This is a genomic window from Cystobacter fuscus DSM 2262, assembly GCF_000335475.2.
Lineage (GTDB): Bacteria > Myxococcota > Myxococcia > Myxococcales > Myxococcaceae > Cystobacter > Cystobacter fuscus.
On the sequence record NZ_ANAH02000006.1, the window covers coordinates 113,472 to 344,157 of the forward strand.

Annotated in this window: 201 protein-coding genes (2 of these 201 only partly in view); 81 read left to right on the top strand and 120 right to left on the bottom strand. The window is 68.7% G+C overall.

What is annotated here, in order from left to right:
• The 5 genes from rsmA to D187_RS10805 form a co-directional block, all read right to left on the bottom strand.
• On the bottom strand, positions 1-209 hold the 5' end (the start) of the coding sequence (rsmA, locus tag D187_RS10780; RefSeq protein WP_002625040.1) for a 16S rRNA (adenine(1518)-N(6)/adenine(1519)-N(6))-dimethyltransferase RsmA. It extends 634 nt beyond the left edge of the window; 209 of the gene's 843 nt are visible here — the first part of the coding sequence; it begins with the start codon at positions 207-209; the stop codon falls past the left edge of the window.
• 13 nt (positions 210-222) lie between these two features.
• On the bottom strand, positions 223-1,221 hold the full coding sequence (gene tsaD / locus D187_RS10785; protein ID WP_020917953.1) for a tRNA (adenosine(37)-N6)-threonylcarbamoyltransferase complex transferase subunit TsaD: 999 nt from the start codon (positions 1,219-1,221) through the stop codon (positions 223-225).
• Between the two features lie 33 nt (positions 1,222-1,254).
• On the bottom strand, positions 1,255-3,882 hold the full coding sequence (locus D187_RS10790) for a response regulator (RefSeq protein ID WP_043429283.1): 2,628 nt from the start codon (positions 3,880-3,882) through the stop codon (positions 1,255-1,257).
• A 194-nt stretch (positions 3,883-4,076) separates the two neighbouring features.
• Positions 4,077-8,165: a J domain-containing protein gene (locus D187_RS56995; protein ID WP_020917954.1), complete on the bottom strand. Its 4,089-nt coding sequence runs from the start codon at positions 8,163-8,165 to the stop codon at positions 4,077-4,079.
• A gap of 33 nt (positions 8,166-8,198) precedes the next feature.
• The gene (locus D187_RS10805; protein ID WP_002627018.1) at positions 8,199-8,702 is read right to left on the bottom strand and encodes a tRNA (cytidine(34)-2'-O)-methyltransferase; all 504 of its coding nucleotides are present in this window, start codon (positions 8,700-8,702) and stop codon (positions 8,199-8,201) included.
• Between the two features lie 18 nt (positions 8,703-8,720).
• On the opposite strand from D187_RS10805, the gene D187_RS10810 reads away from it, so the two are divergent.
• Positions 8,721-9,077, top strand: coding sequence for a DUF192 domain-containing protein (locus D187_RS10810; protein WP_002627017.1), 357 nt, complete (start codon positions 8,721-8,723; stop codon positions 9,075-9,077).
• A 114-nt stretch (positions 9,078-9,191) separates the two neighbouring features.
• A complete protein-coding gene (locus tag D187_RS10815; protein WP_002627016.1) occupies positions 9,192-9,956 on the top strand; it encodes a Stp1/IreP family PP2C-type Ser/Thr phosphatase in 765 nt (254 codons plus the stop codon).
• Positions 9,957-9,963: 7 nt separating this feature from the next.
• Here the strand turns inward: D187_RS10815 and D187_RS10820 are convergent, their stop codons facing one another.
• Together D187_RS10820 and D187_RS10825 are read right to left on the bottom strand one after the other, a co-directional pair.
• Positions 9,964-10,983 carry a nucleotidyltransferase family protein gene (locus tag D187_RS10820; protein WP_002627015.1) on the bottom strand — a complete coding sequence of 340 codons (1,020 nt, stop codon included), beginning with the start codon at positions 10,981-10,983 and terminating at the stop codon, positions 9,964-9,966.
• Positions 10,984-11,011: 28 nt separating this feature from the next.
• Positions 11,012-12,049 (bottom strand): aminoglycoside phosphotransferase family protein, encoded by a 1,038-nt coding sequence (locus D187_RS10825; protein WP_002627014.1) that lies wholly within the window; start codon positions 12,047-12,049, stop codon positions 11,012-11,014.
• A gap of 273 nt (positions 12,050-12,322) precedes the next feature.
• Here D187_RS10825 and D187_RS10830 point away from each other — a divergent pair, with 273 nt between their 5' ends.
• Together D187_RS10830 and D187_RS10835 are read left to right on the top strand one after the other, a co-directional pair.
• Positions 12,323-13,687: a pyridoxal-phosphate dependent enzyme gene (locus D187_RS10830; protein WP_002627012.1), complete on the top strand. Its 1,365-nt coding sequence runs from the start codon at positions 12,323-12,325 to the stop codon at positions 13,685-13,687.
• A 9-nt stretch (positions 13,688-13,696) separates the two neighbouring features.
• Positions 13,697-13,918 carry a hypothetical protein gene (locus D187_RS10835; protein ID WP_002627011.1) on the top strand — a complete coding sequence of 74 codons (222 nt, stop codon included), beginning with the start codon at positions 13,697-13,699 and terminating at the stop codon, positions 13,916-13,918.
• Here D187_RS10835 and D187_RS10840 read toward each other — a convergent pair whose 3' ends face one another.
• Entirely contained in the window at positions 13,919-15,088 is a 1,170-nt protein-coding gene (locus tag D187_RS10840) for a tetratricopeptide repeat protein (protein ID WP_002627010.1), read from the bottom strand.
• 81 nt (positions 15,089-15,169) lie between these two features.
• Positions 15,170-16,312, bottom strand: coding sequence for a cystathionine gamma-synthase (locus tag D187_RS10845; RefSeq protein WP_002627009.1), 1,143 nt, complete (start codon positions 16,310-16,312; stop codon positions 15,170-15,172).
• A gap of 132 nt (positions 16,313-16,444) precedes the next feature.
• Between D187_RS10845 and D187_RS10850 the strand changes: the two genes are divergently transcribed.
• Positions 16,445-17,422, top strand: a complete 978-nt coding sequence (locus D187_RS10850) for a class I SAM-dependent methyltransferase (RefSeq protein WP_002627008.1) — start codon at positions 16,445-16,447, stop codon at positions 17,420-17,422.
• A gap of 8 nt (positions 17,423-17,430) precedes the next feature.
• Here D187_RS10850 and D187_RS10855 read toward each other — a convergent pair whose 3' ends face one another.
• Positions 17,431-17,991 carry a hypothetical protein gene (locus D187_RS10855; RefSeq protein WP_245591678.1) on the bottom strand — a complete coding sequence of 187 codons (561 nt, stop codon included), beginning with the start codon at positions 17,989-17,991 and terminating at the stop codon, positions 17,431-17,433.
• Positions 17,992-18,117: 126 nt separating this feature from the next.
• On the opposite strand from D187_RS10855, the gene D187_RS57645 reads away from it, so the two are divergent.
• Entirely contained in the window at positions 18,118-18,276 is a 159-nt protein-coding gene (locus D187_RS57645; protein ID WP_002627006.1) for a hypothetical protein, read from the top strand.
• Positions 18,277-18,345: 69 nt separating this feature from the next.
• Here D187_RS57645 and D187_RS10860 read toward each other — a convergent pair whose 3' ends face one another.
• The 4 genes from D187_RS10860 to D187_RS10875 form a co-directional block, all read right to left on the bottom strand.
• Positions 18,346-19,365, bottom strand: a complete 1,020-nt coding sequence (locus D187_RS10860; RefSeq protein ID WP_002627005.1) for an aldo/keto reductase — start codon at positions 19,363-19,365, stop codon at positions 18,346-18,348.
• 105 nt (positions 19,366-19,470) lie between these two features.
• A complete protein-coding gene (locus D187_RS10865; protein WP_002627004.1) occupies positions 19,471-20,073 on the bottom strand; it encodes a hypothetical protein in 603 nt (200 codons plus the stop codon).
• Complete coding sequence (locus D187_RS10870; protein ID WP_051256313.1) at positions 20,070-20,705, bottom strand: hypothetical protein; 636 nt, start codon at positions 20,703-20,705, stop codon at positions 20,070-20,072. Before D187_RS10870 ends, D187_RS10865 begins: the two co-directional genes overlap by 4 nt.
• Before the next feature lie 530 nt (positions 20,706-21,235).
• Complete coding sequence (locus D187_RS10875) at positions 21,236-22,618, bottom strand: DUF4403 family protein (protein WP_002627002.1); 1,383 nt, start codon at positions 22,616-22,618, stop codon at positions 21,236-21,238.
• A gap of 521 nt (positions 22,619-23,139) precedes the next feature.
• On the opposite strand from D187_RS10875, the gene D187_RS49770 reads away from it, so the two are divergent.
• Entirely contained in the window at positions 23,140-24,762 is a 1,623-nt protein-coding gene (locus D187_RS49770; RefSeq protein ID WP_051256314.1) for a Kelch repeat-containing protein, read from the top strand.
• A gap of 52 nt (positions 24,763-24,814) precedes the next feature.
• Here D187_RS49770 and D187_RS10885 read toward each other — a convergent pair whose 3' ends face one another.
• Positions 24,815-26,863 carry a di-heme oxidoreductase family protein gene (locus D187_RS10885; RefSeq protein WP_002626999.1) on the bottom strand — a complete coding sequence of 683 codons (2,049 nt, stop codon included), beginning with the start codon at positions 26,861-26,863 and terminating at the stop codon, positions 24,815-24,817.
• Between the two features lie 405 nt (positions 26,864-27,268).
• Here D187_RS10885 and D187_RS10890 point away from each other — a divergent pair, with 405 nt between their 5' ends.
• The 5 genes from D187_RS10890 to D187_RS10905 all read left to right on the top strand — a co-directional run bounded on the left by D187_RS10890 (position 27,269) and on the right by D187_RS10905 (position 35,023).
• Complete coding sequence (locus D187_RS10890; RefSeq protein WP_002626998.1) at positions 27,269-28,936, top strand: DUF1800 domain-containing protein; 1,668 nt, start codon at positions 27,269-27,271, stop codon at positions 28,934-28,936.
• 4 nt (positions 28,937-28,940) lie between these two features.
• Entirely contained in the window at positions 28,941-30,464 is a 1,524-nt protein-coding gene (locus D187_RS10895) for a DUF1501 domain-containing protein (protein WP_002626997.1), read from the top strand.
• A 129-nt stretch (positions 30,465-30,593) separates the two neighbouring features.
• Positions 30,594-30,959, top strand: coding sequence for a PAAR domain-containing protein (locus D187_RS59180; RefSeq protein ID WP_076606145.1), 366 nt, complete (start codon positions 30,594-30,596; stop codon positions 30,957-30,959).
• Between the two features lie 294 nt (positions 30,960-31,253).
• Positions 31,254-34,595: an endonuclease toxin domain-containing protein gene (locus tag D187_RS10900; protein ID WP_002626996.1), complete on the top strand. Its 3,342-nt coding sequence runs from the start codon at positions 31,254-31,256 to the stop codon at positions 34,593-34,595.
• Between the two features lie 38 nt (positions 34,596-34,633).
• Positions 34,634-35,023, top strand: a complete 390-nt coding sequence (locus D187_RS10905) for a hypothetical protein (protein ID WP_002626995.1) — start codon at positions 34,634-34,636, stop codon at positions 35,021-35,023.
• A gap of 202 nt (positions 35,024-35,225) precedes the next feature.
• Here D187_RS10905 and D187_RS56350 read toward each other — a convergent pair whose 3' ends face one another.
• A complete protein-coding gene (locus D187_RS56350) occupies positions 35,226-35,384 on the bottom strand; it encodes a hypothetical protein (protein ID WP_162159635.1) in 159 nt (52 codons plus the stop codon).
• 233 nt (positions 35,385-35,617) lie between these two features.
• Between D187_RS56350 and D187_RS10910 the strand changes: the two genes are divergently transcribed.
• Positions 35,618-37,123, top strand: coding sequence for an ATP-binding domain-containing protein (locus D187_RS10910; protein ID WP_002626993.1), 1,506 nt, complete (start codon positions 35,618-35,620; stop codon positions 37,121-37,123).
• Between the two features lie 929 nt (positions 37,124-38,052).
• The gene (locus tag D187_RS10915) at positions 38,053-38,262 is read left to right on the top strand and encodes a hypothetical protein (protein WP_002626992.1); all 210 of its coding nucleotides are present in this window, start codon (positions 38,053-38,055) and stop codon (positions 38,260-38,262) included.
• A gap of 23 nt (positions 38,263-38,285) precedes the next feature.
• On the opposite strand, the gene D187_RS10920 is transcribed toward D187_RS10915, so the two are convergent.
• The 3 genes from D187_RS10920 to D187_RS10930 all read right to left on the bottom strand — a co-directional run bounded on the left by D187_RS10920 (position 38,286) and on the right by D187_RS10930 (position 40,813).
• Positions 38,286-38,870, bottom strand: coding sequence for a plasmid pRiA4b ORF-3 family protein (locus tag D187_RS10920; RefSeq protein WP_043429288.1), 585 nt, complete (start codon positions 38,868-38,870; stop codon positions 38,286-38,288).
• A 255-nt stretch (positions 38,871-39,125) separates the two neighbouring features.
• Positions 39,126-39,887, bottom strand: a complete 762-nt coding sequence (locus tag D187_RS10925) for an ABC transporter permease (protein WP_002626990.1) — start codon at positions 39,885-39,887, stop codon at positions 39,126-39,128.
• On the bottom strand, positions 39,884-40,813 hold the full coding sequence (locus D187_RS10930) for an ABC transporter ATP-binding protein (RefSeq protein WP_002626989.1): 930 nt from the start codon (positions 40,811-40,813) through the stop codon (positions 39,884-39,886). Before D187_RS10930 ends, D187_RS10925 begins: the two co-directional genes overlap by 4 nt.
• 141 nt (positions 40,814-40,954) lie before the next feature.
• On the opposite strand from D187_RS10930, the gene D187_RS10935 reads away from it, so the two are divergent.
• Positions 40,955-41,350 carry a BlaI/MecI/CopY family transcriptional regulator gene (locus tag D187_RS10935; RefSeq protein ID WP_002626988.1) on the top strand — a complete coding sequence of 132 codons (396 nt, stop codon included), beginning with the start codon at positions 40,955-40,957 and terminating at the stop codon, positions 41,348-41,350.
• The gene (locus D187_RS10940; protein WP_002626987.1) at positions 41,347-43,290 is read left to right on the top strand and encodes a M56 family metallopeptidase; all 1,944 of its coding nucleotides are present in this window, start codon (positions 41,347-41,349) and stop codon (positions 43,288-43,290) included. The genes D187_RS10935 and D187_RS10940 overlap by 4 nt, the downstream gene beginning before the upstream one ends.
• Positions 43,291-43,294: 4 nt before the next feature.
• Here D187_RS10940 and D187_RS10945 read toward each other — a convergent pair whose 3' ends face one another.
• Entirely contained in the window at positions 43,295-43,480 is a 186-nt protein-coding gene (locus tag D187_RS10945; protein ID WP_002626986.1) for a hypothetical protein, read from the bottom strand.
• A gap of 205 nt (positions 43,481-43,685) precedes the next feature.
• Here D187_RS10945 and D187_RS54990 point away from each other — a divergent pair, with 205 nt between their 5' ends.
• A complete protein-coding gene (locus D187_RS54990) occupies positions 43,686-44,057 on the top strand; it encodes a hypothetical protein (protein WP_043429291.1) in 372 nt (123 codons plus the stop codon).
• A gap of 12 nt (positions 44,058-44,069) precedes the next feature.
• A complete protein-coding gene (locus tag D187_RS10955; protein ID WP_002626984.1) occupies positions 44,070-44,444 on the top strand; it encodes a hypothetical protein in 375 nt (124 codons plus the stop codon).
• A 139-nt stretch (positions 44,445-44,583) separates the two neighbouring features.
• Here D187_RS10955 and D187_RS10960 read toward each other — a convergent pair whose 3' ends face one another.
• The 6 genes from D187_RS10960 to D187_RS10985 form a co-directional block, all read right to left on the bottom strand.
• A complete protein-coding gene (locus D187_RS10960) occupies positions 44,584-45,096 on the bottom strand; it encodes a DUF1579 domain-containing protein (RefSeq protein WP_002626983.1) in 513 nt (170 codons plus the stop codon).
• Positions 45,097-45,107: 11 nt separating this feature from the next.
• Positions 45,108-45,941 (bottom strand): DUF7107 domain-containing protein, encoded by an 834-nt coding sequence (locus tag D187_RS54995; RefSeq protein ID WP_002626982.1) that lies wholly within the window; start codon positions 45,939-45,941, stop codon positions 45,108-45,110.
• A 144-nt stretch (positions 45,942-46,085) separates the two neighbouring features.
• Positions 46,086-46,766: a lycopene cyclase domain-containing protein gene (locus D187_RS10970; RefSeq protein ID WP_002626981.1), complete on the bottom strand. Its 681-nt coding sequence runs from the start codon at positions 46,764-46,766 to the stop codon at positions 46,086-46,088.
• Complete coding sequence (locus D187_RS10975; RefSeq protein ID WP_002626980.1) at positions 46,763-47,671, bottom strand: prenyltransferase; 909 nt, start codon at positions 47,669-47,671, stop codon at positions 46,763-46,765. The genes D187_RS10970 and D187_RS10975 overlap by 4 nt, the downstream gene beginning before the upstream one ends.
• Positions 47,668-48,387: a hypothetical protein gene (locus D187_RS10980; protein ID WP_002626979.1), complete on the bottom strand. Its 720-nt coding sequence runs from the start codon at positions 48,385-48,387 to the stop codon at positions 47,668-47,670. Before D187_RS10980 ends, D187_RS10975 begins: the two co-directional genes overlap by 4 nt.
• Positions 48,384-49,310: a prenyltransferase gene (locus D187_RS10985; protein ID WP_002626978.1), complete on the bottom strand. Its 927-nt coding sequence runs from the start codon at positions 49,308-49,310 to the stop codon at positions 48,384-48,386. Before D187_RS10985 ends, D187_RS10980 begins: the two co-directional genes overlap by 4 nt.
• Positions 49,311-49,472: 162 nt before the next feature.
• Here D187_RS10985 and D187_RS10990 point away from each other — a divergent pair, with 162 nt between their 5' ends.
• The 3 genes from D187_RS10990 (at position 49,473) to D187_RS11000 (ending at position 50,825) form a co-directional block, all read left to right on the top strand.
• Positions 49,473-49,688 (top strand): hypothetical protein, encoded by a 216-nt coding sequence (locus tag D187_RS10990; RefSeq protein WP_002626977.1) that lies wholly within the window; start codon positions 49,473-49,475, stop codon positions 49,686-49,688.
• 153 nt (positions 49,689-49,841) lie between these two features.
• A complete protein-coding gene (locus tag D187_RS10995; protein WP_002626976.1) occupies positions 49,842-50,048 on the top strand; it encodes a YtxH domain-containing protein in 207 nt (68 codons plus the stop codon).
• 63 nt (positions 50,049-50,111) lie between these two features.
• Positions 50,112-50,825, top strand: coding sequence for a hypothetical protein (locus tag D187_RS11000; protein ID WP_002626975.1), 714 nt, complete (start codon positions 50,112-50,114; stop codon positions 50,823-50,825).
• 20 nt (positions 50,826-50,845) lie between these two features.
• Here D187_RS11000 and D187_RS11005 read toward each other — a convergent pair whose 3' ends face one another.
• Both D187_RS11005 and D187_RS11010 read right to left on the bottom strand, forming a co-directional pair.
• A complete protein-coding gene (locus D187_RS11005; RefSeq protein ID WP_002626974.1) occupies positions 50,846-51,382 on the bottom strand; it encodes an FxsA family protein in 537 nt (178 codons plus the stop codon).
• A 56-nt stretch (positions 51,383-51,438) separates the two neighbouring features.
• Complete coding sequence (locus tag D187_RS11010) at positions 51,439-51,987, bottom strand: hypothetical protein (protein WP_155893307.1); 549 nt, start codon at positions 51,985-51,987, stop codon at positions 51,439-51,441.
• Here D187_RS11010 and D187_RS11015 point away from each other — a divergent pair.
• The 3 genes from D187_RS11015 to D187_RS11025 are packed head-to-tail and all read left to right on the top strand — an operon-like array spanning position 51,986 to position 54,907.
• Positions 51,986-53,278 carry a class I SAM-dependent rRNA methyltransferase gene (locus D187_RS11015; RefSeq protein WP_002626972.1) on the top strand — a complete coding sequence of 431 codons (1,293 nt, stop codon included), beginning with the start codon at positions 51,986-51,988 and terminating at the stop codon, positions 53,276-53,278. The genes D187_RS11010 and D187_RS11015 overlap by 2 nt on opposite strands.
• Before the next feature lie 7 nt (positions 53,279-53,285).
• A complete protein-coding gene (locus tag D187_RS11020) occupies positions 53,286-53,801 on the top strand; it encodes a YkgJ family cysteine cluster protein (protein ID WP_002626971.1) in 516 nt (171 codons plus the stop codon).
• Positions 53,798-54,907: a glycerate kinase gene (locus tag D187_RS11025; RefSeq protein ID WP_002626970.1), complete on the top strand. Its 1,110-nt coding sequence runs from the start codon at positions 53,798-53,800 to the stop codon at positions 54,905-54,907. Before D187_RS11020 ends, D187_RS11025 begins: the two co-directional genes overlap by 4 nt.
• Positions 54,908-54,922: 15 nt before the next feature.
• Here D187_RS11025 and D187_RS11030 read toward each other — a convergent pair whose 3' ends face one another.
• From D187_RS11030 to D187_RS11040, 3 genes are read right to left on the bottom strand one after another with little or no spacing between them, the layout of a single operon-like run.
• The gene (locus D187_RS11030; RefSeq protein WP_002626969.1) at positions 54,923-55,837 is read right to left on the bottom strand and encodes a hypothetical protein; all 915 of its coding nucleotides are present in this window, start codon (positions 55,835-55,837) and stop codon (positions 54,923-54,925) included.
• 3 nt (positions 55,838-55,840) lie between these two features.
• On the bottom strand, positions 55,841-58,498 hold the full coding sequence (locus D187_RS11035) for a TonB family protein (protein ID WP_002626968.1): 2,658 nt from the start codon (positions 58,496-58,498) through the stop codon (positions 55,841-55,843).
• A gap of 44 nt (positions 58,499-58,542) precedes the next feature.
• The gene (locus tag D187_RS11040; protein WP_002626967.1) at positions 58,543-59,349 is read right to left on the bottom strand and encodes a hypothetical protein; all 807 of its coding nucleotides are present in this window, start codon (positions 59,347-59,349) and stop codon (positions 58,543-58,545) included.
• Positions 59,350-59,377: 28 nt separating this feature from the next.
• Here D187_RS11040 and D187_RS49780 point away from each other — a divergent pair, with 28 nt between their 5' ends.
• Positions 59,378-60,136: an AraC family transcriptional regulator gene (locus D187_RS49780; RefSeq protein WP_002626966.1), complete on the top strand. Its 759-nt coding sequence runs from the start codon at positions 59,378-59,380 to the stop codon at positions 60,134-60,136.
• Between the two features lie 64 nt (positions 60,137-60,200).
• A complete protein-coding gene (locus tag D187_RS11050; RefSeq protein WP_043429297.1) occupies positions 60,201-61,268 on the top strand; it encodes a C45 family autoproteolytic acyltransferase/hydrolase in 1,068 nt (355 codons plus the stop codon).
• Between the two features lie 24 nt (positions 61,269-61,292).
• On the opposite strand, the gene D187_RS11055 is transcribed toward D187_RS11050, so the two are convergent.
• The 6 genes from D187_RS11055 to D187_RS11080 all read right to left on the bottom strand — a co-directional run bounded on the left by D187_RS11055 (position 61,293) and on the right by D187_RS11080 (position 72,989).
• A complete protein-coding gene (locus D187_RS11055; protein WP_002626964.1) occupies positions 61,293-62,681 on the bottom strand; it encodes a B12-binding domain-containing radical SAM protein in 1,389 nt (462 codons plus the stop codon).
• A gap of 145 nt (positions 62,682-62,826) precedes the next feature.
• A complete protein-coding gene (locus tag D187_RS49785) occupies positions 62,827-66,243 on the bottom strand; it encodes a hypothetical protein (RefSeq protein ID WP_002626963.1) in 3,417 nt (1,138 codons plus the stop codon).
• A gap of 278 nt (positions 66,244-66,521) precedes the next feature.
• Complete coding sequence (locus D187_RS11065; protein WP_076606141.1) at positions 66,522-69,380, bottom strand: hypothetical protein; 2,859 nt, start codon at positions 69,378-69,380, stop codon at positions 66,522-66,524.
• A 421-nt stretch (positions 69,381-69,801) separates the two neighbouring features.
• Positions 69,802-70,566, bottom strand: coding sequence for an NUDIX hydrolase (locus D187_RS11070; protein WP_002626961.1), 765 nt, complete (start codon positions 70,564-70,566; stop codon positions 69,802-69,804).
• On the bottom strand, positions 70,563-71,534 hold the full coding sequence (locus D187_RS11075; RefSeq protein WP_002626960.1) for a cysteine hydrolase family protein: 972 nt from the start codon (positions 71,532-71,534) through the stop codon (positions 70,563-70,565). The genes D187_RS11070 and D187_RS11075 overlap by 4 nt, the downstream gene beginning before the upstream one ends.
• A gap of 18 nt (positions 71,535-71,552) precedes the next feature.
• Positions 71,553-72,989 (bottom strand): nicotinate phosphoribosyltransferase, encoded by a 1,437-nt coding sequence (locus D187_RS11080; protein WP_002626959.1) that lies wholly within the window; start codon positions 72,987-72,989, stop codon positions 71,553-71,555.
• Between the two features lie 316 nt (positions 72,990-73,305).
• Between D187_RS11080 and D187_RS11085 the strand changes: the two genes are divergently transcribed.
• Positions 73,306-73,836 (top strand): hypothetical protein, encoded by a 531-nt coding sequence (locus D187_RS11085; RefSeq protein WP_002626958.1) that lies wholly within the window; start codon positions 73,306-73,308, stop codon positions 73,834-73,836.
• A 75-nt stretch (positions 73,837-73,911) separates the two neighbouring features.
• Here the strand turns inward: D187_RS11085 and D187_RS11090 are convergent, their stop codons facing one another.
• A complete protein-coding gene (locus tag D187_RS11090; RefSeq protein WP_002626957.1) occupies positions 73,912-74,580 on the bottom strand; it encodes an inorganic pyrophosphatase in 669 nt (222 codons plus the stop codon).
• 1 nt (position 74,581) lies between these two features.
• Positions 74,582-75,571 carry an EF-P lysine aminoacylase EpmA gene (gene epmA, locus D187_RS11095; RefSeq protein WP_002626956.1) on the bottom strand — a complete coding sequence of 330 codons (990 nt, stop codon included), beginning with the start codon at positions 75,569-75,571 and terminating at the stop codon, positions 74,582-74,584.
• 30 nt (positions 75,572-75,601) lie between these two features.
• Between epmA and D187_RS11100 the strand changes: the two genes are divergently transcribed.
• Positions 75,602-77,386 (top strand): hypothetical protein, encoded by a 1,785-nt coding sequence (locus D187_RS11100; protein ID WP_002626955.1) that lies wholly within the window; start codon positions 75,602-75,604, stop codon positions 77,384-77,386.
• Here the strand turns inward: D187_RS11100 and D187_RS11105 are convergent.
• The gene (locus tag D187_RS11105; RefSeq protein WP_155893319.1) at positions 77,383-77,697 is read right to left on the bottom strand and encodes a DUF3817 domain-containing protein; all 315 of its coding nucleotides are present in this window, start codon (positions 77,695-77,697) and stop codon (positions 77,383-77,385) included. The genes D187_RS11100 and D187_RS11105 overlap by 4 nt on opposite strands.
• Before the next feature lie 289 nt (positions 77,698-77,986).
• Between D187_RS11105 and D187_RS11110 the strand changes: the two genes are divergently transcribed.
• From D187_RS11110 to D187_RS11135, 6 genes are all read left to right on the top strand, one after another.
• Complete coding sequence (locus D187_RS11110; RefSeq protein ID WP_002626953.1) at positions 77,987-78,739, top strand: hypothetical protein; 753 nt, start codon at positions 77,987-77,989, stop codon at positions 78,737-78,739.
• Positions 78,740-78,766: 27 nt separating this feature from the next.
• Positions 78,767-79,675, top strand: coding sequence for a hypothetical protein (locus D187_RS11115; protein ID WP_002626952.1), 909 nt, complete (start codon positions 78,767-78,769; stop codon positions 79,673-79,675).
• Positions 79,676-79,752: 77 nt separating this feature from the next.
• Positions 79,753-80,658, top strand: coding sequence for a hypothetical protein (locus tag D187_RS11120; RefSeq protein ID WP_076606142.1), 906 nt, complete (start codon positions 79,753-79,755; stop codon positions 80,656-80,658).
• Positions 80,655-85,118 (top strand): M15 family metallopeptidase, encoded by a 4,464-nt coding sequence (locus D187_RS11125; RefSeq protein ID WP_002626950.1) that lies wholly within the window; start codon positions 80,655-80,657, stop codon positions 85,116-85,118. The genes D187_RS11120 and D187_RS11125 overlap by 4 nt, the downstream gene beginning before the upstream one ends.
• A 2-nt stretch (positions 85,119-85,120) precedes the next feature.
• Positions 85,121-87,052: a hypothetical protein gene (locus D187_RS11130; RefSeq protein WP_002626949.1), complete on the top strand. Its 1,932-nt coding sequence runs from the start codon at positions 85,121-85,123 to the stop codon at positions 87,050-87,052.
• Positions 87,053-87,122: 70 nt separating this feature from the next.
• On the top strand, positions 87,123-88,553 hold the full coding sequence (locus D187_RS11135) for a hypothetical protein (protein WP_043429305.1): 1,431 nt from the start codon (positions 87,123-87,125) through the stop codon (positions 88,551-88,553).
• A 95-nt stretch (positions 88,554-88,648) separates the two neighbouring features.
• On the opposite strand, the gene D187_RS11140 is transcribed toward D187_RS11135, so the two are convergent.
• From D187_RS11140 to D187_RS11155, 4 genes are all read right to left on the bottom strand, one after another.
• Positions 88,649-89,707, bottom strand: coding sequence for an SPFH domain-containing protein (locus tag D187_RS11140; protein ID WP_002626947.1), 1,059 nt, complete (start codon positions 89,705-89,707; stop codon positions 88,649-88,651).
• Positions 89,708-89,894: 187 nt separating this feature from the next.
• The gene (locus D187_RS11145) at positions 89,895-90,695 is read right to left on the bottom strand and encodes an ABC transporter permease subunit (protein ID WP_002626946.1); all 801 of its coding nucleotides are present in this window, start codon (positions 90,693-90,695) and stop codon (positions 89,895-89,897) included.
• Entirely contained in the window at positions 90,692-91,627 is a 936-nt protein-coding gene (locus tag D187_RS11150) for an ABC transporter ATP-binding protein (protein ID WP_002626945.1), read from the bottom strand. The genes D187_RS11145 and D187_RS11150 overlap by 4 nt, the downstream gene beginning before the upstream one ends.
• Positions 91,624-93,912, bottom strand: coding sequence for an ArnT family glycosyltransferase (locus tag D187_RS11155; RefSeq protein ID WP_002626944.1), 2,289 nt, complete (start codon positions 93,910-93,912; stop codon positions 91,624-91,626). Before D187_RS11155 ends, D187_RS11150 begins: the two co-directional genes overlap by 4 nt.
• Positions 93,913-94,240: 328 nt before the next feature.
• Here D187_RS11155 and D187_RS11160 point away from each other — a divergent pair, with 328 nt between their 5' ends.
• Positions 94,241-95,953, top strand: coding sequence for an FHA domain-containing protein (locus D187_RS11160; RefSeq protein ID WP_245591679.1), 1,713 nt, complete (start codon positions 94,241-94,243; stop codon positions 95,951-95,953).
• Positions 95,954-96,044: 91 nt separating this feature from the next.
• Positions 96,045-96,638 carry a response regulator gene (locus D187_RS11165; RefSeq protein ID WP_002626941.1) on the top strand — a complete coding sequence of 198 codons (594 nt, stop codon included), beginning with the start codon at positions 96,045-96,047 and terminating at the stop codon, positions 96,636-96,638.
• A 25-nt stretch (positions 96,639-96,663) separates the two neighbouring features.
• Here the strand turns inward: D187_RS11165 and D187_RS11170 are convergent, their stop codons facing one another.
• The 3 genes from D187_RS11170 to D187_RS11180 all read right to left on the bottom strand — a co-directional run bounded on the left by D187_RS11170 (position 96,664) and on the right by D187_RS11180 (position 99,075).
• Positions 96,664-97,434 carry an enoyl-CoA hydratase/isomerase family protein gene (locus D187_RS11170; protein WP_043429307.1) on the bottom strand — a complete coding sequence of 257 codons (771 nt, stop codon included), beginning with the start codon at positions 97,432-97,434 and terminating at the stop codon, positions 96,664-96,666.
• Positions 97,435-97,448: 14 nt separating this feature from the next.
• The gene (locus D187_RS11175) at positions 97,449-97,661 is read right to left on the bottom strand and encodes a biotin/lipoyl-binding carrier protein (RefSeq protein ID WP_002626939.1); all 213 of its coding nucleotides are present in this window, start codon (positions 97,659-97,661) and stop codon (positions 97,449-97,451) included.
• Between the two features lie 64 nt (positions 97,662-97,725).
• Complete coding sequence (locus tag D187_RS11180) at positions 97,726-99,075, bottom strand: acetyl-CoA carboxylase biotin carboxylase subunit (protein ID WP_002626938.1); 1,350 nt, start codon at positions 99,073-99,075, stop codon at positions 97,726-97,728.
• 150 nt (positions 99,076-99,225) lie between these two features.
• Between D187_RS11180 and D187_RS11185 the strand changes: the two genes are divergently transcribed.
• The gene (locus D187_RS11185; protein WP_002626937.1) at positions 99,226-99,576 is read left to right on the top strand and encodes a hypothetical protein; all 351 of its coding nucleotides are present in this window, start codon (positions 99,226-99,228) and stop codon (positions 99,574-99,576) included.
• A gap of 4 nt (positions 99,577-99,580) precedes the next feature.
• On the opposite strand, the gene ftsZ is transcribed toward D187_RS11185, so the two are convergent.
• Positions 99,581-100,795, bottom strand: a complete 1,215-nt coding sequence (gene ftsZ, locus D187_RS11190; protein WP_002626936.1) for a cell division protein FtsZ — start codon at positions 100,793-100,795, stop codon at positions 99,581-99,583.
• 510 nt (positions 100,796-101,305) lie between these two features.
• Here ftsZ and D187_RS11195 point away from each other — a divergent pair.
• Positions 101,306-105,433: an ATP-binding protein gene (locus tag D187_RS11195; protein WP_002626934.1), complete on the top strand. Its 4,128-nt coding sequence runs from the start codon at positions 101,306-101,308 to the stop codon at positions 105,431-105,433.
• A 12-nt stretch (positions 105,434-105,445) separates the two neighbouring features.
• On the opposite strand, the gene ftsA is transcribed toward D187_RS11195, so the two are convergent.
• From ftsA to D187_RS11270, 15 genes are all read right to left on the bottom strand, one after another.
• Entirely contained in the window at positions 105,446-106,678 is a 1,233-nt protein-coding gene (ftsA, locus tag D187_RS11200) for a cell division protein FtsA (protein ID WP_002626933.1), read from the bottom strand.
• A gap of 47 nt (positions 106,679-106,725) precedes the next feature.
• On the bottom strand, positions 106,726-107,580 hold the full coding sequence (locus D187_RS11205; protein ID WP_002626932.1) for a cell division protein FtsQ/DivIB: 855 nt from the start codon (positions 107,578-107,580) through the stop codon (positions 106,726-106,728).
• A gap of 127 nt (positions 107,581-107,707) precedes the next feature.
• On the bottom strand, positions 107,708-108,652 hold the full coding sequence (locus D187_RS11210) for a D-alanine--D-alanine ligase (RefSeq protein WP_002626931.1): 945 nt from the start codon (positions 108,650-108,652) through the stop codon (positions 107,708-107,710).
• The gene (murB, locus tag D187_RS11215) at positions 108,649-109,581 is read right to left on the bottom strand and encodes a UDP-N-acetylmuramate dehydrogenase (protein WP_002626930.1); all 933 of its coding nucleotides are present in this window, start codon (positions 109,579-109,581) and stop codon (positions 108,649-108,651) included. Before murB ends, D187_RS11210 begins: the two co-directional genes overlap by 4 nt.
• Before the next feature lie 4 nt (positions 109,582-109,585).
• Positions 109,586-111,016 carry a UDP-N-acetylmuramate--L-alanine ligase gene (murC, locus tag D187_RS11220; RefSeq protein ID WP_002626929.1) on the bottom strand — a complete coding sequence of 477 codons (1,431 nt, stop codon included), beginning with the start codon at positions 111,014-111,016 and terminating at the stop codon, positions 109,586-109,588.
• A gap of 15 nt (positions 111,017-111,031) precedes the next feature.
• Positions 111,032-112,237 carry an undecaprenyldiphospho-muramoylpentapeptide beta-N-acetylglucosaminyltransferase gene (murG, locus tag D187_RS11225; RefSeq protein WP_002626928.1) on the bottom strand — a complete coding sequence of 402 codons (1,206 nt, stop codon included), beginning with the start codon at positions 112,235-112,237 and terminating at the stop codon, positions 111,032-111,034.
• Positions 112,234-113,409, bottom strand: a complete 1,176-nt coding sequence (gene ftsW, locus D187_RS11230; protein WP_002626927.1) for a putative lipid II flippase FtsW — start codon at positions 113,407-113,409, stop codon at positions 112,234-112,236. The genes murG and ftsW overlap by 4 nt, the downstream gene beginning before the upstream one ends.
• A gap of 4 nt (positions 113,410-113,413) precedes the next feature.
• Positions 113,414-114,790, bottom strand: coding sequence for a UDP-N-acetylmuramoyl-L-alanine--D-glutamate ligase (murD, locus tag D187_RS11235; RefSeq protein WP_002626926.1), 1,377 nt, complete (start codon positions 114,788-114,790; stop codon positions 113,414-113,416).
• Between the two features lie 21 nt (positions 114,791-114,811).
• A complete protein-coding gene (gene mraY / locus D187_RS11240; protein WP_002626925.1) occupies positions 114,812-115,993 on the bottom strand; it encodes a phospho-N-acetylmuramoyl-pentapeptide-transferase in 1,182 nt (393 codons plus the stop codon).
• A gap of 1 nt (position 115,994) precedes the next feature.
• Positions 115,995-117,392, bottom strand: coding sequence for a UDP-N-acetylmuramoyl-tripeptide--D-alanyl-D-alanine ligase (locus D187_RS11245; protein ID WP_002626924.1), 1,398 nt, complete (start codon positions 117,390-117,392; stop codon positions 115,995-115,997).
• A 29-nt stretch (positions 117,393-117,421) separates the two neighbouring features.
• Positions 117,422-118,942 carry a UDP-N-acetylmuramoyl-L-alanyl-D-glutamate--2,6-diaminopimelate ligase gene (locus D187_RS11250; RefSeq protein ID WP_002626923.1) on the bottom strand — a complete coding sequence of 507 codons (1,521 nt, stop codon included), beginning with the start codon at positions 118,940-118,942 and terminating at the stop codon, positions 117,422-117,424.
• A gap of 55 nt (positions 118,943-118,997) precedes the next feature.
• On the bottom strand, positions 118,998-121,004 hold the full coding sequence (locus D187_RS11255; protein ID WP_002626922.1) for a penicillin-binding protein: 2,007 nt from the start codon (positions 121,002-121,004) through the stop codon (positions 118,998-119,000).
• 14 nt (positions 121,005-121,018) lie between these two features.
• Positions 121,019-121,420 (bottom strand): cell division protein FtsL, encoded by a 402-nt coding sequence (ftsL, locus tag D187_RS11260; protein WP_002626921.1) that lies wholly within the window; start codon positions 121,418-121,420, stop codon positions 121,019-121,021.
• Positions 121,417-122,325 carry a 16S rRNA (cytosine(1402)-N(4))-methyltransferase RsmH gene (rsmH, locus tag D187_RS11265; RefSeq protein ID WP_002626920.1) on the bottom strand — a complete coding sequence of 303 codons (909 nt, stop codon included), beginning with the start codon at positions 122,323-122,325 and terminating at the stop codon, positions 121,417-121,419. The genes ftsL and rsmH overlap by 4 nt, the downstream gene beginning before the upstream one ends.
• A gap of 7 nt (positions 122,326-122,332) precedes the next feature.
• Complete coding sequence (locus D187_RS11270; protein ID WP_002626919.1) at positions 122,333-122,710, bottom strand: STAS domain-containing protein; 378 nt, start codon at positions 122,708-122,710, stop codon at positions 122,333-122,335.
• A 392-nt stretch (positions 122,711-123,102) separates the two neighbouring features.
• Between D187_RS11270 and D187_RS11275 the strand changes: the two genes are divergently transcribed.
• The 8 genes from D187_RS11275 to D187_RS57650 all read left to right on the top strand — a co-directional run bounded on the left by D187_RS11275 (position 123,103) and on the right by D187_RS57650 (position 130,351).
• A complete protein-coding gene (locus D187_RS11275; RefSeq protein WP_002626917.1) occupies positions 123,103-123,717 on the top strand; it encodes a hypothetical protein in 615 nt (204 codons plus the stop codon).
• Positions 123,718-123,802: 85 nt separating this feature from the next.
• On the top strand, positions 123,803-124,525 hold the full coding sequence (locus D187_RS11280) for a PilZ domain-containing protein (RefSeq protein WP_002626916.1): 723 nt from the start codon (positions 123,803-123,805) through the stop codon (positions 124,523-124,525).
• A 114-nt stretch (positions 124,526-124,639) separates the two neighbouring features.
• On the top strand, positions 124,640-124,999 hold the full coding sequence (locus D187_RS11285; protein ID WP_002626915.1) for a hypothetical protein: 360 nt from the start codon (positions 124,640-124,642) through the stop codon (positions 124,997-124,999).
• Positions 125,000-125,254: 255 nt separating this feature from the next.
• Positions 125,255-126,295: a CarD family transcriptional regulator gene (locus D187_RS11290; RefSeq protein WP_002626914.1), complete on the top strand. Its 1,041-nt coding sequence runs from the start codon at positions 125,255-125,257 to the stop codon at positions 126,293-126,295.
• Positions 126,296-126,337: 42 nt separating this feature from the next.
• The gene (locus D187_RS11295) at positions 126,338-126,850 is read left to right on the top strand and encodes a zinc metalloprotease (RefSeq protein WP_002626913.1); all 513 of its coding nucleotides are present in this window, start codon (positions 126,338-126,340) and stop codon (positions 126,848-126,850) included.
• A complete protein-coding gene (locus D187_RS11300; RefSeq protein ID WP_002626912.1) occupies positions 126,837-127,790 on the top strand; it encodes a hypothetical protein in 954 nt (317 codons plus the stop codon). The genes D187_RS11295 and D187_RS11300 overlap by 14 nt, the downstream gene beginning before the upstream one ends.
• Positions 127,787-129,619 (top strand): ArnT family glycosyltransferase, encoded by a 1,833-nt coding sequence (locus D187_RS11305; protein ID WP_002626911.1) that lies wholly within the window; start codon positions 127,787-127,789, stop codon positions 129,617-129,619. The genes D187_RS11300 and D187_RS11305 overlap by 4 nt, the downstream gene beginning before the upstream one ends.
• A gap of 141 nt (positions 129,620-129,760) precedes the next feature.
• Entirely contained in the window at positions 129,761-130,351 is a 591-nt protein-coding gene (locus tag D187_RS57650) for a hypothetical protein (protein WP_002626910.1), read from the top strand.
• 35 nt (positions 130,352-130,386) lie between these two features.
• Here D187_RS57650 and D187_RS11315 read toward each other — a convergent pair whose 3' ends face one another.
• The 3 genes from D187_RS11315 to D187_RS11325 form a co-directional block, all read right to left on the bottom strand.
• Positions 130,387-130,722: a helix-turn-helix domain-containing protein gene (locus D187_RS11315; protein WP_002626909.1), complete on the bottom strand. Its 336-nt coding sequence runs from the start codon at positions 130,720-130,722 to the stop codon at positions 130,387-130,389.
• Between the two features lie 88 nt (positions 130,723-130,810).
• On the bottom strand, positions 130,811-131,995 hold the full coding sequence (locus tag D187_RS11320) for an iron-containing alcohol dehydrogenase (RefSeq protein WP_002626908.1): 1,185 nt from the start codon (positions 131,993-131,995) through the stop codon (positions 130,811-130,813).
• Between the two features lie 29 nt (positions 131,996-132,024).
• A complete protein-coding gene (locus D187_RS11325) occupies positions 132,025-133,383 on the bottom strand; it encodes a glutamine synthetase family protein (protein ID WP_043429457.1) in 1,359 nt (452 codons plus the stop codon).
• Positions 133,384-133,762: 379 nt separating this feature from the next.
• Here D187_RS11325 and D187_RS11330 point away from each other — a divergent pair, with 379 nt between their 5' ends.
• Genes D187_RS11330 through D187_RS11340 form a run of 3 tightly spaced genes read left to right on the top strand, consistent with a single transcriptional unit; the run spans position 133,763 to position 136,193 of the window.
• Positions 133,763-134,500 (top strand): glutamine amidotransferase, encoded by a 738-nt coding sequence (locus D187_RS11330; RefSeq protein ID WP_002626905.1) that lies wholly within the window; start codon positions 133,763-133,765, stop codon positions 134,498-134,500.
• Positions 134,501-134,526: 26 nt separating this feature from the next.
• Positions 134,527-134,985 carry a hypothetical protein gene (locus tag D187_RS11335; RefSeq protein ID WP_002626904.1) on the top strand — a complete coding sequence of 153 codons (459 nt, stop codon included), beginning with the start codon at positions 134,527-134,529 and terminating at the stop codon, positions 134,983-134,985.
• Between the two features lie 32 nt (positions 134,986-135,017).
• Positions 135,018-136,193, top strand: a complete 1,176-nt coding sequence (locus D187_RS11340) for an AI-2E family transporter (protein WP_002626903.1) — start codon at positions 135,018-135,020, stop codon at positions 136,191-136,193.
• 15 nt (positions 136,194-136,208) lie between these two features.
• Here D187_RS11340 and D187_RS11345 read toward each other — a convergent pair whose 3' ends face one another.
• Together D187_RS11345 and rho are read right to left on the bottom strand one after the other, a co-directional pair.
• Entirely contained in the window at positions 136,209-136,529 is a 321-nt protein-coding gene (locus tag D187_RS11345) for a hypothetical protein (protein WP_002626902.1), read from the bottom strand.
• 35 nt (positions 136,530-136,564) lie between these two features.
• On the bottom strand, positions 136,565-138,190 hold the full coding sequence (gene rho / locus D187_RS11350; RefSeq protein WP_002626901.1) for a transcription termination factor Rho: 1,626 nt from the start codon (positions 138,188-138,190) through the stop codon (positions 136,565-136,567).
• Between the two features lie 299 nt (positions 138,191-138,489).
• Here rho and ligA point away from each other — a divergent pair, with 299 nt between their 5' ends.
• From ligA to D187_RS11380, 6 genes are all read left to right on the top strand, one after another.
• Positions 138,490-140,517 (top strand): NAD-dependent DNA ligase LigA, encoded by a 2,028-nt coding sequence (ligA, locus tag D187_RS11355; protein ID WP_002626900.1) that lies wholly within the window; start codon positions 138,490-138,492, stop codon positions 140,515-140,517.
• 14 nt (positions 140,518-140,531) lie between these two features.
• The gene (locus tag D187_RS11360) at positions 140,532-140,816 is read left to right on the top strand and encodes an acylphosphatase (RefSeq protein WP_002626899.1); all 285 of its coding nucleotides are present in this window, start codon (positions 140,532-140,534) and stop codon (positions 140,814-140,816) included.
• Complete coding sequence (locus D187_RS11365) at positions 140,813-141,259, top strand: DUF3052 family protein (RefSeq protein ID WP_002626898.1); 447 nt, start codon at positions 140,813-140,815, stop codon at positions 141,257-141,259. The genes D187_RS11360 and D187_RS11365 overlap by 4 nt, the downstream gene beginning before the upstream one ends.
• Positions 141,260-141,796: 537 nt before the next feature.
• Positions 141,797-144,454: an Rne/Rng family ribonuclease gene (locus tag D187_RS11370; RefSeq protein WP_002626897.1), complete on the top strand. Its 2,658-nt coding sequence runs from the start codon at positions 141,797-141,799 to the stop codon at positions 144,452-144,454.
• Positions 144,455-144,570: 116 nt separating this feature from the next.
• Complete coding sequence (locus tag D187_RS11375) at positions 144,571-145,986, top strand: YihY/virulence factor BrkB family protein (RefSeq protein WP_002626896.1); 1,416 nt, start codon at positions 144,571-144,573, stop codon at positions 145,984-145,986.
• A 123-nt stretch (positions 145,987-146,109) separates the two neighbouring features.
• On the top strand, positions 146,110-146,451 hold the full coding sequence (locus D187_RS11380) for an HU family DNA-binding protein (protein ID WP_002626895.1): 342 nt from the start codon (positions 146,110-146,112) through the stop codon (positions 146,449-146,451).
• Positions 146,452-146,460: 9 nt separating this feature from the next.
• On the opposite strand, the gene D187_RS11385 is transcribed toward D187_RS11380, so the two are convergent.
• From D187_RS11385 to D187_RS11435, 11 genes are all read right to left on the bottom strand, one after another.
• On the bottom strand, positions 146,461-148,536 hold the full coding sequence (locus D187_RS11385) for a flagellar biosynthesis protein FlhA (protein ID WP_043429312.1): 2,076 nt from the start codon (positions 148,534-148,536) through the stop codon (positions 146,461-146,463).
• A gap of 32 nt (positions 148,537-148,568) precedes the next feature.
• Positions 148,569-149,579: an EscU/YscU/HrcU family type III secretion system export apparatus switch protein gene (locus D187_RS11390; RefSeq protein ID WP_002626893.1), complete on the bottom strand. Its 1,011-nt coding sequence runs from the start codon at positions 149,577-149,579 to the stop codon at positions 148,569-148,571.
• Complete coding sequence (locus tag D187_RS11395) at positions 149,576-150,370, bottom strand: EscT/YscT/HrcT family type III secretion system export apparatus protein (RefSeq protein ID WP_002626892.1); 795 nt, start codon at positions 150,368-150,370, stop codon at positions 149,576-149,578. Before D187_RS11395 ends, D187_RS11390 begins: the two co-directional genes overlap by 4 nt.
• On the bottom strand, positions 150,367-150,636 hold the full coding sequence (locus tag D187_RS11400) for a flagellar biosynthetic protein FliQ (RefSeq protein ID WP_002626891.1): 270 nt from the start codon (positions 150,634-150,636) through the stop codon (positions 150,367-150,369). Before D187_RS11400 ends, D187_RS11395 begins: the two co-directional genes overlap by 4 nt.
• Before the next feature lie 4 nt (positions 150,637-150,640).
• Positions 150,641-151,366, bottom strand: a complete 726-nt coding sequence (gene sctR / locus D187_RS11405) for a type III secretion system export apparatus subunit SctR (protein ID WP_002626890.1) — start codon at positions 151,364-151,366, stop codon at positions 150,641-150,643.
• Positions 151,363-151,767 carry a flagellar biosynthetic protein FliO gene (locus D187_RS11410; RefSeq protein WP_002626889.1) on the bottom strand — a complete coding sequence of 135 codons (405 nt, stop codon included), beginning with the start codon at positions 151,765-151,767 and terminating at the stop codon, positions 151,363-151,365. Before D187_RS11410 ends, sctR begins: the two co-directional genes overlap by 4 nt.
• An 8-nt stretch (positions 151,768-151,775) precedes the next feature.
• Entirely contained in the window at positions 151,776-152,933 is a 1,158-nt protein-coding gene (locus tag D187_RS11415; protein ID WP_155893308.1) for a FliM/FliN family flagellar motor switch protein, read from the bottom strand.
• 113 nt (positions 152,934-153,046) lie between these two features.
• The gene (locus D187_RS11420; protein ID WP_245591680.1) at positions 153,047-153,418 is read right to left on the bottom strand and encodes a hypothetical protein; all 372 of its coding nucleotides are present in this window, start codon (positions 153,416-153,418) and stop codon (positions 153,047-153,049) included.
• A 140-nt stretch (positions 153,419-153,558) separates the two neighbouring features.
• Positions 153,559-154,353: a hypothetical protein gene (locus tag D187_RS11425; protein WP_002626886.1), complete on the bottom strand. Its 795-nt coding sequence runs from the start codon at positions 154,351-154,353 to the stop codon at positions 153,559-153,561.
• A gap of 11 nt (positions 154,354-154,364) precedes the next feature.
• Positions 154,365-154,862 carry a hypothetical protein gene (locus tag D187_RS11430; protein ID WP_002626885.1) on the bottom strand — a complete coding sequence of 166 codons (498 nt, stop codon included), beginning with the start codon at positions 154,860-154,862 and terminating at the stop codon, positions 154,365-154,367.
• Between the two features lie 9 nt (positions 154,863-154,871).
• Positions 154,872-155,324, bottom strand: coding sequence for a hypothetical protein (locus tag D187_RS11435; protein WP_002626884.1), 453 nt, complete (start codon positions 155,322-155,324; stop codon positions 154,872-154,874).
• Positions 155,325-155,549: 225 nt separating this feature from the next.
• On the opposite strand from D187_RS11435, the gene D187_RS11440 reads away from it, so the two are divergent.
• Positions 155,550-155,876 (top strand): PilZ domain-containing protein, encoded by a 327-nt coding sequence (locus tag D187_RS11440; RefSeq protein ID WP_002626882.1) that lies wholly within the window; start codon positions 155,550-155,552, stop codon positions 155,874-155,876.
• Positions 155,877-155,882: 6 nt separating this feature from the next.
• On the opposite strand, the gene D187_RS11445 is transcribed toward D187_RS11440, so the two are convergent.
• Positions 155,883-156,272: a response regulator gene (locus tag D187_RS11445; protein ID WP_002626881.1), complete on the bottom strand. Its 390-nt coding sequence runs from the start codon at positions 156,270-156,272 to the stop codon at positions 155,883-155,885.
• 243 nt (positions 156,273-156,515) lie between these two features.
• Between D187_RS11445 and D187_RS11450 the strand changes: the two genes are divergently transcribed.
• Positions 156,516-158,231: a DUF885 domain-containing protein gene (locus D187_RS11450; protein ID WP_002626880.1), complete on the top strand. Its 1,716-nt coding sequence runs from the start codon at positions 156,516-156,518 to the stop codon at positions 158,229-158,231.
• On the opposite strand, the gene D187_RS11455 is transcribed toward D187_RS11450, so the two are convergent.
• A complete protein-coding gene (locus tag D187_RS11455) occupies positions 158,212-158,661 on the bottom strand; it encodes an inorganic diphosphatase (protein WP_002626879.1) in 450 nt (149 codons plus the stop codon). The genes D187_RS11450 and D187_RS11455 overlap by 20 nt on opposite strands.
• Positions 158,662-158,829: 168 nt before the next feature.
• On the opposite strand from D187_RS11455, the gene D187_RS11460 reads away from it, so the two are divergent.
• The 3 genes from D187_RS11460 (at position 158,830) to D187_RS52115 (ending at position 162,256) form a co-directional block, all read left to right on the top strand.
• On the top strand, positions 158,830-160,533 hold the full coding sequence (locus tag D187_RS11460; RefSeq protein ID WP_002626878.1) for a S8 family serine peptidase: 1,704 nt from the start codon (positions 158,830-158,832) through the stop codon (positions 160,531-160,533).
• Between the two features lie 48 nt (positions 160,534-160,581).
• Positions 160,582-161,877, top strand: coding sequence for a flagellin lysine-N-methylase (gene fliB, locus D187_RS11465; protein WP_002626877.1), 1,296 nt, complete (start codon positions 160,582-160,584; stop codon positions 161,875-161,877).
• 91 nt (positions 161,878-161,968) lie between these two features.
• A complete protein-coding gene (locus D187_RS52115; RefSeq protein ID WP_076606143.1) occupies positions 161,969-162,256 on the top strand; it encodes a hypothetical protein in 288 nt (95 codons plus the stop codon).
• Positions 162,257-162,304: 48 nt separating this feature from the next.
• Here D187_RS52115 and D187_RS11470 read toward each other — a convergent pair whose 3' ends face one another.
• The 3 genes from D187_RS11470 to D187_RS11480 all read right to left on the bottom strand — a co-directional run bounded on the left by D187_RS11470 (position 162,305) and on the right by D187_RS11480 (position 165,314).
• A complete protein-coding gene (locus D187_RS11470; protein ID WP_002626875.1) occupies positions 162,305-163,555 on the bottom strand; it encodes an imm11 family protein in 1,251 nt (416 codons plus the stop codon).
• A 15-nt stretch (positions 163,556-163,570) separates the two neighbouring features.
• On the bottom strand, positions 163,571-164,920 hold the full coding sequence (locus D187_RS11475) for an AHH domain-containing protein (RefSeq protein WP_002626874.1): 1,350 nt from the start codon (positions 164,918-164,920) through the stop codon (positions 163,571-163,573).
• 112 nt (positions 164,921-165,032) lie between these two features.
• Positions 165,033-165,314, bottom strand: coding sequence for a DUF504 domain-containing protein (locus D187_RS11480; RefSeq protein ID WP_002626873.1), 282 nt, complete (start codon positions 165,312-165,314; stop codon positions 165,033-165,035).
• A gap of 295 nt (positions 165,315-165,609) precedes the next feature.
• Here D187_RS11480 and D187_RS11485 point away from each other — a divergent pair, with 295 nt between their 5' ends.
• Both D187_RS11485 and D187_RS11490 read left to right on the top strand, forming a co-directional pair.
• Positions 165,610-166,494 carry a hypothetical protein gene (locus tag D187_RS11485; protein ID WP_002626872.1) on the top strand — a complete coding sequence of 295 codons (885 nt, stop codon included), beginning with the start codon at positions 165,610-165,612 and terminating at the stop codon, positions 166,492-166,494.
• 14 nt (positions 166,495-166,508) lie between these two features.
• Positions 166,509-167,243 (top strand): hypothetical protein, encoded by a 735-nt coding sequence (locus tag D187_RS11490; RefSeq protein ID WP_002626871.1) that lies wholly within the window; start codon positions 166,509-166,511, stop codon positions 167,241-167,243.
• A gap of 16 nt (positions 167,244-167,259) precedes the next feature.
• Here D187_RS11490 and D187_RS11495 read toward each other — a convergent pair whose 3' ends face one another.
• Genes D187_RS11495 through D187_RS11530 form a run of 8 tightly spaced genes read right to left on the bottom strand, consistent with a single transcriptional unit; the run spans position 167,260 to position 175,834 of the window.
• Positions 167,260-168,009, bottom strand: coding sequence for an SH3 domain-containing protein (locus tag D187_RS11495; RefSeq protein WP_002626870.1), 750 nt, complete (start codon positions 168,007-168,009; stop codon positions 167,260-167,262).
• A complete protein-coding gene (locus D187_RS11500) occupies positions 168,006-169,904 on the bottom strand; it encodes a BatD family protein (RefSeq protein WP_002626869.1) in 1,899 nt (632 codons plus the stop codon). The genes D187_RS11495 and D187_RS11500 overlap by 4 nt, the downstream gene beginning before the upstream one ends.
• Positions 169,888-170,886 (bottom strand): tetratricopeptide repeat protein, encoded by a 999-nt coding sequence (locus tag D187_RS58695; RefSeq protein ID WP_002626868.1) that lies wholly within the window; start codon positions 170,884-170,886, stop codon positions 169,888-169,890. The genes D187_RS11500 and D187_RS58695 overlap by 17 nt, the downstream gene beginning before the upstream one ends.
• Complete coding sequence (locus D187_RS11510; RefSeq protein ID WP_051256326.1) at positions 170,883-171,896, bottom strand: VWA domain-containing protein; 1,014 nt, start codon at positions 171,894-171,896, stop codon at positions 170,883-170,885. The genes D187_RS58695 and D187_RS11510 overlap by 4 nt, the downstream gene beginning before the upstream one ends.
• Positions 171,897-171,937: 41 nt before the next feature.
• Positions 171,938-172,948 (bottom strand): vWA domain-containing protein, encoded by a 1,011-nt coding sequence (locus D187_RS11515; RefSeq protein WP_002626866.1) that lies wholly within the window; start codon positions 172,946-172,948, stop codon positions 171,938-171,940.
• Positions 172,923-173,936, bottom strand: coding sequence for a DUF4381 family protein (locus D187_RS11520; protein WP_002626865.1), 1,014 nt, complete (start codon positions 173,934-173,936; stop codon positions 172,923-172,925). Before D187_RS11520 ends, D187_RS11515 begins: the two co-directional genes overlap by 26 nt.
• Positions 173,933-174,814 (bottom strand): DUF58 domain-containing protein, encoded by an 882-nt coding sequence (locus D187_RS11525; RefSeq protein ID WP_002626864.1) that lies wholly within the window; start codon positions 174,812-174,814, stop codon positions 173,933-173,935. Before D187_RS11525 ends, D187_RS11520 begins: the two co-directional genes overlap by 4 nt.
• Positions 174,815-174,844: 30 nt before the next feature.
• The gene (locus D187_RS11530; RefSeq protein ID WP_002626863.1) at positions 174,845-175,834 is read right to left on the bottom strand and encodes an AAA family ATPase; all 990 of its coding nucleotides are present in this window, start codon (positions 175,832-175,834) and stop codon (positions 174,845-174,847) included.
• A 127-nt stretch (positions 175,835-175,961) separates the two neighbouring features.
• Here D187_RS11530 and D187_RS11535 point away from each other — a divergent pair, with 127 nt between their 5' ends.
• Entirely contained in the window at positions 175,962-176,870 is a 909-nt protein-coding gene (locus D187_RS11535) for an alpha/beta fold hydrolase (RefSeq protein WP_002626862.1), read from the top strand.
• 41 nt (positions 176,871-176,911) lie between these two features.
• Here the strand turns inward: D187_RS11535 and D187_RS11540 are convergent, their stop codons facing one another.
• Together D187_RS11540 and D187_RS55005 are read right to left on the bottom strand one after the other, a co-directional pair.
• Positions 176,912-177,433 carry a DUF4240 domain-containing protein gene (locus D187_RS11540; protein ID WP_002626861.1) on the bottom strand — a complete coding sequence of 174 codons (522 nt, stop codon included), beginning with the start codon at positions 177,431-177,433 and terminating at the stop codon, positions 176,912-176,914.
• A 34-nt stretch (positions 177,434-177,467) separates the two neighbouring features.
• Positions 177,468-177,758: a hypothetical protein gene (locus tag D187_RS55005; protein ID WP_162159634.1), complete on the bottom strand. Its 291-nt coding sequence runs from the start codon at positions 177,756-177,758 to the stop codon at positions 177,468-177,470.
• Here D187_RS55005 and D187_RS11545 point away from each other — a divergent pair.
• The 4 genes from D187_RS11545 to D187_RS11560 all read left to right on the top strand — a co-directional run bounded on the left by D187_RS11545 (position 177,717) and on the right by D187_RS11560 (position 184,453).
• Positions 177,717-178,124, top strand: a complete 408-nt coding sequence (locus D187_RS11545) for a type VI immunity family protein (protein ID WP_002626860.1) — start codon at positions 177,717-177,719, stop codon at positions 178,122-178,124. The genes D187_RS55005 and D187_RS11545 overlap by 42 nt on opposite strands.
• Before the next feature lie 225 nt (positions 178,125-178,349).
• Complete coding sequence (locus tag D187_RS11550) at positions 178,350-180,767, top strand: GH25 family lysozyme (RefSeq protein ID WP_245591681.1); 2,418 nt, start codon at positions 178,350-178,352, stop codon at positions 180,765-180,767.
• A 195-nt stretch (positions 180,768-180,962) separates the two neighbouring features.
• On the top strand, positions 180,963-183,548 hold the full coding sequence (locus D187_RS11555; RefSeq protein WP_002626858.1) for an AMP-binding protein: 2,586 nt from the start codon (positions 180,963-180,965) through the stop codon (positions 183,546-183,548).
• A complete protein-coding gene (locus D187_RS11560) occupies positions 183,545-184,453 on the top strand; it encodes an alpha/beta fold hydrolase (protein ID WP_002626857.1) in 909 nt (302 codons plus the stop codon). Before D187_RS11555 ends, D187_RS11560 begins: the two co-directional genes overlap by 4 nt.
• On the opposite strand, the gene D187_RS11565 is transcribed toward D187_RS11560, so the two are convergent.
• On the bottom strand, positions 184,431-184,679 hold the full coding sequence (locus D187_RS11565; RefSeq protein WP_002626856.1) for an acyl carrier protein: 249 nt from the start codon (positions 184,677-184,679) through the stop codon (positions 184,431-184,433). The two genes, D187_RS11560 and D187_RS11565, sit on opposite strands and share 23 nt — an antisense overlap.
• A complete protein-coding gene (locus D187_RS11570; protein WP_162159636.1) occupies positions 184,672-186,432 on the bottom strand; it encodes a fatty acyl-AMP ligase in 1,761 nt (586 codons plus the stop codon). The genes D187_RS11565 and D187_RS11570 overlap by 8 nt, the downstream gene beginning before the upstream one ends.
• Before the next feature lie 238 nt (positions 186,433-186,670).
• Between D187_RS11570 and D187_RS11575 the strand changes: the two genes are divergently transcribed.
• Positions 186,671-187,444, top strand: a complete 774-nt coding sequence (locus D187_RS11575) for an acyl-ACP desaturase (RefSeq protein ID WP_211241499.1) — start codon at positions 186,671-186,673, stop codon at positions 187,442-187,444.
• Here the strand turns inward: D187_RS11575 and D187_RS11580 are convergent.
• The gene (locus tag D187_RS11580; RefSeq protein ID WP_081713656.1) at positions 187,437-189,266 is read right to left on the bottom strand and encodes an acyl-CoA dehydrogenase family protein; all 1,830 of its coding nucleotides are present in this window, start codon (positions 189,264-189,266) and stop codon (positions 187,437-187,439) included. The genes D187_RS11575 and D187_RS11580 overlap by 8 nt on opposite strands.
• 217 nt (positions 189,267-189,483) lie before the next feature.
• Here D187_RS11580 and D187_RS11585 point away from each other — a divergent pair, with 217 nt between their 5' ends.
• Entirely contained in the window at positions 189,484-190,371 is an 888-nt protein-coding gene (locus D187_RS11585; RefSeq protein WP_002626852.1) for an alpha/beta hydrolase family protein, read from the top strand.
• Between the two features lie 88 nt (positions 190,372-190,459).
• Here the strand turns inward: D187_RS11585 and D187_RS11590 are convergent, their stop codons facing one another.
• From D187_RS11590 to D187_RS11635, 10 genes are all read right to left on the bottom strand, one after another.
• Positions 190,460-191,437, bottom strand: coding sequence for a hypothetical protein (locus tag D187_RS11590; RefSeq protein ID WP_043429324.1), 978 nt, complete (start codon positions 191,435-191,437; stop codon positions 190,460-190,462).
• A gap of 177 nt (positions 191,438-191,614) precedes the next feature.
• Complete coding sequence (locus D187_RS11595) at positions 191,615-192,988, bottom strand: cation:proton antiporter (RefSeq protein WP_002626850.1); 1,374 nt, start codon at positions 192,986-192,988, stop codon at positions 191,615-191,617.
• Between the two features lie 52 nt (positions 192,989-193,040).
• Positions 193,041-193,343, bottom strand: coding sequence for a 2Fe-2S iron-sulfur cluster-binding protein (locus D187_RS11600; protein WP_002626849.1), 303 nt, complete (start codon positions 193,341-193,343; stop codon positions 193,041-193,043).
• The gene (locus tag D187_RS11605; protein WP_002626848.1) at positions 193,340-194,422 is read right to left on the bottom strand and encodes a diiron oxygenase; all 1,083 of its coding nucleotides are present in this window, start codon (positions 194,420-194,422) and stop codon (positions 193,340-193,342) included. The genes D187_RS11600 and D187_RS11605 overlap by 4 nt, the downstream gene beginning before the upstream one ends.
• A 17-nt stretch (positions 194,423-194,439) precedes the next feature.
• Complete coding sequence (locus D187_RS11610; protein ID WP_002626847.1) at positions 194,440-194,946, bottom strand: acyl-CoA thioesterase; 507 nt, start codon at positions 194,944-194,946, stop codon at positions 194,440-194,442.
• The gene (locus tag D187_RS11615) at positions 194,943-195,962 is read right to left on the bottom strand and encodes an ABC transporter substrate-binding protein (protein ID WP_002626846.1); all 1,020 of its coding nucleotides are present in this window, start codon (positions 195,960-195,962) and stop codon (positions 194,943-194,945) included. The genes D187_RS11610 and D187_RS11615 overlap by 4 nt, the downstream gene beginning before the upstream one ends.
• A complete protein-coding gene (locus D187_RS11620; RefSeq protein WP_043429329.1) occupies positions 195,959-196,231 on the bottom strand; it encodes an acyl carrier protein in 273 nt (90 codons plus the stop codon). The genes D187_RS11615 and D187_RS11620 overlap by 4 nt, the downstream gene beginning before the upstream one ends.
• Positions 196,232-196,270: 39 nt before the next feature.
• Complete coding sequence (locus D187_RS11625) at positions 196,271-198,055, bottom strand: fatty acyl-AMP ligase (RefSeq protein ID WP_002626844.1); 1,785 nt, start codon at positions 198,053-198,055, stop codon at positions 196,271-196,273.
• A 503-nt stretch (positions 198,056-198,558) separates the two neighbouring features.
• Entirely contained in the window at positions 198,559-201,624 is a 3,066-nt protein-coding gene (locus tag D187_RS53755; protein ID WP_020917963.1) for an ELWxxDGT repeat protein, read from the bottom strand.
• Positions 201,625-201,803: 179 nt separating this feature from the next.
• A complete protein-coding gene (locus D187_RS11635) occupies positions 201,804-202,970 on the bottom strand; it encodes an FAD-dependent monooxygenase (protein ID WP_002626842.1) in 1,167 nt (388 codons plus the stop codon).
• A 104-nt stretch (positions 202,971-203,074) separates the two neighbouring features.
• On the opposite strand from D187_RS11635, the gene D187_RS11640 reads away from it, so the two are divergent.
• Complete coding sequence (locus D187_RS11640) at positions 203,075-203,476, top strand: hypothetical protein (RefSeq protein ID WP_155893310.1); 402 nt, start codon at positions 203,075-203,077, stop codon at positions 203,474-203,476.
• Positions 203,477-203,495: 19 nt separating this feature from the next.
• Positions 203,496-204,197, top strand: coding sequence for a hypothetical protein (locus D187_RS11645; protein ID WP_002626840.1), 702 nt, complete (start codon positions 203,496-203,498; stop codon positions 204,195-204,197).
• Here D187_RS11645 and D187_RS11650 read toward each other — a convergent pair.
• From D187_RS11650 to D187_RS11670, 5 genes are all read right to left on the bottom strand, one after another.
• Complete coding sequence (locus D187_RS11650) at positions 204,194-206,206, bottom strand: ATP-binding protein (RefSeq protein ID WP_002626839.1); 2,013 nt, start codon at positions 206,204-206,206, stop codon at positions 204,194-204,196. The genes D187_RS11645 and D187_RS11650 overlap by 4 nt on opposite strands.
• A gap of 315 nt (positions 206,207-206,521) precedes the next feature.
• On the bottom strand, positions 206,522-207,700 hold the full coding sequence (locus tag D187_RS11655; protein WP_002626838.1) for a hypothetical protein: 1,179 nt from the start codon (positions 207,698-207,700) through the stop codon (positions 206,522-206,524).
• A 2-nt stretch (positions 207,701-207,702) separates the two neighbouring features.
• Complete coding sequence (locus D187_RS11660) at positions 207,703-208,434, bottom strand: ImmA/IrrE family metallo-endopeptidase (RefSeq protein ID WP_002626837.1); 732 nt, start codon at positions 208,432-208,434, stop codon at positions 207,703-207,705.
• Positions 208,431-208,805, bottom strand: coding sequence for a hypothetical protein (locus tag D187_RS11665; RefSeq protein ID WP_002626836.1), 375 nt, complete (start codon positions 208,803-208,805; stop codon positions 208,431-208,433). The genes D187_RS11660 and D187_RS11665 overlap by 4 nt, the downstream gene beginning before the upstream one ends.
• Positions 208,792-209,325: an RNA polymerase sigma factor gene (locus tag D187_RS11670; RefSeq protein ID WP_162159637.1), complete on the bottom strand. Its 534-nt coding sequence runs from the start codon at positions 209,323-209,325 to the stop codon at positions 208,792-208,794. The genes D187_RS11665 and D187_RS11670 overlap by 14 nt, the downstream gene beginning before the upstream one ends.
• Positions 209,326-209,628: 303 nt before the next feature.
• Here D187_RS11670 and D187_RS11675 point away from each other — a divergent pair, with 303 nt between their 5' ends.
• The gene (locus D187_RS11675; protein WP_002626834.1) at positions 209,629-211,206 is read left to right on the top strand and encodes a hypothetical protein; all 1,578 of its coding nucleotides are present in this window, start codon (positions 209,629-209,631) and stop codon (positions 211,204-211,206) included.
• Between the two features lie 36 nt (positions 211,207-211,242).
• Here the strand turns inward: D187_RS11675 and D187_RS11680 are convergent, their stop codons facing one another.
• Complete coding sequence (locus D187_RS11680) at positions 211,243-212,229, bottom strand: aldo/keto reductase (RefSeq protein WP_002626833.1); 987 nt, start codon at positions 212,227-212,229, stop codon at positions 211,243-211,245.
• A 213-nt stretch (positions 212,230-212,442) separates the two neighbouring features.
• On the opposite strand from D187_RS11680, the gene D187_RS11685 reads away from it, so the two are divergent.
• The 6 genes from D187_RS11685 to D187_RS11710 are packed head-to-tail and all read left to right on the top strand — an operon-like array spanning position 212,443 to position 217,627.
• The gene (locus D187_RS11685; protein ID WP_002626832.1) at positions 212,443-212,871 is read left to right on the top strand and encodes a hypothetical protein; all 429 of its coding nucleotides are present in this window, start codon (positions 212,443-212,445) and stop codon (positions 212,869-212,871) included.
• Positions 212,872-212,925: 54 nt separating this feature from the next.
• A complete protein-coding gene (locus D187_RS11690) occupies positions 212,926-214,215 on the top strand; it encodes a DNA polymerase beta superfamily protein (RefSeq protein ID WP_002626831.1) in 1,290 nt (429 codons plus the stop codon).
• Positions 214,212-214,994: a nucleotidyltransferase domain-containing protein gene (locus tag D187_RS11695; protein ID WP_002626830.1), complete on the top strand. Its 783-nt coding sequence runs from the start codon at positions 214,212-214,214 to the stop codon at positions 214,992-214,994. The genes D187_RS11690 and D187_RS11695 overlap by 4 nt, the downstream gene beginning before the upstream one ends.
• 46 nt (positions 214,995-215,040) lie before the next feature.
• Positions 215,041-216,042 carry a DUF2157 domain-containing protein gene (locus tag D187_RS11700; protein ID WP_043429490.1) on the top strand — a complete coding sequence of 334 codons (1,002 nt, stop codon included), beginning with the start codon at positions 215,041-215,043 and terminating at the stop codon, positions 216,040-216,042.
• Positions 216,039-217,115: a DUF4401 domain-containing protein gene (locus D187_RS11705; protein WP_002626828.1), complete on the top strand. Its 1,077-nt coding sequence runs from the start codon at positions 216,039-216,041 to the stop codon at positions 217,113-217,115. Before D187_RS11700 ends, D187_RS11705 begins: the two co-directional genes overlap by 4 nt.
• The gene (locus D187_RS11710; RefSeq protein WP_002626827.1) at positions 217,112-217,627 is read left to right on the top strand and encodes a GDYXXLXY domain-containing protein; all 516 of its coding nucleotides are present in this window, start codon (positions 217,112-217,114) and stop codon (positions 217,625-217,627) included. The genes D187_RS11705 and D187_RS11710 overlap by 4 nt, the downstream gene beginning before the upstream one ends.
• A gap of 1 nt (position 217,628) precedes the next feature.
• Here D187_RS11710 and D187_RS11715 read toward each other — a convergent pair whose 3' ends face one another.
• The 3 genes from D187_RS11715 to D187_RS11725 form a co-directional block, all read right to left on the bottom strand.
• A complete protein-coding gene (locus D187_RS11715) occupies positions 217,629-218,438 on the bottom strand; it encodes a class I SAM-dependent methyltransferase (RefSeq protein ID WP_002626825.1) in 810 nt (269 codons plus the stop codon).
• Positions 218,439-218,441: 3 nt separating this feature from the next.
• Positions 218,442-219,197, bottom strand: coding sequence for a ZIP family metal transporter (locus tag D187_RS11720; RefSeq protein WP_002626823.1), 756 nt, complete (start codon positions 219,195-219,197; stop codon positions 218,442-218,444).
• A gap of 95 nt (positions 219,198-219,292) precedes the next feature.
• Positions 219,293-220,936, bottom strand: coding sequence for a mechanosensitive ion channel family protein (locus D187_RS11725; RefSeq protein ID WP_043429333.1), 1,644 nt, complete (start codon positions 220,934-220,936; stop codon positions 219,293-219,295).
• Between the two features lie 177 nt (positions 220,937-221,113).
• Here D187_RS11725 and D187_RS11730 point away from each other — a divergent pair, with 177 nt between their 5' ends.
• The 3 genes from D187_RS11730 to D187_RS11740 all read left to right on the top strand — a co-directional run bounded on the left by D187_RS11730 (position 221,114) and on the right by D187_RS11740 (position 225,144).
• Positions 221,114-221,497: a response regulator gene (locus D187_RS11730; RefSeq protein WP_002626817.1), complete on the top strand. Its 384-nt coding sequence runs from the start codon at positions 221,114-221,116 to the stop codon at positions 221,495-221,497.
• Between the two features lie 4 nt (positions 221,498-221,501).
• A complete protein-coding gene (locus D187_RS11735) occupies positions 221,502-223,055 on the top strand; it encodes a multiheme c-type cytochrome (RefSeq protein WP_002626814.1) in 1,554 nt (517 codons plus the stop codon).
• Between the two features lie 166 nt (positions 223,056-223,221).
• On the top strand, positions 223,222-225,144 hold the full coding sequence (locus tag D187_RS11740) for a LysM peptidoglycan-binding domain-containing protein (protein WP_002626813.1): 1,923 nt from the start codon (positions 223,222-223,224) through the stop codon (positions 225,142-225,144).
• 42 nt (positions 225,145-225,186) lie between these two features.
• On the opposite strand, the gene D187_RS11745 is transcribed toward D187_RS11740, so the two are convergent.
• The 4 genes from D187_RS11745 to D187_RS11760 form a co-directional block, all read right to left on the bottom strand.
• Entirely contained in the window at positions 225,187-226,941 is a 1,755-nt protein-coding gene (locus tag D187_RS11745) for an ATP-binding protein (RefSeq protein ID WP_002626812.1), read from the bottom strand.
• Positions 226,942-227,018: 77 nt separating this feature from the next.
• Complete coding sequence (locus D187_RS11750) at positions 227,019-229,490, bottom strand: serine/threonine-protein kinase (protein WP_020917965.1); 2,472 nt, start codon at positions 229,488-229,490, stop codon at positions 227,019-227,021.
• 99 nt (positions 229,491-229,589) lie between these two features.
• Positions 229,590-230,390 (bottom strand): hypothetical protein, encoded by an 801-nt coding sequence (locus tag D187_RS11755; RefSeq protein WP_002631941.1) that lies wholly within the window; start codon positions 230,388-230,390, stop codon positions 229,590-229,592.
• Positions 230,387-230,686, bottom strand: the end of a protein-coding gene (locus D187_RS11760; RefSeq protein WP_002631940.1) for an ABC transporter permease. 984 nt of this gene lie beyond the right edge of the window; only the last 300 of its 1,284 coding nucleotides appear in the window; its start codon lies off the right edge, out of view; the stop codon is at positions 230,387-230,389. Before D187_RS11760 ends, D187_RS11755 begins: the two co-directional genes overlap by 4 nt.

Genomic DNA, 230,686 nt, shown 5'->3' on the forward strand with positions numbered 1-230,686 from the left:
TCCACCACCGTCACGGCCGCGCGCGTGGCGGCCAGGAAGCGCGTGAGGTGGCCCAGGCCCGGACCCAGCTCCACCACGGGCTCGCCCTCGCGCAACTCCAGCGCGTCGGCGATGGCCTCCAGCACGTCCGGATCTCCCAGGAAGTTCTGCCCCCAGCTGTGCTTGGCCCTCAGGCCATGGCGCTGGAGGATTTCACGAGGTGTCTGCACGAGATCCTTCCCTTCACATGCGCCAGGCGGGATCCGCGGACAGACTGAAGTCACCCCTCAGTCCCCGCCTCCAGGCCTCGTAGCCCGCCACGGCGATCATCGCCCCATTGTCCGTGCACAACCGCACCGGGGGAAGAAAGAGCTTCAAGTTGCGCTCCTGGGCGCGCTCCAGGCAGAGCGAGCGCAGGCGCGAGTTGGCCGCCACACCGCCACACACCACCAGGCGCTGGAGCCCGAGCCGACGCGCCGCGGCGACGAACTTCCGGCTCAACGCGTCCGCCACCGCCTCCTGGAAGGAAGCACACAGGTCCGCCAGGGCCTGGCCCTCGGGCAGGCCGTGCTTCTTCACGTGGTGCAGCACCGCCGTCTTCAACCCGGAGAAGGACCAGTCGAAGTTCTCCGCGCCGGGCAGCGCGCGGGGAAACCGGATGGCCTCCGGGTTGCCCTTCTGGGCGAGCTGATCGATGGGCAGGCCCCCTGGATAGGGCAGGCCGAGGATGCGCGCCGTCTTGTCATAGGCCTCGCCCGCGGCGTCGTCGCGGGTGCTGCCCACCAGCCGGTAGTGGCCATAGTCGCGCACCTCGTAGAGGCTGGTGTGCCCTCCGGACACCACGAGCCCGAGGAAGGGCGGCTCCGGGGCGTCCTCCAGCAGCCGGATGGCGAGCAGGTGACCCTCGAGGTGGTTGGCGCCCACGAAGGGCTTGCCGGTGGCGAGGCTCAGCGACTTGGCCACCTGCACGCCCACCAGGAGGGCGCCGATGAGGCCCGGGCCCGAGGTGACGGCGATGAGGTCCACGTCGTCGAGCGTCTTGCCCGCGCGCGTCAGCGCCTCGTGCAGCACGGGCATGACCTGCATCACGTGGTTGCGGCTGGCGAGCTCCGGCACCACCCCACCCCAGCGCCGGTGGATGTCCACCTGGGTGGAGACGACGTCGGAGAGCACCCGCCGGCCGTCCTCGACGAGGGCGGCGGCGGTTTCATCACAGGAGGTTTCGAGTCCGAGTACGAGCAAGGGCACCTCTCTACCAGGAGCCCGCCGTCGCGCCTACTGGCCGAGCACCTTGAGGGAGGCCCGCGCGTCCGGAGCGTACTTCCCGGAGGGTTCCAGGGTGAGATAGCGCTTGTAGGCCTCGATTGCCTTCTTGTTCTGCCGGGATTGCTCGCGAGCCACGCCGAGGAACAGCCAGGCGCTGGCGTTGCGGGGCTGCTCCTTCGTCACGACCTCCAGCAACTCGATGGCCTCGCGGTACTTGCCCGTCTCGCCGCGCACGAGCGCGATGCCCAGTCCCGCCCGGGCCTCGTTGGAGTCCGGCTTGAGCTCGAGCATCTGACGGTAGCTCCGGGCCGCGGCCTGGTAGCGCTCGCTGGCCAGGGACTTGCGCGCCTGGCGCGTCAGCTCGGCGTACTCGGCCTCGGGATCCGTCGCGGCCTTCCCCGGAACCGGCGCCTTGGTGTCCTCCACCGGAGGCGTGCCGTCCGCCGCGGCGGCCTGGGTGGGGGGCGTCTCCGGCTGGGCGGGGGCCTGGGCCTCCGGCTGCTTGGGCTCGGGCCGCTTGGGCTCGGGCGGAGGAGGCGTCTTGGGAGCGGTCGCCGTGGAGGCGGGCACGGTGCTCGGCACCGGCGCGGGCGGAGGCGTGCTCGCGCCACCCGATTGGGTCATCACCACCACCGCGGCGGCCAGGGCGATCGCCGCGACCCCCACGCCGATGAAGAGGCCCGTCCGCTTTGGCGCGACGGGCGCCTCCGGCTTGCGCTCCGACGGTACCGGACGGGGCCTGGGCTCCGGCCGGGCCTCCTGCTTCGGCTCGGGCCTGGGCTCCGGCCGGGCTTCCTGCTTCGGCTCGGGCCTGGGCTCGGGCATCGGCTCCGGCCGGGCCACCACCACGGGCGCGGGCAGGGACTCCAACTGAGCCTCCAGTGTGGGCAGGGGCTCCGGCTCCAGCACGGGCAGGGGCTCCGGCTCCAGCACGGGCATCGGCATCGGCTCGGGCATGGGCTCCGGCTGGGCCTCCAGCACGGGCATGGGCGCCTCGGAAGGCACCAGCGGCTCGGACACCGGCGGCGCGGCCGGCTCGATCACCGCGCTCGACACCAGGGTGACTTCCTCCGCCGGACCCGCGGGCTCGGGAGGAGGCACCACGGGCAGCGGATTGGGCTCCACCGCGGCCCCTCCGAAGATGGGAGCCCGGGACATGGGCGAAGACAGCTCGCCGAACGACATGGAAGCCGCGGACGCGGCCGTGGACCCGGCGGAGGGAGCGGGAGCGGAAGCGCGCGGAGCCGGGGACCAGCCCGGACCCCATTTCCCCGTGGAGCCGAGGCCATCCTCATCCACCCGGTTCCAATCGAGCAGCAGGCTGCGCTGCGCCTGCTCCTTGGCGCGGTGCGCGGGGGCGGGATCCACGAGGAACGAGGAGCCCTCGGCGGTGCGCGGGGGCGCGATGAAGTCCGCCTCGGGAGCGGTGGGCGAGCGACGCCGGGACTCGAAGACGACCACGTTGGCGAGCCGCGGGGGAGCCTCCGCCTCGGTGCGCGGCGCGGTCGAGGCACGCACCTCGGGGGCCGGCGGGACCACGGGGGCCGCGGTGACGGGCGCCTCCACCATGAGCGCGGGGGCCTCGGGCACGGGAGCCGGAGCCGGCGCCGGCTCGACGGGAGCGCTGGGCGCGGGCGCGTTGTGCAGCCACTCCTCGATGCCCGGCTTGCCGCTCTGCACGGGCTCCTGCGAGACACTGCCCAGCTCGCGGATGAGGCCCTCGAAGTACAGCTTGCTGATGATGCCCAGCGCCGCCAGGTCGTCGAAGTCCGAGTCCTCCACCACGCGGCTCAGGGTGCGCTTGCCATCGAAGAGGCGCAAAAGCCCGTTGACCTCGTCCGGGATCTCCGAGAGCCGGTCGGCCAGCTGGTGGTAGTCGATCTCGAACACCGTCTCCAGGGGCGGCAGCTGCTCGAGCATGCGGCCCCACTCGTCCAGCCGGCGCATGCCCTCCATGAGCAGGCCCTGGGTGGAGACCTCGATGCGCTCGGAGCGATCCAACGCGGAGAACTGCACCTCGAACTCGCCCTCGGTGGCGTTGAGCAGCCGGTAGAAGGCGTTCTCGCCCTTGAGCCGGCCCATCTCCGCGTCGATGACGCGGCCTTCCTTGAAGTAGATGGTGGCGACGCGATCACCCTTGATGGAGATGGTGCCCGTCTTGCGGCCGATCTCGAACGTCTGCACCAGGTCCACGACGCCCATGTCGACCAGGTTGCCCGCGAACCCACCCTTGGTGGTCTCGCGCCGCTCGATGCGCTCCTTGTCCGCCTTCTGGAGGATCATCGTCACGCGGGTGACGATCTCCTTGATGTAGATGGGCTTGGTCAGATAGTCGTCCGCCCCCATCTCCAGGCCCTTCACCTTGGCCTCGACCGCCTTCTGGTTGGTGAGGAAGACGAAGGGAATGTGCTTGTAGCGCTCCTCGGATTTGAGCGTCCGGCACAGCTCCAGACCGTCCATCTCGGGCATCTTCGTGTCGGACAGCACCAGGTCTGGCGTGCTGATCTGCACCTTCTCGAGCGCGTCCTTGCCGTGAACAGCGGTCGTGACGGAGAAGCCGGCCTTCTTCAGGCTGACCTCCATGACACGGAGACTCTTCGGGTCACTATCGACCAGGAGCAGGTGCTGCTTGGCCACGTTCGATTGCCTTTCGCTGCGGACGGCCTACCAGGGAAGGCCGGCGCCGAGAAGGCGGGATGATCGGGCCCGCTCTCCAGGGCTGTCAATGGTCGTGGGAGAGGGAACTCGCCGAGCATCCAGGAGGTCGAGCACGTGCCCGGCGAGGCCGGACACCGGGGACCCGGACGCGGCGAGCCCTCCCGGCGCGCGGCTCAGCGGAAGAGGCCGCCCTTCTTGGGGGGAGGCGGATTCTTCTTGCGCATCTCGATGAGCCGCAGCTCCTGGTTGGCCTCCAGATGCTTGGGACTCGCACGGATGGCCTCGCGGAAGTGCCGTTCGGCGCGCTCCATGTCGCCCTCGACCCGGGCGATCACCCCGAGCTGGTAGTGGGCCCGGTCGCAGCGCGGATCCATCTTCAGCGCCTCGGCCATCATCTGCTTGGCGCGGGTGACCTCGGTCTTGCGCTGGGGGTCCATGTAGATGGCCCAGCCTCGGGCAGCCAGGTACACCGCGCGGGGCTCGGCCTGGAAGGCGCGGTCGAAATGGTCCGCCGCCGCCACGAAGTCGCGCTTGCGGAAGAAGATCTCCCCCGCCTTGAAGAGCTCGTTGGGATCTTCCCCGGAGGCGCGTTGCGGCGGCGGTTGGAACGACCCCTTGGAGCGCAGCTCCTGGAGATAGGTCGCGCGCTTCGCGTCGTCGTAGAGAACGTCATAGGCCTCGCGGATGGACTCGTAGACGATGGTCATGCGCGGCGCGAGCGCGGAGAGCGAGGGCGGCAGACGATCCGGGTGGAAGCGCTTGGCGAGCGCGACGAAGGCCGACTTCACCTGCTCGCGCTTGACGTCCGGGCCGATGGCGAGTCCCAACAGGGAGAAGTAATCCTGCTTGGACTGCACGTCGGCGTAGCGCTTCTCGATGAGCTGGGCGAGCTGCTGCTCCTCGTCGTTGCCCTGTGCGGACGCCGCGGCGGCGGGCGCGGGCACTGACGGAGCAGACGTAGGCACTGGCGACGCGGGCGTGGGCGCTGGCGGCGCGGACACTGGCGGAGACACCGGACGGGCTCCAGTGTCCGCCTCGTTCTCGAAGGGCAGATCGACCCATTCCGCGAGCGAGTCGGCCTCATCGATCAGCGGCACGGCGGCGGGCGAAGCGACCACGGGCTGGGAGACCGGCTCGGCGGGAGGCGGGGCGGCGACGACGGCCACCGCGGGCACCTCGACCTGAACGAACGACTCCAGTTGACCGTCGACCTGCTGCAGCGCGGCCTCGAACGAAGCGCTGATGTCTCCCGGCGCCTCGCCCGGCTGAGACTTGCCGAACCTCATGCCGCCCCATTGAGGATCCTCGAGCATGGGGCGCGGGGCCTGGCTGCCCTGGGGAGCGGGAGGAGGAGCAGTGGGAGGGAGACCCCGCGTGGACAGGTTCGGAGGAACGGACGATTCCGGAGCGGGTGGACGAGGAGCGGGCGAAGGGGCGCCAGCCGAGGGCGAACGCATGCCCGGCGGAACGGGAGCCGTGAACGGGCGCGCGCCAGCGGAGGGCGGCCGCATCCCTGGCGGGACGTCACCACGAGGAGCGACGGGCCGGGGCGCAACGGCCAGGGGAAGCGGAGAGACGAGGGGCTCGGACCAGTCGGTGGCGGTGAGCATGTCCCAGGATTCTTCCGGGACGGGTGCCGCGAGCGTGGGCGATGGGGGAACAGGCTCCGTGACGGTTTCCGCGGTGGTGGGCACGAACGCCGCGACCCGCTCCTCGGGGGTGGGAACGGGCTCCTCGATGAGCCAGTCCTCGGGAGGAGTGCTCCCCGTCCGACGCAGCGCCTCCTGCATGTCCTGCATCCGCGCGGCATCGGCCTGCTCACGCGCCAGGCGGAGCCCCTCCGTGTCTTCGTGTCCGGGCAGTTCCGCGGCCACCGGGAGCGCGAAGTCCACGGCGATGTTCTCCTCGGGGGGAGGCACGGCCGCATCCGGGAAGGCATTGAACCAGCCCTCGGACGAGGGAGCGATGTCGGCGAGCGACACCTCGAGCTGCGGGCCCGGACTGGACTCGGGCACTTCAGGAGTGGCCGGGGCCGCGGTGAAGAAAAACTCCCCGTCCGCCAGCTGGGCCAATTCGGCGAGCTGAGCCACGTCCGACAACTGCGAGACTTCGACAGGAGCCCGCGCCTCCGCGACCCGAGCGGTCTCCGCGAGGCGCGCCCACTCCTCCGCTCGACGCCAGGACTCCTCGGCCTGCCGTGCGGCTTCGGCCTGCCGGGTCTCTTCGGCCAACCGAGCCTCTTCGGCCAGTCGCGCGGCCTCGGCCTGCCGGGCCTCTTCGGCCAGTCGCACGGCGTCAGCGAACCGCGCCTCTTCGGCCAACCGGGCCTCTTCCGCGAGTCGCGCGGCTTCCGCCTGCCGAGCCTCTTCGGCCAAACGAGCCTCTTCGGCCAGCCGCGCCTCTTCGGCCAACCGGGCCTCTTCGGCCAGTCGCACGGCTTCAGCAAACCGGGCCTCTTCGGCCAGCCGGGCCTCTTCCGCGAGTCGCGCGGCTTCCGCCTGTCGCGCCGCTTCGGCCAAATGAGCCTCTTCGGCCAGCCGCGCCTCTTCGGCCAACCGGGCCTCTTCCGCGAGTCGCGCGGCTTCCGCCTGCCGAGCCTCTTCGGCCAACCGGGCCTCTTCCGCGAGTCGCGCGGCTTCCGCCTGCCGAGCCTCTTCAGCCAACCGGGCTTCTTCGGCCAGCCGAGCCTCTTCCGCGAGTCGCGCGGCTTCCGCCTGCCGTGCCTCTTCCGCTAGCCGGGCCTCTTCAGCCAACCGTGCCTCTTCGGCCAGTCGCACGGCTTCGGCAAACCGGGCCTCTTCAGCCAGTCGGGCCTCTTCAGCCAACTGGACCTCTTCAGCCAGTCGAGCCTCTTCGGCCAGCCGGGCTTCTTCGGCCAGTCGCACGGCTTCCGCCTGCCGTGCCTCTTCGGCCAGTCGCGCGGCTTCGGCAAACTGGGCCTCTTCGACCAGTCGCGCCTCTTCAGCCAACCGGGCCTCTTCGGCGAGTCGCGCGGCTTCGGCCAGCCGTACCTCTTCAGCCAGTCGCGCGGCTTCCGCCTGCCGCGCCTCTTCCGCGAATCGCACGGCTTCGGCCAGCCGTGCCTCTTCGGCCAGTCGCGCGGCTTCCGCGAGTCGCGCGGCTTCAGCCAGTCGCGCCTCTTCGGCCTGCCGCGCCTCCTCAGCCAGTCGCTCGGCTTCCTCCAGCCGAGCCTCTTCGGCCAGTCGCGCCTCTTCGGCCAGTCGCGCCTCTTCCGCTAGCCGTGCCTCTTCTGCCCGCCGCGCCGCTTCAGCCAACCGCGCCGCTTCAGCCAGTCGCGCGGCTTCCGCCTGCCGCGCCTCTTCAGCCAGTCGCGCGGCTTCCGCCCGCCGCGCCTCTTCAGCCAGCCGAGCCTCTTCCGCGAGTCGCGCGGCTTCGGCCAGCCGTGCCTCTTCCGCCAGTCGCGCGGCTTCGGCCAGCCGTGCCTCTTCCGCCCGCCGCGCCGCTTCAGCCAGCCGAGCCTCTTCCGCGAGTCGCGCCTCTTCGGCCAGTCGCGCCTCTTCCGCCTGCCGCGCCTCTTCCGCCAGTCTCGCGGCTTCCGCCTGCCGTGCCTCTTCCGCCAGCCGTACCTCTTCGGCCAGCCGCGCCTCTTCCTCCCGACGCGCGTTCTCGCGCGCCATCCAGTCCTCGACGGACAAGGACTCGACGAGGCCCTCGCGCTCCAGCACATGAAGCAGCGTCCGTGAGCCGAGCGTCAGCCCCTCCAGCCGCGTGAAGTCCACCAGCGACGAGAGAAACGCCATCTCGTCCTCGCCCGATACCCAGGGAGCGCAGGCCGCCGCATCCGCGCAGCGGAACATGCGTGGCGCGGAGGGCTCGCCCTCGACGGGCTCCAGCGCGGCACGCACGACGCGCGCGCCCGCGATGGGGCGGAACATCGGCTCGATCCCGTCCTCCTCGAAGGCGGCATGCTCGGCGAGCTGACTCAGGCGCCGCACCTCGGCGAGCACCTGCTGCTCGGCCACCTTGCCCGGCTCCAGCCCCAACTCCTCCAGCAGATCCTCGTCCGGAGACCCCGCGCTCTCCCGGGCCCAGAGCGCATCCAACAGTCCGGCGTGGATGCGGCCGGCCTGCACCAGCGCCTGCACCGGGGTCTGGAAGCCGAAGCCGAGCCGGGTCCCCACCAGGTCACCTCCCTGGAGGAACAGCAGCGACTGCCGGCCGCCAGCGCTCAGCGTGAGGCGGCCGGTGGCGCGGGACTTGTGGGCGGAGTAGAGGGTTTCAACGACCTGCGAAGCGGACATGCGGGCCTCAGTGTAGTCGCTCCGCCCCTCCTCTCAACTTGGCGTGTCCGCCCGCCCGCCCGGGAGGCCGAAGCCCACCTGGCGCAGGGCCTCGTAGGCGGCGATGCCCACGGCGGTGGACAGGTTCAGGCTGCGGCGCTCGGGCAGCATGGGCAGGGTGACGGCCGTTCCCGAGCCCCCGGTCATCACCTCGGGGGGCAGGCCCTGCGTCTCCGAGCCGAAGACGAGGTGATCTCCCTCCTCGAGGCGCGCGGCGTACAGGGATGTAGCGGCGCGGGCGGAGAAGAGCCATCGCCTGGCCGAGGGCCACTCGGCCAGATAGGCGCCGTAGTCCGGGTAGAGCTTGAGGAAGACCTTGTCCCAGTAGTCGAGCCCGGCGCGCTTGAGGTGCCGGTCGTCGATGGAGAAGCCCAGGGGCTCCACGAGGATGAGGCGGCAGCCGGTGACGGCACACAGCCGGGCGATGTTGCCGGTGTTGGGGGGAATCTGCGGGGAGACGAGGACGAGGTGGAAGGGGCGCGCCAGGGGCTGGAGCATTGGAGTAGAAAGCGCGACATGCGCCTGAGAGTGAACAATGTGACACGAGACCGCCTGTTGGCGGATCGCGCCGAGCGGGCCACGAGCTTCCGGGACCGCTTCGTGGGGCTGATGGGGCGGCGCTCGCTGGCGCTGGGCGAGGGGATGCACATTGTGCCGTGCAACTCCATCCATACCTTCTTCATGCGCATTCCCATCGACGTGGCCTTCCTCGACCCGGACGGGGTGATCGTCAAGCAGTTCGTGGCCCTGCCGCCCTGGCGGGCGACGTCTGTGTACTTCCAGGCGAAATCGGTGCTGGAGCTGCCCGCGGGGACGCTTCAGGCCAGTGGGACCCGGGAGGGGGACCGGCTGGTGTTCGAGCCCGTCCCGTGAGCCGCCAGGGGGTCGCGCGACCGGAGCGCTTGGGTTTTGACCCTCCTCGGGACGCTTTGTTAACCTGCTCCCCCCGTCCACGTCCCCCCTGGACACGCTGGAGAATTCCCGAGCATGCGCATTGAGGTCGCTGGCCACACCCACGTCGGGATGAAGCGCAACCACAACGAGGACAACTACCTCATCCTGCCGGAGGAGAACCTGTGCTGCGTCGCCGACGGCATGGGCGGACACTCCTCGGGGGAGATCGCCTCGAAGATCGCGGTGGACGAGCTGGCCGAGTTCTTCCGGATGACGGCGAAGGATCAGGACGCCACCTGGCCCTTCAAGATGGACAAGGCGCGCAACTACGACGAGAACCGGCTGGCCACGGGCATCAAGCTGGCCAACAAGAGCATCTACGAGAAGGCCAGCCACGAGACGAAGTACAAGGGCATGGGGACGACGATCGTCTCGGTGCACTTCACCAAGGACTCGGCCTACGTGGGGCACGTGGGCGACAGCCGGGTGTACTTCTTCCGGCAGGGCGTGCTCAGGCAGCTCACCGAGGACCACTCGCTGCTCAACGACTACCTCAAGGCCAAGAAGCTCACGCCCGAGGAGATCGAGAACTTCCCCCACAAGAACGTCATCGTCCGGGCGCTCGGCATGAAGGAGCTGGTGCAGGTGGACGTGACGAAGGTGGAGCCGCAGCAGGACGACATCTTCCTGCTGTGCTCGGACGGGCTGTCCGGCATGGTGACGGATCCGGAGATCCAGGAGCTGCTGGCGCGCACGGACGAGCTGGAGAAGGCGTGCTCGCAGCTCATCGACCTGGCGAACGCGGCGGGCGGCACGGACAACGTCACGTGCGTGCTCGCGCGCTTCCACGCCAACTGACGGGCCGCTAGAGCGGCGCCGCCACGCGGTAGGCGCCCCAGGCGACGACTTCCACGAGCGACTCTCCGGGCGCCACCTCGGTGCCCTCCAGGATGGCGGCGCGCTCCAACCGGGCGCCCTCCCCCACCCGGACACCGGCGCCCACGGACACGCAGGCGCCCACGTGCGCGCCCCGCGCCACCGTGCACCCCGCGTCGAAGTGCGCCGGTCCCACCACCTGCCCCTCCACCCGGGCCGAGGCGTGGGCCCAGGCGTTGTCCGGCCCCCTGGGCGCCAGGGCGAAGGGAGAGTCCCCGCCCAGCCCCTCCAGGGACACCTGTCCGGAGAGCACGTCGCGCACGGTGGCCAGGTAGCGCGACGGCGTGCCCAGGTCCGACCAGTACGCGCGCACGCCCTCGCCCCGGACGGGCACGCCCGCCTCCATCATCCGCACGTAGACGTCGCGGTTGATGTCCTCGGGCCCCTCGGGCGTCATGAAGTCGAAGACGCGCGGGGACATCACGTGCACGCCCGTGAAGTGCCAGGGCGTGAGCCCCTCGCCTCCGGGCCCGAAGCCCGCGATGCGCCGCACCTGGCCCCGCCCATCCACGTCCACCGAGGCGTACTTCTCGTTCTCCGGCATGGGCAAAAGCACCATCGTCGCCGCCGCGCCCGACGCCCGGTGCGCCTGGACCACCGGGCGCAGGTCCACCGGGAAGAGGATGTCGCCGTTGAAGACGAGGAAGTCCTCGCCCGCGAGGAAGTCCCTCAGGCCGCGGATGCCGCCGCCGGTGCCCTGGATGACGGGCTCGTGCACCACGTGCAGCGTGAGCCCCGCGCGCTCGCACTCGGCGCGGGCGGTGGCCGCCATGACGTCCGGCAGGTGGTGGGTGTTGATGCCCACCTCCCGCACGCCCGCGCCGCGCAGCACCGCCAGGTGATAGCGGAAGAGGGGCTGACCGAGGAACGGCAGGGCCGGCTTGGGCCAGCGCTCGGTGAACGGACGCAGGCGCGTGCCCAGCCCCGCGCAGAGAATCATCGCCTTCATGTGCGGCCCCTCTTTCCTTGGTCCCGCCTCAGCCCAGCTCGGGCACGTACTTCGCTACCAGCTTGCGCAGCCCACCCATCTCCGGCCGCCGCTCGAAGGCGTCGCGCACGTAGCGCAGCGACGCGGGGATGGACACCAGGAAGCCCGGGTTGCCCTTCACGCGGTTGATGAACTCGAAGCGGCCCGCGTCCTTCATCTTGCGCTGCAGCGTGAGCAGATCGAAGAAGGCCTTGAAGCCCGTGGGCTCGATGCGCTCGCCCGTGAGCTGCGCGAACGTGGCGATGTACCGGTCGAGCATGGCGTCCACGAAGCCGCGGTCCAGCTCCACGTAGCTGTCGCGCAGGAGCGCCACGAGATCGTACTGGCGCGGGCCCTGGAGCGCGTCCTGGAAGTCGATGACCACCAGCTCCCCGTCCTTCACCATGATGTTGCGGCTCTGGTAGTCGCGGTGCGTGAAGCCCCGGGGCGCGGCGGCCAGTTGCTTCGCGATGTCGCGGAAGACGCGGTCCAGTTCGGCGCGCTCGGCGTCCGTGGGCTTCTTCCCGCTCCACGCCTCCATGCCCCACTCCCGGAAGTGGTGCAGCTCCCAGTCGTAGAGGTCCTCGTCGAAGGCGCGCGTGAAGGCGAGGCAATTGGGGTCCACGTGGCGCTCGGCCTGGGCGCGCAGGCGCGCGAGCAGATCCACCGCCCGGGTGTACAGCTCGTCGCGGTGCTTGCCGCCCTCGAGCGCCGCCTCGAACGTCCTGTCCGTCAGGTCCTCGAGCACCATCATCCCGGCGGGCTCGTCGTAGCGCAGGATGCGCGGCACGCGGATGCCCAGCCCCTCGAGGTAGCGGTGCACGTTGATGAAGGGCAGCTCCTTGGGCGGCTCGCCCTTGGACGCCTCCTCGCTCTTCTTCGAGGCCTCCAACGGCATCACCATCAACACCCAGCTCTCTGGCGCGGTGCCCACGCGGTAGTACGAGCGGTTGCTCGCATCGCCCTTGAGCTTGGTGATGGGAGCCTGGGGCACGGGGCGGCCAATGGCCTTCCCGACCTGGTCGCGCAGCGCGGCCTCGAGTTCCATAGGGATGCGGTTCTCCTGCAACGGGTGGGTGAAAACGGCGCGCGAGTATGGGAGCGCGCACGCGCGGGGTCAAAACCCCTGTGCCAGAGCGCGTCATTCCCCTCACTCGCGGGACGTGAATCGTGTCCACTTGCGCGCTGCGCCGCGTCGGAAGACGGGGAATCCGGCGGAGTGTTGAATGGGGCCAGGGGGATGACTTCGGTCAGGGTCGACCCCACCCTCACAGGGCGGTAATAAGGACGCGCCGCTCCCTACCCCACACGAGAGTTCCCGATGGACATCCACGACAACATCCTTTCGGCGATTGGCCACACCCCCCTGGTCAAGCTGCAGCGCCTGGTCGGCCCGAACGACGCGACGGTGCTGGTCAAATGCGAGTTCATGAATCCCGGCGCGTCCATCAAGGACCGGATGGCGCTCTACATCATCGAGAAGGCCGAGCGGGAGGGGAAGCTCAAGCCCGGCGGCACCATCGTGGAGAACACCTCGGGCAACACGGGCATGGGCGTGGCGCTGGCCGCGGCGGTCAAGGGCTACAAGTGCATCTTCACCATGCCGGACAAGATGTCGCTGGAGAAGATCAACCGCCTGAAGGCCTTTGGCGCGCAGGTGGTGGTGACGCCCACGAACGTGCCGGCCGAGGATCCGCGCAGCTACTACGAGACGGCCAAGCGCCTGCACCGGGAGACCCCGGGCGCGTTCATGCTCAACCAGTACCACAACCCCGACAACATCGAGGCGCACTACAAGATCACCGGGCCGGAGATCCTCGAGCAGACCGAGGGGAAGATCGACTACTTCGTGTCGGGCCTGGGCACGGGCGGCACGATGAGCGGCGCGGGCAAGTTCCTCAAGGAGAAGATCCCCGGCCTGAAGAACGTGGGCGTGGATCCGGAAGGCTCCGTCTACGAGGGCTACTTCAAGACGGGCAAGCTGACCGAGCCGCACGTCTACAAGGTCGAGGGCATCGGCGAGGACATGCTGTGCGGCGCCATGGACTTCAAGGTGCTGGACGACGTGCGCCAGGTGGATGACCGCCAGAGCTTCGTGGCGGCGCGGCGGCTGGCGCGCGAGGAGGGCATCTTCGCGGGTGGCTCGGCGGGCGCGGCGGTGCACGTGGCGGTGCAGCTCGCCAAGGAAGTGGGCAAGGGCAAGACGATCGTCGTCATCCTCCCCGACACCGGCATGAGCTACATCAGCAAGTTCCACTCGGACGAGTGGATGCGCGACAACGGCTTCATGGAGGAGAAGGGCGCGGGCACGGTGCGCGATCTGCTCCAGGGCAAGAAGGACGTCATCACCGCGCGCAAGGGCCAGCGCGTGGACCAGGTGGTGGAGACGATGCGCCAGCGCGGCATCAGCCAGATGCCGGTGCTCGCCGAGGACGGCCGCGCGCTCGGGATGATCCACGAGTACGATCTGCTCAACGCGCTGGTGGCCAACCAGGTGAAGTTCGCGGACACCATCGACAGCATCGTCACGCCGCTGCAGGGCGTGGTGGCGCCGGAGACGAGCCTCAACCGGCTGCGCGAGGTGTTCAACCAGGACAAGGTCGCCGTGGTGAAGGAGGGCGAGAAGGTGCTCGCCGTCATCACGAAGATCGATCTCATCGAGCACCTGCACCGCGTTGCGGGCTGAGCACGCCCCGTGGAGGTGAACGACGAAGCGGTGAAGGACGCGGTGCGGCGGGCCTGTGAGGACGTGGGCCTGCCACTCGCCTACCGCTTCGCCGTGAGTCAGTTGCTGCGCACCCCTCCCGCCGACTGGCCCACGTGCTGCGGCGAGGGGTGTTTTCCCTGCTCCCAGTCGTTGGCGGACGCGGCGGCCCGGGCGCTGGAGCTGCTCGGCCAGCCACGCCCGGCGCGTTGACTAGGACAGACGAGAGAGCAGCCGCTCCGCGTGCTCGCGGATGCTCTTCGACCCCCGGGCCTTGGCTCGGAGCGCGTGCTCGCGCGCCTTGGGCACGTCGCTGTCGGCGAGCGCCAGCGCCATGTTGAGGTTCAGGCTCGGCTCGTCGGGATGCGCCCCGAGCGCCACCCCCAGGAGCTGGGCGGCCTGGGCCGCGCCCCCAGGCTGGGACATGAAGAGCACCGCCAGCTCGCACGCGGGCCCCGGCGCCTGGGGATTGAGCTTCCAGGCCTCCTCCAACCACTTCAGCGCCCCGACCTGGTCGCCCTCCATGCGGCGGATGTTCGCCAACGCCAGGCGCGCGTCGATGCCCTTCGGCTCCAGCGACAGCGAGGCATTCAACAACCGCTCGGCCTCCTGCGTGTAGCCCATCATCATGTTCGTCAGCCCGTGCAGGTAGGCCGCCGCGGCGTTGCGCGGGCTGTGGGTGCGGAACTCGGCGGCCGTGCGCATCGCGCCCTTCGTCTCGCCCATCAGCAGATAGAGCTGGATGAGCTCGGGGTAGAGCTCCGCCTTGTCCGGCACCCGCTCCACGGCCTGCTTCATCAACGTCAGGGCCCGGTTGAGCTGGCCCTGATGGACGAGCAGCCGCGCGGCGAGCAGGGGCGCCTGGTAGTCACCCGGGTTGACCTCGGTGGCCTTCTGGAAGTGCAGCAGCGCCTGCTCCCCCTTGCCCTGCCCCTGCCGCGCCATGCCCAGGGCGAGCAGGAGGGAGGACTCCTCGGGTTGCAGCCGCAGCGCGCGCTCGAACGCCTCCGCCGCGTCCTCGAACCGCCCGCGGGTGAGCAGGGCCTGTCCGAGGTTGAGCAGCACGAAGGCATCCGCGTCCTTCCGGGCCGCCAGCTTCCGCAGCGCCTCGAGCGCCTTCTCGTCTCCCGCCACGGCATCGAGCCGGGCCAGGTGGACCTGCGCCTCGGCGTTCTGGGGCTCCACCTTCAGCAGGCGGCGCAACAGGGCGCGCCCGGCGTCGTTCTCGCCTCGCGACAGGCGCAGCCGCGCGAGTCCCAGCAGCGCGTTCCCATCCTGGGGATCATGCGCCAGGGCACGCTCGAACTCCCGGATCGCCTCCTCCGGCTTTCCTTGCTTCTCCAGGCGAGCAGCCTCGGCGGATTGAAGGGAGACCTTCGTCATGAGCGGCCACCTCCACGAACAGCGATGGACACCGGGAGTCCAGGCGCTCCCGGGGGGGAGAGAGCCCCCCCGGACTCCACCTTACGCCACCTCGAGCGCCTGCTTCAGGTCGTCGATGAGATCCTGCGCGTCCTCGATGCCCACGGACAGGCGGATGAGCCCATCGGAGATGCCGAGCAGCTCGCGCGTCTCCTTGGGGACGGAGGCGTGCGTCATGATGGCCGGGTGCTCGATGAGCGACTCCACGCCACCGAGCGACTCGGCGCAGGCGAACACCTTGACGGCCTTGAGGAAGCGGCGCGCGGAGTCCAGACCGCCCTTGATGTCGAAGGTCATCATGCCGCCAAAGCCCTTCATCTGCTTGCGGGCGAGCGCGTACTGGGGGTGGCTCTCCAGACCCGGGTAGGTGGCCTTGCTCACCTTGGGGTGCTTGACGAGGAACTCGGCCACCTTGTGGGCGTTCTGCGCGTGGCGCTCCATGCGCACGCCGAGCGTCTTCACGCCGCGCAGCACCAGGAAGCAGTCCATGGGGCCGGGCACGCCGCCCACCGCGTTCTGCAGGAAGCCCATGCGCTGGGCGAGCTCGTCGTCGCTCGTGCACACGAAGCCGCCCACCACGTCGCTGTGCCCGTTGAGGTACTTCGTGGTGGAGTGCGCCACCACGTCGAAGCCCAGCTCCAGCGGACGCTGGAAGTACGGGGTCATGAAGGTGTTGTCACACACCGAGAGGATCCCCCGCTTCTTCGCCGTCTCGGCGATGCGCGCCAGATCGATGAGCTTGAGCATGGGGTTGGTGGGCGACTCCACCCACACCATCTTCGTCTTCGGGGTGATGGCGGCCTCGAAGGACTCCGGGCGGGACAGGTCCACGAAGGAGAACTCCAGGCCATGGCGCCGGAACACCTTGTCGAAGATGCGGAAGGTGCCGCCGTACACGTCGTCCGAGACGACGACGTGGTCGCCCGCGTTGAGCAGGTGCATCAACATGGCCGTGCCGGCCAGGCCCGAGGCGAAGGCGAACCCATGCTTCGCGCCCTCGAGCGCCGCCAGACACTCCTGGAGCGCCTTGCGGGTGGGGTTCTGGGTGCGGCTGTACTCGTAGCCCTTGTGCTCTCCGGGACCATCCTGGACATAAGTGGAGGTCAGGTAGACCGGCGTCATGATGGCGCCGGTGGTGGGATCCGGCTCCTGGCCGGCGTGGATGGCGAGGGTGTCGAAGCGCATGGCGGCGAACTAGCACACTCCCCATGTCCCCGGGAGGCCGGGAGAACCCGGGACGGTGGGTGCGGAACGCTTGCCGGCGGGTGAAGAGTCGGAGAAGAGAGGGAACAGGCACACGGGAGAGGACACGTCGGGATGACGACAGCGGACCAGGGCTCCAAGGCGGGGGAAGGCATGTTCGCCAACCGCCTGCGCAAGAACGTGCGGCACTTCCGCAAGTGGGCGAAGGCCCGGGGGCTCACCGCCTTCCGCGTCTATGACCGGGACATCCCCGAATACCCCTATGCGGTGGACCTCTACGGCGAGCGGGTGCACCTGGTGGAGTACCCCCGCCGCAAGGCCATCAAGGGGGGGCTGGAGGAGCAGCGCGAGGAGGTGCTGGCGGCGGTGAAGGAGGTGCTGGACGTGCCGGCGGCGTACATCCACGTGAAGACACACCTGCCCCAGCCGTGGGGCCGCTCGCAGTACGGGCGGGTGGGCGAGAGCGGCGAGCGCCTCGTGGTGGAGGAGCAGGGGCTGAAGTTCTGGGTGAACCTGGGGGACTACCTGGACACGGGCCTGTTCATGGACCACCGGCTGACGCGGGCCCGAGTGCGGGAGGAGGCCCGGGGCAAGAGCTTCCTCAACCTGTTCTGCTACACGGGCGCCTTCACCGTGTACGCCGCGGCGGGCGGGGCCACGCGCACCCTGAGCGTGGACCTGTCCAATACCTACCTCGACTGGGCCGAGGACAACCTGGCGCTCAATGGCTTGTCCAATGCGCGCCACACCCTGCTGCGCGGGGATGCGCTCGCGTGGGTGCTGTCCCAGAAGGACAACCCCGAGGAGACGTTCGATCTCGTGGTGTGCGATCCGCCCTCCTTCTCCACGTCCAAGCGCATGCAGGGGACGTTCAACGTGCAGAGGGATCACGTGCGCATGCTGGAGGCGCTCGGCGCACTGCTGTCGCCCGGCGGCGTGCTCTACTTCTCCACCAACTTCCTGGGCTTCGAACTGAAGGACTCCGCCGTGCGCCACTACGCGAAAGTGGAGGAACTCACCCCGGGCTCCATCCCCGAGGACTTCCAGCGACAGCAGATCCACCGCTGCTGGCGCATGGTGGCACCCCGCTGAGCATCAGGTCATGGCTTGGCGGATTGCGGCAGCCGGCCCCCGCTCCGGTCCTTCGAGACGGGCACGTAGCACTTGCCCTGGTACTCCGCCACGAGGTCCGCGCAGGGGGGCTTCAGAGCGAGTTCCATCCAGCACCCGCCATTGATCTCGAATTCGACGGGCTTGGGCTTGCAGGGAACCACGGCCTGATTGCGGAAGGGCCGCGCGGGCAAGGGATAGGAGAGCGCCGCCGGGCGCGGTGTGTCCGAGTTGCTCAAGATCGGGGCATTTGTCTGGGATGACGATTCCTCGGCCAGTTCCTCCGAGGCATCTGGAGTTCTCGACAGGAGCAGCCAGACGCCCAGACCCAGCGCGACCATGGCCAGGGCCCCGGCGGACATCGCCGCCCGGAAGCGCCTCGTCCCATGTACTTTCGAGTCCTGCTGCACCGGGGGCTTCACAGTCCCCTTCAACAGGTGGTCCCGCGCCTGGGGATTGTCCTCCACGCACTGCACCGCGGTGGACATCATCACCAGGATGTCCGCCAGTTCCGTCAAGTCAGGAGCAGCGGGCGAGCGATTCACCGTCACGGTGACGGAGGGAGCCTTCGGCTGACAGGAGAAATGCACATCCCAGGACCCGTCTGGTTTCCATTCCACGCGGTCCGATGGAAACAGAAGCAAGGCCGGACGCCCCGTGCCCACGTGCCACGCTTCATGGAGACGACCCAGCCCAGGCTCCACCTCTTCGTACCGATTCCCGAGGTGGAAAGGCCCCTGCCCCTCGTCGTCCTTCTCGTCCGCCATGCGCTGGCCTCCGTCAATGCACGCCTCACGTCCGCCGACTCGACAGCCGACGACGTGGCCGCCTACTGAAGCGGACTCGACTTCCCAAGTCAAGTCCTTGGAGGGTTCCTGTTGGGTTGAGCGACACCGCCAACGCCGCTACTTCTGCTCGGGAGAGCGGTTCTGGCCCTGGAAGGCCAGCATCCAGCCCGGGTACTCGGGAGGCAGCGCCGAGGCGGTCTCCAGCGCGGCGAGCTGCTCGGGCGAGAGCTTCAACTCGGGCGCCGCGAGGTTGTCCTCGAGCTGCTCGGCTGTCTTGGCTCCGATGACGATCGTCGTGACGTGCGGCTGGTGCAGCAACCACGCGAGCGCCACCCGCGCCACCGAGCTGGAGTGCGCCTTGGCGATGCCATCCATCACGTCGATGACGGAGTAGGCCCGCTCCTGGTTCACCGGGGGGAAGTCGAACTGGGTGCGGCGAGCGCCCTCGGGACCCTGGGCTCCCCGGCGGTACTTGCCGCTGAGGAAACCACCCGCCAGCGGGCTCCACACCATCAGGCCCACCTGCTGGTCCTTCATCAAGGGCACCAGCTCCCGCTCCAGCTCCCTGCCCGCGATGCTGTAGTAGGCCTGCAACGACTCGAAGCGCGCGAGCCCTCGGTGCTCGCTGATGCCGAGCGCCTTCATCAACTGCCAGGCCGCGAGGTTGGAGGCCCCGAGGTAGCGCACCTTGCCTTGACGCACGAGGTCATCGAGCGCGCGCAAGGTCTCATCAATGGGTGTGACGGCATCGAAACCATGAATCTGGTACAGGTCGATGTAGTCGGTGCCCAGCCGCTTCAAGCTGGCATGCACCGAGTCCATGATGTGTCCACGAGAGAGGCCGACCTCGTTGACACCGGGACCCATGCGCCCGCGCACCTTGGTGGCGAGCACGACATCCTTGCGCCGCTCCCCCAGCGCCTTGCCGAGGATCTGCTCGGACAGGCCGTTGGAATAGACGTTGGCGGTGTCGAAGAAGTTGATGCCCGTGTCCAGACAACGGCCCACCAGCGCATCGGCCTCGGACTGGCCCTGGGTCCCGATGGCCTTGAACCGGCCCTCGCCACCAAACGTCATCGCTCCGAAACACAGCTCCGACACATACAGGCCCGTGCGGCCCAGCATCCGGTAGTTCATGTGCGTCAACCCCTCCAGGGAATGGGAGGGGCGTGACTTAACGCGTCCCTCCCTCCGCCGCAGGGGTTTTCGGGCGCCCTATCCCAATCGCATGGGGCGATGCGCTCAGCCCGCGTCGGGAGTCTGGACGCCGCCATCCGCGCCAGGGCTTCCGGCGTCGGGAGTGCCCCCATCGAACCAGGACGCGGGCAGGCCAGCCGCGGGCGGGGCCGAGGTGGAGCCGACCTGGGACGTGGGCACCGGTGCGGCGGACGAGGGCGGCACCTGTGCCGGATCGGATTCCGGAGGCAGTGCCTCGGGCTCTCCGTCGAAGAGGCGGCGGAGGATGCGGCCATCGATGTGGATGGCGTACTTCACACCCCCGTCCAGGACGGTGTGCTCGCAGACGGCGGAGTTCAGGGAGATCTGCACGAAGATGATCTCACCCTGCCGGATGACCCGGTAGCGGAGGGCCTCTGGTTTGTCCGCGCACGACGCCTGAGCGCCGCCGGAAGGCAGGAAGTCCTGCGCGGCGAGGGAGAGGGCCCGGAGCGTCACGCCATCCAGTTCATACGTCTGGCCTTCCCCGCCCACTGGCGTGGCGAAGCGCTCGTGGAAGGACGGGAACCGGATGGAGGGGTCCTCCGGGGAGCGGGGCGCCGCGGGGTGGAAGAGCGCGCAGCTGGAGAGGAAGACCGTGAGCGCGAGGGGCAGGCGGCTGGGTCTCATGGCGCCCCCCCAGAGGGCATCTGGCAGGGCGCCACGTGTGCCTCGACGCGAAAGTCCGTCTCGTTGAGCCAGCGGACGGTGCCCGTCTGCTGGCAGCGCCACTCGCCCTGGGTCTGGGTCCACTTCAACAATTGACTCGTCAGCGGAATGTATTGAAAGAAACCGTCACACGTCGGGTGCTCGGTGTCTCCCGAGTCCGAGAAGAACGCGATGACGGCGAGCTTGACCTTGCCCTCGCGGGTCTCGGCCTCGAAGCCGTGGATCCGTCCCTTCGAGACGATGGACTGGATGTCATCGTCGGAGAGCCGGGCGGCGTAGGGATGGTTGTGGAGCGCGAAGACATACTCGAGACTGCCCGGCGGGTAGCGCTGATCCTCCACGTGGAACGGAAGGACACAGCTCTTCTTCCTGTCCAGACCATCCGGCCGCGACTGGTCCGTCAGCATGCTCATCTCGTATTTGTGATCCGGGGTGTAATAGAGCCAAGCGCAATACTCGCGCGAGACTCGCCAGCGCAACTGGAAGTCCTGGGCTTGCGCTCGGCCCGCGGTCGCATGGGGCTTGGACAGGATGCGCGGACAGGCGGCGATCAGCGCATCCGAGTAGGAGTCGAAGGGTCCGAAGCCAGGCATCGGGCCCGGGAGGCTCTCCAGGAAGGCTTCTCCGGGCCTGGGGCGCACGACCCCTTCGATGGGTGGGGTGGAGGCACAACCCAGGATCGTCAGGAGCGAAGCCCACAAGGTCCCACGCAGCCCTCCGGGTGAAGTCACGTTCGCCATGGACCCGTCCATCGAACCGCTCTCTCCGCTGACGTCTCTCTCCCGGCTGAAAACACGGAATTCCCTTCCACCCGGAGAAACTAGCATCTCGGTGAGGCACCGGCAAGCACGGAGGAAACTCTAGAGGACGTGACTTCAAAAGTCACGCAAGGCACGCCCCCCCCCGGCAGCGGATAAGAGCTCGTTTCAGAAATGGACCAGGGAGGTCAGGTAACGTGCCCTGTCTACTCAGGGCCGCTTCGCAAGTGGCGCTCAAGCACGCTCACTTGCGGCGATGTCGTGGCAGGAGCGGCTTCACCCTTGCCCACAGCTCGTCCGGGACCAGTCGTGGGAGGGGCGTCATCAACGCCGCCCTCCCTCCACCGCAGGGGTTTTCGGGCGCCCTATCCCTTGCAGGGCAGGTACAGGCCCAGCTGGGCATCCACCTGCACGTAGATGCGCAGGAAGGAGGGATGCGGGTAGACGCCCGTCACCTCGGAGCGCAGCACCTGGCCGCGCACACAGCCCAGGCTGTCGTCGAAGGACACCTCGGTGGACAGCTTGTCCTTCACCGCCGCGAGCCGCTCGGAGACGTCCACCCGGAGCGCCTGCCGGGCCTGGTCGCGGATGGACGCGTAGTCCAGGGCGAACTTGAGCTTCACCAACTCGCTGGCCGTGCCCGGGGTGATCTCCAGGTCCGGCACGGAGAGTTGGTTGTCGATGACATGGGGGTGTCCCGCGAAGAACAGCTCGCCGCCCACGCCCACCGAGTAGTCCCCCACCCGGGCCCTGCCCCCGAGGTTCATCCGGATGACCACCGTGTCATCCGAGGGGTAGACCTGGGGCTTCTCCATGTACAGCTCGGGATTGGAGGCGGAGAAGAACAGCCGCCCGTTCATGGAGGACTCGAGCGCCTTGGACAGCTCTTCGTAGCGCGCGGCCACGGGCACCACCACCTTGAAGGGACCCGAAGGCAGGGTGGAAACGTTCTGCAGCAGGGGCATGCGCACGTCGCTGGCCACCACGCCCCCGTCCGCCGGGGTGCCTCCATCTCCGGAGGAGGCCCCCACCACGTAGGTGGCCGGCTGCGCGGAGGCGCCCGGGGAGCCACTGGCGAGCCGGGTGTCCGTCCCGGCGTCGGGGCCGGGGGTGCCGGCGTCGGGGGCCTGGGCGAGGCTGGCCACCGGGGTGCAGGGCAGCGTCACCGAGGGCATCACGACGATGCCGAGGTCCTTCTCGAAACCATCGGCGAGCACCGTGGGCGAGGCCTCCAGGTTGGTCACCTTCAGCTCGGCGCACGCCAGCTGATCGCCCACGGGAATCTCGATGGGCCGGGCGAGCCGGGAGAAGGCGTTGGCCACCAGGGGGCGCACGTCGAAGCGGAAGTCGTCCAGCGTCTTGCCCACGAGGCCGTGCAGCTTGTCCTCGATGGCCCGGTTGACGGCGTCCACCGGCCCGGAGGCCACCACCTTCACCTCGGTGGACTGCAGCAGCGCCTTGAAGTCGGCCGTCATGACCGGCTCGCCGGCGATGGTGAGGGAGATGGGCATCTGCCGCTCCCCGAGCATGTTGAAGCGCCCGAGCACGTTGACGCCCACCACCACGCGGCCGCGATCGAACTTGAGCGTCACCGGCTCGCGCTGCCAGGTGTAGTGGATCTTCTGGCCCGCCATCAGGTCGGCATCCCCCTCGCCCGAGCGGGGCAGGCTCTCGGCCATCTTCCGGACGAGGGCCTCGCGGAAGATGGTGGCGTGGATGACGATGCGCGAGGGCGGAGGATCCGACACCGGCCGGCCCCCATTGGAGGCGGGAGGAGGTGGCTGGAGGCTCTGCGCCTCGAGACGGGGACCCCCACAGGACACGAGGGCGAGGGACGCGAGGAGCGCGGGGACGGGACGAAGGCGCGAACGAAGCATGGGAAGCAAGGGCACGGGAAGTGCGGCGCGTACTATACCCCAACCGGCCAGCCGGGTTCCCAGCGGGACACCAGGGCGGGCGGCCCACGGCCCCCCCCTTCCAGCCTTCACGACGAACGGGGCAGAATCCCCGCCCCCCGTTCAACCCCCCCTCACGACAGCACCTGAGCGTCGGGTAGAACCGGGAACCCTCGCTTCGCGGGCACCCCTCCTTCAACTTTCCGTCTGGAAAGCCTTGGATGAAGCGGGCGAAAACAAGACGTACAAATGCGTCTTGTTTGTCTGAACAAGAACGTGTTTCATTTGTTCAGCCGTCCCCCCGTGCTGTTCCCCCGAAGAAGGAGCACGCGTCAATGATTCCATCCGTGTTTCACGAGAGACGTTTGTCTGGAATGGCCAACCAGACCCTGGCGGCCTGCGCCCTGCTGCTCTCCACGGCGTGCGGCGGTGTCACATCCACCGACAATGACTTGACGGGTGAGTCCGCGACGCCTTCGGCGGTGAGCACCCAGTCCCGGAACCTGGCGGACGACGGCTGCTCGCCCGACGTGACGCCCCCCGTCGTGACATGCGATGCCTATGGCGGCGTGGTGGAGTGCGGCGGGTACATCGACGAGGTTCCCAACCTGCAGTACTCAGACAACTGCTCCATTCAATACGTCTCGACATCCTACAGTTACAAGATGGTGGGAACCGTCTATACGGGAGCCGGCGTCTGGGACGGATTCAACAGCGCCAGTTGCACGACCGAATGGACGGTGGTCGATACCCTACCGCCGGACATCTATCTGGAGGGCGGGGATATCACCATTCCCGCGGGCTCACCGTTCACCCCCCAGGAGGCCATGGGCCACGATGCCTGCATGCATGGCGGGCTGGGGTACAGCATCGTGACGGCCGAGGGCACGGTCAACACGAACGTTCCGGGCACCTATACGCTCACCTATTCGCTGACGGATCCCTCCGGCAACAAGGGCACCAAGACCCAGCGGGTGCACGTTGTCGCCACGACGCCGATCTCGGTCCCCACCGCCAACACCCTTCAACCGCGGCTGCGGCACACCGCGACCCGATTGCCCAATGGCCGGGTGCTCGTGACCGGGGGCTATGGCCGCACCGCGGAGGAGTACGATCCCACCACCGGGACCTGGTCGGCCGTGGGCAACCCCATCGCCACGCACCGCGCCCATACCGCCACCCTCCTGCCCGACGGCACGGTGCTCGTCGCCGGAGGAGCCAAAGCCAGCTCCGCCAGCGTCGAGGAGCTGTACGACCCCGCCCAGGGCGTGTGGTCCCCAACGGGACGGATGAGCACCTCGCGCTATGATCACACCGCCGGGGTGCTGCCCGATGGCAAGGTGCTGGTGGCGGGAGGCGGTACGGGGGAGAGCTCCGGCGGCGTGCTCGCCACGGCCGAGCTGTATGACCCGTCCACGCGCCAGTGGTCCCCCACCGGCGAGTTGCACACCGCTCGCCGCAACCACACCCTGACCGTGCTGCGCGATGGCCGGGTGCTGGCCACGGGTGGCACCGGGGCGGAAGGCCAACCCCTGTCGTCCGCGGAGCTCTACGAGCCCTCCACCGGGACGTGGACGAGCGTGGCCGACCTGAGCACGGGCCGCTCCGCCCACACGGCCACCCTGCTGGACGACGGGACGGTGCTGGTGGTGGGCGGATTGACCGGGGACATGTACCTCGGTGTCACGGCGGAGCTGTTCCATCCCGCCACGTCCACCTGGTCCTCGGCGGGCGCGCTGAACTCCCCGCGCCGGGAGCACTCGGCCACGCTCGTGCACGGCAAGGTGCTGGTGACCGGTGGATACCACACGCTGACGGGAATCAACGCCACCTCCGAGGTCTATGATCCGGCCACGAACACGTGGAACCTCGGGGCGACACTGAACGTGGCCCGCTACAAGCACTCCGCCACGCAGCTCGACGAGAACACCTTGCTGCTGGTGGGGGGATACACCCCCCTCGAGCACAGCACGGCGGAACGCTACTCCTTCCCCTGAGACAGCGAGGGCGGCCCCGGAGGAGCGGGGCCGCCCCCATCCACTACAACGACTACAGCGACTCGAGGAAGGCGAACAGCGCGTCGCGGTCGGCCTTGGGGAGCGCCGCGAAGCGGTCGCGGCTGCCCGTGGCCTCGCCGCCGTGCCACATGATGGCCTCGGCCAGCGTGCGGGCGCGGCCGTCATGCAGGTAGCGCACGTTCTGCGCGCTGCCCTGCACGAACTTCAGCGAGCCCAGGCCCCACAGCGGCTGCGTGCGCCACAGGCTCGGGGCGGCCTGGCCCTCGGAGAGCGTGTCCGCCAGCTCCGGCCCCATGTCGTGCAGCAGCAGGTCCGTGTACGGGCGGATGGTCTGGCCGCGCAGCTCGGCGAACGGGTGGTTGTTGCCCGTGGTCAGCTGGGCGGTGTGGCACGAGGTGCAACGGGCCTCGGCGAAGACGGCGCTGCCGCGCTTGATGAGCGTCGGGTTCACGTCATGCTCCGGCGAGACGCGGATGCCCTCGGGGTAGCCGCTGCGCAGGCTGCGCTGGGCCGGCACGCCGATGAGCGACAGGTAGTCCGACATGCGCTGGAGCTCCGTCTCCGACACCGCCGTGGCCGCCGTGGTGGCGCGGCAGTCGGGCGAGCCCTTCTGGCAGCTCACCGACGGGAACACCGGCGAGGTGACGCCCATGTCCTTGACGAGCGCGTCACCCACCTGATGGCGCACGCTCGCCTTGGTGGCCTTCCAGCCGAAGCGGCCCAGGTGCACCTTGCCCGTCTCGGGGTTGTTCACCCAGTGCGGCACACCGCGCACGCCGTCGCCATTGGCGTCATCCGGGTCGGCCAGCGCCAGGATGGTGGGCTCGGCCACCGCCTCCAGCAGGCCCATGCCGATGACCTGCGGGGCCTGGCGCACGGAGTAGAGCGACGGCACCGGACCCGTGAAGGAGTAGACGGGCTTGGCCAGCTCCACCTGCGTACCGTCGGCCAGCGTGCGCACCGTCTTCGTGTAGGACGCCACGCTCACGCCGTAGCCGGGCGCCGAGGTGGAGCCCGCCACCTGCTGCACGTTCCAGCCATAGGTGGGGTCGGGCAGCACCGAGCCGCCGACACCCGCCGCGCCGGTCAGCACCGACAGGGTGGCGAGCCGCGCGCCCGCCGCCGGCGCCGCGCTGCGGCCGTTGAGCGTGTGGCACTCGATGCAGCGCGCCTGGTTGTAGCGGGGGCCGAGCTGCCCCTTGTGCTCGGTGAACACCGGGTTGCTGGTCGGATGCTCCGAGTGCGTGCCATCCGCGAACGAGGTGTGGAACAACCGGCGTCCCTGCACGAAGCTCTTGGTGTTCTTGATGCCGATGTTGTTGGCCATCTGCTGGAACACCCGGTGCGGCTCCTCCGAGTAGTTGTAGGACACGCTGGCCTGGCCACCCAGCAGCGTCTCGTCGGGCAGCGGCTCGGAGTCCAGGTTGGGGGCGATGCCGTACCAGGGGCGCATGCCCTTGCCCACCACGTAGAGCTGCTCGAACGAGTAGTAGCGCTCACCGCCACCGTCGATGGCCGGGGAGAGCAGACGCGGCGCGGGGGCCAGCTCGATCTTGTCGCCAATCTTCAACGGGCTGTGCGGGGACGTGCGCCAGTTGGAGGTGAACGACATCATGCAATCGCGCGTGCCCGCGTGGCAGATGGGCTGGTTGGCCTCGAGCGGGTTGTTGAAGCCGTAGTTCAGCGACCAGCCGAAGTCGCGCACGTTGGGGTTGTTGATGTTGCGGAACAGGCTGAAGGTCGTGCCCCGGAACGTGCCATCGTTGACGTGCAGGTACACCGAGATCTTCTGGCGGCCGGCGGGCACCTCGTCGCGGATCTCCAGACCGAAGGTGCGGTTCTGGAAGTAGAAGGTGGGGAAGGTGAAGTAGCGGCCCGGGCCCGTGTCGGGAGCGTCCCACGCCTCGCCGCGCTCACGCGCATGGCGCTCGGTGGGGCGCGCGCCCATGAAGGTCACCAGGGTGCCGTCGGGCTCCGTGTACTGGAGCTGCTCGACGGCCTCGGTGCCGGGCTCGTACAGGGGCGAGTACGCGGCCGTCACGCCGGTGCCCGGAGGGGTCATGATGATGGCCGAGTCCACACCCGCGCCGGCTCCCTCACCTCCGCAAGCCGTCAACGAGACGGCCGCGGCAACCGCCACCGTCAGGGCGGAAGCGACGGGGGAACCAGACAGCACGGGGGGCGGTGTTGTCGATGTCCTGAGTTTCAAGGGCACCTCTTTGTCTTGGGTTTGTTCTGGGCGACGCCCTTTCCTTATCCTAACAGCACCAATGAGGCGATGGATTTCGCATATCAATCCATGCAATTCGCGCTTTCCCCAACTCTTGAGACTCAAGAGTTGGTTCTCCTCGAGATCTGTTGCCGTGACACTGTTTTTACAATTTTTCAGCCTTCATTGTATTTTTTATTCTATAAGGTCTTGATACTTAGTCCGGAATTACGCATTATGCCGCTCCCGCGCAGCATCGTCCCAGGAGGACATCGGATGAGACGTCACACCGCCACCCTCGCCCTCGCTCTGTGCGCCACGGGTTGCGCACCGGAGGAGGGCTCCCCGGGGGAGAACCCCGTCGACAGCCTCGCGCAGGTGGAGCAGGCCGAGTCGCTCACCGAGCCGTCCGAGGCCAATGCCATCCGGTTCCTCGAGCAGGCCACCTTCGGGCCCCGCCTCGCCAATGGGGTGAGCCCCCAGCCCATCGACAGCGTGGAGCACGTGGTGGACGTGGGCATCACCCAGGCCATCTCCGAGCAGCTCTCGGCGCCCCGCTACACGTACGACGGGACGACCACGAGCAAGGAGATCGGCTCCCAGTTCTTCTACAACGCCATCATGGGCAAGGATCAGCTGCGGCAGCGGGTGGCCTTCGCGCTGAGTCAGATCCTCGTCGCGACCTCGAATGGCATCAACGACAGCACGACCACGCCCGAGTCGGAGCCCAAGGTGGCGATGGCGGGCTATCTCAACCTGCTCTCCGCGAACGCCTTCGGCAATTTCCGCACCCTGCTGGACGCCATCACCCGCGACCCCGCCATGGGCAGCTACCTGGACATGGTGAACAACCGGGCGTTCGACACGGCGGGCAAGGCCATCGAGCCGAACGAGAACTACGCCCGGGAGCTGCTCCAGCTCTTCACGCTCGGGTTGCACAAGCTGAACGACGACGGCACCGTGAAGCTCGACGCCAACGGCGTGCCGCTCCCCGCGTACACCGAGGCCCAGGTCCAGGCGTTCTCGCGAGCCCTCTCCGGGTGGACCTTCGCCAGCGCCACGGGCTGCCCCACCAAGGGCCGCAACAACCCGGCCAACTACGCCCAGCCGATGGTGGGCTGCGATGTCAATCACGACTCCACGTCGCAGACGCTCCTGCGGGGCGTGGTGACGACGGCGGGAGCGAGCGCCACGGTGCACCTCAAGGAGGCGCTCGACAACATCTTCGCCGACCCGAACCTGCCTCCGTTCATCTGCAAGCAGCTCATCCAACACCTCGTCACCAGCAATCCCAGCCCCGCGTACGTCAGCCGGGTGGTGGCTGTCTTCAAGAACAATGGCAGTGGCGTACGGGGTGACCTGGGCGCGGTGGTCCGGAAGATCCTCGAGGACACCGAGGCGCGCGGCCCCCAGCCGCCGCTGTCGCTCTACGCCACCTTCGGCCGGCTCCGCCCGCCCGCGTTGTTCATCACCTCGACCATCCGGTGGTTGAACGGCACGCTGGATCAGACGGTGGACAAGAACCCGGGAGCCAAGCTCAACTCCTGGAGCAAGTCGCTCGGGCAGGAAGTGCCCAGGCCCTCGTCGGTCTTCAGCTACTACCCCCCCAACGCTCCCGCCCCGGGCGGCAACGGGCTGCTCGGCCCCGAGTTCGCCATCCTGGACACCGCGACGGCCACCGCGCGCGCCAACTTCGTGCACGACCTGCACTTCTCGAGCACGGCGGCGACCAATGGCATCCTGATCGACTACAGCAAGCTGCCCGCGGACCCGAGCGACCTGGTGTATTGGCTCGGCCGCTACTGGCTCCATGACGCGGCGTCCTCGAACATCCAGCTCGCGGTCTACAACGCCATCGTCGATCCCCGCGCCGGCAGCACCCGCCGACAGAAGCTGGCCCTCTACCTCACGTCGCTCTCCCCCGAGTTCCAGATCCAGAGGTAATCCCATGAGCTCCTCACGACGCCAGTTCCTCCGGGCCACGGGCCTGCTCACCGCCGCCGCCACCCTTCCCCGCTGGTGGGGAGAAGCGCGCGCCGCCACCGCCGCCGGCTACGCGGGCCACCGCGCCGCGGTGTGTGTCTTCCTTCTGGGCGGCAACGACTCCAACAACCTCATCGTTCCCCGGCTCGCGACCCCCCATGCGCAGTACCTCGCGGCGCGGCCGAACATCGGCATCAAGCTGGCGGACCTGCTGCCCATCAACCCCGTGGGGACCGCCACCGGCTCCTATGGACTGCACCCCTCGCTCACGAAGCTCCAGGCGCTCTTCGAGCAGGAGAAGGCCGCGGTGGTGTGCAACGTGGGGCCGCTCGTGTTGCCCATGAAGAAGACGGACTACACCTCGGGCGCGGTGGCACGGCCGGACAACCTGTTCTCCCACTCCGACCAGCAGGACGCCTGGGCGAGCGGCATCGCGAACCCCTCCAGCGTCATCCTCCCCCTGCCGCTCATCGGCAAGGTGACCGGGTGGGGCGGCCGAGCCGCGGACAAGATCAGCGGACTGAACCCCGGGGAGTATCCGGAGGTGACCTCGTTCGGCGGCAAGGGGCTCTTCTCCCTGGGCGCCTCACGGCAGCCCATGACGGTGGCCAGCAATGGCACGCTCGGCTTCCGGGCCTCGAGCGACGCCGCCTTCGGCGCCCTGCAACAAGAGGCGCTCGCCGAGGTGCTGGCCCTCCACAACGATGTCACCCTGGAGGCCTCCTATGGTGACACGTTCTCCATGGCGCAGAGCTTCGCCAACTCGCGCACCACCGCGAAGGAGACCGCCTGGAACCTGCTCCCGCAGGCCACGCGCGAGGCCGTCGACGCCCTGTTCGTCCTGCCCACCGACGGCGGGGGCTGGACCCTGCCGCCCCAGCTCTACCAGGTCCTCCGGGACATCGTGGCGGGAGCGACTCCCGTGGCGAGCGGCGGCCTGGGCCTCAAGCGCCAGATGTTCTCGGTGGGGTTGGGCGGCTTCGATACCCACTCCGGGCAGGACACGGCCCAGCGCTCGTTGTTCAAACAGCTCGACTTCGCGCTCGACGCCTTCTACCGGGCGCTCGTGCTCGTCCAGACGGCCATTGGAGCCAACGCGCCACAGGCCACGCTCTTCACGATGAGCGACTTCAGCCGCACCCTCCGGGAGAACTCCGACAAGGGGACGGACCATGGCTGGGGAAGCCATGCCCTCGTCCTCGGGGATCGCGTCCTCGGGCGCCGGTTGTATGGCACGTTCCCCAACCTGGACCTGTCCAGCAACGCGGCGAACAACCCGGACACCGTCGACTCCAAGGGGCGTTGGATTCCCACGTTGTCCGTGGACCAGTACGCCCACTCCATCGTGTCGTGGTTGGGTTTGTCGACCACGGCGGAGCGCGACTACGTGTTCCCCAACATGAAGGACTACCTCGCCGCGGCGACCGCCAACGGCTTCCCGACCGCCGCGCGGCAGTCCAAGATCGCGTTCATGATGGCGGACGCGTAAGGCCCGGGTGGCGCCAGGGGCAATATCCACTCGCAGTCAAATGATTTGACTGTGAGTGCCGCCCCGTGAAAAGCTCCATTCTGGAGGGGGACGGCGGTGGGGGAGGAACCGCAAGACACGGGAGAGGCGATGCCACCGGCTGCACGTGTCGGAGACCTACAGAGCTGTCCGCTGGTCAATCCAGGACCAGTTCCCCACATTGGAGGTCCCGTCAGCACGGGTGAGGATACGGTCATCATCGAGGGGCAACCCGCGGCCCGAGTTGGTGACCCCGCCCTCTGTACAGGTGTGGGGAGTGAAACGGCCCTGGGTTCAGGCTCGCCAACCGTCATTATCGGCAGGCAGAAGGCTGCTCGACTGGGCGATACGTCGTGCCATGGCGGCAAGATCGTCACAGGCGCCGCGACAGTCTTCATTGGCGATGCGGGCTACAGCGCCATGAGCACTGCCCGTGAGAGTGGCGCACCCTTCGTGAGCATCAGCACGGAGGAGTGAGCCACGCGGCCACGACTTCCTTCAAGAAGGCCTTGAGACGGATTGCGGCACATCCGTGTCGAATACCCATGTTGGGGGGGGGTGGGTGGCTGACTCCGGCCAGCCGCCAAGGCGGCAGTCGCGCGTCACCGACAGTCATCGCGCGGCGGTAGCCGACACGTAGCGCACGGAGCCGACGCGAAGGGGGAGTGCCCAGGTGGGCGTGACGTCGCCGGGCGCCGCGGCATCCTCTCGCTTCGTTTCTTCCCATGAACGAACCGTTGTCTACCTGCCCTGGCGGAAGGTGTCTCCCCCATGAATTGGACGAAGAACAGTCCTTCACTCACGGCGTCCTCGCTGCCCTCCTGGATGCAGGTATCGGCGATTGATCTCGAGGCACTGCGGCAGGAGGGCCGCCAAGGAAGACTCTTCGCTGTTCTAGACGCCTGCCACACGCCACAGGTACTCGCGCGCGTGGCCGAGCTGGGTGAGCACCGAGGACGAATCCTGTACCGAGGCGCGGCGGCTCGAAACCTCGCGGAGCAGGCTCCCTATCTGGTCCACGTCGATGAAGAGTTGCTCGCGTGGATCCACTCGACGCTCTGGACCCAGCCCTGGGGCATATTCATCCAAGGCGCCCTCTCCTTCGAGGACCTCTTCGTCCACCTCCGAAAGTTCCTGACAGTCGATTCGCCGCATGGCGAGCGCTGGTTCTTCCGCTACTACGACCCGCGAGTGCTCCCGGCATTCCTCGCCGCGTGCTCCGACGAAGAGGCCAATGACTTCTTGGGCCCGGTACAAGCATTCTCCATCCTGGGGGCCGGGATGGAGGGCCTCCGGCTGGAAAGGGTGTCCCACTTCCGCGGGTCCGCCGCGGCGCGAACCCGAGCCGTAGGAACCCGGTTCCGGCTACGAGAACCGCACCTCACCGCGCTGCAGCCTCTCGCCCACCCGCATAGCTCGGACCGGCTCCTCCAGGGCTTGCGTGAGCGGGGACATGCCTTCAAGCGGGAACCGGCCACCGGGGATCTCGTCGGAAGTGACGCGCTCGGATACTCAACACGACTCACCCTGGGCGCTGACCACATGCCCCAGCGGCTCCTGACACCGGCGGGCGCTCTCTTCCAATTCGAGAATGACGCCAGGGGACAAGTGAAGACGCTGATCCTCCCTGGGGGGGCGAGGCTCTCGCTCAAGCGCGACACGAAAAACCGGCTGACCGAGGCAGGACAGGAAGGAGAAATCCCCTACCGATTCGGCTACGACGAGCAGGACCGCCTGCTCCACATCACCTATCCGGATGGGACGTACGAGTCCCTGGACTACACGGAGGACGGCAAGGTAGCGGCCAGGCGCGACCGAGCGGGTGCGCTCCGGCGCTATAGCTACAACTCCCGAGGCCATCTTGAAGCCTGTGCGAATCCACTCGGACGGCGCACGGCCCTCGAGGTCGACGAGGAGGGGCGGCTTGCGTCCATCACCCATCCGGACGGCTCCCGGGAAAGCTTCGTTTACGATCCGTCTTCCCGGAAGGCGACCCAGACAACACGGGATGGGCGCACGGTCACGAGGCAGCTCAATGCCAACGGTCACCTGGAGGAGATCCGCTGGGCGGATGGCTCCTCCGTCCGCCTGGAAATCACCCCTTCCGGGCGGTTGGACGCAGCCTCGAACGCACAGGCACATACGGCGTATACCTATGACGCAGAGGACCGGTTGCGCTCCGAGCATACCGGAGAGGCTGGCTTCACCTACGAGTACGACAAGGCGGGCCGACTCATTGCCTTGACGTCTTCGCGAGGAACCACGGTCCGCTATGAATACGACCCGGACGGCAAGCCCCTGTGCGTGCGTGCCTGGGGGAAGACGATCTCGCTCGAGTATGAGGCCTCTGGTGCCATTCAGCGTTTACGCTACGGCGCCGCCGTCATCGAGGAGCAGGAACATGCACGGTTTGGCCGGCGCTCCCACTCCCGTGTCACGGACGGCAACAACCACTGCTTGAGCGAGCAGCGCTATATCTACGACGCGTGCGAGCGCCTGATCGCCCTCTATGACCGCCAATCGCCTGAAGCATGGCTCGAGCGCTCATTCACATACGACCAGGGCAGCCGGCTGGTGTCAGAGCGGGTTCAACAGGGAAACCAGTCCCAACAATCCATCCACCATGCCTATGATGCCAATGGCAACCTGATACTCGATGGAAGCGTCCGCCGACAGTTTGGTCCGATGGACGAACCGCGAAGCCATGGTGACTTCCGGATCGAGTACGACGCACTCGGACAGGTCACCCGGTTGCCAGGCCCCCACGGTGAGCTGGAGTGCCGCCACAACGCGGATGGAACACTCGGGGAACTTCAGGCAAGCGGCGTCCGCTGGAACTATACCTATGATGCGCTGGGCCGTCGCATCACGGCCACGGACGGCCAGCGGACATGGCGCTATGGCTGGTCTGGTCTGCAATTGATATGGGAGGAGCAGTGTGAGGCCCCGGATGCGCCACCGGCTCGCCGTGAGTACGTCTACCTGCCCCAAGGGGTTTCACCCATCGCCTTCCACGAGGCTGGCCGGACGTACTGGATGCAGCAGGATGCCCGCCAGGCGGTCATCGCCGTGTTCGATGACGAGGGACGTCTCGCTTGGAGGGCGCGCTACGATTCCTTTGGAAAGGCGCACATCGACGTAGGGCGCGTGCGGCAGCCCTGGCGCCTGGCGGGCCAGTACGAGGACGAGGACACGGGGCTCCACTACAATCTGGGGAGATACTACAGCCCATTGCTCAAGAGCTATCTGTCCCGCGATCCCGCGTGGTTCAAGGAGGGAGCAACCGGGTACAGTTACTGCGCCAACGACCCATGGAACCATATCGACCCCCACGCCCAGTGGGCTTGGATCGCCGCAGGAGCCATCATTGGGGCTGTCGTTGGGGGGGTGGTGGCGGCCCTCGAGGGCAAAAGCCCCATGCAGATCGCCGCCGCGGCCCTCGAGGGCGCCGTGACGGGGGCTGCCTTCGCGGTCAACCCCTTCCTGGGTGCCGCGGTCTTCGCGGCGGCCGACATCCTCCACCAGGGGCTGGAGAACGGTTGGTCGAATATTTGTATATCCTGTGCGCTACTCAAGGCGGCCATCGTGCTGGCGGGCGGTTGGGTATTAGGCCATGCGATGGGCTTCGTCGCGAGGCGCATCGTCCGGGCCGTCAACGGCGCCAAGTTGGCGGCGGCCGTGGGGAAGTGGATACCTCGGTGGGCATTGCGTCCCTGGAAACTCCCGCCCAGCGTCCGGGGCTTCTTCATCGAGGGCCACCTTCAAGGCAACCTGCCCTATGGGTTCAAGGTTTTTGACAAGTTCAACAGAGCAGCAGGAGTTGCCACCAGCATCAAATCATGTAACCTGTTCGCCAAGACCTACCAAAAGCCCGGCAACCTGGATAGACTACTCAAGGGATATATCAATAAAATGAGGAACTTCGCAGGCGACAGCAAAGGTGGAGTGACCATCCTCCCAGGAGACGTCACGACCCGGGTCCTCCAGGTCGCCGTACCAAAAGGTGCCGCCACCCCGGCGCAGCAGCAAGTGCTCAACAACGCGATTCAGCACGCCCAGAGTCAGAGTCGACCAGGGCTCAGAATCATCATGGAGATCATCGAGATTCCCTGACCATGCCAGCCAGAGCCACTATCTACATCTGTGACGGGATGTTCTACGTCCCCACCATCGGCGCCGCGGAAGTGGGATGGGTCGACATCGAGCCCATTCTCAAGGCCGAGGCCGAGGGCCTCGCCGAGGCCCTCCGCTCGTCATTGGCACGAGGAAACCCCGAAGCTCCGTCGCCTGGACGGGATCCAGACAAGGCACTCATCGTCAAGGCGACGGGCTCCAAGAAGTGGAGGGACTTCGAGAAGCGGGCGCTCAGCGTCACCATTCTATGTCACCCCGACCACTACGAGATCATTCCGATGATCAAGAACAAGCTGAAACGGTGGTCTTTCAATCATGAGCAGACGGCTCGCATTCCCATTGATGCTGGCCTGGAGGGGGTTGCGCAGTGGGCCGCCAGCTATTTGAAGAGCCATAATGAGCCCTGACCATCTGCGTGGTCGTCGAGCACTCGTGAGACGGGAGGCGCTCCGCCCCAGGGTATGGCCAGCCCAGCGCGTGCTCGCCCGCGGGCACCATCATCCAAGCAAACCCGCCGCGAGGCCGCAATCCGTGTCCTGACGGATTCGCGGCCCCGTGCTGGGTTGCTACCCGTACGCTTCTCCTTCCACCCAGAGGTGTACGGTGTCCTCACTGAACGCCGACCAGCAACGACGGGTCGACCATCAACTGCGACTGCTCGCCACCGTGCGCGCCCAGCATCCGGGCGGAGCACCCCCGTACTTCGCCCACATGCGGCTGGAGACCGGCCCGCGCGAGGTGGATGTGCTGCTCGCCTCCAGCACCCACGTCGGCCCGTCCCTCTCCCTCATCGACTGGCGGACAGCCCCCCCTCGCGGAGGTCTTCTTCGCCTACGAGGAGGGCGAGGAGTACGACGTCGAGGTGGGCGAGCGGGTGGTGTCGGGCAGGCTGCTCGAGAAGAACCTGCTCGGCTTCGAGGCGGGGGCGCTCGTGTGGATCGACACGGGCGAGGAGACCACGCCTGGAGTGCACCGGGGCGGACTGGCGCCAGAACGAGGACGTGCCCCGGCCCCACCTGCCCCCCCGCCCCGCCGAGGTCCGCCAACCCTTCCGCTCGCCCCTGGAGGTGCGGCTCGACCCCGCCCAGCAGCGCGTCGTGGACCTGCCCCGGGACCGGAGCGTGCTCCTGCTCGGGGAGGCGGGTTTCGGAAAGACGACGGTGGCGCTGCACCGGCTGGTCGAGCTCCAGCGGGAGGCGGGCCCTGGGTTCCGAGGCGCGGTGCGCGTCCCCACGGAGGGGTTGAGCCGGCTCACCCGGCTGATGCTCGAGCGCCGGGGCGTCGAGGGAATCGACGTGTGGACGTACGCACAGTGGGCCGCGTCCGTGGCCCGGCGCGTCTTCAAGGATCTGCCCCGGCGCGAGAGCGTGGATGCGACGTCCGGAGGGATTCGCCTCAAGCGCCATCCCGCGCTGCGCGGCATCCTGGAGGAGTTCATCCAGCGGCATCCCAGCCCCGTACGGGACGAGGATCGGCCCACCAGTTCCTGCGCCCGCGCCTCGCGCGTGGACCTGGAGCACTTGTTTGGAGACCGCTCCTGGATGGAACGAGTCCTCTCCGCCATGGCGGGCGCCCTCCCCCTCACGGTGGCCGCCGAGGTGACGGAGCACACGCGCATTCAATTCCTGGATCCCACGGAGATCGAATACGCCCACGTGGATCGCGAGAACCTCGTCACCGTCGATGGCCAACGCATCGACGCAGGCACGCCGATGGAGGACGCGGACAGCGTCGACACCGAGGACTACGCGGTTCTCTTCGAGTTGGAGCGGCTCAGGACCCGGGCCGATGGAGCGAAGCCTGGCGCCCTCGCGGCGTATGACTGCATGGTGGTCGACGAAGCCCAGGAATTCGCGCATCTGGAGCTCGCGCTCCTGCGCCGCGGGCTGCGGCCCGGAGGCACCTTCATCGTCTCCGGAGACGCGGCACAGCAGGTGGACCCCACCTCGTTCTTCGGCGGATGGGACGCGGTGTTGGAGGAACTCGCGGTGCCCACGGCCGAGCGCGCCGTGCTGGAGGTGAGCTACCGCTGCCCGGACGATGTCACGGCACTCGCCCGTTGCCTCATCGACCCGGAGCGCGTGGCCCTTCGCGCGCCTCCCTCCATCACCCACTGCCGGCGGGACAACCTGTTCCATCTGGCGGTCTGGCTCACGCGGGAGTCGCGCGCCCTGCTGACGGAGGATCCCTCGGCGAGTCTGGCGATCATCTGCCGCTCTCCCGAGGCGGCGAGGACCTTCGCGCATGCCCTCCAGCACGGGCCTCCCGCGAGGCTCGCGCTCGCGGGGCAGTTCGAGTTCCGGCCCGGGGTCACCGTGACGTGCGTCCAGGAGCTCAAGGGCCTCGAGTTCGACTGCGTGCTCATCCCAGACACCACGGCGAGCACCTACCCGGACACGCCCGAGTCCCGCCGTGCGCTGTACGTCGCCGTCACCCGCGCGACCCATCGGCTGGGGCTCGGGAGTGCCGGAGCCTGGAGCCCGTTGCTCACGAGCGCTCCCCGGTAGCGTGTTGGAACACCGGGCCGCCATGAAGTGTGCGGCGTCGAGCAGGAACGGGGCGACACCGCCACCCGACTCAACGCGCGGTGATAGCCTCGAGTACATGCTCCCGCTCATTGAGGAAGCTCGCCAGAAGCAGGCTGACAGCTCAACTGGGGCGTCGGTCCGGGAGTCCTCCGATGCGCCTGAGCCGCCCGACTGTAAGGGCCAGCAGCATCACGTCATCTCCAAGCCCATCGCCAAGGAGTTGGAACTCCACCCTACACTCACGGGCGTTTATGAACACCGAGACTCACGCTTCGTCACCAAGGCCGTCGACGAAGCAGCGCATTGCGGCTACCAGGATTCATCGGAAAATCGATGCAGAGGTCATCCACTGGCTGCGCACGCACAAATCCGCGACCGCAAAGGAGTTCGAAACCTTCCTGCGCTCCGTCTACAAACGTCCCGACATGAGAGCGAGGTTTCCCCGTGGGATCTGAAGGCCACTCCGCACCTCGCTTCTTCGTCCTCGGTCATGCCATCGGCTCCAACCACGACACCTCTTTCGAAAGGATTGGAGGAACCATTGGCGAGGCACCACGGTGTCCCGACTGCTGCGCTTTTACCGGCATGCGAACGTGGTTGCCCCCACTGCGCGGTGAATTGAAGTTGAACGGCAAGGAGTTCGGGGACCTCGTGGGAGGGCCTGGTGGCGGATACCTCGTCACCGGCCGCTTCATGGAAACCTTCCGCTCGGAAGGGCTGACCGGACTGTCTGGCTTCCAGCCCGTAGAACTCGTCCGCGTGCGCGGTCGGAGGCGCACCACGGAATCAGCCTCCTCTCCCCGCTACTTCTACACCACGCCCGTCTTCGGCGGCGCGGCGGTGGATGAGGCCAGGAGCCGCATTCGGCGCGCCTCCCCATCACCTGTGATTCCTGCCGGGAGACGAATGTGGACACCATCCACGGCTTCACCCTGGAGAAGGAGACCTGGCGCGGCGAGGATGTGTTCTACGCCCGCGGCCTGCCCGGCAGTGCCGTGGTTTCCGAGCGCTTCGTCCACTTCGTGGAGCGGCACCAGTTGACGAACATGCTGCTGACCCCCACTGAGGAGTACACCTGGGATCCCCTGAAGCTGGGACCGCCACCGCCCACGCGGTAAGTGAACCCCTCTGGACGCGGTCTTCACCTCGCGGCCCGGATTGCCTTGTCCGTGGCCTCGAGGTCGAACGCCTCCGGGTCATAGGAACCCCCCACCCACTCGAGCAGCTCTTCGCGCCCTTCGTGCCCGGGGTTGCGGAGAGCCTCGAGCAGGTTGTCGTAGCCGGGCACGCCACCACAGTCTTCCGGCGGAGCCGCACGGGCGCCCGCGGTGCACGCCGGATATCGCATTCGGGCCTGGGCTGGCTGCACCTTCTTGACGCGGATGCGGTGCACCCAGTTGTCCCCCATATCATAGACGTACGAGAAGGAAGCACGCGCCGCCGGAGCGAGGTCCGAGAGAAGGTACTTGCGCTCGTCGAGGATGGGCCGAAAGAAGCCCAATTCATCGCCAGGTAATCGGGGCCCGTAGATCTTCGAGCGCGTCTCGAACTGATGCAGGTGGCTGTTCGTCCATCCGAAGGCTTCTTGAAGGATGGCGTGCAGCTTCAAGAGTGAAGTGCCTGCCTGGACATGAAGCTCCCGCCAGATGGGGGGCTGTATCCCCTCCAATTGAGCGTGCAGGACGTAGATGGAACCCGGCGGCGTGCTTTTCCTGGATGAAGGCATGATGGCGGCGCAACCTAACTCAGGCGGTCATGCCGTCCACACCACTTCCGAGGTCATCCCGCGCATCGGCTCACTTCGCAACAAAAGCTCCGCGCTGAAGCGCGTTCCCCGACACACGCTCCCCCCTGAGGGTCCCGTTCCCGGACTGGACCCGGGACCCCTGCGTGCCACGAACGAGGAGGATTGGCTGGAAGAGCAGGTGCACCAGGAGCGGGGGGCGGCGACACCGAAGGCCGCGACCGGTTCCGGGCCCGCTCAGGACTTCAGCTTGTACCCCGTCTTGAAGATCCACCCCACGCCGCCGAGGCACAGGGAGAGGAACACCAGGGTCATGCCGAGGCTGACCTCGACGTTGACGTCGGAGGAGCCGTAGAAGCTCCAGCGGAAGCCGCTGATCAGATACACCACCGGGTTGAACAGGGTGATCTTCTGCCAGAGGGGCGGCAGCATGTGGATGGAATAGAAGGCGCCACCGAGGAAGGTCAGCGGGGTGACGACGAGCAGCGGGATGATCTGCAGCTTCTCGAAACCGTCCGCCCAGACGCCAATGATGAAGCCAAACATGCTGAAGGTGACCGCGGTGAGCACCAGGAAGCCCACCATCCAGAACGGATGCGCGATCTCATAGGGCACGAAGATCCGGGCCGTCGCCAGGATCAGCACGCCCAGCATGATCGATTTGGTGGCCGCCGCCCCCACGTAGCCGATCACCACCTCGACGAAGGACACCGGCGCGGACAGCAGCTCGAAGATCGTGCCCGACCACTTCGGCATGTAGATGCCGAACGAGGCATTGGAAATGCTCTCGCTCAACAACGACAGCATGAGCAGGCCCGGAATGATGAAGGCCCCGTAGCTGACCCCGTCGATCTGACCCATGCGCGAGCCGATCGCCGAGCCGAACACCACGAAGTACAGCGAGGTGGACAGCACCGGCGAGGCGATGCTCTGCATCAGCGTGCGGAAGGTGCGGGCCATCTCGAACTGGTAGATGGCGCGGATCGCATACACGTTCATGACCGGGCCCTCACGAGGCTGACGAAGATGTCCTCCAGCGAGCTCTCGCTGGAATGCAGATCCTTGAAGTCGATGCCGTGCTCGCCCAGCCGCCGCAACAGCGTCGCGATGCCGGTCTCCTCCTCCTTCTGGGTGTCGAAGGTATAGACCAGCGTGCTCCCATCCGCAGACAGCTCGAGCGCCAGCCCGGCCAGCGCCTCGGGGATGCGCTCCAGCGGGCTCCTCAGCCGCAGGGTCAGCTGCTTCGTGCCGAGCTTGCGCATCAGCACCGCCTTGTCCTCCACCAGGATGAGCTCGCCCTTGTGGATCACCCCGATGCGGTCGGCCATCTTCTCCGCTTCCTCGATGTAGTGCGTGGTCAGGATGATCGTCACCCCGCGCTCACGCAGGCCCCGCACCATCTCCCACATGTCGTGGCGCAGCTCGACATCGACGCCCGCGGTGGGTTCGTCGAGGAAGAGGATCCGCGGCTCGTGCGACAGCGCCTTGGCGATCAGCACCCGGCGCTTCATGCCGCCGGACAGCGTCATGATGCGCGAGTCCTTCTTGTCCCACAGCGACAGGTCGCGCAGCACCTTCTCGACATAGGCCGGGTTGGGAGGCTTGCCGAACAGGCCGCGGCTGAAGTTCACCGTGGCCCAGACGCTCTCGAACGCGTCGGTGGACAGCTCCTGCGGCACCAGCCCGATCTTCGCCCGGGCCGCGCGGAAGTCCGACACGATGTCATGCCCGTCGGCCAGCACCGTACCTCCGCTCGGGTTGACGATCCCGCAGATGACGCTGATCAACGTGGTCTTGCCCGCCCCGTTGGGCCCGAGCAGGGCGAAGATCTCCCCACTCTGGATGTCCAGATTGATGGACTTGAGCGCCTGGAAGCCCGAGGCGTACGTCTTGCTGAGGTTCTTGACGGAAATCACCGGCTGCACGAGACACCCCTCCTGCCCACGAACCTCCCACCCTAGAGCACCCGCCTGGTGGAGGCCAGAGACCGTCCTCCCTCGAACTACGAAGGGCTTCGTTGACATCTACGAAGATGTTCGTATAAACAGGGCATGGGAGGACGAGCGATGAGTGAACCCAAGCTGCCCCGCCCGACGGACGCGGAGCTGGCCATTCTGCAGGTGATGTGGGAGCGCGGCCCGAGCACGGTGCGCGAGGTGCACGAGGCGTTGAACAAGGGCGACGCCAGCACGGGCTACACGACGGTGCTCAAGCTGATGCAGATCATGACGGAGAAGGGGCTCGTCGAGCGGGACGAGTCCCAGCGCGCGCACGTGTACCGCACGCGGGCCTCGCAACAGAAGACGCAGCGCCAGCTGGTGACGGACCTGCTCAATCGCGCGTTTGGCGGCTCGCCCGCGCGGCTGGCCATGCAAGCCCTGTCGACGAAGAAGGCCTCGGCCGAGGAGCTCGCCGAGCTGCGGCAATTGCTGGACACCCTGGAGGAGGAGGAGAAGCCATGAGCACGCTCGTATGGCAGTCCCTGGGCTGGGCGTTGTTGCACCTGTTGTGGCAGGGAACCCTGGTGGCCGTGGCCCTGGCCGTGGCGCTCCAGGTGGTGGATCGCCGCGCGGCCTCGCTGCGCTACCTGCTGGCCTGTGGCGCGCTGGCCCTCATGCTCGTACTGCCCGTACTCACCGGCTGGCATCACGTCCTCACCCATCCGCGCACCGGCTCCGCACCGGAAGCCGCCGCCCTGGCGAGTCCCTCCGAGCCACGTCCCCTTCCCTCGCCCGCTCCCGCCGCGTCGGGTCCCGAGGCGGCAGGTGACACCGGATTCGCGTTCATGGTGGAGCGCGCCCGGTCGGGGGTGAGCGGGAACCTGCACGCGCTGGTGCTGGCCTGGGGGTTGGGAGTGGTGCTGTCCTCGCTCCGGCTGCTGTCCGGGTGGCTGAGGCTGCGCCAGCTGGTGCGCGAGGCCGAGCCCGCCCCCGTCGAGTGGCAGGAGTCCCTGGAGCGGCTGGCGCGACACCTGGGCATGACGCGGCCGATGCGGCTGCTGTGCTCGGCGGAGATCGACGTGCCCGCGACCCTGGGATGGTTGCGGCCGGTGGTGCTGCTGCCCGTGACGGTGCTCACGGGGCTGTCGGCACGCCAGCTCGAGATGGTGCTGGCACACGAGCTGGCCCACATCCGCCGCCATGACTTCGCGGTGAACCTGGTGCAGACGTTGGTGGAGACGCTCCTCTTCTACCACCCGGCGGTGTGGTGGATGTCGCGCGTCATCCGCGCCGAGCGCGAGAACTGCTGCGATGACATCGCCGTGGGCACCAGCGGCAACGCGGTCTCGTATGCCCGGGCCCTCACGGCGCTGGAGTCCCTGCGCGAGCTGCCCGTGTCGGGTCCGGCGATGTCCGCCCTGGGCGGCTCGCTCACGGCGCGCGTGCGTCGTCTGGTGGGCAGGCCCGCCACGCGGTGCGCGTCGCGGTGGGAGGCGGGCGCCCTGCTGCTCACCCTGATGAGCGGACTGGCCGTGGCGGCCCCCCTGGTGGCCCTCGCCCTGCCCGCCGCTCCCCCCCTCCAGACCCGAGCGAGTCCCCCGCTGAAGGTCGCGCTCGCCGTCGCCCCGGCGCCCGCCCCCGCTCCGGCGCAGCCGCTCGCCCCGGGCTCCGTGCCCATTCCCGTTCCCCAGCCGAGCGCACCCGCCGAGAGCGCCGGGAAGCCCGCCCCGAAGGCCCAGGCGAAGGAGCCCCTGCGTCTGGGATTGAAGGAGCCGCTCACGGTGGACCAGCTCGTCGAGCTCAAGACGGCCGGGGTCTCCATGGAGCAGAAGCGGCAATGGGAAGCGCTCGGCTACGCGCCCACCGTGGAGGAGCTGGTGCAGCTCGGCCACGCCAACGCGACGCCCGAGTACATGAAGGAGATGACGGACGCGCTCGGGAACAAGCCCACACTCGGGGAGCTGGCCCAGATGCGGTTCCTGGGCGTGAGCGCGCGAAAGGTGAAGGCGCTCGCGGCGGCCGGCCATCGAGCGCTGTCCGTGGACCAGGTGAAGCAGGCGGCGGCGCTCGGCATGGACGAGGACTTCCTCCAGGAAATGCGCGAGGCGGGCCAGGGCTCACTCACCTTCGATCAGCTCATCCAGTTCCGGGCCCTCGGCGTGAAGGGGAAGTACATGCAAGCGCTCAAGGAGCTGGGTTACGACAAGCTCTCCGCGGACGAGCTGGTGCAATTCAAGGCACTCGACGTCTCCCCCGGGTACCTCCGCGGACTGCGGGAGGCGGGATTGGACAAGCTCGACCCGGAGGCCGTGGTGAAGCTGCGCGCCCTCGGCGTGGACGCGAGCGACCTGCGCAAGCTGCGTGACGAGGGATTGGACAAGCTCTCCGTGGACGAGTTGATCCGCCTGCGCTCCTCGGGCGTGGACGCCGACTTCATCCGCGAGCTGCGCAAGGAGCCGTGACAGGTCAGGAGGCCTCGGCGGCTCCGGGGACCCGCGTTTCCAGGGTGGAAGCCGGCGCCTCCCCGCGCAGCAGCCCCATCGCCACGACGCCGTGCAGGCACAGCGCGAGCGACAGCGGCCAGGAGTCCAGCCAGGCCGGTGGCGCCTCCAGCCGGGAGAGCAGGACGCTGGGCCGAAGCCCACGAATCATATCCTGGCGGGTCCGTACCGGAACCGGGTATTCGTGCCGGAGAACGGAAGCCAGCGCCCGCCCTCCTGGAGACCCATGAAGCAGCCAAGCCCCGCGATGAAGATCTGGACCCTCGCACTGAGCGTGTGCGACCTGGTGCTGGGCGCCGGGTGCTCCCACACACAACAGCCAGACCACCGCATCTACGTCGTCTCCGAGGATGCGCGTGGAGTCGGTATCGCTCCTGGCACCGGGGGTGCTGGTGACCGCGACTGCCAAGGCGGAGCACGAGCAGTGTTTCAGGAATTGTTGGCAGAAGAGCCGCCCGGCATACCCCCACAAACACGATGAATGGCATTACAAGCGCTGCACGGCGGACTGCGGAAAGGCATACAACGACTGCATGGATGAACAAGAAGAGGAGGCGAAGAAAGGAACAAAGACGCTGGAATTCTCGCACCTCGACCAAGCACTCGAATGGATCAAGAAAAACAAAACCGAGGTGGCGATTGGAACCGTCGTCATCATCGGTGGTGTTGGCTTTTTCATCTCAACGGGCGGTTCTGGCGCGTTGATCCTGGCGCCGCTCGCCCTCTAGCCGCATGCGGTCATGAACTACAATTCAAACTTCGACATGGACCGCATCCTGGAAACCCTGGGAACGGTGAACGAAAAATATCCAGAGGGCTCGCCGCAAGACGAAGCGCTCCGGATCGCCGCGGTCGCGCTGCTTTATGTGCGTGACATCCAAAAACTGGACGAGTACCGAGAATACTTTCGCAAGTTCTACATCCCCGCCATCGAGTCAGTCATCGTCTCCCAAACGTTCGAGACGAGAGACGCGGCGGATGCGTGGCTCGCCAATGGAACGGCCAGCGAAGGAGAACTCGTCCAAATTGCTGGCCAGGGTTTCCGCGTCATCACCGAACGCAAGGGCAAGGGGCTGATGTTCCTCCGCACGCCCCTGCCGGAAGAAATGGAGTGACATGACCTGCGCGAGCCCTCCGTCCAGGCGAGCGAGCGCAAGTGGTGGGGGCGGGACTGCTCGCGCTGGCGGCGGGCTCGCGAATCGAGGAGCGGCACTTGAGCCTGCCCTCCGAGCCCCCCGCCGCGGGGTGAGCCGCTCAGCGCGAGGGAGCGCGCCGCCGGTACTCCGTCTCGACGGCCTTGGTCTCCGGGCCCTGGCCCTCGGGCGGAATGTTGTAGTGGGTGATGAGCAGCCGATCCGGCTCGGGCTGATGGATCTCCGTCCGCCAGCCCCAGGGCGGACCGGAGGGCGCCGCGTAGCTGCCCTGGACGGCGTAGCCCTGGCCGCCCCGGCTTCCCGTGGAGAACATGATGCTGGTGCCGCTGTGGAAGCTGTCGACCCAGGCCATTTCGTAGCGCTCGGGATCGAGGTGATAGCCATAGATGGCCATCCCGGCGAGCGGCTTGCCCTTGAAGGCGCCCTCGTACTCATGCACCACGAAGCGCCCGCCGAGCACGGGACGGATCGTCCCGCGCCAGACGGACTCGTCTTCGAGCGTGTCGGGCTCGAACCACGTCCGCGTCACGCCCTCCCACTCGCCCACGAGCTTCGACAACTGGTGATGGAGACCACCCTCCGCCTGGGACTGCTCCAACGACTGTTTGGTCATGGGCGGCGAGCTTACAACTGGCAGGTGCCTTCCACGCACCGCTCGCCGGAGGGGCAATCACAATTCACGGAGCACTCCGCCCCGCTGCCCGGGGAGTCCGAGGGCTGGCAGTAGCCCACCTTGCACACGGAGCCCGTGGCGCACGCGGTGGTGGAGGTGCAGGGCACGCGGCAGGAGCCGTCCACGCAGTCCGAACCCGAGGCGCACTGCGAGGCGCTGGTGCACGAGGGCTCCGCGCGCGGACGGCACAGCCCGGCCGAGCACTGCTGCGCGGCACCGCAGTCGGAGTCCACCGAGCAGCCCCGCACGCACGCGTTGTTGATGCAGTAGTTGCCCGAGGGGCAGTCCGCGTTGCGCACGCACACGGCCGAGCCCGCGTCGATCGGCGTGCCCGTGCCGCCGTCCGTGGGCGGACGCGGGCAGCCCGAGCCGCCATCCACCGGGGGCAGCCCGCCATCCGTGGGCCGCGTGCCGCCATCCGTGGGCCGCGTGCCCGCGTCGGGACGCGACGTCACCTGGCAGTAGTACCCGTCGCAGTAGCCGCCGTTGGGGCAGTCCGCGTTGCGCGAACACGACTGGTTGCACACCCCGTTGACGCAGGTGTCCCCGCGCGTGCAGTCCCCCGCCGAGCGGCAGGTCTCCGCCTGCGCGCCCAGGTCCTCGCACTGGCCCCGCATACAGTACTGGTTGGAGCGACAATCCGAGTTGTCGTCACACGCGGATTGCCCGGGACGATCGTAGCCATCGTAGTCGTCGTGGACGAAGACACATCCAGCGAAGAAGCCCACGATGAGCGCGAGCATCGGGGGCAACAGCGACACCTTCTGGGAAGGAACGATCGACATGGGGGACTCCATCGGGGGCCAGCTCCGGGCGAATGGGGCGGAAGGCCACCGCTCATCTCGCAATAGGAGCAGAGATTCTACCCGACAGCAGGGCGATTCCGGGTGCCCCGCCATCTTCTGAACGCACGCGCTCCCACGTGCCAGCTACCGCTTCCCGAACCCGAACCCGAATGTCCAGGCCGGAACGACCGTGGCGACCACCCCCGCCCCCCACCCGTACAGCAGCTCGTCGAGCGGAACGCCGAGAAACCGGCCCGGGAGCAGGAGGCTCGGCCTCCAGGTGCGCTCGAAGACCCCGGGCAGAAGCCCCGCGAAGATCAGACACAGCCCCAGGTAGATGACCGCCGACACCAGCCCCCCGAGCAGCCCTGGCCCCCACAGGTCCGGGCGCACCCACCACAGGGCCGCCGCGCACACCCCCATCGCCACCACCGAGGCGTAGAGGATGGGCACCCCCACCCCGCGCAATAGCCCCGCCAACCCCAACACGAGCCCCAGGGCCCCCACGGCCCGCGGCAGGGAGCGCACGGCGTCTCCTCGCGGCACCACGGCCCGGCGGAACGCCACGGCGTAGGCGGTGGAGGAGAAGGCCGCCAGCCCGGCGACGAACAACACGTCCTCGAGCCCGAAGCCGATCCGATCGGCCAGATCGAACAGGAACCGGGGCGTCCAGTACTCCGGATAGAAGAGCCACTCGGTGGTGGCGAACGGGAGCGCGAAGGGCACCGTCCGCTTCATCAGCCAGCGCAGATCCGGACGGACGAACCAGATGAGCGCTCCGGGCAGAAGGAACAGGAGCGCCAACACCAGGAACTCGTACGTCATGGCCACGCCAGCCCGAGCAGCGGCCACGCCACCATGGCCAGGGTCGCGGTGATCGCGGCGGCCACCCGGACCTGGATCCGCCACGAGCCCGGAGGCGCGGGACGCACGCCCACCACCGCGAGCGTCGCGGCCACGGGCACCCACAAGGCCGCCCCCACCTCCAGCCCCACCGACGCCAGCCCGCGCGGCGCCAGGGCCCAGGTAAGCCCATTGAGCGCCACGATGACCCAGGCGGCCCGCTCACCGCCCACGCGGACCGGCAGCGTGTGCTTGCCACTGTGCCGATCCGAGGGCTCGTCCGGGAGCGCGGTGGCGATGGAGCACGCGAGGTGGGTGGGCCACAGCATCACCATGAGCGCCCAGGGGAAGTCCGCGAGCGCTCCGCCCTGCGCGAGGTACCCATACAGCGGCAACACCCCGGCCACGCCCAGCATCTGCAACAGCTCGCCGCCGCCCCGGTAGGACAGCCGCAACGGCGGATAGCTGTAAGCCCACAGCAGCGCCACCGCCGCCACCGCCAGGACCCCGAGCAGCGGCGCGCGGTGCACCACCGCCAGCCCCACCGACACGCCGACGAGCGCCACCGCGCAGGCGATCGCCGCCCTCCCCAACGCCCTCGGGGAGAGCCGGCCCTCGACCAGCACCCGCGAGCCCCCCGAGAACACCGTCGCCGTGCGGTTGCGGCGATCCGTCTCCTGGTCCGCCCAGTCATTGGCGTAGACGATGAAGAGCTGATCCAACACCCCGAAGAGCTGTACCGCGACGAGCGTCCCCACCCGCAACGCGCCGCCCGTCGCGTGCACCGCGATGAACTGCCCGAGCAGCAGCGGAAGCGCGATGTATGACTGGGAGGGCAGCCGCGACGCCTGGAGCCAGGCCCCAAGGCGCGCGAGGCCCGGGCTCACGACGCGTCTTCCCGCGCGAGCCCCAACCGCTCGGCGACCTCGGCGCGCAGCTCGGTGAAGGGCAGATCCCAGCGGCGCTCGCCATCCAGGCGCCACGCCTTGACCGGGATGAGCTCTTCCCGGGCGAGCACCTGGTGCAGCCGTGCCTCGTCCCGGGGCTCGCGGCGGAAGGAGAAGGGATTGCGGAAGGTCCGGCCCTCGAGCGGCCCGTACTTGGTGTCGTGGTCCGAGATGAGGTCGCGCAGTTCCTGGAGCCGGGTCTCCAGGTAGTCGAGGAACGCCGGATCGAAAGGCCCGATGCCCGCGCGCTCCCCGGGCTCGCGCGCCACCCAACGCGCCCAGTCGTAGCCGAACAGGAAGTCATGGGCGTAGCGGAAGCGCAGCTCGGACTTGTTGCCGAAGCCCCGGCACAACGCCGCCACCCGCCCGGCGAACGCGCGCATCTCGTCCGCGCCCCCCGCCTTCCACAGGCAACAGGCCAGGTAGTCCAGGTCCCAGAAGATGTTGTCCGGAAAGTCCTCGACGAGCACACCCACCACGTCGGCCAGTCCCTCGGCGAAGGCCCGCCGCCGCGCCTCCTCTCCCTCCATCAACCGCGCCGCCAGTTCCACCGGTAGCGGCGCGCGCGCGCGGGAGGGATCCAACGAGGCACGCGCCCCCAACGCGGGCCCCAGGCGCTCCAACCGCGCGAACAGCCTCCGGGCATCAGCGATCACCGCGCACCTCCCCACCGCCCCATGAGCACCAGCGCGGACAACACCAGCGTGCCCCACCAGATGGCGCGGTGGAGTTCCAACTTGTAGGCCCCTTGCGCCGCGAACGCATTCGTCACCGCTTCCGGGCTCTTGCGCCACGCACGCACGCCGAAGAACAGCACCGGGAGCGCCGCCAGGAACCCCAACGTCCCCCTCGAGATCCAGAACACGGCCCCCATGGACAGCAGGCCATCCGAGGCCCGCCGGACCGCCGAGTTCCCCAGCCACGTGGTGAAGGTGCGCTTGCCTCCGGCACGGTCACTCTCCTCGTCGGACAACCCACTGGCGAGCGCGCTCGCCAGGCAGAGCGCCAGCAGTCCCGGAGCCCAGGTGCGCAGTGTCCCTGGCGCCCACTGTCCACATTGCGCATAGGCATGCAGCACGGGAAGCACCCCGCCCACGCCCACCATTTCCAGCAACTCCCCGCCCCCCCGGTAGTTGAGCCGCAGTGGCGGCAGCGTGTAGGCGGCGAAGATGAACAGGCTCAGGGCCGCGAGCGGCAGGAGCAACGGCCGCGCGAGCACGGCTCCGGCGGCGCCCGCCAACACCAGGGCCCCCACCCCCGCGCCCAACCCCGCCAGCAGCAGGGCCCTCGCGGGGAGGATGCCGTCGGGGATCGTCTTCGGCGAACAGCCGCGCGGGAACATGCGGCGCTTGAGGGCATCCACCTCGCGGTCCGCCCAATCGTTGAGCAGCACGATGAAGGTGATGTCCAACGCCGTCCACAACACGCCCCAGGCGAGCGCGCCCGCCGACCACCGCCCCGCGCTCGCCGCCCCCACCGCCTGTCCGAACAACGCGGGGACGAACACCTTCGGCCAGCTCGCCGGCTTCAGCGCGTACCACCACCGCCGCGCGGACCCCATCGACTCGACACCCACCACGCAATGCCTCCCGGCGTACGACCTCCCTCACCCACTTATAGCGTCGAAACGGGCCGTGCTCGTGTGCCACTTCGTCCACGCTTGCTGTCCGCCGGTGGACACCCCGCGCAAGCGCTTCCCCGAGAGAACATCGTCCCTATTTTGACCGGACGGAGGTTGGACATGACGAAGGTCACGGATCAGGCATCGGGTGTCGTCGCGGGCACCCTGGACATCTCCACCGAGAGTGAGCAGGACGTCGCGCAACCCACCGACGCGGGCGCGGTGCTCGCCCGCCGCAAGCTCGCCGCAACCCGCGCGAAGAAGGCCGCCGCCCGGGCCCAGGCGCCCCTGGCGAGCCGCACGGCCACCTCCGGCAAGCTCCGCCAGAAACGTTGAGGCTCCACGGGTGCGGAGGACGGGAGACACGCTCTGTACTCCAGTCCACTGTCGCTCAACTTCCCCGTGCACGTGGCCGGAGCCTCCCTAGATTCCGCCGCCGATGTCACCCCGGAGCGGTGAGGCCGGGGCCACACCACAGAGGAGCGAACCATGACGAGGAAGGCACTGTTGGCCGTGACGCTGGGAACGCTGCTGGCCGGTAGCGTGGGCTGCCACCGCAACACGCGTGAGCGCGCCGAGGACACCGCCGAGGAGGCCGCCGACAAGGTCGAGGACACCGCCGAGAAGGCCGGCGACAAGGCCGAGGACGCCGCCGAGAAGGCCGGCGACAAGATCGAGGACGCGACCGACAAGTAGTCGGGCGGGAAGGCGAGCAGCCCGGAAAAGGCGGAGCGCGGGACCCGATGGTAGAACCGGGCCATGCACTCCGCCTTTTGCGTGCTCGCCCTGCTGCTCGCGGCCGGTGAGACCCCGGACCCGAAGCCCGCGTCCGTCGAGGTCCCCGCGCTCGAAGTGGACGTGAACTTCCTCTGTCCGTCCCTCGCCACCCAGAGCCTCCTGCTCACCCCGAAGGCCCAGGCCCAGGTGAAGGTGCCCGAGTCCTGCCCGGACGCCGGAGCCGACTGGCGCTTCACCCTCCACTGTCCCGAGGACACCTGCTCGGGCGTCATCCGGACCGCCCAGGGCGCCATCGCCCTCGTGCAAGGCCCCCGCAAGCAGCTCCAGGTGAAACCCCTGGCCAAGGAGCACGCCCCCACCCTGGACCTCCTGGCGCTGAAGATCACCGGCCAGTACGCCCTGACGATGCCCTCGGCCGAGGAGCACCAGCGACCCGTGCAACTGCTGCTCCAGCACCCCGCCGTCACCGGCGTGTACACGCTCTCTTCCTCGGAGCACATTCCCGTGGTGTTCGAGCTGGGCGGCAAGCGCCTCGTGCTCAACTCCGAGGTGCAGTGGACCGAGGACGAGCGCGTGCACCTGCGGCTGCGGAACACGAAAGGCGCGCTCCTGTTCGACGGGACGCTCGCCTTGAAGGAGCAGCGGGAGCTGGACTGCCAGCGGCTGGACGGCTTCTGCCAGGGCTCGCTGAAGCTCTGGGTGCGCGAGTACCAGGCCCTGCCCATCCAGCCGTAATGCGGCCCGAGGCGGGCCGGCTACTTCGGCCCCTTCTCCTCGGTGAACTCGGCATCCACCTCGGGGCCCGCGCCGCGCTCGATGCGGGGCTGGCGGGGGGCCTGTTGTGGAGGAAAGGGCGGCTCCACCGGGGGCGGCCCGAACGGACCGCCGGGAAAGGGACCCGTCGAGAACGTCGTCACGCGGATGGAGCCGGACGCCATGCGGCGCTCGACGCCCCGGCGCACCCAGCGGGCCACGACGCGGCGCGTGGGCGGCAGAAGCAGGAGCACGCCCAGCACGTCGGACACCACGCCCGGAATCACCAACAGCAGGCCCCCCGCGAGGACGAGCACGCCCCCCAGCAGCCCTTCCTCGGGCACCCGGCGCTGGGCCACGGACTCCTGCCAGCGGCGCAGCACCCGCAGCCCCTCCCTCCGGGCCAACGAGGCACCAATCACCCCCGAGAGCAGCACCAGGGCGAGCATGGGCACGACGCCCACCTCGCGGGCGATGAGCGACAACAGGTACAGCTCCACGAACGGCAGGAGCACGAGCGGTAGGAGGAACCTGGACACCCGCCCAACCTAATGCCCCTGGCCCCCGCACGCCCGTGAAGACGACCGCGCGGCGCTCACTCTCCGTTGAGCTGGCCCCCCATCCAGTTGACCACCAGGTACAGCACGAAGAAGAAGCCCAGCACGGTCAGCACCCACCGGGTGGTCGGCTGGAAGCCCTGGTTCTCCGTCGCCGAGGGCATGGGCATGGCCGAGGCCAGTCCGAGCATCTCACTCGCGTAGCGGGCCGTGCGCTGGTACTGGTCCGCCACTACCTGCGCGTCGTGAGCGGACAGCTCGCGCCCGAGCTGGGGATCGAACAGGCGCACCTCGGCCTCCTTCGCCAGCTCCGCGGCCTGGGACACCACCTCGCGCACCAGGGTGTCCCGGTCCGACAGCGGCACGCGCACCTCGGTGGCCACCCACTGGCCGCCCTCGCGCAGCGGGTGCACCTCCACCGAGCCCTGTTCCAGGTGCCAGGCATGCCCTCCGCCTGGCAGGGCCTTCGCCCCCCGGGCAACCAGGAGCGACTCGAGCCGGGCGCCATCGAAAGGAGTCCCGGGGACCATGGATTGAAGGAGCAGGTCGTATCTCACGCGGGTTGGAGTATACGCGCCTGAAGCCATGCCCAAGCCCCCCTTCGGTCCCCGTCCTGATCGCCGCCCCGGTCCCGCCCCCGCCGGGCGCAAACGCCCCTCGCACCGCCCCGAGCAGGTCGCCCCGGATCGCACCACGCCGGACATCGGGCCGGATGGGCTGCCCCAGGTGTCGCTCGTGCGCCGGGGCGTCGAGCGCTGGCAGGCGGGCCATCCGTGGATCTACCGCGCCGACCTCAACGGCGACCCCGCCCTGGAGGGCGGCGAGGTGGTGCGCGTGGTGGACGGGCGGGGCTGGTTCCTCGGCAAGGCCTTCTATTCCAAGCAGTCGAAGATCTCCCTGCGCTGGCTGTCCTACGAGGACGTGCCGGTGGACACGGACTTCTTCCGCCAGCGCCTGGCCCTCGCGGACGCGATGCGCCAGCGCGCCCTGCCCGGCGAGACCACGTACCGCGTGGTGCACGGCGAGGCGGACCTGTTGCCCGGGCTCGTGGTGGACCGCTACGGCGACTGCCTGAGCGTGCAGTTCCTCACCCCCGGCACCGAGCAGCGCAAGGCCCTGTTCGTGGAGCTGCTCACCGAGCTGTTCAAGCCCCGCGCCATCGTCAACCGCTCGGACGTGGGCGTGCGCGCGCTGGAGGGGCTGCCCCAGGAGAAGGGCGTGCTCACGGGCTCGCTGCCCGGGCCCGTGGCCTATGACGAGGGGCTGGTGCGCGTGCGCGCGGACCTGTTGGAGGGACAGAAGACGGGCTCGTTCCTGGACCAGCGGGAGAACCACGTCATGGCGTCACAGTACGCCTTCGGCGAGGCGCTGGATTGCTTCTCCTACGTGGGCGGCTTCGCGCTGCAACTGGCCACCCGGGCCAAGCATGTCACGGCGGTGGAGATCTCGGACGTGGCGGCGGCCCAGCTGCGCGCGAACGCGGCGGCCAACAAGCTCTCCAACGTGGACGTGGTGGTGGCCAACGCCTTCGACTACCTGCGCGACACGCTGGACGAGGGCAAGCGCTTCGACACCATCGTGTTGGACCCGCCCTCGTTCGCCAAGAACAAGGACGCCATCGCCGGAGCGCTGCGCGGCTACAAGGAGATCAACCTGCGCGCCATCCAGCTCTTGCGGCCGGGCGGCTACCTCATCTCCGCGAGCTGCACGTACCACATCGACGAGCAGGGCTTCGAGGACATGCTGGCCTCGGCGGCGGCGGACGCGAAGCGGCGGGTGCAGATCGTCGAGAAGCGGGGCGCGGGCAAGGATCACCCCGTGTTGTTGAACCTGCGCGAGACGCGCTACCTCAAGTGCTTCGTGCTGCGGGTGCTCTGAGGACTCCATGCGCGGCCGGGACTGGGACGACGAGGGCGGCGAGGAGGGCGACGAGCGGCCCTCGTCCGGGGGCACCCACGAGGAGGAGCGGGCGCTCAAGGAGCTGCGCACCGTCTACCGGCAGGCGGACGCGGCCTACGCCCCCTTCTCCTGCCCGGCCAGTGGCGAGTGCTGCCAGCTCGCCAAGACGCGGCGCCAGCCCTGGCTGTGGTGGCCCGAGTGGCTCTTGCTCGCGCGCCGCCACCCGCTGCCCCCGCCCCGGAAGGACGGAGGCTGTCCCTACCTGGACGCCGAGGGCCGACGCTGCACCGTGTACGCGGACCGGCCCTTCGGCTGCCGCACCTTCTTCTGCGAGCGCATCCGGGGCCCGGCCCGCCAGCCCGCGGACACGGTGACCACCCTGCTGGTGCGCCTGGAGCGCATCTCCCAGCGCCTGATGCCCACGTTGACGGGCCCCCGGGAGCTGCTCGACTGGCACGCGGAGGCCCTCTCCGGAAACGGGCCCGAGGAGGAGGAGCCATGAGCCGTTGGCTCGTCGCTCCGCAGGAGTTCAAGGGCACCCTCACGGCCACCGAGGCCGCCACCGCCCTCGCCGAGGGGCTGCGCCAGGGCGCGCCCGGGGTGGAGCTGGACGTGGCGCCACTCGCGGATGGAGGGCCCGGCACGGTGGACGCGCTCCTCACCGGCGTGGGCGGAGAGCGCGTGGTCCGCACCGTCACCGGCCCCCTCGGCCAGCCCGTACGAGCCACCTATGGCGTGTTGGACGGGGGACGCACCGCCGTCATCGAGATGGCCGCCGCCTCGGGCCTGTCGCTGCTCGCCGCCGGGGAGCGGGACGCGCGGCGCGCCTCCACCACCGGAACGGGCGAGTTGATGCGCGACGCGCTGGAGCGGGGCTGCCAGCGGCTCATCCTCGGCCTCGGGGGAAGCGCCACCACCGATGGAGGCAGCGGGGCACTCACGGCGCTCGGCTGGCGCTTCCTCGACGCGAGCGGCACTCCCCTCCCCCTGGGAGGCGCGGCGCTCCAACGGCTCGCCCGCGTGGACGCGAGCGGCGCCCATCCCCGGCTCGCCGAGGTGGAGTTGCTCGTGGCCACGGACGTCACCTCGCCGCTGTTGGGAGCGGATGGAGCCGCGCGCCTCTTCGGCCCCCAGAAGGGCGCGGACGCAGCGGCCGTGGAGGAGCTGGAAGCGGCCCTGGCCCACTTCGCCGAGGTCCTCTCGCCCGGCCTCGCCCAGACATCGGGAGGCGGCGCGGCGGGAGGGTTCGGCTATGGCCTGGTGGCGCTGGCTCGGGGGAGGATCGTCTCCGGGTACACGCTGGTGGCGCGGACGCTGCGGTTGTCCGAGCGACTCGCCGCCGCACAGGCCGTGCTCACCGGGGAAGGCCGCTTCGACCGGCAGACCGCGCTCGGCAAGGGCCCGGGAGCCCTGGCGAAGGAGGCCCGGGCGCTCGGCCGGCGCACGGTGATGTTCGCGGGCCAGGTCACTCCGGACGCGAGCGCGGAGGGCTCTCCGTTCGACGAGGTCATCGACCTCTCCGCCCGGAAGGACTCGGAGACCTCCGCCGCCGAGTCCTTGCGCCAGGCTGGCGCTCGGTGGGCGGCCCACCACGCCCGGACCCCCTGAGTCCCGTCCCCGTCTTCAGGGGGTGTAGCGCACCGTTCGCGAGACCCAGGACGTGCCGCCGCGGCCATCGCGAACCACCACCCAGAAGCGGACCTCCTGAGCCTGGGCGTCTCGCGGCGGCTGCCACTCCACGCGGTGCCGCCCCTCGCCGCCGCCCGGATCCGCGCCTCCCGTCTCGTCAGGAGAGATGGCCCCCAGCGTGGTGTGCCACGAGAGCTGCCAGGACTCGACCAGGGGCACCGGCTTCAGCTCGAACGAGCGCACCACATAGGGCTCCTCCAGGGCGGAGAAGTCCGGCGCTTCGAGCTGGAAGGGACCCAGCCCGGACAGCTCGCGCGGCACGTCCGCCACCCAGGGCTCGCCCTCCAACAGCGGATCCGGCAGCACCGGCTGCACGTTGGGCTTCATCTCCGGGAAGAACGCGCAGTCGTACACCATCAACTTGCTGGCGAAGATGCGCTCGTCCCCGCCGCGCACCTCGAGCACCAGGGGCAGGCGCACACCGCCCAATCCCCTGTACGTGTCCTCCTCGAGCACCCGCTGTATCAGGGGAGTGCCGTCCGGGAGGATGGCCGCGCCCGGACCCGGAAACAGGGTCAGTTCCAGCGCACCGCCCCGGGTGACGCCGCGCTTGAGCTCCACGCGGTCCTCCTCGCAGGTGTCATCGTTCTGCGAGGAGCAGGCGGCGAGGACGTATTCCAGCTCGCGGCCGTCTCCCGCCGGGTCGGGGATGAGCGCGGTGAGTCGCACCGGACGCGCGAGCGTGGAGGCGAGCACCGCCGGATCCGTGGAGCAGGTGGGGAAGTAGAGCTCGGGCGGATCCATCTGGATCGCGAGCACGCGCAGATCCTTCACGCTCGAGGGAACGTCCTGCTCCTCGAGACAGGCGGAGCAGAGCAACAAGCCCAGGAGGGCGGACAGGTGGCGCATGACTCAGAAGCTCCCCTTGACGCCGATGATCGGGAGGATCGGGATGCCAGGCACCTCGAACTGCTCCCGGTAACGGTAGTCGTAGAAGGTCGCCTCCACGTTGGAGGCGTTGTAGACGTTCTGCACATCGATGTAGGCGTTGAGCGTCCAGCGCTGGAAGACCCAATTCTTGTCCAACCGCAGATCGAGCTGTTGGAAGGGTTTGAAGCGCGCGGAGTCCGTCTCCCCATAGGAGCCGTAGTAGCGATTGCGGTCCACGTCGTAGCGGTCGAACAGGTGCTGCAACGGCGTGGTGGGCCGGCCGGTGACGTAGCGCATGCGCGCTCCCAGCTCGAGGCCCCACCACGGCAGCCGGTAGCTGGCCACCGCCGTGAGGATGTGCGTCTGATCGAAGGTGGTCAGCCGGTACTCATCCCCTCCCGCTCGCCGCTGCTCGGAGCGGTTGAGGGTGTAGGCCAGCCAGCCGAAGAAGTCGCGCGTCACGGCGTGCCGCAACAGCACCTCCATGCCGTACGCGCGCCCGAGTCCCTGATTGGAATACGGGTAGCGGGTGAGCGAACCATCCGCGTTCTGCACCGTGTTGCCCGGCGAGACGACCAGGTCATAGCGCCGGTTGAAATAACCCGTGACGTCCACGCTGATGATGTCGGTGAGCTGCTGCTCCACGCCCAGGCTCGTCTGGAAGGCCCGCTCGTGCAGCAGGTTGGGATTGCCCAGCGGCGCGGGATCCAGGTTGAAGGCCTCGGGCGCCTGGCTGTACAGACCCACACTGCCCTTGAGGGCCGTCTTCTCCGTGGGCTGGAAGCGCACCCACAGCCGGGGATCGAACGCGGAGCGGCTCTGTCCGTAGACGCGCGCGGCGGAGGCGCGCAACCCGGGCGTCAGCGTCACCGGGCCCGCCTTGACGTCCAGCTCCGCGTAGAGCGCGCCATCGAAGGAATTGGCCGTGCGCTTGATGGGCTGTGGTTCCGAGCGCGGCTCGGCGCCGGGAAAGGGGGGGAACTGGATGCCGCCAATGACGGGGATCTGCCCCTCGCCCACCAGGTGCTCGAACAGCACGTCCGCACCAGCCCGCGCGGTGAGCCACGGCGTCACCTCCAGCGCCAGGTCCTCGCGCAACCCGAGCGACCAGACGTTCGCGTCGAGGAAGATCTCCCCGAAGGCGAACCTGCCCAGGTCGTACCCCGCGAACGGGGTGAGCACGGAGGTGAAGTTGCCCTTGCGGTACGTCCAGTCGCCCTTGAGCCGGTGGAAGAGCGTGCGCGTGTCCACGGTGATGTCGCGGTTGCGGCCACCACCCGTGGCCACCACCGTCAGCAGATCGTCCGAGCCAAAGGCCATCACATAGCCCGAGTGGCGCCCCCCCACTCCGGGCTCGCTCCCGCGCTTGGCGCCGAAGTCCATGCGCACCTGGTAGTCCCAGTAGCGCGGCAGCACGAGCAGCGAGCCCCCCTGGGGATCCTTGGGCAACACGAGCGGCAGGAGCGCGTCCACGTAGGAGCGCCGCGCCGCGCCGGAGATGGAGATGCCCTCGGTGATGGGAGACTCCAGGAAGAAGCCCGAGTCCAGCAGGTCCACCTTCACCGAGCCGTGCAGCGTGTCGGTGGAGCCCTTGCGCGTGGCCACGTCCACCGCGCCGCCCACTGCCCGGCCGTAGCGCGCGCCAAAGCCGCCCGGGTAGAAGTCGATCCGATCGATGAACTCGGAGTTGAGCACCGAGGGCCCACCGCCCAGGTGGAAGAGGATGGGCACCTCGACACCATCGAAGAAGGTGAGCGTCTGATCGGGCGCGGCGCCGCGCACCAGGAGTTGGCCGAGGCCGAACGGGGTGCGCGCCACGCCCGGCAGGTTCTGGATGACGCGGATGGGGTCTCCGAAGCTGCCCGGCACCTTCTGCAACTCCTGGCGCTCCAGGGTGCGGCGCACCACTTCCTTCTTCTCGCGCGCGCCACGCACCACCGTCTCGAAGCCCGGCGCCTTGGGCATCAGGTAGAAGATGACCTCCGTCGTCTCCGAGGGGGCGAGCGTCTCCTTGGTGGTGAAGAGGTGGTACTCGCTGGCCACCACGCGCACGTCACACTCGCCGGGCGTCACCTTGAGGGTGAAACGGCCCTCGGCGTCCGACATGGCCTCGGGCGCCTCCGGATCGTCCCCACAGCGCACCGTGGCCCCCTCCACGCGCGTGCGGCTGCCCCGGGCCAACAATTGCCCCGTGAGGGTCGCCTCGGGAGGAGGAGGCGGCGGCGCGGACTCCTCCACCTTGGGCGGCTGGAGGACGAAGTTGTAGACGTACTGCACCTGGATGGGGGCGGGCACCCCGTCCACCTCGGCCGGGGAGAACTGGAACTGGCGCACCGCCTCGAGCGCCGCCTCGTCGAAGCCCTCCCCCACGGGGCGGGTGACCTGCGCGTCGGACACGGCGCCCTGCGCGTCGATGGTGATGACCATCTCCACCGAGGCCGTCTTGCCGGCCGCGGCGGCCTCGGGCGGGTAGACGGCCTCCACGGAGCGGACGAGCTCGGGAGGCTTGGTGAGCACGGGAGTGTGGACGCCCGCGTCCACCTCCTCGCGACGAGCCCCGTCATAGGCCTGCGCCTGGACGGTGGTGGACAACAGGAGGACGGCGAGCAGCGACCAGGGAGCGAAGCGAGAAGAGGTCACGGGGGGCGCATTTAATGAGGAGACCCCCCCGGTGAACAGCGATTCTATTGAAACACGCCCCCACGTGGCCGCCAGAGCACATAACCGTGTTCGAGCAGCCAGTCCTGCGTGACGATTCCCTCGATGCGCTCGGCCAGACCCAGGACGGACTGACGGAAGGCCTCCGGGGGCTCCAGGGGGCCCGTCGCGCGCGCTTGCGCCCAGGCCTCCGTCCATTGCGCGAAGAAGGCGTGGATGGGCTCCCCGGGCTTCACCCGGCGGCGGAAGTCGCGGGGCAACCAGTCCCGGAAGAGCACGGGGGCGAAGCCGCGGCTGAAGTCGGTGTGGAACAGCAGGGCCTCGCGCGCCAGCCCCTCGGGCACGCGCCGCAGCAGGTGCGCGACCAGCACCGCGCCGGACGTGTCCGTGCTGCCCTCGACGAGCAGCCCACCCTCGAGCAGCACCTGTCCCAGGGTGTGGTGGATGCCGGGGACGTCCTCGGGGCGGTAGCCGCGCAGCAGGTTCATGGCGCGGATGAGGCGCACCGTCTCACCGGGCCGCAGGGGCAGGGAGAAGCCGCCCTGCCGGAAGTCGGTGAGGGCATCCGCGTACTCCTGGGCGGCGGCCACGCGGTGGGCTTCCAGCTCCACACCCACCACGGGGAGTTCCGGGTGGATGTCCCGGAAGGCGCGGGCGCTGTCGAGCGTGGTCCACGGATGCTCGCCGAAGCCCACGTCCACGAAGGCGGCGTGGGCCCAGGCGTCCTCCCGGCGGGCGAGCAGCGCGCTCTCCTCGTGGAGCAGGTACGCGTCGAGCCCCTGAAGACGTCCGGGGGCGGTGCGTCCTCGCGTCTTGCGGTCCGGGGAGGTCATGAGCCAGGGAGGGGACTATACTTCGGCCATGTCCGCCACGACCGTTCCCGATCCGCGGATGGAGCAGATGTCCGCCCCCGCCTCGCTCGGGCAGCGGGTGGAGTGCCTGCGGTGGGTTCCCCCGGAGCGAGCCTTCACCTGGGAGCACGAGGTCGTCCCCGACGCCAACGTGGACCTGCTGCTGGAGCTGACACCCGAGCGCTGCCGGGCCGTCCTGTATGGCCCGGTGACCCGGCCCCTGCACGTGGCGACGCACGCGGGCCGGGGCTACCTGATGGTGCACTTCCACCCGGGTGCCATGCCTCGGCTCGTGGACGCCAGCCCCGCCGAGCTGGTCAACGAGGCGGTGGAGTTGCGGCACGTCGGTGGGCTGTCCCTCGATGAACTCGGCGAGCGCCTGCTGTCCGCGGGCTCCCTGGGGCCCATGAGTGAAGTGCTCACGCCCCTGCTGGAACGGACCGCCTGCCCTTCGGGAGACAGCTTCGACCGGGCGCTGCGCCACCTGCTCTCCCGACCGGAGGCTCCACGCCCGGGTGCCCTGGCGAAGGCCCTGAACCTCAGTCCTCGCACCCTGCAACGCGCCTTCAAGGAGCGCGTGGGCTTCTCTCCGGGGACCTACGCGCGCATCGCGCGGCTCCAGCAAGCGTACGGCCTGCTGAGAGCGAGCGCGAGCGGCTCCCTCTCGGACGTGGCGTACCGCTGTGGCTACGCGGACCACGCGCACATGACGAGGGAGTTCCGGGATCTGACGGGCCGCCCTCCGAGCGCGTTCCGCCTTCCGGGCTGAAGCGGCTCACGCGTGTCGCATTCGTTCAAGCGCGAGCGGGGCCTCCCTCCGTAGCGTGTACGCCATGACGACACAGCCACTACGAGTCATCGAGTGCCAGGGAACGCCCCGGCAAATCGGCCAGCAATGGGGAGAGGCGTGCCGGGAGAGCCTGCGCGCCTCGGCCGAGACCTTCTTCTCCGCCCTGTCTCAGGGCCCCTCGCGCACCTCGCGACAGGACGCGGTGCGGATGGCGCTGCAACTGGAGGCCAACGTGCGCGCCTTCGAGCCGGAGGCGTTGGAGCTCATCCGCGGCCAGGCCGAGGGCGCCGGGATGCCCTATGAGGAAGCATTCGCGCTCCAGTGCATGCTGGAGCTGGCCGTGCACTGCTCACAGCTCGGAGGCATGTGCACCTCGGTGGCGCTCACGGGCGAGGCGACCGCGGATGGCCAGGCGCTCCTCGGACAGACGATCGACTGGAGCCCTGACGCCCGGGTGGACCTGCTGCGCATCCGCCATGCGGACGGACGCGAGCAACTGTCGCTGTGCCTGTCCGGCTCGCCCTACTACCACCTCAACAGTGACGGGGTGGGCAACTGCGCCAACCTCACGCTGGTGGCACCCCGGCCCTGCCCTTCCCTGCTGCCGCTGTCCGTGTACATCCCCCGGGCAATGCGCCAGCCGAGTCTCTCGGCGGCGATGGAGGTGCTCGTCTCGGCGGCGAGAGGCATTGGCTACTACCACCTGGCGGATGCACAGGGGCGCGTGGTGGGCATTGAAAGCACATACGACGATCACGTCCTGCTGCGGCCCGAGCGGGGAGTCATCGTCCACGCCAATCACTATCAATCCGAGCGCTTCCGGGAGCAGGACTTCACGCACCTGGTGTCGCCGTGCACGTTCGGGCGCAAGGCACGCATCGAGGAGTTGGTGGCCCAGGGGCATGGCCGTCACACCCCGGAGTCGGTGATGCGAATGCTGACGGACCACGGCACGCCCGGAGGCCGGCTGTGCCTGCATGACGCACCGCCCGCGGCCAACGCGATGCCGCTGGAGACGAAGGCCACGGTGGTGATGGCCCCGGCTCGCCGGACGATGTGGGTAGCGGCAGGGCCTGGGTGCCGCGAGCCATTCACCGAGTTCCGCCTGTGAAGGCAGGCTCCCACCGACCTGGACTCAGCCCGCCACCCGGACTTCATCCGCCGCGGGAGACCACCACCCCGAGCTGTCAGGAGAAGAAAACACCCACGCATCCAAGGCCTCGATGCTCCCGGGGTGCCCGCCTTCCGTGCGGCGGAGCGCGTCCGCGAGCGCCGCCATGCACTTCCATTCCCGCTCGCCGAACGTGTGGCTACGAATGACACTGGGGATGGGCTCGTCGTTCTCCACGAGCCCCCACCGAGCCCGCTCCCTCTCCAGGGCAGTCCCCCGCAGCAGCATGAGGGGAAAAGCCTTGAGCGTCGGCACGCCCCGCTGGAGGCAGAAGTCGATCGTCTCCCGGAAGGATTCCAGCGTCTGCTCGGGCAGGCCGAAGATGATGGAGACCTCGAAGCGAATGTGGCGCTCGTGGAGTTCGCGGAGCCCCTGACGCACCTTCGCCATGTCGTTCACCCGCTCCACCGCACGGGCCTCCCGCTCGTGGATGGTCTGCAACCCGAATTCCAGCCGCACGTCGAGCCCCTGGCAGGCATCCAGGAACTCCTCGTCCAGGGTCGAGAAATGGCACTGCAGCGATAGCCGCCCGCCATAACCGAGCCTCCGCAGCGTCCTCAACACCGCCAGGGCGTGCGCCCCCAGGTTGAAGAGGGGATCCAGCACGGCGATGTCGTCCACTCCCGAGCGAACGAACAATTCCATCTCGCGTTCCAGTCGTGCCAGGGGGATGTCCCGGCGCCGCAGGCGACTGCCCGCCTCCCGGTGCTGGCAGAACGAGCACCGGAAGGGGCACCCCCGCTGCGTCTCCCACCGGATGAACCGTTGCCCGGCGGAAAGTTCGATGACGCCTTCCAGGAAGGGAGAGGACAGCGACTCCAGTTGCGCTCGCGCCTGAACGCCGGAATCGACCTGCCCTGCCCAGTGGACCCCCATGAAACGGATGCGCTCGAACGTTGCCGCGAGTGCCACCAACGCCTCCTCGCCATACCCTCGGATGAAGGCATCCGCCTCGGGGTAGAGTTGCTCGAGCCCCGACCCCGCGTAGGAAATCTGCGGTCCCCCCAGGATGATGCGCCCCTGGAAGCCCTTATGGCGGAGTGCCGACAACAGCCGCTTCACCACCGGGTCGTTCCAGACATAGACGCCAAATCCCACATCCACCTGCTCGGGAGCAGCACCTTGGGCACTCTCGAGGATGTCTCTCAGGATGCGATCCTCGTCGAAGCCCGCGCGATTGATGGCGAAGGAGAACGCCCGCGTATCCACCCCCGCGCTTCGCAGCGCCGCGACGAGGGAAGCATGCCCCAGCGGCAAGCGCGGATCCTTGTCCCGCGTCCAATCGATGGAGACCAGGATGACACGCCGGGGAGAGGAAATGGAGGGCTCGACCTTGGATGGATGCGCGGACATGAACCCCCCGGAAGCCGCCTGACCGGAATGGTCCCAAGCGGCACGACCTGCTCCCAGCCCCTTCCAACGGGATGGGAACGAAATCATTCAACCCCATCTTCTTCCGCCATTGCCACTGCCGGGGGGCGATCGTCCAACGCTGGCCCTACAGAGGAAGCCGTTGGAGCTGCTCGATGAGGGCCGGAGAGGGCGGCTCCTCATCCGCGACAGGCTGCTGGTCCTGCACGATGGACATCGGCGAGGGCGGTGTGTCGTGCGGCGAAACGTTCTTGACCACACTGTGGGAGAGAGAGAACGGGAGTAAGATGTTCGCCCAGTCGTTGTGGTCGGAGAGCACCTCGAAGACGTTGTCCCGATTGAGGTCGAAGGTAGGCGTATTGATGAAGCCGTTGTTGTCGTAGTCAATAGACGTGGCTCCTGGGCGACACATCCCAGCCGATTCACTCACGGCATTCTCGTCGATGCTACTGCCGGTACCATCCGAGTAATCCATGACAAAACCATTACTCAGCGGTGAGTCCACCAGATCATCTGCCGCACCGTACCCCTTGAGCCGCCATTGCAAGTAATAACGGTCGCCCGCGGAGCTTCCAGCAATCTGGCCCAATCCACTGAGCTGATACATGTAATTCATGACGCTCAGGTAGTTGGGCTTGTAGTTGGCATCCACGTTTCCGCCATGTCTCAGGCCGAGATTGTGACCGAGTTCATGCATCAGGGTGGCTGCCTGGTAGTTGATGAGCACATTGCGCTGTGCCGCCGTGTCCGTGCTCAATTTGAACGCGCCGAGTGTCACCAGGAGATCGTTACCAAGGCGCTCGGCGATGCCACTGATGCCCGCACTGCCGTTCAAACTCTGGGTGCTCCCGAAAACGCAGTAATGGAAGGCCGAACGGCGGGCGACGTCCATGTTCGCCGACTTGAGTTCGTAGACGCTGGCCGCCTCGCCCCCGGCACGGGTCATGTTGATGTTGGCGGAGAAAGGCACTTCCGGGCTGCCTTGGCCGAGGTTGTATTTCGCCGGGTCGAAACTCGCGCTGAAACGCGTGCCCACATCGAGATGGACCTGAATGCCGCGCCCGGCGAAGACCGCGACGAGCTTATCCAGGGCATCCTTCTGAGGAAGGATGCCCGGATTGGTGGACTGCATGTGGTCCACCTCGATGAAGATGTCCCGCTGCGCGGTGCGCGCCCCCATGGCGTACAGGTCCAGACCCGCGAAGCGACCGCCCTCCACCTCGGCGGAGTCGGGAATCCCGTCCACGTCATCGTCCACGGCATTCGCGGGCACGTCATTGGGTCCCGCCGGGGTCGAGAACGGCCGCGAGGACCAGTCGCTCGCGCTGTTGGTGTCGTTGGCACCCGGCATGCGCGCGAAAGAAAACGACGAGGAGCCATCCGTCGGCACTGCGGCCACATTCGTGTTACCCGTCCACGCGCCCTCCGTCAGGGGAACCTGGGTACTGGTGCCGAAGCGGATGAAGTCGACCGTCTCACCGAGGTCGCTCCGGACCAGCTCGATGAAGGTGCTACCCGCCCAGAGGGGGACCGTGGCCGGCTCCGCCTTCAGCCAGATCATCTGATTCGAGTCGAAGTTCTCCCAGGCGGAGAGCTTGCCTGCGACGATGATGTACGCGCCCGGAGCGAGGGAGCGAGAGGGCAGCGGAAACAGCATGATGTCCTTGAACACCCAGGTACTCGAACTCGTGTCGAACCCCCGGGCACGCAGCGCATAGTCCGCGAGTTGGATGGACTCGTCAGTGTCGTTGCGCAGTTCGAGCCATCCAGGCCGATTACTGACAGTGGCCGAACTCACCTCCGTGATGGACAGGGGCACCGGCATCACCTGCACGCTCTTCGACTCGGACCTCGTGGGATTGGCGACAGAAGTGGCCTGCACCGTGGCGGTCAGGGCTGTGGCGGTCCTCGGCGCGGTGTAGCGCGCGAAGCTCATGTTGGGACGCGAGGCATCGGCGGGGAGTGCCTCCAACACGCCACCGTCCGACACCAGTTTCCACTCGACCTTGGAGTCGAACGGCGCGGTCCCCGAAACCGTGGCCGAGAACACCACGGAATTGCCGGCGTAGAGCTGAGGTCGGGCGACCGAGACTTCAACCGCGGTGATGATGGGAGCCTTGAGAACAAGCGTGATGGAGTCGGCCTTTCTGCCATCAGACATGGACGTAGCCGTGACCGTCACCTGCGTGTCCACCATGATGGTAGCGGGCGCCGTGTAGATGACCTGCGAGCCGGTGGTGGCCGAGAGAGAGCCTTCCCCCTGCATGCTCCAGCTCACCTCGGGGCTGAAGGGTCCGGTGCCCGTCACCAAGGCATCGAGTGCCACGCTCTCCTTCTCGGACAATTCAGTTTCCGCCGCCGTCACCTGCACCGCGGTAATACGAGGCGCCTTGAGCGTGAGGGTCGTGGAAGCTGAACGAGCGGGTGTCTGCACGGAAGTAGCGGTGACGGTGACTGGAGTGTCCGCGCTCACCACGTCGGGCGCCATGTAGATGACCTGAGGGCCGGTGGTGGCCGAGAGCGTACCGCCCCCCTGTACGCTCCATTTCACTTCGGAACTGAAGGGACCCGTGCCAGTCACCGAAGCATCGAGCGCCACCGTCTCCTTCGCGAACAACTCGGCGCCGGAGGGGTTCACCGTGACCGCCGTCACCTCGGGCACATTGATCTTGAGAGAGACAGAACCCGCCTTGCTTCCGTCAACCGTGGACGTAGCGGTAACCGTCACCTGCGTATCCACCATGACACTGGCGGGCGCCGTGTAAACGACGCGAGCGCCCATGGTGGCCGAGAGCGTGCCGCCCCCTTGCACGCTCCACTTCACCTCGGAATTGAAGGGACCCGTGCCAATCACCAAGGCATCAAGTGCCGCGCTCTCGTTGGCGAACAACTCGCTGTCCGCCGCCGTCACCTGCACGGAGATGATGTGGGGCGCCTTGAGCGTAAGGGTCTTGGAAGCGGAGCGAGCGGGCGCCTGCACGGAGGTGGCGGTGACGATGACTGGAGTGTCCGTGCCCACCACGTCCGGCGCCGTGTAGATAACCTGAGAGCCGGTAGTGGCCGAGAGCGAGCCGCCCCCTTGCACGCTCCATTTCACTTCGGAGCTGAAGGAACCCGTGCCAGTCACCGAGGCGTCGAGCGCCACGCTCTCCCTGGCAAACAACTCGCTGTCCGCTGCCGTCACCTGCACGGCTGTGATCCCAGGCCCCATGAGGATAAGGGTCGTGGAGGCGAAACGAGCGGGCGTCTGCACGGAGGTCGCGGTGACCGTGACCTGCGTCTCCGCGCTCACCACATCAGGCGCAGTATAGGTGACTTGCTCACCGGTGTTCGCGGAGAGCGAGCCACCGCCCTGCACGCTCCAGCTGATCTCGGGGTCGAAGGGCCCAATGCCATAGACCGAGGCTTTGAGCTTCGTCGTTCCTCCGGGAAGGAGTTGACTGACTTCGCTGGTGACTTGAACCTCGGTCACCTTCGGATCGAGCACGTCGCAGCCACTCAACACGAGTACGAAGAAAAAGGCCGCTCCCAACAGCTTCACCATGAATGCGCTCCCTGAAGCCCTCACCGTGAAGTCACGGCTTCGCCGTGTTCAAGAACGGATGTCAGGCAAAGCGGACATTAGAGGAAGCCAAGCGGTGCAAGCAACGAGGGGTCCTGCACGGGGAGGGGAGCTACCCCATGTTCGGGGCAACTTGGAAGCGGTGCACGGCACGCCGGGCACCGCTTCCAGTTCCCCCTCCTCGATGAGCCGCTTCACCTCACGGTAGAAGTGGCCCGGCTCACACGAGAGGGGGCCATGGCGCTACCGGAAGCACCCGTTCAATGAATGTTCCAGAGGAGGTCCGGCGAGGGCGGCTCCTCATCCACGACAGGCTGCTGGTCTTGCACGACGGAAATCGGCTCGAACGGTGTGTCGTGCGACGCGATGTTCCTGACCACGCTGTGGGAAAGAGAGAACGGGAGCACGATGCTCGCCCAGTCGTTGTGATCGTAGAGCACCTCGAACAGACTGTCTCGATTGACATCAAAGGTGGTCGTACTGATGAAGCCGCTGTTGTCATAGTCGATGGACGTGGCCCCTGGGCGGCACATTCCGGCCGATTCGTTCAAGGCGGTCTCGTTGATGACGCCACCAGAGCCATCCGAGTAATCCAAGACGAACGTGCTGCTCAGCGGAGAGTCGACCAGGTCATCAAGCCCATCGTATCCCTTCATCCTATTGCGGAGGTAATACCGGTCGCCCGCCCCACTTCCAGAGATCGGGCCCAAGCCCTCGAGCTCGTACAGTGGGTTCATGACGCTCAGGTAATTGGGCTTGTAGTTGGTATCCACGTTGCCGCCATGACGAAGGCCGAGGTTATGGCCGAGTTCATGCATGAAGACGGCGGCCTGGTAGTTGATGATCTGGTTGCGCTGCGCCGCCGAGTCCGTGCTCAACTTGAACGCGCTCAGCGACACCAGGAAATCGTTACCGAGGCGCTCGGCCACGCCACTGTTGCCCGTGGCGGTGCCACTTACAGTCTGGGTGCTGCCGAAAACACAGTAGTGAAAAGCCGCACGGCGGGCGAAGTCCATGTGCGCCGACTTGAGTTCGTAGACGCTGGCCGCCTCCCCCCCGGCTCGCGTCATGTTGATACTGGAGGCGAAGGGCACCTCCGGAAGGCCTTGACCCAGGTTGTACTTCGCCGGGTTGAAGCTCGCGCTGAAACGCGTGCCCACATCGATATGAACCTGGATGCCCCTCCTGGCGAAGACCGCGACGACCTTATCCAGGGCTTCCTTCTGAGGAAGGATGATGGGGTTGGTGGACTGCATGTGGTCCACCTCGATGAAGAGGTCGCGCTGCGCGGTGCGTGCGCCCATGGCGTACAGGTCCAGACCCGCGAAACGGCCGCCCGCCACCTCGGCGGAGTCGGGAATACCGTCCGAGTCATCGTCCACGGCACCCGCGGGCACATCGTTGGGGCCCGCCGGCGTCGAGAACGCCCGCGAGGACCAGTCGCCCGAGCCGTTGGTGTCGTTGGCACCCGTCACGCGCACGAAAGAAAGCGACGAGGAGCCATCCCCCGGCAGAGCGGGCACATTCGAAGTGCCGGTCCACGCCCCCTCCGACAGGGGCGCCTGGGTGCTGTTGCCGAAGCGGACGAAGTCGACCGTCTCGCCGATGTCGCTCCGGACCAACTCGATGAAGGTAGCCCCCGACCAGAGCGGAACCAGGGCCGGCTCCTCCCTCAGCCAGATCATCTGATTCGACTCGAAGTTCTCCCAGGGGAAGGCCTTGCCCGAGACGACGACGTACGCGCCCGGAGCGAGGAGGCGCGAGGGCAGCGGAAACAGCATGACGTCCTTGGGCACCCAGGCGCTCGTACTCGTGTCGAACCCCCGGGCACGGAGCGCATAGTCCGCGAGTTGGATGGGCGCGCTGGTGAGGTTGCGCAGCTCGAGCCATCCGGGCCGGTTGCTGCCAGTGCCCGAGCTCACCTCCGTGATGGCCAGAGGAACCGGCAGCACCTGCACGCTCTTCGAATTGAACTTGGTGGAGTCGTAGACCGAGGTGGCCTGCAGCGTGACGGACAGGGCACTGGCGATCCTCGGCGCGGTGTAGCGCACGAAACGCATGCTGGGACGCGAGGCGTCGATGGGGAGCGGCTCCAACGCGCCACTTCCAGACACCAGCTTCCATTCGACCTTGGAGCCGAAAGGCGCCGCCCCCACGAGCGTGGCCGAGAACACCACGGTATTGCCCGCGTAGATCTGGGAGCGGGCGGCCGAGAGCTCAACCGCGGAGACGAACGGAGCCCTGAGCACGAGGGTCACGGAGCCGGCCTTGGAACCATCGGCCACGGACGTCGCGGTGACCGTCACCTGCGTGTCCGCCCCGATGGCATCGGGCGCCGCGTAGATGATCTGCGAGCCGGTGGTGGCCGAGAGCGAGCCGGCCCCCTCCACGCTCCAGGTCACCTCGGAGCTGTAGGGGCCGGCACCCGTCACCGAGGCGTCGATTGCCACGCTCTCCTTCTCGACCAGCTCCGTGCGCGCCGCCGTCACCTGCACGGCGGTGATGAGCGGAGCCTTGAGCGTGAGCGTCGTGGAAGCGGAGCGAGAGGGCATCTGCACGGAGGTCGCGGTCACGGTGACGCGGGTGTCGGTGCTCACCACGTCGGGCGCCGTGTAGACAACCTGCGAGCCGGTGGTGGCCGAGAGCGAGCCTTCCCCCTCCACGCTCCAGGTCACCTCGGAGCTGAAGGAACTGATGCCCGTCACCGAGGCCTCGAGTGCCACGGTGTCCTTGGCGAACAACTCGCTGCGCGCCGCCGTCACCTGCACGCCGGTGACGCTGGGAGCCGCATTGAGGGTCAGGGTCGCGGAAGCCGAACGAGCAGGCGTCTGCTTGGAGGTCGCGGTGACCGTGACCTGCATGTCCTCGCTCACCGCGTCAGGCGCGGTATAGGTGACTGTCTCACCGGTGGTGGCCGAGAGCGAGCCGACCCCCTCCGGGCTCACGCTCCAGGTCACCTCGGGATCGAAGGGACCCTCGCCAAGGACCGAGGCCGTGAGGGACGTCTCCTCATTGGGAAGGAGTTGCTTGGCTTCGCTGGTGACTTGAACCCCGGTCACCTTCGAACAACCGCTCAACACGAGTGCGACGAACAAAACCGCCCCTAGCGACTTCACCATGAATTCTCCCTCTGCGGCCACACCGCCCCCAGGAGGCACGGCCTCGCCGTCTCCAAAACGGGGTGTCTGACGAGGAAGACACTAGATGAAGGCAGGCAAGGCAAGCAACGAAGCGGCATCCAGACGTCATGCGCCAGGGGCAAAACGCACCAATAAACCGTCAACACCTACTCTTCTTCTTGGTCTTGCTTCCCTTGAATTGAAGGCTGAACCCATCCAGGGTGATGGCATTGCCGTAAAAGTTCACCATGCCGGTTTTTCACGCGGAAACACCACCTGCTCGCCCAGCGAGCCAGCAGAATGCCGCGAAGATGCAAGGCATTGCCCATCGTCGAAAATCAGACGTTCGCTTGCACCTCGACCCAGTCATGGACAACCCGGAGTTCGAAGTGCCAGAGCCCGCGGCCGTGGTGCGGCGACTTCAGGCGGGATGCGTTCCGCCCTTGCGCCCACGCGTCGGCGCCGCCGGGCTCGCCGCGCGGAAGCGGTAGAGCGCGGCGGGCTTGGAGGCGGTGCGCCGCACGCCGGGCGCCGCTTCCAGCACTCCATCCTCGATGAGCCGCTTCACCTTGCGGCGGAAGTTGCCCGGATCCTGCGGCTCGCCCTTCACCGCGGAGAACACCGCGCGCAGCTCCGGAATGGAGAAGCGCTCGGGCACCAGCGAGAACGCCAGCGACGAGGTGTCCAGCTTCTCGCGCATCCGCGCCAGCGCCACCCGGAGGATGTCCTCATGGTCGAACGCCAGGGTGCTGGCGTCCAGCCGCTCCACCGCCTCCCAGCGCGCCTCCGCCGCGTCTCCCCCCGCCCTCACCCGCCGCGCCAGCTCGGGCCGCACCAGGGCGTAGTACGCCACCGACACCACCCGCATGCGCGGATCCCTCCCCGGCCGGCCGAACGTGGCGAACTGCTCCAGCAGCACGTCGCGCGACTCCAGCCCCGTCTCCTCGTGCAGCTCGCGCACCGCCGCCACGTCCAGGTCCTCGCCCTGGTCCTCCTCGCCATCGCCCACGCGCAGGATGCCTCCCGGCAGCGCCAGCTTCCCCTCGAAGGGAGGCTCGCCCCGGCGGATGAGCAGCACGTGCAGCGCCCCCTCCACCAGCGTGAGGACGACCAGGTCCACCGCCACCGCCGGACGCGCATAGGGCGCCAGCGACTGGCGCGCCCGCTGGACCTCGGGCGACCTCACCCCTGGATCGGGTCGGTGGTGCGCACCACCTTCATCCCCGCCTCCTGCAACGCGCGCATCGCCTCGTTCGCCACGCGCGGGAAGTCCAACCCCGGCGGCAGCGGATCCAACGGCGGCGCGGGCACCGGGCTCATCGCGTCCTCCAGGATGTGGATGCGCCCCATCTTCGAGCGGTCCGTCTCCTCGATGCGCCGCTTGAGATCCATCAGCGTCGACAGCACGCAGTGCGACTTGGCCTGGCCGAACACATACACCCGGTCGAACGTGAGCAGATGGTCGAAGAGCGCCTGGTCGAACCGGCCCACCGTGCGCCCCGACACCTCCGTCACCTCGGGCGAGAACACCGAGTAATTCTCCGTGAGCGCCTCCTCGCCCTTCTGGATGATGTGCGTGGGCGTGTCGCGCGCCAGCGCGTGGAAGAGGCTCGCCTCCATCATCGCCGGCAAGAGCGCGTGGCTCAGGCCTCCGAGCAGCGCGTGGTAGGGCCACACCGTGAGCACGTAGCGGCCCGTGGCCTCCAGGCGCTCGCAGTAGGCCAGGCTCTCCTCGGGATGCCGCGTGGCGCGCCACCGGCCCGAGCGCACGTCCGCCGGGGTGATGACGGTGAGGGGCGGAGGCGGCTGGCCGTCCGGACCCTGCCACCACCCGGGGTGGAAGATCTGGAAGGCGCGGTGGGTGTCCATGGAGAACACCAGCCCGGTGATGCGCTCCAGGTTGCGGTACAGCCAGCGCAGGGTGCGCTGGGAGTCCTCCACCGCGCCCGGCACGAAGAGGCTCGCCTCGGGCTGGCAGAAGGCCACCTGCGCGTCGATGCCGAACGCGGCGATGCGCACCCGGTCCTCACGCGCGGGGCGCACCCCGTGCTCCCGGGCGTAGCGGCGCGCCTCGTCCGTCACCCGCGCGGCGCGCTCCAGGTACAGCGAGCCCACGTGGGCATCGTCATAGAACGACGGAAGAGGCAGGGACATGGCGTTCTCCAGGAAACGTCACGAGGGAATCGGGAAACCGCGGGGGAAGTGCCGCTGGCGCAGCTCGTCCACCAGCGCCTGCGTGGCCGGGGTGTACGCGACGCGCTGCTCGCCGCCGACGGGCGCCGCGGTGTCCGACGGCGCGCCGGAGAGCAGCTCATAGCCCTCGGGCGCGGGCTCGCCCTCCTGGCCGATGAGCCCGACGGGGCCCGAGCCGCCGCGGCGCCGGAAAACGACCGGCGAGCCCGGAATGCTCTGCTTGCCCTCGGCCAGCTCGTTGCCGAACTTCATCGTCGGCGCGTGGCCCGTGCGCGCCAGCTTGTACACCGCCGCCACCCGGTCGCGCGTGAAGGGGCTCGCCATGGTGCGCGCCACGATGAACCCACCGTACCCGTAGAACTGCTGCGAGGGCGCCCAGCCGAACTCGCGGCGCAGCGCCTCGAACTCGCGCGTGGCCTGCGCGTCCAGACCGTCCTCGAGGATGAGCACCGGCTTGATGCCCTCCGCCTTCGCGCGCGACACCGCCTGGGTGTACTGCTTCTTCTTGTCCCCGGAGTCGAAGCGGATGGAGTCCCCCGCGTCCGGCTCCTCGTGGATGATGCGGAAGGCCGTGGGCAGGCCCGAGCCCAGGGTGTCATACGTGTCCAAGAGGAAGCTGGAGCGCTCGGGACGCCGCTCGCGGATGGCGCGGAAGGCCGCCTCGTCCTGGCCGTAGCGCTGCACGTGCTCGTGGCCCATGGTGCCCACGGGAATCATCCCCAGCTTCTTCGCCAGGTACACGTTGCTCGTGCGCATGACCCCGGCCTCGCGGCAGGCGCGCACGGCGATCTCGTGCTGTTGCAGACACGTCGCCGCGCGCAGCCCCACCTCGAAGATGCGGCTCGGGTCGCCCACCGCCTCCACCAGATCCTTCACCACCGCCAGCACCCGCGCGTGGTAGCCCTCGGAGTCCACGGTGATGGGCACGGCGGGCACGCCCACCGCGTCCAGCGTCTCCAGGGCGATGCGCTTCTCCTCCTCGCACGACAACACGGCCAGCGCCCGGGTCAGCGCCTCGCGATCCGCCAGCGCCTGCGTGGCCACCTGGATGCGGAAGTTGAGTTGCAGGAGCAGCGGCTCCAGCCACGACACCAGGGCGGAGCTGCCCGTGAGGGTGAAGACCGGCTCGCGCGCGTAGAAGCGCGCGCCACGCGGCAGGGCCCGGATGATGAGCCGCTGCTTGCGGATGGCCGCCTTGAAGCCCGCCCCCATCTCGTAGCTGTTGCGGGCCAGGTAGGCATAGTCCTCTTCCGTGGGCTCCGGCAGCAGGGCGCGCACATGGGCCTCGACGTCCACCGGCACCACCTGCTGCCCTCCCTTGCGGTGCGAGTAGTAGAACGTCTCCTGACGCAGCGGCCAGCCAGCCTCCGCCATGCTGAACTTGTAGCCGTCCGTCGCGAGCAGCGGACTTCCCATGGTGTGCCTCCTGGTCGCGCACTCTAATGGGCCGAGAAAAAGTCCTCAATACTCTTTCTCGGGGACTGGAACTCCGCCCGCTGCCCACCCGAACGGCAGTCACCACCTGATGACAACAGACACCAGGGAACGGATGTTCGCTGTCACCGTGTCAGCCCGGAACCCGGGTGCGAATGCGCCTTTGCTCGAAGTGCCAGTCCTTGGCTAGCGTGGACGGCGGACAGTGGCATGCCCACTGCAACTTCCCCGCGGCATCGCTGACGCCCAAGTCTCCCGAGTCGGCTCTCCCCTTTCGCGCCATCCCCCGGAGTCACCCATGGCCATTCCCCCCAGCATCGGCAAACCCGGCCTCGCCACGCTCGTGCGGACCACCCAGGAGCAGGGAAAGATGATGGGCAAGATCGCCGAGGGCGTGAAGAGCGGCGCCGTCACGCCCAAGGAGGCGAAGAAGCTGCTCGAGGGCCAGCAGAAGCTGTCCGCGTCCGTGGAGTCCGCCCTGGCCGACGGAGAGATCTCCGCGGACGAGGAGCTCGGCCTGCTCGCGCAGAGCCAGGACAACCACAAGAACATCAAGGCGGCCTACGAGAACACCACCCAGGACACCTTCGCTTCCGAGTCGGTGAGCGCCCCGGGGCAGGTCCGCCAGATTGGCGCCATCGCCGAGGGCATCCGCCAGGGCACCATCGACCCACGCGAGGCGCAGAAGCTCCTCGAGGGGCAGATCGCGCTCCTCAAGGCCCGCGCCGAGTCCACCACCCCCGAGGACCTGGCCTTCATGGACATGTCCGAGGAGCTGCAGGGCCTGGAGATCGAACTGGCGAAGCTGCGCAATCTCACCGTCGGCTGACCGCCCCGCCGCGCGCACCGGGCGCCTGGAGCCGCGAGGACTCCAGCGCCCTGATACGTCGCGAAGGCGCGGGACTCAGCGCTTGGCGCGGCCGCGCGGCCTGGCCGCCGGGGGCTGGCCGAACACGCGCTGGTAGTCCTTCATGCTGCGGTTGATGACCTCGTGGGCCTCGGCGCTGTCGTACATCTCGACGATCTCCACCGAGCGCTTGGCCTGGCTGGGCAGCTGCTTGTACGTCAGGAAGTAGTGCTTGAGCCGCTCCACGAGCGCGTTGGGCAGCTGCGCCACGTGCTGGAAGGTCCCGTAGACCAGGTCCGACTCCAGCACGGCGATGATCTTGTCGTCGGCCTCGTTGCCGTCGACCATGCGAAAGCCCCCCACCGGCACGGCGCGCACCAGCAGCGCTCCCGCGGGGATGACCTTCTCCGTCAACACGCAGATGTCGAGCGGGTCCCCATCTCCCTTGATGTCCTTGTGGCCGGTGCGGTCCGCGCAGCGCTTGGCGACCAGCTCGTCACAGTAGGTCCGGGGGATGAACCCATAGAGCGTGGGGCACTGGCTGGAGAAGCGCTGAGGCCGGTCCAGCCTCAGGATGCCCGCCTCCTTGTCGAGCTCGTACTTCACCGTGTCGGTGGGGACGATCTCGATGTACGCGGTGACGCTCTCCGGAGCGTTCTCACCGGGGGAAATGCCATGCCAGGGATGAGCCTGGAAGGTGTGGGTCGGCGGATTCTTTGTGGCCATGTCACTCAACGAATTCGTGGGCGGGAAACAACAGCACGTCCGAAATGGACGCCACGCCCAACATCAACATCAGGATACGATCCAGCCCCACGGCGATACCCGCCGAGGGCGGCATCCGCCCTACCGCGTCCAGGAAGCGCTCGTCCAGCGGATAGACGGCCCGGCCCGTGTTCCGCCGGAATTCCTGCTCCTCCAACAGTCGGGCACGCTGCTCCCGCGCATCCGTCAGCTCGGAGAAGCCGTTGGCCAGCTCCAACCCCCGGGCGTAGAGCTCCGTGCGCTCGGCCACCGCGGGCTCCCCGGGCTTGAGCCGCGCCAGCGAGGCCATGGACGCGGGGTACTCGGTGAGGAAGGTGGGACGCTCCTGCCCCAGGCCCCCCTCCACCCGCTGCAGGAAGAGGTGGAAGAAGACATCGTCGTACAGGACGGAGTCCCCGGTGCGCACCCCGGCCGCCTCCGCCGCGCGCTTGAGCGAGGGCCCGTCCGGGCAGGCGCGCAAGTCCACGCCCGTGGCCCGGAGCACCGCGTCCCGCACGGACACCCGCTCGTAGGGCGTCCGGGTGAAGAACCCATCCCCTCCCACCGCGCCATCCGCCTCCGCCAGCGCCCCCTCCAGGTCCGCCATGATGGAGTGGTAGTCCGCCTGGGGCCGGTAGAACTCCAGCAGGGTGAACTCGGGGTTGTGCGTGCGCGACACCTCGCCGTTGCGGAACACCTTGCAGATCTGGAACAGCGGACCCGAGCCGTCGGCGAGCAGCCGCTTCATGGCGTACTCGGGACTGGTGTGCAGGTAGAGCGAGCGGCGCCGGCCCACGTCCGTCTCGGGGACGAAGGGGGTCTCGAAGGCGGTGATGTGGGGCTCCATCCCGGGCGTCGGGACGAGCAGGGGCGTGTCCACCTCCAGGTAGTCACGCTGGGTGAAGAACCGGCGAAGGGCGCCGTAGAGGGCCTGCCGGGCGGCGGCCGAGCGCCACTGCACTGAATTGGGCATGAGCGGCGCAGAAGTTACATTGCGCCCCCCATGCGCCCAAGGCTTCCCGCACTCATCCTCAGCGTCGCTCTCGGTTTCCACGCGGGGTGCGCCACCGCTCCCAAGCCCCCCCCACCCCTCACCGAGGAACAACAACTGGCCACGCGCGTGGCCCAGAGCGCTTCCGCCGCCGAGGCCCTGCTCCAGGCGCAGGATCTGCTGGTATGGAACTACTGGGCCGAAGGCGCCCGGGCGGACATGGCCTCCACGTACGCCGGCCAGGACGCGCTCTTCACCCTCGAGACCCTCCGCGACATCGAGCAACTGCGCCAACGCACCACCGAGCCCCGGGAGATAAGAGCCCTCACCGCGCTCCAGGCCCACTTCGCCGGCGAGTACCTGTCCCAGCAGCTCGCCGAGGTGAACGACGCGCTGGCCAACCTGGAGGCCTCGTTGAGCTTCCAGGTGGACGGCCAGGAGGTGCGCTGGCACGAGCTGGAGCGGCGGCTGGCCAACGAGCGCAGCGCGCTCAAGCGCAAGGCCCTGTACACCGCGGCCACGCCCGCCCTGGAGCGGCTCTCCCCGCTCATCCGCCGCCGGGCCGAGCGCACCGAGGAGCTGCTCAAGGAGCTGGGCTACTCCTCCTACGAGGCCTTTGGCGGCGAGCTGCGGCAGGCGGACCTGGACCGGCTGGGGGTGCTCGCCGAGGAGGTGCTCCAAGCCACCGAGGCGCCCTACAAGGAGGTGATGGAACGGCTCGCCCAGCGCGAGCTGGGGCTGCCCTACGCGAGCCTCACCCGGGCGGACCTGCCGCGGCTGTTCCGCTCGCGGGAAGTGGAGGGCCTCTTCCTCAAGGGCGAGCAGCTCTTGCGCGCCCACGGCACGCTGGCCGGGATGAACATCGACCTGGGCGAGATGAAGAACGTGCGCATCGACGCCCGGGAGGACGTGAAGGGCAAGAACCCGCGTCCGCTGGCGCTGGGCATCCGGGTGCCCGGGGACGTGCGGCTGTCGGTGCGCTCGGTGGGGGGCGCGCTGGAGCAGGCGAAGATGCTGCACGAGTTCGGCCACGCGCTGCACTACGCCTTCACCACGGAGCCGCGCTTCGAGCTGGCCAAGCTGGGCAACCCCACCGTCACCGAGGCCTACGCCGCCCTCTTCGAGGACCTGATGGAGGACCCGGTGTGGCTCGAGGAGCACGCGGGACTCAAGGACAGGGAGCGCGCCGGGTTCCTCGCGGCGACGAGCTCCCACAAGCTGTTCCTCATCCGCCGCGCCGCGGGACGACTGCTCTACCAGCTCGCGCTGCACCGGCAGGGAGAGACGGTGGAGGCGCGCGAGCTGTACCGGGCCATCATCTCCCGGGTGGACGCGCTGCCGGCGACGGACGACGACGTGGCGCGCTACCAGGTGGACCAGGAGGACTTCTTCCAATCCGCGGACGACTTCCGCGCGTGGTTCCTCGCGGGCCAGTTGCAGGGGCAGCTCAAGGCGCGCTTCGGCCCCGCGTGGTGGCACAGCCCGGAGGCGGGCACGTTCCTCAAGGGCCTGTGGGCGCACGGCAACGCCCTCTCCGCGCGAGAAGTGGCCGAGATCCTGGGTGATCGAGGCATCGTCCCGGACGTGCTGCTGCTGCGGCTCGGCACCACCCTGGGCGTGCCCATGAAGCTGGGCGCGCATGAGGCGCCCGCGGCTCCGGCTCCCGAGGCTCCAGTGCCGGCTCCGGAGGCGCCGAAGCCCGAGGCTCCCGCGAGTCCGCCAGCGGCTCCCGAGAGCCCTCCGGCGACGCCCCAGAGCGCTCCCACCCCGGAGAACCCTCCGGCCCCGGCGGGCTAGCGCGCCTCCAGCGCGGCGGCCCGCTCCTCGCGGCGCAGCTGGGCATCGAGCCAGAAGGTCCCGCCCGGCACCAGCGAGGCGACGAAGGCCACCACCACCCGGGTGAAGCCCCAACGGTGCTCGAGGGCGGCCATCATCAGCGTGTACACGTACGCGATGAACAGCACGCCGTGCGCCATGCCCACCCCGCGCACCATCTGCGGCATGCCCAGGAGGTACTTCAGCGGCATGGCCAGCAGCAGGAGGACGAGGAAGGACAGTCCTTCCCAGAAGGCGACGGCGCGGAAGCGCCCGAGGGGGGTGGTCAGCAGCATGGCGATGTCTCTCCCACGGCCATGAACGCGAGGGAGCGGACTCGCTCCGTCTGGCCGCGATAGGGGGCGCGGCACTGTAGTCCGGAGCGTGTGTCCTCGCGATTCGCTCCGCGAGCGAGCAAACACACACTCACAGTGAGAAACATCCCGCCCGAGACCCCCGGGGGTCGGCGAGGGGCGATATGCTTCGTCCACCACCGAACCCGGATTCTCCAGGAGAACTCCCCCAGTGCACGTCGAACGTCGCACTCGCCGCGTTTTGCTCTCACTCCTCTGTCTCAGTTGGATGATGCCCGTTGCATGCAAGCGGGCCTCGGAGACTCCGGCGGAGGGAGCCCGAGGCCCCCAGGCGGGCAACCCCGCCCCGGCCCCAGCCCCGGCCACCTCGCTGCCCGTCCAGGTCCTGCCGGGACTCGAGGTGATTTCCAAACCCGAGGAGGCCGCCGCGGCCCTGCGCCGCGAATGGCCCCAGCCCTATGAGCTCCTGGAGGACCGGCTCCCCCAGAGGAAGGCGCGGGAGCTGCGCCGGTGCACGGACATCGAGGGCGTGGACGTGAATGACGTCGACGTCGTCTCCCAGCGGGACACCGAGGTCGTCCAGCTCCAGTTCCTCCAGTGCCGGGTGATGAAGGCGCTCACCACGGCGCGTCCTTCACGCACCAGCCAGGTGAGGGAGCTCCTCAAACTCAAGTCCCCGGGCGACGTCCTCCCCGCGGCGATGGCGCCGGAGTTCGGCGAGGCGCAGCCGGACAAGACCCGGGAGCGGCAGGGAAAGTCCTGGAGCGCCACCGAGCCCGAACTCCACTTCGAGCCGAGGGAAGGCGAGCGCAACGCCTTCAGCCTCGCGGTCACCGGCCAGGACACCTTCGGACTGCTGGAGTGGTGGGCCACGGGAGACTTCAACGGAGATGGGCAGGAGGACGTGATCGCCTATCGGGCCATGTCCCCCCGAGGCGGCTCCCTGACCGACATCGCCGGATTCGTGCTGACGCGCTCCCAACCCCAGGGAGTCCTCCAGATCCTCGAGCAGTGGCGGTAACCGTCCGGGACCCCAAGACCCACAGGCATGCGCAACGCACACAAGCACTCCACCTCGCGCTCCATGTTCGGCCTCGCTCTTCTGACGTCCACGGCGTCCTTGCTGCTCGGGGCGGCGCCAGCACCGGCCCACGCGGAGGAGCGCCTGTGTGACTCGGAATGGGGAGCGAAGAGTCTCACCATCGAGATCGGCGAGCGGAAGAACGATGGACAGCCATTGCAGTCCTACGATCCCTCGAAACCCTTCGCGCCCTACGATCTCCCGGGAGATCGCTACCTCTTCGCCGAAAAGGCAGTGGTGTACCGGACCGTGGGCAACTTCACGGACAGGCAGGAAGGCGAAGAGGCGCTGAAGACGGTCTACACGGAGATGACCCACCTCTACACTGGGGCCTACAAGCCCTACCTGACGAGCCTGGGTCCCTACCTGGTCAACGACGCCTCGACCTGCAAGGTGAACAGGGACAATCCGGTCATCGACCCGGCCTCCTGGATCATGGAGAAGGACAAGGTGCTGTTGGTGGGGCAGGCCACCACGGCCTGCGAGCGGGGCCAGACCACCAAGAAGCTCACCGTGGTGTCCTGTGACGGGAAGAAAAACCTGCTCACCGACTCGGTCTCCGCGCCCTGCGAGGCCGGCCGGATCACCACCTGCATCCACCCCCTGGCTCCGGGCGTCTTCATCTTCGAGCACTCCTACTCACCACCTGGCGCGGGAACCTCGGTGAACCTGCGGGTCTACGACACGGGCAAGAAGAAGAAGCTCAAGGCCTTGTCCTGGGTGAACGAAGGCGGGCCCGAGGCCGAGGTGCTGGGCGTCGAGGACGTCGACAAGGATGGCGTTCCCGAGATCGTGCGCAGCATCGCCGAGAGCGGCAAGCCCACGTCCCTGTTCAAGTGGAAGAGCGGCAAGCTCACCGAGGTCAAGGCTCCGTGAGCTACAGCCACCAACAAACCACGATGTCCGAGCGGCGCTCAAGCACCGTCCGAATCAGCCAATCCAAGACTACAGACATGCGCAACCCAAACAAGCACGCCACCTCCTGCACCATGTTCGGCCTTTCTCTTCTGACGTCTGCGGCGTCCTGCCTGCTCGGGATGGCGCCAGCACCGGCCCACGCGGAGGAGCCCCTGTGTGACTCGGCGTGGGGAGCGCAGAGCCTCACCATCGGGGTCGGCGAGCGGAAGAACGATGGCCAGCCGTTGCAGTCCTACGATCCCGCGAACCCCTTCGAGCCCTACGATCTCCTGGGGGATCGCTACCTCTTCGCCGAGAAGGGAGTGGTGTACCGGACCGTGGGTCGGTTCACGGACAGGCAGGAAGGCGAAGAGGCGCTGAATAAAGTCTATACGATGAGCCACCTCTACACGGGGGCCTACCCACCCAACCTGACGAGCCTGGGGCCCCACCTTGTGAGTGAAACCTTTTCCTGCAAGGTGAACAGGGACAATCCGGTCATCGACCCCGCCTCCTGGATCATGGAGAAGGACAAGGTGCTGTTGGTAGGCCAGGCCACCACGGCCTGCGAGCGGGGCCAGACCACCAAGAAGCTCACCGTGGTGTCCTGTGATGGCAAGAAGAATCTGCTCACCGACTCGGTTTCCGCGCCCTGCGAGGCCGGCCGGATCACCACCTGCATCCACCCCCTGGCCCCAGGCGTCTTCATCTTCGAGCACTACTACTCAGCACCTGGCGCGGGAACCTCGGTGAACCTGCGGGTCTACGACACGGCCAAGAAGAAGAAGCTCAAGGCCCTGTCCTGGGTGAACGAAGGCGGGCCCGAGGCCGAGGTGCTGGGCGTCGAGGACGTCGACAAGGATGGCGTTCCCGAGATCGTGCGCAGCATCGCCGAGAGCGGCAAGCCCACGTCCCTGTTCAAGTGGAAGAGCGGCAAACTTACCGAGATCAAGAATCCGTGAGCTACAGCCACCAGCAACCCACGCACAAATACACGACGGACGCGGAACTCGAGCGCATCTATGGCAAGCGCCTGGTGCACAACGACTTCCAGAGCGACAGCATCACCGGCAGCTTCGAGAAGACGGCGCGGGTTCTGGAGAATCCCGTCCTCGAAAGCTTCAGCCGGAACCATATCGTCGACGTGAAACTGCCGGGAATCGGTCCACAGAAAGAAAAGACCGTCACCGTGCAGTTCAACCGGAAGCTGGCCCATCTCTTGTCGGCCGCATTCGAGAAGATCCGGTCCGAGAACATCCCCTACACCATCTATCAGGTCGGCGGATATTTCTTCCGCTACCAACAAAACCCCAGTGTCCGAGAGGCCCTCGAGCACCGCCCGGAGTACGCGGACCTGCGAAAGGACAAGGGTTTCTCGGCCAACTGGAACATCGTCTGCGCGGAGCGGGATCGACAGCTCAAGACGTTCGATGAGAGGATTCCCTACGGCAGCAAGACGAAAGCCAAGAAGGATCTGCTCTCCAACCACGCCTTTGGAAGCGCCATCGACATCAATTGGGAGACGAATCCCTACAAGAAAGGAGCCCTGTTCGACCTCCATCCCAGGATCGTGACGATCCTGGAGAACTTTGGCTTCAGCTGGGGCGGCAAGTACCACGATTACATGCACTTCGAGTACCTGCGCGGCACCATCGAGGGAATCCCCGATGAGGATCCACCGCAGGTATTCTACCCCTTCAGCAGGGAGCAACAGCGGGAATCACCCATCAAGTATTACTATCTGAACGAGCGAGGAAAGGGAGGGTACTTTCCCGTCGGCCTCCTGCAGAACCTGCACGGTGGCGTCCATCTGGAAGCGGAAGCTACCTCCGCCAGAACACCCGTCCGCGCCGCCATGCCAGGCTTCATCGTGGCCGCGCGCCTCATGGCGCCCAACAAGGGCGGAGACAACCCGGACGTCCGCCGGGTCACGGATGATCGCCCCCTGGGTTTCGTTCTGCTCCGGCACGAAATCCTGGACAAGACCAGCAATGGTCCAGCGCAAGGGCAAGCGGCGTCCACCGCGGAAGGCGGCGCCCAGGAGCACTCCCTCTACAGCCTGTATATGCACCTGGCGGCCCCCAACTGGGACGCGACCACTCCAGACCCCGCGGAGGCACCCTGGCTGGCCGCTCTCCTCAAGATGAGGTTTGGCGGAGTGGTGGACCTGAACCCCCGCAGCCCGGATGTCGGCAAGACCCTCTGGTCCAAGGAAGCACTGAGTCCCGAGGCAACCTCTTTCAAGGTGCATGACCGCGAATCGCCCTTGCCCGCCCAGAAGGGACAGAACGTCGTGGCGTTGGGCAAACCGAGCCCCGAGGATGTCCGTCAAGCCATCGAGGCCCTTCAAGCGGGCGCCGTCGTTACTTTTGATCGCGCGCTCTTTCCCGTGGCCGCGGGCGAGACCATCGGGTTCATCAGTGAGAACCAGCCCCTGGAGGGACTGACGACCTCCGCCCAACAGGCCACGTCCGCCAGATACCTGCACTGGGAGATGTTCTCCACCAGCCCGCAGGGCGGCGTCATCCAGATTCTTCGCAATCGGGCCGGAATCGACAACCTCTTCAACCCGATCCAGGAGCTCCGGCAGGACAACTTCCTGGAAATGCCTTCGGCTGAGAACGAGGGCGCAGCCAACGAACTCCAGCAACTCCTAGGCAACACGGGTGAGCGGCTCGTGGAGCAGTTGCAGTCGGACACCTACGGTGAGCACCTCCTGCAGCACTTCAACGAGGGGAAGAGCTTCTTTCCTGGCCGACCGGACACGGCCCCCCGGTTCACATACCCGCTCGAGATAACCCTGGACAACACCTACCAGTACAAAGGGGACGCCACGGGCCAGTGCTCTCTCGAGGTCCAATTCTTCAAGGGAGGCGTTTCCCTCAAGAAGGAGACGATCCGCTTCAAGCCGGAGCAGAGCACTCTCACCTTGAATGTCCCCGCGGAGGCGGACACCTTCGATCTCTGGTCTCCCGATTTCTTCCTCGACAAGCCCGAGCCCGCGGCGAACGAGAATCCGCGCCCCAAACGGCTCGAGGACCGCATGAAGTTGTTCGAGAAGACGGTGACCCACCATTGGCGCAACCTCTTGCTGGATCACTTGAACGAGTGGACCCCGGAAGGTCTCGATACCCAGTTGGAGGCACGCCGCGCGGCCGGGCATCTGGAGGATCTCGTCGACACCTCCAGCCCGACCGTCTTCGAAGCGTGGAAGAAGAACATCCGGCCCCTGAGTTGGTGGTCCCGGAAGAAGGACGAGGATGATCCGTATGGAGAGGTTCCCGTCCGCGGAGCGGAGGCCGAGCAAGAAAGCATCTTCGGCTCGGGGAATCACCTCCTACCCAAGTCCGCCAACACCCTCAATGCGCATCCGGTGACAGCGCTCTGGCTCATCGACATCCTTCTCGAAAAGGAAGCCATCGCCTTCAAGAAAGCCTGGCCACCGGAAACGCTGAGGCGCGACGAGAGCACCCAGAAGCCTCCGTTTCTCGGCTTCCTCCTCCCCGAGGAGAGGCTGGAGGTGGGAATGGACTTGCTCGCCATCCTGGTGCAACATGGATACAGCACCACGGACGGAATGAACGCGACGGATGTGCTGTTCCACGCGACTCCGGAAGGAGAAGGGGCTCCGACCTTGCCTCCCCAGGTCCTGGGCCGAACCGTCTACCACGATGGCGTCGCCATGCTTCGCACCTCCTTTCCCTTCTGGGGAGGCTGGCGGCTGCATGCCACGAATGGAGCCAATCAACCCTTCGAACCCATTCAGAGCCAGGGGGCGGCTCTCCAGCTCGCGAGACCGATACCCGAGGGGCAGACCTTCGTACTCGGAGCCGGAAGAGCCGCGCCGGGCTCCGATGGGAAGATTCGTCCTCTCGCCGCCGGGAGTCTGGCGTTCAGCAAGAACAGGCCCTACTCCCTCGCGGGCTACGTTGTCTTCGAGTATTGGCGATCGACCACCGCGAGCACGCCCAATCCATCGGAGCCGTCCACGTTTGGCGCATATGCCCTTCCCGTTGTCGCGAGCAGGCCGCCCCTGTTGAGAACCGAGCGAGGACTCAAATACAGGGGTGACTTCATCGTGGGAAAGGAGAAGGAGAAGAGCAATCCCAGGGTCACGACGGACTTCTCCTTCCAGGACTTCGTGAGCCATCGCCAGTTTGGACAGGTATTCGCGGGTAACGCGAAGACGAACTTCACGCTGGCTGTTCCTCTCGCGCAACGACTCCAGGAATTGAAGGAGGCGTGCCGTCCGAAGAGTCGGCAGGAGAAAGGTGTCGTTCCCCTCGTGAAGCGGCTGCTCGTGAACGGCTTGAGCATGTATGTGTCGACCGCTTCGGGGGCGGCGGCCGAACTCGATGTCCTCGAGCAGAAGCTCGCGCAACTCAGTGCCTCGACGTTCTTCTCAGTGGAGAGGCTGGTATCGGAATCGGCGATTCGCCTCACCTATACTCCTCCCGAATCCGCGGGACTGATCCATTTCGAGTTCGATCCAGGCCCAGCCCTGGGACGCATCGCCGCGGAGGCCCTCTCCGCAGAAGGAGAGCGGCTTCACGTCCGACCCCGCTTCATCGCCCCCAATGGCGGACACCTGGTGCTGGCCGACAAGGAATCCCCCGTGGGGGATGTGACGAAGCTGCTCACCGCCTCGCTGGAGGACATCAAGTCCGCCTGTGGCAATGACTACCTGGAGGCCGTCGCGGACAAGCTCCTGCCCCCCGTGGGCAGGTTCGAGTTCGGCGACGTCTCCCTCAAGATGGGGCGAGGCAAGTTGTACACGACGGTCCGCCTCCATGGCGATGCGAAGCAATGGACCGCGGCCGCTCCCGTCATAAAGCTCAAGCTGGGTGAGGAGACGTTCCAGCAGGGGAAGCTCGTCGGTTCGACGGTCAGCGCGGAATGGGATCTCTTCAAGGACAAGAAGGGCAAGCCGCTGCCGGGCCGCTGGGGCGGAACACTCGAGTTCTCGGCCGAGATCTCCCAACCCGACAAGGTGACGACGCCTCCCCCCGGCATCTCGTGGGCGGTGGAACTCAAGCCCCGCCTCGAGGAGCTCAAACACGAGATAGGCGCCAAGAGCATCCGGTTCCTGGGGCAGGCCAGCCACCTGCCCACGGACGTTTCCCTTCACCTCACCTGCGAGCGGAAGGACGAAACGGGTCAATGGCAGGAGGACATCGGCATCACCCAGTTGATCCGCTACAAGATTCAAGCGAGCCAACAGTCCTCTCATTACGGGTGCTGCACGGACACGGGCGCATTCGAGGCCAACGTCCTCAAGAGCGCCCTGAAGAAGACCCCGGGGACCTTCCGCTTCGTCTGGGCTCCCAAGGGAACGCGAGCGGGCGACACGGTCGACGTTCACGGCATTGCCGTCGAGGTCAGGACGTCTCCTGAAATCAACCCCGAGGATCTGGGAGCCTGATCATGGCCACGACCGAAGAGCAGGTGAAGAAGCCGGGAACCGTCAGCCTGAGCGCCGGCTACCGGGCCTCGATTCCCTTCGTGCTCGTTCCACGCACGTCCATCACCCTGGACTCGCCGGGCTCCCTGGCATCGATGGGCCTCCAGTCCGGTGTGCCCCTCACGATCAGCTTTCCCATCAAGGGCGCCAGCAAGCACTTCCCTCCGGGCAATCGCAAGTGTGCCCTCTCCTGGTTGGTGTCGCGCGAGGGCAAGGAGTTCTCCTACCCCGTGGATGGAGAGGTGCTGATGAAGATCCAGCCCGACGGGAGGTTCGAAGTCGAGGTGAACGGAAAGACGCCCATCGTCGACGTGCTCGCCCAGCAGTTGATTGGACGGGGGAAGCTGGGCTTTTCCCTCACCCCCGACTTTCCCCACGCGGACACGGTGACCTTCAAACCCGCCGTCGACTTCAACAACCCGTGTGAAATCCACGTGCGCCTGCCCGAGAAGAAGCTCCTCGGCGAGCGCATCACCTTCACGCCCCATTTCGGCCTGGTCTTCCAGCAGGCGGAGCTCGAGCTGCGCGTCTTCGAGAGTGACGAGGGCTCGGACGAGATCGCTGCCACGGAGCCTCGCAACGCCTTCACCCACACGTGGACCCCGGGCTACTTCTTCACGCTGTCGCGCTCCTGGGCCATCGGATTCACGGACGATAGCTGCCATCAACTGGCGGACGTGGGACAAGAGGAAGTCGGCGCCTTCGAGTTCGCCTGGCAGCTCTGGGGAAAACACAGTGGTGGCGCCCCCACCCTGCTGCTCGAGAACAAGAACTTCCTCACGGTCCCCAGGCCCAAGCTGGAGGACTTCCGGATCGAATACGACCCCTCCATCGAGGGCACGTGGGAGGTGAGTGGAAAGATCTCGGGAGTCTCGCCCCGAGCGGAGCTCCAGCTCGACGTGGCGCTCGTGGAGCCGCGGTCCAAGACCCCCCTGCTGATCAGCCACGAGGCCACGACCGTCCGGCTGCCCCTGGGCTCGGACGGCATCTTCGAGGGCTATCTGGGAGAGCGGCACTGGCTGTTCACGCGGCCCGCGGCCGGGGAGTTTCCCCTGGCCCCCGCCTTCGCCATCCTCTCGCTTCCGGCCGCGCTCCGCGATGGCAAGCGGGGCCCCATCGCCGCGCATCTGGACTTCGACGACACGACGTTCTCCGCGTTCAAGGGACACGAGCTGTCATGGGACATCGACGCGGACTGGGTGTGCTCGCGAGAGGCGGTCGCGACCGAGCCGCGGCCCCCCCGGCCCAAGCGGCGCAAATCGGGGATCGTCGTCATCCCCGCGCCACCCGCCAGCGCGGGCGACCAGAAGGGGCCGATGACCTTCGAGGAGATGTGGAACGACCTCTGCGCCTGGGAGGGAATCGTCGCGTACATGTACCTGGACACGAAGGGCCACGTGACGGTGGGCGCGGGCAACCTGCTCAACACCGCGAAGGACGCCCAGGCGCTGCCCTTCCAGAACAAGGACGCGGGCCGCGCGGCGACGCCGGAGGAGATCGCGACGGCGTTCCAGCAGGTCAATCAGATGAAGAAGGGGATGTGGTTCACGGAGTACGCGCAGCGGCCGATGATCGCCCTCACGGATCAGTTCATCCGCGACCTCGTGAAGAAGCGGCTCGACACCGAGTTCCTTCCGGTCATCCGGGAGACCTTCAAGCCTCACTTCGACAGCTACCCGCTCTGTGTGCGCCGTGCGCTGCTCGACATCGCCTACAACCGCGGCGCGTACAGCTTCAACACGAAGGTCCCGGAGTTCACCGCCGCCGTCAAGGCGCGCAACTGGACCCTCGCGGCGTCACTGAAGTGTCTGGATCACGGTGCCGAGGCACGCGCCCAGTGGCGCAAGTCGCTCTTCCAGTACGCCCTCGTCGTCGAGCCCCCCAAGAAGAGCTGACGCGGACTCCCGGGGCGCACCCGGGCGTCCCGCCGGGAAGAGGAGGGCCGGCTCGTGCGTCCTCGGGCTGGTGGTTCTCCTTCGCATACTGTCCTGGTTGCCGCTGAGCGCGGCCGGCCTGCTCTGGGCCGCGGTGCTCGGCCTCGTGGCGCTCTGGCCCCAACACCCCACGGGTGCGCGCCAGTTGAGCTGGAGGGATGCGACCGGCCAGCCGCTCGCTTCCGCCCCGAGCGGCTGCGGCGGCGTCACCCGCTTTCCCCTGCTCGTCGATCAGGACCGGGTCTGGCTCCCCTGCCCGGCGGCGCCGGACCTGCCCACCGGCACCTTCGCCCTCCTGCTGCCCCGGCGCGGAGAAGCCCGCCTCCTGGAGTCACTGCCCGAGCACCTGGCCCTCGAACGGGTGGAGGGCCTGCTTCCGGGGCCCGGCGGGCGCGTGGGAATCGTCTACCGGGCCAGCGCGCGCACATCGCCGCCGGGCGGAGGGAAGGACGTGCTGGTCGCGGCCGTGGCGGACGCGGAGGGCTGGCGGGAGCTTCCGGAACGCCTTCCGGGTGGCGCGGGCAGCCGCCTGCTCGGCCTGGGCTGGGCGGGCTACCGGCTGGAGGTGGCGCTCGCGCCCGCCCGAGGCGAGGACACACGCGCCAGGGCCGCGGACGCGGTGCTCGTCCGGGTGGGCGACCGGGACCTGCCCCGCGTCGTCACCCGCGAGGAAATGTGCCTGGATCGCACGGACTGCGTCGTGCGCGCGGCCTGGAACGCGAGCTTCCGCGGTTGGCGCTTCCTCGTCGAGGACGGAGGAACCCTGCGCGAGGTCGCGGAGAGCGGGGCGGGAGAGGCCGCCGGACAGTCCCTCCAGTTGCTGGCCGGGCTCGATCTGCGCGTGGCCGGACGCATGCGCCCACCGAATCTGCCGGCCACCCACCAGCTCGAACCCGACGGCAGCATCCTCCCCGCGCGGCCTCCGCCTTCCGGACTGCGCCTCCTGCCCTCGCCCCTGGTGGTCGGGGACACACGGCTCGAGACCCTCTCCCGCTTCGTGCCGGAACCGGGAGAGGGCATCGTCCACGAATGGCGCGGCCAGCGGTGGAACACGGTGTCCGGTGCGGAGGGTCTGCTCCGGGTGGGTGAAGGCACCGGGGCCCTGACCGCCGTCGCGCGCCTCGAGAGCCCCTGTACCCACCTCGCCTCCGGCTTCCTCGTTCCCACACGCCGGGGCCTCACGCTGCTGGGCCCCGAGGGATGCCACGTGGGCCTCACCTCCTCGGGACAGCGCGCCGATCCGCTGAACCTCCTCGAGCACCTCGAGTACTCCCGCCGCCCCCATGCGCTGCTCGCGCTGCTCTTCGTCGTGCTCGGCTTGCCGGCGCTGCTCATCCCAGCGAGCGTGTCGAGCCGGCCACGGGCTCGCGACCACCGGCTGTTCGTCCGCGCGGTGCTCGCCTCCTGCTATCTGCTCGGCGCCCTGCCGCTGCTGTCCTGGCTGTGGCCGCTGCTGTCCTGACTCCGGGCTGGAGAGGACGCCCGGAAAAGACGAAGGCTTCCGCCCGGAACACGGACGGAAGCCTCGAGCGAGCCACCCGGAAGGGGGGGGCGAAACTACAGCAGCTTCATCAGCTCGGCGCGCTTGGCGTTGTACTCCTCATCGGAGAGTACGCCCGCGTCCTTGAGCTCCTTGATCTCCTTGAGCCGCTGCGCCGGGCTGCGCGTGTCGGCCGGGGGGGCCGCGGCGGGAGGAGGCTGCTGGGGCTGCTGCTGGAACTGGGGCTGCTGCTGGTTCTGGTTGTTGGCGAACATCTGGGCCATGCCGAAGCCCATGCCCATGCCCATGCCCTGCAGCGCGCCGTCCGAGCCGCCACCGCCCTTGGCCATGCCCTCGGACGCGCCGAGCATCGCCTGGCCCTGGGCGTACTGCTGGAAGCCACCGGCCAGCCGCGAGTAGGCCACGTCCTTGGAGAGCTTCTTGAGCGTCGCCTCGTCCTCTTCCTTGATGCTGACGTGGAAGTTGCCCATGCGCACCACGGTGAGGCCGTAGGTGTCCACATGCGGCTTGAGCCCGGCGATGACCTCGGTCTCGATCTCCTCGGTGTACGCGCCGCTCGTCACGTCCAGCAGCGGCCAGCGCTTCTTCACCAGCAGCTCGGCGATGCGATCCCGCGTCACCTTGAGCACCTGGCTCTTGAACCAGCTGACGAACTCCGCGTTGTTGGCGCGGCCCATGCCGACGAGGCCCACCACGAGCTTCTCCGGCTCCGTCACCCGGATGGAGAAGTCGCCGTACACCATCGTCCCGATGCCCAGCCCCGTCTCCGGATCGCGCACGTCACCGATGGGGCCGCCGAACTTCAGGCCCGTGAACTCGCGCGTGGAGACGAAGAAGATCTCCGCGATGAACAGGTTGCCGCCGGTGAAGCCCTCGACCAGGCGGCCAATGAACGGGATGTTCTTGGTGTCCAGCTGGTGCCGGCCCGGCCCCAGCTTCCCCTCCACCTTGCCGTCCTTCACGAAGAGGGCGACCTCGTCCGCATCGACGGTGAGCTGGGTGAGCATCCGGACGTTCTTCTCCGGATACTTGTAGACAATCTCGCCCTTCGCCTCGTCAGCCCGCGCGATGAAGTTGCGCTGCGACTCGCCCTTGATCGTATCGAAGAATCCCATCGTGCTTTCGTCGCCTCCAGAGAACGCGTCGACCACCGGGAGTCCACGCCGCGTCCCTACTTCAACGCATGACGCGCGAACCTATTGCATGTGGGCGATGCCCGTACATCCCCATCCGGTCCCTGGAAACATGCCAAAGGGCCCGGTCGTTTGCCAGTCAACCGGTTGAGCGGGCGTCATCCGACGGTCAGCCCCAGCGGCTGAGGAGCCGCTCGCGGTCGAGCAGGCGGACACTGGCCCACAGGAGAGCCACGTCCAGCAGGAGCACGACGGCGCCCTGCACCGCGTAATAGACGGGGCCGGCGTTGAGGACCCCGGCCACCTGCCCCGCCACGAGCCCCACCAGGGGCAGCACCACGAGCGCGGAGAGCTGCTGGGCGGTGCGCGCCTCGGCCACGCGCGCGGAGATGAGCACCGCCACGCCATTGCCGAAGAAGGCGAACAGCGGCGCCAGCACGAGCACTCCGAAGGTCCACAGGGTGTTGGGCATCAGCAGCCCCTGGCCCAGGGGCCAGCCCACCACGTCCACGCCGATGCACAGCAGGAGGAAGGCCACCCAGGAGATGAGCACCGCCGGCACCAGCGACGCGAGGCTCTTGCCCGCCACCAGCTCCATCGCCGTCACGGGCGAGGCGAGCAGCGGCTCCAGCGTGCGCCGCTCGCGCTCACCCGCCACGCTCTGCGAGGAGACGAGGATGGGGACGAAGACGGGCATCACCAGGAACATGCCGAACCAGTCGAGCAGGGTGCGCTCCACCAGGAAGCGTCCCGCGTTGGCGTTGAGCGGCAGGGTGGGATCGTAGAAGAGCGCGACGACGCGCAGGTTGCTGTCGTCGGGGTTGCGCGTGTACGTCCAGACGACCACCACGGGCACCACCACGAGCACCAGCGGCAGCGCCGCCATGGCGAGCAGCAGCGACGGGTTCTTGCGCAGGTCCAGGAAGTCCTTCCAGAAGACGGCCAGCGCGCGCCGGGGATGGAAGCTCATGGGGCGCCTCGTCCTTCTGCGCGTCCTTCACGGATGAGTTCCAGGTAGACCTCCTCGAGCGGGCGCTGGGCGGGAACCGCGCCGCGCACCCGGGCACCCGCCCCCACCAGGCACGCCACCACATCCGGCGCCTGGGACTCGTCCGCGAGCATCACCCGCAGCCGGCCGCCCTCGGCGAGCGAGGACGGGGCGAAGGGCAGCGTGGCCAGCGCCGGGACGAACCGCGAGGCCTCGCCCTCCACGGACACCTCCAGCGAGCTACCCGCGCGCCGCAGTTCCTGGAGCGGAGCGAGCGCCAGCAGCCGCCCCTTCACCACCGCCACGCGCGTGCACAGGCGCTCCACCTCGGCCAGGTTGTGCGAGCACAGCACGAGCGTGCGCCCCTCCGCCGCCAGCTCCGCCACGGCGTCGCGCACGGTGCGCGCGGACTCGGGATCCAGACCGCTCGTGGGCTCGTCGAGGAAGATGACCTGGGGCTCGTGCACCAGCGTGCGCACGATGGCGAGCTTCTGCCGCATGCCCTTGGAGAAGCTCCCACAGGGCTCGTTCTCACGGCCCCCGAGACCGAAGCGCTCGAGCCACGCCTGGGCCCGGGGCCACGCCTGGCGCTCGTCCAGTTCGTGCAGCTTCATGAAGAAGCGCAGGTTGTCGCGCGCGCTGAGCCGCTCGTAGAGCCCGGGCTGTTCGGTGAGCAGGCCCACCGTGCGGCGCAGGGCCTCGCCCTGGGTGCGCACCGAGTGGCCCCAGACATGCGCCTCGCCTTCCGAGGGCTGGAGCAGCCCCGTGAGCATGCGCACCGTGGTCGTCTTCCCCGCGCCGTTGGGCCCGAGCAGGCCGAACACCTCGCCCGGGCGGACGTCGAAGGACAGCCCCTCCACCGCGGTGCGGGAGCCAAAGCGCTTGGCGAGACCCTGAACGGAGATTCCACTCAATCGATGGTCACCAGGACGAACTTGTTGTTGATGTCGCGGTCCACGACCGTCACCACCTTGTCGGTGCCCGCGTTCTGACGAAGGATGCCCAGCCGGTTGTGCTCCACGAGTGCCCACTCGCGGCCGGGCTGCTCCACGAAGGGGCGGAGCTTGGGCGTCTCGCGGATCTGCTTCACCGTGTTGCGCGAGTAGAACGTCTCCCCGCGCCAGTTCATCAGGTAGGCGGCGATGGGCTCGTCCGGCTTGCGCTGGGCGTAGTAGCGCCAGAACAGATCGCGCTGGGTCCAGTGGTGGGACAGGTCCACCCAGTGCCCCCAGTTGAACCAGAGGGCGAAGCCGGCCGCGAGCGCCCAGAAGGTGCCGTACAGCATCACCCGCGCGCGCAGCAGGCAGGCCACCACCGCCAGGCCGCCGGCCACCGTGAAGGTGAAGCCCAGGGCCATCTTCACGTTGACGGGCTCGGACAGGGACTTGAGCAGTGCGTCCGCGGACGCCGGGGCCGTCACGCCTCGAGCGAGCGCGCCGCCGCCCACCATCAACAGGAGGACGCTGAAGCACCACAGCCCCGTGCGCGACTCCGCCCCGGCCCGCGACGCCTGCCAGGCCACCCAGGCGCCCACGAGGATCAGGGCCCCGCCCACCAGGGGAGTGGCGGGCACCGAGCCGCGCGTGGCCATGGGTACGAAGAAGGCCACGCCCAACGCGAGGCACAGCCACGCCGTCGCGCGCGCGGTCGGCGAGGCGCCCGACTTCGGGGGAAGCACGCCCAGCGCGAGGTAGGCGCCCACGGCCAGCAGCACCAGCGTGAGCAGATCCCCCACCCAGAGCGGGCGCGAGGCGAACATGGCGATGGGCTTGGTGACGAGCTCCATCGGGTAGGGCCGGTCGTAGTTGTAGACGAAGAGATCGGTGAAGTCCTTCGGGTGGTTGGCCAGGTCATGGCCCACGAGCAGGAAGAGGATGAACCCGAAGACGAGGCTCATGGAGTGCGCGGAGATGCCCTCCTCCCACAGCCGGTCCACGAAGAGGCCGAGGAGGATGGCGAGGCCCGGCAGCACCGGGAAGACGTAGTGGTGGAACTTGGTGGCGGAGGAGGCCAGCAGGGTGAAGGAGAAGGCCACCCACAGCGTGGCGATGAGCGCCAGGTGGTCCGCCCTGTCCCGCGAGCGTGGGCGCAGCCGCGACACCAGCGCGAACGCCCCCGGCACCAGCGCCACCCAGGGGAAGATGGCGAAGCCGCCCTGCTCGATGAAGTAGACGAAGGAGCCGCCCGGCGTGGTGGTGTGCACGCCCGCGCTCAGGCGGTTGAGGTGGTCGTGGATGAAGAAGCGGTACCAGAAGAGCTTGCTCTCGTCGTCCACGCCATCGAAGAGGCACAGCACGAGGTACCAGGGCACGGCCACCGCGCAGAACACGAGGATGCCCGTGCCCAGCTTCATCGTGTACATCTGCGCCCACAACACCGGCATGGGGCGCTGTCCGGCGCGCACCTCGGCGCGGAAGCCCCGCTCCAGCAGCCAGCGCAGGTGCGCGTTGAGGCTCGCGCTGTCGTAGGGGATGACGGCGAAGAGCGCGTAGAGGACGAGGATGACGGCCGGCAGGCCCACGCCCAACAGCCCCTTGGCCAGGGTGGACAGGCCCGCGAACACGTAGAAGGCGTACCACCACGCGGCGCGGTGCTGAGTCTTGTCATCGAGCTGGCCGATGAGCGCGCACGCCATCGCGCACACGAGCGTGGTGACGAAGGGCGTATCCGTCACCGTCTGCCGCGTGAGCAGGAAGTAGAGCGGCATGGTCGCCACGATGAACCCGGTGGCCAGCCCCGCGCGCACGCTCACCACCCGCGCCACCGCCAGCGACAGCAGCGCCACCGCGGTGATGCTCAGCAGCGCGAAGGGCAGTCGCATGCCCCACTCCGTGTAGAGCCCCAGCGCGCCCTCGGAGCGCAGCGACCCCACCACCTGCATGCCCAGCGCCTGCATCCACATGGTCATCGGCGGCTTGGAGAAGAACCACGCGTTCTCCCAGAAGGGGAACACGTAGTCGCGCCGCTGCACCATCTCGCGGCCCACCTCGCCGTAGTGCGTCTCCCAGGGATCCCACAGGCCCACCGCGCCCAGGTAGGGCACGAAGAGCAGGGCCGCGAAGGCGGCCGTCGCCAGGGCCACGCGCCACGAGGGCTCCAGCGCCATCCATCGGCGCGCCCACGGCTCCTGGTGAATGCCCTTGCCGAGGACGGCCTCGGTGAGGGAGTGGGGCTCCTGCTGCGCTCCGTTGCTCGCCACGGGGAAGCTGCCTCCATCCGCATTGCCCCGGACACCGCACCCGGGTCGCGGCCTTATATCCCCGCCCCGCCCCGGGGTGTGCACCTTCACCCGCGGCGCCCCTCCGCTCGCCGCCGCGCCCGCTCCCCTCCGCGCCCCGGCTCGCGGCCAGATGTCCGATGGACAACCGAGCTGTCAAGATCCCTTCTTGTCGGAAAAGCCCTGTCTTTTAGGACGGATACCCTTCTTGAGGTGCCCGGGGGCGTTCTGCTATAGCTGTAAGGGGACCCAACCCGTGCTGAAGCTCATCATCGAAGACGACGAAGGGCGAAAGACCGTAGTTCCCTTCATGCGCGACGAGATCACGATCGGTCGTCAGGAGGGGAACACCATCCGCCTGACCGAACGCAACGTGTCTCGCCGACACGCCCGCCTGTTGCGCCAGAACGGGCACGTGGTGGTGGAAGACCTGGGCAGCTACAATGGTGTGCGCATCAATGGAGAGCGCATCCAGGGGCCCGCCCAGGTCGGGGACGGAGATCTGATCCAGATCGGCGACTATGATCTGGCCGTCCAGCGCGAGGTGCCGCAGCCCATCGCGCCCACCATCCGAGTCCCCGCCTCGGCCCTGCAGGCGGCGATCGCCCAGGCCGAAAGCGCCGCCGCCGCCGCGGAAGCCGCCGAGAAGGCGGCCGGCAACAAGGAGAGCGAGGAGGACTCGGACGACACCCGCGAGGACACGCCCTCCGACGCCATTGGCGAGACCACCACGGTGCTGCCCGGCAGGCAGCAGCGCCGCCAGTCCACCGCGGTCATCCGCCTGGATCAGGTGGAGATGAACCGGCCGCGTCGGCTCGAGAACGTGGAGCCCGAGGACGCGCCGCGCCTGATCGTGGTGGGCCCCGAGTTCAAGGGCCAGGAGTTCGTCTGCATCCGCACCGAGATGCGGGTCGGCCGCACCGAGGACAACGACATCGCGATCGACCACCGGTCGCTGTCGCGGCTGCACGCCAAGATCGTCCGCGAGGACACCGGCGAGTGGCGCATCATCGACATGCAGTCGGCCAACGGCATGAGCGTCAACGGGGAGATCTACGCGCAGGCCTCCCTGTCGCACGGAGACATCGTCGAGCTCGGCCATGTGAAGATGCGCTTCGTCGGCCCCGGGGAGAACGCCTCGGGCCTGGCGAACGATGCGGCGAAGGGCTCGAAGAAGGGGCTCGTGCTGACGCTGGCCGGTCTCGTCCTGCTGGGCGCGGCCGGAGGCGCCGCCTGGTTCGTCTTCGGTCAGACGCCCTCCAGCCCGGAAGCTCCCGTCGCGGTGGCGCAGCCACCCCCGGAGGAGACTCCGGCCCCACCGCCCGACACGGCCCCGCCGCCCACCGAGCCCGTGGTCAACACGGCCCCGCCGCCCACCGCGGCCGAGGAGAAGCTCCAGCCCGTCCAGGACGCCATCACGAAGCGCGACTTCAACACGGCCGTGGCCCTGCTCGAGGCGATTGGTACCACCGGGAAGCGCTCCCCCCGGGCCGAGGATCTGCTCAAGCAGGCCCGGACCGAGCAGGAGGCGCGGAAGAACCTGGACCAGGCCCGCAGGGACTTCGAGGCGGGCAAGCTGCAGGACGCCCAGAAGGGCCTCGCGGCCGCAGAGACCACGGTCGCCTTCGCCAGCGAGCGCACCGAGCTCAAGGCGAAGGTCGACACGGCGCTCAAGGCGGCCGACAAGCCCACCAACACCACCCGGCCCGCGGCGGGTACGGCGCAGCAGGCGAGCGCGGCGACCGACTCCAAGGCCTTGCTCGAAGAGGGCAAGACCCTGCTGCGTCAACAGAAGTACCAGGATGCGGAGTCCTACTTCCGCAAGTGCATCGCGGTCGATCCCAGCAACGCGTCGTGCCACATGTGGATGGGCACCACGGTGGCCCGGCTGGGTAACTTCGAGAAAGGCGCTCAGTTCTACCGGGAGTTCCTGCGGCTGGCGCCGAACGATCCCAACGCGGCCAAGGTCAAGAAGCTGATCGACGATTACGAGAAGAGTTTGAAAACAGGGGGCGGCAAGTAGCCCACGGGACGCGTGCCGCGCGCGCCGTCCGAATGGCGCGTCCCTCCCCCCAGGGCCACGCGCCGTCCCCCATACCCGAAGGAGCAGGTTCGTGCAGATCCGTATCCTGGTGGTCGATGATGAGCAGGACAACTGCGACTACCTCAAGCTCGTCCTGATGCGGGAGGGCTACGAAGTCGTCACCACGACGGACCCCACGAAGACGGTGGAGATCCTGCGCAGTGCCGACTTCCACCTCGTCATCCTGGACATGATGATGCCGGTGATGTCGGGCACCGAGGTGCTCGAGCACATCCGCAAGTACGACACGGACGTCGCCGTCATCGTCGCCACCGCCTACCCCACGGTGGACACGGCGGTGGCCTCGCTGAAGAACCAGGCGAGCGACTACGTGAAGAAGCCCATGGAGCCGGACCAGTTCCTCGGCGCCGTGCGCAACGCGCTCGCCAAGAAGGGCCTGTCGCAGGATCCCGAGGCGGACCTCCACCGCGCCATCGGCCGCACCATCCGCGATGCGCGCAAGACGCAGGATCTCACGCTCAAGCAGCTCGCGCGCCGCACCGGGCTGTCCGTGTCGCTGCTGTCGCAGATAGAGCGCGCCGAGTCCTCCGCCTCCATCTCGTCGCTCTACAAGATCGCCTCCGCCCTGCAACTGCGCATGGGCGAGCTGTTCGGCGACACCTGAGCCCACGAGGCGGGGCTCCCCCGCCTCACTGGCCGCGGAAGCGGGGCGGACGTTTCTCCAGGAACGCCGCCCTGCCCTCGCGAGCATCCTCGCTGGCGAAGGCCCGCGCCCGCACCTCGCGCAACCGGGACGTCTCCTCCTCGGACAGCGCGGGCCGCGTGAGCAACCGGAAGGCCTCCTTCATCCCCGCCACCGCCAACGGCGCCTGGGCGGCGAGCGTCCGGCACAGCTCCAGGGCCCGCGCGTCGGCCTCGTCCCCGGGAAGGCACTCATCCAACAGGCCCCAGGCCAGCGCCTCCCGGGCATCCAGCCGGCGTCCGGTGAGGAACAAGTGCTTGGCACGCGCCACCCCCACCAGTCGGACCGCGCGCGTCAGCCCCGCCGGGGAGTAGACGATGCCCAGCCGCGCCGGCGGCATGCTGAAGAGCGCATCCTCACCCCCCACGCGGAAGTCACACGCGGCCGCCAGGTCGAAGCCCGCGCCAAAGGCCGCCCCGCGCACGAGGGCGACGCTCGGCAGCGGCAGGGCCTCCAGCCGCTCCAGGCACACCATCAGCGCGTCATCCGGCAGGCGATCCGCCGTCGGCGCCGACAGCAGGTTCAGGTCATAGCCCGAGCAGAAGGCGCCCGCCTCGCCCTGGAGGAGCACGGCGCGCGCCCGGCCCGGAGCCGAGGCCAACGCCTCGTCCAACCGGGCCACCTGCTCGTCATCGAGCGCGTTGCGCCGAGCCGGGTTGGACAAGGTGAGCACGAGCACCTCGTCCCGCTCCTCCACGTGCAAGGCGGACGGCCCCACCCGCTGCGCCCCGCCTACCCGAGCACCACGAGGACGTCGCCCTCGTTGACGGACTGGGACTCCCTGCACCGAATCTCCACCACCAGGCCGGCCTCCTCCGCCTCCACCGGCATCTCCATCTTCATGGACTCGAGGATGACGAGCGTGTCTCCCGCGGAGACCTGCTGCCCGACCTTGATCTCGATCTTCCACACCGTCCCGGTGATGTGCGCCGCCACGTCCGCCATCGCTGTGCTCCTTCTCGGATGCTGCGTGTCTTTTTCGTGCTGAAAGGATCCGCCCCGCCGCGGGCTACGGCTTCGCGTGCTGCTCCAGGAAGCGCGTGTTCAGGTCTCCCGCGCGGAAGACCGGGTCGCGCAGGATGCGCAGGTGCAGGGGGATGTTCGTCTTGATGCCCTCGATGCGGTAGCCCTCCAGCGCCTGGATGGAGCGCTCGATGGCCTCGGCGCGCGTGGCCCCGGAGACGATGAGCTTGGCGATCATCGGATCGTAGTTCGGCGTGACGGTGTTGCCCTCGACGTAGCCCGAGTCCAGGCGCACGCCCTCGCCCGTGGGCGGCTGGTACACCTTGAGCGGCCCCGGCGAGGGCAGGAACTTCACTGGATCCTCCGCGTAGATGCGGAACTCGAGCGCCGCCCCGCGCCGCTTCACGTCCTCCTGCTTCACCGTGAGCCGCTCGCCGGCCGCGATGCGCAACTGCCAGCCGATGAGATCCAACCCCGTGGTCAGCTCCGTCACCGGGTGCTCCACCTGGAGCCGCGCGTTCATCTCGATGAAGTAGATGTCCCCGTCCGAGTAGAGGAACTCCACCGTGCCGGCATTGGCGTAGCCGAAGGCCCGCGCCGCGGTGAGCGCCGCCGTGAACAGCTTGTCGGCCAGCGCCGCGTTGCGCCCCTCCGCGAACAGCGGCGAGGGCGCCTCCTCCACCACCTTCTGGTGCCGGCGCTGGATGGAGCACTCGCGCTCCAGCCCATGGATGAGGTGGCCGTGATGGTCCCCGAGGATCTGCACCTCGATGTGGCGCGGCGCCGGGAAGTAGCGCTCGATGTAGACGCCCTCGCGGCCGAAGGCGGCCTTCGCCCGGTCCGTGCACTGACGGAAGACCTTCTCCAGCTCGGCGGGAGAGTTCGCCGCGGCCATGCCGATGCCACCACCACCGCCCGCGGCCTTGCACAGCACCGGGTAGCCGATGCGCTCGGCGGCTCGCTGCGCGGCCTCCACGTCCGGCAGCACGTCCTCGGTCCCGGGCACCACGGGCACGCCCGCGGCGGCCACGAGCTTGCGCGCCTGGCTCTTGTCCTTCATGCGCAGCATGGCCTCGGGCGGAGGACCCACGAAGGTGATGCCGGCGGCCTGGCACGCGCTGGCGAACTCGGCGCTCTCCGACACGAAGCCGTAGCCGGGATGCACCGCGTCCGCGCCCGTGCTCTTCGCCGCCTCGAGCAGCGCCGGGATGTTCAGATAGCTGTCCCGGGCGGGCGCCGGTCCCAGGCGCACCGCCTCGTCCGCCTCGCGCACGAAGGGCAGCTCCGCGTCCGCGTCCGAATAGACGGCCACGGTGCGAATCCCCATCCCCTTGGCCACCGCGTTGATGCGTCGGGCGATCTCACCCCGGTTGGCGATGAGCAGCTTCTTGAACATGGCGGACGTCCCCCTGCGTGAGGTCGGGCAAGGTAGACCCCGCATTCCGGGCTGACAAGGAGACAACGCACCCGCTGTCGGGAAGTTGCGGGCATGTAGGTAAATGGCGTAGGTTTCTCAACCGTGACGCCATCCACGACAGGAAGAGTGGTGGATCTCCAGGGAGCACGCCTCGAGCGGCGCTTGGAGATGTACCGGGCCCGGGTGACCGAGCGCCTTCGCACCAACCGAGCCGCCGTCGAGGCCCTCTACGAGGGAGGAACCCTCTTCTCGCCGCAGGGTACGCGCGCGGGCCGGGCCCTGCTCCGGGCACACCAGCTGCTGCAACGCGCCCACGGCCTGCTGGAGCAGCTCTCCGGTGACGGAGTGGTCCCCGCGCCGCGGCTGCCCGAGCGCATCGACGAGCACTACCGCGAGCTGGACACCCTGCTCGCGCGCAGCGACGCGCTCTCTGGCCGGCACCACCGGGCGGCGAGCGTGGCCCGCCTTCCCGGCCGCTAGCCGCTCAGGGCATCTCGGTCTGACCCTGACGGCGCAGGAACGTCGGGATGTCGAACTGATCCTCGTCCAGGGGCAGGGCCGCGTCCTTCACCACCGCGGTGCGGCTGGCCAGCGAGCGGCCCTCGGCCTGGGCCAGGGTGCGCGAGCCGGCCTTCGCGGGCACCAGGCTCGCCACTTCCTCGCGGGCCGAGGACAGCGAGGCGGGCGCGGGGCGCGTGTTGACGGGCACCTGCACCACCGGCGCCGGCTGGCGCACCTTGGTGTCGCGCGAGACGAAGCCCGTGGCGATGATGGTGATCTTCACCTCGTCCGAGATGTTCTCGTCGATGAGCGAGCCGAAGATGATCTCCGCGTCCGGATCGGCCGCGTCGTGCACCAGCGTGAGCGCCTCGTTGACCTCCTGCAGGGTCATCTCGCGTCCGCCGGTGATGTTGATGAGCAGGCCGGTGGCGCCGTCGATGGAGATGTCCTCGAGCAGCGGGCTGGAGATGGCCTGCTGCATGGCGGTGAGCGCGCGCTTGTCGCCGGTGGCCTGGCCGGTGCCCATGAGCGCCAGACCCTTGTCGCTCATGATGGTCTTCACGTCGGCGAAGTCCACGTTGATGTAGCCGTGGTACTGGATGAGGTCGGAGATGCCCTGCACGGCGTTGAGGAGCACCTCATCGGCGCGCTTGAAGGTCTCCAGGAGCGGCATGGGCGCGGTGCTCAGCGTGAGCAGGCGCTGGTTGGGGATGGTGATGAGCGTGTCCACCGCGGCCTTGAGCTCCACGAGGCCCTGCTCCGCCTGCTTGCGGCGCTTGTTGCCCTCGAAGAGGAAGGGCTTGGTCACCACGCCCACGGTGAGGCAGCCCAGGCTCTTGGCGATGTCCGCGATGATGGGCGCCGCGCCCGTGCCCGTGCCACCGCCCATGCCGGCGGTGACGAACACCATGTCCGCTCCCTCGATCATCGCGGCGATCTGATCGCGCGACTCGAGCGCGGCCTCACGGCCCATCTCCGGGTTGGCGCCCGCGCCCAGGCCCTTCGTCAACGTCTGTCCGAGCTGCAACCGCGTCGGTGCCTTACTCGCCGCCAGCGCCTGGACATCGGTGTTGGCGGCGATGAAGTCGACACGCTCAAGCTTCGCCATGATCATCGTATTGACCGCGTTGCATCCAGCGCCCCCCACGCCGATGACGCGAATCTTGGCGGCCTGCTTGTTCTGCTCGAACTGGTCCATGTGTTTCCTTCTGTTCGCGCGTGCCCGCGCGCGCACCTGCAAACACCATCTTCAGCAAGTCGCGATCTTTGGCAAGTTCTGAGCTACGAACATGTAGCGCCTCGTCGCATCGCCAAGTCGTCACAGGCACTTACGCGCAAGCCCCCACCAGAGCAGCCGTGCGACGTGGTGGGAGCATCACACCTCTTGACTCGCGCCACGGGCATTTCGGAGCGCGCTGCACTGTTCACCATGCACCGCAACAGTCCATGAACGTGGACTCGCGGCACGCAGCGGGCGCGCTCGAAACCTCCGTCTCCCCGTGAGGGGGGATTCCACTGCGCGCCGGTTCTTCCGGCCCTTGTACATGAAGATGGAGTCCACGCGGCAAGAGAACAATCGAGGTGCGCGCGCTCGGGGCGACAGGAAACCCAACAGAGCGGCGCCAGGGCCGTGGCTTTTCGAGCGCGAGACCACAAGCTCCAGGGCATAAGGAGCAGTGCACCGCGAGATGCTCCATGAGGTGAATGAGTGGAAGAGGGACTGACTGGCGGGGGGGAGATGCGGGCGCGCATCCGCGCCTTCGATTGGACCCGGACCCCGCTCGGTCCTCCCGAACTCTGGCCCCAGAGCCTGAAGACGGCGGTGAGCATCTGCCTGGACTCGCGCTTCCCCATGATCGTCCGCTGGGGCGAGGAGCTCATCGCGCTCTACAACGACGCCTATATCCCCATCCTCGGGCGCAAGCACCCCGGGGCGCTCGGCAGTCCCGGGCTGTCGCGGGCGTTGTGGGGAGACCCGGAGACGCGCGCCATCATCGAGCCCATGTTGCGCGGCGTGCTCGCCCGGGGCGAGGCCACCTGGTCCAACGATCAGCTCATCATCTTCCAGCGCAACGGCTTCGCCGAGGAGGCCTACCTCACCTTCTCCTATAGCCCCATCCGCGTGGAGTCCGGCGCGGTGGGCGGCGTCTTCACCGCCGTGAGCGAGACGACCCAGAAGGTGCTGGGCGAGCGGCGCCTGCGCGTGCTGCGCGAGCTGTCGGCACGCACGTCCGCGGAGACCACCCTCCCCGGCACCTACGCGGCGGCCCTGTCCGTGCTCGGCTCCGCGGCACACGACGTGCCCTTCTGCCTGCTGTACATGCTCGACACGGCGGTGACGACGGCCACCCTCGCGGGACTGGGCGGCGCCGTCCCCAACGAGGCGGCGCCCAGGCACATCGCGGTGCATGCGCTCGAGGCCCCCTGGCCCCTGACACGCGCCTGGAACGGCGCCGAGGAGGTGGAACTCGCGCGGCTGGGACCCTGGGCGAGTACCCTCCCCGGAGGCCCCTGGCCCGAGTCGGCGCGCCAGGCCCTGCTGCTGCCCATCCGCCTCACCGGCGAGAAGAACCCCTCGGGCTTCCTCGTCGCCGGCACCAGCCCCCGGCTGCCGCTGGACGACACCTACCGCGGCTTCCTCGCCCAGTTGGCCGACCACATCTCCCACGCCATCGCCCGGGTGCACGCCTACGAGGAAGAGCGCCGGCGCTCCGAGGCCCTCGCCGAGCTGGACCGCGCGAAGACCGTCTTCTTCAGCAACGTGAGCCACGAGTTCCGCACGCCCCTCACGCTCATGCTGGGCCCCCTGGAGGAGCTGCGCTCGGGAGTCCTCGGCTCCTTGACGCCCTCCCAGCACGCGCGGCTCGACACGCTCCACCGCAATGCCCTGCGGCTGCTCAAGCTCGTCAACTCCCTGCTGGACTTCTCCCGCCTCGAGGCCGGGCGCGTCCAGGCCCGCTTCGTTCCCACGGACCTCTCCGAGCTCACGCGGGGCCTCGCGAGCGCCTTCCGCTCCGCCACCGAGCAGGCCGGCCTCACGCTGACGATCGACTGTCCCCCGCTGCCCGAGCCCCTCTACGTGGACCGGGACTCGTGGGAGAAGCTCGTCCTCAACCTGCTCTCCAATGCCTTCAAGTTCACCTTCGAGGGTGGCATCACGGTGAGGCTCCTGCCCGGCGACGGCCGGGCCGTGCTCGAGGTGGAGGACACGGGCACGGGCATCCCCGCCGAGGCCCTGCCCCACCTCTTCGAGCGCTTCTATCGGGTGGAAGGGGCACGCAGCCGCACCCAGGAGGGCAGCGGAATCGGGCTCGCGCTGGTGCAGGAGCTGGTGAAGCTGCACGGCGGCACCCTCTCCGTGGCGAGCACCCCGGGCCAGGGCACGCGCTTCACGGTGATGCTCCCCATCGGCCACGCGCACCTGCCCGCCGAGCGCCTCGGCGAAGCCCTGGCCCCTCGCGCGAGTGACGCCAGCGCCGCGCCCTTCGTGGACGAGGCCCTGCGCGGACTGCCCCGCCAGCAGACACCTCGCTCCGAGGCCACGGCGGGCCAGGGCCACATCCTGCTGGTCGACGACACACCGGACATGCGCGAGTACGTGTCCGGACTGCTGCTCGGCGCGGGCCACATCGTGGAGACCGTCACCGATGGGCTCCAGGCGCTCGCGGCCGTGCGGGAGCGGCGGCCGGATCTGATCCTCACGGACGCGATGATGCCCGGACTCGATGGCTTCGGTCTGCTGCGGGAGCTGCGCGCGAGCGAGCGCACCCGCACGCTGCCCGTCATCCTGCTCTCGGCGCGCGCGGGCGAGGAGTCGCGCGTGGAGGGCCTGAGCCAGGGCGCGGACGACTACCTGGAGAAGCCCTTCAGCGCGCGCGAGCTGCTCACGCGCGTGCGCACGCAACTCGAGCTGTCACGGCTGCGGGCCACCCTGAAGAGCGAGAAGTTCCGCTCGTTCATCCTCAACGTCCCCGGCGCCGTGTACGAGTGCGAGCCCGAGTCGCCCTGGCGCTTCAGCTTCATGAGCGAGCCGGTGCGCGCCCTCACGGGCCATTCCGCCTCCGAGTTCCTCGCGGGACTGAGCTGGGCGCCCCTCATCCACCCCGAGGATCTCCCCTCCGTGGAGACGCGCATCGCCCAGGCCGTGGAGCAACACGAGCCCTACGAGCTGGAGTACCGCGTGCGCCACGCGGAGGGAACCTCGCGCTGGGTCTTGGAGATCGGGCGGGCCGTCTACGACGAGGCCGGCCAGGCGTATTGCCTCGAGGGAATCATCTTCGACATCACCGAGCGCAAGGCCGCCGAGGAGGCCCTCCAGCACTACCAGCGGCAGTTGACCCGCACCCTCGCGGAGAACACCACGTCGGCCCTGTACATGACGGATGGCGAGGGTCGCTGCACCTATATGAACCCCGCGGCCGAGCGGATGACGGGGCACGTCTTCGCCGACGTCCAGGGCCAGCGGCTCCATGACCTCATCCATCCCTCCCAGCCCGGGGCGGCGGTCTGCGCCGGAGCCTGTGCCCTCGAGCGGTTGCTCACCGGGCCGGGAACCCGGGGCGGCGCGCACGAGGATCTGTTCGTGCGCGCGTCGGGAACCGCCCTGCCCGTGGCCCTGGCGGCGAGCCCCCTGCTGCGCGAGGGCCAACGCGTGGGCACCGTGCTCGAGGCGCGCGATTTGACCGAGCAGAAGCGGGCCGAGGCGGCACTGCAGGAGGCCCAGCGCCGCAAGGATGAATTCCTGGCGATGCTCGCCCACGAGCTGCGCAACCCCATGGCCCCCATCCACGCCGCGCTCAAGCTGCTCGCGGCCCGCACCGCCCTCGACGACAAGGGCCGCCACGCCATCGAGATCATCGAGCGGCAGACGACGAACCTCGCGCGGCTGGTGGACGATCTGCTCGACGTGTCGCGCATCACCCGGGGACACATCGAGCTGCGCAAGACGCTCGTGGAGCTGCCCGCCATCATCGAGAGCGCCCTGCAATCCGCGCAGCCCCTGCTCGACGAGCGGCGCCACGAGGTGAGCGTCACCCTGCCCCGCAAGCCCCTGCGCACCTTCGGGGATGCCATCCGGCTCGAGCAGATCGTCGTCAACCTGCTCACCAACGCCGCCAAGTACACCGAGCCCGGGGGCACCCTGCGCGTGGGCCTGGAGCGCGCGGGCACCGACGCGGAAGTCCGCGTGAAGGACACCGGCATCGGCATCTCCCCGGAGATGCTCGGCCGCGTGTTCAACCTCTTCGAACAGGCGGAACGCCCCCTGGATCGCTCCCAGGGAGGCCTGGGCATCGGGCTCACGATGGTGAAGAACCTCGTGGAGATGCACGGCGGCACCATCGAGGCGCGAAGCGAGGGGCTCGGACAGGGCAGCGAGTTCATCGTCCGGCTCCCACTCGCCGAGGAGCCCACCGCACCACGGCCCTCACCGGACACGCGCGCGGACCCCCCGCCCTCGAGTGCCCGGCACATCCTCGTGGTGGACGACAACCTGGATGCCGCCGACACGCTCGCCGAGCTGCTGCAGACCTGGGAGCACACCGTCTGGCAGGCCCACGATGGGCTCGCGGCGCTCCAGGCCGTGGAGGAACATCGCCCGGACATCGTCCTGCTCGACATCGGACTGCCGGGAATGGACGGCTACGAGGTGGCACGCCGGCTGCGCGCGGGACCGCTCGGCCAGCAACTCACCCTCGTGGCGCTCACCGGCTATGGCCAGGCGAGCGATCGCCACCGCGCGTTGGAGGCGGGGTTCGATCAGCACTTCGTCAAACCCGTGGACATCGACGGGCTGCAGAAGTTCATCGAACAGCAACCGGCCCGCGGCGCACGGTAGGCACGCGGGTTCCTAGAAGATGTCCTCGAGCCACTCGCGCATGCGGCCCTTGACCTTCTTGTAGACGTTCTCGTCGCGGATGCGGAACATCTTCCGGTCCAGGTGCTTGGCGCCATAGACGACCAGGCCCACGCCGGTGGCGTACATGGGGCTCTTCACCACGTCCACCAGCCCGCCGATGCCGCGCGGCATGCCCCGGCGCACCGGCAGTCCGATGACCTCCTCGGCCAGCTCCGGCATGCCCGCGAGCAGCGTGGAGCCACCGGTAATCACCACGCCCGAGGCGAGCAGATCCTCGTAGCCGCACTTCTGGATCTCCCGGTGCACGAGCTGGAAGATCTCCTCCACGCGCGGCTCGAGAATCTCACAGAGGATCTGCCGGCCGAGCACGCGCGGCTGACGGCCGCCCACGCTGGGCACCTCGATGGTCTCGTCCTTGTCCACGAGCGAGGCCAGGGCGCAGCCGAACTTCTGCTTGATGCGCTCGGCCTCGTGGGCCGGGGTGCGCAGGCCGATGGCGATGTCGCTCGTCAGGTTGTTGCCGCCCAGGGCGATGACGGCGGTGTGCACGATGGAGCCGCCGGAGAAGATGGCGATGTCGGTGGTGCCGCCGCCGATGTCGACGAGGCACACGCCCAGCTCCTTCTCGTCCTCGCCCAGCACCGCCTCGGCCGAGGCGAGCGGCTGCAGGACGATGTCCGCCACGTTGAGGCCCGTGCGGTTGGCGCACTTGACGATGTTCTGCGCGCTGGACACGGCGCCGGTGACGATGTGCACCTTGGCCTCCAGCCGCACGCCCGCCATGCCCAGGGGCTCCTTGATGCCACCCTGGTCATCGATGATGAACTCCTGGGGCAGCACGTGGATGACCTCGCGGTCGAGCGGAATCGCCACGGCCTTGGCGGCGTCGATGACGCGCGCGATGTCCGCCTCGCGCACCTCCTTGTCCTTCACCGCGACGATGCCCTGCGAGTTGAAGCCCTTGATGTGGCCACCGGCGATACCCGTGTACACATGGGAGATCTCCGCTCCGGCCATCAACTCGGCCTCCTCCACCGCGCGGCGGATGGAGGACACGGTCGCCTCGATGTTGACCACCACGCCCTTGCGCAGACCCTTCGACGGGTGCGTGCCGATACCGATGATGTCGATCCCGCTGTCCGTCAGCTCCCCGACGATCGCGCAGATCTTCGTCGTGCCGATATCGAGGCCGACGATGATCTCCCCGGACTTCTGTTTCGCCATGACTGCCCTCCAGGCCCCCCCACTCTCGTGAAGGGGGGCGCGTGCCCCTACTGCGCCGACGTCCCGTTCCTCTCGGAGACGGGACTCGAAATCTTGACCGCCACCCAGCCGGGCCGTGCCCGGTTGTCCAGGTGGATGACCTCCGCGGACAGCCCCTTGCCCTTGAGCCCCTCGCGCACCCGCGCGAGCCGCTGGAGCTTCTCCTCCGTCGCCCCCTCCCCCATCCGCACCTGCGTCCCATCCGACAACACCAACAGCAGCCCGTCCTCCGTGACGCGCACCTCGCTCAGCCGCTCGCTCTTGCCGGGGCGCGCGGACGTATACGCCGCCACCATGGCCAGGGCCTCGAGCAGGTTCTCGTGCGCCTTCGTCTCGTCGGCGAGGTAGGCCTCCCGGTCCACCCCGGTGACGAGCGGCAAGTCCAACCCGTCCTCGGGCTGCAGCCGCTTGAAGGGCTTGCCTTCCTCGTTGAGCAGATACAGATCGTTGAGCACCACCAGCGCCGCCGGCACATGCTCGGAGACCTCCACGGACACACTGGCCGGGAAGTGACGCCGCACTTGCACGTCGCGCACCCAGGGGTGGGCGGCCATGGCGCGCTCGAGCGCGTCCACGTCCAGGGTCCACAGGTTCTGCCCCACCGTGAGCCCGGACAGCTTGAGCAGCTCGCCCGGGTGCGCCCGGTGCAACCCGCTGAAGGACGTCTCCTTGAGCAGGAAGAAGGGCGAGGTGAGCGCCCAGCGCCGCAGCTCGATGCCGCCCCACACCAGGGCGCATGTCAGACCGGTGAGGACAATGGCCTTGAGCAGCCCGGGCCCATGCGTACGCACGGCTCCCGCCATGGCCGCTTTCTTCTGGGCGACGTCCTGGTGACGCCGGTTCTTGCTCTTGCCAAATGCCATGATGTGCGCCGGCGCATGCTGCGCGCGGTTGGATCTCCCCGCCAGTTTTTGGCTACAGACACGTCGCTGTAGTCCGGCGTTCCTCGGAGAGGAGGCCGGTCTTGTTCACTACCGATGAGGACTGGACTCAGGCCTTGACAGAGGCCCCTTGCAACAGCCGCTCACACAGCGCGGGGAAGTCGATGCCATTGCCCGCGGCGATCTTCGGCAGCAGGCTGGACTCGGTCATTCCCGGCAGCGTGTTGGTCTCCAGCAGGAAGACGTCTCCCGAGGGCAGCAGGATGACGTCCGAGCGGGAACCTCCGCTACAGCCGAGGGCGCGATGGGCGGCGAGGCAGACTTCGTTCACCCGGGCATACTGCTCTGGAGGAAGGGGCGCGGGGAAGAGGTACTGCGTGGTGCCACCGGACTTGTACTTGGCCTCGTAGTCGTAGAACTCCCGCGCGGCCACCACCTCGATGACGCCCAGGGCCTGGTCATCCAGGACGCCGCCCTGCACCTCGCGGCCCTTGATGTACTGCTCCACCAGGATGGAGCCGGCGAGCTGGGAGACGTCCTCCACGGCGGCGAGGTACGCCTCGCGCGTCTTGCACAAGTGGACGCCCACGCTGCTGCCCTCGCGCGACGGCTTGACGACGACGGGCAGGGAGAAGGGCAGCGAGTCCACGGCGGCGAGCGCCGCGTCCTTCGCGGTGAAGGAGCGGTAGGCGGGCGTGGGGATGCCGTGGGCGACGAAGACCTGCTTGGCGAAGACCTTGTCCATGCCCAGCGACGAGGCCATGACGCCGCTGCCCGTGTACGGGATGAACATGCACTCGAGCAGGCCCTGCACGCAGCCGTCCTCGCCGTAGCGGCCGTGGAGGGCGATGAAGGCCACCTCCACCTTCTCCGCCACCAGCCGCGCGGGCAAGTCCTTACCCACGTCGATCTCCACCACGTCGTAGCCGAGCCCCCTGAGGGCCTTGGCCACCGCGGCCCCGGAGCGCAGCGACACCTCGCGCTCGGAGGACAGGCCCCCGAGCAACACACCGACCCGCTTCCGCTTCAGCTCATCCTTGGACAGGGTGCTCATGGCAGGAAGACTCCCACTCGCTTGACTTCGGGTTGAAGGACGACGCCCCGCTCCTGCTTCACACGCTCTTGCATGAGCGTGAGCAGGGAGGACACGTCGTGGGCGGTCGCTCCACCCAGGTTGACGATCCAGTTGGCGTGCAGGAGCGACACCTGCGCGCGGCCGATGATGTGGCCCTTGAGATTCACGCTCTCGATGAGCCGCCCGGCAAAGTCGCCCGGGGGATTGGCGAAGACGCTGCCGAAGTTGGGCTGGCTGAGCGGCTGCGAGCGCTTGCGGTACGCGAGGTCCTCGTCCATGACCTTCCTGGACGCCTCGAGGTCCCCCTTGCGCAGGAGGAAGCGCACCCGCGTCACCACCCCGCCCCGGGGCAGCTCGGTGTGGCGGTAGCCATGGGGGATGTCCGACTTGGACAGCCACCCGAGCCCGTCCGCGGTGGCCACCTCCACGGCCTCCACCACGCGGAAGCACTCGCCATTCTTGGTGCCCGCGTTCATCGTCACCGCGCCGCCAAGCGTGCCGGGAATCCCCGCGAGGAACTCCGCGCCCACCAGGCCGTGCGCGCGCATCACGTTGCACAGCCGCACGATGGCCGAGCCCGCGCCCAGCGTGAGCCGGCCCTCCTCGGAGCCCACGTCGGCCAGCTCGGGGAAGAGGTCCCCCGGCAGCTTCACGGTGACGCCGGGAATGCCGCCATCGCCCACGAGCGTGTTGGCGCCCCCGCCGAGCACCGTGAGGGGTACGCCCTCCTCGCGAACGAGGCGCAAGAGCGCCACCAACGCCTCGGGCGAGCGCGGGCGGACGAGCGCCTCGGCGGGGCCGCCCACGCGCACGCTGGTGAGGGGCGCGAGCGGGGCTCCCGCCGTCACGTCACAGCCCGACAGGCGCCCCACCCGCTCGGGCAGGGACGAGGAGAGAACGGCCACCATGTGCCTAGTCGCCCTTCCCCAGCCCGTGTTGGCGGAGCAGTTCGGCGAGCTCCGGTCCCACCTGGGTGATGTCGCCCGCGCCCAGGGTGAGCACCAGGTCCCCCTCGCGCAGCCGCGGCAAGAGGGCCCGCGCCAGGTCCGTGCGCTTCTCCACGAAGGTGACGTCGCGGTGACCGTGGGCCTGGATGGCCTCCACGAGGGCATCCGCCGTGGCGCCGGGGATGGGCTCCTCGCCCGCGGCGTAGACGCTGGAGACGAAGAGCACGTCCGAGTCGTTGAAGGAGGTGGCGAAGTCGGTGAACAGATCGTGGGTGCGCGTGTAGCGGTGAGGCTGGAAGGCCACCACGAGCCGGCGGCCAAAGGCGCGCCGGGCCCCCGCGAGCGTGGCCTGCACCTCGGTGGGATGGTGCCCGTAGTCGTCCACGATGGTGACGCCCGCCACCTCGGCCCGCACGGTGAAGCGCCGCTGCACGCCGCCGAACTCGGCCAGCGCGCCGCGCACCACGTCCAGCGGCACGTCCATCTCCTCGGCCGCGGCGATGACGGCCAGGGCGTTGAGCGCGTTGTGCGCGCCCACCATGCGCACGCGGAACTCCCCGAGCGGCTCATCGCGCCGGAAGGCCTCGAAGCGGGTGGAGAAGCCCTCCAGCCGCACGCCCTCCAGCCGGTAGTCCGCCATGTGCGAGCTGCCGTAGGTGACGAAGCGCTTCTCCATGCGCGGCAGGAGCGACTGCACGTTGGGGTTGTCCAGGCACAGCACGTTGAGGCCGTAGAAGGGCACGCGGTTGCAGAAGGACGTGAAGGCGTCCTTCAGGTTGTCCAGCGTGCCGTAGTGGTCCATGTGCTCCGGGTCGATGTTGGTGACGATGGAGATGGACGGGTGCAGGTGCAGGAAGCTGCCGTCGCTCTCGTCGGCCTCCACCACCATCAGCTCGCTCTTGCCCAGCTTGGCGTTGGAGTCGAGCACGTTCACCTTGCCGCCCACCACCGCCGTGGGATCCAGGCCCGCGGCGGAGAGCACGGTGGCCACCATGGAGGTGGTGGTCGTCTTGCCGTGGCTGCCCGCGACGGCGACGGCGTACTTGAGCCGCATCAGCTCGGCGAGCATCTCCGCGCGGGGGATGACGGGAATCTTGCGCTGGCGCGCGCTGACGACCTCGGGGTTGTCCTTGCGCACCGCCGAGGAGATGACGACCACGTCCGCGTGGACGAGGTTCTCCGCCCGGTGGCCCTCGAAGAACGTGGCGCCCAGTTGGGCCAGCCGGCGGGTGATGTCGCTGGCCTTGAGATCCGAGCCCGACACGCGATAGCCGAGGTTGAGCAGCACCTCGGCGATGCCGCTCATGCCGATGCCACCGACTCCCACGAAGTGCACGTGCGCGGCATGACGGGTCTTGAAGAGGCTCGTGGTCCTCACGGAGCGGTGGTTCGTCACGGGGTGATTGTCTCCTCAGACCTGTTTTTCGTTGCTACCCGACGATGAATTCCCCCCCTCCGGCTTCGGCTTCTTACTACCACCCGGCTTCTTCGCACGGGGATCCTCTCCGCGAGCCTCGGCGCGCCCGTCGGGACCGTACTTCTTCACCATCAGGTCCACGAGCACGTCCGCCAGCTCCTTGGCGGCCTCGGGGCGGCCCAGCAGCCCGGCCTTCTTCTCCATCTGGCGCAGCCGCTCCGGCTCGTTCTTGAGGCGGCGGATCTCCGAGGCCAGCTTCTCCCCGGTGAGCTCCGACTCCCGGTACATGAGGGCGGCGCCCGAGGCCACCAGCGCCTGGGCATTGACTTCCTGGTGGTTGTCGGTGGCGAAGGGAAAGGGGATGAGGATGCTGGCCTTCTTGGCCACCATGAGCTCGGCCAGCGTGGTGGCGCCCGCCCGGCAGACGACGAGCGAGGCGCGGGCATAAGCGCTCGACATGTCGTCGATGAACTCCACCACCTCGGCGTCGAAGCCCTTGGCCGCGTAGCCCTGGCGCACCGTCTCCAGGTCGTTCTTGCCCGTCTGGTGGACGATGTGCAGGTGGCCCTTCAAGTCGCCCAGGTAATCCAGCGCGTCGATCATGCGCTGATTGATGCCGCGGGCGCCGAGGCTGCCGCCGAAGACGAGCAGCGCGAAGGTCTCGTGGGCCACGTGCGCGAGCAGGAAGTTGTCCATCAGCTTGCGGCGGATGGGGTTGCCCACGAGTTGCACCTTGCCCGCGGGGAAGAAGGCGCTCGCGCCCTCGAAGGCGGTGAAGACGACGCGCACGACCTTGCCGAGCAGCTTGTTGGTGAGCCCCGGCAGCGCGTTCTGCTCCTGCACCGCGGTGGGGATGCCGAGCAGGGCCGCCGCGAGCACCACCGGCCCGCTGGAGTAGCCGCCCACGCCCACCACCACGTCCGGCTTGTGGCGCTGGAGAATGCGAAAGGACTCGATGAAGGACATGGGCAGGGCGAACAGGCCCTTGAAGAGTCCCACCAGGCCCTTGCCCTTGAGGCCGCGCGCCTGGATGGTCTCCAGGGGGTAGCCCTCGCGGGGAACGACCCGGGCCTCCAGGCCGCGCGTGGTCCCGACGAACACCACCTGGTTGGCGTGGTGCCGAGTCACCACCTCCTCGGCCAGGGCGATGCCCGGGTAGAGATGGCCTCCCGTGCCGCCTCCCGCGATGAGCACCTTCACGCCGCCACCTCCCTCAAGTCACCGCTGGAGCGCAGGGGACGGCCGCCGCCGCCGGGCTGCGCGCTCGCGCTGAGGGACAGCAATACACCGGCGCCCCCCATCAACACCACCAGGGACGAGCCTCCATAGGAGACGAAGGGGAGTGTCAGACCCTTGGTCGGCAGCAAGCCCATGGCCACGCACATGTTCACCGCGGCCTGCACGGCGATGATGGAGGTGAGACCCAGACCCAGGTAGGTGCCGAACGCCTCCGGGGCCGCGAGGCTCGCGCGGATGCCCCGCCAGATGATGATGGCGTACAGCGCCACCAGCACCCCTACCCCCACCAGGCCCAGCTCCTCGCCGATGATGGCGAAGATGAAGTCGGTGTGGGCCTCGGGCAGGAAGAAGAGCTTCTGCCGCCCGTCGCCCAGCCCCAGGCCCGTGAGGCCCCCCGAGCCGATGGACATGAGCGACTCGGCCACCTGGTAGCCGATGTCGTGCCGGTGGGCCCAGGGGTCCAGGAACGCCAGCACGCGCTTCATGCGGTAGGGGCTGGTGGCGATGGCCGCGTAGGCCAGGGGCAGCGCCAGGAGCACCGAGCCCACCAGGTAGCTGAGCTTCGTCCCCGCGGCGAACAGCAGCGCGAACAGCAGGAACACCAACAACACGGAGCTACCGAAGTCCGGCTGCAACATACAAAGGCCCACCAGCAGGCCGCACAACAGCAGGTGGGGGAGGAAGCCCACGGAGAAGGTGGCCACCTTCTCGCGCTTCTTCGCCAGCGAGTAGGAGAGGTAGACGACCCAGGCGAACTTGGCCACCTCGGCCGGCTGGAGGCTGAAGCCCGGCAGGCGGATCCACCGCCGCGCCCCGCCCACCGTGGTGCCGATGCCCGGGATGAGCACCAGCACCAGCAACACCAGCGTCACCAACAGCAGCGGGTAGGCGAGCCGCGCCAGCCGGCGCCAGCCCACCTTCATGCCCACCGCCATGGCCACCACCCCGATGCCCGCCGCCAGCAGGTGGCGGTGGAGGAAGTAGAGGCTGTCTCCCAGCTTGTCCTGCGCCATGACGGCGCTCGCCGAGTACACCATCACCAGGCCGAGCGAGACGAGCGACAGCACGGCACACAAGAGCAACGCGTCGAACCGCACGGGGGCGGTGGACGACACGGCGGCGGTGGCCTTCATGGGCTCAGAGTTCCTCTACCAGGCGTTTGAAGGTGTCGCCCCGGTGCTCGAAGTTCTGGAACTGATCGTACGACGCACATGCGGGTGACAAAAGAACCGTGTCGCCCGCAACCGCCAGTTCCCTGGCCCGGCGGACGGCTTGAGCCAGCGTCCCACAGGCATGGACAGTGGCCGCGCCCTCGTACGCCCGGGCGAGCAGCTCCGCGTCCTGACCGATGGTGAGCACCATCTTCACCTTGCCGCGGCCCTCCTCCACCATGGGGGCGTAGGGGGCGCCCTTGCCCTTGCCGCCCGCGATGAGGAGCACGTCCCGGCTGAAGGCCCGCAGGGCCACCAGCACCGAGTCCACGTTGGTGGCCTTGGAGTCGTTCACCCACTCCACGCCTCCGAGCACGCGCACGCTCTCCAGGCGGTGGGGAAGCCCGGGGTAGCTGTCCAGCCCGGCCTGCACACCCTCGTGGGACACGCCGGCCAGCCGCGCCAGCAGCGCCGCCGCCATGGCGTTCTGCGCGTTGTGGCCCCCGCGCAGCGCGCGGTTGGTGAGGGTGAAGGACTCGTCCGCCTCCCCCACTCCCGTGAAGCCGAAGCCCCCGGGACGCGCCACCGCCAGGCCCGCGAGCACGGGCGCGGACACCACGGGACGCCCCGTGAGGCTGAAGCCGTAGACGGGCACCCGCGCGGCCTCGGCCAGCCGCATCACGTCCGCGTCGTCCGCGTTCACCACGGCGAAGTCGCCAGCCGCCTGGTTCTTGAAGATGCGCGCCTTGGCCGCGCCGTAGGCCGCGTGGTCCGCGTACCGGTCGAGGTGGTCCGGCGTGAGGTTGAGGATGGCGGAGCCCTTGGGCCGCAGGGTGTCGATGCCCTCGAGCTGGAAGCTGGACAGCTCCACCACCAGCGCGTCCCAGTCACCGGGGGACAGGGCGGCCTCGCTCAGCGGACGCCCGAGGTTGCCGCCCACGAAGGTACGCCGGCCGCCGCGCGCGAAGAGCTCTCCGGTGAGCGCCGTGGTGGTGCTCTTGCCGTTGGTGCCGGTGATGCCGAGCAGCGGCACGTGCGCGAGAAAGCGCGAGGCCAGCTCGACCTCGCCCCACACGGGCACTCCGGCGGCGCGCACCGACTGGAGCTCCGGCAGGGCCAGGGGCACGCCCGGGCTCACCACCACCAGCCGCTGCGCTTCGAGCAGGCCCGGCGGCGGGGGGCTCGTGACGAGCGTGACGCCCTGGGCCTCGAGCTCGCGCGCCGTGTCTCCCAGCGCCTGCGCGCCGCGCGCATCCAGCGCCGTCACCCGCGCGCCCGCCCGCGTCAACAACCGGATGGCGGCCAGCCCACTCTTGGCCAGCCCGTACACGACTACCTTCGCGTCCTTCAGGTCGGGCGTCATGCGCGCCACTCCCTCCACGGCCTAACGCAACTTGATGGACAACAGGGCCACGCCACTACAGAGGATGGCGACGATCCAGAAGCGCACGATGATCTTCGGCTCGGCCATGCCCTTGAGCTCGAAGTGGTGGTGCACGGGCGCCATCTTGAAGACGCGCTTGCCGGTGAGCTTGAAGGACGTCACCTGGATCATCACGCTGAGGATCTCCGCGAAGAAGACCCCGTGGATGATGGCGGAGACGACCTCGTTCTTCGACAGCATCGCCAGGCCGCCGAGCGCGCCGCCCAGCGCGAGCGAGCCGATGTCGCCCATGAAGACGGAGGCCGGGTAGGCGTTGAACCAGAGGAAGGAGATGCCCGCGCCCACGATGCTGGCGCAGAAGACGGACAGCTCCGCGCCGCCGGGCACCTCGGGCACGCCGAGGTAGCGCCACAGGGGGACGGCCACCAGCCGCGCCACGCCGTCCACCGTCTCCACGTTGGACAGGCGGATGGAGGAGCCCGCCACGTAGCAGAGCACCGCGAAGGCGCTGGCCGCGATGATGGTGGGCATGATGGCCAGGCCGTCCAGGCCGTCGGTGATGTTGACGGCGTTGGAGGTGCCCACCACCACCACCCAGGCGAACACCACGTAGAACCAGCCGAAGTCCGGGTTGAAGCGGTGCGTGGGCACGAAGGGCAGCGTGAGCTTCGTGTCCAGCAGCAGCGTGGGCCCGGAGAAGGAGCCGTCCGGCCCCGTCCACGAGCACATGAGGCCGAAGACGGCGATGAGGTAGAACACCGTCTGCAACACCATCTTGTAGCGGCCCGCGAGCCCCTTGGAGTTGCGCTTGGACAGCTTGAGCCAGTCGTCCAGGAAGCCGATGAAGCCGTAGCCGAGCGTGAGCACCAGCGCCGCCCACACCGCGTGGCTGCGCAGGTCCGCGAAGACGAAGGTGCCCACCGCGATGCACAAGAGGATGAGCGCGCCGCCCATGGTGGGCGTGCCCTTCTTCTTCTGGTGCGTGTCCGGCGTGTCCTCGCGCACGTTGCTCTGCCCGTGCTGCTTGAGCCGCAGCGCGGCGATGAGCCGGGGGCCCACGAACATGCCCAGCAGCAGCGAGGCCACCCCCGCCGCGACGATGCGGAAGGTGGGGTAGCGCAGGAAGTTGAGCAGCCGCCCCACTTCCGTGTCCTTGAGCCACTCGTAGAGAAGAATCAGCACTTCAGTGGCCTCCCGCCGTCACGGAAGCACCCGTGAGACCCGCCACCACGCGCTCCAAGCGCATGCCCCGGCTCGCCTTGACCAGCACCACGTCTCCTGACTTGAGCCTCGGCTGGAGCCAGGCCAACAGGGGCTCCACCTCGGTGAAATGCGCCGCGCGCTCCCCCAGGCCCGCCGCCGCCAGGCCCTGGCTCGAGCGCGGTCCGAAGAACGCCACCAGCTCGGCCTTGCCGCCCACGAGCGCGCCCAGGCGCGTGTGCTCCTCGCCCTCGCCCGGCCCCAGCTCCAACATGTCGCCGAGCACCGCCACCGCCCGTCCACCCGGCGCCACCAGCGAGCGCAGCGTGTCCAGCGCGGCCGCCATGGACGCGGGGTTGGCGTTGTAGCAATCGTCCACCACGGTGATGCCGTGGGGCGCGTCCACCACGTTGAGCCGGCGCGCGTAGGGTCGCGCGGACTCCAGCCCCTTCACGCACTCCTCGGGCGAGTAGCCCAGCGCCACCGCCAGCGCGAAGGCACCCGTGGCGTTGAGCGCGTTGTGCTCGCCCACGAACCCCAGCCGCACCGGCCAGTCCCGACCCATGTGGCGCACCGTCAGCGTCAACCCCTCGCGGCCGCGCGACGCCACCGCCACCAGCCGCACCTGCGCGTCCGCGTGCCGGCCGAACGTGAGTTGCTTCGCCTGGCCACGCGCCGCCTGGGCGGGGATGAGCGCGTCGTCCAGGTTCACCACGGCGACCGCGGTGGGCGGCAGCTCGCGGAACATCTCGCCCTCCGCCTCGGCCACTCCCTCGAGGCTGCCCAGCCCCTCGAGGTGCTCGGGCTGCACCACGGTGAGGAGGGCCGCGTCGGGCCGGGCCACGCGCGTCAGCCGCGTCATCTCGCCCGGCTGGTTCATCCCCAGCTCCACCACGGCCGCCACGTGCTCGGGCAGAAGCCGCAGAAGAGTCAGGGGCACACCAATCTCGTTGTTGAGGTTGCCCTCCGTCTTCAGCGCGGGGCCGCGCGTGGACAGGATGGCGCCCACCATCTCCTTGGTGGTCGTCTTCCCGTTGGAGCCCCCCACGGCCCCCACGGGAATCCGGAAGCGCTCGCGGTGCGCGCGCCCCAGGGCACCGAGCGCCGCCAGCGTGTCCTCCACCTCGTACAGGACGAAGCCCTCGGGAAGCGCGGGCAGCGTGCGGCCCCGCTTCACCACCGCCCCAGCCGCGCCCGCCTGGGCCGCCTGGGCGAGGAAGTCATGCGCATCGAAGCGCTCACCCTGGAGCGCCACGAAGAGACACCCGGGCGTGAGGGCCCGAGTGTCGGTGCAGACGGCCTGGAAGTCAGCCGCCGGCCCGCCGCGGCGGGTGGCACCGGCCACCCGCACCACCTGCTCATCCGAGAATCGTACGGCCATAAGGGGAGGCTCTCTTGAACGGCGCTCCGTCAGGTGCGGATGGCCAGCGCCCGTGCCGCCACTTCGCGGTCATCGAAGGCGCGCTTCTCCGTGCCGATGATCTGGTACGTCTCGTGCCCCTTGCCGGCGATGAGGACCACGTCGTCCTCCTTGGCGAGGGAGATGGCCGTCTCGATGGCCGTCTTGCGATCGGCCTCCACGAGGTAGCCCTTCTCACCGCTCTTGGCCTTGCCCGCGGAGATGCGGCGCAGGCCGCCCTTCTCCAGGCCCGGGGTCACCTGGGCGATGATGTCGTCCGGGTTCTCGTTGCGCGGGTTGTCGCTCGTCACCACGGACAGGTCCGCGCCCTCGGCCGCGGCGGTGCCCATGAGCGGACGCTTGCCCTCGTCGCGCTCGCCCCCGCAGCCGAACACCGCGATGACGCGGCCCTTGGCCATGGAGCGTGCCGCCTCCAGCGCGCGCTTGAGCGCGTCATCCGTGTGCGCGTAGTCCACCAGCACCGCGGGCGCTCCGGCCTGCGGACCGTGGTTCTCCACGCGCTCCATGCGGCCGGGCACGGCCCCCATGCGCTCGATGCCCAGCTGCACGTCCTTGCGCCGCGCGAAGCCCGCGCCGAGCGCCAAGCCCGCCGCCGCGAGGATGTTCTCCAGGTTGTGCGCGCCGAGCAGCCGGCTCTTCACCGGGATGTCGCCCGCGGGCGTCTTGAGCACGCCCTTGATGCCCTGGAGCGTGAAGGACACGTCCGCGGAGGAGATCTCCCCGTTGCCCTGGCGGCTGAACTTCCACGCCATGCGCTTCTGGCCGCGCAGCTCGTTGTAGATGCGCGTGGCATAGGTGTCGTCGCCGTTGACCACCGCCACGCCGCCCTGGGACAGGTTCTCCAGGAAGAGCTTGCGCTTGGCCTGGAAGTACTCCTCCAGGTCCTTGTGGTAGTCGAGGTGATCTCGCGTGAGGTTGGTGAAGGCGGCGGCCTTGAAGGTCAGGCCGTGCACACGCTCCTGGATGAGGGCGTGGCTGGACACCTCCATCACCACCGTCTCGACGCCCGCGTCCGCCATCTGGCGGAGGATGCGGTGCAGCTCCAGCGGCTCCGGCGTGGTGTTGGCGGTGGCGTGGAACTGGCCGCCGACCTTGTAGCCGAGCGTGCCGATGACACCGGTGGACGAGTAGGCCGCGGTGGCCATGGCCTCCAGGAGGAAGGTCGTCGTCGTCTTGCCGTTGGTGCCCGTGACGGCCAGCAGGGTGAGCTGGTCGGCGGGACGGCCATAGAAGTTGGCCGCGATGAGCGCCAGGGCCTTCCGGGCGTTGGACACCTTGAAGTAGGGCACCTGCGAGGACAGGGGCTTTTCCGATACCACCGCCACCGCCCCCCGGGAGACCGCCTCGCCCACGTACTGGGCGCCGTCCTCCTTCGCACCCGGCACCGCGACGAACAGATCGCCCGGCTTCACCTTGCGCGAGTCCTGCGACACCCCCGTCACGTCGACCGGGGTCCGGCCGCCCGAGGTCTGCTCGGCACCACACCCTGCGAGGACATCCGTCAGCTTCATCTTTTCCCCTTCACAAATACTGCAAGCGCGACGGCTGGGTTCCGGGAGCGCGGCCTCATTGCCGCGTCGCCAATTCCAGCGTCACCCGCGCACCCTTCTCCACCAGCGAACCGGCGGCGGGAGTCTGCGCTACCACGCGTCCACTACCTGACAATTGCGGCTCCAGGGCCGCGGAGAGCAGCTTCGTCACCGCCTCGCGTCCTGCCTGACCCATGACATCCGGAACGCGGACGGAGCCTGGCTCCACGTTCTCGGTGACAACCTCTTCCACCACGGGCCCCTCTGGCACCTCCCTCGCGGCGGGGGGCTGGGCGACCGCCACCGGCAGGGCGGTGGACGGCAGCGGTACCTCGCGCGAGGGCGGCACGGCCAGGTGGGCCATGGCGGCGGTAGCGATTTCCTTGAATGCGGGAGCGGCCACGTTTCCCCCGTACACGTCTGTTTTCGGCTCGTCCACAACCACGAGGATGACGACGCGCGGATTTTCGGCAGGCAACATGCCGACGAAGGAAGCAAGCCGTTTGTCCGAGTACCCGCCGGCCACGGGGTCCACCTTCTGGGCGGTGCCCGTCTTGCCTGCTACCCGGTAATCTTCCATGGCGGCCTTGGGGGCGGTGCCTCCCTTGACCACTACGCTCTCGAGCATGGAGACGACCTGGCGGGCCGTCTGCGGTGACACGATGCGGCGCACCTCGGTGGGACGGTTCTCCAGGAGGACGACCCCGTCCGGGTCCACCACCCTGGACACCAGGTAGGGGCGCATGAGCACCCCCCCATGGGCCAGCGCGCTCCAGGCGGCAATCATCTGCACCGCCGTGGCGGACATGCCCTGGCCGAAGGACTGCGTGGCCAGGGACACCTCGGCCTTGGGAAAGGGGATGGAGCCCCGGCCCTCTCCGGGCAGGGCCAGGCCCGTGCGCTCGCCGAAGCCGAAGTCCTTGAAGCTCTTCACCAGGCGCTCGCGGCCGAGCAACTGGGCGATCTTCGCCGAGCAGATGTTGGAGGACACCTGGAGCACCCGCTGGGGCGTCAGCCAGGCGTATTCGTGGGTGTCGTGGATGGTGTGCCGGCCCACGCGCCAGGAGCCGTTCTCGCAGAAGAAGGTGTCATCGGGCTTGATGACCTTCTGCTCCAGCGCGCTCGCGACGACGAAGGCCTTCATCGTCGAGCCGGGCTCGAAGGTGTCGAGCGCGGCGCGGTTGCGCATGCTCGAGCGCGCCTCGCGCTGGGGGGCGTTGGGGTTGAAGCGCGGCTCGTTGGCCATGGCGAGGATCTCCCCCGTCGCCGGATCCATCACCAGGGCCATGCCCGCCACGGCCTGGGCCTCGGCCACCGCGCGCGTCAGGGCCTTCTCGGCCACGTATTGCAGGTGGCGATCCAGGGTGAGCGTGACGGAGGCACCCTGGCGCTCCAGGGTGTCCGGCGCCCCGGAGACCAGCAGCTTGCGTCCCTTGGCGTCCCGGAAGCCCGACAGGCGCGAGTTCTGTCCGGACAGCTCGTTCTCGAACGCCAGCTCCAGGCCATCCAGGCCGTGGCCATCCAGCCCCACCACGCCCACCACGTGCGCGCCCAGCTCCTTCTGGGGGTAGAAGCGCTTGGGCTCCTTGGTGAAGCCGAAACCCGGCAGCCCCAGGGCCTTGACCGCCTCCACCTCCCGGGGCGTCACCTGACGCTTCACCCAGGCGAAGCGCCGGCCCCGCGTCAGCCGCCCGAGCACGTCCTCGGTGTCCAGCTTGAGCGCCTTGGCCAGGGCGCGCGCGGCCTGCTTCACGTCCGGCAACATCGAGGGGTCCACCCAGATGGAGTCCACCTCCACGCTCTGGGCGAACGGCGTGCCACGCCGATCGAAGATGTCCCCACGCCGGGCGGGGATCTCGATCTGCCGCACGTACTGGTCCTGGGCGAGACCGCGCAGCTTGTCGCGCTCGACCACCTGCAGGAACACGGCACGGCCGAAGGCGGCCAGCAACAGGGTCACGAAGAAGGAGGCCAGCAGCTTCACGCGCAGCCGCATCCACTTCGTATTGGACTCTGGAACCCGTGCCGACTTGAAGTCCTTCACGACGAGCCCCCCCTCTAGTGAGACACGGCCACGCGTACGCCCCGCGCGTCGCGAGCTTCCACCCGGACGGGACGCTTGCCACCACCCGTTGCCGGCAGGGCCATGACGAGCGGACCGGCGGGCATGGACATACCGAGCTTCTCGCGCGCCAGCTTCTCCAGGCGCGCCGGATTCTTGAGCGTGGCCAGCTCCAGCTTCAGCCGATCGTTCTCCCGCGTGAGCGCGCGCTCCTCGGCCTCCGCCCGGGACAGCCGGTAGCCCATGTCCACCACCAGCACGCGGCTCGTCACGTGGAGGATGCCCACGCCCGCGAACAGCGCGAAGAGCAACACCGCGGGCAACAGGTGCAGGAGCACCCTGCCCACCGACGCACCATTGGGACCGACTCGGGACACGGACGACTGGCTGCGGATCATCGAATCTTCTCCACCACGCGCAGGTGCGCGCTGCGGGCACGGGGGTTGGCGGCGATCTCCTCGTCCGAGGGCGCGATCGCCTTGCGCGTCACCAGGGCGAAGTCCCCCTGGCCACCACAGACGCACACCGGGAGCCCGGGAGGGCACTTGCAGCCCCCCACCATGTCCCGGAAGGTCTCCTTCACCTTGCGATCCTCGAGCGAGTGGAACGCGATGACGGCGGCGCGGCCCCCCACCTTGAGCAGACGGGGCAGCGCGGCGAGCAGCGACTCGAGCGACTCCAGCTCCTCGTTGACCGCCATGCGCAGCGCCTGGAAGGTGCGGGTGGCCACGTGGATCTTCTGCGGCCAGGCCTTGCGCGGCACGGCGCGCTTGACGACCTCGGCCGCCTCCAGGGTGCGCGTGGGCAGCGCGCGCTTGAGTTCGCGGGCGATGGGCCGGGCGAAGGACTCCTCGCCGTACTCGCGCAGCACGCGCACGAGCACCGCCTCGTCCTCGTCGGCGATGAACTCGGCGGCGGTGCGGCCCGTGTCGCCCATGCGCATGTCCAGCGGCCCATCCTTCTGGAAGGAGAAGCCGCGCTCGGCCACGTCGAGCTGGGGCGAGGACACGCCCAGGTCCACCAGCACGCCGTCCACCGGCAGCACGTCCGCGGCCACCCGGAGCAGCTCGCCGAAGTTGCCCTGGCGCGCCTCGAAGCCCGGCAGCCCCGCGAGCCGGGAGCGCGCGGCCTCGAGCGCCACGGGATCCCGATCCACGCCGAGCACGGTGGAGCCCCGCGCGAGCAGCTCGCGCGAATGCCCTCCCCCACCCAGCGTGCCGTCGATGATCACCCTGCCCGCTCCCGGTTGGAGGACGTCCACCGCCTCCTTCAAGAGAACGGTCTGGTGCCCGAAGTCAGCCAAGGGACGCCTAGACGAACGGAGCCCGCGCGAGCGCGAAGGCGGCCCGGGCGTCGTTCATGTGCGGATAGAATTCGAAGCGGTCGTGCGCGCCGGCGGCCCGGAAGATGGCGGACAGGTAGGGCGACAGGCCCGACAGCTTGATGTCCCCACCGGCCTTGCGGAACGACTCGGCGCGCGCGATGAGCGGCTTGACGCCGCGGTAGTCCAGGTGGCTCACCTCACTGAAGTCGAGCACGGCGTTGCGCAGGCCGCGCTGCATGCGGCCGCCAAGCTCGTCACACAACCGGGCGAGGTCCTTCTCCAGCAGCTCCCCCTCGAGCATGAGCGTCTCCACCCGGCCACTGGAGACCGCGCGGATGCCCTGTGCTTCGGCTACCTGGTTCATGTCGCCACCTTCCCGGCTTTCCCGCCTCACGTCGAAATTTCAACCCGCCCGCGTGCGTGGCCCCTCGGACACACGCATCCCATCCGGTGACCCGCACCGGTCCACCCACACCCGTCCTGGTCCAACCCCCGCGGGGGCCCGCCAATGAATGCGCCACCCCAGACGGCCTCGCGAGTCGAGCGCGGGCACGCCTGTTGTCCACGGGCGGCGGAAAATACGCGCGGCCTCCTACCCGGTCAAGAAATGCAACAGGCGTATACAGGTCCGTGTCGCATTGACTCCAATGTCAATCTTCTGGCATGACGCGCCGCGCGAGCACCACGAAGGACTGCTCGAGCCTCGCGTCCTGGCCGGGGGGTGAGGCACATCGCTCGAAAGCGAAAGGTGTACACATGACGCGCATGATTCGCCTGTTGGCTGTTTCCGCCGTGGCCCTGGGTCTCACCGCTTGTGGAGGGGGAGCGAAGCTCGGGGGTGACAAGGAAGGAGCGGCCCAGGCCGCGTTCCAGGCCTCGCAGCCCGCGGGCCGTGGCCACACCAAGAGCGGGCAGGCCCTGATCGATCAGGCCCTGGCCAGCGGGGCCGTCAGCATCACTCTCTCCGCCGATTGCGCCGAGAGCGGCAAGGTCCACCTGACCCTGGACGCGGGGGCTGCCCCCAAGCTGGGCACGTTCAGCTACGTCGTCCGCTACGACGCCTGCAGCGAGGACGGGGAGAACGAGTACACCGGTGAGGTGACGACCACGGTGGTCGCCGGGTTCGATCTCGACGGGAATATCAAGATCGGCGGGTTCTACATCGCCATGAAGGGCAAGCTCACCATCGAGGGGGAGATCTCCGACTTCATCGAGACCGATGTCCGCCTGGGCATGGAAATCGCCGCCACCTCGAAGCGCTCGGGCAGCGTGCAGCTCGTCGTCGACGGCACCATCAAGACCTCGACGGGCAGCTTCACCTACTCCAAGGAAGTCCTCGTGACGGCCGCGGGCCGCCTGCCCAGGGCCTGATCGTCCGTCTGCTTCACGGGGTTGCCAGGAGCCGGGCCGGCCAGTTTGGAGGCCCGGCTCTTCTTTTGCCGTATGATTGGGCGCCATGAGCCAGAGCGTGACGAAGCGGGCCCTCGGCGAGGTTCGCCTCAAGGTGGCCTACAAGAGACCCGAGGCCCTGCTGAGTGAGTACACCCGCAGCATCGGCCGAGGGGGAGTGACCCTGCAGACGCAGAAGAGCGTCCCGGTGGGTACGCGCTTCGTCTTCGAGATGTACAACCCCGGAGTGGCCACGCCCGTGGAAGTGATGGGCGAGGTGGTGCGCGTCACGCCGCAGGCCAACGGCCGCCACGTGCTCACCATCAAGTACGACCCGGGACAGGACCGCGGGGGCCTGGATGCCGTGCTCCAGCGCGTCTTCGATCTCCAGGAGTCGGAGAAGCTGCGCCGCTACGCACGCATTCCGCTGAACGTGCCAGCCCTGGAGGAGGCCACGCCCTTCGCCCCGCCCTTCTTCGTGAGGGACCTGTCGCGCGGAGGCGTGGGCCTGGAAGTGGAGGCGCCCGAGCTGCCCTCCTCGGTGAAGGTGGGCATGCCCTTCCTCTTGGAGATGGAGCTGACGCTGGGCACGCTCATGCTGCACGGCGAGGTGGCGTGGACGTCCGCGGGGGGCCCCGAGGTCCTGCCCACCTTCGGTGTCAACTTCAACACCTTGAGCCCGGACACGGTGGAGCGCCTGGAGAAGCTGCTCTCGCTCGAGTCCATGCCGCCCCCGCCCTGGCGCGCCCGCATCTGCTTCGGAATGGACGCCGTCATGCGCGTGCCCTGAGAGCCGTTGTGCCCCCGGGGCAGCCGGGGTATGGCGCGAGTCCTCGGGAGGGCCAGGAGACGGGCGCTCCCATTCTCGCCCGGGCTCGCGCCCGGACACGTGGAGGACCTGACCATGAAGCTGCGATGGAACGTGCTGGGAGCGGTCGTGCTGGGGCTGGGGCTCGCGGGCTGTGGCGTGACGGTGGGCGCGGCGTGCACCTCGGACGAGGAGTGCGGGGACATGGGCTTCTGCATCACCACCGCCAACACCCCGGGCGGCTACTGCTCCGAGTCCTGCTTCCCCGGCAAGGATGACACCTGCCCCTCGGGGAGCACCTGCGTGAGCACGGGCGCCCGCGCGGACGTCTCGGCCTGTTTCATCAAGTGCACGACGAACGCGGATTGCCGCACCGGCTACCAGTGCATCAGCAACTTCCGCGGCAGCGCCTTCCCCGTCTGTGCCGCACCGGACGCTCCGACGCCGGGAACCTGAGGCCTCGCCGTCCCCCTGCTTCGTTCAAAATCGTGAAGTTCCTGGCGCCCCGCGTCGTGAACACGGGGCGCCCCGCTCCTTCGGCGGCTCCCCCTGGGGCGGGGACCCCCGACCCGCAAGTCCTCCCGATGAGGAGAAGACCCGCCCGGCCGGGTGCCTGGACGTTCGGGAGTCAGAAGTCTCCGTCGGTAAGTCGTGGCATCCGGGAAGGGTTATGCTACGAGCGCCGCTTCTCTCCTACTTGATGAGGGGGACATGCCAGAAGGCTCCGCGTCACTCCAGCTCGCGGTTGGCGACCGGGTGGTCTACCCCAACCAGGGTGTCTGCCGCGTCTCGGCCATCGATGTGAAGGAGGTAGCCGGGCAGAAGCTCACCTTCGTCACCATGCGCCGGGAAGAAGATGGGGCCGTGGTCATGGTCCCCCAGGCCAAGGTGGTGTCCATCGGTGTGCGCAAGGTGGCGGGCGCCGATGACGTCACCCAGGTCATCGACTTCCTGCGCTCCGACAGCGACAAGGCCGACCTGGATTGGAAGCAGCGCGCCCGGACCAACCTGGACCGCATGACGCAAGGCGGTCTGCTGGGTCTGGCCGAGGTGGTCAAGGGCCTCCAGGTGCTCAGCGAGCTGCGCCCACTGCCCACCAAGGAGCGGGAGCTGTACGACAACGCCCGCCACCTGCTCGTGTCCGAGCTGGCCGCCGCGCTCGACATCCCCGAGTGCAACGCCGAGGACGCCATCGACGTCGTCCTCTTCCCGCCCGGCCGCGAGCGCCCCAAGCGCACCGCCGCCGAGTTCAAGGTCCGCGGCGAGGGCGACGACGATCTCGGCCTGGATGCGGACCTGCTCGGGCTGGACGGCGACCTGGACCTGCCTCCGGACGAGGAGGAGGCACCCCCCGAGGAGGAGGAGTCCTCCGAGGAGGCCGGGGACGAGGCGGAGGGCGAGGGCGACGAGGACGAGTCCAAGCCCCGCAAGAAGGCCGCGGCTGGCGAGGGCGCCGATGCGGCGCCCAAGAAGCGTGGCCGCCCGCCCAAGCCCAAGCCCGAGGGGGCCGAGGCCGCCGATGCGGCGCCCAAGAAGCGTGGCCGCCCGCCCAAGCCCAAGCCCGAGGGGGCCGAGGCCGCCGCCGCCGCCGCGCCCAAGAAGCGTGGCCGTCCGCCCAAGCCCAAGCCCGAGGGGGCCGAGGCCGCCGCCGCGCCCAAGAAGCGCGGCCGTCCGCCCAAGGCGAAGCCTTCCGAGTCCGAGGAGGTCGAGCCGGACAATGATCTCGATGAGGACATCGAGGCCGATGAGTGACGTCCCCCGGGACCACGCGTCCCGTTTCCGAGGTGACTTCCCGTGATTCGCGTCGTGACGCTGGACTCCTTCGACGAAAAGCAGATCGCGAAGCTCTGCCAGACGCTCTACACGGCGTTTGGCGTGGGCAGCGAGCACTCCGACCAGAAGGAGGTGCCCGCGGGCATGTCCGAGCCGCTGGACGCGGAGAAGCTCATCACGGAGCTCAAGGGCGTGCGCGCCTACGAGGATGACAAGGTGCTCTTCATCACCTCGCGCAAGCTGAAGGAGCGCGAGGTGCCGGGCGGCAAGGCCCCCACCACGGGCTTCGCCGTGTACAACAAGAACCGCGCCATCATCTCCACCCACGGCTACAAGGACTTCGAGGCGTCCTTCAAGCCCATCGCCCGCAACGCGCTCCAGCAGATCGGCCACCTGTGGGGCCTGCACCACTGCCTGGATCCGCGCTGCTCGATGTACCCGCCCTGGACGCCCTCGTTCGGCGCGGGCGAGGCGTCCTTCTGCACCTTCTGTCGCGACAAGAGCGAGCAGAAACTCCGCCTTGCGAAGTCCTAGGCCCTTCCCCCGCGCGCTCCTCCTGCTCGAGCTGGGGGGCCTGGTTCTCGTCGCGCTCGCCTGCCTCGTCTTCCAGCTCCGGCTCCCCGGCCGCCTCCCCTCCGAAGGGGACTACCGCGCGGTGGCGGACTGGCTGCGCGCCGAGGCCCGTCCGGGCGACGCCGTCCTCCTCTTCCCCTGGTGGACGGAGAGGGCCCGGCTCTATCTGCCCGAGCAGGTGCCCATTCACGGCTACCTCGGCTCGGATCAGGGGGACTTCCTCGCGCACCCACGCCTCTGGGTCCTCGGACAGCCGGAACTGCCGCGCGCCGCGGTCTCCGCCTTCCGGGACGCGTTCCTCCCGGGACGCACCGCCGTGGGCCCCCCGCGCCGGGCCGGGCCCCTGGAGCTGACGCTGTACGAGAACGGACGCCACCGCCCCACGCGCTTCGTGGCCTCCGAGGCCCAGGCGCGCGCCCGCGTCTACCTCGAGTCGCCGGACGGCACGCGGCAGGACTGCCCCTTCGACGGCCGCGCGCACCGCTGTCCGGGCCCGCCCCACCTGTACGTGGCCACCGAGTGGCACGAAATCCGTTACGAGCCCCGGCGCTGCCTGTGGATGCACGCGCCGGGCGGGCCGCGGCGGCTCGTCGCGGAGTTCGACGACGTGCCCGCGGACACGCAGTGGCGGCTGGAGGCGGGCATCGTCGGCGAGTTCGCCTTCCACCACGAGCCCCGCCTGAGCACCTCGCACCTGGGCGTGGAGGACGCGGCCAGCGGCGAGTCGCTGTTGACGCTCTCGCTGCCTCCCGGACGCGAGGGGGTGCTGCGCGTGGCGCGAGCCATTCCCCCCGGACGCGCCCGCACGGTGAAGCTCTGGGTCCAGGCGGACAACGCGGAGACGCGCCAGGTGTGCCTCGACCTGCTCGCCCTCGCCGAGGGCACTCCGGAGGGGAAATGACGCGGGGACGCGCCGCGACGCGAGAGGAGCGCTGGCTGGCGCTGGCGCTGTGGGTGCTGGCCTTCGCGGCGCTGTGGGCGAGCGAGGCCGCGGTGGGCTTCACGCGCGACGAGAGCTTCTACTTCCACGCGGCGGAGGCCTACTCGCGCTGGTTCCAGCAACTGCTCCACGCGCCCTCCCAGGCGCTGACGGATGCCGCCATCGTGCGCGCCTGGGACTACAACCACGAGCACCCGGCGTTGATGAAGACGCTCTTCGGGCTGTCGCACCTGCTCTTCCACGACACGCTCGGGTGGCTGCGCTCGGCGACGGCCTTCCGTCTGCCCGCCTTCGCCCTGGCGGCGCTGGTGCCCGCCCTCACCTTCCTCCTGGGCAGCGCGGTGTTCAGCCGCGCCGCGGGCCTCTTCGCCGCGCTCTCCTTCCTGCTCGTGCCCCGCCAGTACTTCAACGCGGAGCTCGCCTGCTTCGACATGCCCATCGCGGCCATGTGGCTGCTGGTGGTCTACGCCTTCTGGCGCGCGCTCGAGGACCGTGACTGGGGCGTGCTGTGCGGCGTCTTCTTCGGCCTCGCGGTGTGCACCAAGCACAACGCCCTCTTCCTGCCCTTCTGCCTCGCGCCCTTCGCCCTGTGGCGCGCGTGGCGCACCAGCGAGGGCCACCCCGCCGCGCGCCTCGGCATGCAACGCGTGCTCCTGCTGTTCGCCGCGGTGGCGGGGCTCTACGCGCTGCTCGTGTTGAGCCTCGGGCCCGAGGGCTTCCAGCGGAAGTTCTTCCTGCTCAGCCCCCACACCCTGCTCTTCGTCGTGCTGGCCGTGGGCTCGCTGGGGATGCTGCACTTCCTCAACGAGGAGCACCCCGCCACCGCGCTCGCCCTGTTGCCCCTGGCCACCATGGCCGTGTTCGGCCCGGTCATCTTCTACCTGCACTGGCCCTACCTCTGGCACGCGCCGGTGGACCGGACGGCCTGGTACCTCGTCTTCCACGCCACCCACAACCACTACGCCTGGTTCTACCTGGGCACGCTCATGCGCGAGCCCCCCTTCCCCTGGGACTACGTGGTGGTGAAGACGGCGCTCACCGTGCCCACCAGCCTCTTCGTCCCCATGGTGACGGGCCTGGGCGTGCTCGCCGCCCGGGGGCTCTTCGGCCTCTTCGCGCGCACGCGCGAGTGGGTGCGCCCTCTGTCCCTCGCCGAGGTGCTCGTGGGGGTGAATGCCCTCGCCTCCATCCTCATCATCAGCCCGCCCAACGTGCCGCACTTCGGCGGCGTGAAGCACTGGCTACCCTCGATGCCCTTCCTCGGCCTGCTCGCGGGAGTGGCGGTGGCGCGCGGCTGCGAGGCGCTCACCGGCTGGCTGCGCGAGCGCTGGCCCCGGGTGCCCCTCGCGGCGGTGGCGGCCCCCGTCTTCACGCTGTTGATGCTGCCCGCGCTCCTCGCGCTCGTGCGCGTGTTCCCCTACGGCACGAGCTACTACTCGGAGCTCGCCGGAGGCGTGCCGGGCGCGGCCTCGCTGGGCATGCAGCGCCAGTTCTGGTCGAGCAACGTGACGGCGGTGCTGCCGTGGATCAACGCCCACGCGCCCCGCGACGGGCGCGTCTTCCTGCACGAAGTGACGGGCTTCGCCTTCCAGGACTACCAGCGCGAGGGGCTGCTGCGCGCGGACCTGCGCCCCGCGGGCATCGGGGACTCGGACGTCGCGGCGTACCAGTACCACCAGGAGTTCCGCGAGCACGAGTTCGCCCTCTGGCAGGCCTACGGCACGCGCACACCCGCCACCGGGCTCTACCTGGACGAGACCCCTCAAATCATCGTCTACCAACGGCCCTGAGCCCCCCCCCGGGGACAGGCAGGATCGAGTCATGACGCACCGGGTCTGTTCAGGCTCGGACGGCGAGTGGCATCGAGGAGCGCATCCGCGCAATCCGCGACTAGGCTGCATCGTACGGAGGGACATCTCCAGGGAGGCGACATGACGCGGTGGATGTGGGCCGTGACACTGGTGGTGCTGGGTGGACTGGGTTGTCAGCAGGAGCACAAGGCCGCGCCGCCGACGCGCGCGGAAATCCGGACACTGAGCAACGCCACGGTGGAGTTCATCCCCAAGGACGGGCAGCACCCCTACTGCCTGCTCTACACGGTGTCGGAGAAGGGCATCATCCGGCAGCTCACCATGACGCGCGAGAACCGCTCCATCCGGTGCGAGCCGGGCAAGCGCATCTACAACTCCAGCTTCCGCATCCCCGTGGAGGAGGGGAAGATTCGCGCCTACATCTTCTTCTCGGACCAGCGCATCCAGGCCGGCTCCGTGGCGCAGCAGCTCTATGACTTGCGCGACAGGCCGCGAGTGACCGCCATGGACTTCCGGCTGCCCGGCTCCGTGTCGGTGGAGCAGTTGGAGTTCACGCCCCAGCCCGGAGGCCCGGCCGTGCCCGACGCGGTCGAGGGCTCGACGGATCTGCCCGAGAACCCCGAGGCCGCCCAGCCCGCGGACGAAGAGCCCGGCATGCAGCTGGAGCCCCAGGGCAACGCCCGTCCCACCCCGCCCGCTCCGGCCAACTGACGCCCTCCGAGCCCGAATGGCTCGAAGGGCGCCCTTCATTTCTCCTCGAACATGGCGTGGATGACCCGCCAGGCGAGCTGAACCTCCCGCCCGGACAGCCGGCCGAGGAAGTCGCAGATCTCCGCCACCCGGTCGGGCTTCTCCCGACCGAACCCCTGGAAGAGCGTCTTGAGGGAGAGGTCGAGTCCCTCGGACAGCTTGTTCAGGGTCGCGAGGGAAGGAGAGAACCCGCCACGCTCGATCCGCCGGATGGCATCCACGGACAGCTCACTGCGCTCCGCGAGTTCTTCCTGGGTGAGTTTGCGTGAATTCCTGAGGCGCTTCACATGATGGCCGAACCGCCCCGCCAGAATGGCTTTCTCATTGTCCATAAGCGCGGCCGGTAATCTTGTGGGCACCGACCGCGCTGTGAAGTGAGGATGTTCGGGGTTGGAAACCGCATCGCCTCCAGGTGTCAGCTCAGAACGACTCCCGAAGCATTGCCCTCAAATCATCCAGTGTGCATGGACGGGGATTGCCCCGGTGGGAAGCATCCTGGAAGGCCTTGTCGACGATGCGCTCCAGGTCCTTCTCCTGGACACCTACATCGCGCAGGCGCACGGGAATGCCGATGGTGGCGTTGAGCTTGCGCACACGCTCCACGGCGTTGGCGGCGAGCGCCTCCTCGCGGGCGTTGGAGGTATCCCCCATGGCCTGGGCCACGCGCGCCAGCCGCGCGGTGCTCGAGGGGCGGTTGAACTCCATCACCACGGGCAGCACGATGGCGTTGGCGAGCCCATGGTGCACCTTGGAGATGGGCGTGAGCGCGTGCGCCAGCGCGTGGCAGGCCCCCAGGCCCTTCTGGAAGGCCATGGCGCCCTGCATGGCGGCGACCATCATGTCGGAGCGCGCCACGAGGTTCTTGCCATCGGAGACGGCGGTGGGCAGCGAGCGCGCCACGCGGGCGATGCCGTCGATGGCCACCGCGTCCGCCAGCGGGTGGAAGCCGTTGGACAGGTAGGCCTCCAGGCAGTGGGTGAAGGCGTCCATGCCGGTGGCGGCCGTGGGCCCGGGCGGCAGGCCCAGCGTCAGCTCGGGGTCGCAGATGGCCGCCTTGGGCATGAGGAACGGGCTGAAGATGACCGTCTTGCGGCCCGTGTCCGACAGCGTCGCCACGCCCGAGCGGCTCACCTCCGAGCCGGTGCCCGCGGTGGTGGGGATGGCGATGAGCGGCGGCATGTCGTCGCGCACGTACTGGTCACCCCCCGTCGCGTCGTCATAGCGCGACAGCGGCGGCTCGTGCGTGGTGAGCACCTGCACGAGCTTGGCCGCGTCCAGCGGGCTGCCTCCGCCGATGGCGATGATGCCGTCGCACTGGTGGCGCCGGTACGCCTCCAGGCCCGCGACGGCATCGTGCTCGGTGGGGTCCGGGTTCACCTGCTCGAAGGAGGCGTACGCCACGTTCGCGCCCTTGAGCACGTCGTAGACGCGTTGCACGAGCCCCGCCTTCACCACGCCCGCGTCCGTCATCACCAACGGGCGCTTCATGTTCAGCCGCGCCACCTGCGCGGGCAGGCGCTGCAGCGCTCCCGCGCCGAAGACGATCTTCGTGGGCCACGACATCTCGGTGATGCGTGGCTCGCTCGGCATGTCGAACGGTATCATTCCGTGTCTCCTGACTACGCGATGAGCGCCTAGATGAGTTCCATGTAGCGCTCGAGCTCCCAGTTCGTGACGGCGCGCTCATACTGCCGCGCCTCCCACTCGCGCGTACGCACGAAGTGGTCCACGAATTCCTCGCCGAGCAGCTGCCGGGCACGCTCGGACTGCTTGAGCAGCGCCACCGCCTCCTTGAGCGAGCGCGGCAGCGGGGGCGCGTTGGACGCGTAGCCATTGCCCGCGCAGACCTCGGGCGGCTCCACCTCGTTCTCGATGCCCCACAGCCCCGCGGCCAGGCTCGCCGCCATGGCCACGTACGCGTTCATGTCCGCGCCCGGCTGGCGGTACTCCAGGCGCATCGACTTGGGGCTGTCGCCAATCACGCGCACCGCCGTGGTGCGGTTCTCCCGGCCCCACGTCGCCGTCACCGGCGCCCACGTGTTCTCCACGCTGCGCTTGTAGCTGTTGACCGTGGGCCAGTAGAGCGCCGTCAGCTCCGGCATCAGCGCGATCTGCCCGCCGATGTACTGGCGCATGAGCGTGCTCATGCCGTCGCGCGCGTCCGGATCGTGGAAGGCGTTCTCCTCGCTCTTGATGCCCCACAGCGACTGGTGGATGTGGCCCGAGCAGCCGGGCAGCTTCGGGTCCACCTTCGCCATGAAGCAGGCGGTGAGCCCATGGCGCGCGCAGATCTCCTTGACCGCCGTCTTGAAGAGCACCGCCTTGTCGGCGATCTTCTCCAGCGTGTCGTAGCGGATGGCCGCCTCGAAGACGCCCGGGCCCGTCTCGGTGTGGAAGCCCTCCAGCTCCACGCCGAAGTCCCGGCAGCCGTTGATGATGTCGTGCACGAGCGGCGCGTTGAGCGACGTGCGCAGCCACGAGTAGCCGAACATGCCGGGGGTGAGCGGCGTGAGGCGCGTGTAGCCCTTGTCCTTGAGCGACTGCGGCGTCTCCTTGAAGATGAAGAACTCGTACTCGGCGCCGAACTTGGGCACGAAGCCCATCTCCCGCGCGCGCGCCCCCACCTTCTGCAGGAGCTGGCGGGGGCTCGGCTCGAAGGGCGAGCCGTCCGCCGTCACGAAGTCCAGCAGGAAGGCCGCCGTGTCCGGCTCCCAGGGGATGATGCGCGCGGAGCTCGTGTCCACGCGGCACATCCCATCCGGGTAGCCCGTGTGCCAGCCCGTCACCTGGGTGTTGTCGAGCAGCTCGTCCGCGATGTCCCACCCGAACACCACGTCGCAGAACCCCATGCCGCTCTTGCACGCGGAGAAGAACTTCTCCACGGAGACGTACTTGCCGCGCCAGACGCCATCCAGGTCCACCGCGCCCAGCTTCACCTGCCGGACACCCTTCTCCTCGAACCATTTCTGCAACACGTCCGTGCCCGAGGGCATCCGTCCCACGGGCCTGCCCGTGTCGCGCTCCTTCTTCTCCGCGCGCGCCCGCCTGCTCGCGGGGGACGGCAACGTGATGACCTTCGCCTTGGAACGACTCGCCATTGGCCTCCTCCTTCTCCCACTGCCCATGAGTGCCCTCTGTCGCGTCTTCAACGGCTCGCGTCCGCGGAGGATAGCCTCTTCGCGGGGTCCACACCCCGCCGCGCGATGCACACCTTGAGCGCGGCCCGGCGAGGTGAAAGCGTATGCGCGTTGGACATCCAGTGGACTCCTCACCACCCTGGACGCGCGTCGCAAGTGAACGGGCGTCAACACAACCAGCAGCGGAAGCTAGGGGGGGCCCCCCCTCCCGGCAACCCAGCTCGAAACCGAGGCCATGAAGAACGTTCTCCTGTTGAAAGCCGGTGATGCGGCCCGGCCCGTCCAGCTCAGCGTGGGTGACTACGACCAGTGGTTCGTCGAGTCGCTCGGACCAGATGGATGCCGCTTCGACATCCTGCACGCGCACCAGGGCGCCGAGCTGCCCCCGAGCGCCGCCGGCTATGACGCGGTGATGATGACCGGCTCCCCCAAGTCCGTGACCCAACTGGAACCCTGGATGGAGCGCGCCGCGGACTTCATGCGGGGCGCCGCCGCCCGGGGCGTCCCCGTGCTCGGGGTATGCTTTGGGCACCAACTCCTCGCCCATGCCCACGGGGCGCGGGTGGTGCGCAACACCCAGGGGCGGGAGATTGGCACCGTGGAGGTGCGCCTGAGCCCCGAGGGGCGCAAGGATCCGCTCTTCCACGAATTGCCCGAGACCTTCGTCGTCCAGGCCACCCACGAGGACATCGTCGAGCACCCGCCCGAGGGGGCCACGGTGCTCGCGGGCAACGAGAACACGGCGGTCCAGGCGCTCGCCTTCGGTCCGCTCATCCGGGGGGTCCAATTCCACCCCGAGGTGCATCCGGCCGCCATGCGGGCCCTCATCCTCGCCCGGCAGGAGAAGCTGGAGGCCGAGGCCGCCGCCCGGGGGCAGCCACCGGCGGAGCGCGTGCCCCGGCTCCTGGCGGGCATCACCCCGGCGCCCGCCGGACACGCCATCCTGCGCAACTTCCTGGAGCGGTTCACCTGAGCATCCCACTGGAGTAGGGAGGACCCATGGCGTCGCGCTGGGACTATCTCTTCGAAACCAAGCCGGTTCCCATGATGGACCACCTCCTGGAGGAGGTGGCCAAGCTGCTGGCCAAGGATCTGCGGCAGTGGCCGCCACCGGTCCAGGAGATAGACCTGGACACGGGAGGGCAGTTCGCCCCCCTGTACACCGAGCCGACGCCCCGCCCCGCCGAGGCCGTCTACGAGGAGGCGCTCCGGCTGTCGCGCTGGGAGCTGGAGCGCGAGCTGGACGCCTACGACGACTACATGCGCAACAAGCGCTACCTGGAGCGGGGGTTGGCCCCGACGGACCGTCTGCCCCTCTTGCTGCTCAACCGCTGGGTGGTGGACCAGATGCTGGGGCTGGGCGAAGCTACCGAGGGCCGGGTGAACCGCCGGCTGATGCTGCGCTGCCTGGAGCGACTGGAAGCCCACAGAAGGCGCGTCATAATCCCCTCCGCTTGAGACCCAGTCAGCCCTCTGCCATAAGCCGCGCCATGCAGCATCACGAGCTCGATCTCCTCGCGCAGCGCCGCAAGCGCTTCTACATCCTCGCGGGTTTGTGGCTGGTCATCGCCACCATCCTGTTCTTCTTCCGCTCGGTGCTGCTGCCCTTCGCGGGCGCCGCGTTGATCGCCTACCTGGTGCACCCGCTCGTCACACGCCTCACGCGCGTGCAGGTGCGCGGGCACGCCATTCCGCGCTGGGTGGGCATCCTGCTCATCTACTCGGGCTTCTTCCTCGTGCTCTACCTCTTCTTCATCGCCATGGTGCCGCAGCTCTACCAGGAGCTGGCGCGCATCAGCCGCGATGGCGTCACCTTCCTCAACTCGCTCACGCCCGAGCGCATCCACGTGCTCGCCGACCGCGTCGAGGACTGGCTGCGCGCCAAGGGCATCCCCGTGGCGCTCGCCACGCCCGAGGAGATGCGCAACGGCGTGTCCGGCGGCGGCGTGACGGTGGACCTGGAGAAGATCCTCCAGGACGTGGCCGCGCAGCTCACGGGGCTGATGCGCCAGCACCTGGGGGACATCGTCACCGTGTCGCGCCACATCATCACCTCGGTGGTGGCCGGCGTGTTCATGACGTTCTTCATCCTGATGGTGGCCGCGTTCTTCTCCATCGACGCGCACGCCGTCGTGGGCTACTTCACCAGCCTGTTGCCGGCCGAGTACGGCACCGACTCGCAGCGCCTGCTCGAGCGGATTGATCGCTCGCTGTCCGGCGTCGTGCGCGGCCAGGTGACCATCTGCGTCGTCAACGGCACGCTCACCTTCCTGGGGCTGGTACTCTTCGGGGTGAAGTTCGCCTTCCTCCTGGCCACGGTGGCCACCGTGTTCAGCCTCATCCCCATCTTCGGCACCATCCTCAGCTCGGTGCCCATCGTGCTCATCGCGCTGGCGGACGGCTTCCAGAAGGGAGTGGCCATCCTGCTGTGGATCATCGGCATCCACGCGCTGGAGGCGTACTTCCTCAACCCGAAGATCATGGGCCAGGCCGCGCGCATCCACCCGGTCATCGTGGCCTTCAGCCTCATCGCCGGGGAGACGACGTTCGGCCTGGTCGGCGCGCTCTTCGCGGTGCCCGTGGCCTCCATCATCGTGGCCTGCTTCGACTACGCGCGCCTCAAGGCGCAGCCCCACGTGGCGGAGGCCTCGCTGGAGGTGAAGTAGGCGCGGGCGGGGGCCTCAGCCGCTGCAGGCGGCCTCGCAGCGCGACTCGCGGCAGAAGACGAAGCAGCGGCCACAGTCGAGGTGGTCGGCGGGACAGGTGCCGTCACACTTCACCCCGCTGCAGTTGGGCCCGTCCTGCACGTGCGTGGGGTTGGTGCCCAGCCCGCAGCAGGCGTTCCCCATGCAATCCGAGTCCTGGTAGCAGGTGCGGTTGGACAACGGGGCGGGAGTGCCCCCGAAGTCGTCCAGGTCGATCGGTTCGCATCCGGTGGCCAGCGAGAGCACCGCCCCCAGGACGACGAGGGCGGACGGAAAGGCGAAACGGGTGCTGCGCATGCGACGGCTCCCTTCGTGAGAACGAAGGGAGAGTATTAACGGTTCATCGAGCCGAGGAACTCGGCGTTCGCGGCCGTCGGGCGCATGTGTTTGAGCACGAACTCCATCGCGTCGATGGGCGTGAACGGGTGGAGCACCTGGCGCAGGGCGGTGATGCGCACGAGGTCCGCCTGGGTGAGCAGCAGCTCCTCCTTGCGCGTGCCGGACTTGTTGATGTCGAGCGTGGGGAAGATGCGCTTCTCCATCAGCTTGCGGTCCAGGACGATTTCGGAGTTACCCGTGCCCTTGAACTCCTCGAAGATGACCTCGTCCATGCGGCTGCCGGTGTCGATGAGCGCGGTGCCGATGATGGTGAGGCTGCCGCCCTCCTCGATGTTGCGTGCGGCGCCGAAGAAGCGCTTGGGCTTGTGCAGGGCGTTGGCGTCCACGCCGCCCGAGAGAATTTTACCCGAGGCCGGCACCACCGTGTTGTAGGCGCGCGCCAGACGGGTGATGGAGTCCAGGAGGATGCACACGTCGTACTTCTGCTCGACCAGGCGCTTGGCCTTGTCGATGACCATCTCCGCCACCTGCACGTGGCGCGTGGCGGGCTCGTCGAAGGTGGAGCTGACCACCTCGCCGCGCACGTTGCGCGCCATGTCCGTCACTTCCTCGGGGCGCTCGTCCACCAGCAGCACGATGAGGTAGACGTCCGGGTGGTTCTTGGAGATGGCGTGCGCGATGTTCTGCAAGAGCACCGTCTTGCCCGCCTTGGGCGGCGCCACGATGAGGCAGCGCTGGCCGAGCCCGATGGGGCAGAACAAGTCGATGATGCGCGTGGTCATCTCCGCCCCGTCGTGCTCCAGCTTCAGCTTGCGCGTGGGGTAGAGCGGCGTGAGGTTGTCGAAGAGGATGCGGTCGCGCGTCACCTCGGACAGCGGGTCGGCGAAGTTGACCTTGTCCACCTTCTGCAGGGCGAAGAAGCGCTCGCCCTCTCGCGGCTGGCGGATGGGGCCCGTCACCGTGTCGCCCGGCCGCAGGTTGAAGCGGCGCACCTGCGAAGGGGACACGTAGATGTCGTCGGGGCTCGCCTGGTAGTCGCTGTCCGCGCTGCGCAGGAAGCCGAAGCCGTCGCTGAGCAGCTCCAGCACGCCTTCGGCGTGCACCTCGAACTTCTTGTCCGCGATGCCCGAGAGCAGCGCGAAGATGAGATCCTGCTTCTTCAGGCCCTGGTAGCCCTCGATGCCGAAGTCATGGGCCATCTTCGCCAGGTCCGTGATCTTCATGCGCTTGAGATCATTGAGACTGAGGACCTGCATGACCGGAGCGTCCGAGGGGCCAGCTTCCGCGCCCGGAGACACCTCGACGAACTCGGGAGCCGGGGCCTGCTGGGAGGCCTCCTCCTCGTGATCGGCCGCCGCGCGCACCTCCTGGTACTCCTCGTCCCGGACGGGGTGGGAGGGGATGGGCGTGAGGACCGGGCGGGGCGTGGCGACCACCGGGGCCTCCTCGGCCGCGGGCTCCTCGTCCCGGCGGGCCGACGTCCGGCGGCGCGTGGGCTTCTCGGACTCGTCGCGCTCCACCGTCTTGGCCCGGGTCGAGCGGCGCTTGGGCTTTTCCTCCTCGATGTCGACGACCTGGGGGGCGAGGAGCTTCTCTTTGGGTGAACGGGCTTTGGCCATGGTGCGGGGGGCTGGACTTGCGGCGCGGGGGGGAGTCGCGCACGGGAATGTCGTGGAAGATGTCCGGGGGGGACGCGAGACGCCCTCAGGGCGACACCGGGATCCCTTCTTGCCGGGACCACGCGGGTGGGAGAACCTTGTGCTGGGAAGAGGTGGCGCCTGAAGGTGGGACAACAACCCTCATGCGCTCGACACGAGGTTATTGACCACCTCCAGAGCTGTCAAGGCATCCTCGCAACCCGAGCCACCAGGCAACAGAGCCCCCGAATATTCCAGTCCAGCCGCCGAGCCCCTCCGCCGTGACCGCCTCGAAAACCGCTGACGCCGCCCGCATCGGGCAGCTCCGAAAAGATCTCGCCTACCACAACCACCGCTACTACGTGCTCGACTCGCCGGAGGTGAGCGACGCGGAATACGACCGGCTCATGCGCGAGCTGCAGGAGCTGGAGTCTCGCCATCCGGACCTCGTCACGCCCGACTCACCCACCCGCCGGGTGGGCGGCGCTCCGGCGGAGAAGTTCGAGAAGGTGCGCCACCGCGTGGCCATGTTGTCGCTGGCCAACGTCTTCGACGACGAGGGGCTGAGCGACTTCGACGAGCGCATCCGCCGCCAGACGGGACTCGCCCAGGTCGCCTATGTCTGCGAGCCCAAGCTGGATGGGCTCGCCATCACCCTGACCTACGAGCAGGGCCGCTTCGTGCGCGGCGCCACGCGGGGAGACGGGACCGAGGGAGAGGACGTGAGCGCGAACCTGCGCACCCTGCGCGGCCTGCCCACGGAGCTCCTGCCCCAGGACGGGGTGAAGGCGCCCGGGATGATCGAGGTGCGCGGCGAGGTCTTCATCTCCAAGAAGGACTTCAAGCGGCTCAACGACAAGCGCGAGGAGGAGGGCGAGCCGCTCTTCGCCAACCCGCGCAACGCCGCCGCCGGCAGCCTGCGCCAGTTGGATCCCCGCATCACCGCGTCGCGGCCGCTGTCGCTCTTCCTGTACGAGTGCGTGCCGGGCGAGGGCGTGCCCGCCTTCCGCTCGCACACCGAGAAGCTCGGCTACCTGCGCTCGCTGGGGCTGCCGGTGAACCGGGCGGTGAGCGTGCCGAGCGTGGAGGGAGTGCGCGAGCAGTACCGCGCGAGCCTGGAGGGCCGCCATGCGCTGCCCTTCGAGGTGGACGGCATGGTGGTGAAGGTGGACGACGAGGACCTGCGCCAGCGCCTGGGCCAGGTGTCCAAGAGTCCGCGCTGGGCCGTGGCCTACAAGTTCCCGCCCGAGGAGGAGTCGACGCTCGTCGAGGACATCCAGGTGTACGTGGGGCGCACGGGCGCGCTCACGCCGGTGGCGCACTTGAAGCCGGTGAAGGTGGGCGGCGTCACGGTGAGCCGCGCCACCCTGCACAACGAGGACGAGCTGCGGCGCAAGGACGTGCGCAAGGGCGACACCGTCTTCATCCGCCGCGCGGGCGACGTCATCCCGGAGATCGTCAAGGTGGTGGAGGGCAAGCGGCCCGAGGGCACCGAGCCCTTCGTCTTCCCCACCGAGTGCCCGGTGTGCCACGCGGCGGCCGTCAAGGACGAGGAAGGCGCCATCATCCGCTGCACGGGCGCCACCTGCCCCGCGCAGCTCGTGGAGAAGGTCCGCCACTTCGCCTCGCGCACCGCCATGGACGTGGACGGCCTGGGCGAGAAGCTCGCCGCGCAGCTCGTGGAGACGGGGCTGGTGAAGAGCTTCGCGGACCTCTACCACCTCACGCGAGAGAAGCTCCTCACGCTCGAGCGCATGGGGGACAAGAGCGCGGACAACCTGCTCGCCAGCATCGAGCGCTCCAAGCAGACCACCCAGCCTCGCTTCCTCTACGCGCTGGGCATCCGGCACGTGGGCGAGTCCACCGCGCGCGTGCTCGCCGAGGCCTACCCCGACGTGCGCGGCCTCTACACGGCGAGCCTCGAGGACATCACCCGCGTCAAGGACGTGGGTCCCACCATGGCCGAGGTCATCCATACCTTCTTCCATGAGCCGCTCAACCGCGAGGCCATCAACGCCCTGCTCGCCGCGGGCGTCACCCCTGCCCCGCCCGTCGTCGTCAAGACGGGCGTGTTCGCTGGAAAGACGGTGGTTCTCACTGGGGGTATGAGTGGAATGAGCCGGGAGCAAGCCAAGGAGGAAATCGAGCGCCGGGGTGGCAAGGTGTCGGGAAGTGTCTCTCGCAAGACGGACCTGGTGGTGGCGGGCGAGGATGCGGGCAGCAAGCTGAAGAAGGCCCAGGAGCTCGGGGTAAGAATCGTGGACGAGCAGGCCTTCCTCCAATTGCTCCAGACGGACGCACGAGGCTAGGAGGCGTGGGCAGCATGGACAGTCGTCGAGTGAGCCTGCGGATCCGGGGCCGGGTGCAGGGTGTTTCCTACCGGGAGAGCGCCCGCGCCGAGGCCCTGCGGCTGGGCCTCAAGGGCTGGGTGCGCAACCTGCCCGACGGGACGGTGGAGGCGGTGGCCGAGGGCCCGCCCCACGCCCTGGATGCCTTCGTCAGCTGGAGCCACCGCGGCCCTCCCCAGGCGCGCGTGACGGAAGTGGAGCGCGCCGATGCCGAGGCGCTCGGGGAGTTCATCACCTTCATCGTGGAGCGCAGCTCATGAATCCCTACGCGCCAGCCTCCCTGACCTCCATGCTGGGCATCAAGTCCGGCAGCAAGGTCTCGGTCATCAACCCCCCGCGCGGCTTCGTCCAGAAGCTCAACCCCCTGCCCGACGGCGTGGAGTTCCTCATCACCGCCCAGACGGGCCTGGACATCATCCTCTTCTTCACCCAGGACACGCACGAGCTCGTCCAGCGCCTGCCCGCGCTCTCGCGCGCCATGACGCTCCAGGGCGGCATCTGGGTGTGCTGGCCCAGCGGCGAGGGCATCAAGACGGCCCTGAGCGAGGACTTCATCCGCCAGGCGGCGCTGGACATCGGCATGGTGGACAACAAGCTGTGCCTCATCGACACGACCTGGACGGGCCTGCGCCTGGTACGCCGCCCCCGGGGCCGCCTGGACAAGCCCGACTACCGCAAGCGGGCCCCCACCGCCCAGGCCTGAGCCCCCCTCCAGGCTGCCAGACGGCGGACATTTTCCATGTCGCGCCTTTACAGGTCGTATCAGGCGTGAAAACCTTTCGTTGTTTTCAGGCCTCGGACCTCCCCACCAGGGGTGGGGAGTTCAGTCGCCAGTGGATTTTGAGACGGGTGCGTTCCCGGCGGAACCGGGCGCGCTGGTCTTCCGCGCTTCTGCCACCCCCAAGGCGCCCACGCATGGGCTCCGACCGGGTGAGTAAGGACGAAGCCGGGCGGCCCGGGCGCCAGGGCTGTCTCGAACGCTCGATTAGCAGCCAGTCCCCGCCCGGCACGGTGCCGGACAATCGCGGGGCGACCTTGAACTCGGAGGAGCAGGCCGTGGTCCCCTCACCCCCCCCTCGCGCGCGGCACCCGGGCCCCCGGACACACGGGTCGGCCCTCGTCCGCACGCGCGGAGGTGCGGGGACCGCCTCTCCCCTCGCAGCGCGCTCGGAAGCTGGAGACGCCGTCGCCTCCCGTCCGCCGGAGCTCACGCCTCCCCGCGCGCGCCCAGGATTCGTCCATGAGCAGCATCCTCGTCATCAACGCCGCGGGCCGGGAGACCCGGGTCGCCCTCGTCGAGAACGGGCACATCGCGGAGTTCTACCTCGAGCGTAAGAAGGACAAGGGAGTCGTCGGCAACATCTACAAGGGCCGCGTGGTCCGGGTACTCCCCGGCATGCAGGCGGCTTTCGTCGACATCGGCCTGGAGAAGGCCGCCTTCCTCTACGTCAGCGACGTCGTCTACGACCCGGACTTCGCCCGGGCCCAGTTCGAGCTGACCGAGGGCGAGCACGAAGACGCCCTCGACGTGCCCGAGGAGTCCGAGGCCATGGCCGCCGAGGCGGCCCACCACGAGCCCCCCGAGCCGGAAGCCGAGGTGCAAGAGCCCGCGGCCGCGGACGTCGCGCCCGCGCTCGACGCGGCGGCGGCGCCCACCGAGGCGACCCCCGCTCCCCAGGCACAGCTCGCCAGCCCCGAGCCCGCCGCCGTCGAGGCCGCTCCCGCCCCCACCGCGGAGGCCACTCCCGCCCCGGTGACGGAGACTGACTCGGTGGTGTCCGCGCCCATCGAGGCACAGGCCGTGCCCGAGCCCCTCGTGGCGCCCGAGGCGCTCACGCCCGTGACCGAGGCCTCCCCGGCCGTGGCCGAGGCGGCTCCGCCCGTGGCCGAGACGGCTCCGGACGCGGCCGTGGCCCCGTCCGCTCCCGAGAGCACCCCCACCGAGTCCGCCGTCACCGCGACGAGCGCCTCCCCGAGCGCCGGGGAAGGCACCCCCGCCGCCGCCCCGCGTCCGGAGACGGCCGCTGGCGAGCGCCGCGCGCCCCGGGAGAACCGCGAGGCCGCCCGCGAGGCGCGTGAGGGCCGCCGCGACCAGAAGGACCGCGAGCGCGACAAGGAGCGGGAGAAGGACAAGCCCCGCAAGGCGCGCGACGAGCAGCCGCAGCGCAAGCGCGAGGAGGAGAAGAACAAGCCGCGCAAGACGGCGAAGATCGAGGAGCTGCTGAAGGTGGGCCAGGAGGTCGTGGTGCAGATCTCCAAGGATCCCATCGGGACCAAGGGCGCGCGCCTCACCTCGCACATCTCCATTCCGGGCCGCCACCTGGTGTTCATGCCCACGGTGGACCACGTGGGCATCAGCCGCCGCATCTCCAACGAGAAGGAGCGCAAGCGCCTGCGGGAGATGGTGGACCGCTTCCGTCCGCCCGGCACGGGCTTCATCGTGCGCACGGTGGCCGAGAACGTGCCCCAGGAGAAGCTCGAGAGCGACATCCGCTTCCTCATCGAGGTGTGGAACCAGGTGGTGCGCCGCAACGAGAAGCGCGGCGGCTCGGGCCTGTTGCACCCCGACCTGGACCTCATCCTGCGCGCCACGCGCGACCTGTTCGCCCACGACGTGGAGAAGCTCGTCGTGGACGACCGCGAGGAGTACGAGCGCATCCTCGGCTTCGTGAACGCGCAGGACCCGGCGCTCAAGGACCGGGTGGTGCTGCACGAGTCGGACGAGCCCATCTTCGACGCCTACGGGATTGAACACGAGCTGCAGCGCGCCACCCAGCGCAAGGTGTGGCTCAAGAGCGGCGGCTACCTCATCATCGATCAGGCCGAGGCGCTCACCGCCATCGACGTCAACTCGGGCCGCTACGTCGGCAAGAAGAGCCTCGAGGAGACGATCACCAAGATCAACGTCGAGGCGGCCAAGGAGATCGTCTACCAGCTGCGGCTGCGCAACATCGGCGGCATCATCATCTGCGACTTCATCGACATGGAGAAGCCGCAGAACCGCGACAAGGTCTTCAAGTCCCTGCAGGAGGCGCTGGGCCGGGACAAGGCCAAGACGAACGTGCTGCGCATCTCCGAGCTGGGCCTGGTGGAGATGACGCGCAAGCGCGTGCGCGAGTCCATCGGCCGCGTCCTCCACGAGGACTGCCCGTACTGCGACGGCAAGGGCTTCGTGAAGACGGCCACCACGGTGGCCTACGAAATCTTCGGGGAGATCCGCCGCGAGGCGCCCGGCTACAAGGACCCCACGCTGGTCATCAACTGCAACGCCGAGGTGGCGCGGCTGCTCCAGGGCGAGGAGCGGCAGGAACTGCGCCACCTGATGGACCGCTACAACAAGTCCATCCAGGTGAAGGCGCAGCAGAACTACCACCGCGAGCAGTACGACGTGTACGGCCGCAGCGCCCAGGGTGGAGACCACAAGGTGGCCTCCTCACCGGGCTCGGGAGACGGCGAACTGTCGATGCAGCGCCGCCCGGAGAGCGGCGGCGGCGAGCGCGGTTTCCGCTCGGAGGGCAGCCCGGGCCGGGGTGAGCGGGGCGAGCGGGGTGAGCGCGACCGGGATCGCGACCGCAGCGGTGGCGGCCGGGGTGAGCGCGACCGGGGAGACCGCAGCGGCGGCGGCGGCGGCCGGGGCGACCGGGACCGTGAACGCAACAGCGGCGGCCGGGGTGAGCGCGACCGGGGAGACCGCGGCGGCAGCGGAGGCCGGGATCGGGACCGCAATCGCGGAGAGCAGCGCCGGTCCGAGCCTCGTGAAGGACGTGAAGGCCGCGAGGGACGTGAAGGCCGCGAGGCCCGGGCCCAGACGGCCCCGGCGGGAGAGCAGCAGCCTGGCTCGGGCGGCACTCCGCCCGCGTCCTCGGGCAGCGGCGAGTCCAGCGGCGGCAATCAGTGAAGGAGGGCGTCCAGAGCCCGGTCTCCTTGAAAGGTGGCCGCCTGGACGCTTCCCTGGGGGACGAGCGGACCCCCCTGGCCGTCTGCGCTCGTGATTGATTAGCCTGGGAGGCTCGGATGAGGACCCTCCCCTCGCTCTTCCTCCAGCGACTGCGCACCCGCGCGCTCCAGTGGGCCCGGCGCACCTGGGCGCCCCTGGAGCGAACCCGGGCGGGCCGCTTCGCCGCGGACACCGCGCTCGCGGTGCGCAGTCTGGCCCGCGGTTTCCAGGGGGAAAACATCCGCCTGCGGGCCGCGGCGCTCACCTACATCAGTGTCTTCTCGCTGGTTCCGCTGTTGACGGTGGTGCTCGCCTTGCTGGGGGCCTACCACCAACAAGCCTTCCAGCACCGCCTCCGGGAGTTCATCTCCGCCGTGCTGGCGCCCGGGGTGCGTGAGGAGTCGGCCACCTTCCTCGAGGGGTTTCTCGAGCCGGGCAATACGACGGCCATTGGAAGCGCGGGCTTTCTCGGCCTGCTCTTCTCGTCGGGCTCGCTGCTGCACAACATCGACGTGTCGCTGAACGAAATCTGGGGGGTGAAGAACCACCGCCCCTGGTACGTGCGCGGCCTCATCTACGCGGGCCTGCTGCTGCTGGGGCCGTTGATGCTGGCGCTCTCGTTCGCGGGAACGCGCGGCGTGCGCTCGCTGCTGGAGGGCACCCACACCCCGCTCTTCCTGGATCTCTTCGAGCTGCTGTTCGGCGCCCTGTCCCCCCTCACCGCGATCGCGGGGCTCACCCTGCTCTACGTCGTGACGCCCAACACCCATGTGCGGTGGCGCTCGGCGCTCGCGGGGGGGCTCGTCGCGGGAGTGGCCTGGAGCGTGGCGCGGCACCTGTACACGGGCATCGCCGCGTACAGCTTCCGCCACAACCCGCTCTACGCCTCCCTGGGCGCGCTGCCCATGTTCCTGGCGTGGCTGTACGTGGACTGGCTCATCCTCCTCGGAGGCGCCCGGCTGTCCTACGCGGTGGAGCACGCCACCTTCCGTGACTCGTTGTGGGCCTTCGGCGCGCACCCCCGAGCGAGGGAGCTGGTGGCCGCCCAGCTCGCCCAGGAGACCACCCTCGTCTGGTTCGACGGCACCCCGCCGCCCCTCCCCCGGGAGCTGGCCCTGCGCCTGCGCGTCGCCGAGTCGCTCGTCGACGAGGTGGCCGAGGACCTGGAGCGTGCGGGCCTGCTCGCGCGCCATCGCCGGGGAGGGCTGCTTCCCGCCCGCCACCCCAGCGAGTTGACCCTGGCCGACCTGACCCTCGCGGTCCACGGCGTCTACAGTCCCGTCGCCCCTGGCGACTGGAGCCATCCCCCCGCTCCCGGCTTCGAGCCTCTGTCGGCCTTCTTCCACGAGGCGGATTCCCTGGGGCTCGAGGTCCTGCGCCGCACCCGGTGGCTGGACCTGGCCATCCTGGTGCGCCCGGGGCTGGCGCAGCTGCACCTGACGCCCGCCTCCCCGCCCGCCGCCGCCCAGGAGGCGGGCAGCGGAAATCCGTAACGTTTCTAGGCAGTTGGCGGGCCTCGTGGCTTGCGCGCGGGAGGCGTTCTGTTATCGTCTCGGGTTCGACCACGGGCCAAGCGCCCTGTTTCCGAGGGGTTACGCGGTTTGCGGGAGCATGCGATGCTCAAGTCCGATCTGATCAACGTCCTCGTCAACAAGAAGCAGATGACGCAGAAGCAAGCCGAGGCCACGGTCGAGACGATTTTCGAGTCCATGAAGGACGCCCTCTGCCGCGGCGAGAACATCGAGATCCGCGGCCTGGGCGCCTTCCACGTGAAGAACTACCAGGGCTATCAAGGCCGCAACCCCAAGACGGGACAGATCATCCCCGTGAAGCCCAAGCGCGGCCTGTTGTTCCGCACGGGCAAGGAGCTGCGCGACCGGGTCAACCGGCCTCCGCCCCAGACGCCCCAGTCCGACGTCTCCTTCGATCCCAAGCGAGGCAGTGGCGGCAGCTACTAGCCCACCTCCTCAGGGCCCCGGCGCGACCGGGGCCAGCCGTCCCAGGGGACGAACCTGCAGTTGCAGCTCCAGTTCGCCGTAGGTGAGGACCGCGACATCGGGGAAGGCGCCCTCGCACAGCTTGCGCAGGGTGCGCCGGACGTCCGGTGCCGTGAGCAACACGGTCTGCCCGCCCGCGGCGATGCGCTTCACCCCCTCCAGGATTTCCGCGATCCGCTCGGGAGCGGGCGCCGGTCCCCGTGCCCCGGCGGAGCGCAGCGTCTCCTCGATCTCCGGATCCACCAGGTAGGCGAAGAGCGGTCCCGAGGGCGCGAACTTGTGGCTCAAGTAGCGTGACAGCGCCTGACGGCAGCGCTCGGCCAGGGCCGCGGCATCCCCCTCGGTGGTGGGCGCCACCAACGCCTCCAGGATGGCGCGCAGGTCGCGGATGCTCACCTGCTCGTCCACGAGCTTGCGCAGGACCTCGGTGAGCAACGGCAGGGGCACCTTCTGGAGCGCTTCCTTCACCAGGGTGGGCGCCTGGGCCTCCAGTCCATCCAGCAGGCCGCGCACCTCCTGCACCCCCAGGAAGCCTGCCGCGCGCGCGCGGATGACGCCGCGCAGGTGCTCGGCGATGAGCTCTCCCGCGCTTCGCAGCGGAACCTGCGCCAGCTCCAGACGCGCGCGGCTGTCCGCCGGCACGCGGCTGATGGGCCTGCCCGTGAACGGCTCCACCACCGGCTCGGCCGTCACCTCCAGGAAGGTCAGCTCCTCCGGTTGAGCCAACGCGTAGAGCATCTCCGGCACGACCTGCCCCATCCCCGCGGGCACCTCGTCGACGAGGATGCGGTACGTCCCCGGCGGCAGATAGGCCGCCCCGGTGCGCACCCGCATACCGGGCACGCGCACTCCCAGCTCGAGGAAGAGTTCGTCCCGGATCCGGTTGAGCACCTGATGCACGAACGCGCCCCCCTGCTCCTGCGCCAACCCGGTGAGGTCCGGCGCGAGATCCACCGTCAAGGGCGCCACGCCCACCGGTGCAGCCGCGCTTTGCGGAGGAGCACCAGGCGCCCCCTTCGCATCGTCTCCGGCGGACGCCTCGCCCGGGGCACCGGGCTCTTCCCCTGACAGGGAGCGCAGGCGAGGAAGGACATACGCGAGCCCGCCGAGCGCGGCCCCCAGGCAGAGGAAGGTCAGATGCGGCATTCCGGGCATCACGGCGAGTGCCCCGCAGAGCGCGACCACCACCCAGAGCGCCCGGGCCTCACCGAAGATCTGCGCGCCGATGTCCGAGCCGAGCGAATCCTCCTCCTTCTCCGACGCCACGCGCGTGACGACGAGCCCCGCCGCCACCGCGATGCAGAGGGAGGGAATCTGTGACACCAGCCCGTCCCCGATGGCGATGAGCGCATAGGTGGAGGCCGCTTCCGCCACCGTCATTCCGTTCTGCAGCACGCCAATGCAGCTGCCCCCCAGGAGGTTGACCAGGACGATGACCAGGCCGGCGATGACGTCTCCCTTCACGAACTTCATCGCACCATCCATGGCTCCGAACATCTGCGACTCGCGCTCCAGGTCGCGCCGCCGGCGACGGGCCCGCGTTTGATCGATGGCACCCGCGCGCAGGTCCGCGTCGATGGACATCTGCTTGCCCGGCATCGCATCCAGGGTGAAGCGCGCGGAGACCTCGGCCACGCGCTCGGCGCCCTTGGCCACCACGAGGAACTGCACCAACGTGAGGATGGCGAAGATGACCGCGCCGACGACGTAATCGCCCCGGACGACGAACTCGCCGAACGCCTGGATGATCTCCCCCGCGTGGCCGTCCGCCAGGGCCAGGCGCGTGGACGACACGTTGAGCGCGAGCCGGAAGAGCGTGGTGAACAGGAGCAGCGTCGGAAAGGACGTCACCTTCAACGCATCCCGGGCCTGGAGCGCCGCCACCAGCAGCGACACCGCCGCCACCAGATTGAGGGCCAGCCCCAGGTCCAACAGCCAGGGCGGCAAGGGGATGATGAGCGCGCCCAGCACCGCGACCATCGCCACGGCGAGCACCACGTCCGAGGAACTGCGTGCCCGCAGGAGAATCTTCATCAATCGGTTCATGACCTCTGCCTTTCGTGGAGGGTCCTCCACGCCTACGGCTCCCCCGCCACCCGGAGCACCGCCGCGGCGGCCTGGTACAATTCCTCGGGGATCTCCTCCCCGACGTCGTAGTGCACGAGGCTGCGCGCCAGCGGCACGTCCCGCACCACGGGAACGCCGAGCCGCTCGGCCTCACGCCTCAACTCGAGCGCGTCCGCCTCGCGCCCCTTGCCAACGAGGTAGGGCGCCTCGCACTCCTCCGGCGCATAGCGAAGCGCGACCGCGAGGTGCGTGGGGTTGACGACCACGACACTCGCCTTGCCCACCCCTCGCGCGGGCCCCCCCGCCGCCCATTGTCGATGGAGCGCCCGTCGCTGACTCTTGTGATGGGGATCTCCCTCGCTCTCCTTGTGCTCGCGCTTCACCTCCTCGCGCGTCATCATCAAATCCTTCAGGTGCCTGCGGCGCGCGAGCACGTAGTCCCCCACGCCCAGGACCACGAGCACCCAGGCGAGCCGCAGCACGAGAGGAGCCAACCGCTTCACGCCGTGCTCCAGGCCCAACGTGCCCGTCAGCCAGACGGAGCGCAGCACGTCCGGCCCCGCCTCCACGGCCTCGCGCCACACCAGCCACCCCACTCCCACCGCCACGAGCAGTGCCTTGCCCAGCTCGATGAGCGGCCTCACGCTGAGGAGTTTCTTCAAGCCGGCCAGGGGATTGACGCGCTCCCATTTCGGCACCACGTGGTCCGCGTTCATCTCGAGCCCCACCGTGGCCACGGACACCGCGAGGGAGGCCAGCCAGGCACTCCCGAGCGGGGGGCCCACCAGGAGCAACAGCAGGAGTCCCGCCTCCTCGAGTGCACCCGCGGACTCCTGGTGCAGCATCAACCGGGCCGTCCACGCCTTCAGCCGGGAGAAGCCCGGGGGGGCCACGACGCACAGGGCCCAGAAGCCCCCCAGGGTCACCACGCTGGAGGACAGCAGGCGGCTGCGCGGAATCCGCCCCTGTCGGCGCGCCTCGCGCAGACGCTTCGCCGAGGGTTGCTCGGTCTTCCCGCTCACCGCGCCACCTCCGCCAGTTGGAACAAGGCGTCCTCCACTTCGAGGAAGCCCGCGAGCAGCCGCTCACAGAACAGCCCCACGCCCAGCCACAGCAGGGCGCCTCCCGCGAGGATGCGCAGGGGCGCCCCCATGTCCTGGAGATTCACCTGGGGCGCGGCGCGCGACACGAGTCCCACCAGGCAGTCCACCGCCATCACCGCCGCGGCCACTGGTGCCCCGATCGCCAATCCCGTGGCCATGGCTCCTCCCGCGAGCCCCACGACACGCAGCACCGCCCCCTCCCCAGGCACATACGCTCCCAAGGGAACCCAGCCGAATCCCCGCACCAGCCCCGACAGGACCACGGGCATGAGCCCTCCCGAGATCACCATCCCCACGAGCAGCGGGTGGAGCGCGTCTCCCGTGGCCGATTCGCGAGACCCCGTGACAGGCAGGCTCGCCTCCGCGGAGGTGCCTCGGAACAGGTCGATGAAACGGCCCCCCATCCGCGCCGCGTCGAAGGGCAGCGCCGCGACCAGTCCCAGCGACACCCCATAGGTGAGCTCCTTCAGCGTCAGCGCGGCCAGGTGCACGGGTGACGTCACGGGCGTGGACAGAGACACCCCCGCCTCCTGATGCAGGAAGAGGGCGAGGCTCAGGACCAGCGCGAGCTTCACCGTCGTCGGCGCCGCCTGTCCTCCCAGCAAAGGACAGAGGAAGGCCACCGGCAACAGTCGCGCGGCGCACAACGCCACCGCCACCACGTCTGGCCCCCAGGACTCGAACCATCCCCCAAGCAGTTCCCACCTCATCCGCCCACCTCCGCGATGAAGCTCAGGACCTGATGCGTGAAGAGCGTGAGCTGGCTGGCGATCCACGGCCCGGCCACCACCAGGGCCAGGACCGCCGCGCACAGCTTGGGCACCACCGTGAGCGTGCTCTCCTGCAACTGCGTGGTGGCCTGGAAGAGGCTCATCAGGAAGCCCACCACCAGGCTCGCGCCAATGGGTGGCAGCGACGCGAGCACCATCAACAGGAGGGCCTCCCGGCCCAGGGAAAGCAACACGTCCTGGGTCATGACATCACCGGTAGCCGAGGATGAGGCCGCGCGCGAGCAGCGACCAGCCATCCACCGCGACGAAGAGGAGGATCTTGAAGGGCAGGCTCACCTGGCTCGGCGACAGGGACTGCATTCCCAGGGCGAGCAAGACGTTGGCGACGACCATGTCCAGCACCAGGAACGGAAGGAAGACGAGGAAGCCGATTTGAAATGCCTCCTTCAGTTCGGTGAGGACGAAGGCGGGAATGACCACGAAGAGGCTCTCTTCGTGGACCCGCTCCGCCTCCTCGGGCGGGCGCAGCTCACGTGCCAGGTCCACGAGCCGAGCGCGCTCCTCCGGACTGCCGTGCTTGAGCAGGAAGGCACGCAGCGGCTCGGTCACCGTCCCCGCGCCCTCGAGGATCCGCGCGCCAGAGCCCATGTCCTCGTAGACGGCCTGCCCCGCGTCGTACATGCGCTCCATGACGGGCGCCATGATGTGCCCCGACAACACCGCGGCGAGCCCCGTGAGCACGAGGGTCGGCGGAGCTTGCTGCGTCCCCATGGCCGAGCGAGCCAGGGACAACACCACGGCGATCTTCGAGAAACTCGTCAGCATCAACACCGCGAAGGGCAGCAGGGACATCACCGCCAACATCCCCATCATCGACAGCGGTGTGCCCGCGAAGGACATCCGCGACAGGGAGGGCTCCGCCGCCGAGGCAAGTCCGGGCATGAGCAGCCCCCCCACCAGCCACGCGCTCCTCATGACAGAGGCTCCTCGACCGGCGCGCCCGCCACCGCGCGTCGGCGCGACCGGGACTTCACGCGCACGGGTGCACGCGCCGGGCGGATCTCCGCGAAGGAATCACCGAACACCACGAAGTAGCGGCTCCCCTCCACCTCCACCAACGCCAGCCCACAGCGCTGCGACAAGCCCGTCCGGGACACCACCCGCAGCGGCTCGGTGCGCGGGAACCCGGCCCCAGCACGCCCCCGGTACATCAGCCACCCGCCCAGGACCGCCAGGGCCAGGCCGCCCAACAACGCCCGAGCCAGTGAGGTCACGGACGCCTCTCTCCACTGCGCCACTCCCGCCAGGCCCAGCACGAGCCCGAGCGCCAGGAGCAGCCGAATGCGCGGCGACACGCAGGTCCACCAGGTCTTCATCGGCGCGCTCACGGCAGCAGGCAGAGAATGCGGGCGCCAACCTCGCCCTCGATGTCCACCAGCTCCGCCCGAGCCACCGCCCGGTCCCCCACGCGCAGCAGCACGGGCTCACTGGCGCTGACGCGCAACGGCAGCAACACCCCCGGCTTCAAGGCCGCGAGCTCCGAGAGCGACATCGTCATCCGCGTCAGCTCGATCTCCACATCCACCGGCAGCGGGGGAAGGCCCTCGCTCCGCTCATGCACCGCGGTCACCATGTCCGACTCCTGGAGAAGTCCGCGTCCGTGGACGCGGTTCAACGTGAAACCCTCGGGGGCGAAGTCCCCCCCACATTCCAAGCCACGCAACAGCAGCCGCCCGGGACCCCGCAGGCTCGTGCCCGACCAGCGCAGCCCCGCGAACAGGATGACGTCCCCCACTCCCAACGTGGCCAACGCCTCGCGCGACAGGGAGGAACACCCCACCCGGCAATGAGCGACCAGCCGCGCCGCCAGCACCTCGGGCGCGATCGAGCCGTCACGCTCCACCGGCAAGTCGTTCAGCGCGCACTCGAGGCTCCTCGCCGGAACCACCAACCGCCCCCCCGCGGTCGTCTGCCCCACCGTCACGGTCAGTTCCACCCCCAGGTGGCGCTGCCGGGCATCCAAGCGCGCCAGCGCCTCCCCGCGATTCACCGTCACCCCGGTGAGACGCGGACTGAAGCGCCCCTGCAACTCCCCCTGGCCCCGCAGCGCGGACAACACCGACAGGCCCACGAAGGCGAAGGAAGCTTCCTCCAGGCGCGTCAGCCCCATGAGAGGAGTCCGCTTCGTCGCCCCCCCCGACAGGCGCTCCAGGACGGCGAAGAGCACGGGCGGCTCCAGCTCCAACACCGCCGTCCCTCCCGTCGCCGACAGGTCCACCAGCGCGAAGGCCGCCGTGTGCGCCAGCCCCGTCGCCGGCATCACCACCGCCTCCAGCACCCGTGCCTCCATCTGAACCGGGCAGCCCAGCTCCCGGCCCAGCGCTTCACAGACTCCCCGCATCTCCTGCCGCGCGAACCGCACGGCCTGGGGACGCTCCTGGAGCGTCACGTGAGCACGAGACAGACGACGGGTGCCGAGCCGACGCAGCCCCATCGGCTTCAAGGTCGTGGATTGGGTATGGATTCCAGGGGGGCTTCTCATGGTTCACTCCGTGCCGCGAACGGGCCTGTCTCCTTCAGCGCCCGTGCCAGTACCCAGGCTCGTGAAATCACCCGTTTGGAGGGCGGGAGCCTCTCGAAACGAGACGAGCCGTCTCACCGCGTGGCTTCGCGGATGAGCCGCTCGGCCAACGCACACACCCGCTCGGTGGCCTCGGGCCCCGAGGGCTCCAGCTGGAGCGAGGGAAAGAGGCTGCGGTGGTAGGGCGGCAGCCGCCGGAAGATCTCCCGCCGCAACACCTCGGGCGCCTCGTCCATCACCCCGCGCAACCGCGCCGCGGCATCCGGCCGCACACCGAACTCCACCGCCACCCGGGCCTGTCTCCTCGCGGACGAGAGCGCGGCGAACCCCGCCAGGTAGCCCCGGGCCCGCACCGCATCGGAGTCCCTCAAGCCCTCGAACAGCTCCGCCGCCCGGTCCCGGCCCCACACCAGCGCCACCAACGCCAGCCCCTCCAGGGGCAACAAGGCCGAGGTCCCCGGCCCGACCTCTCCTGGAGACGGAGCCCGCACCGGCGCGGAGTTCCGCGAGCTCCTCGCCACCACGGTCCGTTCCAACTCCTGAGTGTTCCCCCCTCGCGCCGCCACCATGACTCCTCCCGACATGATCAGGCCACCTTGCGCGCCGCCCCCGGAGCCACCACCGGCCGCGAGGGAGCAGGAGGCACCGCGGGCTTCGCCTCCACCCGGGCCTGGAGGTGCCGCAGGCGCAGCGTCATCCAGCACAACCCCAGCGACAGCCCCGTGATCACCAGGGACAACACCGCCAACAGCACCCGCAGCCGCGTCAGCGGAGACGCTCCCGGCGCGGGCGCCGCCACCCGCGTGGACACCTCGTCCACCATGAGCGACACCCCCTCGGCGCTCAGTCCTTCCACACCTCCGGCGAGCAGCGTGCGCAGCCGCTCCCGTTCCCCCTCGAGCCGCGCCGCATGGCCGGGGGCCACGCGCACCAGGGCCGAGGCCTTCGCGGGCACCGGCTGCTGCCCGGGCCTCGGCGCGGGAGGAACCACCAGATGCACCCGCGCGAGAATCACCCCCTCCACCGTCTGCAGCGTCTTCTCCAGCCCCTGTTCCATCACCCGCACCCGGCACAGCTGCTCCTCCACCGGCGTGCGCACCAGACCGCCGCCCCCGAAGACGTCACACCCCGCGTCCTCCGGCGGCCTCGGCAGTCCCAGTTCGGCGAGGATGCGCACCGCGTCCGAGCCCTGCTCCCCCGTCACCTCGATGGCCCACGTGGGCTTCTTGCCCGACTCGGGCACCTTGCGCGCATCGAGCCCCCGCTCGACGAGCACCCGCTGCAGTTCGTTGGCCTGGCGCTCATCCAGGCCATGTTGGATGCGGTCCTGACAGCCCGTGGCACACACGAGCAGCAGGAAGAGACAGCGTCGCGAGAACATGGAATGACTCCTCACACCTGCGTCTGCAGGATCTGCTTCACGCCGCCGGTCGCCTTCTCGACGACCTTGCCGGCGAGATCGAGCTCCTGGCTCGCGCGATACACATGGGCCTGGAAGGCGAGCAGCTCCGCCGCGGAGAAAGACCGGCCGGACTCGGCCAGCTCCAGGATGTGATCCAACCGCCTCTGTGCTTCCCCCACCCGGTCCAACACCCGTGCCGCCTGGGCTTGTCCGGGCTCGGGCACCGCGCCCACCTGCCCCGCGGCCTTCACCTCCGACCGCCCCCCCGAGGCCCGCTCCACGCCTCCCGCCTCGCACACCCCGCGCGCCGCCTCGGGCCGTGGCGAGGGCACCCGGCCCGGCGCGCCCTCGGTGGCCACCGGAATACCCGGCGGCCTGGCCGCGCCCTTCGCTCCTTCCATCACCTGGCTGAAACCCGCTCGGCCCGAGCGCTCCAGCGCGGACGCGGCGCCAGCACCTCCGACCGCTCCCACCTTGCCGATGGCCATGACGTGCCCCTAGCGGATGTTGTTGATGGCCGCCTTGGCCGAGTCGTGACGCACCTTCATGATGTTGGAGACCGCGTTGTGCGCGCGGCTCTCCGCCTGCATCTGGTTCTGCAGCTCCATGTAGGCCAGGTTCATCTTCGCCCCCTCGGCCTGCATCTCCTTCTGGGCCGCCAGCAAGTCCCACTGCTCTCCCTGCCCCGTCGTGGCCCCGGCGCCCCCCGTCCCGGACAGCGCCGCCGCGCCCCGCATCGACGAGGCCGAGGTGGACACCACCGAGCCCACGCTCGCCACCGCCGCGCTCACCACCGGGGCCCCGGGTGCCAGCGCGGCCACCACGCCCCCCGCCGTGTTCGCCACCGTCCGCGCCGTGCGCGCCATCACCTCGCCGAAGTCGTTGTTCGGCGTCTGCCTCGCCACCGTCGGGGTGATGGACAGCGTGCCAATCCGATTGCCGTTCTCCACGTGAAGCCTCCTGCGCTTGGGAATGCGCGGGGCCTCTTCAGCCGGCATGCCAACCCGCGGGAGGTGGCCTTCCCGAGCGCCGGGCCCCCGCGGACCGCGCGGCGGCCTCCATGGGATGGAGCCCACGTCCACGTGGATGGATGGTGCGGATGGGCGGCCGAAAACTTGCGAGCCCCCCGGAGTGCTTCAGAGTCGTAGTCCCCTGTTGCACCCAGAGGATTCCGAATGATGCCGCCCACCGATCCCACCCGCTCCCAGGGGCGCTACCACCCGCGCGTGGAAGCCAATTGGATGGTCCACGTGCACCTCGGTGAGCGCCGGGTGCTCGTCAAGGCGCTCGATCTGTCCATGGCGGGCCTGTTCCTGCATGGCCACCCTCCGGACGACGTCAAGCGCATCACCCTCACGCTCCCGCTGCCCGGCGTCGGGGAGCTCACCACGAACTGCGCCATCGTCCGTCGCGAGGCGCACGGCGTGGGGGTCGAGTTCGACGAGCTGGACTGGGACCACCTGCTGATGCTGGCGCGCTACCTCCACCCGCGCCTGCCCTGAGCCGCGTCAGGTCGCCTGACGCAGCCGCTCCACCAGCGCCATCAACTCCGCGCCCTTGAAGGGCTTCTGGATGTAGCCGTCCGCCCCCGCCAGCGTGGCGCTCTCCATGTCCGCCTTCTTGGACTTGGCCGTGAGCATGTACACCGGCACCTTCGAGGTCAGCGGATCACTCTTGAGCATCCGGCACACCGAGATGCCATCGAGCTGGGGCAGCACCACGTCCATCAGGATGAGCTGGAAGGGCCGGCCCTTGGCCAGCTTCAGGCCCTCGACGCCGTTGGAGGCACAGACCACCTCCACGGCCCCATCGCTCAACATGGAACGCACCAGTTCCCGGATGACGGGTTCGTCCTCGACCAGGAGGATGTGGAAGGGATTCTGCGGATTGGCGACCATGGGATTCACTCGAAGGCGAGCACCCCCGTCCCTGCCGGGGCGGCGATGGGGCGCGCAGGATACAACCCAGCCCGGGTGACGGACAGTGCGGATGCACCCCCTACCCGCCTGCCCCCAGGTGCGTGGAAAAAATATGGGCGGGGTGATGAGAATCCTACTCCCCGGCCCTCTCGCCCCATTCCGGGCCCTCTCCCCGGGGCACGTTCTCACTCCCCGTGAGAGGATGACTAACGTGGGAGGTCCATGAGCCAGGCTCCCCCGCACGACCTCGACGCCTTCGTCCAGTTGCGCGCCTCGTTCTTCGAGCACTACCTGCGTGCCCAGCCCGAGGAGGCCACGACGCTCGGGCTGCACCACCTGGACGATCAGTTGAAGGACCTATCACCCGAGGCGCTGGGGGACGAGTACGCCCTGCACCGCGACGTGCTCGCGCGCCTGGAGCGACTGCCCGGGGAGCACTTCCCCACCGAGGCCCGGCTCGACTGGCGGGCGATGCTCGACATCACCCGCTTCCACGTCCATGCCTACGAGGAGCTGCGCGGCCACCGGCGCAACCTCGAGCTGTCGACCTACCCGCACACGATGTTGCAGTACCAGATCGGCCAGGCCGAGACGCCCGAGGACTGGGCGGCCATCGCCAGCCGGGCCGCGCGCATCCCCACCTTCCTCCAGCAGCAGCAGCGGCTGCTCGCCGAGGGCCTCGCCACCGGGGAAGTGCCGGACGTGTACACCGTGCGCGACTTCGCCGAGGACCAGCTCCCCGTCATCGTCCGCTACTTCGAGCACCTGCCCGAGGTGCCCGGGGCCCATGACGTGCTCCTGCCGGAGAACGAACGGCGCGCCCTCCAGCACGCGGCCCGGGAGGCCCGCGAGGCCTTCGCCGCCCACCACCGCTTCCTGCGCGAGCGCGTGCTGCCCCATGCCAGCCCCAGCGTCGTGCTCGGCGCGGACGAGTACGAGTGGCGGCTGCGCCACACGTTCGGCCTCACCGCCTCGCCCGAGGAGCTGGTGCGCCAGGCCCAGGACGTCCTGGCCCAGGCCCAGCACGCGCTCCACCGGCTGTCCGGCGCGGTCGCCCGGGAGGTGCCCGGTGCCCCCTCGTCCCTCTCCGGGCTCGGCGAGGCGCGCGAGCTGCTCGCCCAGCTCGAGGCCCACCATCCCGCCCGGGACGAGGACGTCATCCCCCTCTACCGGGAGCTCATCGCGCACACCGAGCAGTTCGTCCACGAGCAGGGGATGTTCCACGTGCCCGAGGGCCTGCGGCTGGGCATCAAGTCCCTTCCCCCGGGCATGGTGGACGTGCGGGGCACCAACTGGCCCGCGCCCCTGTTGGATCCGCGCAAGGTGGGCTGGTTCGTGGTCGCCCCCATGGCGCCCGCGCACCCCACCGTCTGGGCAGCGCTGCTCGCGGTGCACGAGGGCATCCCCGGCCACTTCCTGCAGAGCGTCGCCTGGCAGCGCGCCTTCTCACGGAACCCCGCTCCGGTGCGCTTCCTGCTGGTGACGGACCACGTGGCCATGGCCCGGGGCCACTTCGGCTCCATGCTCAACATCGAGGGCTACGCCACCTACGCCGAGGAGCGCATGCGGCGCGCGGGCTTCTACACCACCGCCGAGGAACTCACGGCGCTGGTGGCCCGCGCGCTGCGCGCCGTGCGCGTGGTGGTGGACATCGGCCTGCACACCGAGCGCATGGATGACGAGGCCGCGGTGCGCTACCTCGTGCACCACGCCAGCATGCCCGAGGCCCATGCGCGGCGGGAGATCCTCCGCTTCAAGCGCATCCCCATGCAGTCCATCACCTACCTGCTCGGCGCGCTCGAGTTCGAACGGCTGGAGGCGGATTGCCGGCGCCAGCGCGGCGAGCACTTCGACGAGGCCGGCTTCCACGACGAACTCTTCTCGTTCGGCCCGGTGCCCCCCGCCCAGCTGCGCCCCTTCATGTTGGCCCGGGAGTGACACCCGGCAGCCACCCCACGTAGCGCGTGTCGCCGGTGCGCCGGCCCCGGACGAGGTAGAGCCCCCGCTTGAAGAGGGCGTAGGTGTGGAAGAAGGCCGCCAGGCCCCAGCGGTCCACCGGGCGCAGGGGCCGCGTGCTGCAGATGACCTTGGGATCGGCGCACCCCGCGTCGAGAAATCCAATCACCCCCACCACCGGCACCCGCAGGCGCGCTCCCCGGCGCAGCCGCGGGCCGAGGACGACCACGTCCAGCGGATCCCCATCCCCCGAGTCCAGCCCGGGAACACAGCCGTAGTTGTAGGGACAGGGCAGCGGGGAGATGAAATCCACGCTCCCATCCGCGCGCCGCTTCACCACCGACCCCCGAGGGGATTCGATCAGGACTTCGGGCTCGCTCGGCAGCCCGGGAGGCAAGGAGAACTCGGACACCCGAGCGGTGTAGCACGACGGCCAGGGGCCGGAGCTGTTCACCTGTCCACGCTTGCCCCCACCACTCTGTGCTTCCGGGCACGTCCCCTTCGTCCGGAAACGCCGTTCCCCCTGGGCAGCGCACCCGCCCCTGCCCACATCCCTCCCGTGGGGAGCGTTGGAGGGGCGATGATTCGGGGATGGACGGTGGTGGGGCTGGTGGGACTGATGGCGTGCGCGGACCCGGAGGCGGGCATCTCGCCCCAGAGTCAGAACAGGTGCGTGGACACGAAGGTGCACACCGTGTCCGGCGCGCTCTCCTCCCCGGCCGGTGATGACCGCCAGGCCGTGCTCGTGCGCTACCGCCCCGGCCTGCGCCAGAGCGCCTCCGTGACACGGCAACTGGGCGTCTCCGTGACGGCGCACTACCAGCTCACCCCGGCCGTGGCCGCCCGCCTGACGCCCCAGGAAATCTCCCGGCTCGCCGCGGATCCCTCCGTGGAGCGCATCGAGCCAGACCTGGAGCTGCGCGCGCTCGGCCAGCCCCTGAGCACCGGCTCCGTGGGCGAGTACACCGAGTCGCTGCGGCTCGTGCAGGGCCCCCGGGTGTGGGACGTCAACGAGGACGGCGTGCTCGACTGGGGAGCCCCCACCGGCTCGGGCATCCGGGTGTGCGTCATCGACAGCGGCATCGACCGGCGGCATCCCGAGCTGCGCCTGCCCTACGTGGACGGCCATGACTTCGTGGACAACGACGACGACCCGAGCGACGAGAGCGAGGGCGTGCGCGGGCTCGGCCACGGCACGCACGTGGCGGGCATCATCGCGGCCCAGCTCGCCTCGGGTGGCACCACCTGGGCGGGCATGAGCCGTGACGGCATGGTGGGCGTGGCCCCCGGCGTGGAGCTGCTCATCGCCCGGGTGCTCAACGTGCACGAGCGCGCCTCCATCAGCAACGTCCTCTCCGCACTCGAGTGGTGCCAACGCAAGAAGGCGCACGTGGCCACGCTGTCGCTCGGAGCCCCCATGGACATGGGCGTCACCGCCCGGGACGCGTTCCAGGCCGCGCGCGACGCGGGAATGCTCATCATCGCCGCGTCGGGCAATGACGGCACCGCCCACCTCGAGGCGCCGCTCAACTACCCGTCCGCCTATCCGTCCGTCCTGGCCGTGGGGGCCGTGGACTCGCGCGCCCAGGTGGCGACCTTCTCCAACGGAGGCGAGGGCTTGAGCCTCGTGGCACCGGGCGTGGACGTGCTGTCCGCCATCAGCCTGCGGGGCAACACCATCTCGGAGCTCGACGCGGGCGCCCAGCGCTACGCCTCGCGCTCGCTCTTCTTCGCGCCCGCGGGCGAGTTCACCGGGACGCTGGTCGACTGCGGCAACGGCGAGGCCCAGGGGTGCCAGGGCGGCACGTGCGACGGCTTCGTGGCCTACGTGCGGCTGGAGCCGGGCGCCACGGTGTCCCGCGTCGCGCGCAACGTGATGGAGCAGGGCGCGCGCGCCATCGTCTTCGGCATGAGCGAGTCCGAGACCCAGTCCTGGCAGATGAGCCTGGAGGGGCCGGGACAGACGTGGGTGCCCGCGGTCTCCGTGGGGCGCGAGTCCCGGGCGGCCGTGCTCAAGAGCCTGGGCAGGCAGGTGCACGTGAACCTCACGGGCGTGGACTATGCCCGGTTCATGGGCACCTCCATGGCCGCGCCCCACGTGGCCGGCGTGGCGGCGCTCGTCTGGAGCGCCCGTCCGACGATGACGGCCAGCGAGGTGCGCGACCTGCTGGAGCGCAGCGCCCTGGACCTGGGAGCGCCGGGCCATGACCCCCGCTACGGCCATGGACTCGTCCGGGCGCGGGCCGCCCTCGATGCCCTCGGCGGGCTCCAGTCCCTGCCCTGAGCCCACCTCGGAGATGGGGCTGGGAACGGGGTAGACTTCCCCGCGCCCATGCCCACCGAGATCACCCTGCCGCGCTACATGACGCGCTTCCGCTGCATCGCGGAGCGCTGCGAGGACACCTGCTGCGCGGGCTTGAAGATCCCGGTGAGCCCGTCCGACGCGCGGCGGATGCAACCCGCCCTGGCCGCTCATCCGGCCCAGGCGGAGCACCTGCGCCAGAGCGCCGGCCCGGAGTCGGACGAGGGCAGCGGGCAGACGCCCTTCCTGCCGATGCACCCGGATGGCACCTGCGCCTTCCTCGACCCCCAGCGGATGTGCGCGCTCCAGCGCGGCCATGGCGAGGACGCGCTGCCGGATGTCTGCGCCACCTTTCCGCGCGTCGTCACCGCGCGGGCCGGGCACTGGGAACTCTCCGGCTCCCTGGCCTGTCCCGAGGTGGTGCGCTTGAGCCTGCTCGCGGAGGATGCGATGCGGCCCGAGTCCCAGCCCTTCCCCTCGCCCCTCATCCCCCGCCCCGAGGCGGTCAGGCACCTGAGCCGGGACCCGGCGGAGGGCTACACCTTCCACGCCGAGTCCGTCCGCGCGGCGCTGTTGCGGCTGTTGGATCGGGAGGAGCACCCGCTCGCCACCCGGCTCGCCCTGCTCGGGCAGCTCGCCTACGCGGTGGATGACTTCTACTTCCGGGGAACGGACGCCTTTGGGGAGAAGACGCGCGCCGAGGCCGAGGCCCGCTTGAGCGAGGCCCTCCAGCGCTTCGATGACCCGGAGGCGCGCGAGGCGGTGCACCAGGAGTTCAGCGGACTGGCCCTGCCCGGTGGCCCCTGCGTGGGCCTGTTCACCTCGGTGGTGAAGGCACGCATGGCGGCCCGGGGAGGTCGCGTCCGGGATTGGGGGCGGAGCGTGCTGGAGTCCCTCGGACTGGAGGAAGGGGGGCCGGGAGACCTGGACGCGGCCTGGAGCCTCTACACCCAGCGGTGGCAGGCCCTGAACGCGGCGCAGGGCCCGCGGCTCGCCCAATACTTCCACCACTACGTCGCCCACTTCCTCTGGCGCACGTCGTTCACCGAGTTCCCGAGCCTGCTCGCGTACGTGTTCCGTCTGGCATTGCGGGTGGGACTCGTCCGCTTGACGCTCACGGGGCACCCCAAGGTCGTGGCGCTCCTCGAGGAGCCCTCGTCCCCCGAGGCACTGGAGTCATTGGAGCTGGCGGTGGTGGAGACCGTGCAGACCGTGGCCAAGCACGTGGAGCAGTCCCTGGAATTCCTCTCACTCACCAAGGGACTCGTGGGCACGGGGCGCGGCGCGGAGACCCTGGGCAAGGTGCTCGTCTTCGCCTCGTTCTGAGCCACGAGGCCGCTGATTGGACCCCGGATTGCCGCGCCCCTCTCGCGACCGCATAATCCAGCCTTCCTCGTTCCACCAACTGGAGGTTCCCATGCGACGACTTCTGTGTGTTGTGGCTCTGTGCACTCTCGGCCTGACGGCTTGCGGTACGAACGACGCCGCGGAGGAATCCGAAGTGCTCGGGAGCACCCAGCAGGGCCTCGCCTGTGAGTACGGCACCGGCGCCTGCCCCAGCACCACGACCTGTGCCTGGTTGCCGAACAGCCCGGGCGAGGGTCTCTGCCGCCCCCGCTGCGTCAACGGCGCGTGTCCGTCCTCCAGTCAGATCTGCTGCACGCAGCCCAACGGCGCGCCGTACTGCAACAGCTTCTGTTACTGACGCCCACATCAGGCCGATAACCCAAGGCGGTGTGGCCCCACGCCTGGGCTACACCACCGCGCGCCGCCTGGCGCCAGACAGGTGCTCTTCACCCTTCTCCGCGAAGCACCGCGCCAGTTCCTCCCGGCCCTGCTTGCCGTGCTGTACGCGATAGGCCAGCTCGGCGGGCAGCAGCACCTTGACGGTGACGAGCCGCACCTCTCCAGCCGGAGTCGCGAGGTGCCGCGGCAGGGTGCTCGACTCCAGCCCCAACAACACGCCCACCCGGCCCTCTTGGGTGACGAGGGACTCGGGCATTCCCCTTCCCGACACCTCCATGGTCAGCTGGCCCGTCAACGCCGCTTCGCGCACTCGCTCGTGCTCCGCGATCTCGTTCGCCACACGCTGGAGGACGACGAGGAGCCAACTCTCCTGGGCGTCCTCGACAGGCTCGTCGGTTTCGATGGCGAGCTCCAAGCCGAAGCCCACGGACGATGCAGCCTGCCCAGGAAAGGGATCGGAGAGGCCATCCGTTACCAGGAGGAGCCGTCGCCCCGCCCGGTGGATGACACGCCATGCCTGCCGTTGACCCGGCCACTCGGGGCCAAAGGGGACAATCGGGACGATGGCTGCTTCCTCCAGTTCGCCGAGGGTGCGCCAGAACGCCTCGCGTGCGGCGTCCACCTGTCTCAGCCAGTCCTCGTTTGGACGATTGAGCGGTTGCTGCTCGATCCCCTGGGGTCCGGGGCCTGTCACCTCTCTGAAGTCGAGCCCCGTCGCGCCGGTGCGCTCGAGAGCCTCCTTCACGTCCTCGGCGACGATAAGGGCCACTCTCCAACCCCAGGGGCGGAACACCTTGGCCCCAGCGACCAGGGTGGGATCGATGCGCATGCCGTACACATCCCGGTATTGCCCAACCTTTTCGGGCCGCCCATCCTCCGGTTTCCAGTACTGCACTTTCGCGGACGCCTCGTCGTCGATGCACTTCACGAGGCGCGCGACATTGACCAGGAAGTAGGTCTCGGGTCGTGACTCCACTTCCACAGGGAAGAGTTGGACATCGCCCGAAGCCAGCTCGGTCAGGATGCGGGCCACCTTTTCCGTGACCACGGGAATGGCTCCCGGGTCCACGCGCGTGAAGTCGAGCGAAGTACCGGGGTGGTAGATGGGGACTCGAAGGCGACCGTCGAAGCGAGTGGACTCCCCGCTCATGAACTGCCGCGTGCGAACTTCGCTCCCCTGTTCATCAACAGGGTCGCCCAATAACCAGCGGTCCAGGCTGGTCATGTCCTCAGTCAACTCGAAGTACCTCTGCGCCATACCGCCCTCCCAACCTTACAGGGCCCCGGTGACCAGCTTGTTGAGATCGGAGCCTACCTCTTTGAGCTCTCTGGCCAGTTTCCCCAATTCCCGCGTGAGTACGTCCCGGCACCGCGTCGTGGTCGTGCAGTCCTCCACCGCGCCGGCGAGCCGTTGATAGACGCGCTCATGGTACGCCTGCGGATGGGGTCCCTTGTGCCCCGGGATGCGGACCTTGTTGGCCGGGTCCTCCATGGACATGCCGGCCTTGTCGAAGAACTTCTTGAGTTTGGGCGTCCAGGGCCCTCCCCGCACGGGGGACTTCTCATTCTCCACGGTGGCGATGTGGTGGATGTCACCTTCCTCTCCCTGCTGCTGCATGGCGAGAACGGCACCCGAGCCCGAGGGCAGCGAGAGAACGAGTCGGCCCTCGGCCACGGACACCGACGTCGCCTCGGACGCGGCCGTGGGCAGGTGGAATCGGCCCCAGGTGGCGGCGTTGCGCACCGCCTGGGGGAAACCCGGCAGCCCGCTGCCCTGCATGGCCTCCTTGCCTCGGGCGCCCGCCTTCCACGTCGCCAGGAGCAGCAGGATGCGCAAGGTGTTGGGCCCGAGCACCCTGGCATACCGCTCACTCGCGCCGCGTAGCTCGTGGAACGTGCCGACGGCTTTCGCCTCGTCCCACAGCCGCTTCGTGGAGGCAATCAGCCCCCAGAATTCATGCCCCAGGTAGGCCCAGAGGAAGACGGTCATCGCCAGGGCGAGGCCCTTGGAGATGGGCTCGGGTGCCATGAGCGTCACGAGATAGAGGGACAGGCCCGTGAGCAGGGCCGTCATGGCGTGCGCGGAGAAGTCCTGGAGCACACCCGAAGCGGCCTCCACCGCGGGTGTGAGGGCGAGGCCCAGGGCCAGCACGAACCTGTCCCGGTGGCCGAGGGAGGTGTCGTGGGGTCCGTCCCCCAGCAGCCAGTAGCAGTCGCTCGGGGAGCCGCGTCGCTCGCACAGGCGTGCGTAGCCCCCTTCGACACTGGTGTCCCGCGCATCACCGGACGGCCAGGAAGCCAACACCAGGTGGCCCGCCAGCGGGCTGGTGGAGCGGGTCGCCACCCGCAGGGGGACTTCCAGGATGAGTTGGGTGAAGGCCTCGCGCCACTCCGAGTCCGAGACCTGGACGGGCGCGAAGTCACTGCGCGGGGTGAGGGTGACGTGCTGCCTGGGGGCCGGTGGTGGCACGAGCGACTGGTAGCGATAGCCCACCAGCAGGCCAGCCCGAGGGGCACCCGTGGTGCAGGCGCTCTGGAGGAAGAGCACGAGCAGCAGCCAGCCGCCGAGCAGGGGACACAGCCGTGTACCCGCCAGACGCGGACCCTCGAGACGATTGAGCACAGCTCCCCCCAAGCAAGCTGACGGGCCTGCAAGCCAAGATGCCTCGAGTAGACGGAAACACGGACGCACCCGTCAAACCACCGGCTCGCAAGCCCTGCTCAGGATGAAACAATCACCCCGTGGGCTCGAGCGCGGGAGTGCCCTGGGAGTCACCGCCCGAGCGCTTGCGCTCGATGCGCTCGCGGCGGTCCCAGACCCGCTCGTGCCCGCGCCGGAAGTACCAGACGCGATGCCAGGGAATCTCCCCATCCGGGATGAACGCCTCGAATGGTACCTCTTCCAGTCGCTCGCCGTGCGCGTCGTAGCCGATGACGAACTCACCGGCGTCGAGCCGCGGATCCCACCGGATGCGGTGGTACATCTCGCGGCTGGTCTGACATCTGTCCGGAAACATGGGTGTGGCCTCGCATGAAGGGAACGCCCTCCGGACGTGGCTCACGCGCCCACCTGACACGGGCCCGTTCCGACACGCGGTGCTTGACCCCCTACCCTCCATTCCTTAAGCCTTTCTGAAGCCAGTGCTGCTTTCATTTCGAGAGAGATTAGACCCATCCATCCGTGACGCATTCGTTACGATTCATTTCGGAACGACACACATTCCAACCATCCGTGTTACCCCTCTCCTCTCATCAATCCGATGAACGCCGAGGCTTCCCCCGGGCCGGCGAGGAGCCCAGGAGCAACCCACCATGAGAGCCAAACTCTTTCTGTCTGTCATTGCCTGCGCCTCCGTCGGCGCGGGGCTCGTGGCCTGCGACACGGGCTCCGAGGATGTGGACCCCATTCCAGTGCCCGTGGAGGACACAGGCGGAACCCCCTCCACGCCGAACGGCTCCACGGACGGCGGCTCCACCGGAAGCTCCACGGACGGCGGCTCCGGCACGCCCACCGAGACCGGCACCTTCAGCTTCTTCGTGACCAGCATCGAGTCCATGCGCCAGCTCTCGGGCAGCGCGAACGGCTTCGGGGGAGATCTCCGCTATGGAGAAGCCACCGGCCTGGAAGGAGCGGACAAACTCTGCCGCACCATCGCCGAGGCGTCGCTGCCCGGCGCTGGACAGAAGACCTGGCGCGCCTTCCTGAGCGCCTCCACGGGGGGCCCCGATGGAGGGGTCGTCAATGCCATCGATCGCATCGGCGAGGGACCCTGGTACGACCGCCTGGGCCGGCTCGTGGCGCAGAACAAGGCGGCCCTGCTCAGCGGCTCGCGGCCACTCGCGGACGCGCAGATCAAGAACGACCTGCCCAACGAGCGGGGAGAACCCAACCACCAGGGCGTCGACAACCATGACGTCCTGACCGGCTCGACCAGCCAGGGGAAGTTCTCCGGCAGCAAGAGTGGCACCTGCAACGACTGGACGAGCGCGGTGGGCTCCACCGGCAAGCCCATGTGTGGCCACTCCTGGCCCCGCAGCGGCAGCACGGGCAGCGGCTCCAACTGGATGTCCGACCACCAGGTGCCGGGCTGCGCGCCGGGGGTCACCCTCACCAATACCGGCGGAGGTGGTGGCGGCTCCACGGTGGGCGGCTCCGGGGGCTATGGCGCCATCTACTGCTTCGCCCTCACGCCTTGACGGGATGGTGCGCCATGAATGCCGAGTTCAAGTTCGAGAGAAGGCCCGGCCACGAGCCGGCGCTCAGGGTCCTGCTGGTGCTCGGGTGGCTCGCCACCGGGTGCGGAGGCGCGACGGCTCCCGCTCCGAGCGGGGAAGACGATGCCAGTCAGGGCTCGCTCCTGCCGTGGACCGAGGGAAACCGTTGGACCTACCGGGTCACCACGGACGGAGTGGTGTCCCAGCGGGAAGTCACCGTGGGCCCCCTGGAGCCCGTCGGCGGCACCGGAGCTTCCCGTGAGGTGCTGGCCCATCGGGTGACCACCCGGGAGGACTCGGGGGCCATGACCCTCGACTGGCAGGAGCGCTCGGACACGCGCATGGTGCGCTACCGGGAGCAGACCTTCGACGCCGGGGCGACGAGCGCCAGATCCGAGGAGTGGTGGGAGCCGTCCAAGCTCTACCTCGACGAGACGCCCGAGCACCTCGGGGTGGAGTCCTCCTGGATCGAGAGCTACCAGGAGACGAAGCAGAAGGCCGGCAAGAGCGCGAACACGGAGACGACGCGAGACCTCTGGAAGGTGATCTCCCTCGGGGAGTCCGTCACCGTCCCGGCGGGCACCTTCCAGGCGATCGTCGTGCGCAAGACGGGCACCAGCAAGATCAAGACGTACTGGTTCGTGCGCGGCGTCGGAAAGGTGAAGGAGACCGGCGAGGAGACCGAGGAGCTGGTCAGCTACGAGGTGGCGCCGGAGACGTCCACCCCGTAGCGGGCCGTGGCGGAGCTCAGATCTCCGCCACGCCCTCGCGCTCGGCCCACCCCTCCAGGCCGTTGGGCAGGCGGATGCGCACGTAGCGGCCCGTGTCCTCCATCACCTGGACCTTGAGACCCGAGTGGACCTCGAAGGACACCTTGGCCTCTTCCCGGGGGAACTCACGCGCGCGCAGCGTGGGCGCGAGGACGATGGCCTCGTGCAGGTTCTCCCGCGCCCAGACGTGCGCGGTCAGCAGCGCGCCCGCGGGGAGCGACAGCACCAGGAACAGGCCTCCGAGGACGGCCGCCCAGGCCCGCCGGCCCGGACGCAGCAGCCGGAAGAGGAGGAGCAGCGCGAAGCCCGTCACCCACGCGGTGAGGAAACCCCAGGCCACCCCATTGCCGCTGGTGGCGGCGACCACGCGCTGGAGGAAGGACTCCTCGGGCGCGCTGCCCACCACCTTGTCGAGCTGACGCGCGCGAGCGAGCGCCAGGTTGGCCTCGAGATCCGGCCCGTCCCCGCCCGCCCGGCGAGCGCGCTCGAAGGCGAGCACCGCGCGCCCCAGGTCCTCCTGCGCCAGGTAGGTGGTGCCCAGGTTGTATTGGAGATCCGGCCCCCCGAAGCCCCGCTCGAGCAGCTTCTCGTAGCCCGCGCGCGCGGCGGCGTAGTCGCTCCGGTAATAGGCCTCGTTGGCCTGCTGGAAGAGGCCCTGGGCCTCCTCGGACGAGTAGTAGCCCTGGCCCAGCAGCGTGGCCACGAGCATGGCGGCGACGGCGTTCACTTGTCCCACCCCTCCATCACGGCCGCGGCGTCATCCAGGATGCGCTCGCGAGCGGCCGGCTCGGCGCCAGGGGCGAAGCGGCCGGTATCACAGGCCTCCAGCACGAAGCGCACCCGCTGGCGGCGCGCCTCCTCCACCCCGGCCTCGGTCAACTTCGCGTTCAGCGCGTCGCGGGTGAGGCCACCCACGGGAATGCGCAACCGGGCCGCCAGGAAGTTGAGCAGCGCCTTCTCCACCTCGCCGTAGAAGGCGCTGGAGTTGCCCGCGCGCAGCTTCTCCGCCGCGGCCAGTTGCTTGCGCGCCGCCCGGGCCCGCTGCCGGCTGCGGCTGCCCTCGTCCTGTGCCGACCACCGCCCGCGCACCAGCCCCCCGAGGGCCAGGGCCAGCATCAGGCCCACGGGCGCGAGCACCGCCGGCAGGAAGAAGGGCCGCTGCCACACGACGGCCGCGGGGGCCTCGAAGCGCGCCTGGTAGCGCAGCGGACGCAGGCCGCCCGCGGTGAGGACGTTCTTGGGCTCGGCCGCCGCATCCGCCATGGGCGCGGACGAGCCCGCCTGCGCGGACACCGCGCCCCCCGCCCCGGGCTCCACCACGATCTCCACGGGCTCGGTGCGTGACACCTCGTAGCGGCCCGTCTTCGGATCGAAATAGGGGAACTCCAGCGCGGGCAGCGTGAAGGTGCCCGTGCGCTGCGGCATCACCAGGTACTCCTGCGTGCGGCGCCCCTGAACGCGCAGCTTGTTGGGGGTCATCTTGTCGGTGGTGGTCGGGTCGTACACCTTGAAGGCGGGCGGAGCCTCCAGCCGGGGCGGCGTGATGTTCTTCACGTTGCCCGAGCCCTCGAGGATGACCTTCACCGTCACCGGCTGGCCCAGCTCCACGCGCTGCTGGGACGTCTCCACGGACAGCTTCCAGTCGCCCACCTGGGCCGTCGACATGCCCTTGGGTCCTCCCGGGGGAAGCGGCTTCACCTCCACCTCCAGGGGGTTGGACACGCGGTGCACGCGGTGGCCCACGAAGAGCATGCCGGTGGTGATGTCCGCCTCGGCGGGGGTGATGGACAGCGTGCCGGTCTTCATGGGGAAGAGCGCGCGCCGGCGCAGCAGGTAGGTGCGGTAGGGGATGCCGTTGACGATGCGCTGCTCGCCCGTGAGCTGCGTGGGGCTCTCCACGTCCTCGCTCCAGAAGCCCTCCAGCTTGGGCATGCTCACCGAGTCCACGCTGGACAGGTCCACGCGCGAGTAGATGTAGAGCGACAGCGTCACCTGCTCGCCCACGTACGCCTGCTTCTTGTCGAGCGTGGCGCGCACGAACAAGTCCGAGTCGCCACGGGGAATGCGCACGTCCTCCTGGATGCCGCCGCGAGGATCCTCCTCTTCCTCCTCCTCGTCGGCGAACGGGTCCTGCATGCCGCCAAAGGGCGGGAAGTTGCGGAACGGGTCCGGCATCCGCTGGCGTCCCGCCTGGGCCTGGCCGGCGGGGGGCGAGACGCGGCCCTTGCGCACCGTCATCTTGATGGAGTCGGTGCGCCAGGTGCGGCTGCCGGATGAGAGCACGGCGGGCGGAAGGGTGAGGTTGCCCGCGCGTTGGGCGCGCATCATCAACACGTGCTTGCGCACGGTCTGGATGACGGGCGGCCCGCCCCCGCTCATCTGGATGGAGCGCTGGGTGCTCTGCGAGGACGACAGCACCTCGAAGTCCTCGGGCGCGGGGAACTGCACCTGGGCGTTGTCCGGAGGATCCACCACCACCACGGTGAGCTGGAACACGTCCTCCGTGCCCACCTCGGTGCGATCCACCGTCTGGTAGAACTCGACCTCCGCCCACGCGGGCAGTGCCGCGAAGAGCAGGGCGATGGCGGCCAGTGCCGCGTGGCCGCTACCAATCCTTCTCATTGGGATTCCTCGGCCGCTTCTTCTGCTGGAAGCGCCACAGCTGGAGATTCTTCTCGTTCTGCTTCATCGCATCCAGCAGGCGCTCGGCCTCCTGCCGGTCGATCTCCTCGGCGCTCACTCCACCATCCAGCTCGTCGATCTCCCCCGGAGAACCCGCGTCCGACGCCTCGGCATCCTCCGACTGGCCACCGTCGCCTTGCTGGCCCCCATCGCCTCCCTCCCCACCATCCGCGGGCTCGCCGCCGTCCCCGCCCCCATCCTGGGGACCACCATCGCCCGGGCCCGCGTCTCCTGGACCGGCGTCTGGCGTGCCGGAATCGCCCGCGCCCCCATCCTCACCTCCATCCGAGCCGCCGTCCTGCCCCGCGTCGGAGCCGCCATCGCTTCCGCCGTCCTGGCCGCCATCCTGGCCACCATCGGGCTGGCCCGCGTCGGGACGGCCGCCATCCTGTCCCGCGTCCTGCCCGCCGTCCTGGCCTCCATCCGTGCCGCCATCACCTCCGCCCTTCTGGGGAGGAGGCAGGTTGCGCAGCAGCACCTCGTAGTTGTGCCGGGCCTGGGCATCCGTGGGATCCATCGTGAGCGCGCGGCGATAGGCCTTCATGGCCTCGCGCGTATCCCCCAGGGCCGCGTGGACATTGCCCAGGTTGTACGTGGCCTTCTGCCGCAGGTCCGGCCGGCTGTTGGCCTCGGCCACGCCCTGGAAGGCCTGCTTCGCCTCGTCATAGCGGCCCAGCTTCGTCAGCGCGTCGCCCCGGTTGAAGTCCACCGCCGGATCATTCGGCCGCTCCTTCTTCGCCTGCTCGAAGGAGGACAGCGCGTCCTCGTACCGCCCGGCGTCGTACGCCCGGCGGCCCTGTTGAATGAGCGGGTGCTCCTTCTCCAGCAGTCCCGCGGCCCCCGCCGTGAAAGGAAGGGAGCACAGGAGCAGCCCCAGGCAGAGCCACACCCGGGCCCTCGCGCGTGCGAAATCCCGGCTCATGCGGACCTCCGGCGCCAGGACGAGGGCAGCACCATGCCGAGCACCAGCAGGACGAGCCCCGGCAGGGCGAACACCTGGAAGCGCTCGTCGTAGCGGACGGTGACCCGGCTCTCCAACTCGCTCTTCTGCATCTTCTCGATACGCTCCAGCACCTGGGCCATGGCCACGCCACGCGGCTGGTAGAAGAACTCGCCGCCCGTGGCCTCGGCGATGGCCGTCAGCCCCGCCCGGTCCATGCGGGTGATGACCGTCTCGCCGCTGCTGTCCTTCTTGTAGTCCACGAACTCGCCCCGGCGGTTGTACACGGGGATGGGCTCGCCCTGCTCGGAGCCCACGCCCACGGTGAGCACCTGCACGTGGGCCTCCTTGAGCGCGGCCACCGCCTCGTCCACCTCGCCCGTCAGGTCCTCGCCGTCCGAGAGCAACACCACCACGCGCTCCTTGGAGCCGCGGTCCGCGTTGTCCAGCACCTGGCGCGCCAAGAGCAGCGCCTGGCCGATGTTGCTGCCGCCCTGGGGCATCTGCTCGGGATCCACCGCGCGCAGGAACAGCTTCACCGCCGAGTAGTCCGAGGTGAGTGGCGACTGGATGAAGGCATCCCCGGCGAAGGCCACGAGTCCCACCCGGTCCCCCTTCAGCTCGTCCAGCAGCGTGGAGAGCTCCAACCGGGCGCGCTCGAGGCGGCTGGGCTGCACGTCGCGCGCGAGCATGGACTTGGACGCATCCAGCGCCACCACCACGTCGATGCCGCGCCGCTTGGCCAGCTCGCTCGTGGTGCCACACTGGGGCTGGGCGAGCGCGAGTCCGAAGAGGATGAGCCCCAAACCCTGGAGCCCCGCCTGGGTGGCCGGCAGCCAGCGCGAGGTGCCCGGGGCCAGCTTGTCCACGAGCCGCTCGGTGAGGAACGCGCGCACGCGCGAGCGCCGGCGCAGCGCCAGCCACAGGGCCAGGGCCCCCACCAGCGCGCCCACCACGCACAGCGCGAGGAAGGCGGGTTTGGCGAGCCCCATCTGGTAGCCCAGGAACTTGAAACGCCAGGGGTCCGTCAGGTTCACGGCGACACCCGCAGGAAGGTGGAGCGCAGGAAGAGTTCCAGCACGGCGAAGCCGAAGGCCAGGAGCAGGTACGAGTGGTAGTCCTCGCGGTAGTTGGCCGAGGCACCGCCCTCCATCAACTTGGAGCGCTCGAGCGAGTCGAGCACCTTCTGCAGGCCCTGCTTGAGTCCCTCGGGATCCGTGGCGCGGTAGTACTCGCCGCCGGTGGAGTCGGCGATGTCCTGGAGCAGCTCGGGGTTGATGGGAATTTCCGTCTCGCGCCACACGGTGTTGCCGAACAGGTCCGTGCCCTGGGGGAAGGGCACCTTGCCGCCCTTGCCCACGAGGATGGTGTAGATGGGGATGCGCAGCGACTTCGCCATGCCCGCCGAGTCCAGCGGGGAGATCTTCCCCGCGTTGTTGTCACCGTCGGTGATGAGCACCACCACGCGGCTCTTGGCGTCCGAGTCGCGCAGGCGGTTGAGCGCCGTGGCCAGCGCGTCGCCAATGGCCGTGCCGTCCTCCAGCACGCGCGTGCGCAACTGCCGCAGCACCTCCTTGAGCACGCCGTAGTCGAGCGTCAGGGGCGCCTGCGTGTAGGCCGCGCCCGCGAAGACCACGAGGCCGATGCGGTCATTCACGCGGTTGGTGATGAACTCGCTGAGCACCTCCTTGGCCACGTGCAGGCGGTTCTGCGGGCGGAAGTCACCGGCCTCCATGGAGGTGGACAGGTCGAGCGCGACGACGATGTCGATGCCCTCCACGTTCAAGTCCCGCACGCGCGTGTCGCGCGACTGGGGCCGGGCGAGCGCGACGAGGGCGGCGGCCACCGCGGCGGCGCGCAGCAGGGGCAGCATCGGCAGGAGGTACACCCGCACGCCCCGGGGATGCCGGGTGAACACGTGCGCCGCGGAGAAGCGCAGCACGGCGCGGCGGCGCTTCTCCCACCAGCTCCAGACGAACAGGAGGGGGATGAGGAGCAACCCCCACAGGTAATGGGGGCTATGGAACGCGAGGTCCGGAAGCATGGGACACGGGGGCCGCTTCGGGCGGAGGAGGAGGGGGCCAGGTCTGGTCCAGCAGCGAGTAGCCGAACGTCAGCGCCTCGCGGCACGAATCCGGGGAGGACTCGGCCCGGGCGTACTTCACCAGGTCCGACTCGGAAATGAAGCGCATGAGTCCGTCCTCGGGCAGGCCGGGCGCCTTCAAACGCCGCAACTGCGCCATCAGCTCCGAGCTGGTGCACTCGAGCGCGTCGAAGCCATAGCGCTCGCCCAGGTAGCCTCGGACGATCTCCGAGAGACGGAAGTAGAAGTCCTTCACCCGCCCGTGCGCGGGCAGGTTCTCGGCCTTGAGGGCGTCCAGGGCCCGGCGCGTGCGCACGTCCAGGGGCAGCGGGGGAGCCACCGCCGCGCGCCGCCGCTCCCGGTACTTCTGGAAGAAGCGCCACGCGGCCCAGCCCAGCAGCGCCGCGGCGATGATGCCCAGGGCGGCCCACACGAGCGTCAGCGAGCGGATGGCCACCTCAGTGGGCGGCTGGATGTCGCGGAGATCCTCGCCCTTCGCCTCGGCGTCCTCGGGCAGCGTGGAGCCCACCTCCAGCGTCCGGCCCGGAGCCACGTAGCGCCGCGGCCCCTCCGGCGTGGACACGAGGAAGGCCAGGTCCGGCAGCGTCACCATGCCCAGCTTGAAGGCGGACATGCGCACCCGGAACACGGTGACCGCCGGATCCTTCCCCGCCGCGGGAGGCGTGCGCTCCTGGGCCAGCAACTCGAAGTCCCCCAGGTCCGGCGACACGTCCAGCTCGTAGCGGTGATCCGCCGGATGGGTGAGCACCACCTCGTAGACGAAGGGCTCGCCCAGGAGCACGCGCTCGGGCTGCACGCGGGCCTGCATCCCCGAGGGCTCCACCTCGGGCAGCTTCGCGCTCGCCGCGGCGGGGGCCGGAGCCTGGGCCTGGGCGTGAGCGGCCAGGGGCGAGACGACCAGGAACGCACAGAGCGTCAACGCCCTCATGCCGCCATCCTCCGGGAGCGGGCGCGGAAGAAGCGCACCAGGGCCATGCCGTGATCATCCCCGGTGCTCAGCTCCACGTGGTCCAACTCCAGCTTCTTGAAGAGCCGGCGCAGCTCCTCGCGCTGGCCCTGCAGGGCGCGCGCGTAGCGGCCGCGCACCAGCGGATCGCTCGTATCCACCACGAAGCGCTCGCCCGTCTCGGGGTCTTCCATCTCCACGAGCCCCATCCTGGGGAACTCGCGCTCCAGCGGATCCACGATGACCACGGGCACCAGGTCGTGCTTGCGGCCCACCAGCCGCAGCGGCGCCTCATAGCCCGAGGCGAGGAAGTCCGAGACGAGGAACGTCACCGTCTTGCGGTTGGCCACGCGGCTCAAATAGGTGAGGCCCGAGGACAGGTCCGTCCCCTTCCCCTTGGGCTGGAAGGTGAGGATGTCGCTGACCAGCCGCATCACGTGCGAGCGGCCCTTGCGCGGCGGCACCACCTTCTCCACCCGATCGGAGAAGAGGATGAGCCCCACCCGGTCGTTGTTGGCGATGGCGCTGAAGGCGATTTGAGCGGCCACCTCGGCGGCCACCTCGGACTTGGAGCGCTCGCGCGAGCCGAACTCATTGGAGGCCGACACGTCGACGAGGAGCATCACCGTGAGTTCGCGCTCCTCGGTGAAGACCTTGACGTAGGCCTCGTTCATCCGGGCGGTGACGTTCCAGTCGATGATGCGAATCTCATCCCCGGGCTGGTACTGCCGCACCTCGGAGAAGGCCATGCCCCGGCCCTTGAAGACCGAGTGGTACTGGCCCGCGAGCATGTCCGACACCACCTTGCGGGTGCGGATCTCCAGCTTGCGGATGCGGCGGATGATGTCCTTGGCGAGCACGGCGCGGTCTCCAGGCTCCTCGTCGGGGACTTACGGCACCTCGACGCGATCGAACACGCGCTGGATGAGCTTCTCCGTGGTGAGCTCCTCGGCCTCGGCCTCGTAGGTGAGGGCCACGCGGTGGCGCAGCACGTCGAAGGCCACGGCCTTCACGTCCTCGGGGGTGACGAAGCCTCGGTGGCGCAGGAAGGCGTGGGCGCGCGAGGCCTGGCTCAGCGCGATGGTGGCGCGGGGGCTCGCGCCGAACTGGATGTAGTCCGCCTGATCCTTCAGGCCGTAGCGCGCGGGCTCGCGCGTGGCGAAGACCACGTTGAGGATGTAGTCCTTCACCTTCTCGTCCATGTAGATCTGATGGACGAGCTCGCGCGCGCGCACGAGCTGCTCCAGGGCGATGACGCGCTGGACCGCGGGCGGCTTGCCACCGCTCATCCGGTCCATGATGATCTTCTCCTCCTCGCGCGTGGGGTAGCCCACCTTCACCTTGAGCATGAAGCGGTCCACCTGCGCCTCGGGCAGCGGGTAGGTGCCCTCCTGCTCGATGGGGTTCTGGGTGGCGAGCACCAGGAAGGGCGAGGGCAGCGGGAAGGACTGGTCGCCGATGGTGACCTGGCGCTCCTGCATGGCCTCGAGCAGGGCGGACTGGACCTTGGCGGGGGCGCGGTTGATTTCGTCCGCGAGCACCACGTTGGCGAAGACGGGCCCCTTGCGCACGGTGAAGTTGGCCGCCTGCTGGTTGTAGATCATCGTGCCGACGAGGTCCGCCGGCAGCAGATCCGGGGTGAACTGGATGCGCATGAACGAGGCGCTGATGCTGTCGGCGATGGTGCGCACCGTGAGCGTCTTGGCGAGGCCCGGCACGCCCTCGAGGAGCACGTGGCCGTTGCAGAGCACGCCAATGAGGATGCGCTCGAGCATGTAGCGCTGGCCGACGATGACCTTGCCGACCTCCTGGTTGAGGAGTTCGACGAAGCCGCTCTCCTGCTGCACGCGCTCGGTGAGTGCCCGGATGTCCGTGTTCATAAGGTGTTGTCTCGACCGTCCCTGAGAAGGCGGGCAGCCTAGGTGAGGGGGGTGACCGGCTCAACAGCGCAGTAGGCCGGGCATTCCGGTATTTTCCGGGTGGACCCCAACCAGGAGGGCATGGCGGATGACCGGAGGGAGCAGCCCGGGGCGCGTTCCCGGCTCGGGGAGTGGAATCCCCCCTCTGGGGCCCGTGGAAGCGGAGGTGCTCGGGGAGCTGGCGCCCGGGGTGGTGCCCCGCGCATGCCCGCTCGCTGGAGGAGGGACGCTGCGGCTCCTCGAGGGAGGTGAGGGCCCTCCCCTGGTGCTCCTGCATGGGCGGGGGAGCGCGGCGAGCACGTGGTTTCCCCTCCTGCCGGCCCTCGTGCGGGAGCACCGGGTGCTGGCGGTGGACCTGCCGGGCTTCGGGGGCTCCCCGGCGGCCCCGGGACCGCTCCGGACGGCCGAGGACGGACTGCGGTTCTTCGTCGAGCCGGTGGAGGCGGTGCTCTCCGCCCTGGCGCCGGGGCCGATGACCCTGGTGGGCCACTCGCTCGGAGGGCTGGTGGCGCTGGAGCTGGCGCTGCGGGGGCGGGTTCCGGTGGAGCGCCTGGTGCTGGTGGACGCGATGGGCCTGGGGCCGGAGATGGCGCGAGAGGCCCGCCTCTACTTCCGCGTGGGGCCGGAGCGGTTGGCGCGTGTGTTGGGCCCCAAGCTCTTCGGGCGCATCGCTCCGCTGCCGGACACCCCGCACCGCCACCGGCTGATGGCGCTGGACTACGAGCTGATGACGGTGAGCGGAGGGAGGACCAGGGCCACGCGGGCCTTCAACACGTTGGTGCCCCTCACGGGGGACGTGTTCCACCGGCGCGAGCGCCTGGGCGAGGTGAAGCCGCCCACCGTGTACCTCTGGGGCGAGAATGATGGGGTCCTGCCCGTGTCACTGGCCGAAGCCGCGGTGCGGGCCCAGCCCTGCGCGCGGCTGGTGCGAGTGCGGACCGGCCACAGTCCCCACCTGGAGCAACCGGAGTGCCTGCTGTCCGCGCTGAGGGCATGAACGGATCTTGGCTCTGAAGATGCTGAATCGGGTGGGGAGGTTCATCCCCGCTGATGCCGAGCCCAGAACGCGGGAAACCTGTGCGCGAGATCCTGCTCGTCCCATTCTTCTCCAGCGGGAACCGAGGGACCCGCTCCCTTACGGGCAGGGAAATCGCGTCCCGTCAGCGCCTCATATGCACGGGCTGGCACGTACCGAAACTCCTCGAAGAATACGTCTTCGACACCAAGCGCCTCGACAACGTGGAGGAGCGACTCGGCGTTCGACACCGCATCCTCGAAAACACGGCGTCCCATCGAGATGAGCCAACTTCGGAAGTCCGTGAAGCCATCATCCGAGCAACCCCCCGCGACGAGGTACGCCCCCCCCCACAGGTCCCATTGATAGGCGACGTCCATCTTGTCCTGGAACTGGGCACCAAACTCGACGATCTCCTCAGGAGACAGTCTCGACAACTGCTTCCAGAGTTCCTCCGCCTGCCGTTGCGCATTTCCCTCTGCCCGTTCTGGATCAATCACCCTTCGTGAGGACTCGATGATGGCCCAGAATTCCTCAGTATTCATGAAGCAACCACCCCTTCGCAGCGACTCCCCATGCTCAGTCCATCCTCACGTCGTCCTGCCTCTCAACGAGGGGGAGCTTTCGATTCAAAAGACCCGGAACGAAGTCTCCCTGCAAATCCGTCGTTCCCCAGAGACTTTCTGCTTCCTCTTTCAGGGCATGAAACTCCGTAGCTGACACCTCGACCCGTCGCTCCTCACCACCGCCACTCAGATATACCTTATGGTATACTGAAGACATCAGAGCGGCCATGCGGGATTGAGCTTCGATTCCCTCGTTGGGGACGTGTTCTTCACGCCCCGAATCCGCACCGAGCTCCTTCGTCACCCAGGGCTCAGCCTCAACCACGGCTCCACTCCCGACTGGATGGGCACTCGCGTGGATGGGGTGCACTGGCTCAACTTCCTGGGCCCTCCCGTGCTTCAGGAACTGGGCGGCGTGTCCGCACTTCGTTCACGCCTGCATTCACCAGAGACAACCGTGCAGCCCATCGACGGGACGCGGGCCATCGTGACGCTGGGCGATTGGCCCGAAGCGGGCGATCTCACCCAAGGCAACTCGCTCCCTGCCTACCGGGAACTCGGTCGCGTATTGGAGCCCTGGCTCGACAAGCCCTTCAAGGCCCCCCGCTTTCGCGTCGAAGGTTTCACCCCAGAAGAAGCCACGAGTTGGGCTCGGCGCTTTCTCGACTGACGTGACGTCGTGGTGCCGCAAACGAGTCCTTTGACACCTTCCCTGGGGCCCTCCCTGGGTCTGGGACTGTTCTTCACATCACGCTCTTTGCCACAGGCCCCACACGCCGGTTAAGCTGGGCTTATCTTATTTTCTCAGATAACGAGGAGACGTATGAACAGCAGGTCCACGACAAAAAGTTTCTTACGGAGTCTCACCTCGAACACCGTGACGCTGGTGTTGGGCATGTTCGCGCTGACTGGCTGTGGCGGAATGGGCCAGGAGAACTCCGAGGGCCAGGACTCCACCGCACTGTCCGCCGCACAGTCCACGCCCCTGGCCGTGCCGTCCAATGTGCAGACCTTCTATGCGGAAGGACAGTGGCGGAATCGCTTCGGGGTCACCGGCCCCTACTACGGCCCCCTGGGCCACCGCGGGCTCGACATCGCCGCCAGTGCCGGTCAAGCGATTCCCGCGCTGCGCTCTGGCACCGTCCGCCGCATCCAATACTCCTCCATCGTGGGACACACCATCGCGGTGGAGTCCGCGCCAGGCGACTTCTCCGGGTACGACCACGTCATCCGGACCCGAGTCTCCGTGGGAGATTTCGTCCAGCAGGGTGACATCATCGCCTATGCGGCGGGCGCCGGGGATGATCATGGGTCGGCGTGGTCCGGACCTCACCTCCACCTGACCCGGGGCTCCACGGATCGCTGCGCGTTTGGCGAGAATGTCAGCGATCCCGCCCCCCTCATCCGCAACGTGCTCGGCACCGGAAGCGGCGGCGGTACAGGCTCCGGTGGAGGTTCCGGGGGAATCCAGATCAGCGTCGAGGAGGGAAAGATTCTCCAGCGCGTCGCCCAGCGGGGTGGCTACACGGGCGCGGTGGACGGCGTCCCCGGGACCAACACGTGGAAGGGCGTCCAGACCGTCATCAGCACTCAGGGCTTCTACTCCGGCCCCATCGACGGCGTCCCGGGTGAGAACACCTGGAAGGGAGTCCAGAAGCTCGCACAGCTCGGAGGGTACACGGGTCCCGTGGATGGCTTCCCGGGACAGTATACCTACGCGGGCCTCAACACCTGGCTGTCCCAATCCCCGGGAACACCTCCACCCACGGGGATGAGCGGTGTCTACGGAATCGATGTCGGCACCACCCAGCGAGATCTCGACTTCAACGCCATCCGCGCCGCCGGCTACCAGTTCGCCATCGTCAAGGCAGGGGGCTCCAATGTCTCACCCATCTACGTCGCGCCGTACTATGCCCAGCAGGTCGCCCGGGCTCGCGCGGCCGGGTTGCTCGTGGGGCATTATTGGATGGCGGGCTCGACCAATCCCGCGGCGGACGCCCAGTACTTCGTGGACCACCTGTATGACCATCGTCCCGGCGATCTCCTGGTGCTCGACAACGAGGCGATCGACAACGGTATCTTCTGGAACGACTCCCTGACCGCGACCTTCATGCAAGCGGTCAAGACCCGTCTGGGGAAGGCACCGTTCCTGTACACCTACTCGAGCCTGCTCACGTCCAACACCTGGACCCAGACCCGGGCCGTTGGCTCCAAGCTGTGGATCGCCCATTACACGGGCACTCCTGGCAACCCGAACATCGGGTCGGCCTTTCCCTCCTGGGAGATTCATCAATACACCTCGTCTGGCAACCAGAATGGAATTCCTCTCGACTTGAACGTCGCCAGGTTGTCCGCCTTCGCCGGACTGAGCCAGCCGCCGGATGGCGCGACGCCTCCCCCGCCGACGGCCATTCCCGGGGGTGGCTCTTCTGGCGGAGGCGCCCCCGTCATCACCGTCGAACAGGGGACCATTCTGCAGAATCTGGCACGTCGAGGTGGCTATACGGGGGTCATCGACGGCGTCCCGGGTGTCAATACCTGGATGGGCGTGCAGCGGGTCCTTCGCGAGCTGGGGTATTATGACGGGCCTGTCGACGGCGTCCCGGGCATCAACACCTACAAGGGCTTGCAACTGCTTGCCCAGGACGGTGGCTACACGGGTCCCATCGATGGCATCCCCGGGCCCAACACGTACAACGGGCTCCAGGCGTACTTGAGCGGGTCCTCCGGCGGAGTGCCTCCCGTCAGCAACACGCAGGGGGTGACGCTGCAGCGGATCGCTCGAGCGGGCGGGTACACCGGTGCCGTGGACGGCATCCCCGGCACGAACACGTGGAAGGGAGTCCAGCAGGTCCTCGGCGGCTACGGCTACTCGGGGCCCGTGGATGGCGTCATGGGCACCAACTCCTGGAAGGCGGTTCAGCGCTTCGCCGCGAATGGGGGCTACACGGGCCCCATCGACGGAGTCATGGGCACCAACTCCTGGAAGGGCGTGCAGACCGTCCTGAGGGGCTTTGGCTACACGGGCCCCATCGATGGCGTCATGGGAACCCAATCGTACGCGGCGCTCCAGCGGGTCGCGCGTCTGGGCGGGTACATGGGCCCCAGCGATGGCGCCCTGGGGGTGAACTCGTGGAGGGGCCTCCAGACCTTCTTGAGCGGCGCCGGGTATACGGGGCCCGCCGATGGGGTACCGGGAACCAACACCTACAAGGTGCTTCAATCCCTGGCGAGCCGAGGCGGCTACGCGGGTCCGATTGACGGCATCCCCGGAGCCAATACGTACGCGGGCCTGGCGAACCTCCTGGACTGAAACAAGCGCGCGCGACGGGAGGCTCCGATGAAGGGTGCGGCTTTCAACGAAACAGTCCGCGACATCCCAGACCAGGGGCTCCCGAAGCACTCGATTTCTCATCAGTCGCCAGCCTATCCGTCGAGGAATCGACGCGGCCCGGGAGGTGTACAACAGGCGGCCACCCCAATCGGGTAACATCCGCGCGCGTCAAACATGACCGAGCGCTCGACAAACCACATCGCGGCGGAGATGCGCAGGCGGGCGCAGGAGAACCCGGCTCAACCGGCGTTCGTCATCCAGGGCCCGCACTCGCGCACGGTCGTGACGTACGGCGCGTTCGTCGAGCGCGTCGCACGCGCCACGGCGTTCCTGGCCGAGCGCGGCCTGAAGCGCGGAGAGCGCTGCGCGCTGATTGGCACCAACCATCCGGATTGGTGCGCGGCCTGGTACGCCATCGTCGGCCTCGGCGCCGTCGCGGTGACGCTGGATCCCCAGTTGTCCCCGGCGGCGCTGGGCGCGCTCATGAAGGACGCTGGCGCCCGCTTCGTCATCGTCGACGCGAAGGCCCAAGCGCAAAGCGCCGTGTGGACGCAGCTCGAGCAGGTGTTCAGCCTCAACGAGCAAGCGAATGGCGTGTTTTCCAGCGACGCCGCCGCACCCGAGGAGCTCGTCGGTGGCGGCGACGAGCTGGCCGGGCTGCTCTACACGTCAGGCACCACGTCCGAGCCGAAGGGCGTCATGCTGACGCACGCGAATTTGATCGCGGCGGTGAACGGAATCATCCTCGCCTTGCGCGCCAACCGCGACGACGTGATCCTGTCGGTCCTCCCCTTCTTTCACATCCTCGCGCAGATCGGCGGAATGCTCGCTCCGCTCACCGTCGGCGCGACGGTGGTGCTCCTCCCCGAGATCGAAGTCACGCGTATCACCGGCGCGCTGCGCGACGGTGGCATCACGATCTTCTTCTGCGTTCCGCAATTCTATCACCTGTTCCTGCGCCGCGTGCGCGCGCAGGTCGATGAGTCGCCCCGGTTGCGACGCATGTTTCCACGCCTGTTGCGCTGGAACCGCCACGCCCGCACCATCGGTCTCAACGCGGGAAAGGTCCTGTTCAAGAAGGTCCACGCCACGTTCGGACCGAAGATCCGCGCGCTGATCTCCGGCGGCGCGGCCCTGGATCCGGAAGCCGCGCGCACGTTCTACGCCCTGGGTATCGACGTCCTGCAGGTCTACGGTCTCACCGAGACCACCGGCGCGATCGGGATTGGTCGGCCGGGCGAGACGGTCGTCGGCACGGTCGGCCGCGCGGTGCCCGGCGCCGAGTTCCGCATCGACGTTCCGGACGGGAGAGGGAGCCCTCGAGCACCCGGCGAGGTGTTCGTCCGCGGTGCGATGGTGATGCCGGGCTATTACAACCGCCCGGGCGAGGCGAAGATCGAAGACGGTTGGTTCCACACCGGCGACCTCGGGTACCTCGACCCGGACGGCTATCTCTATGTCCTTGGTCGCGCCGGAGACACCATCGTCCTTCCCAGCGGCAAGAAGATCCAGCCGAGCGAACTCGAGACGCACTTCGCGCGCTCGAAGCTCATCGCCGAGGTCGGCGTCACGCTCGCTCCCGGCGGCACGGGGAGCGACCCGCGGCTCCATCTCGTCGTCGTCCCCGACCTCGAGGCCATCCGCGCCGCTGGCACCGGCAACGTCGAGCAGGTGCTCCACGAGGAGGTCGCGCGCCTGTCCGCCACGCTGCCGTCGTACAAGCGCGTCGCCGGCGTCACCATTACCCGAGAGCCCCTGCCACGCACCACCACGCGCAAGCTCAAACGCGCCGCGCTCCAGGAATGGGTCAAAGCGTCCCAGGCCGCCGAGCGCGTCGGGTCGAAGCCGGTGTGGCATGACGCCGACCGCGTGTGGGCCGAGGTCCCCGCGCACGCGCGCGCGATCGAACTCATTGCCGCGCGCGCGAGCCGCCCGCGCGAGGAGATCCACCCGGATCTGCATCTCGACCTCGATCTCGGCCTTGATTCACTGGCGCGCCTGTCGCTGTTGTCGGATCTGGACGTCAACGCCGCGGGCGAGGTGCTGGCGACGGTGCAATCCGTGCGCGAGTTCGTCGAGGCCACGGCCCATGGCGCGCCCGCACCGGCCGCGCCCGCCACCTCCCCCCCGCCGCCACGAAGCCTGGCGCTGACCCTGCTCGCGTTCGTGCTCCTGCGCGGCTTGCGTGGCCTGGAGTGGCTGCTCCTGGGCGTGCGCGTCAAGGGCGCCGAGCATCTGCGTCCGTCGGGAGCGGCGCTGATCTGCTCGAATCACCAATCGTTCCTCGACGTGTTCGTGATCCTGTCCGTCCTTCCGTGGTCGGTCTTTCGCCGAACCAGCATGGTGGGAAAACCGAAATACTTCGGCGGGCCCCTGCTGCCGCTGGCGCGTCGGATCGGCGTGATGCCGATCGACGCCAGCCGCAACCTCCCCACGGCCATCGAGGAGAGCGTGGCACGGCTCGAGGGTGGCGCGGTGCTGGTCGTGTTCCCCGAAGGGACGCGCTCCTGGGACGGCACCCTCTTACCGTTCCGTCACGGCGCGGCGGTGATCGCGCGGCGCGCGCGGGTGCCCATCATCCCCGTGGCGATCGACGGTGCCCACCGCGTCATGCCGCGCGACAAGTTCTTTCCCCGCCTTCACCGCGTCACCCTCCGCGCCGGCGCGGCGCTCCTCGACGATCCATCCGCCGACGTCCACGCACACACCGACACGCTTCGCGCGCGGATCGCCGCGCTGCTGCAAGGGGATCCCCCATGACCGAGCTGCCCGCCTGGATTCTTCGACAGTTGCCCGACGGCGTCGAGCATCGCCAGATCCCCGTCGCGGGCCACTCCCTCCACGTCATGGAGTTTGGCCAGGGGCAGCCTGTCCTCATGCTCCACGGCAATCCCACCTGGGGCTTTCTCTACCGCAAGGTCATGGCCGCCCTCCGCGGACAGCCGGTGCGCTGCATCGTGCCCGACCTCGTCGGCCTCGGCCTCTCCGACAAGCCGCGCGACCTTGGCGTGCACACCCTCGAGAACCACGCCGCATGGATCGGCGGACTGATCGACGCGCTCGGCCTCGACGACATGATCTTCGTCGGCCAGGACTGGGGCGGGCCCATCGGAATGCTCGCGCTCGCCGAGCGGCTCGAGCGCGTGTCGGGCATGGTCATCCTGAACACCGTCCTCGGGCCACCGCGCCCCGGGTTCCGTCCGACGCTGTTCCATCGCTCGAGCCAGCTTCCCGTGCTCAGCGACGTGCTGTTCCGCGGCCTGCAATTCCCGCAGCTCGCGCTCTGGGCCGCGCAGAGAGACCGGAGCAGCATTCGCGGCGAGGTCGCCCGCGCCTACCGTTGGCCGCTGCGGCGCCTCCAGGACCGCGCCGCGCCCCTCGCCCTCGCGCGCATGGTGCCGGACTCCCAGGAGCATCGCTCCATCGCGCCGCTTCGGCGCTGCCAGCAAGCCGTCGAGTCGTTCAAGGGCCCCATGCGCATCGTCTGGGGGGTGCGTGATCCGGTGCTTGGACGCGTCATCGGGTGGCTCGAGCGACTCCTGCCGCGCGCGGAGGTCAAGCGCACCCAGGCCGGACACTTCCTCCAGGAGGAGGTGCCCGAAGACATCGCCAGCGCCATCACCTCGCTGGTCCGCGGTGGGGCTAGCGCCCGCTCTTCAGGATGAGCGAGGTCAGATCCTTCACCGTCTCGATGCGGCCCAGGTCCTCGTCCTGAAACACGAAGCCGAGCTTGTCCTCGAGGAACGTGATCATCCGCAGGGTGTCGACCGAGTCGATGCGGAGGCTCTCGAAGCGCGTGTCGATGCCCACGGACTCGAACTCGGCGGCGAATTCCGGCCGCACCTTGTTCAGCGCGGCCTTCACCAGGTCGATGATCTCTCGTTCACTCATGTCTGTGCTCTTCCTCGTTCATGTTCTTGGGCCAAAGCGAAAACCTGGCGCGCGCCCACCAGGAGCGGGTCACCTGCAGCCCCAGGCGTAACCGCGCCCCCATGGAGCCGGAGGTGCGCGACCCTTCCCGCCCGAGCTTGCCTTCCAGGTACTGCCGACGAGCCTTGGCGCGCTGGAGTTTGCCCGACGAGGTCTTGGGAATCGCCCCGGGCGGCAGACAGACCACGTCCGCCGGTGGAACGCCGATCACCCGCTTCACCGTCGCGGAGACCTCGGCCTTGAGCGCCTCCACGTTGTCGCCGCGCGTCTCCAACATCACCACCACGCCCTCGCTGTCCTCGACGCGAACCGCGACCGCGATGGTCGTGCCAACGCGCACGCCCGGCAGCTTGTTGACCTCCCATTCGATCGTCTGCGGACTGATGTTGCGGCCGCGGATGATGATGAGATCCTTCGCGCGCCCCACCACGTAGAGTTCACCGTCCACGAGATAGCCGAGATCGCCGGTCCGCAGCCATCCGTCAGCGTCGATGAGCGACTCGGCACCACCCTCCTGATACCCCTCCATCACCGACGGGCCGCGGAACAGGACCTCCCCGCGCACGCCGTCCGCGCACGTCGCCCCCTTCTCGTCGACGACGCGCAGCTCGTGCCCGGGGATGACCTTGCCGCAGCCAATGTGGTGCTCGACTTCTCCACCGTCGGCGGGCAGGGACACACCGTCGTCGCGGAAGCGCCCGGCATCGAGCGTGCGCACCTTCATCGGCTCGGTCGACTTCTTCATGCTGATCGCCAGCATCGATTCCGCCAGACCGTACGCGGGAAGGAGCACGTCGGGGCGCAGCCCGGTGCGCGCGAACTTGTCGGTGAAGCGCTTCAGGGTGTCGTAATGCAGCGGCTCCGCGCCAACGCCGAGGGCGCGAACGTGCCCCAGCGACCACCGCTCGAGATCCTCGTCCTTGGCGACGCGCGTCAGCCACCCGTACGCGAAGTTCGGGGCGAAGGAGACGGTCGCCTTCCGGCGGTGGATCGTCTCCATCCAGCACTCCGGACGCTTGAGGAAGCGCAGCGTGGGGATGAACGTCACATCGACCTGCCAGTAGATCGGCCCGAGCACGAAGCCAATCAATCCCATGTCGTGCTGGAGCGGAAGCCAGCTCACACCGGTGTCGACCCCGGGCTGCATGGAAAGCGCCGCGCCCATGAAGCCATGGATGTTGGCGATGAGCGTGCGGTGGGTCGCCCTCACCCCTTTTGGCGTCCCCGTCGAGCCCGACGTGTACTGCAGAAACACCAGGTCCTCCGGTGCCACCAACACCTCGCGCAGCGCCGACGCGTCCGCCACGAGGGACGACGTCTCCACCACGCGCGCGAGGCTCGGCACGCGCTCGACGAAGGCCCAGAAGATGCTGGCCAGCCCGGCGCTCACCGCGAGCACCGTCGTGCCCGATGACGAAAGGATCGCCGCCGCCTGCCGCGTGTAGCTTTCGAGGTTGCCGAGGTGCACCGGCGGATAGAGCGGCACCGGGACGATGCCGACGCGCAACGCGCCGAGGAACGTCGCGATGAAGTCCTCGGGATCGATGACCACCATTCCCAGGCGATCTCCCTTCTTCATCCCCAGCGCCTGCAGCGCCGCGCCCCGTCGGCGGCTCTCGGCGTGAAGCGCGGGAAACGCGACGAAACGCTCCTCACCCCGCTCGTTCTGGAACGTGAATCCGCGCGTCGCCGGAGCCTCGTCCAACCTGATCAAGGCTTCGTGCAGGGTGCGACTTTCGTGTACGCCCTCGACCCGCACGAGGAGACCATGACTTTGTTTCATTACTCCCCCGGCAGGCCATACCCCTCGGTGAGAAGGATCATCGTTGGATTATGAAAGGAGTTCTAAATCCAATGGCGTGCGCTGCGCAACTGCAATAAATACTCCCCGTGAACAGGGGGCCGTCATGAGTGGATCAGCCAGATTCCGGGAAGAAGTCTACAGGATGTACATGAGCTTCTTCGAGACCGCCGAGAAGAAGCGGCGCTGGAGCGTGCACGACGACATCCCGTGGGATCAGTTGGATCCGTCGGCCTACGACGAGGGGCGCGCGATGAACGCCGAGACGTTCTGCGGCGTCGAACTCTACCTCCCCGATTATCTCGGCCAGGGCGTCAACCTCGTGCGCGAGAACTTCGGCCGGGCGTGGTTCCAGGCGAACTGGGGCTACGAGGAATCCAAGCATGGCCTCGCGTTGCGGATGTATCTCCTCAAGAGCGGACTGCGCACCGAGGAGCAGCTGCGCGGCCTCGAGGACGCCATCGCGGCCCGGCCCTGGCGCCTTCCCTGGGACACGCCCCGCCGGATGACCTGCTACGGCGCCATCCAGGAGGCGAGCACGCTGCTCGCCTACGCACGCCAGCTCGAGGACGCGCAGGCCGGCAAGGACGAGGTGCTCGCGACCATCTATCGCCTCATCGCGCGCGACGAGGCGGCGCACCAGCAGTTCTACCGCGCCGTCCTCAAGCTCGAACTCGAGGAGCACCGCCACGAGACGCTGGAGGATCTCGCCCTGGTGTCCGTCGGCTTCCGCATGCCGGCGATCGATCTCCTCCCCGACTCGGAGCGGCGTGTCGAGACGCTGCGCATGCACAACAGCTTCAATCGCTGGGGCTTCTTCCTGAAGGTCTGGATGCCGCTCCTCAAACTCCTGGGCGTGTCGCGCCAGGAGTTCGCGGAGTATCAACGGCGAGCCATCGATCAGACGCGCGACGAGGCTAGCTGAACTTCCCCGGCAGGTCGGCCATCAGATCCGCCGCCGGGAGCAGCACCTCCGGAATCCCGAAGGAATCCACCAACAGATCGAGCTTCGGTGCCAGTCGCTGCGAGTACTCGAGCACCGTGCGCTCGACGAAGAGAGCGGAGAGCTCGAGCGAGCCGTCGGAGACATCCCGGTACCAGCCGAGGTTCGCCGACAACGTTGACCACCCGTACAGCTCGCACAGCTCCGTCAGGATGTCCTTCGCCGGGCCCGGCGCGCAGGCGCCAATGACGCGCAGGAACTGCTTGTGCGTCTCGCGAATCGCGTACGCGCGGCCGAGTTCGATCGCGAATGTCAGGATCTCGTTCCAGGCGTCGCCGCGATTCATTCCCTCGCCCATGTGCTTCATGAACTCGCCGCGCGTGTAGTCGAGCAGCTGGGAGAACCGCGCCGCGAACAACTCCTGATGCTTCACGCAGGTGACCGAGCAGGCGGAGGCATCGGGCTCGGCGGCCTCCTTGAACGGACCTTTGCCCCCGGCGAAGTCCTCGAGCAGGATCCGCCCCGCGTACTGGAACAGCACCACGTTGTCACCGGCCGCGTGCGCGAAGCCGTGCATGTCGAGCTGCGCCCGGGCGATCTTGTTGATGTGCCGGAACGAGTGCACACCGCAACACTCGCGCGCGTTCTGGATGACCCGTGTCGCCGTCTCGTACGAATAGGCCTTGAACGACGCACAGAGGGGTTGGAGCGGCGTGGGCAGCGGCTCGGGCATCGTGACATCCGCCTCGAGGTGGAGTCGCTCGAGCATGAACGCGATCGCATACGTCTCGGCGACGCCGGGCATCAGTCGCCGCTTGTGGCTGCTGTATTCGATGATGGGGCGTTCCGGGCCACCGCGGGGTCCGAACTGGCGCCGCTCCTTGCCATAACGCGCCGCCACGGCGAGGGCGATCTTCATGCCCGCCACCGCGAAGGGAACGAGCCGCTCGATCATCAGCGGGGAGATCTGCGCGCGGAAGAGATCACCCGGCGAATCGAACGACGTCACATACTTCCCTTCCGCCGTCACGTCCGCGAAACGGTTGAGCAGGTTCTCGCGCGGGATGCGCACCTGCTCGAACATCGCCCCGCCGATTCCGACGCCGTTCAAGCCGATCAGCCAATCGACGTCGCTGATCTTCACGCCCGGCAGCGGGCGTCCCTCTTCGTCCCGCACCGGCACCAGGAACGAGTGGATTCCCTTGCATTCCCCGTCGGGCATGTAGAGCTGCGCCATGACCGTGACGACCCGCGCGTTCCAGGCGAGCAACGCGATCGCCCACTTCGCGTCGCGCCAGCTCGGCGTGTTGATGATGAACTCGCCGCGCTCGGCATCGTACGTCGCGGTGGTGCCGAGACCCGCGAGGTTGCTGCCGTGTCCGACCTCGGTCATGCAGAAGCAACCCGGGAGCCTGAAGTCATCGGCGACGTCGACCAGGGAGCGATGCCGCTCGGTGCCGAGGAAGACCAGGCTCCCACCGAAGATGAGGAAGTGCCCGAACAACGTGGCCGCGACGCTTCCGTCGATCCAACACGAATGCTCGCAGAACTTCATGTACTCGGATGGCTTCTGGTTCAACTCGGCCAGGGACAGCAGGTCCGCCTGGAGAAGCTTGCGCACCATGAAGTGCGTCTTCTCGCGAAACCCATCGAGGCCCTCGTTCTGGAACGACAGTGACGGCTCCCAATGCTCCTCGAAATACCTGCGCAGCTTCCAGGCATACTCGGGGCGAGTGCTGTTCAGGATGCGGTAGAGTTGATCCTCGATCGAGGGCTCGGAAGCAAAAAGGGGCTGCATAGTCATTATGGGGCCTCGCTGTGTCGACTATCGAGAACACGGTAATCCGCGCCAAGAGCGGTAAGCAATCTTTGTTCATCACGGAACGTCCTTCGCGGTTGTTCCTCGCGGGTCAACCCGCTATCTTCGGGACCATCACTCACGAGGGGGGAGCATGCAGTGTGAACAGCCTCTGGCATGAGCTGGAAGTTCGGCCACGCTGGGACTCGTGAAGGAGACAACCATGGACACTCCGACGCAGAAGTCGACGAACATCCGCGAACACGACATCACCTTCAACGCGACGGACGGCTTCCCGCTCTCCGGGCGGCTCCTGGTTCCGGAGCGGCCGACCGCGGCGGTCCTCTTCTCCCCGGCGACCGGGTTGCCCAAGGAGTTCTACCTCCATTTCATGCGCCATGGCGCCGAGCGCGGCGCGGCGTGCCTCGTCTATGACTACCGCGGCGTCGCCGCCTCGGCGCCCAAGGACCTGCGCGCCTTCAAGATGGATACCCCGGATTGGGGACGGCTCGACATGACCGCCGCGCTCGATCGCTTGATCGAAGCCGCGCCGGGCGTTCCCGTGATTCACGTCGCGCACAGCGTCGGTGGGCACATCACGGGGTTCATGCCCAACCATCAGAAGATCACCCGGCAGGTCTTCATCGGCGTCGGATTCGGGACCTGGTGGAAGCACCGCTTCCCGAAGCAGCAACTGACGGATCTCTTCTTCTGGTGGATTTATGGGCCGCTTCAACTGGCGACCAAGGGCTTCATTCCCTCGGGCGGGCTCTGGGGCGGTTCGACCCTGCCCGCCGGCGCGTTCAAGACCTGGCGGCGCTGGTCGCACAAGGCGGACTACTTCCGCGGCGAGCTCGGCGAGCGATTGAAGCCACACTACTTCAATGAAATCGCGACGCCGATTCTCTCGTACGTGTTCACGGATGATCCCCTGACGACCCCCGAGACCGCTCGCGGATTCCTCGAGTTCATGCCCAAGGCGCAAAAAGACGTGCGCGTGCGTCGCCCGGCAGACCTTGGTGTCAAGGCACTGCGGCATCAGGATGTCTTTCGGCGAAGCAACTCGGCGGCGTGGCCCGAGCTGTGGCGAGCGGTGCTGGAAGGCGCTTGAGAACGACTCCACGGCGCAGGGGGACATCACCGCGACTCCCGACGTCCAAGCGGTGAGGCCCCCCTCGCGGGGATTCAGCTCGGAGGGCTCAAAGCCCCAGCCAGCACGACTCGAGGATCATCTGCCCCGGGATGCGTTTGGTCGAGCCCTTGGTCTCGACGGTCAACTCCGCGTCGGTCACCAGCGTGTGATAGATTTGCCTCGTCGTCGCTGACGGGAACGACACGAGCGGCGCGTTGCGCTTCGGGTCCGCCGTCACCGACAACTGGAGGCCGTTGTACGCGAAGCGCATCTCGCCGCCGCTATAGACTTTGTGGTGCGGCCCCTCTCCCGCCGTCGTGCGGTTCTTGAAGCCCAGGCTCCTGTCGAAGAGATTGAAGCCGCTGAACACCGGCTGCTGCTCCTCCTTCTGCACGTACAGGAACACCCCCGGCGACCCGAACACGTTCCATTCGGGATGGAGGAAATGACACCAGAACCAGCCCTTCCGGCTGAGACGTTCCGGCGCGTCATCGAAACGTCCCTGCTCGTGATAGGCGTGACCGTCAATGGCGATTCGATCCCCACCCCAGGTCAGCTCACCGCTGGCCTTGCCGCGCGGGACCTGCGAGACGTAGCTGAACGCCTCGCCGCTCAGTGCCCCGCCGAGCAGCGCGGCGCGGCCCACCCCGGGCAACGACCCCGTCGGAAACGCCGAGAACGGGCTCGACACCGCGCGGACGTCGAGTTGACCCTTCACCTCCTCCAGATCGAACACGAAGCGATACGTCACCGGGTTGGTGTCCTCGCGAACGATGGTCACGCCGGGCACCTCGAGGCGCAGCCCATCTTTCGAGACGCGCATGCGCGACGAATCCAGTGTTCTGGTCACCGACCGTGACTTGCGGTCCTTGCCGTCCACCATCGCCACGAACACCAGTGCGTCGTCGAGATTCGCATTGGCCACGTCCGGCCACCACTTCTTCGGCACGAACGCCACGAGCAGCACGCTCCCATCGCTCATCACGAGGTCCACGTACCACCATTGCATCTTCGCCTTGTTCTCGAGGAAGTTCTTCTGCTCCAACTTCCTGAGCGCCCCACCCGCTTGAATGCGCCGGTAATCAATCAGCATGTGCTCAGTCTACACCAAAACCGCCCGCAATGTTTTGTCAATCACTCCAGATTTGAGTTTCGCACTTTTGGCGGCGTGCAAGCCGATGCCTTCGCGGAGCCGGGCAGGAGGAGGTTCTGTCGACCCTGGCTAGCCCTGGCGCCCGTTGTTGCCTTCATGCATGAGGTCGGGCGCGACGAAATTCCGCTCGGCGCCAGGGACTCGAGCCGTGGCTCCCTCCTGTCCAGAAGGAACATTCGTCCGGGCGGCGGAGGGAGCACGCGCGGCCGCGGCATCGGGAATGCCGCTGAGCAGGGATTGTCCGCGCCGCAGCACGGCGTCCAGCCAGACTCCCGCCGCCTGAGAGGTCAACACCGCCACCGCGACCAGCGTGGTGTAGAAGGCGGGGCTGATGATGCCGGCATCGAACGCCACACTGGCCACCGCGATGCCCGGCCCCCCGCGCGCGTTCGTCGCCACGGCGAGGTTGAGGGCATCCGAGGGAGGGAATCCGGCGAGCCGGGCTCCCAGTCCCACCGAGGCCAGTTTGATGACGCAGGCGACGACGAGGAAGGCGCAGAGCATTCCAGGCGAGAGCGCATCGATGAGCGCCAGCTTGTAGCCGACCAGCGCGAAGTAGAGCGGGATGAAGAGCGCGTTGGAGAGCCCCGCGATGGAGTCCAGCGTCTCCGCGGTGAACGAGGAACTCCTCGAGGCAGCCAAGCCAGCGAGGAAGCCGGCGAAGACCTGGTTGATGTCGAGGAGGTCCGCCACCGCGGCATGGGCCAACAGCAGCAGGATCACCTGCGTCACGGGCGACACGCGCGCGAGCGGCTTCCAGCGCGCCGCTCGCAACCCTTGAAGAACCCGAGGCACCAGAAACAGGCCCACGGCCATGTAGATCAAGGTGGTGGTGATGTGCCGCGCGATGTCGTTCCAGGGCAGCGTGCTCGCGCGTGCCAGGGACAGGGCTCCGGCCAGTCCCCCCCACAGCGCGATGTCCTCCACCACCGCCACTCCCAACACGAGCCGCGCGAAGCGCGTATGCATCACCTGGAGATCCTGGAAGATGCGCGAGATGACGGGGATGGAGGTGATGGAGACGGAAATGCCGATGATGAGCAGCAGAGCGACAGGGTGGCCCGCCGGGCCCTGGAGCGACTCCAGGGGCAGGCTCATGCCCAACGCGGTGGCGATGAGGAAGGGGAGGACTGTTCCGAACGAGGTCAGCCAGGCAATCTGCCGCCGATCATCCGGGTGGAACAGCGAGTGGATGCCCGCCCCCGAGAGGAACATCAACATCAGCAGCCCGAAGGAATAAAGAAAATCCAGGACGGGCAGGTGGTGGGTTCCAGGCCTTGGAAAGAAGTCCAGGCGCCCGAGGAGCGCGGGTCCCGCGAGCACGCCCGCCAGGATTTCTCCCACCACCCGCGGCTGCCTCAACCGGACGCAGAGGGCACCGAGCAGGTGGGCGAGGAGCAACAGGACGAAGAGGAAGAGAACCAGCGATTCTGGCTTGGGCATGACTCCTGGATCTCCCGCTCGTGATGGATGGGTCGGACTTGGGTCACAAACGCTACGTCAGGGGGCGTATGCACGCGGAGCCAAGGACCCGCACCTGACACGCCAGGCGCACGTTGGGACGTCCCTCGGATACCTCCTCGACGACAATGGCCTCCAGCCCCTCCACCGGAGACAGGTTCTCCATGCCCTGCTCGACAACGATGGCGCACGTGCCACAAGAAGCCGAGCGGCAGCTGAACATGACGCACGTCTGGTGATGCTCGCAGATGTCGATGAGCCTCTCCCCGGACTTGACCTTCAGGACCGCGTCCCCGACCTGAAGCTCGACGTCTTGTCCACCGCGCTCGGAACTCATGCTCTCCTCGCCGTGTCCTCGGGGGATGAGGAGGTGCCTCGCGCACAGGCCAGATACCGCTCGAAAGCCTCACCCTGAGGCGTCAGCGCCAACTCCATGCTCTCGGCCAGGCGGTGCAACTGCCCCGCGATCCACCGCCGCGAGCGCTCGAACTCGGCGCCCGCGGGGATCCTGATGCCCTCGGAGGCCCACAAGCCGCGCAGTTCCTCGGCACGCAGTGGGAAGTCGGCGAACTCGGGGTGCTGGAGCGCCTGCTGGAGCACGCCCAGGCCCGTCTCGAAGTTCCAGGTGGCCGCCGCATCCCCGGAGAAGCGCCTGTCAATCATCGAGTACATCGTGATGCGCATCGCCCCGGAAATGAGTTCGCGCGACCTGGGCGTGGCGCGCCGGAAGAGGCCGAGCCCCAGCTCGAGCGAGGTGGTGAGGTGCCGGGCCTCGTCCTCCGCGTGGCCCGCGACGATCTGCAGCGCCAGCGGCGAGGCGACTTTCTCCTCGAGACCGGCCGTCATGAAGCCCTCGAGCTGCTTGAGCGCCAGGTTGAGGATGTAGCGCATCAGCAGATACATGGCGCCAAAGCCGTTGTCGCACAGCTTCCCCCGGTACCGCTCGAGCATGGCCGGGACGGCCTTGAGATGGGGAAAGAAGTCGCCGCCGATGACATCTCCGCGCCCGAGCAGCGCCTGGCATACGTTGCGGAAGGTGATGATGTGATCGAACTCCTCCGCCGTCTCGTGGAAGAGGACCATGTAATTGTCCGAGTACAGCGGGAAGACCGCCGCGGACGCTTCCATGTTGTAGCGCAGCGCCACCGACTCCGAGGTGGCGATTTCCGAGTACGCCCGCGCGAAGTAGTACGCGGTCAGCACGGAGATCTGCTCGGGCCGGAGCTTGGAGAGGTGGGGACACTCGCGCAACGGCAGGAGCAGGAAGTCCGGGTTGCAGTACAGCTTGCTCTTGTCGATGCCCTCCTGCTTCATCGCCAGACCGAACCCCTTGAGTTCGATGGGCGTGCGATGGGCGTGCTCGAAAAGCTTGATCTGCCGCCTCAACAGCTTGTCTACCGGGTCGACTTGATCCACGGGGACGGATCCTTTCTTCACGAACGCGGGGGACCGCCCATGAGGCCGAGGATCTGCTCCTCCTGCCACCGGGGGCATGTCTCGAGGTAGCTCCAGACCGACTCCAACCGGCTCTGGATTTCATCTGGCAAACGCGTCCGGAGCGTCCCATTCTGCGGCATGACGAGCTGCCGCGTCCGCCCGCGCAGGACCTCCTGGCCGTCCTGCAGCTTCACGATGCGGTAGGCGAACTGGATGAAGGGGGTGCGCAGCGGTTGGCGCAGCAGGGAAATCTGGGTGACGAGTTCCTCATCCTCGTGCGCCGGCTTCTTGTACTCGATCCACAGGTCCACCATGGGGACCGCCAGATTGAACTCCAGCAGCTCCGACACGCTCAGCCGGGTACGGCGCGCCAGGTCGGCCCTCGCCGCCTCGAAGTAGGCGAGCGCGTGGCCATGCCAGAGATACCCGTACCGGTCCACCTCACCGAAGCGGACGCGGCCGGGAGTCTCGTGGTAGCCGAGCACCTGCACCGACGTGCTCATGAAGCGACCTCGTCGAAGCGAGCCCTCACCTCGGCCGGAACCGTGAGGCCGAGCTCACGGCAGCCCGGGAGGTTGAGGGTGAGCTTCTGCCCCGGGTCATTCTCGAAAGGAACCTCGCTCACGGGCTTGCCGTCGCGCAGGATGGACAGACACATCCGGCCCACCAGGCGGCCCACGGCCTCGAAGTCGCTGGAGAAGTCCGCCACGCCCGCCTGCTTGATGATGGCCGCGTTGTTGACCCAGAAGAGCGGGACGCGCCGGGCGCGGGAGTACGCGAGGAGCGCCTCCACCGCCTTGCCACTGAGCACCGTGTCGTTGAAGCCGATCAGGGCGCTGCGCTCCGCGTTCATCGTGTCCAGCCCGGCCTGCAATTCCTCGAGCGTGGCGTACGGACCCTCGTGGAAGCTCACCCCCAGCCGCTCCGCCAGGAAGGCCACGCTCCGGTAGCCGACATGGCTGGAGGGGGGAGCAATCCAGAATCCCTCCTTCTTGGCCCGGGAGAGCGCGTAGTTGCGCTTCACGTTGGGGAACGCGAACTCGGAACTCAGGTTGAGCGGGAAGTAGACCCGCTCCAGATCCGGCACCACGCCCTTGAGCAGGGAGAAGTTCTCATAGCTCCAGATGAGCGGCAGGTTGAGCCGCACCCCGGTGATGTTCGGATGGTCGAGCAGCTCCATCCCGTTGTTCTCCGGATGGGCCCCGAAATACACCACGGGGATGTCCCGATTCACCTCCGCGACGCGCACCACCGAGTCCGTGCCCGGAATGATGAGGAGGCGAACGCCCTCCTCCCGGTAGCGGGAGAGCAGTTGGATGAGCTCTTCACGAGTGGAGGGAATCCGCTGGAACTGGAGATCGAAGTCGCGCAGACCCGATTTCAACCGGGTGATGGCCGAGACGAACCCCACCACCCAGCGGTTCTGCCGACCCATGGTGGAGTAGGGAGCGCTGTCCTCCTTCTCATAGATGTACGAGCTGACGACACGGACGCGATAGGGCAAGGAACCCGCCGTCACGCGGCCCTCCGCTCTTCGATGAAGGAGATGAGCGAGCCCAGCTTGAAGGCGCTGTTGCCCTGTTTGGTGCGCTCCTGCTCCAGCCAGTTGTCGAAGCGCACGGAGTCGCCGAAGGCATCCTCGAGCCGGACTCCCACCTCGATGAGCTTGAGCGAGTCGAGCCCCAGCTCGGGCAGCGCCGTCTCCTCGGTGAGGTCCAGGTTCTTCAGTTGGGGCTCTACCTCGGAAAGGCAGCGGTGGATGAGGGTGCGGATTTCCGGACGGCTCATGGTGTCATGCACTCCGACGGGCTCGAGGTGGTGGCTGGGTTATTTGAAGAGGACAGCCTTCAGGTAGCTGGTCTGGCTGATGACGACCTGCTTGAGGGTGTCGGTCACGCTCGTCTCGCGCGCGCTCCGCCGGTCATGCAACTCGCCGCTCTCGTACAGCGCACGCGTCTTGGTGCGCTGCAGCTTGCCGCTGGACGTCTTGGGGAGCTGCCCGGGCTGGAGCACCACCACTTCGTGAAGCGCGATGCCCAGCGCGGCCTGTACCGTCCGGACGACGGCCAGGGGATCGAACGAGGCCGGGTCGGCGATCTCCACCGCCAGGACGATCCGCTCCGCTCCCTCGCCCGCGCCAGAGGCCGCGTGCGTGCCGAAGGCGATGAGGTTGCCCTTGCGCACTCCCGGCACGGTGGTGGCCACGTGCTCGATGTCCTGCGGGAAGTAGTTGCGGCCGTTGAGGATGATCATCTCCTTGAGCCGGCCGCAGACGTGGAGCTCACCGTCGAGGATGAAGCCGAGATCGCCCGTGCGCAGATACCCACCGGCGAACGCCTGGGCCGTCGCCTCCGCGTCGCCCCAATACTCCTTCATGACGCTGGGGCCGGCGATGCGGATCTCCCCGATATGCCCATGGGGAAGAGGGAACGCGCTGGTCTCGTCCGCCACGTCGAAAATGGCCAGCTCGTGGCCGGAGAAGGGCTTGCCACACGCGACGAGGTCCAACGCACGCTCCGGCTGATCGGACGGGAGGGCGATGCGCTCCTCGCTCAGGCGGGCGTGGTCCACGGGCGTCGAGAGCAGCCCCGCTCCTGGCTTTCCCAGCGCGATGGCCAGCGAGGACTCGGCCATGCCATACATGGGCATCAGCGCCTCGGCGCGGAAGCCCTGGGGTGCGAAGGCCGCGGCGAAGCGCCGCAGGACTTCCGGGCGGATGGGTTCGCCACCACACCCGGCGATGCGCCAGGCGGAGAGATCCAACCCTTGCCGTTGCGCCTCCGGGATGCGCTTGACGGCCAGGGCGAAGGCGAAGTTGGGCGCACAGGAGATGGTCGCGCGGTACTTGCTGAGAGACTCCAGCCACGTCACCGGTCGCTGCAGGAAGGTCAGCGGTGGGATGAACGCCACGGGCCGTTGGTAGAAGAGCGGGGCCAGCAAGAAGCCAATGAGCCCCATGTCATGGAACAGGGGAAGCCAGGAGACCCCCACGTCCTCGGGCGTCACCCGAAAGCCCTCCTCCATGATGCAGCGGATGTTGGCCGCCAGGTTCCGGTGGGTGACGACGACCCCCTTGGGACTGGACGTGGAGCCACTGGTGAACTGGAGGAAGGCCACGTCGTCCAGCTTCACCTGCCGGGGTTGCAGGGGTGCGGCGGCGTCCGCGAGCGACTCGGTGGAGATGATGTTGCGCACGCTCTCGCACTGGCTCTGCACCGTGCCGAGCAGGAGCTTGATCTTCGCGTTCGTCACCACCGCCGCCGCGCCGCTGCGCCTGACGATGTGCCGCACGTTCTCGAGATAGCCGTCCAACTGGCCGAGCCCGTGCATCGGGTAGATGGGCACGGGGATGATTCCCGCGCGGATGGCTCCCAGGAACGTGAGGACGAACTCGTCATTCTCCGGAAGGATGATGGCGATCCGCTCACCCTGCTTCAGGCCCATCGCCTGCAGCGCGCCGGCACGCGCCGCGGTCTGCTCGGCCAGATCTGGGAACGTGATGAGCCGGGTCTGCTCCGTGTTGCCGTTCCGGCTCACGAACGAGAAGCCAATGCGTCCATCGGCGCTCGTCAATCGCGCCACTGCCTCCGCGACAGTCACTTCCTTGGCCATCCAGAATGTCCCCGACAACGCAAATGACAGCCTGAAAATGCAACTGCATCAGAGAGGTGTGTCCGAGGCTTCGGTGCGCAAGATGCCGGGAATGAAAATTCGTCAACGAACGCAACCAACCCCATGACAACCAGGAGACAAATAGCATCAAACTCTCAGTGAAGCAACGCGTTTCCTGTCTTTCGAGTTGGAAGTCTTTTTCTGTCAACCACTGAACCAGGATGGATTCTCACCCTGCTTCGGCGCTGGCTGCTCCACCCACCGTCCAGCGGAGCAGCCACCTGGACGTGGGCCAGCATCTCCCTCCCCGCCCGAATGCAAGGGTTCCCGTTCGGGCATATACTTTCACCCCTCATGAACCCATTGAATCACCCGCCGCCATGTTCTCCCCGCGCATGGTCCTCAAGGTGCTCACCGTCCAGCCCGACAAGGCCGCCCAGACCCCGGGACCCCAACCGCTCGCGGCCTCCACCCCGCGAGCGGCCTGAGCGAACCGCCCCCCTCTACGGACTGGGAAGGATGTGGAGGAGGAAGGGACCGCACTCCGTGTCGTAACCATCGACGGTGATGAGCACGGTCTGCCCGGCCGACAAACGCACGCCCACGGACGACTGGAGCGTCTCACCCGTATCGTCGTTGCACCCGAGCGACGTGCCGGAGGCCGGGTCCGACACCTCGAGGCTCGTGTCGTAGCTGGACCCCTCCGTGGTGAAGGTGAAGACACCCGCCGAAGGGGCCGTCCAGGCGAACGTGGAGTCCGGAGCCAGGGAGTTATAGGTGCAGCTGGGAGTGACCTGGCTCTGCCCGGTACACGTGGAGCCCTGGAACACGGCGGTGCCGGTGGCGGACCCCAGGTCCCTGGGGATGCCGAGGAAGCGTGGCTCGCGGCCATGGGCCTTGTCTCCGGCCATGAAGAAGAGCCGATCCCCCAGGCGGGCGAACGAATGGGGTTCGGATGAGTCGGGGCCGGGCACGAGGTCCATCATCCGGAACGTGCCCGCCACCGTCCCATCGGTCCGCCACAGTTCCGCGCCACCGGCCATGTCCACACCGGTGAAGAGCGCCAGCCCCCGATCTTCCAACCCGAAGATGTCGACAAGGAAGTCCGCACTCCGGGGGCGCAGGCCTCCCGGCGGGCCCGGAAGCAGATCCACGAGCAGGTGCGTCCCGGCCTGCGTGCCGTCGGTCCTCCAGAGCTCCCAGCCATGGGTGTCCTCGTAGGCCACGAACACCAGTCCCGAGCCCACGGGCGTGAGCGAATGCGGCGCGGAGTTCCTGAGACCGGGATGGATGTCCGCGAGCATGTATGTCCCGGCCGCCGTGCCATCACTGCGCCACAGCTCGTAGCCGTGAACATCATCGTCCGCGGTGAAGTACAGCTCGCTCCGCGAGGGCACCGGGTGGGACATCTCCAGGGAGTAGAACCCATCCTTGACGAGCACCGTGCCGCTCTGCGTGCCGTCACTCTTCCAGAGCTGCGCCCCGCCATCTCCGTCGCGAGCGGCGAAGAACAAGGTGCCGTTCACCCCCGTGAGCATGTCGAGCGAGGCGTACCTGCCGGCGAAGGGAACCTTGACCAGGCTCGTCCCCTCCGGAGTGCCATCACTCTTCCACAATCCCGAATCGTGGAGGCTGTCATCCGCCTCGAAGTAGAGGAGGCCACCCATCACCGTGAGCCCGTCGACCTCACCCGAGGAGTCCCCCAGGCCCATGGACTTGACGGGAACGGTGCCGGCCTCGCTTCCGTCGCTGCGCCAGAGGGACCAGCCGTTGACGTCGTCATACGCACTGAAGAACAGCGTGCCATTCAGCGCGGTGAGGTCCTCGAGGGAAGAGGAGTCTGGACCCGCGCAGAGGTCCTTGACCAGGACCGTCCCGACGGCGGTGCCATCGCTCTTCCACAGCTCGAGACCATGCACCCCGTCGTCCGCCGTGAAGAAGAGCGTCCCGCCCACGCTCACCGCCGCGGGCTTGTGCAACCACGTATCCGTCTCCGGTGCCACTTCCGGCAGGGTCCTGAGATGGACCGTGCCGGCCGCCGTCCCATCGCTCTTCCAGAGCGCCTCGCCAGGGCTGCCATCCGAGGCGACGAAGAAGACCGACCCCCCCACGACCCCCAGGGGGTGGTGGTGGGACTGGGAGTTCCGGGTGCCTGCCCAGAGGCCCGCCAGCTCCCGGGTCCCCTTCACGGTCCCGTTCGTCCTCCACGTGAACTCCGGGATGTCATTCAGCGGGACTCCTGGCGCGTCCTCCGGCACGGAGAACAACAGCGCGCTGCCCACCGGGGTGAGGTCGTGCGACTTCTCGTACCAGGGGTTCGTCTCCTCGACCCACGTCTTGAGGGCAAGGGTCCCGGCGGTGGTGCCGTCGCCGCGCCACAGCCCACGCGTGCCCACGGTGGTCGAGGCCGTGAAGTAGAGGCCACCGTTCCAGGCAACAAGTTCCTGGGGGGCCGAGCCGTCAACGCCCGGGACCAGATCCTTCACCTGGCGCGTGCCCGCCGCCGTGCCATTGCTCGTCCACAACTCACGCCCGCCCAGGGCATCGGTGCCAACGAAATAAAGCGCGTTGCCGAACGCGGTGAGCGAGCCCGGCGCTTCATCGAAGCCGCGGAGCAGGACCGGCGCCGTGCCATCGCTCTTCCAGAGCGACGTGGAGTTCGCGAAGAAGAGGGTCCCGTTGACGGCTTCCAGAGCGGAGATCCTGGAAGCCTGTGTGGACACGGGGACGGTCCCCGCTGGCGTGCCGTCGCTCTTCCACAGGGTCTTGTCCACGGTGAAGAAGAGTGAGCTGCCCACCTGGGTGAAGAGGTGGCTCGGCAGATAGGAGTTGGCATTCACGGAGATCGTCTTGAGGAGCACGGCTCCCGTGGCCCCCTGCCACTTCCACAGCTCCAGGTTGTTCGCGGCATCCCGCCCGGTGAAGAACAAGGTGGTGCCCGTGGAGAGCAGCTCGAAAGAACAGGCGCAATCCTGGGAAGCCAGTTGCTTCAGGAGCACGGTGCCCGCCTCGGTGCCATCGCTCTTCCAGAGCTGCCTCGGAGAGCCCCCGTAGACGAAGAACACCGTTCCACCCACCTGTGCCATGGCAGTGATCCGCGCCAGGTCGCTGGTCTTGAGCAGGCGCTTCACCAGGACGGTTCCCGCCAGGGTGCCGTCCGTCTTCCAGAGTTCATCCGCCCCGAACTCGTCCACGCCCCCACTCTGGGCCGTGAAGAAGACCTTTCCCTGCGCGAGGGTCAGCAACCGGGGCCCCGAGCTCGCCAGTCCAGGCGAGAGATCCTTCACGAGCGAGGTGCCTGCCTCGGTCCCGTCCCCGCGCCACAGCTCCGTGCCATGCAACTCGTCGCTCGCCACGAAGAGCGCCACGCCTCCCCCCAGGGCCACGGACTCGGAGGGGCGCTGGGGAAAGCGGACCGGGCGGGTGTTGATGTCCCGCACCTGCACCGTCCCCAGGGGCAAGGCCTGGGTCACGGTGCTCGGCTCCAGCGCGCGGGCATCATCCATCCCCTGTGTCTGCATGCAGCCACCGAGCACGGTGAGCATTCCGGCGAGAAACAGCCGAATCACCTCTGTCACTCTCATTCGAGTTCCCTACCAGGGGGATGAGGACAGAGGCGGCACGAGCCTCCCCCGTGCTCGCGCCACGTGGCCCCACTCCTCCGGTTCGCGGCGCTCCCAGAGGGAGGGGAAGAGCAAGGCCCTTCCCCTTTAACACGAAGGAACCTGGCGCAGGGGTTACCGCGGCCCTACCGGTCCGCCTCCAGCCGCCAGCCCCAGAGTTGTTCGTACTGCCGCCGCATGACGCTCGCCGGAGCCAGCCGGATGGACTGCTCACGCATCCAGACAGCGAGCGGGTGCTTCCACTGGGCAATGACGCCGAAGCGCCACGAGGTCTGCTGCAACCACGCGGTGCGCTCCCGTCGTCGGGCCTCATAGTCCCGCAGGCCGCGCTCGAGGTCTTCCGTCCCGCTCAACACCTGGGCCAGCACTCCGCCATCCTCGATCGCCGAGCACGCCCCCTGCCCCAGGTTGGGCATCATCGGGTGCGCCGCGTCTCCCAGCAGCGTCACCCTCCCCCGTCCCCACTGCTCGATCGGCAGCCGATCCAGGAGATCGTTGCGCAGCAGGTCCGCCTCGTCCGTGGCCGCGATGAGCTGCGGGATGGGCGCATGGGCCGTCCGGAAGATCTCCTGCAGGAAGGCCTTGTCGCCCCCCGGCACGGGCTGCCCCTCGGGCCAGTCGGCGACCGCGAACCAGTACACGACGTCCTCGCGCACATGGCCCATGCCGAAGCGCGCCCCGCTGCCCTGCGTCTCGCGCAGCATCCCCCGCGGCAGACCCGGGTGCTCGAAGCCTCGCGCCAGTCCGCGCCAGCAGGGTTGGCCCGCATAGCGCAGGCGCTCCCCCGGGTGCAGTTGCGCACGCACCACCGAGCGCAACCCATCCGCCCCCACCAACACATCCCCCCTCGCCTCCCGCCCGTCCTCGAAGTGCGCCACCACCCCGGACCCGTCCTCCTCGAAGCGCGCCAGCCGCGCCCCCAGGTGAACCGGAATCCCCTCCCCCAGCGCCTCGCTCAGGACTCCATGCACCGCCGCCCGGTGGAAGAGCACGGGCGGAGCCCCCTCGCAGGGCAGCTCCTCCGTTCGCACCTTCATCAGCGCCGTCCCCCGCCACGAGCACATCTCCGCCTGCGTCACCACCACCCCGCGCTCCACCGCGTGCCGCAGCCCCAGCCCGACCAGCACGCTCATGGCGTTGGGCGAGAGCATCAGCCCCGAGCCCACCTCCCGGAGTTGGAGTGCCTGCTCGAAGACCTCCACCCGCCAGCCCCGCCGGTGCAGGGAGAGCGCCGCCGTCAGACCACCCAGGCCCCCACCGATGATCAATGCCTTCCGCTTCGCCGTGTGCATGTCTCGTCCCCCAGCCGGCACGGTTGAAAGAAGAGGAAATCATGATTCATACTCCAGGTGAACCCAGTGGAATGATCCATCCACGAGCCCTGGAGTCGAGCCCCATGAAGACGCTTCGCTTGTCCCTGCTGGTGGTGTGCACCCTGTCGCTGGCCGCGTGTGGTGGGAGCGACTCGAACTCCGAGGCGGCGCCCTCCGAGGTGGCTCCCGAGGCGGCTGAACAGCCGGGAGTGCACGCCATGGTCACGTGCTACGCGTACCTGCTCGATGGCACCAACCTCTCCGGGCCGACGCTCAACCCCTTTCCGGTGACGGGGTCGGTGGCCCAGTGCATCAACCTTCCGGCGGCCTCGGACAACCTGACGTCCTCCTTCCGCCTCGCCAACTGTGGGGCGTTCTTCTTCGATGGCGCCAACTGCACGGGAGCCTCCTTCGCGGCGCCGACCAGCAGCCTCACGATGCCTCCCGGCTTCGACAACGTCACCACCTCGCTGCGCTTCTATTGATTCGCGCGGTCATCCATCCATGAGATTGCCGCTGCTCCTGTTGGTTCTCGTCTCGGGACTCGCTCGCGCGGAGCAGACCTGCGCCACTCCAACCGAGAACCACCAGCGACTCGCCTTCATCCAAACCCACCTGAACGAGGACGCACGCCGGGCGCGGCTCTGGACGGGCGCGTGGGGCGCGGGCTACGGGGTGTTGACCCTGGGCCAGCTCGCCGCGGTCCCGGCTGTTCCCTCGGGCGAGCAGGTGGACCTCTACGTGGGAGCTCTCTCCTCCGCCGGCGGGCTCGTGGCGCTTCTCGCGATGCCGCTGGACGTGGTGGCGGACTCCACCACGCTCGACACGCTGGCGCGTGAACACCCCAGTGAGGTGGACTGCGACGTGCTCGCCGAGGCCGAACGGCTGCTCGTGCGCGGCGCCGAGGGCGAAGCGCTGGGCCGAAGCTGGCTGATGCACGGCGCGAACGTGCTCTACGGCCTGCTCTCCGGACTGGTGCTGGGCCTCGCCTTCGACCGGTGGGTCTCGGGCGCCGTCACCGCCGTCACCGGCATCCTGATCGGCGAGGCGATGATCCTCACCCAGCCCTTCGGCGCCGAGGAGACGCTCCGGCGCTACCGCGAGGGAGCGTGGAGCGCCTCGAGGAGTGCGCCATCACCCGCGTGGAACCTCCAGGTGGCGGTGGCGCCCTCTCGCATCGGCGTGCAACTGCACGTCTCGTTCTAATCCACGAGCAGCCGCTTCACGGGGGCGGGATCCACCGCGACCATCAACGGCCGGGCGAAGTTGCTGAACGACACGAGCGCCTGGCCGGGAGCGAGCCGGGAGACGCGATTCCACAGGCTCTCGTCGATGTTGCCCGCCGTCTTCTGCATCCGGGAGATGACGGAGCTGTCCGTGATCTTGTGGATGATGAAGTTGTTGAGCAGCCCCAGCACCTCGTTGGGCAGGTGCTGCGGCAACTGCGTGACGAAGACGAGCCCCAGCCACCGCTTGCGTCCCCGCTTGGCGATCTTCGCCACCTGCTCGAACAGCACCGGCATCTGGGTGATGCGGCTGGCGGACAGGAACTCGTGCGCCTCCTCGATGATGATGAGCACCGGGGTGATGGACTGTTTCTGCTCGTGCGCCGCCTGGTAGCGGGCTTCCTGCGTCTCCTGAAGACCCCGGAGGATGTCGGCGATGACGAGGTTGTTGTGCTGGGGCGAGTCCGTATCCGACAGGTCGATCACCGACACCCGTCCGGGCGTGAGCATCGCGCCGTAATCCACGCCGGGCGCCGAGCCCACATCGAAGACATTGAGGCGCCGCAGGTTCTGCAGCCTGCCCATCAACGCCTTCCAGCTCACCTCGCTCTTGCTGCCCTGCTCCCGCACCCTGCGCATCACCCGATGGGGTTGCTCACGGAACTCGCTGCGCAGGCGGGGACCGCGTGGCGCGGACTCCGCGTCCTCCGCCTCTTCCGTCTCGGACTCCTCCTCGGAGACGCTCCGCTTCCGGGACGAGGCCCTGGACTTGCTCCGGCCCTCCTCCTTGCCTTCGTCGCTGAGGCTGTAGATGTATGCCTCCACGACGTCCAGCAGGTGCAGCAGCGTCATCCGCGGATAGCCCGTCGAGTGCTCATCCACGTCCAGCATCTGTTGATGCTCCTGCTCGTTGCGCGGGAAGATCCTGAAGTCCTCCAGCAGCAGCTTCGTGACGTCGTACGCCTTGTGGAAGCGCTCCTGCTGCGCCTCGGTCATGCCGAGGATCTCCGCGATGGCGTAGGGAGACAGGCTCGAGAAGTTCAGCGAGAAGCGGTGCAGGTTCTGGTGCCTCGGGTTTCGGCTGTCCCGGCCCGTGAGGTGGTGGATGTGCAGGTCCTTCACGCCCTCGGCCTTCAGACCCCGGCGCCGGAGGGCCGCGACCATGGCCGCATGGTCCGTGGGTTGATCCACGTGCGTGTATTCCCCTTCCACGTCGAAGACGATGGTCGCGATGCCCGCCGCCTGCGCATGGTGGATGAGGGTGGCCACGGTGGTGGACTTGCCACCGCCCGTCGTCCCGATGATGCCGGTGTGACGAGGAAGGATGGACTTGTCCCGGGGATCCAGGCGGGCCTCCATCCGTGCGTAGCCCGCCACCAACCCGAGGCACATGCTCCCCCCGAGTCCCAGCACGCGCGCGCTCTCCTTCTCATCCAGCAGGAAGACGGGGCTCTTGGGGCGGGGCCGGAGGACCGGAGGCTCGAGCTTGTCGTCCACCTCCTCCCCCAGCAACTCGATGTCGGCGCGCCCGTGGTAGTCGAAGGTGTAGGTCAGCTTCTTGCCCTGCACGACCACGCCCACGGCCATCGTGGAGTTGGCGGCGATGGCATCCGGTTCGGAGAAAGGGCCCCGCACCACCACGCCCAGATAGGAGCGGTTGTCCTCGCGGGACTTCACCCGCACGAGCGTCTGGGAGGCCAGCTTCTGCAGATCCGCCCGGGTCGTCAGGACGGTAATGAGGTTGTCCTCGCTCGACGAGGTGTCGAAGTGGGTGAAGCCCACGGCCTTCTCGAGCTCGGGATCCAGCTCCAGGGGCGAAGCCTTGGCCAGTTCCTCGAACTCCTTCTGCGCATCCCCGGGCAGGGGGCTGAGGACCTCGTTGCGGGGCGAGGCTGGGGCGGCGGGCGACCTGGGCTGCTGCGGGGCAGCGGGCCGGGAAGGGTCGCTCCGAGGAGCAGAGGGGGCGGGAGTCGCCGCGGGTCCACCCACCGGGCCCGGTTGGGGACGCGTGGGCTCCGGCCTCGGGGCGCCAGGGACGGGAGTGCTCGTGGACGGCCGGGCCCCTGCCGGCGGTGGCCCCCGCGGGGCATCCACTCGCGGCCCGCCGGTGCCTGGGGGCGGAGCACCCTGCACGCCTCCCTGGGGACGGGGGGGCGCCCCGGAAGGAGGCGTCATGCCCCCTGGTGCGGAAGGACCTCGGGTCGCCGTAGGGGCGGCGGGCTTGCGCTCGGGCCCGGGCGGCGGGGACGCCGGACCCGGAGGGACGGGAGGGGTCTTGCCATCATCGGCCATGGATCATGTCTCCTAGGGGCGCCTCTTGCGCTCGCTGACGTAGTGGAACTTCGCGCCCGCCTGGGCGTAGGCGTCATTCACCATGCCCATGAAGCCTTCCGTGCCGAAGGCTCCCCGACAGGCCACATCCGCGACATCCAGGAGCATGGGGAAGCCCCGCTCGGAGCGGATGATGCTGTCGGCCATCGCCACGTGGGCCGCGATGTGGGCGTGCTCCCGGTGCGCGTAGAAGAGGTACGGCGGCGACTGGTCCGACGCGCGGAAGATGCCTCGCACGACGTGCGGGCAGAACTCCTTCACGAACTTGAACGCCTGCTCCCGGTCCTTCTTGTCGTAGTTCCACCGGTCGACGATGTACGCGCTGTCCGCCTCGAGCGTGTCGATGATGGCGTACTCGCCCCCGAACAACGCGTTGCCAAAGGTCAGGAAGCCCCGGTCCTCCAAAGAGTTGGGAACGAAGACGAACTTGCGGTGCTCTCGGATGAGGCGCTTGAGCAGCTCGAGCGACGCGGTCAGCAGGCTCGAATACCCGGAGCCCGACAGCAGCTCCCGCGAGCAGGGGTTTCCGTAGCCCATGCGCCAATCGGCGCTCGACCTGTCCAGCAGGAGCGCCAGCTCCGCGTGGGCCCGGATGTTCCGGCGCGCCAGCTTGGACAGGGGATCCTCCTCCTCGACACCGCGCGCCTGGCGCTGCTCGAAGATGTCCCGTAGCAGCTTGCGCCCATCCGTCTGGGTCGACATCTCCCTGCGAAAGAGGCGCTGGGAGAAAACCCCCGTGTTGCCCCCGTAGCTCACGATGGCGATGCCAATCTGCGTGATGGCGATGGGCAGGCTGTCGTGGGAGACGGCCACGCTGTTCACGGCCTCGACCCGCCCCGGGAAGAGCAGGCTCTCGTGAATGATGGCCAGGCGCTCGGGGCTGGCCGCGTAGACGCCCGCGCTCTGGGGAGCGTCCCGCAGCTTCTTGAGGCGGGGGAAGAACTCCTTCCGGATGGCCTCCCGGACGACGTCCTCCTGATGCACCGCCGTGTCGACCTGTTCCTTGAAGCGCTTCAGGATGTGCCGGGGATCAAGCCCCAGTTCCCAGGTCCTCAGGTCCAGTGTGGCGGCGAGTTCCTCGCCAAACGCCGAACGGTAGTCATCGTCTCCGATGAAACCGTCATCCCCATCCGGGGGAATCCCCTCCGACATGCTCATTCCTCCTCCCCCTCGGGGAAGTACTTCTGGATGGAAAAGGGCCGGTGTCTCGGCCCGAGCAGGATGCGGGCGTACGCCGCGGCTTCCATCCGGCGAAGGCCGAAACGGGAAGCCAGTTCATCCGCGGCCCGCGTCCGGGGCACTCCCGCGAGCAGCGGCAGGGCCTGATCGGCCGGTGCCAACAACTCGAAGGCCAGGCGGTCCGCGCGATGCTCCACGGCGTCCACCTTCCCCGAGCAGATGGCGCCCGAGGCATCCCGGTCCATGAGCCGGACCTGAACACCCAGGGGAATCCGCTTGAGCATGGCGGACAGGCCCGTCAGAACACCGAGCCGGTGTTTGCCATCTAGCACCGGAAGGATGTCCTCTCCGAAAGCCGCCAGGGCCTTCACTCGCGGCAGGAGGTAATCGAGGACGAAATGGGCCACCTCGTGCGCCAGGGTGAAGCGCCGCACCTCCGCGGAGTCCCGCTCCTCACAGAAGATGAAGCCCCGCCCCCGATGCGCCACCATGCACCCGTGGATGGGACGATCCTGGTCCGGGACTTCGACCCGGAAGTTGTTCCTCTGGGCCAGCCAATCGCGAACCTGGTGGCAGGTGAGCCCAGGAAGCGGCACCAGGGAGACAGGAAGGTAGATTTCCACCTCGTCCGCCAGCTCGCGAGGGAACACCGTGGCGGGGGGAAGCCTGCTGGCCTTCACCGCCTCATCCAGCCATCCGCTCCTCATTCGTCCATCTCGCAGTCATCGTCGTCCCGGTCCCGCGCCGCGAGAGACATGGACCCGCTCGGGGCCTCCTGGCCCTCAGGTTTCGAGAAGGCGATCAGGGACTCCACGCGCCGGATGAGCCGCACGAGCGGAAGCGGCGCCAGATCGAAGCGGTCCGTGATGAGGCGCAGATGCTCGGCGAACCGGTCCTCTTCCGGCCGACGGCAGAGCGCGAGCCAGTCGAGCGTCTCGAGCGAGCAGCCCAACTCCGCCGCGAGGTCCTCGGGCGACTTGCCCTCGAGTCGATGAGCCATCTCGAAGATGTAGCCGAGCGTCCACGTGTGATCCTGGCTCTTGCGGACCGCGGGCTTCAGCCAGTCAGGCAGGGTCATCGGGGTCCTCCTTTCCTAAACGTTCCAGTATCTTCATGAGCCGATCCCGATGCCGCTTCACTTCCCGCCGCATCTCCTCCTGGGACGAGGGGTTCAGGCCCAACGCCCGCGCCAGGGCCTCGGTGGAACTCTCTCCACTCAAGATCAAGCGGACGACGGCCAGGTCCCTTTCACTCAGGCGCTTCTCCAGCCGCTCCACCGCACGGGATGCCTCCACGAAATTCTCTAAAATATCCTTCGGAGCCGACTGCCCGAGTTCGACAACGCTCGCGAAATTCTCCTCGCGCTGAGCCCGCGAAGCCCCCGACTTGAGCCGATCCTGAACCCGATGTTTCGCCGCCTTCGTGAGGTAGGTCACCAGGCGGGCCCTGTCGGGGTCATACCGGCCCGGCGCCTCCACATAGGCGTAGAGCACGTCGATGACGGCGTCGTAGGCTGTTTCCTCGTCGCACTTGAGGTCATGCCGCACGAACCCCTCGATCTGCCTGGCGACCGCCTTCAAGAGGTCGATCAGGATCAAGGGATCCTTTTGAAGTGCCCGGGCATGCAGCTCCCGCTCATCTATTATCGGAGGAACTCGACTCATCCCCTCTCCTCGGCGGGCCGCGTCCAGACCCGCTCTCTCCGTGTGTGTTGTCCATCCCTTCGGAACCACACCAGGGAGTTCGACGGGCACGTCACCCGACCTGACGTGAGAGGTTGATCGAAGCCTGGAGGGGACGTCCATACCTCTCAAGGAGTAGTCCGCCATGGCAATCACCCCTCCCCTCGCGCGTAAGCTGCGGAAGGGGCCCGAGCGTCACCGCCCAAGGAGCCGTTGACCATGAAGAAGCTGCTGGTGTTCGTCGTGCTGCTGGCCGTCGGAGCCGGGGCCGCGTATCACTTCGGCTATCTGGAGCGTCTGGGAGCCTGGTGGCCTCGAACACGGCTCATCCCCAAGGATCCCGCGCTGCTCGCCTACTTCGCACCGGACACCCGCGAGCTGATGCTCGTGCAGGCCACCGAGCTGGACTTCCGCCTCTCGGGCGAGTCCCGGGAGAAGTTCGAGCGGGAGATGAAGGACTTCCAAGCGAAGACCGGTATCAACACGCACCGGGATGTGGACGCGGTCGCCACGACCCTGGGGCTCGGCGTCGTCCGGGGATATTTCGACTGGAGCCGACTGTCGGTCTACCTCCAGTCAGAGGGCTACACGCTCACCGAGCTGGGAGGAGTGCCCGCGGCGACGAAGCCGCAGTCGGCGGACCTGGCGCTCGATGGGCGCTACCTGCTGATCGGCCCCCGAGGTGAACTGGAGCGGGCCCTCTCCCGCAAGCGGCGGGACCAGGGGCTAGGCAACGACAGTCCCCTCGTGCGCGCCCTGGATGAGATCGGCTGGAAGCACGCGCTGGTGGGCGGCATGGTGTCCGGCTCACCGGTGTTGGCCCTGACGGGCGCCGTGGGCCCGCAGGTGCAGTCGCTCCTCACCACGATCGATCCCACCCCGGAGGGAATCGAGCTGCGCGGTACCGCCGACGCCGGAAGCAAGCTCAAGGCGGATGTGCTGCGGGCGACCCTGGAGGTGATGCGCAAGACCCTCCTGCTCGGAGCGGCCCTGGACTCGAGTCCCGAGACCCGCGTCCTGCGCGAAACCCTCGAGGCGGCCACGCTGGAGAGCGATGACCAGGGACGTGTGCGCGGCACCCTGCGCCTCCCCTCCACGCTGGCGGATGGCGCCTCCGCGAGCCTCTCCCGTGCCCAGTTCCCCACGGCGCTCCAGAGCCTGGGCCAGCCCTTCAAGAACCAGGACACCACTCCCTCCGGGCAGCCCTCCGCCGCTGCCCAACCGCCCGCGTCCACACCCGCGCCCGTGGCCACCGTCGCGGCGCCCGTCACACCGGACTGGAAGCCGCCGGTGCTCGGGTTGCTCCTGCTGGTGATCGCTCTGGTGACGATGAGCGCCACGACGCGCCCGGGCATGTTCAACGTCCTGTTCCACCCGCTCTTCCTGCTGCCCTTCCTCGTCACGACGATGGGTGTCTTCGTGTTCCGGTGGACGGGCCACGCGGGCGGCGCGTTCGACGTGCTCGCCCTGCCCATGCCCGAGTGGCACCGCTTCGTCTCCTTCCCCATCGCCCAGACCCTGGCGCTGAGCGCCGCGGTGCCCCTGGTCTTCGCCCTCCTCTCCGCCCCGGTGAAGTGGCTGCGGCGGTTCGCGGCGGGACTGGGCGTGGGCTTCAGCGCCTGGCTCGCGGTGAAGGCGTTCGCCCACCCGGCCGTGCCACTGATTCCTCCGGCCTACACGCTGTATTGGTATGCGGGCAACGCGCTGGTGGCACTGCTCCTGGCGCGGCTCACCCTTCCGCCGCGCCGGGCAGCAAGTGGTCGAGCGACGCCCACCCGCGCGCGGCCAGCAGCTTGAGCTCACCGCGCGGATTCAAGAAGAAGCGCGCGCTCCTCACCACCGCGCATGAACCAGCGGCCGGATGCGCCGGTCGTAGACCGAACGCACCGCCGCCAGGGTCTGCTCGGACAAGGGGGGAAGATCCGCCGCGGCGGCGTTGGCCTCGGCCTGGGCCGGGTTCCTCGCACCGGGGATGACGCAGCTCACCGCCTCCTGCATCAGGATCCACCGCAAGGCGAACCCCGCCAGGCTCGCCCCCTCGGGCACGAGCGGACGCAGCTCCTCGACCGCCTCCAGGCCCGTCTCGTAAGGCACGCCGGAGAAGGTCTCGCCCACGTCGAAGGCCTCGCCCTGGCGGTTGTACTGGCGGTGATCGTCGGCGGCGAAGCGGGTGTCCCGGCGCAGCTTCCCCGTCAGCAGACCGCTGGCGAGCGGCACCCGGGCGATCACCGCCACGTCGCGCGCCACCGTCTCGGCGAACAACGTCTCGGCCGGCTTCTGCCGGAAGATATTGAAGATGATTTGAATGCTGGCCAGGTGGGCATGCGCCAGCGCCCGCCGGGCCTCCTCCACCGTCTCGACGCTCACGCCCCAGTGGCGCAGCTTGCCCTGGTGCACCAGCTCCTCGAGCGCGGCGAACGTCGCGTCCTGGGAGTAGACGGCGCTCGGAGGGCAGTGCAGTTGCAGCAGATCGATGCGGTCCGTGCCGAGGTTGCACAACGAGCGCTCGACGAAGCCCGTCAGGTGGGCAGCGTCATAGCCCTCGGCGACGTGGGGGTTGAGGCGGCGTCCGGCCTTGGTGGCGATGTAGACGCGCTCGCGACCATGGGCCTTCACCGCTCGCGCCACCAGTTGCTCGCTGCGGCCATCTCCATAGACGTCCGCCGTGTCGATGAAGTTGATGCCCCGATCCAGCGCCGCGCGAACCGTGGCCAACGCCTCGTCCTCGGACACCGAGCCCCAATCCGCGCCGAGCTGCCAGGCACCCAGCGCGACCTGTGAAACCTGCCAGCCGGTACGGCCAAAACGGCGGTAGTGCATCCTCACCCTCACGTGTCGACGGTCGTCGTGCCCACCTCGGAGGTGGGGGGCACGGGTCTAGAACGGAGGACGCCGAGAGAACCAGTCACATCCGTGAATGCCGTTCACCAGGAGGCAACCAGGCGACATGGCCTCCAAACTCCAAACAACCCGCCCATCCAGGTCGTAAAGCCGGTATAGCTCCCGCCGGACGACGAGCGCCGGAGCACGCCCATGCAGATCACGACCTGGTTCATCGCGAAAGAAGAAGAGGCGGACGCGATCGCGTCGATCGTCACCACCGAGGAGCACGCTCCCGAGGAGTGGACCTTCATCGAGTTCCCCCTCATCGAGATGGAGTTGATGGCGCTCTCCGCCGCCCTCCGGGGAACGGAGAGCGTCTCGGGTCAGTCCACCATGGAAGAGCCCCTCGTCTTCGATGAAGGGGGATTGATCGTCGCCCGCGTGGTGGACTCCTTCATCCAGGCGCTGGCCCGGATAACCACCGGAAGCGAGCCCGCGCTCGCGGACGTCTGGGCCGAGAAGATGGACCGCGACCACCAGGAGCCCGAGAAACTCCACGCCCTCCTGGCGAAGCTCGCGGGCTTCGCGCGGCAGGCGATTGAGCGCCGAAGCCCGGTCCTGTCACTCGTGACGTTCTAGCCGTCAGCAATCCACGTCGGCGGCGTCCGTTCCCCTCCCTCCTTGGAGGCACCCATGACCCGCGACCCGAAGCATTCCGACACCCCGGCCCGTCCCCGGGGCTATGAACAGGTGGACCGGCTCTCCGTTCCCCTCCCCCACGGCACCGAGGTCACCACCCGCGTGGAGCGGTTGGCGGGAGAGCGCCGCATCCCCCAGGGCGTGGTGGGCCGCGTGGCCCGCGCCCGGGACGGAGGCTTCGACATCCAGATCGTCGGCGTGGGCGAGCTCTGGTACGCCCGGGAAGAGCTGGTACCGCGCAAGCCGGGCCAGCTCCAGTTCGCCCTGCGTCGCGCCGCCACCTGGGACGCCCTGCGCCCCTGCGTGGTGCTGGAGACCGTGGTGGGCTCGCAGGCGTGGGGCCTCGCCAACGAAGCCTCCGACATCGACCTGCGCGGCGTCTTCGCCCTCCCCCTGCCCTGGCACTTCGGACTCGCCGACAAGGCGAAGGACCTGGTCAGCGCGGATGGCAGCCACACCTTCTGGGAAGTCTCCAAGGCGGTGGAGCAGGCGATCCGGGCCGACCCCAACACCCTGGAGACGCTCTTCGTCCCCAGCGCCCGTGCCACGGACGTGCTGGGCGAGTGGCTGCTCGCCGAACGCGAGTCCTTCGTGTCCAAGGCGATCTTCGGCAGCTTCGGCCGGTATGCCATGAGCCAGCTCGACAAGCTCACGCGCAGCCAGCGGCTCGCCGAGCACCGGGATCTCGTCCTCGCATGGTTGTGCGAGGAGCCCGCGCCCTCGCTCGACGAGGTGTCCCGGCGGCTCGCCGCCATCTCCCCGCGTACCGCGCCCTCGCCCGAGGACGCACTGCTCGCGGCCAAGACGTACCTCAAGCAGCTCTACCGCTCGCTGTGGGATCAGGGGCTCATCGAGTCCAACGACTTCGTCGCCCTCACCCGCTATGCGCGCGGAGGAGGACAGCGGCCCCCCAGCGCGCGTGAGTTGCGGCCGAAGAACGCCTACAACCTGCTGCGGCTGGTGGTGCTCGCCACCGGGTGGCTGAAGGAGGGCGTGCCCACGTTCGAGGTGTCCGGCGCCATGAAGGCGCGTCTGCTGGAGATCAAGTCGGGACAGGTTGCCCTGGAGGACGTGCTGCGAGACGCCGAGGCACTCGCGCCGGAGTTGGAAGAGGCCCACCGCACCAGCACCCTGCCCGCGTTTCCCGACTACGCGCGCGCGGACCGGCTGCTGCGGCGCGTGGGTGAGGAATTGGCGCGGCGCTGGGTGCAAAAGGAGCCCGGGCCGCTCGGCCGCGATGCCCCCGCGCCTCCGGCCGTCGAGGACAAGGAGGACGCGTCATGACGGAGGACCTGCTGACGGAACACCAGACGCGCGTGGCCTCGCGCGTGCTCGACGAGGAAGCCGCGCACCGGTGGCACCTCGTCGTGAGCCTCACGGGGGCCCATGCGTATGGCTTCCCCTCGCCCGACAGCGACCTGGACCTCAAGTGCGTCCACGTCACGCCCACCTCGCACCTGCTCCGGCTGGAGTCGCGCCCCTCCCCGCCCACCGAGCGCCTGGAGATCGTGGAGGGCGTCGAGGTGGATTACTCCTCCAACGAGCTGGGCGCCGTGCTCACCGGCGTGCTCCAGGGCAATGGCAACTACCTGGAGCGGCTGCTCGGCGCCCACCCCCTCCGGGGCTCCAGTGAGCTGGAGGCCCTGCGTCCCCTGGTGCGCGGCGTCCTGTCGCGGCGCCTCCACCGGCACTACCGCGGCTTCGCCCAGAGCCAGGCGCGCGAGTGGGAGAAGACGGGCTTTCTCTCCACCAAGAAGCTCCTCTATGTGCTGCGCACGGCGCTCACCGGCACCCATGCGCTGCTCACCGGCGAGGTGGAAGCGGACCTCACCGTGCTGATGGACCGCTATGGCTTCGCCGACGCGGGAGAGCTCGTCCGCTGGAAACGGCGCGGCGAGCGCAGCGAGCTGTCCGAGGCGCTCTCCCAGAGCTGGCGCGGCAAGGTCGGCCGGGCCCTCGAGCAGCTCGACGAGGCACGGGAGCGCTCCGTTCTTCCAGAAGAGCCCCGGGAGAGCGGCGCCCTGGAGGCGTGGTTGCTCGAGCTGCGGCGCTCGCGGTGGTGAGCCCTCACTGGCAGTGAAGCGGGGCACGGCGCTAGGCTCGCGCGCCGTGCCCCTCGATCCCCTCGACCTCGCCGCCACCCCCGAGCGCCTCCACGCGCTCGCGAGTGCCGGCGTCCTGTCTCCCGCGGCCCTGGAGCAGGCCTCGCGGCGCGCCGTGGCCACGCCCGGCCCGGCCGCCTGGCGGCGATTCCTGTCCACCGTGCTGCTCGGCTTCGGCTCGCTGCTGGTGCTCTCCGGCGTCATCTACTTCTTCGCCTTCAACTGGCAGGCCCTGCACCGCTTCGGGAAGCTGGGGCTGGTGCTGGCCGCCATCACCGGGGCGTGCATCGCCGCGTGGCGGCTGGGCGAGGGGCTCGCGGGACAGTTCGCCCTGCTCTTCGCCGCGGTGCTCGTGGGCCCCCTGCTCGCCGTCTACGGGCAGGCGTACCAGACGGGCGCGGACCCCTACGGCCTGTTCCTCGGGTGGGGGGTGCTCATCCTGCCCTGGGTGGTGCTCGCGCGCTTCAGCCCCTTGTGGCTGTGGCTGCTGCTGCTCGTGGACACGGCGCTCGTCCTCTACTGGGACCAGGTCGTCGACTGGGAGGGCACCTGGCTCCTCCTCACGCTCGCGGGAATCAATGGCGTGGCCTGGGTCGCGCACGAGGTGCTCGCGAGACGAGGCGTCGCCTGGCTCGAGGGACGCTGGTCGCCACGAGTCCTCGCGATGATGACGATGCTGCCCCTGCTCGGCCCGGCAGTGATGCTGGCGGCATCGCCCGAGAAAGCGGACCCCGAGGAGCTCCTGGCGCTCGGCTCGCTCGTTGGAATCATGGGCGCGGTGTACCTCTTCCACCGCCGGGTCCGTCCGGAGCTCTTCCTGCTCACCCTGTGCGCCCTGAGCGCGGTGGCCCTGATCTCCACCTTCGGGGGACACCTGCTGTTCGATGCCGACTTCCTCGACTCCATGATCGCCTTCTTCGGGCTCGGCCTGCTCGTCATCGCGCAGGTGGGGATCGCGGTCTGGTGGCTGCGCGCCGAGGCACGTGACGTGGAGGAGACATCGCCATGACCTTCAAACCCTCGCTTCGAATGGTCCTGCCCCCCGAGGCCCAGGAGCGGGCCCGTGACGCGCTCCTCTCGCGGCCCGAGACCCAGCACAACACGCCCTGGTTCGTCAGCGTCCTGGCGGGACTGGGCGCGTGGGTGGCCTCCCTGTTCCTGGTGATCTTCCTCTCGATGTTCCTCCTGGACGACAGCAAGGCAGGCGCCATCGTCATGGGGCTCGTCATCACCGCGGGAGCGGTGTTGCTGCGCCACACGAACTCCCATGTCTTCATCACCCAGCTCGCCCTGTCCGCCGGGCTGGCCGGCCAGGGGTTCTTCCTCGTGGGCGTGGAAAGCCTCGGGAGAAGTGAGGCGGCCACCGCCCTCGCCGCGCTCGTCCTCCAACTCGTGCTCCTCGTCGTCTACCCGGACACCCTCCAGCGCTTCCTGTCCGCGCTGTTCGCCGCCCTCTCCCTGCTGTACCTGCTGCGAGAGCAGGCCCCCCCGGTGGTGGCGGACGTGGCCCTGGTGGGGCTCACCGCGCTCGCCCACGTGCTCCTTCTCCAACAGGGCAGGCTCCAGGGCCGCGCCAGGGTCGCGCCGTTGGTGACACCCACGGCCTTCGGACTCGTCACCACCCTCTTCTTCGTGCTGCTCATGCGCACCTGGTTCCAGGGCTTCTACCGGGACATCCTCGGGCGCGAGGGCTTGGAGTTGCCCGCGAGCGTGCTGACCCTGGGACTCGCCGCGGTGACGCTGTACTCGGCCTGGCGCGTGATGGAGGAGACCCAGGCCGGACCGGGAGGCGCCGCGGGCGTGACGGCCTTCGCCGCGCTGGCCCTCACGGCGCTGCTCACGTTGAACACCCCCGGCGTCATCGCCGCGCTGGGCGTGCTGATGCTGGGCTTCCACCGGCGCAACACCGTGCTGCTCGGCCTGGCCGTGCTTTTCATCCTCGTGTTCGGCGTGAGCTACTACTACGACCTGCGGATGTCGCTGCTCGCCAAGTCGCTCGCGTTGCTGGGCAGTGGCCTGCTCATGCTCGGCCTGCGGCTGTTCATCGCCCGCCGCTTTCCCGTGGCCGGAGAGGCCTCATGAAACGCACCCACGTCATCTTCGGTGGACTCGCCCTGGTGGGGGTGGCCCTGGTGGTGCTCGTCACCGGCAAGGAGCGGCTGCTCGCGCGGGGCACGCCCCTGTTCCTGGAGCTCGCCCCGGTGGATCCCCGCTCGCTCATCCAGGGCGACTACATGGTGCTCGACTACGCCGTCAGCCGGGAGGCCCGCATTCCCGAGGACAAGCCGGCGGCGGACGGACGGCTGGTGATCCGCAGGGACGAGCGGGGCGTGGGCCACCTCGTCGGGCTCGAGGAGTCACGGCCCCCCGGGCCCGGGGAGATGTGGCTGCGCTTCAAGGTGCGCCGGGGCCGCGTCCGTCTGGGCGCGGAGTCCTTCTTCTTCCAGGAGGGGCACGCCGAGCGCTACGCCCAGGCGAAGTACGGCGAGCTGCGGGTGGCCGAGGACGGCTCCAGCGTCCTCGTGGGCCTGAGGGACGCCAACCTCCATCCCCTGGGAGGCGGTCCCCTGTCCACGGACCCGGACGCTCCGTGACTCACTTGCGCGCAGCCGACTCCGTCGCCTCGCCCGGAGCCAGGACGAAGATGCTGTCGAGTCGGATCTCCCTCGGGGCGCGCGGCGCGTCCACCTGGTAGTCGAAGTCGAACACCGCCCGCACCTGGAGCCCCGCCGCCCGGAACAAGCGACGCGCCTGCGCGAGGTCATACGTGCGGAAGTGCCAGTGCGTCTCGATGAGCAGATCCTTGCCGGGCCCGGTGATGCGCAGCCGGTTGCGCATGGCCGAGCGCCGCAGCTTGCGGTCCGGCAGCCCCTCGTGGGTGTTGCACACCACCGTGTCCTCGCCGAGCGGCTCCACCCAGCGCTCGCGCTCGGCCTTGTCGCGCTCGTAGTCGGTGAGGTGGAAGCCCAGCACGTAGAGGCCTCCGGGCTTGAGCAGCCGCCGCGTGCCCTTCAGGTGCGCGAGCGCCGCCTTCTCGCTGTCGAGGTAGCGGAACGTGGACACGAGGTTGAACGCCAGGTCCACCTGTCCCTCCAGCTCCGGCTGGAAGAACTCCTCCATGCGCGACTGGTGCAGCCGCACGCGCCGGCGCAGGGCCGGGGACAGGCGGGCGCGGGCATGGGCCAGCATCTTCTCGGAGATGTCGTAGCCCACCACCTGGAAGCCCCGGCTCGCGGACTCGGCCACCAGGCGGCCCGCGCCGCACGCGGGCTCGAGCCAGCGCTTGCCTCCCGTGCCGTAGCGGCGGCTCACCTCGGCGAGGAAGTCCACCTCGCGCGCGGTGTCCGTGCCGAAGATGGCCTCGTAGTACTCGGGATGGTCGTACCAGTCAGACAGTCGTTGCATGGCTCAGTGCCCCGGGAACTCCGCCACCCGCGCCAGCGCGAGCATCAACACCAGCCCCGTCACCAACGCCACCAGGTTGCGCGCCTTGTTGTCCTTGCCGTGCCGGTTCACGTGCGGCAGCAGATCCGTCACCGCCACGTAGAGGAAGGTGCCCGCCGAGAAGGCCAGGGCGCGGGGGGCGAGCGACTCGAAGCGCAGCACCGCGTCGAAGGCGAAGTAGAGCACCGCGCCCACCGGCACCATCAGCCCGTAGAGCACCGCGAAGAGGAGGATGCGCGAGGTGCTCTTGCCCTCGGCCTTGAGGATGGAGGCGAGCGACAGGGACGAGGGCACCTTGTGCGAGGTGATGGCCATCAGCGCCATCAGTCCCACCCCCTCCTTCACCGCCGAGCCCAAGGCAATCCCATCGAACAGCGTGTGCGTGGACAGGCCGAGGAAGGCCGTCAGGCCCAGCGTGTGCCCGTGCACGTGCTCCTTGCAATCGGCCGGCTCCTCGCACGCATGCGTCAGCACGTAGCGCTCCAGCACCATCAGGAAGACGAAGCCCGCGGGCACCAGCGCGAACGCCCAGAAGCCTCCGCCGACATAGGCCTCGGGGAGCATGTGGAAGAACGCCGCCCCGAACATCACCCCCGCGGCGAACGCCAGGAACGTCACCAGCCGCGTGGGCGTCCGGGTGAGCACCACCGCCAGCGCCCCCACGAGGGCGCCCACCAGGATGATCAGCGAATAGAGCGTGAGGGCTACCGCGAGAGGCATGGGGGAGCCGACACCTAGCACAGATCGGCTCCACCGGAAGTCATGTGCCTCCGGATGGCATGCGCCCCCCGTGCCGCCCTTGCTTCACCGCGGGTTCAGGAGCGAGCCGGCTCGGGCAAGGCGGGCCGTGCCGGCTCCTCGGGCGGCTTCGGCGCGGGCGCGGCGGCCAGCGTGCGCGCCTCGGTGCGGGAGATGGGCAGCCACTCGGGCCGCCCGCGCAGGAACAACATCAGCTTCTCGCGCACCAGGGCACGCACGTCGAAGAGGACACTCGGGTTGGCGCTCACCAGCACGCGCACCTGCATCGTGCGATCCAACACATCCTCCACCACCAGGGTGGACACCCTGCCATCCCACAACTCCTTGGCCTCGTTGTTCAGGATTCGCTGGAGCTCGGCGCGCAGCGCGTCCATGTCCGTGGTGAAGTCCACCATCAACCGCACCACGCCCAGCATGCTCGAGCCGCCCTTGCTCCAGTTCTGGAAGGGCTTGTCGAGGAACTGGGAGATGGGAATCACCATCCGCCGCTCGTCCCACACCTTCACCACCACGTAGGTGAGGGTGATTTCCTCCACCGTGCCGAACTCGTTCTCCACCACCACCTGGTCGCCGATACGGATGGGCTGGGTGATGGACATCTGGATGCCGGCGAGCAGCGAGGAGATGGACTTCTGCGCCGCCAGACCGATGACGATACCGGCGATTCCCGCCGAGGCGAGCAGCGACACGCCCACGTTGCGCACCAGCTCGAACTGCATGAGCAAGAGCGCGGCGGCGATGACGTAGGTGGCCGCCTCGAACACGGAGCGCAGCACCGCGAGCTGGGTGCGCAGCCCCCGCGCCCGCCCGGCATCCTTGCCGCTGTGGGTCACCGTCTGCTGGACGTACTCCGCCGTCACCCGGAGGAAGCGCAGCAGGTACCACGCCACCGCGATGATGAGCAGGGAGATGAACAGGTGGCCGGTGATGCTGCGCGCCGTGGGCGGCAACAGCAGCGCCGACATGCCCACCGCCCCGAGCACCGCGAAGCACAAGAGCTTCAACGGGCCCCGGCCCGCCGGCACCAGCGCGTCATCCCAGGTGATGCTCGTCCACTGCGCCAGCCGCCCCATCACCTTGAGCGACACGCGCTCGATCACCACCGAGAGCAGCGCCGCCCCCACCAGCGTCACCAGCACCCCCAGCCACTGCCACGGCTCCAACCCCAGCACCGAACGCGCGAAGAGCCCCGCCGGCAACTCCTCGCCCAGCAACATCGGGCCGTACTCGGCGTAGAGCGGCTCGATGGCCTTCACCGTCCCCTCGCTGAAGACCCACACCCGACCACCTTCGGGGACAGTCAGGCGATTGAGTCGGATGGGGTAGAGAACATCCCCCACGGGGATGGCGTCGATCTGATCGAAGCGGGCGTTCTCCGGGTCGCCCTCGGGCTCCTTGCTGAGGCTGGCCAGGGCGGTGGGCAACAGCTTGTGGTCCAGGACGAACTTGAGCTGGCGCGCCAGGCGGGCCCCCTTCTCCTTCTGCTCGGCGGGGGGGATGAAGTCGAGGTCCAGGTAGTGCGAGGCCAGGGCGTAGTCGCCCCGGTGGACCGCGTCGGAGAAGCCGTTGGCGGCGGCATAGGGCGTCTGCCGGTTCACCGTGGAGGGAGGATCCCCCAGTCCGGTGTTGTTGAGCGCCCAAGCATTCCACGACAGCAACACGGACAAGCACAGGCTCACAGCAGTCAAGGCGCGAGACATGGCGACTGTTTGCGACACCCCTCGTTGCCCGGCAACACCAATGTGCTGGCGGGTTGCTCGCCGTCCGGGCTACTGGACGAAGCGCCCCCATGCGTCTCGTGCTTCTCCCTACCAGTGGGAAAACCTTGGAGCCCCCGGAAGGGGTAGGATAGAAGGGCCCCCCAGGAAGAGGCCGCCGTGCAAGAGAAGCGAAAGATCCTCCTCATCGACGACAGCGAGATCACACTCGCCATGGAGAAGGCCGTGCTGGAGGCGCGCGGCTATGAAGTCATCGCCACGTCCACGCTGATGGAGTTCGAGAAGACGCTCCAGACGTGGAAGCCGGACCTCATCCTCACGGACATCCACATGCCCGAGGCCAAGGGCACCGACATCTGCCGCACGTTGAAGAACGAGTACGGGACGCAGGACATCCCCATCATCCTCTTCTCCAGTCTGCCGGATGACGAGCTGGCCAACCTGGCCGAGCAGGTCGGCGCCGATGGCAGCCTGTCCAAGGGGAATGGCCTGGAGGCGATGGGTGAGAAGATCGACGAGCTGGTGCAGAGCATCATCTGGTGACGCGGTGAGACGGCTCGTCCCCGCGTTCCTCTTGTTGGCGGTCCTCGGCGCGTGCTGGCGCAAGGCGCAGTCCACCGAGCCCCCCCCGAGCAGCCCGACGCAGGCCCCCGAGCAGAGCACCCCCGAGCGCCCCCAGGACCCCAGCGCCCCCGGCGCCGTGCTCTTCGTCTCCGCGGATCTGCGCGGCTACCTCGGCCCCTGCGGCTGCAGCGAGAACATGCGCGGCGGCATCGCGCGCGCGGCCTTCCAGGTGCGCGAGGCGGGCAAGGGGCCGTTGCCGGTGCTGTACGTGGACGGTGGCGAGAGCCTCTTCGGCGCCCCCACGCTCAAGCCGGAGCAGGTGCCCCAGGAGGAGCGCAAGGCGCGCGCTCTCTCCGAGGTCTTCAAGGACATGGGCCTGGCGGTGCGCGCGGTGAGCGAGCTGGACAACGCGCGCGGCGCGGCCTTCCGTCAGGGGCTCGGCCTGCCGGAGCTGCCCACCGGGGGCGTGAAGGTGCTGGCCGCGGGAGCGCGCAAGGTGGGCGTGGTGAGCGCCACGGACGCGGCCGGGCTCGCGCGCGGTGACGCCCAGGCACGTGCCCAGGGCGCCGCGTTCGTGGTGGGCCTCTTCCAGGGCACCCTGCCCGAGGCCCAGAGCGCCGTGGCCTCCGCCCAGCCCGGCGTGGACCTGGTGGTGGCCACCCACACCGCCTCCGAGTTCGACGGCGAGCAGAACACCCTCACCCGGGACGCGGTGCCGGTGGTGGGCCTGCAGAGCAAGGGCCGCTCGCTCTTGCGCGTGGACCTGGCCTACGGCGCGACGCCGGGCCGCTTCACCCCGCAGCGCTCCGCGCAGGAGGCCGAGAAGGAGGTGGCCTCCCTCGAGCGGCGCATGGCGCTGCTGGACTCGGAGATCAACCTGCCCGGCGTGGACCCCCAGCTCAAGGCGCTCAAGCAGCAAAAGCGCACGGAGCTGGTGGAGCGCCGTCAGGCCCTGCTCACCGCGCCCGTGGCCACCGGGGGAGACAGCGACACCTTCACCGTGCGCTTCGTCCCCCTGGAGTCCACCCTGCCCTCGGACCCGGCCGCCGAGGCGGTGGTGAAGGCCTACGACGCGGACGTGGGGACGATGAACCTGGAGTGGGCGCGCGCGCACGGCCAGGACTGCCCGGCGCCCGCCAAGGGAGAGGCCGCCTTCGTGGGCAACGCCTCCTGCGAGAGCTGCCACGAGGAGTCCTTCCCGGTGTGGAACGCCTCCAAGCACCACCAGGCCTGGAAGACGCTGGAGGAGGCGGGCAAGCAGTACCACCTCAACTGCACCGGCTGTCACGTCACCGGCTGGGAGCGCCCCGGTGGCGTGTGCCGCCTGGACAAGGTGGCCGGCCGCGAGAACGTGGGCTGCGAGAGCTGCCACGGCCCGGGCTCACGCCACGCCGAGGACCCCTCCCCCGACAACATCGTCGCCCGGCCGGGCGAGGCGGTGTGCGTCACCTGCCACAACCGCGAGAACTCGCCCCACTTCGACTTCGCCACCTACCTGCCCCGCATCCTCGGCGCCGGGCATGGGGCTTCACGGTGAGTGAAGTGAAGAACGCCCCAACACATCCGGGCGGTGCGTTTCTTCCCGTCCCCGGCATCCAGGGCGAGAATGGCCTGTCTGGATGCTTGTTGGAGTAACGCGAGAAGCATCGAAGTCTTGAGACCCCAATCATCCGGCCCTCCCGGCAGCCGGCATCCTGGTGCCCATGCAGTCCTTCAGTCTGCTCCTCCTGGTCCTCTCCGCGGCGCCGCAGCCGCCGAGTGATTCCCCGCCGCAAACGCCTCCCGCCGCGGAGGCCCGGCCGGCCGACCCCGAAGACAAGCCGGTGCTCGCGGGCCCCGCCCAGGACGCCGACCCCTCCCCGGCCGAGGACACCGAGGGGCTGGAGGACGAGTCGCTGGAGCTCGAGGAGATGCGGGCCCTGGAAGGTGCCACGTTGGATCCGGGCGCCCGGCCCGATGCCGAGGTGCTCCAGTCGCTGCGCCGCCTGGGGGTGGCCAACCCGCTGCGCCTGCGCATGCTGGATGCCCTGGAGGAGCCCACCTTCCGCGAGGACGAGGCGAGCGCGGAGATGCCGCGCATCACGGACCTGTCCACCTTCGACGTGGCGCTCGTGCAGGCGCGCTACGACATCCCGGTGGAGATGCAGCCGCTGGTGGCCCAGTACATCCAGTTCTTCCAGGGGCCGGGCCGCAAGTGGTTCCGCAAGTGGGTGAGCCGCTCCACGCGCTACCTGCCCACGATGCAGCCCATCCTCGAGTCGCTGGGGCTGCCGCGCGACACGGTGTACCTGGCGATGATCGAGAGTGGCTTCTCACCCAGCGCCTACTCGTGGGCACATGCCGCGGGCCCCTGGCAGTTCATCGCCAGCACCGGCCGCCAGTACGGCCTGCACCAGGACTTCTGGGTGGACGAGCGCAAGGATCCCATCAAGGCCACGTACGCCGCGGCGCGCTACCTCAAGGACCTGCACGCGGAGCTGGGCCACTGGTACCTCGCGTGGGCGGGCTACAACACGGGCAGCGGCCGGGTGCGCCGGCTCATGGAGCGCCACGGCACGTCCGACTTCTGGACCATCTCCGCGGAGAAGGGCCTGGCGACGGAGACCAAGCACTACGTGCCCAAGCTCATCGCCGCGGCGCTCATCGCCAAGCACCCCGCCGCCTTCGGCTTCGCCGAGGACGAGTTCGTCTACGAGCCGCCGCTGGCCTTCGACGAGGTGAAGCTCACCGAGGCGGTGGACCTGGACGTGGTGGCGCGCGCGGCGGGCGCGAGCGTGCTGGAGGTGCAGGAGCTCAACCCCGAGCTGCGGCGCTGGTGCACCCCGCCCGCGAGCGCGAAGAACCCCTACACCCTGCGCCTGCCCCAGGGCACGCGGCAGCGCTTCACGGAGAACTTCGCCCAGCTCGCGGCCAAGGATCGGCTGGCCTTCCGGGTGCACCGGGTGAAGCGCGGGGACACGCTGTCGCAGATCGCCCTCAACTACGGCACGGCGCCCGAGGCCATCCTGCAGATGAACCAGCTCAAGAGCCTGCGCACGCTGCGGGTGAACGCGGAGCTGGTCATCCCGGTGCCCGTGGGCCGTCCGACCAAGGAGAGCACCACCGAGAGCGCCCTGGCGCGCAAGGTGGCACAGGCGCGGCGCAGCGGCGTGACGGTGCCCCGCCCCGAGGACGAGGTGCCCGCGGGCACGCCTCGCGGCCCCGTGGCCGTCGGACCCATCAAGACGGAGGTGATCAGCGGGCGCAAGCGCATCACCTACGGCGTGCAGTCCGGCGACAGCCTGTGGGCCATCTCCCAGCGCTTCCAGGTGTCGGTGGACGACATGCGCAAGTGGAACAACCTCACCGTGCGCGCGAGCAAGCGCGCCCTGAAGGTGGGCTCGGTGCTGTACGTCTGGCCGAGCAACACGCCCGCCCCGGTGGTGGAGCGCGCGGGCACCGTCGTCGCCGCCCAGAAGGCCCCCACGGGCCGCGCCGGCACCGTGCACTCGCTCGCCGCCGGCGAGTCCGTGTGGAGCGTGGCCCAGCGCTACGGCATCACCGTCGAGGACATCAAGCGCTGGAACCACATCACCGACACCAGCCGCCTGCCCACCGGCCTCAAGCTCACGGTGAGCGCGCCGTAGCACCCCGAGCGCGGGCGGGGGTGCTGTCCCCCGCCCCGGCGCTCACCCCTGCTCGAGCAGGTTCTTCAGCTCGCGCACGCGGCGGGTGATGTGGTCGCGATCCAGCCGGCGGAAGCTCTCCGGGAGCAGCTCGCGGCTGGTGCACTCCTGCACCGCCACCAGGTTCTGCAGTTCTATCTCCAGCGGGTAGCTGGGCGGCACGAAGTCCTCGAAGACGGCCTTCAGGTCCTCCACGGTAGCCTGCTCCCGCCCTTGAGCGAGCGCCCGGAAGCGCGTGCGCACGAGCACCGCCTCCATGTCCGCGCCGCTGAGCTGGCGCGTGCCCGTGGGAATCAGCTCGGAGATGGAGGGCACCTCGAGCTTCAGTCCCGTCTTCTTCTGCATCACCTTGAAGAGCTCCTCCCGCTCGGCTTCCGTCTCCGGATAGAAGAGCGCGAGGTGCTCCTCGGCGCGGCCCTGTCGCTTCAAGTCGATGGGCAACAGGTCCGGCCGCGCCGTCATGAGGAACCAGACGATCTTCCCGCGGTACACCGTGTTGCCCATGAACGAGGCGATGGAGCCGAACACGCGGCTGCTCGTGCCCGAGTCCCCGCCCGAGTCGCGGTTGCCCAGGAACGTGTCCGCCTCGTCCACCATCACCGCCACCGGCCAGAGCGCCTTGAGCAGGTTGAAGATCTTCTCCAGGTTGCTCTCGGTGACGCCCTGCCACTGGCTGCGGAAGTTGAGGAACTTCACCACGGGAATGCCAATCTCCCCGGCGAAGCACGACACGAGGAACGTCTTGCCCGTGCCCACCGGGCCGCTCACGAGGTAGCCCATGGGCATCACCTCCATGCGGCCCTTCTTCAGGGCATTGGCCGCCCCGCGCAGCATCTCCTTGGCCTTGGCGTGGCCCGCCACCGCGTCCAGCGTGTTCACCGGCTCGATGAACTCGAGCAGCCCGTGGCACTCGGCCTGGATGAGCTCCTTCTTCTTCTCCTTGAGCTGCTCGGTGGTGATGCGAATCCCGCGCTCGAGCGCCTCGGTGAGCACCCGGTCCAGGTTGATGCGCGACAGGCCCGCCGTCATCTTCGCCAGGGCGGCGAGCGGCACGTCCGACACCGCCGCGAGCTTCTTGCCCTCGAGCTTGAAGCGCACGTACTCCAGGCGCTCCTCCTCCATGGGCAGGGGCAGCTCCAGGGGCGCCACGAAGGGGTTGCGCGAGAGGCGCGGGGAGATGTCCGCCAGGTTCTCCGCCAACAGCACCACCGACACGTCGCCCGCGAGGAACTGCGGATCGTGCGCCCACTTCTCCAGCGTGGCCAGCACGAAGCGGTCCTCGGCCGACAGGTGGCTCATCTCCCCGCCGGGCACCAGCGTCTCGGCGAAGTCGATGATGAGCGCGAGCGAGCGGCCCTCGCTCAGGCGCATGCGCAGGAAGTTCTCGAGGATTTGCAGCGCCCGGGCCGGATCCCTCGGCAGGCTCTTGGCGTAGTCGGTGCCATAGAGCGCGTCGTAGCCGGCCATGGTGCGCTGCAGCTCCTTCTGCGTGTCCGGCGAGGAGGAGCGGATGCCCGAGGAGCGGTCATAGAAGAGGACGTGGTCGCGCCCGCCGAAGAGCTCCTCGGCGAGGAACGTGCGCAGGGTGCCGAAGCCCCGGCTGCCGTCCTCCTGGGTGAGGGGCTGCAAATCCCTCACCGCCCCGTAGAGCAGGAAGGTGTTGACGGTCTTCGTGTAGTACTTCTGGGCGAGCTTGCGCGCCCAAACGGGCAGCTCCGCGAGCGGATCCGCCGCGTCCCCCTTGCGTGCCTTGGTCACGGACTTGCCTCTCCGGCCCCTCGTGGGGGCACTCGCGCCCTCCCGCGAGGGAAGGCGCCTGGTTCTCTTGGCGAGGACTACCTACAACCGCGCTGCTTCTTCAGCCGCTCGTTCACCCGGTTGCTCTTGGGCGCCACGCGCACGTCCACGTCGTCGTAGCAGCGCAGCTTGAGGCTCACCTGCGTCACACCGGACGGCAGGCGCACCAACGCGGGTGTCTGGCCCAGTTCCTTGCCTCCGGCGACGATGGTGGCGCCGGACGGGGAGGACTGCACGTCGACCTCGAAGGTGTCCGGCTCCAACCGCAGCTGCACCTGGGTGGGCTTGCCGTCCGCGCCCAGGCGGACGTTCTGCCGGGCCGGCTTGAAACCGGGGGCGCTCGCCTCCACCAGCACGTCCGTGTCCGCCGGCGCCTCGCCCACGTAGATGGAGGAGGAGCCCTTGGCGCGCACCACCTTGCCATCCACCTTGAGCTCCGCGTCCGGAGGCTGGGTGACGACGAGCATCTGGGCCGTGCGCGCCTCGCGCTCCAGCTCCACCGGGACCGTGGTGGCCGCCGTGCCCTGGGCGATCTCCACGCTGCGCGTGAAGGGCCGGTAGCCCTCGGCGCTCACCATGATCATCGCGGGACCCGCGGGCACCTGTTGGAACAGGGCACCCTTCTTGGGCACATCCAGGTCCGTGCCATTGAAGCTCACGCGCGCATTGGCCTGCACGCTGGCGGGCAGCTCCATCAGGAGGTAGCCCGTGGGAGCCGGCCGCAGCACCAGGTAACCCACCACGAGCAGCACCACGAGCCCCACGGCGCCCAGGGCCGCGAAGAGCGGCAGACGGTTGGCGGGGGCGGAAGCCGCCGGCTCCACGTTGCGCGCGGAGGTGGCGGGGGGCGACTTCGTCGCGGCGGCCGGGCGCGCGGGCGCCGTGGGCGCGGCGTCCGGGGGTGCGGTCAGCAGCAGCTCATCCGTCCGGTCCTCCGGAGGAGGCGTCGCCACCGGCGGCGGCGGCCTCACCGCGGGCATGCCGGCCAGCGAGGCCCGGGGCGGCACGGCCGGCTCATCGGTCCGGCTCACACGCGGCATGCCGTCCATCGTGTTGCGCGCCTGGCGGGCCACGGTGGTGCTCTCCGCGCCGGAGGGCGCGAGCGACGGAGCCGGCCGCGCGGGAGGCGGAAGGCTCGCCGTGAGCCGCGGCAGCGACGGGCGCTGCAGGGGCTGCTCGGTGATGACGGGGGCGCGCGGCACCTCGACGGGCGTCACCGTGCGGCCCGGCCCCATCAGCCCGGGCTGCGTGTTCGGCTCGTCGTCGTCGTACTCGGACTCGGACTCGGGGCCCATCACCTGCGTCGCCCCGGACTCCTCGCGCTGCGGCTTGAACGGCGCGGCCACGGGGGCCGCCGTCAGCTTGGGCATGGAGGCCAGCGTGGGCGAGCGGCGCACCGCTCCCGAATGAGGCCCTCCGGAGGGCTGCGCGGCCAGCGGCACCACCGGCATGCTGGTGTGCGACGGCACGGGCGGCGCCGACGGCGTGCCCCCCTCGATCGCGCTCAGGATGCTCTCGGGGGCGGCGATCTCCGCGTACTCCTGCAGCCGCTGCTTCTCGCGCTCCACGTCCTCCGCGAAGGTGGACTTCATGTACTGCATGAGGTCCTTGCGGCTGAAGATGGACTCGGAGGTGATGAGGAAGCGCTGGAGGTCATCCCCCAGCTCGTTGGCGTACTGGTAGCGCTCGTCCACGTCGCGCGCGAGCGCCTTGAGGACGATCTTCTCCAGGGCCTCGGGGATGCGGCGGTTGTAGGCGCTCGGCGGCACGACCTCGGCCTTGCGCACCTTCTCCAGGACGCTGAAGTCGCTGTCGCCCACGAAGAGCCGCTCGCCGGTGAGCATCTCGTAGAGGCACACGCCGATGGCGAAGATGTCCGAGCGCCGATCCAACGGCAGGCCGCGGATCTGCTCCGGGCTCATGTAGCCGAACTTGCCCTTGAGGATGCCCGCCTGCGTCTTGGTCGCCTTGCCCGCCGCCTTGGCGATGCCGAAGTCGATGACCTTCACCTCGCCCTCGAAGGAGACGAGGATGTTCTGCGGCGAGATGTCGCGGTGGACGATGTTCATGTCCCGCCCCATCCCGTCCTTCTTGCGGTGGGCGTAGTCCAGGCCCTCGCACATCTTGGACACCACGTAGGCCACCAGCGGCACCGGCGCCGGTTCGCTCTTCTTGCGGCCGCGGTCGAAGATGGCCCGCATGTCCTTGCCGGGGATGTACTCCATCGCGATGAAGTAGTTGTTCGCGATCTGTCCCAGCTCCTCGATCTTCGCGATGTTGGCGTGATTCAGCTGCACGCTGATCTTCGCCTCGTCGATGAACATCGAGATGAATTCGTCATCCTCGGCGATGTTGGGGAGGATGCGCTTGATGGCGACGAGGCGCTCGAAGCCGCCGGCGCCGAACATCTTCCCGCGCCACACCTCCGCCATGCCGCCGATGTTGATCCGGTCCAGGAGGAGGTACTTCCCAAACGGGATGGGTTGCCGCTTCGGTTGAGTGGTCGTCACTGGCGCACGAGGCTCGGGGGGTTCGGGACTGGAGCCTATCGACCGCCCATCCACAGGGTCAACCGCGCGTGACGTTCCTCTTCCCGGCGGCACCACGCGTCACGGCGGGGGGACGGGCTCCCGCTCCCCCACGTCGGGTGTCTCCGGCCCGCCCGGGGGCGTCCGACTCCCGGGCGTCTCCCCGAAGGGCGCCTCTGCTCCGGGCGGTGGCTCCTCCTCCGGGGGCACGGGCTGGATGAGCGCGAAGGACGTGTTCCCCTCCGAGGACAGCACCTCGGGGAGGCCAAAGCGCTTGCCGGCAGGGAGGGCGACCAGGGAGACCCAGGCCCGCTCCGCGCCGGGGGCCACGCAGTAGATGAAGGTGCCCACCTCCAGGCCCGGCGCCTGCTCGACGGGTCCCTGGCACCCCTGGCGCACCTGGAGCGACCAGGCGGCCGCGCGCACCCCGCGCACCAGGTACGGCGGCTGGCCCATGTCCTCGACCACCGGGCGCAGCACCTCGGGCGAGGTGGGCACCCTGCCCCCGCGCACCAGCGGCTCGACCTGCTCCCGGAAGCGCCCCAGGGACAGGAAGGCCACGTCCTCGGAGCGCAAGGGCATCTGGTTCTCCGAGAGCACCAGGTCGAAGAAGAGCGCGGTCACCAGGACGATGGGCAGCAGCCGGTAGCCCTTGAAGCCCTCGCCCCGGCCCCGCGTGAGTCCCCACACCCCCACCCCGAGTGCGCCGAGCATCACGCAGAGCACCACCGCGGGCCAGACGAGCGGGGGCGGCGCGAGGAACGCGGACACCTCGGCGCTCCGGGCGCGCACGGCGTCCAGCAGGTCCCCCCCATAGAGCCAGCCGAGGACGAGCAGGCACAGGAGGTTGACGAGGAGTGTCTGGCGCGAGGGGAGAGTCATCCGGCGAGCGTACGGGCGGGGTCCGTGGCGGCGGCGCGATGGCTGGGGAACCAGGCTCCCGCCACCGCGGCGAGCAACCCGAGCCCCACCCCGCCCACCACCACCGTCCAGGGGAAGGAGAAGAAGCTGTCGGGCTTGAAGGGGAACTCGGGCAGCCAGGTGGCGGCGAGCCGATCGATGAGCACGGCCAGGAGGAGCGCGGCGAGGGTGCCCAGCACGCCACCGGCGAGACCCACCACGCCCGCCTCGGCCAGGACGATGTTGCGCACGTCCGCGCGCGAGGCGCCCACGGCCTG

Excerpts from the sequence above, each read along its gene's own strand:
- D187_RS56995 (WP_020917954.1), bottom strand. The coding sequence starts at position 8,165 with ATGTCCGCTTCGCAGGTCGTTGAAACCCTCTACTCCGCCCACAAGTCC.
- D187_RS10805 (WP_002627018.1), bottom strand. The coding sequence starts at position 8,702 with ATGCTCCAGCCCCTGGCGCGCCCCTTCCACCTCGTCCTCGTCTCCCCG.
- D187_RS10810 (WP_002627017.1), top strand. The coding sequence starts at position 8,721 with ATGCGCCTGAGAGTGAACAATGTGACACGAGACCGCCTGTTGGCGGAT.
- D187_RS10815 (WP_002627016.1), top strand. The coding sequence starts at position 9,192 with ATGCGCATTGAGGTCGCTGGCCACACCCACGTCGGGATGAAGCGCAAC.
- D187_RS10820 (WP_002627015.1), bottom strand. The coding sequence starts at position 10,983 with ATGAAGGCGATGATTCTCTGCGCGGGGCTGGGCACGCGCCTGCGTCCG.
- D187_RS10825 (WP_002627014.1), bottom strand. The coding sequence starts at position 12,049 with ATGGAACTCGAGGCCGCGCTGCGCGACCAGGTCGGGAAGGCCATTGGC.
- D187_RS10830 (WP_002627012.1), top strand. The coding sequence starts at position 12,323 with ATGGACATCCACGACAACATCCTTTCGGCGATTGGCCACACCCCCCTG.
- D187_RS10840 (WP_002627010.1), bottom strand. The coding sequence starts at position 15,088 with ATGACGAAGGTCTCCCTTCAATCCGCCGAGGCTGCTCGCCTGGAGAAG.
- D187_RS10845 (WP_002627009.1), bottom strand. The coding sequence starts at position 16,312 with ATGCGCTTCGACACCCTCGCCATCCACGCCGGCCAGGAGCCGGATCCC.
- D187_RS10850 (WP_002627008.1), top strand. The coding sequence starts at position 16,445 with ATGACGACAGCGGACCAGGGCTCCAAGGCGGGGGAAGGCATGTTCGCC.
- D187_RS57645 (WP_002627006.1), top strand. The coding sequence starts at position 18,118 with ATGGAGACGACCCAGCCCAGGCTCCACCTCTTCGTACCGATTCCCGAG.
- D187_RS10860 (WP_002627005.1), bottom strand. The coding sequence starts at position 19,365 with ATGAACTACCGGATGCTGGGCCGCACGGGCCTGTATGTGTCGGAGCTG.
- D187_RS10865 (WP_002627004.1), bottom strand. The coding sequence starts at position 20,073 with ATGAGACCCAGCCGCCTGCCCCTCGCGCTCACGGTCTTCCTCTCCAGC.
- D187_RS10870 (WP_051256313.1), bottom strand. The coding sequence starts at position 20,705 with ATGCCTGGCTTCGGACCCTTCGACTCCTACTCGGATGCGCTGATCGCC.
- D187_RS49770 (WP_051256314.1), top strand. The coding sequence starts at position 23,140 with ATGGCCAACCAGACCCTGGCGGCCTGCGCCCTGCTGCTCTCCACGGCG.
- D187_RS10890 (WP_002626998.1), top strand. The coding sequence starts at position 27,269 with ATGAGACGTCACACCGCCACCCTCGCCCTCGCTCTGTGCGCCACGGGT.
- D187_RS10895 (WP_002626997.1), top strand. The coding sequence starts at position 28,941 with ATGAGCTCCTCACGACGCCAGTTCCTCCGGGCCACGGGCCTGCTCACC.
- D187_RS59180 (WP_076606145.1), top strand. The coding sequence starts at position 30,594 with ATGCCACCGGCTGCACGTGTCGGAGACCTACAGAGCTGTCCGCTGGTC.
- D187_RS10900 (WP_002626996.1), top strand. The coding sequence starts at position 31,254 with ATGAATTGGACGAAGAACAGTCCTTCACTCACGGCGTCCTCGCTGCCC.
- D187_RS10905 (WP_002626995.1), top strand. The coding sequence starts at position 34,634 with ATGTTCTACGTCCCCACCATCGGCGCCGCGGAAGTGGGATGGGTCGAC.
- D187_RS10920 (WP_043429288.1), bottom strand. The coding sequence starts at position 38,870 with ATGCCTTCATCCAGGAAAAGCACGCCGCCGGGTTCCATCTACGTCCTG.
- D187_RS10925 (WP_002626990.1), bottom strand. The coding sequence starts at position 39,887 with ATGAACGTGTATGCGATCCGCGCCATCTACCAGTTCGAGATGGCCCGC.
- D187_RS10935 (WP_002626988.1), top strand. The coding sequence starts at position 40,955 with ATGAGTGAACCCAAGCTGCCCCGCCCGACGGACGCGGAGCTGGCCATT.
- D187_RS10940 (WP_002626987.1), top strand. The coding sequence starts at position 41,347 with ATGAGCACGCTCGTATGGCAGTCCCTGGGCTGGGCGTTGTTGCACCTG.
- D187_RS10945 (WP_002626986.1), bottom strand. The coding sequence starts at position 43,480 with ATGATTCGTGGGCTTCGGCCCAGCGTCCTGCTCTCCCGGCTGGAGGCG.
- D187_RS10955 (WP_002626984.1), top strand. The coding sequence starts at position 44,070 with ATGAACTACAATTCAAACTTCGACATGGACCGCATCCTGGAAACCCTG.
- D187_RS10960 (WP_002626983.1), bottom strand. The coding sequence starts at position 45,096 with ATGACCAAACAGTCGTTGGAGCAGTCCCAGGCGGAGGGTGGTCTCCAT.
- D187_RS54995 (WP_002626982.1), bottom strand. The coding sequence starts at position 45,941 with ATGTCGATCGTTCCTTCCCAGAAGGTGTCGCTGTTGCCCCCGATGCTC.
- D187_RS10970 (WP_002626981.1), bottom strand. The coding sequence starts at position 46,766 with ATGACGTACGAGTTCCTGGTGTTGGCGCTCCTGTTCCTTCTGCCCGGA.
- D187_RS10990 (WP_002626977.1), top strand. The coding sequence starts at position 49,473 with ATGACGAAGGTCACGGATCAGGCATCGGGTGTCGTCGCGGGCACCCTG.
- D187_RS10995 (WP_002626976.1), top strand. The coding sequence starts at position 49,842 with ATGACGAGGAAGGCACTGTTGGCCGTGACGCTGGGAACGCTGCTGGCC.
- D187_RS11000 (WP_002626975.1), top strand. The coding sequence starts at position 50,112 with ATGCACTCCGCCTTTTGCGTGCTCGCCCTGCTGCTCGCGGCCGGTGAG.
- D187_RS11015 (WP_002626972.1), top strand. The coding sequence starts at position 51,986 with ATGCCCAAGCCCCCCTTCGGTCCCCGTCCTGATCGCCGCCCCGGTCCC.
- D187_RS11010 (WP_155893307.1), bottom strand. The coding sequence starts at position 51,987 with ATGGCTTCAGGCGCGTATACTCCAACCCGCGTGAGATACGACCTGCTC.
- D187_RS11020 (WP_002626971.1), top strand. The coding sequence starts at position 53,286 with ATGCGCGGCCGGGACTGGGACGACGAGGGCGGCGAGGAGGGCGACGAG.
- D187_RS11025 (WP_002626970.1), top strand. The coding sequence starts at position 53,798 with ATGAGCCGTTGGCTCGTCGCTCCGCAGGAGTTCAAGGGCACCCTCACG.
- D187_RS11030 (WP_002626969.1), bottom strand. The coding sequence starts at position 55,837 with ATGCGCCACCTGTCCGCCCTCCTGGGCTTGTTGCTCTGCTCCGCCTGT.
- D187_RS11040 (WP_002626967.1), bottom strand. The coding sequence starts at position 59,349 with ATGACCTCCCCGGACCGCAAGACGCGAGGACGCACCGCCCCCGGACGT.
- D187_RS49780 (WP_002626966.1), top strand. The coding sequence starts at position 59,378 with ATGTCCGCCACGACCGTTCCCGATCCGCGGATGGAGCAGATGTCCGCC.
- D187_RS11050 (WP_043429297.1), top strand. The coding sequence starts at position 60,201 with ATGACGACACAGCCACTACGAGTCATCGAGTGCCAGGGAACGCCCCGG.
- D187_RS11055 (WP_002626964.1), bottom strand. The coding sequence starts at position 62,681 with ATGTCCGCGCATCCATCCAAGGTCGAGCCCTCCATTTCCTCTCCCCGG.
- D187_RS49785 (WP_002626963.1), bottom strand. The coding sequence starts at position 66,243 with ATGGTGAAGCTGTTGGGAGCGGCCTTTTTCTTCGTACTCGTGTTGAGT.
- D187_RS11065 (WP_076606141.1), bottom strand. The coding sequence starts at position 69,380 with ATGGTGAAGTCGCTAGGGGCGGTTTTGTTCGTCGCACTCGTGTTGAGC.
- D187_RS11075 (WP_002626960.1), bottom strand. The coding sequence starts at position 71,534 with ATGTCCCTGCCTCTTCCGTCGTTCTATGACGATGCCCACGTGGGCTCG.
- D187_RS11080 (WP_002626959.1), bottom strand. The coding sequence starts at position 72,989 with ATGGGAAGTCCGCTGCTCGCGACGGACGGCTACAAGTTCAGCATGGCG.
- D187_RS11085 (WP_002626958.1), top strand. The coding sequence starts at position 73,306 with ATGGCCATTCCCCCCAGCATCGGCAAACCCGGCCTCGCCACGCTCGTG.
- D187_RS11090 (WP_002626957.1), bottom strand. The coding sequence starts at position 74,580 with ATGGCCACAAAGAATCCGCCGACCCACACCTTCCAGGCTCATCCCTGG.
- epmA (WP_002626956.1), bottom strand. The coding sequence starts at position 75,571 with ATGCCCAATTCAGTGCAGTGGCGCTCGGCCGCCGCCCGGCAGGCCCTC.
- D187_RS11100 (WP_002626955.1), top strand. The coding sequence starts at position 75,602 with ATGCGCCCAAGGCTTCCCGCACTCATCCTCAGCGTCGCTCTCGGTTTC.
- D187_RS11110 (WP_002626953.1), top strand. The coding sequence starts at position 77,987 with ATGATGCCCGTTGCATGCAAGCGGGCCTCGGAGACTCCGGCGGAGGGA.
- D187_RS11115 (WP_002626952.1), top strand. The coding sequence starts at position 78,767 with ATGCGCAACGCACACAAGCACTCCACCTCGCGCTCCATGTTCGGCCTC.
- D187_RS11120 (WP_076606142.1), top strand. The coding sequence starts at position 79,753 with ATGCGCAACCCAAACAAGCACGCCACCTCCTGCACCATGTTCGGCCTT.
- D187_RS11130 (WP_002626949.1), top strand. The coding sequence starts at position 85,121 with ATGGCCACGACCGAAGAGCAGGTGAAGAAGCCGGGAACCGTCAGCCTG.
- D187_RS11140 (WP_002626947.1), bottom strand. The coding sequence starts at position 89,707 with ATGGGATTCTTCGATACGATCAAGGGCGAGTCGCAGCGCAACTTCATC.
- D187_RS11145 (WP_002626946.1), bottom strand. The coding sequence starts at position 90,695 with ATGAGCTTCCATCCCCGGCGCGCGCTGGCCGTCTTCTGGAAGGACTTC.
- D187_RS11160 (WP_245591679.1), top strand. The coding sequence starts at position 94,241 with ATGCGCGACGAGATCACGATCGGTCGTCAGGAGGGGAACACCATCCGC.
- D187_RS11175 (WP_002626939.1), bottom strand. The coding sequence starts at position 97,661 with ATGGCGGACGTGGCGGCGCACATCACCGGGACGGTGTGGAAGATCGAG.
- D187_RS11180 (WP_002626938.1), bottom strand. The coding sequence starts at position 99,075 with ATGTTCAAGAAGCTGCTCATCGCCAACCGGGGTGAGATCGCCCGACGC.
- ftsZ (WP_002626936.1), bottom strand. The coding sequence starts at position 100,795 with ATGGACCAGTTCGAGCAGAACAAGCAGGCCGCCAAGATTCGCGTCATC.
- ftsA (WP_002626933.1), bottom strand. The coding sequence starts at position 106,678 with ATGGCGAAACAGAAGTCCGGGGAGATCATCGTCGGCCTCGATATCGGC.
- D187_RS11205 (WP_002626932.1), bottom strand. The coding sequence starts at position 107,580 with ATGGCATTTGGCAAGAGCAAGAACCGGCGTCACCAGGACGTCGCCCAG.
- D187_RS11210 (WP_002626931.1), bottom strand. The coding sequence starts at position 108,652 with ATGAGCACCCTGTCCAAGGATGAGCTGAAGCGGAAGCGGGTCGGTGTG.
- murB (WP_002626930.1), bottom strand. The coding sequence starts at position 109,581 with ATGGTGGCCGTTCTCTCCTCGTCCCTGCCCGAGCGGGTGGGGCGCCTG.
- ftsW (WP_002626927.1), bottom strand. The coding sequence starts at position 113,409 with ATGAAGGCCACCGCCGCCGTGTCGTCCACCGCCCCCGTGCGGTTCGAC.
- murD (WP_002626926.1), bottom strand. The coding sequence starts at position 114,790 with ATGACGCCCGACCTGAAGGACGCGAAGGTAGTCGTGTACGGGCTGGCC.
- D187_RS11245 (WP_002626924.1), bottom strand. The coding sequence starts at position 117,392 with ATGGCCGTACGATTCTCGGATGAGCAGGTGGTGCGGGTGGCCGGTGCC.
- D187_RS11250 (WP_002626923.1), bottom strand. The coding sequence starts at position 118,942 with ATGAAGCTGACGGATGTCCTCGCAGGGTGTGGTGCCGAGCAGACCTCG.
- ftsL (WP_002626921.1), bottom strand. The coding sequence starts at position 121,420 with ATGATCCGCAGCCAGTCGTCCGTGTCCCGAGTCGGTCCCAATGGTGCG.
- D187_RS11270 (WP_002626919.1), bottom strand. The coding sequence starts at position 122,710 with ATGAACCAGGTAGCCGAAGCACAGGGCATCCGCGCGGTCTCCAGTGGC.
- D187_RS11275 (WP_002626917.1), top strand. The coding sequence starts at position 123,103 with ATGACGCGCATGATTCGCCTGTTGGCTGTTTCCGCCGTGGCCCTGGGT.
- D187_RS11280 (WP_002626916.1), top strand. The coding sequence starts at position 123,803 with ATGAGCCAGAGCGTGACGAAGCGGGCCCTCGGCGAGGTTCGCCTCAAG.
- D187_RS11285 (WP_002626915.1), top strand. The coding sequence starts at position 124,640 with ATGAAGCTGCGATGGAACGTGCTGGGAGCGGTCGTGCTGGGGCTGGGG.
- D187_RS11290 (WP_002626914.1), top strand. The coding sequence starts at position 125,255 with ATGCCAGAAGGCTCCGCGTCACTCCAGCTCGCGGTTGGCGACCGGGTG.
- D187_RS11305 (WP_002626911.1), top strand. The coding sequence starts at position 127,787 with ATGACGCGGGGACGCGCCGCGACGCGAGAGGAGCGCTGGCTGGCGCTG.
- D187_RS57650 (WP_002626910.1), top strand. The coding sequence starts at position 129,761 with ATGACGCGGTGGATGTGGGCCGTGACACTGGTGGTGCTGGGTGGACTG.
- D187_RS11315 (WP_002626909.1), bottom strand. The coding sequence starts at position 130,722 with ATGGACAATGAGAAAGCCATTCTGGCGGGGCGGTTCGGCCATCATGTG.
- D187_RS11320 (WP_002626908.1), bottom strand. The coding sequence starts at position 131,995 with ATGATACCGTTCGACATGCCGAGCGAGCCACGCATCACCGAGATGTCG.
- D187_RS11325 (WP_043429457.1), bottom strand. The coding sequence starts at position 133,383 with ATGCCCTCGGGCACGGACGTGTTGCAGAAATGGTTCGAGGAGAAGGGT.
- D187_RS11330 (WP_002626905.1), top strand. The coding sequence starts at position 133,763 with ATGAAGAACGTTCTCCTGTTGAAAGCCGGTGATGCGGCCCGGCCCGTC.
- D187_RS11335 (WP_002626904.1), top strand. The coding sequence starts at position 134,527 with ATGGCGTCGCGCTGGGACTATCTCTTCGAAACCAAGCCGGTTCCCATG.
- D187_RS11340 (WP_002626903.1), top strand. The coding sequence starts at position 135,018 with ATGCAGCATCACGAGCTCGATCTCCTCGCGCAGCGCCGCAAGCGCTTC.
- D187_RS11345 (WP_002626902.1), bottom strand. The coding sequence starts at position 136,529 with ATGCGCAGCACCCGTTTCGCCTTTCCGTCCGCCCTCGTCGTCCTGGGG.
- rho (WP_002626901.1), bottom strand. The coding sequence starts at position 138,190 with ATGGCCAAAGCCCGTTCACCCAAAGAGAAGCTCCTCGCCCCCCAGGTC.
- D187_RS11360 (WP_002626899.1), top strand. The coding sequence starts at position 140,532 with ATGGACAGTCGTCGAGTGAGCCTGCGGATCCGGGGCCGGGTGCAGGGT.
- D187_RS11365 (WP_002626898.1), top strand. The coding sequence starts at position 140,813 with ATGAATCCCTACGCGCCAGCCTCCCTGACCTCCATGCTGGGCATCAAG.
- D187_RS11370 (WP_002626897.1), top strand. The coding sequence starts at position 141,797 with ATGAGCAGCATCCTCGTCATCAACGCCGCGGGCCGGGAGACCCGGGTC.
- D187_RS11375 (WP_002626896.1), top strand. The coding sequence starts at position 144,571 with ATGAGGACCCTCCCCTCGCTCTTCCTCCAGCGACTGCGCACCCGCGCG.
- D187_RS11380 (WP_002626895.1), top strand. The coding sequence starts at position 146,110 with ATGCTCAAGTCCGATCTGATCAACGTCCTCGTCAACAAGAAGCAGATG.
- D187_RS11385 (WP_043429312.1), bottom strand. The coding sequence starts at position 148,536 with ATGAACCGATTGATGAAGATTCTCCTGCGGGCACGCAGTTCCTCGGAC.
- D187_RS11395 (WP_002626892.1), bottom strand. The coding sequence starts at position 150,370 with ATGAGGTGGGAACTGCTTGGGGGATGGTTCGAGTCCTGGGGGCCAGAC.
- D187_RS11400 (WP_002626891.1), bottom strand. The coding sequence starts at position 150,636 with ATGACCCAGGACGTGTTGCTTTCCCTGGGCCGGGAGGCCCTCCTGTTG.
- sctR (WP_002626890.1), bottom strand. The coding sequence starts at position 151,366 with ATGAGGAGCGCGTGGCTGGTGGGGGGGCTGCTCATGCCCGGACTTGCC.
- D187_RS11410 (WP_002626889.1), bottom strand. The coding sequence starts at position 151,767 with ATGAAGACCTGGTGGACCTGCGTGTCGCCGCGCATTCGGCTGCTCCTG.
- D187_RS11415 (WP_155893308.1), bottom strand. The coding sequence starts at position 152,933 with ATGAGAAGCCCCCCTGGAATCCATACCCAATCCACGACCTTGAAGCCG.
- D187_RS11425 (WP_002626886.1), bottom strand. The coding sequence starts at position 154,353 with ATGTTCTCGCGACGCTGTCTCTTCCTGCTGCTCGTGTGTGCCACGGGC.
- D187_RS11430 (WP_002626885.1), bottom strand. The coding sequence starts at position 154,862 with ATGGCCATCGGCAAGGTGGGAGCGGTCGGAGGTGCTGGCGCCGCGTCC.
- D187_RS11440 (WP_002626882.1), top strand. The coding sequence starts at position 155,550 with ATGATGCCGCCCACCGATCCCACCCGCTCCCAGGGGCGCTACCACCCG.
- D187_RS11445 (WP_002626881.1), bottom strand. The coding sequence starts at position 156,272 with ATGGTCGCCAATCCGCAGAATCCCTTCCACATCCTCCTGGTCGAGGAC.
- D187_RS11450 (WP_002626880.1), top strand. The coding sequence starts at position 156,516 with ATGAGCCAGGCTCCCCCGCACGACCTCGACGCCTTCGTCCAGTTGCGC.
- D187_RS11460 (WP_002626878.1), top strand. The coding sequence starts at position 158,830 with ATGATTCGGGGATGGACGGTGGTGGGGCTGGTGGGACTGATGGCGTGC.
- fliB (WP_002626877.1), top strand. The coding sequence starts at position 160,582 with ATGCCCACCGAGATCACCCTGCCGCGCTACATGACGCGCTTCCGCTGC.
- D187_RS52115 (WP_076606143.1), top strand. The coding sequence starts at position 161,969 with ATGCGACGACTTCTGTGTGTTGTGGCTCTGTGCACTCTCGGCCTGACG.
- D187_RS11470 (WP_002626875.1), bottom strand. The coding sequence starts at position 163,555 with ATGGCGCAGAGGTACTTCGAGTTGACTGAGGACATGACCAGCCTGGAC.
- D187_RS11480 (WP_002626873.1), bottom strand. The coding sequence starts at position 165,314 with ATGTTTCCGGACAGATGTCAGACCAGCCGCGAGATGTACCACCGCATC.
- D187_RS11485 (WP_002626872.1), top strand. The coding sequence starts at position 165,610 with ATGAGAGCCAAACTCTTTCTGTCTGTCATTGCCTGCGCCTCCGTCGGC.
- D187_RS11490 (WP_002626871.1), top strand. The coding sequence starts at position 166,509 with ATGAATGCCGAGTTCAAGTTCGAGAGAAGGCCCGGCCACGAGCCGGCG.
- D187_RS11500 (WP_002626869.1), bottom strand. The coding sequence starts at position 169,904 with ATGAGAAGGATTGGTAGCGGCCACGCGGCACTGGCCGCCATCGCCCTG.
- D187_RS58695 (WP_002626868.1), bottom strand. The coding sequence starts at position 170,886 with ATGAGCCGGGATTTCGCACGCGCGAGGGCCCGGGTGTGGCTCTGCCTG.
- D187_RS11510 (WP_051256326.1), bottom strand. The coding sequence starts at position 171,896 with ATGGGGCTCGCCAAACCCGCCTTCCTCGCGCTGTGCGTGGTGGGCGCG.
- D187_RS11515 (WP_002626866.1), bottom strand. The coding sequence starts at position 172,948 with ATGCTTCCGGACCTCGCGTTCCATAGCCCCCATTACCTGTGGGGGTTG.
- D187_RS11520 (WP_002626865.1), bottom strand. The coding sequence starts at position 173,936 with ATGAGGGCGTTGACGCTCTGTGCGTTCCTGGTCGTCTCGCCCCTGGCC.
- D187_RS11530 (WP_002626863.1), bottom strand. The coding sequence starts at position 175,834 with ATGAACACGGACATCCGGGCACTCACCGAGCGCGTGCAGCAGGAGAGC.
- D187_RS11535 (WP_002626862.1), top strand. The coding sequence starts at position 175,962 with ATGACCGGAGGGAGCAGCCCGGGGCGCGTTCCCGGCTCGGGGAGTGGA.
- D187_RS11540 (WP_002626861.1), bottom strand. The coding sequence starts at position 177,433 with ATGAATACTGAGGAATTCTGGGCCATCATCGAGTCCTCACGAAGGGTG.
- D187_RS11550 (WP_245591681.1), top strand. The coding sequence starts at position 178,350 with ATGTTCGCGCTGACTGGCTGTGGCGGAATGGGCCAGGAGAACTCCGAG.
- D187_RS11555 (WP_002626858.1), top strand. The coding sequence starts at position 180,963 with ATGACCGAGCGCTCGACAAACCACATCGCGGCGGAGATGCGCAGGCGG.
- D187_RS11560 (WP_002626857.1), top strand. The coding sequence starts at position 183,545 with ATGACCGAGCTGCCCGCCTGGATTCTTCGACAGTTGCCCGACGGCGTC.
- D187_RS11565 (WP_002626856.1), bottom strand. The coding sequence starts at position 184,679 with ATGAGTGAACGAGAGATCATCGACCTGGTGAAGGCCGCGCTGAACAAG.
- D187_RS11575 (WP_211241499.1), top strand. The coding sequence starts at position 186,671 with ATGAGCTTCTTCGAGACCGCCGAGAAGAAGCGGCGCTGGAGCGTGCAC.
- D187_RS11580 (WP_081713656.1), bottom strand. The coding sequence starts at position 189,266 with ATGACTATGCAGCCCCTTTTTGCTTCCGAGCCCTCGATCGAGGATCAA.
- D187_RS11585 (WP_002626852.1), top strand. The coding sequence starts at position 189,484 with ATGGACACTCCGACGCAGAAGTCGACGAACATCCGCGAACACGACATC.
- D187_RS11595 (WP_002626850.1), bottom strand. The coding sequence starts at position 192,988 with ATGCCCAAGCCAGAATCGCTGGTTCTCTTCCTCTTCGTCCTGTTGCTC.
- D187_RS11600 (WP_002626849.1), bottom strand. The coding sequence starts at position 193,343 with ATGAGTTCCGAGCGCGGTGGACAAGACGTCGAGCTTCAGGTCGGGGAC.
- D187_RS11610 (WP_002626847.1), bottom strand. The coding sequence starts at position 194,946 with ATGAGCACGTCGGTGCAGGTGCTCGGCTACCACGAGACTCCCGGCCGC.
- D187_RS11620 (WP_043429329.1), bottom strand. The coding sequence starts at position 196,231 with ATGAGCCGTCCGGAAATCCGCACCCTCATCCACCGCTGCCTTTCCGAG.
- D187_RS11625 (WP_002626844.1), bottom strand. The coding sequence starts at position 198,055 with ATGGCCAAGGAAGTGACTGTCGCGGAGGCAGTGGCGCGATTGACGAGC.
- D187_RS11635 (WP_002626842.1), bottom strand. The coding sequence starts at position 202,970 with ATGCACACGGCGAAGCGGAAGGCATTGATCATCGGTGGGGGCCTGGGT.
- D187_RS11640 (WP_155893310.1), top strand. The coding sequence starts at position 203,075 with ATGAAGACGCTTCGCTTGTCCCTGCTGGTGGTGTGCACCCTGTCGCTG.
- D187_RS11645 (WP_002626840.1), top strand. The coding sequence starts at position 203,496 with ATGAGATTGCCGCTGCTCCTGTTGGTTCTCGTCTCGGGACTCGCTCGC.
- D187_RS11655 (WP_002626838.1), bottom strand. The coding sequence starts at position 207,700 with ATGTCGGAGGGGATTCCCCCGGATGGGGATGACGGTTTCATCGGAGAC.
- D187_RS11660 (WP_002626837.1), bottom strand. The coding sequence starts at position 208,434 with ATGAGGAGCGGATGGCTGGATGAGGCGGTGAAGGCCAGCAGGCTTCCC.
- D187_RS11665 (WP_002626836.1), bottom strand. The coding sequence starts at position 208,805 with ATGACCCTGCCTGACTGGCTGAAGCCCGCGGTCCGCAAGAGCCAGGAT.
- D187_RS11675 (WP_002626834.1), top strand. The coding sequence starts at position 209,629 with ATGAAGAAGCTGCTGGTGTTCGTCGTGCTGCTGGCCGTCGGAGCCGGG.
- D187_RS11680 (WP_002626833.1), bottom strand. The coding sequence starts at position 212,229 with ATGCACTACCGCCGTTTTGGCCGTACCGGCTGGCAGGTTTCACAGGTC.
- D187_RS11685 (WP_002626832.1), top strand. The coding sequence starts at position 212,443 with ATGCAGATCACGACCTGGTTCATCGCGAAAGAAGAAGAGGCGGACGCG.
- D187_RS11690 (WP_002626831.1), top strand. The coding sequence starts at position 212,926 with ATGACCCGCGACCCGAAGCATTCCGACACCCCGGCCCGTCCCCGGGGC.
- D187_RS11695 (WP_002626830.1), top strand. The coding sequence starts at position 214,212 with ATGACGGAGGACCTGCTGACGGAACACCAGACGCGCGTGGCCTCGCGC.
- D187_RS11705 (WP_002626828.1), top strand. The coding sequence starts at position 216,039 with ATGACCTTCAAACCCTCGCTTCGAATGGTCCTGCCCCCCGAGGCCCAG.
- D187_RS11710 (WP_002626827.1), top strand. The coding sequence starts at position 217,112 with ATGAAACGCACCCACGTCATCTTCGGTGGACTCGCCCTGGTGGGGGTG.
- D187_RS11715 (WP_002626825.1), bottom strand. The coding sequence starts at position 218,438 with ATGCAACGACTGTCTGACTGGTACGACCATCCCGAGTACTACGAGGCC.
- D187_RS11720 (WP_002626823.1), bottom strand. The coding sequence starts at position 219,197 with ATGCCTCTCGCGGTAGCCCTCACGCTCTATTCGCTGATCATCCTGGTG.
- D187_RS11725 (WP_043429333.1), bottom strand. The coding sequence starts at position 220,936 with ATGTCTCGCGCCTTGACTGCTGTGAGCCTGTGCTTGTCCGTGTTGCTG.
- D187_RS11740 (WP_002626813.1), top strand. The coding sequence starts at position 223,222 with ATGCAGTCCTTCAGTCTGCTCCTCCTGGTCCTCTCCGCGGCGCCGCAG.
- D187_RS11755 (WP_002631941.1), bottom strand. The coding sequence starts at position 230,390 with ATGACTCTCCCCTCGCGCCAGACACTCCTCGTCAACCTCCTGTGCCTG.